Source organism: Marinobacter sp. SS13-12 (assembly GCF_030227115.1).
In the GTDB taxonomy this organism is placed as follows: Bacteria; Pseudomonadota; Gammaproteobacteria; order Pseudomonadales; family Oleiphilaceae; genus Marinobacter.
On record NZ_JASSUA010000003.1, the window covers coordinates 171246 to 401931 of the forward strand.

The window sequence follows — 230686 nt, forward strand, 5'->3', positions numbered from 1 at the left end:
GTGACGATGTGTTGAAAAGCAAACTAAATCTGGTCTACTTTCAGTGTATGAGGCAAAAGATCAATTTTTGTACAAGCAAGGATGGTGTCTGTATCGCCTACGCTACGGCAGGACGTGGCCCCCCGTTGATGCGTGTGGGTGGCTGGATGACACATGTTGAACATGACTGGGACAGCCCCATCTGGAAGCACTGGCTGAGGGAGTTGACGCGTGAGCACACCCTTGCGCGTTTTGACATGCGCGGTTCAGGCTTGTCGGATCACGGGGTGGCCGAGCAGGGGGTTGGGGTCTGGATTGAAGATCTGGAAGCTGTGGCCAATGCTCTGGGATGGCGGCGGTTTCCCCTGCTGGGTATCTGCCAGGGCGGACCTGTTGCAGCTGCCTACGCTGCCCGCCACCCGGAGCGTGTTAGCCGACTTGTACTTTATAACGCCTACGCCCATGGCGCTTACACCAGTGATATTCCCGAATTCAGAACGGAAGAGGCACGGGCTCTGGAAGGTATGATCAAAGTAGGGTGGGGGAAGCACCATGGCGCCTTTCGTGAGGTATTTGCTCGCCTGATGTCGCCCCCCGAGGCTCGTGACCAGGTTGCCTGGTGGTCTGAGCTGCAACGAATTACCACAGAGCCAGTAACCGCAGTCCGTCTCTGGCACGCCTTCCATGCTGTCGACGTCAGGGATCAGTTGGGAAAAATCCGGGCTCCTGCGCTGGTCGTTCATATAAAGGGTGACCAGATGGTCCCTTTTGAATTGGGCCGTGAACTCGCTGCCCACATTTCTGGTGCTCACTTTCTGCCACTTGAAGGCAAAAGTCATATTCTGCAGCCGGATGATCCTGGCTGGCCCACCTTTGTATCGGAATTTCGCAGATTCCTCACAAGCCAGGTGAGCGACCACCCTGAGCCACCCCCGGAATTCGAGTGCCTGACCCACCGTGAATGTGCTGTTTTGAACGAGGTGGCCCAGGGCTTATCGAATGATGCAATCGCGGAAAGATTGGCTATTGCCCCCAAAACGGCACGCAATCATGTCACTAATATCTGCAGTAAGCTGAATATTTCCACGCGTTCCCAACTGATTGTCAGGGCCCGGGAAGCGGGATTTGGCAGCCACTAGGACACTTGTCCCGTTTCAGACCATTTCATATTTCCATTTGGGACATTCGCCTCATGACGACGCATAGGGCCCCTGAGTACCGTATGCATTGAGGCCAACCACAGTTGGCCGGGTACTCCATACATTGTCGGTACCAGGGAGGCGATCACCATGGATACCGAAACCATTAATCAACTGAAACGCTCCTTCCGGGGAGATGTTCTGAACCCTGGAGATGCCGATTATGACCATGTGCGCGCCCTCTACAACGCCATGATCGATAAGCGTCCCAGGCTAATCGTCCGCTGTTGCGATACCGCAGACGTGGCTTTGGCCGTGGGTTTCGGGCGCGACCAGAACCTGCTTGTTGCAGTGCGGGGGTGCGGCCATAACGGCCCTGGGCTCGGCAGTTGCGACGATGGACTGCTGATTGATCTATCCCGAATGAAAGGAGTTTACGTAGACCCGGACAACGCCACCGTCAGGGCCCAGCCGGGGTGCACTCAGGGCGACCTGGATCACGCCACCCACGCTTATGGCCTGGCGGTACCGGCAGGCATTGTAAGCACCACCGGGATATCCGGACTGACCCTGGGTGGCGGGCATGGCTACCTGAGCCGGTTACATGGCCTGACCGTGGACAATCTGCTGGAAGCCGAAGTCGTGCTTGCCAACGGACGCATTCTCACAGCCAATATCAACCAGAATGAGGATTTGTTCTGGGCCATTCGCGGCGGTGGCGGGAACTTTGGCGTTGTGACCAGCTTTCTCTTCCAGGCGCACCCTGTGAAGGACGTTTATGCTGGCCCAATATTCTGGGATCTGGCCGATGCCCGCCAGATTATGGCCTGGTATCGCGATTTCCTGCCCAGGGCGCCGCGCGAAATGGGCATGTTCCTCGGTCTCAAGCGTGTGCCGAATGCAGAGCTCTTTCCTGAGGCTCTCTGGGGTCGGCCTATTGTTGCTCTCATGACCTGTTACAACGGCACCGAAGAAGAAGGTGTCGAAGCAATGCGACCGGTCTACGAGGCACTGCCCGAACCACTATTGGATGGGATGACTCAGATGCCGTTTCCCATCTGGCAGTCTGCCTTCGACCCCATCCTGCCTGAAGGACTGCAGTGGTATTGGAAGGGGGACTTCGTTAAAGAGTTGTCGGACGAGGCGATAGACGTCCACATCAAACATGCCTCAAAGGCGCCGGACGGGCTCTCACTGATGCACCTGTACCCGATCAATGGCGCGGTACACGACACGGATAGTAACGCCATGGCCTGGAGTTGTCGCGATGCGAACTGGTCCATGGTCATCGCCGGAATTGATGCCGAGCCCGAAAATGCGGCAACAGTAACCCAATGGGCGCGTGACTACTGGGAAGCAGTTCATCCATACAGTGCCAGTGGTGCCTACATCAACTTCATGATGGAAGAGGGTAACGAGCGAATACAGGCCACCTATGGGCCCAATTACCCGCGACTGGCGCAGATCAAGGCAAAGTACGATCCGGGAAACTTCTTCCGGGTAAACCAGAACATCCGGCCGGGTTGAGTTCAAAAACCGGTTAAAGCGGAGCCCCATGCGGTGACAGGGAAGACGCCCGGGCTCCGGATCAAATCCCTGGTCTGGCTGTAGGAACGGAGGAGGAACCATGTCAATTCCAATAGTCGTGCTACTGGCGTTTGCAGGCTGGACGCTGCTGTCGATGACCCTGACTGTGGGTGCTTATCGCTGGTACCGTCTGTATAAGCAGATCACTTCCTAGCCTGGCAGGTGTATCAGTGGCAGCGGTGTCTGTGGCTTAACGGTCTGAATCGCAAAGTTACTGCGAATATCCCGGATTCCCGGTAACTTGAGCAGCGTATTGGTCAGGAAGTTTTCATAGGCCCGCAGATCCGGAACTACCACCTGCAGCAGGAAATCAGATTCGCCCGAAACAAGGTGGGCCATAACGACTTCCGGTAAAACACTGACCGCTTCGCGAAAGGCCTCCGCTTCTTTCTCACGATGCCGCTCCACTTTGATACCTACGAATACGGTAAGCCCCAAACCCACTTTTTCCTGGTCCAGAACCGCGCTGTAACCCTTTATCACGCCAGATTCTTCAAGCAGGCGCACCCTGCGTGAGCAGGGGGAAGGGGATAAGCCTATGTCTGCGGCCAAGTCGATATTTGGCAGGCGGCCGTTTGCCTGCAGTGTCTCCAGAATCTTCCGGTCGAATCGGTCAAACTTGAAATTTGGCATGATTGGTCGGTCTAGTGAGTATTCGTGATTATAGGTGCCAACTTTAAACCATTTTGTGGCTTATAAAGCAACCCTTCGCCAAAGGGTCATGGGTATACTGGACGCATCGATTTCAACAACAGCGATGCGAATCTATGGATGGCCTTTTTCTGTTTACGATGGCCCTTGTCGCAATCTACCTTGTTCCAGGGCCAGACATGATTCTGGTTCTGGGCACGACCGTCAGCGAAGGTCCAAGGCGCGCCATTGCCACTGCAGTGGGTCTTGCGGTTGCCAGATCCATCCACGTATTGCTGGCGGCCGTAGGGCTTGCCGCACTTTTTGTTTCACAACCCTGGACATACCATACGGTTCGTTTGGTCGGTGCTGCCTACTTGCTCTACCTGGGCTGGCAGCTTCTGGGAAAAGCCAGCGTTTTGCCGGCAACCAATGACCTGGCAGCGGCCGGGATGGCAAAATCCGGGTACCTCGCTGCTTTCCGCCGGGGGCTCGCAACCAACCTGCTCAATCCGAAATCACTGATTTTTTGCTCAGTACTGCTCCCCCAATTCATCCGCCCGGAGCTTTCCGGAGTGGCGGGTCAGTTTGCCGTGCTGGCGGCGATTCTTGTGCTGACCGGGTTTGTATTTGATCTTGCCTATGCACTTATAGGGCGCGGGTTGTGGGCCATTACCGCTGAGAATGCCAGGTATCAGAAAGCTCAGAACAACATCTTTGCTTTGCTGATGATGAGCATTGGCCTGAAGGTCGCTTTTTCATAGCTCGACCAGTGTCAAACGAGTGCCTGCTCAACCGCCTGGGCGGCATGAATTTCCGTAGTGTCGTAAAGCGGAACAGAGGTATCTGCCTGGCGGATCAGTAGGCCGATTTCGGTGCACCCCAGAATAACCGCCTGTGCACCGCGCTCTGAAAGCGAGGCGACAATATCGAGATAGGCCTGACGGGAATCCGGGTTAATCTCGCCCTGGCACAACTCCTCGTAGATGACCCGGTGAACTGAATCCCGCTGGGCTTGATCCGGCGTGAGCACTGCAATGCCTGCTGCTTCCAGGCGCTCGCGGTAAAACGCCTGCTCCATGGTAAATCGAGTACCGAGCAGGCCCACGCGAGTGATGCGATCCTGCGCCAGCACTTGTGCTGTGGCATCGGCAATATGGAGAAGGGGCAGACGAACAGTCTGTTCAATTTCTGGCGCCACCTTGTGCATGGTGTTGGTGCCAATTACCAGAAAATCTGCGCCGGCTTTTTGCAATGACAGAGCCGCGTCGGACAGTATCCGGGCGGTCGCGGCCCAGTCGCCCCTGTGCTGAAGCGCTTCGATCTCGGCAAAATCGACACTGTAGAGCACCAGTTTTGCCGAGTGCAGCCCTCCCAGGCGGGCTTTCACACCCTCATTGATCAGGCGGTAATAGGTTTGAGTCGATTCCCAGCTCATGCCGCCGAGAAGGCCAATGGTTTTCATAACAACCTCCCTTTTTTTTAACGTAAAACCCGCTTCACAAATACCGGGCCAAACAGCTCAAACACAATGGTAGAGGCGACCACGACCGGGAGAATAGAATCGCGGTATTCCGGAAAGCGTTCCGCAGCCAGCAGTGCCATACCGATCGCTACACCTGCCTGCGGTGTCAGGGCCAGGCCGATATTCCGGGGTAGTGCCTCGTGCCTTGCAGGGCTGAACATTACTGCAAAGTAGCCGCCCAACACCCGGCCGGCCAAACGCAGCAAAACATAGGCGAGGGTCAGCAGTATTGCGTCATCCACCCTGTAAAGATCAATGCTGGCTCCGGAAAGCACAAAGAAGAACACCAGAAATGGCCATTCAATATGCTCAATCTCCCGGAATGACCGGGTATGGTGATAGGCCAGATTGGCCACCAGGCTTCCGGCAATCATGGAGGCAAGCAGGGCGGAAACACCCAGCAGCGAGGAAAGCCCGGCCAGCAACAGTATTATCGCAATGGCTTCCACCTGAGTGGGCTCCCCCGATTTGAGGCGACCAGTCAGCCATGCGGCTGGCAGGCCAACGGTGACCCCCAGCAATATCGCGCCGCCCATCTCCCACAGGGCATGCAGCAAAGCAACCTGACCATCACCGCCAATCACCCAGCCGAGAACGGACATACTCAGCCCGAAAACGACAATGCCCCAGGCGTCATCAATAGCAACAATACCCAGCAATATCCTGGGCACCAGTCCGGCACTCCCTCTCTCGCGAACCGATTCGCTCACAGCGGCAGGATCTGTTGCCACTGAAATGGCCGCCAGCGATACGGCAACCACTAGGGGAAACCCCAGCATCAGCAAACCAGCACCTACCAGGAGACCGCCGCCGATAATCACGAACAGGGAAATTACCAGAATCAGTGGGCCGGTATTGCGCAGTCGACGCAACTCCAATTCACTGCCCAGAAGAAAAGCCACCATCACCAGTGCGAGCTGGATCATTGGCTCGCTTAGCCCGCCGAGCACGTCGTTATCTTGAGCACCTATCCACACCTGTTGAACGAAGGCGATAGCAATGCCCACCAGCATCAGAATGGAGATCCGCGGAACCCTTGTGCGATGGGCAAGGGCGTCAGCAAAAATGCTGGCGGACAGAATAACGCCCAGCAGGATGATGTTCAGGGTGGCCTGGGAAGCCCCAATGGGCAGCCAGTGGGGGAAGTTCTCAATCATCTGGACGCCTCGATATGATCCTTTAACGAAATAATCCATCACCACCGTCGGTGAGGATTGCCAGGCGATTTACTGGCGGCCTGCTCAGAGAGTTAATAGAGAGATAGTGCCATCGGCTAGTAAACGCAGACTCTCATGACTAGAGTTAAGATAGCACCTCGGCCACGGATCAGAATCTTCCCCGACACACTGCCATCGTAAACAGGGAATTGTTATGACGACAAGCAGTAACACACCGGATCACCGTGATGCGATCACCATCCTGGCACGGGCAGGGTATGGAGCCCGGGGTATTGTCTATCTGCTGGTAGGCGGGCTGGCTGCGTTGGCTGTCGTCGGGCAGGGCGGGCAAACGACCGGTAGCCGTGGTGCTCTTGAACGCATTTTGTTTGCTCCCTGGGGTGACGTGCTGCTCGGAATCATGGTTGCCGGCCTCCTGGGATTTGCCCTTTGGCGCGGAATCCAGGCGATCAAGGATACTGATCATCACGGCATGGATGCCAAAGGCATCGTGGTCCGTGCCGCCCTCCTGATAAGCGCCATGACGCATATCATGCTCGCATTCTTTGCAGTCAGCCTGATATTCACCCTGGACAGTTCGTCCGGCGGTTCGGGCAGCGGGTCCAAAGACGCCGCTACCTGGCTGATGAGTCAGTCCTTTGGTCGGTGGCTTGTTGCAGCGGTGGGGGTCGCACTTGTGGGAGCCGGCGTCGCCCATGTGATCAAAGCAGTGAAAACGCAGTTTGACCGCCACTTCAACATGCCGACCCAAGTCCAGTATTGGGCTTATCCCATCTGCCGGTTTGGCCTGATAGTCCGCGGACTGGTTTTCGCGATCGTTGGCGCCTTCTTTATCATGGCGGCTTACCAGTTCGATCCCGATGAGGCCGGCGGTATCGCCGAAGTCTTCACCATGATACGCAGTCAGATATTCGGTCAGACCCTGCTGGTACTGGTCGCCTCAGGTTTGTTCGCTTTCGGCATCTATAGCCTGCTGGAAGCAATATACCGTCGCATCCATCCGTAGGCCGGAACCCGTTTCACTATGAAATTCAGGTCCAGACGTGCACAGCGGTGGTTCGATCGCATAAACGATTCCCACCACATAATGTGGTTTCTGGGGGTGGTGTCCTTCCTGGAAACCATCATCGTTCCCATCCCCATCGAAGTGGTGCTGATCCCTTTAATGGCGCTCAACCGGGATTGCATCTGGCGGTTGGCTGCAGCTACCACCCTCGGCTGCCTGGTGGCGGCGTTGGTGGGCTATGGGGTGGGCATGGCGCTGTACCAGTCCGTGGGTGTCTGGTTTATCGAAAGTATGGGAATGCAGAGCGGCTACGAGTCCTTTCAGACATTCTTCGATCAGCACGGCTTTGTGGCCATACTTGCCCTCGGTATAGTGCCCGTTCCGTTTCAGATTGCCATGATCACTGCAGGCGCGGCCGGCTACCCGATTTACCTGTTTGTACTGGCGGCTCTGATTGCCCGCGGTATCCGCTACTATGGCTTGGCGTGGCTGATCCTGCGGTTCGGCAGCCGGGCGGAAGATCTATGGCGGCGCCATGCGGTGATCGCCAGTCTTGCCGCTGCTGCGGTCCTGATCGCCATCTCGCTGGGGTTGCAGGCCCTGGCGAACAGAATAATATAGGGAAGCGCTTTTTCTCTCCCATTATGGTTGAATAGAATTTGATCAGAAATTCAGGTGTTGGTCTGGGCAACAACTATCAGCCGGAGCAACAATCATGAGTGAGGATGTGCTTTCCGGATTACTTCGCCGTATTCGCCTGCGCGGAGCTCTGTTTTTCAATGTGGAATGTGTCGGAGCCTGGGTTACCGAAGCGCCAGCGTCGGTGCTGATCTCCAGCGCCGTTATGCCGGCGTCTGAACACATGATGGAATATCATATCGTACTGGGCGGAACCTGTTGGGCCGGGATAACAGGGGAGCCGCAGTTTCAGATGAATGCGGGGGATGTCATCCTTTTCCCCCACGGTGATCCCCATGTGATGTCCAGTGTCCCCGGGTTGCGAGCAGAGCCTGATCTGCCATTCCTGATGGCAAACCTGAAGAAGCGCGAAGGCTTACCGTTCATGGTTCGCCAGCAAGATGATCGGCACATCCAGCCGGCAATACCTTGCCCCGATACCGTATCAAATCCGCCCAGCGCCAGATTGCTGTGCGGTTTTCTGGGTTGCGATCGCGGCCCGTTCAATCCCTTGCTTTCTGCGCTGCCACGGGTGGTTCATGCCCGTGCCACAGAGTTATCGGTAGACAGCTGGGCCGTTCAGCTTGCCCGGCTTGCGGAAACGGAGTCCCGCACCGCTCGGCCCGGCGGCGAAGCTGTTCTGGAACGTATGAGCGAAATGATGTTTGTTGATCTCATCCGGCTCCATCTCAGCACACTGTCGAAGAGCCAGACCGGATGGCTCGCCGCGTTGCGTGATCGGCATGTTGGCCGGGTGCTCACCGCAATGCACAGCCAGCCGGCAGAAGCCTGGACACTGGAAAAACTCTCCAGCCATGCCGGCCTCTCACGCTCTGCACTTCAGGACCGGTTTGTCGAACTGGTCGGGCAGCCTCCCATGCAGTATCTGAGATGCTGGCGCATGCAGGTTGCGTCCAACCTGTTAGTGGAAAGCAACGCCAAGATGGTCACCATCGCCCGTGAAGTGGGTTATGAATCAGAAGAGGCCTTCAGCCGGTCGTTCAAACGTGCGGTCGGCCAGCCGCCTGCCATGTGGCGTCGTGAACGCTCCATTCAACAGGTTCGGTAATTCAGTCATACACGCCGGACGGATGATCATTCAGCCGAAAGGCGACTCCCCCCACTATAGAGATGTCCGCAGCGACAATTTCAAACCTCTATTATCTATGGGAGAACGATCGTGGAAGCGATTACGACATTTGATGAAAGCAAGCTCAATGCCTTTGTGGGGCAGGTTCTGGGTGACCTTGGTGGCGCGTACAGTGCAGCGTTGGTCAAGATTGGCGACAAGCTCGGCCTGTATCGGGAGTTGCGCAGCGGAGGGCCCGCAACCTCCTCCGAACTTGCCGAGCGAACCGGCTGTTCCGAGCGGTACCTGCGCGAATGGCTGGCCCACCACGCGGCTTCGAACTATCTGCATTATGACCCCTCAACCAAACGCTTCCGGCTGCCTCCGGAACAGGCCATGGTGTTTGCGGATGAAGACAGCCCGGTCTACATGATCGGAGGCTTCGAGAACGCCTTCACCACCTTTGAGAACGAGCCCAAGGTGCGTGAGGGGTTTCGGACGGGGGAGGGCGTTGCCTGGGGTGACCAGGCTCACTGCATGTTCTGTGCTGTTGCCAGGTTTTTCCGCCCGGGCTACGTGCATAACCTGGTACAGAACTGGCTGCCGGCACTGGATGGCGTGGTCGAGAAGCTCGAACGCGGAGCGAAGGTGGCCGATCTGGGCTGTGGCCATGGCCACTCCACGCTGTTGATGGCGGCTGCATTTCCGAATTCAACGTTCATCGGGTACGACTTCCATGGTGGCTCCATTGATGCGGCCAATGCGCATCGTGACGAGCATGGCCTGGATTCACGCCGGGTACGCTTTGAGCAGGCCACAGCGAGCGATTTCGAGGAAGGAGATTTTGATCTGGTGACCTGTTTCGACGCATTGCACGATATGGGGGATCCGGTCGGAACGGCTGCTCACGTCTTCGAAAAGCTCAAGCCGGATGGTAGCTGGATGGTGGTTGAGCCTATGGCTGCCGATGAGCTCAGCGATAACTTCAATCCGGTAGGGCGATTGTTCTATGCAGCCTCAACCAGTATCTGCGTGCCTACGGCACTGGCGCAACAGACCGGCTTCGCGCTTGGTGCCCAGGCAGGAGAACGCAAACTGACGGAGGTGATTAAAAACGGAGGTTTCCGTTCCGTTCGAAGAGCTGCCGAAACGCCGTTCAACATCGTTCTGGAAGCGCGCCCCTGACGTTAGTGATGAAGGCCCGGGAGGAACGCTCTCCCGGAAGCCTTCTAAAAACCGGATTAAGAAACAGCTCTCCGCTGACGAAAAACAGGCCATCTGGATGCGTATCCTCGAATCTCACGGCTCAGGCAAGGGCAAAAAGCCCAAGGCGTTGCGGGATCTTTACGAAAAGGCCAGGCGCAAACAACGCGAAAAGGCCTGAATAGCACTTTCTGACTACGTCAGGTCGCATTCCGCAGCTTGATTTCATGTTGTTGGCTGTCTCCATACATCCTCATTCCATGGGTCACCGGCTATCTGTGTTTTCGCAAATACAGCCTGAGAATTCCCCTGACCGTAACATCCAGCTGGCTACCAGTGGTGTAGTCACCTGGCACCACATAGCTGGCTCTCTCCTCGGAAATCAGCTTCTCGATCTTTTCCTGAGTTCGCGGTTCACCCCATTTCTCATCGTCGAACACAGCGATGCTGCATCCGCCCTGAGTCTTGACCATCTTCATGGCCGGTATATCAGTGTCTCCGTCACCAAAATAGATCACTCGGTCAAACGGGAAAGGTCGCTCATGGGGTTCGGTGTATTCGTTGATTTTTACGTTGTCCCAGCTGTTTTCAATGCCCTTGTTGATGCGAAACAGGTACTGGGTCTTGGTGGTGTAGTCGATGGCAACGGCGGGCCACTTGGCGTGTCCGGTGTCTTCATCATAGTGGTAGCGGCATCCGAAGATCTTTTTGAAATGTTTCGCCACCCTGGTCCCGCGAATCATTTCCTCCAGGCCGCTTGAGACTACGTAATGGCTGAGGGCAATTCCATGATCACTGGCAAAACGATTGATGGCGTCAAACCAGTTCTCTACACCGGGGAACAGTGGTATGGATTCCCCATGCATTTTGAGTCGGTCCGGGGTTAACTCATCGTGCTTGCCCACATCGCGGGCGCGTTTGGCGAGTTCGCCCAGGTAGGTGAGTATCTCGTCGCCATCGCGTTCAAAGTTCTTTCGGTGTACTTCGGGCCAGAAATCTTCCTTGTCACTCAAACCCAGTGCCGGCATCAGACCGTGTTCGGCGCAATTGCCTTTTGCGAGGGTGCCATCGAAGTCATAAACCAAAGCGCATTGCATCGTTTGTCTGCCTTATTTGCCATGGACATTATAGAGGTGGAACGGCTGCCGACGTCATTTTCTCTCCAGCTCTCCGAGCTTCCGCCCGCTCTTGAGGTGCCGGAAAATCTGGGGCGTCATGAACGGCGCTGAACCATCAACATTGGGCGCGCCCGAACCGGCAGCCATATCAGAGCGATTCACCGTTCGAGTTTCAAATGACAGCCTGGTCACGCTGGTGGTGTTGGGCACGCTGGCATGCAGATGGGCGCCCGAAAAGCAAAGCAGGTCACCTGGTAACAGGCTGATCACGAGGGCGTCGTCCCAGCTTGGCGCCTTTGTCGCAGTTGGTAGAAGCGGGTAACCGGAAACGTTTTTCGCCCGGTGCGCTTGCACCATGTCCTGGAAATCCCAGTCAGCGCTGTCGTTATCGATAATCCGCGTAAACGAGCCCGGGAAGAGCGCGAGTGTTCGTTCTGGCGTGGTGTCGAAAAGTGGTGCCCACCAATTGATCTGTGCTGGAAGGTTGGAACCCCAGGTGTCCCTGTGGGCGCGAAGCGGTTCAAGACGCTCACCTTTTGCACCCGAGCAGGGGGGTTGTACACGAAGGACACCGCCATCGCCGTAGGTCTCGTCCAGATCGGTATGGATAGCAGAAAGCACCTGACACCATGCCAGATCCATGTCGCTGTCCTTTCTGATTGCCGCACGCAACGCCTCAGTGGCCTGTTCGATTTCCATGGAAGACATCCACTGGTGGACGCAGGTTGGCTCACTGCCTAGATGGCTGACGCAATGCGCACGCAACTGATCAGTAAGTCGAGCCATTGCGTCAAAACCACGGAAAACGATCAGCTCACCCCTGTAGATCCTGACATTGCGCTCGGCCTCAGGCAGGGGTGTTGCGAGTTGGTATAGAGCGGTCATGATCAGGTGCCAGCTCCGTTGGTTTTTCAGCCCGTCACGGGACATTTCTGGCTGAAGGTGCTTTCGCGTTGAATATGGTCAAGATAGCGGGATATGGGGGAGTCTGTAAAAAATAAAATCTGCTTGACCGAATCGGTGTCGCCCTATAACATTCATGTGAAATATATATTAAGTGGCGACAAAAGAGGATCTCCAATGACACTGTCATTCCTGAACATCGTTAAGAAAGAAGACACAGAAACCGAACCCACTGCAGCACAAGGGGCCGGCTCAAACGAGAATGCCGAGGCGAGCCAGGATGAAGCCCAGAACAAAGGCAAGCATGGGGAGGATTTCTGCTGCGGTTCCTGCTCGTAACCACGGCCCGCGTTCACCAGACACTCTACTTCAGGACCCCGGACAATCAGGCCGGGGTTAAGCTGATTGCTCTGAATCATTCGGACTCTCTATCGTTTTTTCCTCCGCCGGCTAACCCACAGACGAACGCTTGACTCCGTAGCGACGGCCGTAGTACTTCGCCACCGGTGCGGCAGTTATGCCATGCACCACCAGCGAGGCGGCCACCAGCAGGCTGGCGCCCACCCAGACCGTTTCGTTGCCGGTCTCGCGGTACACCAGCATGGCGTAGAAAATCGCTGCCACGCCAATTGGCCCGAACCAGCCAGCCAGGAGGGCCACCGGCAGGTCCCGCCAAAGCCGTATGGCAGGACGTAACAGCAGTATCACTGGCAGGCGGCGCAGTACCAGCACCGCTAGCACCAGCCCCAGCCCGGCCCAGCCAAGATTCAGCCAGCCAGCCCACGGGATCATCAACCCCACCAGCATGAATACCGGCAGGGTGAGGAACAGATTCACCGCCTCCTGAATTTCGCTCTCCTCACTACGGTCTTTGCCACCTACCTGCTGATCAAAGGCGATGCCGGTAACAAATACCGCCAGAATGCTGTCCGTCCCCAGGAGTTTGGCGGCACCCAGGGCCAGCAATGTCAGCGCCAGGGTGGTCACCAGGAAGGAGGGTTGATCGATCAGATCGCGGGCCTCCGCCGCACGCAGAGCCTTGCCGGCCAGGTAGCCGAGCAGGGCGCCGATCGCAACGCCCCCCAACACTTGCCAGCCGAGAACGTCGACAACCCATTCCGGTAGCGCGGTGTCCGAACTTTTAATCAGCAGAATCGGCAACATGACGAGCGGCAGGGCCAATCCGTCATTAAGGGCGGCCTCTGCGGACAGAGTATGGCGGAAACGGCCAGGCAGGTTTTCGTTTGCAACCCCACCAGTGACGATTGAACTGGAGACTACCGGGTCGGTAGCACACACCGAGGCTCCCAGCATAAGCGCAGTCATTAGCGCCACATCGAGGAATCCCAGTGCCAACCCGCTGCTTATAAGCCACATCAGAGGCATTCCGAGCGCCAGAATGGCTGTCAGGGTACGGCTGTAATCAAACACGAACCTTGGCGGCAGACGCAGGGCGATACCCATGAGGCTGACCCCAAGGCTTACCCGAGCGACTTCCTCCAGGATTTTCATCTCATGCCCCCAGCCGGTGGGGTCCAGCCAGCCCAATACCGGGCCTGCCATTACCCCCAGCAGGAATGCCAGCAATGGCAGCGACAGGATGCTTCGGTTCAGCAGCCGGGAAACCATCCCGATAATCAGGACGGTGGCGCCGACCAGCGCCAGGGCGATGTTCAGTTCGCTCACGCTTTACGCCTCCTTCCGGGTTGGAGTTCGGAAAAGATCAACAGTGCTCTGTTAGTTTGATCCCCCTTTTCCGGACTTCAAGGGCTGACATCGAAGCCGATGTGCTGAGTTGCCTTGGGCTCGCCAGGCGGACGGTGCAATGGCAGCGTTACCGAGCCGCCAATCCGGGCCTGATCTCCCCAGCCTTTCCCGCGACTGTAATAGGCCCCGGTGAACCCCTGCAGCACCAGGCACAGGGTCTCGTCAGCGGCCAGGGGGTACACTACACCCGCCATGGCAGTGTCCTGATCGGCGGGAATGCGCATGGGGGTGAATTGCTCATGAATCACCTCAATGGCAGGTGACCCGGGGCAGATGCTCATCGGCCCAGTCCAGCACACTGATGAAGTCCCGCACCTCGTAGTCCGGGTCCATCAGCTGCACCTTGCCTTCACTGTCTCCAAAGCCCCGTTGGTCGTAGGAAATCACCCAGTAGCCCGAGTCCCACGCGGCCATTGCAGCCTGCCCGGAGAGCACCAGTTGGCCATAGATAGAGAAGCGATGGGGCGCGCGGAAGGCACCGAAACCATGGGTATGGATAATGATGGGGGCTTCGACACCCGGCTCCAGGGCTGGCTGAAACACGGTTGCCCTGAGAACCGTCCCGTCATGGGCCACAACGTCGGTATGATAGGACGTTTGCGGCAGTACCGTGGCAGGGCCGGTATCCTGGTAGCGTGCGAGAGGGTCAATGCTTGCGCAGCCAGATGCCAGTGCAAAAACAAGCAGCAACCAGATTCTGAAAGAGTCCATAACACCACACTGTTGGTAAGCTACACACTCTGACTCAAAGGGGCATCAGAATGAAAGCAGCCGGCCTTCTTTTTGTATTGTTCGCTATTTACGGATGCTCCGGAAAACCTTATGTCGTCGAGCCAGGTGGTGACGCTGACAGTCCCCGTACCAGCAGGCTGTATGTGGTGAGCCACGGCTGGCATGTGGGGATAGCGATAGCCGCAGAAGAACTCAACGCCGTGATCCCCGAGCTCGAAGAACGGTTTGCCGGGGCTGAGTATTACGAAATCGGCTGGGGTGATGAGGGGTTCTATCAGGCACCGGCGATTACAATAGGGGTGACTCTTCGGGCTATAGTCTGGTCGCGAGGGGCCGTTTTGCACGTTGTTGCACTGCCGGCTTCCCCGACTGAATATTTTCCAGTGAGCAGGGTAGTCCACACCTGTCTCAACACTGAAGAAGTCGAATCTCTGGCGCGATACCTGTCCGACAGCTTTAGCCGCGATGGCGACGGAAAACTGTTGGAACTCAAACGCGGCCTCTACGGCAACAGCCAGTTCTTTGATGGCGAAGGCCGGTACCACTTGCTCAACACCAGTAACAAATGGGCCGCGAAAGCGCTAAAGAGTGCGGGGATGGATATATCACCGACGTTCAAACTGACGGCCGATAGCGTGATGGGGTTTGTAGAGGACAATCGGAATGACTGCACCCTCTAGGTTGCATCAGGCGTCATTCCGTGAGCTTACATTGCCAAAGAGGGGCTTTAGCAGCCCCGGCTCAACGAAAGCCCATAAAAGAAAGAATTGCCAAAACGATAACCACGGCACCGACGATATAAACGATATTGTTCATGGCTAGTTCCTTTGCGTCTGAATCCCTGATAGTGGTTGCGCCCTCATCCCTGAAGCGCATGATGCAACGTCCTGTTCAGGCAGTTCCGTCGCCTCATCTGAAGCCAGAATAGGCTTTCGGCGTTGCACGGTCTGTTCGCTGGCGCACTTAGTGGAAAAGGATTCAGCTCAACAAACGTCCCGCCAGGCGCTCTTGCTGCGCCCGGACAGCCTCTGTCAGAAAGTCCATCAGGGCATGAATCCTCACTACGCCCCGCAAATCCGGGTGCATCAGAAACCACAGGCCGTATTGCAGCTCGGGGATGGGGTCTGTCAGCTGAACAATATCGGGGTCTTCGTCCGCCAGATAACAGGGCATCACGGCCAGCCCCATGCCGGAGCGAACGGCACTGAGAATACTGACCAGCGTATCCACCCGGTAGACACAGGCCTCCTTCAGTGCGTTACTACTCATCCACTGGTCCACGGCTGAATCCTGCAGTCGCGGCCCGGCACCAATCCAGGGCTGGCTGGCAAAGGTTTCGATGGGGGAACCCGGAGTCAAGCCAAGGCTTCGGTGGGCGTAGACCGCCTGGCCAATGTTAGTCAGTGGGCGGCCGATCAGGTTTTCTGGCGGGCGGTTGGACGGGCGAATGGCTACGTCCGCCTCTCTGCGTGTGAGATTGAACAACTGATTGGAAACCGCAACGTCCAGCACGATGCCCGGATACTTGTCCCGGAATTGCGTGAACAGGGGCGCCAGCAGGCCCATCAGCAGTGAGTCCGTGGTGGTGGTCCAGATTTCTCCACTGGGCTGCAGGTCACGGCCGGCGACTTTACGTTCGGCAGCCAGGGCGGCTTCGTCCATAATCTTGCCGGTGTCGGCAAGTTCTTCACCCGCGAGTGTTGGCCGGTACCCGGTTCGGCTTCGCTCAAAGAGAATCACCCCCAGGCGTTGTTCAATATCGCCCAGCCGCCGGAAAACCGTGGCATGGCTTACCCCCAGTGCCCGGGAGGCACCGGAGAGCGAGCCAGCAGTCGCGATTGCGAGCACGGTCTCAAAGTCACTCCACGCCAGATGACTTCGGGCTTTCTGAGGAGTAACAGAGGCTTGGTCGGGTTGCTTTCCTGTCCGTTTTTGCAAAGTCTGTACTCGATTTTAGGGAATAGTTTGCAGTTCAGAACAATATTAGCATGTACCTGAACCTACAGATAACCAACGCGCTCCGCTATCAGATGCGGTGCCAGGGAGGTCAGAGACATGTTGATTTCAGAAGAAATAAAGTACTTTCATGGTGGCAATCCGTTAGCTCTTCGCGATAATGATGACGTATCCGCCCCGAAAACCGAAGACTCGTTCGAGGGAAGCATACCGACCAGATACCGGTCCGGAATGGGCGGGGTGAACCTCGAGCAGGTAAAGCGGGACCAGCGACAGGCGCGAAGGGAACTGGTTCAGGCTATCATTCACCGTCTGAGCAATCTCATTACTCGATGACGACCAAATCGAAGAAAGATGAATATGAGTACCAGGGAGGGTAGCCTGAAACAGAACAGAGCAAAGCCGGCCAACCAAACTGTTTCCAAAGAGGGTTTGATGTCCTTTAAGAGCCGCTTGCGTCGTTACGCGCGCTCGTTTCGTCGCGGCATCCACATTCTGGCGGCGCCTGTAAAAGGCGACAATGGTCGGGGCGGACTTTTTATCCAGGCCTACCGGGGCTACGGCTCCCGCAGCCGGGTGTTCCTGATCGGAAGGGTTTTCCGGCAGCCGCACTTCGGCGCTTCATGGCGGGAGGACCGGCTGCGCCGGGACATCATCGACCTCATTCGCAGACTGCTGCGCAAGCCGATCGTCGGAGCCCGCGTCCGTATAAGGTACAAGGACACCAACACGGTCGTACATACTGACCGGCACGGTTACTTTCGGGTCGATATGGAACTGGGCACCATGCCGTCGGATGTTACCTGGCACGAGATGGAACTGTCACTGGACAGTCCCGTCGACGAGCGTGCAGCCACCACTGGCGAGTTCTTTACTCCGCTGCCCGGTGCCCGTTACGGCGTCATCAGCGACATTGACGATACCGTGGTCTACACCGGCGTCGCCAATACCGCCATGATGATGTGTCGCCTGTTTGCCCAGGGTGCTGAAAGCCGTGTGGTTTTTCCCGGTGTGCCAGCCCTGTATCAGGCATTCCATGCCGGCCGGGATAATGACGAAGGAAACCCCCTGTTCTATGTGTCCCGCGCGCCCTGGAGCATCTACCAGGTGCTGGTGGAAGTTTTTCGCCGCAACCGGCTTCCCCATGGGCCGATCCTGATCCTGCGGGAGTGGGGAATGAAGCGTGGCAGCCTGCTGCCGCGGAGGGCCAAGGCTCATAAGCAGGACGCAATTCGACATATCCTTGAGACATACCCTGACATGCAGTTTGTTCTGGTGGGTGATTCCGGGCAGCGTGACCCGGAGATCTATAACCACATTCTGCGGGAACATCCCGGCCGTGTACTGGGCATCTACATCCGCGACGTCAGCAACACAGCAGAGCGCTCCGAGGCCATCGATCGGCTTGCCCGGGAGGCCCAGGAGGCAGGCTGTGACCTGATACTGGCGGCCGACAATGTCGCGATGGCGGAACATGCGGCCAGTGAGGGGCTGATTACCGACGCCGCTGTGAATGCGGTGCGTGAAGAACAGCGGCACGCCGACGAGAACGCCGATTGAGCCTGGCGCGGCCAGACCGATGTAATCCCCGCCTTCATCGCTATTTCACCACAATCTGATTGCTGACACCGTCCAGTTTGCTGTTCTCCCGCACCAGATCTTCGGCCCGCTGCCGCTGAGTGGTTGTTTCCACAAAGCCTTCCAGCAGGATCTCACCCTCCACGATGGTGATGTCGATGGCAGAACCGGCCAGGTCCTCCGCCTCAAGCAGAACTGCCTTCAACCGGACCGCCTCTGCGGTATCCTGTGTTGCCATACCGGAGCCATCGAAAACGCTGCAGCCGGTAACAAGCATTAGCCAGAGCACCAGGTAACGGGTTTCAGCCATCATTGTTGTCAGGCTCATCTTTGCCTCCCGGGTTGTCGTCGATGGCCTCCAAAGACCGGCTTGCCAGCCCTTCGCAGTACGCAAGCTCGTTCCCCCTGCCGAGGTCAAGCAGCGGCAAAAGCGCAGCAACCGGGGTGGCCACGGCAGCCAGAACGGCACTGCTGCCTACCTGCATGGTGAGATCCCCGGTCTGCAGTCCGGGCTCGGGGTTATCGAACGTGCCCCCGAGATGAAGCGGAGTACCCGCAGCCAAAGCGCTGACATCTTTCGGGTGAGCAAAAAGGGTAATGTCCAGGCGTTCGTTGTCGAAGTTCGCGGTCCCTGTGCCGGTAAAGCTGGTATCCGTGGTATCGACAGCCAAGGTGTCAATCCTGACGATACCGTCCCGGGTTTCCAGATCAACATAGGCGCAATCGATCGGGACGGTGCCCCCGCCACCCATCCAGGTCAGGAAGGACTCGGCGGCATCCAGCCCGGCCAGTTCGACCAGCAGGGCATCCAGCTTGCCCCGGGTCATCAGCATGACCATGCCGCCGTCGGCGGAACCCAGTAGCTCAGCGATGGAGACTCCGGTCACCCAGAACTTGCCCTGACCAGCGACGATGCCCACGCTGTCATTGGCCAGTTCCCAACTGCCAAGCGCCTTGCTGAGGTTGACCGCCTGCACTTCCAGTTGCAGTGTGCCTTCCGGGGGCGTCGGTCTGGAATCAATGTCCAGGTTGAAGTCCACCTGACCATCGCCCACCCCGAAACCCACTGGCTCGAACCGGGCGTGGCCGTCTGCAAGATTGAAATCGATGACCACCTCGCTCAGGGGGATGTCCGCCGCCCGTACGGCTTTTCCCCGGTAACTGACATCCGCAGAAACCTCTTTCCAGGCAGCTGTGATCAGAGGTTGGTCCGGCAGCACCAACCGGTCTCCATCGCCGCCGCTTGAACTTTCCGGACCATCCTGCTCAGCAGATGACGGTTCCACACCTGCCAGTACGCCAAGATCCGCAAGATCGAGGGAATCAGAGTGTAGTTTTCCCGTCAGATGCGGAGGGCGCGAACTGATATCCAGGGCAATCTGTCCGCCCAGGTCACTGTCACCCACATCCCCCTCGATATTGCTGAATGCCCAGCGGTCGTCCCTGAAGGACAGATCGCCGGACAAGGAGTAGGCGGGCAGATCTGGCAGAGGTACCCCCAGAAGACGCCTCAGGCGGCCTGGGTTGGGGCCTTGCACACCAAGCTCGAGATCCAGGCCCTTTAATGCCAAAGGTCGCAGAATGCTGCCCCGGACCTGGATGTGGCTATCGACCACATCACTCGTAAGTTCAAGGGCATAGGGACGGTCCGGGTCCCGGGCCGCTAACAGTTGGTCTCCGCGAAATCGTAGCGAGAAGGGCGAGCCGTCATACTCACCGTCGCCATCGATATGAAAGGCCTGCTCCCCAGCATCCAGTCCCCGTGTCTGCAGGTTGAGGGTGAAGTCCGTGTCGGCTTCCGAATCTGTAAACGTCAGCTGCGAGGGTTCGAAAACGAGGCGACCGATAAAGGGCATGATCAGATCCTCCTTCTGATCCACCGCAAGGGACTCGGTAATACCCAGGTGAAGCTGCCCGGAAAGCGTGCCCAGGCGATCCTCCAGTGGCGTGAAGGTGTCTCCGAACCGGCTCAGGGCAATGGACCCGAATTCGGCCTCAATGTTGCCGGAGGCAGGCTGGTCGGTGGCGTCCAGTGCCACAGAGCTGCCCCAACTGCCGCCGGCAATATTGAAGTCCAGTGGCTCGATCCGGAGCCTGCCTGAAGTCAGGCTGGCGGACAGGTTCAGGTTCGTCAGCTCCGGCGTATCCGGGAGCACCAGGGTTTGCGCCTGCAGTTTCAGCTGGCCATCGAATGCGCGTAACGCCGCCAGCGGCGAACCAGCGTCGTCCGGCTCGGTTCCGCCGTTTGATGACGGGTCGGGCTGTGAGTTTTCCGCCGTAAACTGGCCAGGTTCAATGCGATCCGCCTCAAGGTCAACATTCACTGTGGGTCGATCCGCAGTGTGGAAGTGGAACTCGCCGCTCAGGTTGCTGACTCCGACGTGTCCATCAAGGGAGGTGACAGACCACTGCTCCCCGTCACGGGTCAGCCGCCCCGACAGTCGGTACCCGGGTAGGGCGGGCAAAGGTGCCCCGATCCAGGCCCCCAGGTCCTGACCACCCTCGCCCTGGAGCACGAGGTTGCCGGCAAAGCTTGCGGGCGTCAGGAGCGCTCCCAATTGTGTATCCGCCCAGGCGAGCAGTTCACCACTTTGTGCCTGAGCCTGTAACCGATAGCTTGCGGCGCCTTCTGCCAGCTCCGGCAGGGGCGCGCCCTCGATGGTCATCTCCAGCGGCTTGCCCTGGAACTTTCCGGTTATCGAGAGCACCGGTGTTTTCGGTTCTCCGGCCTTCTCCAGGTGGAGGGCCAGGTTACTGCCAGCCCCCGTGGCCTGATTCTTCGTCCGGTAGGACGCCCTGGCCAGGCCAATGTCGAGGTGCTCCAGAAGCGTTCGCAGGTCCAGGGAAGCAGCCTGCTGCATTTGGCGGAGACCGAGTTCGAGTTCGGCATCCAGGATTGTCGTGGGTTCTTCGTCCGCACCAAGGCCATCCAGCGCCACTTGTTGCAGGTCGAGTTCCGCTTTCCCAGTGATGAAGTCGGCGTTGCTGACCAGGCGAGCCCTGGCTTCGCCACGGCCCCCGGCCACGTCAAAACTCAGAGTTTCCAGCGTCAGCTCGTGCTGGCCCAGGCGCAGCCTGGTCTCAACACTGGTGTATGTTGTCGGCTCCAGGATGAGCTCATCGACAGCGAGACGGAGGTCCCCCCGCAGGTCTGGCAGTACGGGTATGGACACAGCCAGCGGCTCGTCGGTTGCCTGATCTTCAGGCAGTGCCGCCAGGATATCAGTGACGTTGATGGAGGGTGAATGCAGGTTCCCGGTTATCGACAGCGGGCTGAAGGCAGCGTCCACACTGATATTGCCGTCGATACGGACCTCGCCCGCCCGGGCCTGAATATCAGATAACCCCCACTGGCTATCCGCAAACCCCGGATCGGCGGCGGCCGAGAGTTCGAGGGGCAGCACCAGGCGCTCGCCTTCCGACGACAGTCTGACCTCCCCGTTGAGGGAGAACCGGTCACCGGCCAGCGTCAGCGAAGCCAGTGATAAAACCTGCGGGCGCTCCGTTTCGGGCGTGAAGTAACGGATCTTTGCGTCATGAATATTGAGTTGTTGGACAGCGAGGGGCGGGCCGGAGCTTTCCTCCTTGCCCACGTTCTCACCCTGGTCCGTCATTGCAGGCAGAACCCAGTTGCCCGGTTTCCCCTCGCGGCTTTCGAGGTTGAGGGTGGGTTCCGTTATGGTCACAGATTTCAGTGCCGGTTCGCCCTTGAAGAGACTGATGATGGAGGGTTCAAGCTCAAGCCTCCCAGCGGACAGCATTTCCGGGGTCTTTGCCCAGTCGGCGTTGCCCAGCTTCATTTCGCCCACCTCGAGGTGAGGGTGGGGCAGGAGACCTACGTCAATATTACCGGTGATCTCCATGTCACGGCCGGTCATGGCTTCAACGCGCTCGGTGATGGGCCCCTTCAGGAAATTCCACGACATCAGCTCAATGACGATAATCGCGACGACCAGCAGCGCGAACAAAACGGCCAGTGCCCGTAGAACTCTGAACGGGGGTTTTGAGGGGGAGCGGTTAGTCGTATCCATGACTGGCTCGTGCTCGAAGGATGGGCGAAAATCCGGACGCGGATTGCAATTATCCTTCTTTCAACATAGTCGAAATTTTTTGATGCTGTACTTTTTCAGGAGACCATTCGTACTCTTACCCGTCCGCCACTTCTATCATCAAAAGAAAGGTGCCTTCGTGTCCACGAGCGTCCAGATGAGTGATATTCACCTCGCCTACCCAACAGAGTCGGGTGCCGTTGCGGTGCTCAATAACGCCTCACTTACAGTCCCGCCCGGTGACACACTGGCCATTACCGGCCCGTCTGGCAGCGGAAAAACCTCGCTGCTTCTTCTGCTCTCTGGCCTCCAGCGGCCGGATCAGGGCGAAATCCTGGTGGGCAGCCGGCGCCTTGGCGACATGGACTCCAATACCCTGGCCGACTGGCGCAGTGAGCACCTTGGCATCATTTTCCAGTCGTTCCATTTGCTACCCGGCCTGACCGCACTTGGTAACGTCAGCCTGCCACTGGAAATTGCCGGGCAGGAGAGCGCTCGCGAGCAGGCTCTTGCAATGCTGGACGCCGTTGGCCTGAGCCATCGGCTGCAGCATTACCCGGGACAGCTTTCCGGCGGTGAGCAACAGCGTGTCGCGATCGCCAGGGCACTTGTCCACCAGCCAAGCCTGCTGCTGGGCGATGAGCCGACAGGCAACCTGGACCAGGAAACTGGCGAAAAGGTACTTTCGCTGCTGTTTGATCTCCACAAGCAAAGCAAGTCCACGCTGGTACTGGTGACCCATGACGAGCGCGTTGCGGGGCGCTGTCAGCATCGGGTCCGGATGGAAGGCGGGCGCCTGTATGAAGTCTGAATCCACCGCCAGGCCTCTGTGGATGCTGAGATTCGCGGTCACCGATCTGCGATCACGCATCTCGGCGCTCAAAGTTTTTCTCGCCTGCCTCATCCTTGGCGTCACCCTGGTGGCGGCAACAGCCAGCCTGTATCGGGTTATCGAGCAGAGCCTGTTGGCAGACACCCGTGCACTGCTTGGTGGGGACGTCGAGCTTGATGCCAGTGAACCTTTACCGGATGACGTGCTCGAGTGGATTGGTGGTACCGGGAGCATCTCGCTGGTTCGGGAGTTCGACACCATTGTCAGTGGCAGCGATGGGGAAGGTTTCTTCAGAGCCGAGATACTGATTCCGGACGCAGCCTACCCACTCTACGGCGAGCTGCAACTGACGCCGGACCAACCACGTGAGTCACTTAATGCACAGAAGGGAGGTCTCTGGGGCGCCATCATTGACCCCATGCTGGCTGAGCGCCTGGGCCAGTCCATTGGCGACCAGATTGAGATCGGCGCCGCGACCTTTCGCATCAGCGGTCTTATTCAGGCACAGCCGGATCGCCGCCTGAATGCGAACTGGCGCGGACTGCCGATCATGATTTCCGAGCAGGCGCTGGAGGCAACGGAACTGATCCGGCCGGGCAGCCGGGTCGACTACGAATACCGGGTGAAAACCGACCGGGATCTGAACGTCTGGCTGGATGAATTCGAACAGGGTTTCCCGGAAACAAACTGGGACACCACTACCTTTGCCGAGCGCAGCGAACGCCTGTCTGAGCGGCTTGACCAGATTGCCACGGCGCTCATACTGATCGCTTTCACCACGCTGTTTATTGGCGGCCTGGGTGTTGCCAACAGCATTCATGCCTATCTGGACGAAAAGCTGGGCACCATTGCCACGCTGCAGACACTGGGCCTGCGCCGCAAACCGTTGGTGGGCATCTACCTGTTACAGATTGGCATACTGGGCAGCCTGGCGGGTCTCATCGGCGGCGGCATCGGGCTTGGATTCTCCGCGGTGGCCATCAGTCTGGCCGGCGATGCCTATGCGCTGTCCGGGCCCAGCGGCGCAGGGGACTGGGTCTCCCTGTGGTTTGTGCCCCTGCTCCTGAGTTGGCTGTTTGCGGTGCTGACCGCCTATGTCTTCGCGCTACCGGCGTTGGCCAGAGCACTTGCTGCCTCACCAGCCGGCCTGTTCAGAGGCCAGGTTGAGGCTGCCAGAAATGAGCCTCGCAGCTGGCGGGTAGCCAGCTATCTGTTATTGGCGGTCTACATCTCCGCCACTCTGTTCTGGTTGCCGTCGCCGCAACTCGGATTCCTGTTCCTGCTGGCGGTCATCGCGCTCTGGGGTTTGCTGGAAGGCATTATCAAGGGCCTGCGGCGTGGCACCAAAGCGCTGGAGGATAGCGGCTTGGCCGACCGTAACTTTGCCCGGCGCCTGGCACTGGCCAACCTCCACAGGCCGGACTCGCCATTGCGGGCAACACTGCTGTCGCTGGGCACAGCATTGACCCTTGTGGTGGCTTGCACCCTGATCGTAGCCACTCTCCTGCGAGCCCTGGAAACCACCATACCGGCGGACTCACCCGCGCTGATTCTGTATGAGGTATTCCCGGATCAGATGGATTCGCTCAAGTCCGGTCTTGAATCTCTCGATCCCTCCGCCAGGGCAGATCTCCTGCCACTGGTTCGCGCCCGCCTGGCAACAATCAACAAGGAGCCGATTGCAGACTTTCTTGCAGACGACTCGCAAGCCAGGCGGGAGGCCATGGGTGATGAATACAAGCTCACGTATCTGTCGGGCAATCCGGAAGGCCTCGAGCTGGTAGAGGGCAAATGGTGGGCGCAACCTGCGCCAGCGGGCGAGCCAGCTTTCATGGCCATGGAGGACCGGGAGGCCTACCAACTGGGTTTGACTGTCGGCGACCAGATAGAGTTTACCGCCCAGGATCAGCCAATTGCCGTCGAAATCCGGGCCATCTACCGGCAGAAAGGCCTGCAGACCCGGTTCTGGTTCGAAGGCATTCTGCAGGAAGGCGCGCTGGACGAATTGATCAGCCTATACGTAGGCGCTGTCTACCAGAGTGACCCGGCCGCAAAGGAATCTCAGCAATGGCTGGCGAGAAACCTCCCCAACGTGATCACGTTGCGCACCGCCGATTGGCTGGAGACCGCCGGTGAACTGCTCAACAAGGCGGCTGCCGGCCTTGCAGCGGTTGCCGCCGTCAGCCTTATGGCAAGCCTGCTTGTACTGTCGAGCGTGGTGAGTGTCAGCCGCCGGCGCCAGATGTATGAGGCCAACCTGCTGCACTGCCTCGGCGCCAGGCACCAGGCCATACGGCTGTCCATGCTGCTTGAAACCGGATTGCTGACCCTACTCGCAACTGTCTTCGCGACTGCACTCGGGTCGCTAATCGCACTTCCAGTAGCGGCCATCGCGCTGAAATTGCCAGCAGGTGATCTGTGGTGGCTGGGCGCGCTGGTCGCGGGCACCGTCAGTTCACTGGCCCTGCTGGGTGGCCTGGTACCAACACTGAAGGCAATGCGGCTTGATCCGGCGGTTTTACTGCGGGATGGTTGAGGAGGTTTGCCTGCCGTTGTGTAACAGTGCGCTGAACGTCTCCATCGGCAGGGGCGTGGAAAAATAATGCCCCTGAGCAAAGTCGCAACCGGCCTCTTTCAACCAGTCCTTCTGTTCTGCCGTTTCCACACCTTTCGCAATGACCTGGATTCCCAGCTTATGGGCCATCGCGATAATGGATTCGGCGATGGTCTGGCCCCCCGAGTCGGGGCTATCGTTCTGCACGAAGGAAGGGTCCAGCTTCAGATAATTCACATTAAACCGCTTCAGATAGGCCAGCGAGGAATGGCCGGTACCAAAGTCATCCAGGGCCAGCTGGACACCGGCTTCCTGGAGCTTGGAAAAACGCTCTCCAAGACTCTGCATGCTCTGCAGGAATACACTTTCCGGCATCTCGAGTATTACGTTGGCCCCGGACCGGGCAAGGGCGTCCAGGTCGGCCTCCAGGTATTCGTCCTGGGTGCTGCGTGTGAATTGCATGGGAGACGTATTGATGCCTATCTGGAACGGTAGCCCCGCCAGAGATGTCAAGCGATCAGTACTGGCGGCTGCTTCTTCGAATACCCAGTGCTCCAGGGCACCCATCAGACCAGTTTCTTCTGCCAGCCCGAGAAACTTCCCCGGTGCCAGCAGGCCGCGCTCGGGATGCTGCCATCGCAGCAGTGCCTCAGCCTTTACAATACGCTCGCTGGACAGCTCCACAATCGGCTGATAATACAGCTCCAGTTGCTGCTTTTCCGGTGCCTGGCGAAGTTCGGCAACCAGCTGGTGGCGGGCGTCGCGGGCGTGCCCCATGATCTGGTTATAGAAACAGACCTGATTGCGGCCGGACTGTTTGGCCAGATACATGGCCTGGTCAGCATTGCTCAACAATTGCTGGGCGGAGTGGCCGTCCTCCGGGAACAGGGTGATGCCAATGCTGCCGGACACTTTCACCTCATCATCACCGAGACGAAACGGCCGGTCCAGTTCCGCCAGAATATTCCTGGCGATGTCTTTGATAAAGGCCAGGTTGCCGGTATCCAGCAACAGAATCGTGAACTCATCACCACCCATTCTGGCCACCGTATCCGACTGCCGCACGCAAGCAACGATTCGCTTGGCCGCATCCTTCAGCAGTTCGTCACCGGCATCATGTCCCAGCCGGTCGTTGATGGCCTTGAAGTTGTCCAGATCGATAAAAAGCAGGGCAAAAGGTTCGCCGGTGCGGTCGGAATGGGCGGCGTGCTGATCCAGACGGTCGCGGAAAAGGCGACGGTTGGGCACATTGGTCAGCAAATCGTAATTGGCATGACGCCAGATTTTCGCTTCCGATTGCTTACGCAGGGTAATGTCATGTCCAATGCCGGATACCGCTTCCACCTGCCCCTTGTCATCAATCACCGGCGCATAGACATACTCGAAGAACCGTTTGTTGCCGCGGGCTGACTGGATCTCAACCTCGCCGCGGCTCTCTTGCTTTTGATGAACTACCTTTTCCAGCTGGCTCTTGCCATTGTAGTGTGCAGGGAGCGGCATTTCCCAGAAGCATTTGCCACGGATCTGATCGGCGGGCAGATCACACAATTCCGCCATGGCCCTGTTGGCATATATGAAAGTGCCTTCCAGGTTCAGGATATAGCAGGGGTCCGGGAGTGATGACAGCATGGTCTCAAACAGACGGCCCTGCTTCTGCTTTTCGAGAGCGTAGCGCTGGACGGATTGCGCCAGGGCCTTGTCAATTTTTCGGTTGAACCGGTTCAGATCCTCAATATCACTCGGCTCAACGGTGCCAAGGGAATTCAGCCATAGCTGGGCTACCGTCAGTCGCAGGGCACTGAATTCATTGGTCACATGGACGATATCGGCACCCAGATTGTGCCGCTCCATACCGTGAATCCGGGCCGAAGCGATACAGTCCGGGTGATCAGGGTTGAAAAGGGATGATCGCTCATGGCCGGTCGCCGGTCGTTCCAACTCTACTACTATGCCCAGCAGTATCTGTTCGACGTGGTCTCTGAGCTCTTCCCGTGACAGGTCGGGGTTGGGCAGGATCGCTTTTGCATCGTAATCCCAGACCTGCAAGATCTCTTCCATATGAGTTCGGATGAATTCGGTGAGCTTCATAGCCGGGTACTCCTGTATAGCAAAAGCCTTACTACTGATATTACTTAAGTAGGTTTTTGCGGACTTGTACACCCTCAGCCTCTGAAAAACAGGGAGCCTCGGCTAGCATTTATTAGAAAAACGGCCTTCGCGGTGGGCGAAAGGTCTGTTTCCTCATAAACGGACCTGGTTTTTTCCTCTACGCAGATACGCCAGGGCGTAAAGCTCGAGCTCGCTCTGTGTGTAGTAAAAGCCTTTATAGATAATGAGCGGCTCATGACCGGCCAGAGCAATCACCTTGCTATGATTTATTCCGTGGTGTATTGAGATGACGCCTTTGTGCGCCAACTCTGAGTGGAGTGCGTCCGCAGACCTGCCTGCTGAGTAATCGCGGAAAAGTGGATCTGCGAGCTCCGCAAGTTGTTTACTGAGTGGTGTTGTGGGCGCGGCTATGCTGCCGCTCTCAGGGGTGCTCCCGTTGAGTAGAAACCGCGTGCAACTACTGAGGCCGAGCCATGTCGCTGCAGCGCCGAGACCGGTGAGTAAGGTGCGCCTATCCATGAGCATTACCTCCTGAAGTGCTGGCAAGGTGGGCGCCCAGGCGCAACGCCATGGCCACAATGGTGTAGGTTGGGTTAGAGGCACCACCGGCTGGGAAGACCGACGATCCGGCCACATAGAGGTTATCGGTCGTGTGCACGCGGCAGTTGCTGTCGACCACGGAATCGGCCGCCGACAGCCCCATTCGTGTTGTGCCCATCAGGTGTCCGCCATCGTGCAGCTTGAATTCGGGTTGCAGGACAGAGGGGCGTCCCAACCCCGAGCGCAACAGTGCCTTGCCGAACAGGTGCCAGCTCTCTCGCGCCAGATCATGGTAGCGGTAGTGGAAATCAATCCGCGGCAAGAGCGCTCCAAGGTAATTGCGCTGGTCGCTGTCGCGTACGGAATTCCTGACATCCGGAGCAATCTCGGCCCGAATGGTGACCGGGGAATGAAGCATCTCGCGCCGTTTGCCCAGTAACACGGTAGGGGTCATCTGCCGCTGATTGAAATCAGCGCTAAAAGACAGCACCCCTTTCTCGACGCAATAGCTGTCTGACAACTGGAGTGCGTGTACCAGGTACGGATCTTCTTCGGCGCCCACCGGGAGCCGGTCCCGGTCCAGATACATCTCCGCCACCGCGTATAGGTGTGGATGCTCCATCAGCCCCCGCCCGACGGGCATCGGGTCAACAATATCAGAGAGCTGCAGCATCCGCGGGTTGCCCACCCCTCCACAGGCAAGCACAAAGGTGTCAGCCGACACGAACGTGGGTGAGAGCCGGGGTGCCAGTGAGTCTCGAAGTTCCAGAGCGGTGACGGTGCGCTCCTGCGTTAGCAGGCGGAACCCTGTGGTGCCAAGTATCAGGTCAACGCGGGGATGGTGCAGGAAAAAGGAATGGTACTTTTTATTGAACCGGACCGGCGGACTCACGTAGAAGGGCTTGTAAACCAGCTCTGATGTTCCTTCAATGGCCACCGTTGGTCGGCGATAGGCGTCGTCTGGCAGCTCGAGAATGCGGGCGGCAGCTGGATACCAACGGTTTATTTCCTGGTAGGGGATAGGCCACGTTTGAGCCGTGAAGGCTCTCTTCTCCAGCACGGCACAGTACCCGCCCCAGATGGTCGAACTACCGCCAAAGCAACGTTGTGTGTGCATAGGGAAGTAATCATCTGGCAAATCGCCATGTAACTGGACGCCGGCCAGGGTCTGGATGGTTGGGTGTGGCTCCAGCACTCCGCTCTCGATGACGGCAACGTCAAGAGAAGAATCCTTGGACAACTCGAGTGCCGTGGTGATGCCTGCGGGACCGCTACCGAGGATAATAACGTCGTAATGACGGCGCCCGGGTTGATTGAGAATCATAGATTCAGCCTTCCCTGACCACGGATTCCACTTTCACGGGTCTCCACAACTACAGAATAGACCAGTGTTGAAGGTGCTGTGTCCGAATTCAGTATCTGAGCTATCATCATAGGCACTGAACACTGCGTTCCTGCGGGCATACTCTTGCAGCAACACGAACGTTTCTGGATGGCGAAAGGACAGTTGAATGAGTGACCGGGAAGCCAACCAGGATGACTCCTCCAAAAAGAAGGCAAAGGAAGCCGCGAACGAGCAAGAGTCCCGCGCCAAAGCCGAGGATCGCGAATCCCGCGAACAGACACCGACCTCCAGCGAAAAGTCACTGACTCCGAAAGAGCGTGACACCGTTGCCGAACATGGCGGCCTGACTTCACTGACTCTTTACTCCATCATCCATCGTGAGGGCGAAGAGGAGCTACAACGCCCGATAATCTCGCTCTGGTGGTCCGGTGTGGCAGCGGGTATCGGAATATCGACCTCGGTCCTCGTCGAGGGAATTATCCGCGCCAATCTGGGCTCAACTCACCCCTATCTCACGTTGATTGAAAGCCTCGGTTACTCGGTCGGGTTTGTCCTCGTGATCCTGTGCCGGCTGCAACTGTTCACCGAGAATACCATTACTGTTGTGCTGCCGGTTCTCGCCCAGCCTACGCGCAACCGGTTCTATCGCACCGGGCGCCTTTGGGGCATTGTGCTTGCGGCAAATTTGTTTGGCACGTTTGTTACCGCTGCTATCGGCGTCCACGGGGGTATCCTTACCGTCGAGACCCTCACGGCGATCCTGGACATATCGCGCCACCTGGCAACGCTGACCCCGGCCGAGACACTTTTGCGCGGTGTTCCATCGGGCTTTTTCATAGCCGCTTTGGTGTGGATGCTGCCTTCTGCAAAGAGGTCGGAAGTGCTGGTAATCGTCCTGTTTACCTGGCTGATTGCGGCGGGTGGCTTTACCCACGTGATTGCCGGGTCAAACGAAATTTTCACGTTGGTGCTCAATGGGGAAATGAATTTCTTTACCGCCTTGATCTACCATATTTCCCCGGTACTCATCGGCAACATTATCGGTGGTACCGGTTTGTTCGCGATGCTGGCCTATGGCCAGGTTCATGAAGAAATGTGATATGGCACCCTGGCTCTGCACGAGTCAGAAAGGAGGCGTCTGGTAACTCTGGCCCCGGACGTATTCACCCCGAAGTGATGAGAATTCAGGCATAGGCTGAGGGCTTACATTGCTTTCCGGGGTGGTTATCTCGATAGTATTCACCAGGATTTGAGCGCCGGCCAGAAGAAACCCGGCAAATCCGAGAATAACCAGCAGGGCAAGGGTGTATGGTGAACGGGGGAATGAGAAATTCATTACACATACCAGGCACTGAATGTGTCCCGGTTTATGATGAGAAAAACGGCCTGCGCTGGGAGCGAGGCCGGTGCAAAAGGGCACTGCGGGTCCATAGCCATATTGCCAAAGAGGCCGTTAGGGGCCTCATTCCTGAGTTAAGATTGCGCCTCATCCCTGCGGCGCATGATGTGACGTCCTGTCCCGGCTGATCCATCGCCTCATCTGTATCCATCATATGCCCTTGGCTTTGGCCGGTCTGTTCGCTAGCGCACCAAGTGTAAAAATATGTAAGTGAGCGGTGGCGACTAGCAGCCTTGTGGACCCCGAATGGGAGACCGGCGTTCAAAGCCAGCGGCGAACCCGTTGCTCATAGGCCCGGAATTCATCACCGAACAATGCCCGCAGGGCCCGCTCCTCAGGGGCAATCTGGAAGTGATTCATATACAGCACAAAAAACACCACTCCCAGTAACCCCCAGCCAGACCCCAAAAACACAGCCCAGGCCAACAACCAGAACGCAAATCCCACATACATCGGGTTGCGGGAATACCGGTAAATACCGGAGCTGACCAAAGCTGAACTGGCCTCGGGCGTGCGAGGGTCTACCGTGGTTTTGGCGCGCCGGAAGGCAACCACGCCAGCCACGGGGAACAGTGTGCCAACAACAAACAGCACACCAGCGGCAACCCTGCGGAAGGTGTCTTCCAGCGGTACAGGTAAAGTCGCGGTAGAAATGCACCACATGGCGGCACCGACAATAAGCACCAGGAGCAGGGGAGGGATGCGTTTTTCAAGCATGGAACGATAGGCCTATGAATTGGATTGGTAACGGATCAGATTCACCTCTGTTGCCACCAGCTCTTCCCGGGGCAGTTCACACTCTTTATCGTTTTTTCCTTCCGCCAGATTGTCTCGCCCTGATGCAGGTTTTCTCTCCAGTCTTCCGTCACCTCAATACAAAAGCCGGGCAAATCGGGGAGCTGCTTGATGTAGGTTCTTGGATAACCCTCGGGCTTTTCACCAACGATGGCAGAATCCGGATTATTCAGATTGACGGCAGGTTGCTGCGATACGCAACCGGCAAGACCTAAGCCGAAAAGTACGATGAGAATGCGCTTCATTGGACCAACCCTGCATCCTGACGTACCTGATCCATAATCCGCTGGTTGCCAAGGGTTTCATCAACCCCGGTTGGTACGATATGAACCTGGGAAACGATGTCATCGGGATCAGCCTGCATGAACCACTGAGACGTGGCGACGGTGAGAGGCTTTTCTACCAACAGGTGCTTGCCGACCCCTTCGGCTTTTATTGCCCCGGCGAACTTCTCTGCGATCCGTCCTGGCCCAATAAGGCCCCAATTGAAATCCATGTTTGTCTCCGCAAAAAAACCTTACGAGTCGGCTTCGTAACTGATCAGATCCACGGGCAGCGCGGCAGTGGCCGCGCCAGGAGGTGCCGAACTCCAGCACCAGAGGGCCCCGGGTCTGTTGAACTTCCTGCAGCTGGGGTGCTTCGGTTGTGTACTTCGACGTAAAACCCGTGAGATCTCCAAGTGTTAGAGCTGTGACTTCATAGGATTGCGTATCTGGCTTGGCAGTCGTTCACCGATTGACGGGTTTGGGGGGCAAATAACGACCTGATTCGGTAATCAACTTCCAGACATCCGGGCGGCGCCGGAGGATCCCATTGATCAGGGATTCCGCTTCGGTGAAGGCGGGCCGGCGGAGGCCGTGATACTCCATTACGGGCCCGACGTGATCAAACTCCACACCAAACCGCTTTAACAGACGCAATTGAGCCGGCTCCATTACCGCCATCCAGTGTGTGACATTGTGTTTGACTGACATCCGCAGGATAGCGGCGAACAGGCCCAGGCTGATATAGGGCATGGCGCGCCTGCCGCCCTCGGCATCGGCGTAGGAAGTCTGATCAGTAACACCAGTGGGTGATTCCTGTTCGTTGAGGCGCCGACGAAATTCCCGACTTACCGCCATTCTGGAAATCTCGGCCATGTGTTGCCGGGGAGTCGCCGCCATCGTTTCCTGGGCTTGCTGGCTCATTCTGTGGATACAGGGCCCTTCCATTGGGAAGTCTGACTGCTCCGGGTTATCGCCCGCCAGAACAAGTCGAACAACCGCGACGCTGTCTCCGCTTCTCCGATGCCGGATCAAGGCATGAGCCGAGCGCAGATCGTAAGCATCATGCTCCCTTTTGTCGGGAAATTGCATCGGGTCTTCAAAGGCTCTGTCGATACAGTAGACCTGGAACCGGACTTCAAAGACTTTATTGACCATTTCCTCGGTGGTGGCGACCTCAATCTCGAAAAAGGACTTGAAGATATCGCTGAGGTTCTCGGTTTTCCCGGAGGCTGTTTGATTTTGTCCATCGTTATGAAATGGAGAGTATGCAGGCATTGAGCTAGTCCTCCAATCCGTCCCTGCGGGAACTCTTGCCCCGCATAGGTCATGTCGATTGAAAGTCCGCCGGAACAGCCAGGGGCGGGCTATTGGGTACCCAGGTAAAAAGCGTAGTTGAAGTTTGTGGGCTAAGCCATTCTGTCAGTGGACTTCCCCCGATACGCATGACACGCCCCAGCCCCAAACGGAGGCCATTTCAAAGGCCTCGAACCGGTGTAACTCGTCAGCCAGGATTACGTACGTTGCCGTTTCAGCCGGTACATGTTGTCATCAGCATGGTTCAACAGGGTGTCGGCGTCCTCCCCGTCCGCTGGATAACAGGCCACGCCGATGCTGCAGGACGGCGTTTTGATATTGCCGAATTCGGCACCCAGGGGCGCGGTTACGGCAGCGATGATTTCCTCGACCTTCCTGGAAACGGCTTCCGCCGACTGGATGTCCGTCAACAGCACAGTGAATTCATCGCCACCCATCCGGGCCACCGTGTCCGTCTCTCGAACGCAGCCTTCCAGCCGTCCGGCAATCATGCAGAGCACTCGATCACCCATGGCATGTCCATGGGTATCATTGATGTCTTTGAAGTCATTGAGATCCAGAAACAGCAAGGCAAGGCTGCTGTGGTGACGACGGGCTGTGCGCATGGCCGATTCGAGTCGATCATGGAACAACGATCGGTTGGTAAGCCCTGTCAACGGGTCGTGATGGGCGAGGAAACGCAGTTTATCCTCTGCCTGCCTCAATGCCGTCACATCCCGTGCCACACCGATCCGCACACCTTCCTCTTCGGATAAACGGGCAGACCAGAGGATGTATACAATAGTGCCATCTCTGTGGATGTAACGGTTACAGAAGTCATTGTGGGACTGACCGTCCATAACTCGAACAATGGACGCTCGTGTGGTCCCCAGGTCATCTGGATGCACATAGTCGGTGATCAGCGTGCCCGTCAGCTCATCGGCACGATACCCGAGCAGTCCCTCACACGCATCGCTCACAAAGACGATCTGGTCGTCCTGATCGACCACGAAGACAGCGTCCAGCAACAAATTGGTCAGCTTGGGGAAAAGCGCGTTCAGGTCAACGGGCATAGTTCAGGGGGATTTGGTGATTCATATAGGTCAAGTATAGTCCAGCCGGTCCAACAGGTTGTCGTAAAACTGCCTCTTGCAACATAACGCTCGGCACACTTGCCGGTTGGGACCTCTAAACCAACGCCCCATTAACAATAGCTCGCAATTCCTGACGGATCGGATAGGTCGATGAGGGGATCAGTTGCGTCATGAAGATCACCACCAGCTCCTCCACAGGATCGATAAAAAAGTTGGTACTCGCGAGGCCACCCCAACCATACTCGCCAACCGATCCGTTGATCTGGGATTTGGCGACGTCAGTCTTTACCGAAAAGCCCAGACCGAAGCCACTTCCGGCATAAGGTGTTTCGCTGAACGCACCGACAGAGAGGCCAGGCAGGTCCTGGTTGCCGGGTAGATGATTGCGACGCATGAATTCCAGAGTCTTTCGGCCAATAATCCGCCGCCCGCCAAACTCGCCGCCCTGAGAGAGTGCCTGGGCAAAGTGGAAATAATCGTCAATGGTGGACACCAGCCCGCCGCCGCCAGATAGAAACGTCCTTTTGTCCCGGAAAGGGGACGTCTGCGGATCGTCCTGCAGCTTGATCTGATCGACAGGATCGTACTGATAGCAGGCGGCGAAACGGTCAAGCTGATCGTCACGAACATGGAAGCCGGTGTCCGGCATGGCCAAAGGCTCAAAGATATGCTCGCGCAGATACTCATCAAACGGCTTATCAGCCAGCAACTGCACCAGGTACCCCAGCACATCCGTGCTGACTGAATAGTTCCAGGCTGTACCCGGGGAGAATTCCAGCGGTAGTTCTGCCAGGTGACCGACGAGCGCTTCCAGAGTCATATTCCGGCTGCCATCCAGCTTCAGCTCCCGGTAGGCGGCGTCCACGTTGGTGCGGTTCATGAACCCGTAGGTCAGGCCTGACATATGGGTAAACAGGTCGCGAATGGTCATGGTGCTGGTTGCAGGTGCGGTCAGGAAGTTGGGATAGACACCGCTTTTGTAAACCCGCAGGTTCTTCCAGGCCGGAATGTACTTGTGTACGGGATCATCCAGCAAAAACCGCCCCTGCTCATAGAGCTGCATCATGGCGATAGACGTAATCGGCTTGGTCATGGAATAAATGCGGAACACCGTATCCCGGCAGACCGGCTTGTCGCGCTCCACATCCATCAGCCCCTGAGCTTTCAGATAGGCAATTTCCCCACGCCGGGCCACCAGTGTCAGCGTGCCGGGCAATTTCCCCGGCTGGATATAGCGACGGTCAAGATGGTCTTCAATGTGAAGAAGGCGGTCTGGCGAAAGGCCGGTAACCGGTTTGGATTCCGTCATAGTGATTACAACTCCAGCACGAGATTTCTGCCACCAAGAAAAAGCACCCAAACCGTCACCGCCGCCCAGTGAATGATTACCGGAACCCAGACACGCAAAGAATACCAGAGCACTGATTACGGAGAGAAGCTTCCCGCAGACCCCTGGAAGTCAAAGGCCTCTGGCTCTCAGGATACGAGCCTGATGGGTTTTGTAGGATCGAAGTCAAGCCAGTGACTGTCCTCAATTTTGCCGTCTGCTTCCTCGACGTCCTTGCCTCCGTGATCGCGAATCAGCTCCGCTACCTTATCCTTTTGCTCACGATTGAGCTCTGCGGCGACGTGCAGCCCGGATTTTCGGTCAATCACCGGCTCTTCTTCTTTGGCGGTATCTGCGCCGGATTCCGGCTTATCGTCTGTTTTGGTAACGGCCCCGGTTAACGATCCGGTATACGCGCCGACCCCAGCGCCGATAACCGAACCGACCGGCCCGCCGGTGGATCCGATGGCAGCTCCCGCCGCCGCACCCGCGCCGGCGCCGAACCACGCGCCTTTGCCTGCTTCTGACGCGCCGGGAGAGTGATTCTCATCGCCGCCGAAAGGCAGAATTTGGTGCTGTCCTTCAGGATTGACAAAAAAGACCGAAACCTTCCTTTTTGAAATCCCGGCGTGCTGGAGCGCTTGAGTGAGCTCCTCAGCTTTGTCCTGGTCTTCTAAACGACCAGCAATTATGAAAGCCATAAGCAATCCTCAGTTGTGCTAGCGTAAATATTGACTAGCCTGTCACCATTAAAGGTAGCAAAAGCTAAATAGCTTGCTTTGTCAAAGAAGCTAGTTGTGGCCTCTTCAATGATGTCCAGAGACTTACGAGATCAATATAGCGGCAGATCATGCTTTATCAGCCAGGCCCGAAAAGGCGCCGCCGAGTTCTCGAGTTCGATCTGGGTCAATCCCAATTGTTCGGGCCGGGCGGGGTGAGTCTGGCCGTAGAGCTGCTCTGCAATATTGCCGTCGGCAAAGCCGGCACGATTTGCAGTTTCTTGAGGTGCGGCAAACACAGTGCGGGGAATACGAGCCCAGTGAGTGGCAGCCAGGCACATGGGGCAGGGCTCGCAGCTTGCGTACAAGGTAGCTTCCGGCATAAGCGCGTTCCCCAGCATTTTGCCTGCCATGCGTATTGCTGCTACCTCAGCGTGGGCGGTAGGGTCGCAATCCAGCTTTGCCAGGTTACCAGCCTTGGCAATAACCTTGCCATTGAGAACCACCAAAGCGCCAAAAGGGGCTCCGCCTTCGTCGACCGATTCCATGGCCAGTTGAACGGCTTGCTGGAGAAAGGCTTTGTCAGTGTCGTCGGTCAGGGAATGGCTCACGTTCGGCCTCTCCTCACTGTTGGGTCTTGCTTGTGGACGATCATTACAAAGTAGTGCTGTTCTTGGTTTCAATCAATCGTTCCTTTCCCAGGTTAGGCCGGTTTAATGGCTAGCAACGTCATCGATGGGGGCTGCGCCCGGTGATAGCGACATTTTCGGATGCGCCGATAGTGAAATCCTCTCGGTAGTGTTTGGGAGAGGCGCCCACGTAACGTCTGAACAGCCTCCGAAAAAATGCCAGGTCATCGTAGCCAACGGCGCGACTAACCTGTTGGATTGTTTGCTGCTCGTTTTCCAGCAAATGCCGCGCGGCATTGATTCGTAAGCGGTGGAGATAGTCGGTAGGTGTTTCTCCGGTTGCGACCTTGAAACGCCGGGCGAAATTGCGCGGGCTCATGGCCACGGACTCTGCCAGATCGCTTATCCGGACTGGCCCATTGTAGTGTTCGAACAGCCATTGCTGGGCTCGTCGGATCAATCTGTCTTCATGAGACACTGCCGGGGGATTGGCAGCGTACCCGGCCTGCCAGACGCGGGGCGTTTCCAGAAGCAGGGCCCTCGCAGTCTGGATGGCAACCCTATGGCCGCATAGCTTTTCTACGAGGTACAGGCTGAGATCCACAGAGGCGTATACGCCGCCGCTGCAAAGCAGATTGTCACTCTCGGTCAGAAACCGTTCCGGCTGCCAGAGAACCCGCGGGTACCTTCGGCGACAGGCATTGACGACGCCCCAGTGAGTCGTTGCGGGCCGCTCATCCAGGAGGCCGGCTTCGGCGAGCAACGAAACGCCGGCACAAACGCCAGCGATTCTGATGCCTCTCGCATGCCATTTTCGCAGCCAGGGGTAGAGTGGTTTGTTTGCGAGGCAAGCGGACTCCAGGTCTGTGCCCACGGCAGAGACGATTATAAGATCCGTGGAATCCACCTCGTCGAGCCTACAGCCGGGCTCCAGGTTCAGGTTCACGGCGGTGGACACCTTTTTGCCATCCTGGGAAACGGTGCGCACCCTGAAACGCGGTTCGACCGGCAGGCCTCGCATGGAGTTCCAAAGCACGCCGGCTGTGCTGAACACCTCCACCGGAGCCACGGCGGTCGACGGCATTCCGCCCTCGACCAGAACGACGGTGACATCAATCATCCTGCACCCCGGAAGTCCGAAATGTCCCTTTATTGTGGCGCAGCCGCCACTACGCGAAAAGGTGCGAATAGCAAATACTTTACCCAATTCGTTTGATGTTGGATCCAAGAGCGGATCCTCAATGGGGCGCAATTTCCAAAGGCCAGGAGGTGCAGATCATGAGCACGAGGACCTACAAAGGAAGCTGTTTCTGCGGTGCGGTTGAATTGACTGTCAGCGGCGAGCCCGAGGCTATGGGTTATTGTCATTGTGACTCATGCAGGCATTGGTCCGCGGGGCCCGTAAACGCCTTTACTCTGTGGAAGCCGGACGCAGTCCAGGTCACAGGGGGGCATGGATAACATTGTTTCGTATCACAAGACACCGAAAAGCTATCGCAAATGGTGCAAGAGCTGCGGTGGGCATATTCTTACGGAGCATCCGGAACTTGGCCTGACCGACGTGTACGCGGCGATCCTGCCAGAATTGCCGTTTACGCCCGGTGTTCATGTGTACTATCAAGAAAAAGTGCTGAGGGTGCACGACGGGTTGCCAAAGTTCCGGGATACCCCGGAAGACATTGGTGGATCTGGACTCACAATGGAAGAGTAAGCCCGGGCCAAAGACAAGCTCACGGTGAAGCCGCCAGGTTAAGGGCTCCGCCGCGATGGGCTTCGGTTCGCCCGCCATGGCGGAGTCAGTCAGAACCAGGGCCGCGAGGGCGGCGATGGTGGCAGATTTGCTCAGTGTACGGAACATAAGAACATCTCCTGTTTGCTGGTATTGAGAACAGACTCACGGGCCGTCGAGCGCTACAACTGGTCGATTCGCCAGTCGGTTGTCACCTTGGTGCCGCCTTTGAGGGTTTGGAACACCACGCAACAGCCCTCTGCACCGACCATCAGTGCTTTCATCGTTTTCTGGTCGGTTTCCGCGGGAACTTCCAGCCGCACATCGCAGTGCATGCGCTGAAAGCCAACGGGAACCGTCATATCCACCATGAGTGCACCCCGAACATCGGCACTGGCAGTCGCTGTGACTTCGCTGTCGATGAGGGTTATCTCGAGCCGTTCGGCAACCAGACGAAGTGTTGAGTGCAGGCAAGCGGCGAGGGCCGAGCACAGAAGGTCGCCCGGATTGGGGGCGTCGTGGTCGCCGCCCACTGCGCGGTGGATTCCGTAAGGCTGGAACCCGCCATCGTTGTTGGCGGGTTCCACCACACCGTGAATCGCGTCATTGTGGCTATCGGGCAGCGCCCGGGCGTGGTCGGTAATCCAGGCATCCCCTGGTGCCTCTCGGTAATGCCGTCCCAGGGACTGCTGGCGTTCTACGATGGATGATTCATTCGCTACGAACATAGCTGCTGCTCCTCTGCTGACTTGGCTACAGGATCAGCATAGGCAGGGGAGGCGTCGTATTCATGAGGTGACTGTCCCGGTTGGCCTGAACGAAATCGCGAAAAACGGGACGATAGTCCCGGGGAACAAGCTGACGGATTTTCCGGAGATCACTCTAAGCCGAAGCCGGCGTTCCGGGCTTCAATTACCAGTTCGGGGCGAGATGAAACGGCCAATTTACCGCAGATATTGCTGACGTGGTTGCGTACGGTTTTCGGTGCCAGCGACAGCGCGCCGGCAATGGCCGCATTCGACCGCCCCCGTGCGACATGGTCCAGCACAACCCGCTCGCGGCGGGTCAGATCATGAAAGCCCGCGACAGATGTCACGTCTTCACCGGGTTCATCGGCAAGGAACCGGCGCAGCTCCTCGATGAAAATCCGCCACCCCGGGTCCCGGGGTTGGAGAATATGGTTCCGGCCCTCCAGCGGTAGAAACCGGCAATGGGGAATCCGCCCGGCCAGGTCGCGCCCGGCCTCAAATGGCACCATGGAGTCGCCCTTGACGTGTGCCACCAGGGTCGGACAATGCACCTGTGGGAGCAGTTCGCGTATATCGATCTCGTGAAATCCGCGCCACAGCCGCGCCGCCATGGACGGATCGGCCGTCAGACGCTGCAGTTCGTCCCACCAGCTGATCTGATCCGCCGCATCAGAGGGAGAAAGCAGGCGGGCGAACACCTCCCGAAAGGCGCCGGTTCTCCGGGCCCAGCCGACTTCGATCATGCGCGCCAGAGTTTCGGCCTCTTCCACGCGATAGCCCGCCATACCTTCGGTAAAGGCGCCGTGCGCATAGGGATTGTAAAGCACCAGGTGCGTGACCTTTTCCGGGTGCCGTACCGCATAAAGCACCGCGATGGCGGCGCCCTGGCACACACCGAGCATCGGGAATTGCCGCCAGCCGAGGCTGTCGACCACCGCCTCCACGTCGCGAACCCAGGCTTCCAGGGTTTGCCCATTCACGTGTCTGTCGGACAGACCCGAGCCGCGAATGTCAAAACGCGCCAGCGTGTGATTGCGCGTCAACTCCTGCAGCCAGTGGCGCCAAACCGGGCTTTCAAGATCATGTTCGATGTGGGTCATCCAACCGCCGACACGCAGCAACGGCCGTCCACGGCCGGAGGTAGCGTAGGCGATGCGCACATCATCCTCTGTGGTACAGAAACCGATCCGCTGTCTCATACCAGTAGCCCAATCGTGTATACCAGGCAGTATAGCTGCCTGGCCCTGCTTCAGTGGTATCCAGCTGTCCTATCTCATTTTTTATGCAGCGCCCTGTAGCGTTCCTCCAGTTCGGCACGAATGGCGCGGCGTTCCTTCCCGTTGGCAAATCGCCGGATCTGATCTTCGGTACGTGGAACCAGCTGGGGCACGGCGACGGCTTTGCCGTTGTCATCAACCGCCACCATGGAAAAAAAGCAGCTGTTGCTATGGCGAACCAACTTGTCGCGAATGTTTTCGGTGACCACTTTGATGCCGATCTCCATTGAGGTACGGCCGGTGTAGTTCACACTGGCAAGAAAGGTGACCAGCTCGCCCACGTGGATGGGTTGGAGGAACATCACCTGGTCGACGGACAGGGTAACGACATACGTCCCCGCGTAACGGCTGGCGCAGGCATAGGCGACCTCATCCAGATACTTCAGCAGGGTGCCGCCGTGCACATTGCCGGAGAAATTGGCTTTGTCCGGCGTCATCAGGACGGTCATGCTCAGGCTTGTTGAATTGTTTTGCATGGCGCTTCTCTGGTGGTTTGCTATCCAGTATAGGCGCCGGGGAGCTGGCAGGTGGCAGTACTTTTTAACCGGCCTAGAAAGTCACCAGATCCACATCCGCTGACTGGGTGCGTAACGGCACCAGGGCACCAGCGTTTCCGGCTAACGCAGTTGGCTGTCTTTGCTGCCACGGCGATTGATGCCGCCTGACTGGGTTTTCTGTTTTTCCAGAGCGGACTGGCATTCGACGCAAAGCCGGACGCCCGGAATCGCTTTGCGGCGGGCCTCCGGAATAGGGCGGTCACACTCCTCGCATTCCGTGGCGCTCTCGCCCCGGGTCAGCTGGCTGCGGGCTCGCTGAACCTCATCCTCAACGCTTGCGTCAATCTGATCCTGAACCGCACCATCACGTGACCATCCACCTGCCATAGCGCCCTCCGATATTTGACGAACCCATGTCTGGATGCCTGATTTCATAACAAGGTATCATTTGGGTCCTGATGCTCAAACGTTCCCTGCGACTTAACGAGGAAACATCATGCCGTCTGACAACCAATATACACCTGAATCCATAACGCCGGAGGAGGTAGCCCATAGCCCGGGCCCCTTGTTGTTAGAGTTTGGCACCAACTGGTGTGGCATCTGCAAGGCAGCGCAGCCAGACATAAAGGCTGCTATGGAAAGCTATCCCGGGGTTGAGCACGTGAAGATAGAGGATGGAAAAGGGCGCCGGCTGGGCCGGACCTTTGGTGTGAAGTTGTGGCCGACACTGATCTTCCTGAAGGATGGGCAGGAAATCACCCGCCTTGTGCGCCCTGACCATCGCGAGGATATCGAAACCGCACTGGCGCAGATCTAAGATCGCTGACGACTAGTCGATAGGGCCTTTATTGATAGTGGATAAAGGTATATTCACATCGAAGATCTGTCCTCGAACCTCATTGATTCCCAACTCTTTCAAGCGAGCTGAATGCATTTTTAAGTAAGCATTAGCGCTTTCCTCATCTTCAAACAGGTAAATGCCTCCAGCGAGTTGATCTTTTCGACTTTCGGTCCAGATTTTCCAAATGAAACCGGGCTCATTGTTAATTGACTCAGCCAAGCCTGCCAGCTTTTCTGCCAATTCCTCGCCAAATGGGCCAGTAAAATCGAAATCCACTTGTAACAATTTCACGATCTTTCTCCCATTATCTCGCGCAAAGACTGCTCAATCTGACCACCACAGTAGGCGTTACCCACTTCCCGCCGCTGATTGTCCAGAAAAGCACCTATAGAGGGGCGGCTTTCCATACGTTGGCAGAGGTTCGCCACCCTGGGGGCGTGGTGTTCCAAATCCCTGGCAAGTTCCGGAAAGCTGTGAACCAGGGAGCCGAACAGTGCAGCAGTCGCAATATCGGCCACCGTGAGCCTGGTGCCCAGTAGATAGCCCGTGTCCGGCTTGAGGGAATGCGCCTGACCTGTCTTTTCAAAGATGGTCATCCAGTCGGCCAGACGATGGGCCCGGAACTCCTTCCATGTGTCCTCCTCCCACATCACCATGCCATTGTGGTTGGTGATTTCCATGAGAACATCGTTGCAGTCCAGAATTACTTTCAGGGCCAGGGTGTGTTGCTCAGCTTCGTCGGGAAGAAGATGATACGTCTTCGCCAGATGCATGAGAATTGCCGGCATCTGGGCGAACCAGAGCTGGGCCCTGCAGTCGTAAAGATACGGTGGTGCCATCCCGGGGTAAAGGAGGGTTAGGTTGCTGTCAGGATAGACCTCGCTGGCATCCAGTTTCCGATAATCCGCCCGAACCTCCTCCAGCAAAAGCTGGATAAAATTGCCGCGAAAGGGCAGGTCCCAGTAATAGAGTTCGTAGTCCGGCATAGTCGTCCTCCCGTAATGGTAAGTAAATGGGGGAACTGCTGTCTGGAGTTTAGCGTTACAACTCCAGCACAAGATTTCTGCCACCAAGAAAGAGTACCCAAATCGTCACCGCAGCCCAGTGAATGATCACCGGAACCCAGATAGACTGGGAAAGCACATAAGCATAGCCGCAGGTGACACCCATAGCGCCTACGATAACCAGAAACCACGGATTCAGGAACAGAGAAATGGCCGTGGGGTTAAACGCCAGCGCATTGAACGGATGCCACACCACGAATACCAGCGTGCTGATTGCCACACTCCAGGCAGCCTTTACGTGCCCCGACGCCAATATGTTTCGCGGTATGAGTACGCCCCTGAAGAAGGCCTCTTCGAGCAGCGACGGGAACACAAACAATAGGATGGGTAGCACGGGCGTGAGCGACGAATCCAGCCACCCGAATTGAAATAAACCGGCGGCGAAACCGACAGCCACCGCTATGATTGCGAACACTGGCACCAGTGCCGAGGCCTTCAGCGGGGCCTGGAAAGGGGAGGCCAGAAAACTCTGGCCCAGGTTGTTACTGAGGTACCTTCCAAGCGTTGCTGAAATCATAGAGTTGCGAATTTACAAAATCGCTTAAATAAATCTAATTAACAGGGCAAGCAGAGGACAGGTCCAGGTCATCAACAATGTCTTCCCGACCTTCCTCAAATTTCGTGTCGAAGTCTTTAGCTTTCCTAGAGCTCTGCTGTACCTGCTAGCCAATATTCAGCCCCCATGCAGCTTAGCGAAATGGGCGCCCGGAACGTACTACAACTATTTGTTCAGCATTTTTGACTCTGAGATGAGCCATCCACAGGCACAATGTCAAATTCAATGAGGTCGTTCCAGTGGTTAGTCCAGACGCTAAACAATTGAGAGTTATCGGTTTCCATAAGCTGATAGCAAATGCCGAGCTCCGTGTTTACCCATGAGTTCACGAACAGAAGCCCCGGCGGCAGCATGCGACCTTTAAAACTAAACCTCTCGTAAACTGCCTCCATGCAGTTGGGCTTGAAGTGCTCGATTACCATGTATTGTTTCATTGTCATGAGTCTATTTCAGTGCTTAACGCAAAAATAGGCAGCGGCCCGACACAGGCGACCGGTAGAGGCCGCAGACCAGAACGTTCTTGATTGACTGGTTAATTTGCAGGTGCACCACGGCGCCCGCTCCAATACTCAAAGGGCCGAATCAAACCCGGAATTTTTAGGTTGCGCCCACGAAACCCCGCGACTGACAGGGAAACGGTTGCAAGGATGCTCAAACCCATACCGACCAGCATGAGAATATTTTTGAGGCCATCGTCTGAAAGGTAAGGGATGTTTGTACCTGCGTCACGAACCGCAATACGAATCCCTACAGCTAGTGCTGCCAGAAGCATGACGTAAATAAATGTTGATAACCAAAGATCCATGACCTTCAGGAGAGTCATCTTGCTATGGGTGAAATCGAAACGGCGAGCCAATAGCAGGAAAAGGATCACCAAAGGCACGTACAGCCAGAAATAGGTGTAGAAAATGATCAAGCTGACCAATGGCACAGTGCCAGCAATGATGCGTTCTTGAGAGCTTACTTCCATGTACTGACAATCTCCTTCAAATTAACGCTGAAATAGGTGGAGGCCCGACAGGGGCGGCCGGTTGAGGCCGCAGGCCGGAACGAACTACAACAATTTGTGAAGTGATTCCAGGCTATCAGGCCCACCATCCAGTCGAACACACTCGACAGACTCATGCTCCCAAGGGGCAGCGGACTTTGTATGGAGCTGAACAGAAACCCGTGATGTGACAGGTTCATCAAGCAAACCGGCAGGAATCCAAACCATCCCGCTGTCTCTCAGGCTATTGGGAACTGGACTCCCGCACACTGAACAAAAATCGCTTCGGAAACCGCTGGGCTTTTTGTAGGATCTGATGTCACTTTCACCTGACACCCAACGAAAGGCGGTAGCCTGCACAAAGGTAGCAGCATTGGCTGCAGTTCCAGTGGCTTTACGGCACAACGAACAGTGACATTGATAGAGGTTTCGAATCTCCTCTTCAATTTCGAACTTCACGTTTCCGCAGAGACATTCACCTTTCATCGATCAATCCTTAGACACTTAACACCTTGAATACTATGCAGCTTTTAGCGACAGCGAAAAACGGTCGGCTTGATTCACTGGTTAGCCCACGCTGCAATTGTAGCGTTCACGTTTGCGATTAACTCATCAGTGCTGCTTTTCACCTCAGGAAGCACCTCTTGAGTTCCATCGAGTATGTCTTTAGTCAATTTCTTTGTCTTCCTGCCTAATGATTGGGAGACGGCTTCGATGGATTCATCTAAAGTTGGAACGACCGACTTCTCCATGATTTCTAGATTCTTAATTGCGAAGGTGTGCGCTGTCTCATCCGGGCCAAAAGTTACCGGACTACCGTTCACAAAGAGGCCGACGATATCCTTCGACCTCAAAACATAAGCAGAAAGCGGAGCATAGGCCGATAGAGTGGTTATGGCATCAGTGTAGCGAGCAGAGACGTTTGAATCCCAGAGCAAGCCTGCTGGTAGACCCTGAATTATTTCATCAAGATGTTCTCGGGGTACGTTTACATCGCTTCCAAGACGTCGAAGCATATATAGCGCCCCTTTAAAGCGATGCCGGATTTCCAATAACTCGGCTAGTGCTCGACTGTATGCCTTTCTTTTTTCGTTCCGTCTGGCAAAAAAACCATTTGCCTGCCCTACCAGAAAACCTGCAATCGCGGTAATCAAAATCAAAATGGTTTTTCCAACTGCAATTAGATCCAAGTATTCTCCTCCATGGTTAACGCCAAACCCAGCCGAGGAAGGCCGCACCGCGGCCTGACGTCGGCTGGAGTATCGTGTTATATTCTTTGCTCATTTTTTAGCTCGTTAATTATTTTCAACACATCGTTCGATGAAGAAACTGTGGTATCCACTTCTTCCAAGACAGTGTCAAGTACTTTAACCGCTCTTCGTTTTGCTTTATTTAGCTGAATAGTTAGCCGCGGAAGATTTGCAACTGTTTCACGAAATCCTGAAACTCCTTCGATGGTTCCACAAGCCGCATCCCTCATGAATATAAGGCTGTCTTCGAGATCATTAAGGTCGGTTGAATTTTCTTCGCCTTTAAAGTCCACGTAAACAGAGAGTGCCTTACTCAAGGCATCGAATGCCTCTTCTCTCGATCTGGCTGTTAGCCTAATTTGCAACTCCATTATTTCAGAGTAACGTTCCATATCATCACTAGATAGCTTAATTACCCTTCTCGCCTTTTTAGGGTCGCTATGCTCACCAGCCTCTTTTAATGCGTTGATTTCTTCTGTCCTTCGATTAAACTGATGACCTATCTTTTCAGTCGCTTCTGCCATAGCAGCTAATGCTGAAGTCATATCAAACATACGATCTTCATATATCTCAGTGAAATCCAGAAGCCCATATTCATCAATATCATCAAGAGATTCTGTTTCTTCTATTTTCGCAATCTCAAGAGTTTTTGAACTCCCATGATTCACTGAGCTGTATTTTGATGACCATTTTTGTGCCACCTTGCTAAGGTGGGTTCTTAGAAGAGATTCGAAATCCTCTGTATTTTCGAATATCCAGTATAAACTACCTTTTTCTCCGAGTTCAATTTTTAGCTCTTGTATATTTTTGAGTTGCTCATAGTCGATTTTTGATGGTGGTAATGGCTGATCTTTGAAATATACCATAATGTCGACTGAGTTTTTGTCGGAAGCATACTTTCGATAGGCTCTATTAAATTCTTCAAGAGTTCCAGATTTAGCCTTATGCGTTGGGCTACCAACCCTCCCCCAAAACATAGCTATGAATACATCGTATTCGTCATTAATTTGCTCGTTAATGACATCTTGAGAATATGCGCCAATACCTGGGTGTACATCAGTTTCCCACTTAATTAAATCTAAGCGTAGATTAAGATTCTTACTCCAAGTTTTATTAAGCTCATGTACGACCGATTCGAGGGCCTTCCTTTCTTCTGAAACATCTGAAGGAGATGCAACAAATACATTTATGACAGTTTCGTTTCTTGGCATGATGTACCCTTCAAATATAACAGTGATTAGGCAGTGGTAGCATCGCCACGCAAAACGCGACCGCAACGTTACCGCAACTGACGCTCAACTCCTCAAATGCTGATAAAGATAAATAAATATGTAAAAAGTCATCTATAGCCTTCTCTTGCCAGGCATTATTGAAAACCTTCTGTAATAACGAAGCTGTCGCATTTACGCCCATCGTGAAACGGTCAAATGATTCCACCGCCCCAAACAAAAAGGCCCGAAGCATTTACACTCCAGGCCTCCTCATCACTCATCGCAGTCAATCACCTCAACCGCACTTACTATCGCCGCAAGACAGGCAGGTTGCACACCCATCCATCACGATCACCGCCTTGGTGCTGCACTTGCCACACATGGTGGCATTGGGCGGGAAGTCGCTGGCTTTGTCGTCGTTCGTGGCCGTGCTGTGGCTGGCTTCGAACTCGGCGCGCTTTTCGGCGAGGATGCGCTTGGTGGTTTCGCTCATTTCCTCGCTTTCCAGCAGGCCGATGGCCTTCAGGTGCTTCTCGATCACGGCGCCGATTTCAGCCACCAGGGACGGCATGAATACGCCGCCTTTCTTGAAGTAGCCGCCGTTGGGGTCGTACACGCTGCGCAGCTCTTCCACCAGGAAGGTGACGTCGCCACCCTTGCGGAATACCGCAGAGATAACGCGGGTGAGGGCGATGACCCACTGGAAGTGTTCCATCGACTTGGAGTTGATGAACACTTCGTACGGCTGCCGGCTTTCGTGGTCGGTGCCTTCGTTGAGCAGGATGTCGTTGATGGTGATGTACATCGCATGCTCGGCGATCGGCGGCTTGATCTTGTAGGTGGTGCCCAGCAGGAAGTCCGGCCGTTCGATGTATTCGTTCATCTGAACGGGCTTGGTTTCCGCCTGCACCGGTGGCTGGTGCTCGCTGGCTACTGGGTCGGCTTTCTTGACGCGGTAGCCGACGATTTTGTTGGTAATTTTAACTGTCATGGTCTTGTGTCCTGTGTCGGTTTTACCGGATCAATATTTGCCGTAGGTGCCTTCTTTAAGCGCATCGAAGAGGTTGGCGGCGTTGTGGATTTCGCCGTCGTATTCCACTTGCTCGTTGCCCTTGAGGGTCACTTTGCTGCCATCGTCCAGGGTGAACTCGTACAGGGTGTTTTCCAGGTCCTTCTCCTGGACGAGTACGCCCTGGAAGGCTTCCGGGTTGAAGCGGAAGGTGGTGCAACCCTTCAGGCCCTTGTCGTAGGCGTACATGTAGATGTCTTTGAAGTCCGGGTACGCAAAGTCCTGCGGCACGTTGGCGGTCTTGGAGATGGACGAGTCCACCCAAAGCTGTGCCGCGGCCTGGATGTCCACGTGCTGCGCCGGTGTCACGTCTTCAGACGTGGTGAAGTACTCGGGCAGGCGCTTGTCTTCTTCTTCGGAGAAGGGCATGGCACCGGGGTTGACCAGGTGGCGGTAGGCCAGCAGCTCGAAGGAGAAAACGTCGACTTTTTCCTTGGTCTTGCGCCCTTCGCGGATGATGTTGCGCGCGTAGTGGTGCGAGAAGCTCGGCTCGATGCCATTACTGGCATTGTTGGCCAGTGACAGGCTGATGGTGCCGGTGGGCGCGATGGATGTGTGGTGCGTGAAGCGGCCACCTTTCTCGGCCAGCTGTTCAATCAGCTCCGGCTCTACACCGGCAATCTGCTGCATGTAGCGGCTGTATTTGGCGTGCAGCACCTTGCCCTTGAGCTTGTCGCCCAGTTTGTAGCCGTCTTTGGACAGCTGCGGGCACTTGGTCAGCATCTTCGGTGTTACTTCAAACTCGTCGTCCATGATCGGCGCCGGGCCTTTCTCTTCGGCCAGGGCCAGGGACTGGCGCCAGCCTTCTACGGCCATCTCGCGTACAACGTCTTCAGTGAACTGTACGGATTCGGCAGAACCGTAAGGCATACGCAGCATGGCGAGGGTGGAACCCAGGCCGAGGATGCCCATGCCGTGGCGGCGCTTGTAGGTGATTTCGTGACGCTGTTCTTCCAGCGGCAGGCCGTTGATTTCCACCACGTTGTCCAGCATGCGGGTGAAGATGGCCACGACCTTGCGGTACTTCTCGTAGTTGAAGCTGGCCTTGTCGGTGAACGGGTAGTCCACGAACATGGTCAGGTTCACGGAGCCCAGCAGGCAGCTGCCGTACGGGGGCAGGGGTTGCTCGCCGCAAGGGTTGGTGGCGCGGATGTCTTCGCAGAACCAGTTGTTGTTCATCTGGTTGACCTTGTCGATCAGGATGAACCCTGGCTCGGCGTAGTCGTAGGTGCTGGTCATGATGGTGTCCCAGATAAACTGGGCTTTCAGGGTGCGGTAGATCTTGCACGCCACCTTGCCTTCGTCGTTGACCACGTAGCCTTTCTGGATCGGGAAGTCGCGGTATACAAACTGGCTGGGGTCGTTCAGGTCCAGGCCTTCGTCGGCGGCTTCTTTCTCGGTAACGGGGAAAGACAGGTGCCAGTCGTCGTTATTGCGCACGGCTTCGATGAAGTCTTCGGTGATCAGCAGCGACAGGTTGAACTGGCGCAGGCGGCCGTCTTCACGCTTGGCCTGGATGAAGTCGATCACGTCCGGGTGGTGCACGTCGAACGTGGCCATCTGGGCACCACGGCGGCCACCGGCGGAAGACACGGTGAAACACATGCGGTCGAAGATATCCATGAACGACAGCGGGCCGGATGTGGTGGCACCGGCGCCGGCGACGTAGGCACCCTTCGGGCGCAGGGTAGAGAACTCGTAACCGATGCCGCAGCCTGCTTTCAGGGTCAGGCCCGCTTCGTGGTTTTTCTCCAGGATGTCGTTCATGGAATCCTGAACGGAGCCGGACACGGTGCAGTTAATGGTGGAGGTGGCCGGTTTGTGGGCCTCTGCGCCGGCGTTGGAGGTAATGCGGCCAGCCGGGATGGCACCGTGGCGAAGGGCCCAGGCAAAATCCTTCATGTGCTTGGCGCGGTCGGCCTTGTTTTCTACCTGGGCGAGGGCGGTAGCAACACGGGTATAGGTTGCATCGATGTCCTTGTCGACCGGCTCACCGGTCTTGGTTTTGAGTTGGTACTTGCTGTTCCAGATGTCCAGCGAAGCTTCCTGCATTGGAATTTTTGTTATCACTGCCTGTGCTTTAGCGTTCATTACTGCCCTCGAATGTCCGTTATGTCTTTCGATGGCCGCTGCGAGCCGCAGCCGGCCATACCCCATGTGTGTCGCGAAAATGTGCGCAGCCTGGAAGGCTGTTGTGCTTCAGATCCGTTCAAACACTAGATCTGGTGTTTTTCTTGCCCGCTATCCGCACCGGAAAGGGCGTAATAGCGGGGTTTCAGGAAAGAGGGTCACCCGGTTTCCGTGGCCTCTCCGCTTACGGTTCTCCTGTGAGCGGTACTCGAGAGAAACCCTATATATGGGTGAATATGGACCGAGTATAACAGGATATAGTGTTCTGTGAATAAGAAGACAACTATAGAACGTGGCTGATAGCGTAAGAAAATCAATGAAGGAATGCTTGAAAATCGGGAAAGGCCTGTCAAAACGCGATATTGAAGGGTCTTGCCAGAAACCACTAGATGTTGTGGTTAAAAACTGTGCAGGAAAAACCTGAAAAAAAGTTCATGAAGTCAGTTAAATGTGACCGGTGCACGTACCCGTTTTATACCTGTCGTTAAAGTAGTGATGTGGAGTCGACTGTGGTAGTGGCCCACAGGAAGGACAACTACTAAAAAAGGAACATAATAATGAAAGGCCTGAAACGAACACTGCTTGCGCTGGGCATCGCAGGGTTGCCTGCTGCCGCAATGGCAGACATAGTCATGCTGGATGACAGCACGATGGGCAATATCACCGGTCAATCCGGTGTGTCCATTGAACTGGAAACCAAAATCAATATTGACCGCTTTATCTATACCGATGAGGGGTCGCTGACTGTCAGTGATATCAGTATTGGCGGTGCCGAGCGCACTGACTTCTTTGGCTTCAATGGCCTGGGTGGCCCGGATGCCAACGACCTGCTGGATAATATCCGCATCGACATCGATGTTCTTGCCGACGGTGATGCCGCGATCAATATCCAGCCACAATACTTTAATGCTGTCGATTTCCGCATCACCTCTGGTGCCTGGGAGTTGTGGGGCCAGAGTGGCCAGAACACCGCCCTGATGGACAACCTGTTCATTGAAGGCGTTCTGGGCCGTGGCTCGATTCATGTCGACACAGACACCGACGTTATGCGGGTACGCTCGGCGTTCGCCATTGAGGTGATGGACTTCGATGTGCCCTTTGCGGCGATTGGCGTCCGTGGGCTGTCGCTGACGGGTGCGGATTACGACAAAACTTTCCCCAGCGTGCTGGACCTGTTTGCCGAGGTGGATCTTTATGTCTACCACGGGATGAGTGCAGACGGCGGGTCGTCCCTGGCGATCGATATGCCCAGCTTTGCTGCGGATATCGGCATGCAGGAGGTGATTGTGGGGCAGGCTTCGATTGGCCAGATCTTCATTGATGACCTGGCGATCACTAATACCCAGATGCGGATATACGGCCACTAATGCCCAGTTGTCTGCGGGGCAGATGGTATGCCCCGCAGATCCTGTGACAGGTTGCGGGATCAGCCCAGCAGCAGGCTGTCGTCGGTAATTTCCAGCCCGCGCTGTTTCTCGAACAGCTCCAGCAGGTCCTTCACTTCCAGGCCTTCCCGGTCCTTGCCGGCAATATCGAACACCACCTGGCCCTGATGCAGCATCACCGTGCGGTCGCCGACTTCCAGCGCCTGTTTCATGCTGTGGGTGACCATCAGGGCGGTGAGCTTCTGCTCCTTGATGATCTGGGTGGTCAGTGCCAGCACGAAGGCCGCGGTTTTCGGGTCCAGCGCGGCGGTGTGTTCGTCCAGCAGCAGGATGGCGGAGGGTGTCAGGCTGGCCATCAGCAGGCTTACGGCCTGGCGCTGGCCGCCGGAGAGCAGGCCCATCTTGTCGCCCAGGCGGTTTTCCAGACCCAGGTTGAGTGAGGCCAGGCTGGTTTTGAACTGGTCCAGGTAGCGGGCTTTGACCGCGGCACTCAACCCGCGCCGTTGGCCACGTTTGATGGCCAGTGACAGGTTTTCTTCGATGGTCAGGCCTTCGCAGGTGCCTGCGAGGGGGTCCTGGAAGACTCGCGCCACACTGCCCGCCCTTTTATAGGTAGGCAGCTTGGTGACGTCCTGGTTGTCGACGATGATCTTGCCGCTGTCGACCATCACTTCGCCGGCGAGGGCGTTGAGAAAGGTGGACTTACCGGCGCCATTGCTGCCGATAACGGTGACAAACTCGCCCTGGTGAACGGTCAGGCTCATGCCGCGCAGGGCGGGGTTTTCCAGGGGCGTTCCCTTGCCGAAGGTCAGTTTCAGGTCGGTTGCTGTAATCATGAGTCCCCCTTCAGGCCTTGTTGCGGGTAAACCGCGCGGCAACGGACGTGCGGATACCGGGTAACACAATGGCCAGAGTGACCAGTACCGCGGTAATGAGGTTCAGGTCCTGGGCCTGCAGGCCCAGGAAGTCCGCGTTCAGTGCCAGGGCAATGGCCAGCCGGTAAATGATGGCGCCGATCACGCAGGCGATCAGGGCCCGGACAACGCTGGAGGGTGTCAGTACGGCTTCACCACCAATCAGCGAGGCCAGGCCAATCACGATCACCCCCACGCCCATGGTGACGTCTGCCGCGCCCTGGCTCTGGGCGAACAGAGCGCCTGCCAGGCCCACCAGGCCGTTGGACAGGGCCACACCCAGCACGATCATGGCGCCGGTGGCGATGCCCTGGGCCCGGGCCATTCTCGGGTTGGCGCCGGTGGCGCGCATGGCCAGGCCGGTTTCGGATTTCATGAAGCGCCACAGTAATACCAGGCCCACCAGAACCACCAGGGTAAACAGCAGCACAGGTACCTGGTGGTATTCCAGGTCCAGGTTGTACCAGGGGGTGAGTACGGTTTCTTCGGTCAGCAGGGCAATGTTGGGCCGGCCCATAATCCGCAGGTTCACCGAATAGAGCGCAATCATGGTGAGGATAGAGGCCAACAGGTTGAGGATGTTGAGCTTGACGTTGAGCAGTGCCGTCACGGCACCGGCGCCCATGCCGGCAATCACCGCAGCGCCGGTGGCCAGCCAGGGGTTCACGCCCTCGATGATAAGGACTGCAGCAACAGCAGCGCCCAGGGGGAAGCTGCCGTCCACTGTCAGGTCCGGGAAATCGAGCACGCGGAAGGAGATGTAGATACCGAAGGCGACCAGGCCGTAGATAAGGCCGGTTTCTATGGCGCCGTAGAACGCAATATTGCTAAGCATGGGGAAGGTTCACCGTAAATGAAAACGGGCAGCCCTTGTGAGGCCGCCCGTGAACAGTGTGTTATTGGTCGCTGTTTACGACTTCTTTCGCGTCACTGATCAGGTCGTCGGACAGGGTGATGCCCATACGTTCTGCAGCAGCCGGATTCACGAACAGTTCCAGGGTGTCGACCGACTCCACGTCCATGTCGCCGGGGTTGGCGCCTTCCAGGATGCGGGCAACCATGGCGCCGGTCTGGCGGCCGTGGTCGTAGTAGTCGAACCCGAGTGCGGCAACGGCACCGCGGCCAACGGTCGCCGTGTCTGCAGCGAATACCGGGATGCTGGCGCGCTCGCCTACTGAAATCACCGCCTCTACGGCGCTGATCACGGTGTTGTCGGTGGTCAGGTAGATGGCGTCTGCCTTGCCGACCAGGGAGCGGGCGGCACCAAGTACTTCGGAGGTCTTGGTAGCAGCAGCTTTCACCAGTTCCATGCCGCGGGCGGCCAGGCGTTCTTCCAGCAGCTCCACCAGCGCTACGGCGTTGGCTTCACCGGGGTTGTAGACAGTGCCGATGCGCTTGGCATCGGGAACCACCCGTTCGAGCAGGTCCAGATGGCTTTCAATAGGCAGCATGTCGGTTACGCCGGTAATGTTGGCGCCGGGGGCCTTCAGGCTTTTGACCAGTTTCGCGCCTACGGGGTCGGTGACTGCCGAGAACACCACCGGGGTCTTGCGGGCAGCAGCGGCCATGGTCTGCGCGGATGGGGTGGCGATGGCAACGATTACGTCGGGGCCTTCCCCTACAAACTTGCGGGCGATCTGTGAGGCGATCGCGGAGTTGCCCTGGGCGCTTTCGTGCATGATGCGCAGGTTGTCGCCGTCTTTGTATCCCTTCTCTTCCAGTTCGTCCCTGACTCCCTGGTACACCGCGTCCAGCGCCGGGTGCTCCACAATCTGGGTGATGGCAACCACACGTTGGTCATCCGCCTGGGCCATAGTAGCCAGTGCCAGCAGGGCAGTGCCCAGCAGCGTGCGCAGAATTCTGTTGGCCATAAGCCGGTCTCCCGAGTCAGTTCAAAATGTGCGGCGCGACCTGAGTGTTCTCCGAGTGTCGAACGCCCGTTTAATAACGCGGCGGGAGTTTATCACAGGCTATTGGCTTGCGGGGTAAGGGAAGGTACCTTATTGGTCAATTTCAGGGGGATAACCTGACGTTAGAATAGGTGTGATGGGGAATAGTTTTATTTACATCACGTTTTGACGGGTAATGTTGTGTTGAAATAGGCTACTAAAGTCGAATACGCAAAATCCCTTACAAAAATAACCCGATAATTCGAATAACACACTGCAAGGAAGGTTCATGGACACCACTAACAAGCTCCCCCTGGATATGCTCTATCACTGGGAAACCGCCAAGGCGGACACCCTTTACATGACGCAGCCGATCGGCGACGGCAAAGTTGTTGAATACACCTGGAAACGCGCCGTGGACGAAGCCCGCCGTATGGCGTCGTACCTCAAATCCCTGAACCTGCCGGAGAAGAGTCGGGTAGGGATTATCTCCAAGAACTGTGCCCAGTGGATTATGTCGGACTGGGCCATCTGGATGGCGGGCCATATTTCCGTACCGCTGTATCCCACGCTGAACGCGGATACCGTGAACTACATTCTCAATCACAGTGAATGTGAGGTTCTGTTCGTCGGCAAGCTGGACGACTGGGACATGATGAAGTCCGGCGTGCCGGAGAGCGTACGTTGCGTGTCTTATCCGCTGAGCCCGCCCAATGATTTTGAAACCTGGGACGACATTGTAGGCAAGTTCCCGCCGCTGGAAGAGAACACCCACCGTGATGCCGATGAGCTGGCCACCATTGTGTACACCTCAGGCAGCACGGGGCGCCCGAAGGGTGTCATGCTGAGTTTCGGCAACATGGCCTTTGCTGCCGAAGGCGGCATGGAAGTGCTGAAGGTTGGTTCTGACGAGCGCATGCTTTCCTATCTGCCGCTCGCTCACGTCTTTGAGCGTACCTTTGTGGAACTGGCTTCCCTGTATGCCGGGTTCCAGCTCTACTTCGCCGAGTCTCTCGATACCTTTGTGCAGGACCTGCAGCGGGCACAGCCCACGCTGTTCCTCTCGGTTCCGCGTCTGTGGGTGAAGTTCCAGCATGGGGTGCTGCAGAAGCTGCCCAAGGAAAAGCTGGACAAGCTGCTGAAGGTGCCCCTGCTGAACAGGCTGATCAAGAAGAAGGTGCTCAAGGGCCTTGGCCTGAGCAAGGTCAAGCTGGCGGGCAGTGGTTCCGCGCCGTTGTCCCATGATGTGCTGGACTGGTACCGCAACCTGGGCCTGGAGTTGCTGGAAGGCTACGGCATGTCCGAGAACTTTGCCTATTCCCACATGAACAAGCCGGGCCGTTCGCGCACCGGTTATGTGGGTGAGGCTCTGCCCGGGGTGGAGGTGAAGATCAGCGATGAAGGCGAGATTCTGGTCAAGAGCCCGGCGACCATGATGGGTTATTACAAGGATGAAGAAAAAACCCGTGAAGCGTTTACCGAGGATGGCTTCCTGAAAACCGGTGACAAAGGCGAACTGGACGAGATGGGCCGCCTGAAAATCACCGGCCGCATCAAGGAAATCTTCAAGACCAGCAAGGGCAAGTACATCGCCCCGGCGCCGATCGAGAACCGCCTGATGTCCCACGAAGCTATCGAGATGGTGTGTGTTTCCGGTGCCAACCAGACCCAGCCCCACGCGCTGGTGATGCTGGGCGAGGAAATTCGGCCGAAGATGGCTGACGAGGCGTTCCGTCGGGAAATCGAGGAAAGCTTCAAGAAGCTGATCACCGATGTGAACAAGACGGTGGACCCCCACGAGCAGCTGGCGTTTATTACGGTGGTCAGTGACGAGTGGTCCATCGAGAACAGCTTCCTGACGCCGACGCTGAAGCTCAAGCGTAATGTGGTTGAGGATGCCTACGGCGAAAAGGTCGATAGCTGGTACGCCAAGCGCCAGCCGGTCATCTGGCAGTAAACCGACGTAAGTCGCATAGGGAAAGCGTTGAAACGGGCATAAAATGAGGTCATATTCAGGAGGGAATATGACTCAGCTAGCCCGGTTTCAGAAACGCATTCACAGCATGATTCCGCTCTCGGAAGCCCTGGGTGTGGAATTGCTTTCCTATGACGGCCACGCCTTGCTGGTCCGTGCTCCCCTGGAACCCAATCATAATCACCAGGGGACCGGATTTGGCGGCAGCGTCTATTCGGTCGCGGTGATTTCAGCCTGGGGCCTGGTTGAGCTTGTTTTGGCTGACCTGGGATTGGCCGGCAATGTGGTGATACAGGTTGGCGAAATCGAGCACATCGAACCGGTTGACGGTGACTTCTATGCCCTCTGCCGCCTCCCCGGCGGCGAAATTCCCGACCGATTCCGCAAGAGCCTGGCACGACACGGCAAGGGGCGGTTGTCTCTGATTGCGGAAGTCTATTGTGGCGAACCCTCAAGAGAGCCCGTCAGCGAGCCGGTAGCCGTGTTCCAGGGCCGATTTGTAGTGCAGGGCGCCCATTCCAGGGCGGTCATCTAGTAAGGGGCAGCCTGACTTACGGCATCAGCTGATGCTGCGGGTGCCGGAGATGGACTTGCTCATCAGAATAATCGGTACGATACCGGCCAGCACAATAATCAGCGCCGGCAGGGCGCTGTGCGCCAGTTGTTCGTCCGACGCGAACTGGTACACGTAGGTGGCCAGGGTCTCAAAGTTGAACGGCCGCAGAATCAACGTCGCCGGCAGCTCCTTCATGACATCCACAAACACCACCAGAGCCGCGGTAATCAGGGTGCCCCTGAGCATTGGGAGATGCACCTTTACCAGGGTTTGCCCGGGGGTGTGCCCCAGTGACCTGGACGCCATGTCCATGCTGGGGGTGATTTTCTGCAGGGCGCTTTCCACACTGCCTGCGGATACCGCCAGGAAACGCACGGTGTAGGCAAACACCAGGGCAAAGGCGGAACCACTGAGCAGCAGCCCGCTGCTGACGCCAAAGGTCTCCCTCATAACGCTGTCGACCTGGTTATCAAACGCCGCCAGGGGCACGATCACGCCCACCGCCAGTACCGCGCCAGGCATGGCATAACCCAGGCTGGAGAGCCGCATCATAATCTGCATGCCACGGGTATTGTGAAGGCGGCGGCTGTAGGCGAGGGTAACGCCGATAATCAGCGTGGTCAGCGCGGCGGTGCCGGACAGGAACAGGCTGTTCAGGGTGTTGCGAATGAAGTCCGGGTTCCAGCTTTCATCGAAGTACTCCCAGGCGTACTGGCCAAGGGTGATGGCCGGCAACAGAAAGCCGAAGATGACCGGCAGGGCGCAGACTGCAACGCAGATCAGCTGGCGCGGAAACGACATGGTGAAGCGGCGAATGGGGTCGCGGTTGTCCCGCGCTGCAAACTGTTGCTGCTTGCGGCGGGAGTATCGTTCAAGGGTGACCAGGATGACCACGAAGGCCAGCATGGTGGTGGCAATCTGTGCCGCACCACCCAGGTTGCCCAGGTTCATCCAGGTGTCGAACAGGCCGGCGGTGAGGGTCTGGACGGCGAAGAAATCGACGGTACCGAAATCGTTCAGTGTTTCCATCAGTACCAGCGACAGGCCTACGGCAACGGCCGGGCGTGCGATGGGCAGTACCACTCTGAAAAAGGTGCTCAGTGCCGAGTGGCCGAGGCTGCGGCTGACAGCAAACAGTGAAGGCGACTGCTCGAGAAATGCCGCCCGTGCCAGCAGGTACACGTAGGGGTACAGCACCAGGCCGATCATCAGCGTGGCGCCTTCCAGGCTGCGTATTTCCGGGAACCAGTAATCGGTGGCGTTACGCCAGCCAAACCATTCCCGCAATGTGGTCTGAACCGGCCCGGCGTAATCCAGCAGGCTGGTGTAAACATAAGCGATAACGTAAGCCGGTACTGCAAAGGGCAGCAGCATGGCCCACTCGAAGAACCTGCGCCCGGGGAACTCGCACATGGTGACCGCCCAGGCGGTGGCAAGGCCGATGGTCAGGGTAATCACGGCAACGCCGGCCATGAGCTGGAGGGTGGTGCTCAGGTAGCGGGGCAGGGTGGTATCCAGCAGGTGAGGCCAGATGTTTTCTTCGGGAAACAGGGCGAGGATAATCACTGACAGAACCGGAAGCACCACGATTGCCGTGGTGAGCGCTGCCGTAATCAGCCAGCGTTTCGAGGTCCGCCTGGCCAGCAGGGGATTGTCTGCTCCGGTCTGGTCAGCAGTAATGGCCTCGGTCATAGGTTCCCTTGGGGTTCATGTCGGGGTTCATGAAAAGTTCAGGGCCGCGATTGTACAAAAAAGCCGGGACCAACGTCCCGGCTTTTTTGGGGTAGAGCGTTCAATCAGTTGTCGTAATCAACGCGATCCACCATCTTCACCGCTGCATTGCGGTGCTCAGCAATTTCCTGCAGGGACAGGTCATCCGGATTGATGTCGCCCCATTCGGCGACAATGCCAGACGGCTTCACGTCCGGGTTGGCCGGGTATTCGGTGTTGGCCTCGGCATAGATCTTCTGGGCCTTCGGTGTGGACAGGAACTCCATCAGGCGAACAGCGTTGTCGCGGTTGGGGGCACTGTTGGTCAGTGCGATACCGCTGATGTTGATGTGGGTGCCACGGCCGTCAGCGTTGGGGAATACCAGGCGTACCGCCTCTGCCTGTTCACGCTGGTTTTCGTCGTTCAGCATGTTGCCGTAGTAGTAGCTGTTACCGATGGCGATGTCGCACTCGCCGGCGTGGATGGCCTTGATCTGGTCGCGGTCACCGCCCTGGGGCTTGCGCGCCAGGTTGTCTTTCAGGCCTGTCAGCCACTCTTCCGCTTTTTCCTCACCGTGGTGGGCGATCATGGATGAGAACAGGGCAATGTTGTAAGGGTGCTTGCCACTGCGGGTACAGATGCGATCGTTCCACTTCTCGTTGGCCAGGCCTTCGTAGGTTGTGATCTCGCCTTCTTCAACACGCTCTTTGGAGGCGAAGATGAGACGGCCACGGGTGGTCAGTGCAAACCACTTTCCGTCCGGGTGACGCAGGTTTTCTGGAATGTTTTCTTCAAGCGTGTCGTTGTCGACGCCCTGCACCAGGTCCCGCTCGACCAGCTCGTTAAGGCGGGAGATGTCCACGGTCATCACCAGGTCAGCCGGGCTGTTACGTCCTTCGCGTTCCAGGCGTTCTGCCAGCCCTTTTTTGGCGAAAACCACGTTGGTTTCAATGCCGGTTTCTTCTTCAAAGGCGTTCAGAAGAGGTTCCAGCAGATAGGCCTGGCGGTAGGAGTAGATGTTGACCTCTCCGTCGGCACTGGCCTGAACAGGCAGGGCGCAGGCTGCTGCAATAGCGGTAGCGGCAAGTTTCAGACGCATGTTGTACCTTCCTTAATGGTTCCGGTAAGCGGGGACTTGCTGAACTGTAGTGAGATTCAGCAATGTTTAAAAACAGCAACCATTCTCATTTCTGTTCAGCCAAGTGTCAATACACCTATGCCATATTCTTTCAAAAATGGTGCTATGCTTCGGAAGACTATAAAAACTATGCAAAAAGTGGTGGGAACACAGACTATGGTTGGGAATGATCGCAGAGTACACAACCGCACAGCGATGAGCGCGAAGGTCCGCGTGACTCATGAAGAACTTGGTGAATTCGTGTTCTCGACCAGAGATATATCCGACGGCGGTGTTTTTGTGGTGGTGGATACCGAGCCGTTCGAGCCATCGATTGGCGACCAGGTTCAGGTGCAGGTACAGGGCCTGCCAGTACCCGCCCCGGTGCTGGATATGGTGGTGGTCCGCAAGACCAATGATGGATTCGGTTTGCAGTTCGCAGACCAGTGATACGGATGTTATCAGTATGAAATACCCCGGATTTTCCCGTTCCCTGAGCCTTTGCGTGGCGGTTGTACCGCTGCTTCTGAGTGGCTGTGCCTCCTATTACAGCCACTATGCTGTGTTCCCGGCCGAAAACTCACAGGGGGAGGCTCGTCAGGTAAAGCTCACCTGGCAGACTGCCGAATATCCTGGCTGGTGGGTCGTCGATAACAAGTCCACGCCGATTACCCTTGAAACCCAGTGCAGTGCCCGCAAGTGGCGGCTGGTGGATGACAGCCATGATGAGGCCGGCGGGGCCGATTGCGGTAATGGCATTCGCGCCTGTGGTGTTCAGGGTGAGGATGTCCTGGCCCGTAACGGCACGCCTGCAGGGCCGGGCACTCGCTGTATGGCAATCAACCCCGGTGAACCGGATGCACGGATAACGGATATCGACTCATCCCTGGGGTTGCTGGTGTCCTGTCAGCCGACCCGCACAGTCCGTGGCAGTGGTGATGACAGTGAGAACATCGACTATATTCGCGCCTCTGCGGTGCCCTATACCATCTACAGCCGCAAGTCTCCGCGGGGAAGGCTCAATGCCCGGCCGCCGGAACTGGATGATGCTGTCTGCGAGGATAACGACTAGTTTTCTGACAATGTGTTTAATTGTGAGGGTTGTCACATTGCTACACTTTGTTTCCCGTTGATAGTTTTCGTTACCCTCTGTCGCGTTCGGGTTACCTTGCACTACAAAAATGTAATGGACTCTTTCTCCGGGACCGTCACAATGGTCAGTATCGATTCGTACACGTGCAGAGGTGTCCCGTGGGAGTCCGCCAAAAGAAAGTAGCTGTCCAGGATCTTGAAATCGGCATGTTTGTGTCCGATCTCGATCGCCCGTGGCATCAGACGCCTTTCCCGATCCAGGGCTTCCATATCCGGTCCCAGGATGACATCCGTTCGCTGGTTTCGTACTGCAAGTGGGTTGTTGTAGACGTTGCAGAAGCCCGTGAAAGCATCGAGCAGAATCATTCCGGCAGCCGCTTCGACGCTGGCAAGCCCCAGCGTAAGGGAAACAAGCGCGAAGAAGTGCAGTTGCCCCCGCTGAGTATCAAGGAGCCGGTCAGCTACGAAAACGTCACCACCATGAAGAAAGAGCTCAAGGTTTCCAGAAAGGTCATGATGGATGCCGAAGCTTCTCTTCACCGGGTTTTTGAGTCTGTTCAGGCAGGAGCCACGCCCGACTTGCGGGAAGTGGCTGCGGTTACGCGCAGAATGGTCGAAAGTGCCGTTCGCAATCCTGATGCGCTGCTCTGGCTAAGCCGAACAAGGCACCACGACGATTACACCTATCGGCATTCCCTCAATACCGCCGTCTGGGCGCTGGTCTGCGGCCGTCAGTTGGGCCTCAACGAGGGGCTGCTGAACCACCTGGGCCTGGGCTGCCTGTTATCGCAGATCGGCAAGCTGGACCTTCCGGGCCGCATCCTCCGCAATGAGGGCAAACTGAATGCTGATGATTTCGCCCTTTACCGCAGTTATGTGGACAAAGGGGTAGCGAAACTGGCGGACACCGGAGTATCCCGGGCTGTTGTCAGTGTTGTGCAGGGGCATCGCGAGCGCCATAACGGCTCCGGCTTCCCGGAAGGTGTCCGGGGCGACAGAATTCCATTGTTGGCCAAGGTTGCCGGACTGGCAGAGTACTTCGAGACTCTGATCGGCCCCCGCGATGCGGGCGAGCCGATGACGCCCGCCCGTGCGGTGAATCTGGTGTACGACATGCGCAACATCGAGTTCCAGGAAGACCTGGCAGAGCAGTTCATTCAGGCCATTGGTATCTATCCTACCGGCAGCCTGGTTGAACTGACGGATGGTCAGCGCGGAATTGTGGTTTCCCATACCCCGGAGCGCCGCTTGTGGCCGAAGGTCATGGTGATGACTGATCGTGCCCACCATCCCCTCAAGTCTGCCCGGATTGTGGACCTGGCGAAGTATAACGAGGGTCGCAACGCCTACGAGGCCCTGTCCATTGCCGAGTGTCTGCCAGACGGCACAGAAGGGCTGCATCCGGAACATTATGACGTGACCGGGGCAGAGTCTCGCTGGAACCTGTCCCGGATTGTCGGCGCCTGAGGAGGGCGCCGGCAGGGTGATTTATTCGATAATGACGCGAAGCTGTTTTTTCACCCAGCGATAGGTGTCGTCCGGGCGGAAATTGACCAGTAGTTCTGATTCCCCTCCCGATTCTCCCGCTACAAAATAGTCAACCGAAGCTGATTGCCAGCCGAAGGAATGGACGACCACGTCCTGGCTCCGGGTGCTCACGGCTTCAATATCGGCCAGCTCAGGTTTCCCGCCTATTTTCTTTACCTTGACTGTTTTGATAGCGGTATCGGTAGCGGGGAACTCGACCACATCATCGTCCAGGTAGTAGCGGTTGGCGAGCTGGGTGGTGATGGTGTCCAGTTCCCGGGTCAGGTAATTCCTGGCGTCGTCGACGTCGGCATCTTCCAGGCTGCGGACCGCATTCATGATCCGGTCGCGCTTGTTTTCCAGGTCCACCCGATACTCAACGTCTTCTTCGCGCTCGTCCGTGTCTTCGGGCCGCTCCGGAGCGGCAGCGATTTCTTCATCGGTTGGTGGGGCTTCGCACAGTTCGTTGCCTTCCGGGAAGAAGCAGATGCGGCTGAGCACCTGGTTGGCGGGCGAGGGATCATTGCCGGCTGATTCGAATTCGTCCTGAGGCACGTGGAAGTCTATCGGCTCGTCCAGTTCGGCCAGTGCCACATTCAGCTGGGTGATCACGCGCTCGCGAATTTCGATGCCTTCACCACTGGAGATGTTCAGCTTCCAGTTCAGTGCCAGCAGGAAGCGGGTGAGGTTGATCAAGGGTACATCAAGAAGAAGCTGCTGCTCGGTAATGCGGTGGCTCTGAAGCCCCTCGTCGGTGGTTCCGGCGATTTGTAATGCGGTCCGCAGGTCCGGAAAGAATTCCAGGGGTGTGACCACCGGTTGAACGGGTACACCTTCTGCCAGTTGCAGGTTGCCGACTTTCAGGGTCAGGGTTTCGCCAGGGAAATAACGATAGCGGCCCTCGCTGTCAGTGGTGTCATTACGGCTCGCTGTGGAGTAAGACAACCCGGCAATGCCCGCGGGCATGATCTGGCCGGTGCGGGAACCGTCACCACTGTCACCACCGTCATCGTCGAGGCAGCCGGCCAGAAGCAGGACAGAGACCAGAGGCAGTAAAGCGGACTTGAAGTGAACGGATCTCATGGCAGCGCGTACATTCCTGACGTTTTGGCCTGCGTAGCAGAGCCTTTGTAAATTGTTGTAACCGGCATTATAAGGACGCCGCCTCTGCCATATCGGGAAACCTGTCGCAGTTTGGGGTTTTTATGATTTTGGCCCGGTGGTGCGCCGCCTACTTGAATTTCTCTTTCCGGGCCACAACTTATAGCTACCTGTTTTTTTGTTCTCGTGGACTCATTATGACCAACGCACTTGAAATTGAAGGTCTGGTCAAGACCTATGGCGACGGCTTCCATGCCCTCAAGGGTATTGATCTTGATGTGGCCGAAGGTGACTTTTTTGCGCTGCTGGGGCCCAATGGCGCAGGCAAGTCCACCACCCTTGGCATCGTCTGTTCGCTGGTGAACAAGAGCGCTGGCAAGGTGCGTGTGTTCGGTTCCGACATCGACACCCATCTCTCGGACGCCAAGCTGAACCTGGGCGTTGTGCCCCAGGAGTTCAACTTCAACCAGTTCGAGAAGGTGTTCGACATTGTCACCACCCAGGCGGGCTACTACGGGATTCCTCTTAAAAAGGCATCGGTATCCGCGGAAAAGTATCTGCGCCAGCTCGGGTTGTGGGACAAGCGCAACACCCCGGCGATGATGCTGTCGGGTGGCATGAAGCGGCGGCTGATGATTGCCCGGGCACTGGTGCATGAGCCAAAGCTGCTGATCCTGGATGAGCCCACCGCAGGTGTGGATATCGAGTTGCGCCGCTCCATGTGGGCCTTCCTGGAGGAAATGAACCGCCAGGGCACCACCATTATCCTCACCACGCACTACCTGGAAGAGGCGGAAGCCCTGTGCCGCAACATCGCGATTATTGATCATGGCAGGATCCTGCGGAACACCAGCAAGCGGGAACTGTTGCAGCAACTGAGTTCGGAAACCTTTGTGCTGGATACTGCCGAACCGCTCGAGAGAGCGCCGGACCTTGATGGCTTCTACAACCATCTGGACGACGAGGGCGCACTGGTGGTGGACGTGGAGAAAGGCCAGAGCCTGAACGGCATGTTCATTCAGCTTGAAGAGCTGGGTATCCGCGTGGTCAGCATGCGCACCAAGGCCAACCGTCTGGAAGAGCTGTTTATTCGCATGGTGGAGGACAACAACACCAGCACTGCGAAACAGGGAGAAACCGCATGAGAACGGATGCAATGCTGACGGCCTACAAGACCATCGTGACCCGGGAAATCCGCCGGTTCACTCGGATATGGCCGCAAACGCTGTTGCCGCCGGCGGTCACAATGACGCTGTACTTCATTATTTTCGGCAACCTCATCGGCTCCCGTATCGGGGTGATGGGCGGGTTCGACTATATGTCGTTCATCGTTCCGGGGCTGATCATGATGGCGGTGATCACCAGCTCCTATTCCAACGTGGTGTCCTCGTTTTTCTCCATGAAGTTCCAGCGCAGCATCGAGGAACTGCTGGTGTCGCCGGTGCCCAACTGGATCATTCTGGCGGGTTATGTCACCGGTGGCATGTCCCGGGGGCTGGGCATTGGCCTTATCGTGACGCTGCTGTCGCTGGGCTTTACCGAGCTGTCGATTCATCACCTGCCCATGGTGATCCTCACGGTGTTCCTGACCTCGGCCCTGTTTTCACTGGGTGGCTTCATCAACGCCATGCTGGCCACCAAGTTCGATGACATTTCCATTGTGCCGACCTTCGTGCTGACGCCGCTGACGTACCTGGGCGGGGTGTTCTATTCCATCGATATGCTGCCGGGCTTCTGGCAGGGGGTGTCGATGATCAATCCGATTCTGTACATGGTAAATGCCTTCCGCTATGGCATTCTCGGGGTGTCGGATGTCAATCCATACATTGCTCTTGGTATGATTCTGCTGTTTATTGCCATCCTGTCTGCCATTTCCCTGCGTATGCTGGCGCGCGGCAAGGGCATTCGTCACTGATGTCTGGTTCCAGGATTTCTCATGGCCCTTATTGATGCCCCGCTGGGCAAATCCAGCGATTACCCGGATGCCTACGATCCGCAACTGCTGTTCCCCGTCGCCCGGGATGAAAACCGCCGCCGCATTGGTCTGGAGGATGGTCGCTGGCCCTGGTTCGGGGAAGATCTCTGGCAGGCCTGGGAAATTTCCTGGCTGCGGCCGGGTGGTGTACCCGCGGTGGCATGGGGGGAAATCCGTGTGCCTGCGGCATCGCCGGCCATCATTGAGTCCAAGTCCCTCAAGCTGTACCTGAATTCCCTCAACCAGACGGTGTTTTCCTCCGCCGACCAGGTCAGGGATGTGATTGTGCGCGACCTGTCCAGCGCCAGTGGAGCGTCGGTGGCGGTAGACCTGCACAGCGTTGATGAGGGCGCGAGAGCGATCGGTCGACCGGAAGGTTTCGTTCTGATTGACGATGAGGAGCCGGAATCCGTGGGTTACGACTATAACCCGGACAGCCTGACGGCCGGTGGCGATGTGGTTTCTGAAAAACTGTGCTCACATCTGCTGAAGAGCAACTGCCCGGTAACCGGCCAGCCGGACTGGGCCTCGGTGATGATCGACTACACCGGCCCGGCAATCGACCGGGCGGGGCTACTGCAGTACATCGTGAGCTTTCGCCAGAAGCAGGACTTCCATGAGCACTGTGTGGAAACCCTGTTCACGGACCTGATGGCTCGCTGCAAACCGGAACACCTGTCGGTCTGCGCACGATATACCCGAAGGGGAGGGCTGGACATCAACCCCTGGCGTAGCACTGAGCCGGAAGACGCAGCAGGGCCGAGGCTGATCCGGCAGTAACGGGCGGGCGCGTCAGGAATCCTCTTCCTGGCGCAGGCGCTCGGCGGCGTCTTCCAGGGCGCAAAGGATAGACTCGCGTTCCCGCTCGGTGATCTTTTCCGAGTCCAGGTACATGGCGAAGCCGCTGTGTTCGTGCTCCAGGAAGCTGCGGTTGGGGCCCATGTCCCGGCGGAAGTCCACCACCTCGTAGATGGATACCGGGCGGCCGAAGCCTTTCACCGTGATCTCGCCCTTGTCCCGGCACATGATGCGGTCCTTGATCAGCGAGAAGGTCTCGTAGGAGATCAGGATCTCACCGGGCTCGGCGAGGGATTCGAGGCGACTGGCCAGGTTCACTTCCTTGCCGATGATGGTGTAGTCCATGCGATTCTCGGCGCCGAAGTTGCCCACTGTGGTATAGCCGGTACTGATGCCCATGCGGATTTCCAGCGGTGTCTTGATGCCCTGGCTGCGCCATTTCTGGCGCATGATTTTCATGTGCTTGCGCATTTCCACGGCCATGGACACACAGGCGAAGGCATCCTCTTTCTGGCCACGGCTGGTGGGGTCGCCGAAGAAGATCATGATGGAGTCGCCGACAAACTTGTCGATGGTGCCGCCGTACTTTAGGGCCACCTCGGACATTTCATTGAAGTAGTGGTTCAGCAGTTCGGTCAGTGCTTCCGGTTCCATCTCTTCGGACAGTTCGGTAAAGCCCTTGATGTCGGAAAAGAACACCGCCAGTTTCTTGCGCTGGGTTTCCAGCCGCACATCCCGCTCACCGGTAAAGATGGACTGCCACACCTGGGGTGACAGGTACTTGGACAGTTTGTGGGACAGTGCGATGGACTGTTCCCGTTGATTCTGGATCTGGGTCTTTGCCATCATCAGGGCACGGGCCTGTTGGTGGGAATAGAAGGCAGTAACGCAGATGTAGAGCCCTGTCGCGAGTATGGCAATAATGCTGGTAATCATCGGTGACTGGAACGAGTCTGCCGGCCCGACAATGGCCACGCCGATCGCAATACTCGCTGCCATGATGACCGTGCCGAAAAGCCACTGGCGAATACCGCCAATGATCAGGCAACTGAACATCAGCATCAGCACGACGGCTACCGACGGAATGGCAATAAGCCCGATGCAGCCGACGAACCCGCCCCCGATGGCGCAATCCACCAGCAGCATTTTCTGCCGGATACGGGGCGAGCTACGCAGAAAGGTTTTACGGGTAAGCTGATGGGCGATGTGGGGCCAGGTGAGGGCGCCGGCCAGCAGCCACAGCATCCACAGGCCAAATACATCCTGCAGGATGCCCGAAACAATGATGCCGGCAGTTGTGGTGTATGCCAGAATCCTGCCGCTGTAATCCGGCATGGGGGGAATGGCAATCGGGTTGTTCTGCGAATCCAGTACAGCGGCCTTGCTGGCGCTGGAACTGGCGTTACGCAGGTCAATCGGGGCGCTCATCATGTCAGAAGCGAATCCGGGAAGTTGCGAAAGCGTTGCTGTTGGCTCATAAAGTGTCTACCGGCTTTTTTTCGTTGTTAGGGTAGATAGTACTTTTTATCGTGGAAAGTACTTAGACTAAAGACTAACAGTAATACATCTGTCCCACAATTCGTAAGGGCTATTGGGGCCCGAACTGACGGCTTTCAGACAACCACAGTGAGACACTATGACTGCAGTAATGGATGCTTTGTTGAACCGGTCTTCGGAGTCGCGCCTGGCTGCGCCGGCACCGGATGCGGAAACCCTGGAAAAAGCCTTCGCCTGCGCCGCGAGGGCGCCGGACCATGCGCTTTTGCGGCCCTGGCGCTATCTGGTTATTGAAGGCGAGGAAGCCCTGACAGCGCTGGGCGAGCTGTTTGCATCAACCTGTGATGAGGATGCCCCGGATAAGGTGAGGGATAAGCTTCGCCAGAACCCGTTGAGGGCGCCGATGATTATCGTGGGCATCGTCTCTCACCAGACGCATCCAAAGGTACCGGAAATAGAGCAGACCATGTCAGCCGCCGTTGGTATGGGGTATTTGCTGCTGGCGCTGGAAGCTGCCGGCTATGGTGGCATGTGGCGCACCGGTGGCCTGGCATACAATCCTGATATCGCCAAAGGCCTCGGGCTGGAGGATCATGAAACGATTACCGGTTTTCTATACACCGGCAGCGTTAGCTCAGCCAAACCCCCGGTGCCCAGGCCCGATCCAAAAGAGTTTGTGAGCCGCTGGCCACGGTAGTTGTCAACGGGCGACCAACGGCTTGCCCCTGCCGGTTCCGGTGGGGGAAATCCCTTGCCGCTTTCGCCATACTTTTCTCCATCTCATCGCCACCTCACTGACCCGAACCTCGCCACAGCCCACGCCCCGCAACAACTCCTGAAAACTGGCATCGTGATTGCTTTTAGTCCTGCAAAAGGCACAAACGGCAATGCGAACAACGCCGGGTGCAGGAATCGGAGGCATTATGGCTATTTCCCTGGACAAAGCATTAGGCATTCATCAACACGCCCTGGAGGGGCGGGTGAAGCGTGCCGAAGTGCTGGCAAACAATCTCGCCAACGCTGACACCCCGGGCTACAAGGCACGGGATATCGACTTTCAGGCGATGATGGAAAAAGCCCAGGAGGGCATGAGCGGGTTCGGTATGACGCGGACTCACGAGTCCCATATGGACACGTCACCCATGGGCCAGGACAGCGAATTGATGTACCGGGTTCCGAATCAGCCTTCAGTGGATGGCAATACCGTGGATACGCAGCAGGAGCAGACCCGCTTCATGCGCAACGCCATGGATTACCAGGCCAGTTTCCAGTTCCTGAACGGCAAAGTCACAGGCATTAAAAAGGCACTCTCGGGTCAGTGATCCGGGCGCAGTCAAATAACTGAGGAGCAACACCATGTCACTGGGTAGCATTTTCGATATCGCCGGGTCCGGCATGACAGCCCAGTCACTGCGGCTGAACACCACTGCGTCCAACATCGCCAACGCGGAGACTGCCAGTTCCAGTACCGAGCAGACCTATCGTGCCCGCAAGCCCGTGTTCGCGGCCATTCAGCAGTCCATGCTGAATCCGTCACAACAGGGCCAGGCCTTCGGCAGCGAGGAAGGCCCGGGTGCCGGTGTCCGGGTTGAAGGCATCGTCGAGAGCGACGCCGAACTGCAGATGCGGTTCCAGCCGGATCATCCCGCAGCCAACGAAGAGGGGTATGTGTTTTACCCCAACGTGAATGTGGTTGAAGAGATGGCAGACATGATGTCGTCGTCCCGTAGCTTCCAGATGAATGTGGACATCATGAACAGCGCCAAATCCATGATGCAGCGCATCCTGACCCTGGGTCAGCAGTAACCGAGCGAGGATTGAACCATGAGCGCAATTAACCCGGCAGACGCCTCGGATGTGCTGAGCAAGTACAAGCTCGATCAGCAGCAAACCAAAAGCGGCAATGAACTTGGCAAGAACGAGTTCATGGAGCTGATGATCGCCCAGTTGAAGAACCAGAACCCCCTGGAACCCCAGGATAATGGCGAATTCATCTCACAGCTGGCGCAGTTCAGCTCGCTGGAAGAAATGCAGGGGCTTTCCGGCAGCGTCGACGATGTGGCAAACCAGTTCCGCTCGACGCAGGCATTGCAGGCCTCGGCCATGGTCGGCCGTACCGTTCTGGCGCCGTCTTCGGTGGGCATCCTGGGTGCCGAGGGCGAGATTTCCGGCAACGTTGACGTGCCTGCCAGCACCTCTGGCCTGAGGATTTCCATCGAGAACCAGGCCGGCGAGCGGGTGCGCCAGATTGATATGGGCTCCCAGCAGGCTGGTGTGACCGGGTTCAGCTGGGACGGCAAGGACGGCAACGGCAACAGTTTGCCTCCCGGCCCCTACAAAGTAGTGGCTGAAGCATCCTACCCGGATGGTCCCGAGCAGCTTGGCACCATGATGAGCGCGAACGTTGACAGCGTCTCGCTGGGCAAGGGCGGAAACATTACGCTGAACCTCGCCGGCATGGGCTCCATTGCCCTGTCGGACGTTGAGCAGATTAACTGATACCGGTGAAACACCAGAGGTGAAGTATGGCTTTCAATACAGGTCTTAGCGGCTTAAGGGCATCATCGGTGGACCTCGATGTCACCGGTAACAATATTGCCAACGCCAGTACCGTAGGCTTCAAGGGCAGCAAAGCGCAGTTTGGTGACTTGTACGCCAGTGGCTTCCTGAGTGCCGGCAGCAACCCAGTCGGTGATGGTGTGAGGGTGCAGGACGTCAAACAGTCCTTCGGCCAGGGCAACATCAGTTTTACCGACAACGGACTCGACCTGGCCATTAACGGCGACGGTTTTTTCGTGCTCAATAACGGGGGTGAAGTCCGCTATTCCAGAGCCGGCCAGTTCGGTATCGACAAGGACGGGTTTGTTACCAACAACCAGAATATGCGGGTTCAGGGCTTCGTGGCCGATGATGACGGTAACCTGTCCGGTATTCGTGGCGACCTGCAGGTAGAAACCGATAACCTTGCACCGCGTCGCACCACCAGCCTGCGTTCGGATCTCAACCTGGATTCCCGGGAAACGGTACTGGAACGTCGGGTGGCGGATATGGGGGATTTTTCTGCCCCGGCCGGTGCCACCGGATTTGCGGCTGAAACCTTTGATATCACCTATGAGGACGGTAGCGTCGTTAGCGCATCCATCAACGATGCCGGCGTAGCTGATTTCTCCGCGGCGGATGTGGTGGATGTACTTAATGCGCAGGATGGTCTTTCCGCGTCTGCTACAACGACCTACGAAGGTATGTCGGAGGCTGACCTGAATACGGCCATTGCCGCCGGTAACTTCAATTTTGACCTGGCCGTTGGCGGCGTGACAGTACCGGTGGATACCACCGGCGTGACTGATGCAGCTTCCCTGGTCAATGCCATCAATGATGCCCAGGCCCCGACCATTTCAGCGTCGCTGACCGGCGGTAATCTGCGCCTGATCGACAATCGCGGCAACAATCTCACGGCGGGTTATACCAGCGATGGTCCGAACCAGGCCCCCGAAACCACAGTGGGTACTGTCAGGCCGCAGTCCGACCGTGAGATCACCGATATCGCTTCAACCAGTGGCGACACCAATCTGACTGATTCGTGGGATGCCCGGACCATCGAGATCACCAACCAGTTCAATCCGCTGGATCAGCGCACCTATAATCACGCAACCTCGACATCCATTTACGACAGTCTGGGCAATTCCCATGAAATAACCCAGTTCTATGTCAAACAGCCTTCACCGGGCAACGGCGTGGGGGTCAGTGAATGGTCTGTGTATTTGCAGATAGATGGCGAGTTTGTGGCCGGTACTGACCAGAATCCCTTCCAGGCACGGTTTGATCAGGACGGCAACCTGCAGTCTGTGAACGGTGATCCCAATGGTGAAATCCTGGTGGATGACTGGATACCAAAGGATGCTGACGGTACACCCAACGGGGCTGACGGCCCTCCCGCGCCGGGAGAAACGGTAACCACTCCGATTCCGGATCCACCCACCACGTCCGCCTTCGTGGTAGACCTTGGCAATACCACCCAGTACGGCAGTGAATTCGGGGTGAATGATCAGCGCCAGAACGGCTTCGCAACGGGCCGTCTCTCGGGCCTGGATGTCTCCGATCAGGGCGTCCTGTTCGCACGCTATACGAACGGGCAATCGCAGTCTCTCGGGCAGGTGGCGCTGGCGTCATTCAACAACACCAACGGGCTTTCTCCGGTGGGTGAGACCACCTGGGTGGAAACCTTTGAATCCGGCCAGCCCATCATCGGCGCTCCGGACTCCGGAACCCTGGGCTCAATCAAGGCCAGCTCCATTGAGGAGTCCAATGTGGACCTTTCGGCGGAACTGGTGAACCTGATCATCGCCCAGCGTAACTATCAGGCCAACGCCAAGACCATTGAAACCTCCGATGCCGTCACCCAGACGATAATCAACCTCCGCTAACCCTGAAAACTGAACATGGCACAACTCCTGCTTGAACACTGGAAAGACTGGAAACAGTCAAAATTCCGGCAGGAGTTTTCCCATGGACAAAGCCCTCTATATCGGGATGTCTGGCGCCAAGCAGAACATGCTTTCCCAGCAGGCCCACGCCAACAACCTGGCTAACGTCAGTACCACCGGTTTCAAGCGGGATTTTGCCCAGGCCCGCAGCATGCCGGTTTTCGGTGAACACCACCCAACACGAGCCTATGCCATGGCCGAAAGGCCGGGTACCGACCTGTCTGCAGGCGCTTTGATGGATACCGGTCGCAAGCTGGACGTTGCCGTTGAAGGCGACGGCTGGCTGGCGGTGCAGAACCAGCAGGGCGAGGAAGTGTTTACCCGCTCCGGCAGCATGCAGATTGATGTGAACGGCCTGATGCGCCTCTCCAGTGGTGAGATGGTGATGGGAAATGGCGGACCGGTGGCGTTGCCCCCTTTCGATAACGTACAGGTCGGTGCAGACGGAACCATTTCCGTGGTGCCCGTTGGCGGGCCGCCGGACCAGTTGGTCGAGGTGGACCGGCTGAAGCTTGTGAATCCGCCCCGGGAAGCGCTGGAAAAGGGTGAAGACGGCTTTATTCGCCGCAAGGCCGGGGAGGCACTGGACGGCCCCGAGCCGCCGGATGCCAACATGCGGGTGGCTTCCGGATTTCTGGAAAGCTCTAACGTGAATGCCGTCGAAGAGATGATTTCAAACCTGCAGCTGTCCCGTCAGTACGAGATGCAGGTAAAGATAATGACCACCGCGAACGAGAATTCCGAGGCTTCGGCACGACTGTTGCAGAATCTCTGATAAACCTGTTTAACACCGCCCGGGCGGCCACGAAAGCGGCAATAATCAGCCGCCTCATGACAGTCCCGGCAAGGAGTAGATGACATGCATCCAGCACTTTGGGTCAGCAAAACCGGGTTGAGCGCACAGGACACCAACATGTCCACGATCTCCAACAACCTGGCCAACGTGAACACCACCGGTTTCAAACGGGACCGGGCCGTGTTTCAGGATCTGCTGTACCAGATCGACCGGCAACCCGGTGGTCTGAATACCCAGAACTCGGAGCTGCCGTCCGGCCTTCAACTGGGTACCGGTGTGCGCATTGTCGGCACCACCAAGCAGTTCTCCCAGGGTAACCTGGAAGTCACCGAGCAGCCCCTGGACCTGGCAGTGAACGGCCGTGGCTTCATGCAGATACTGCTGCCGGACGGCCAGATAGCCTACACCCGTGACGGCCAGTTCCAGCTGAATGCCGACGGCGACATCGTTAACCCGGATGGCTACACCCTGGAGCCGAACATCAACGTGCCGGAGGACGCCACCAACGTCACCATCGGTAAGGATGGCACGGTGTCTGCGGTCACCAATGATCAGGCGGCACCGGTCAACCTGGGCGAGATTACCCTGGTGGATTTCATCAACCCTCAGGGACTTCAGGCGATCGGCAACAACCTTTACAAGGCAACCAATGCCAGTGGTGATCCTGCAGAGGGAGAGCCGGGTATCGGTGGCCTGGGAACCCTTGAGCAGGGCATGGTTGAGGCCTCCAACGTGGAGGTGGTGGAGGAGCTGGTGAACATGATTACCACCCAGCGCGCCTATGAAATGAATTCAAAAGTGGTCTCCGCAACGGACCAGATGCTGCAGTTCATCACCAACAATATCGGTTAACCGGCAGCAGCGTGCAGGAGGGGCAATCATGACACCCATTTTTACTGACAGATCAAACAGGCATGGCGTGGGAACACTGGCTCTGGTGCTGGCACTGGTAGTACTTCAGGGCTGCACCGCCATGAGTCGGACACGTGCCATGCCGGATGATCCCCAGTACGCCCCGGTACGTGCCGAAGCGATGATGCAGCGCGATCCTGAGTCCGGTTCTATTTACCAGACCTCGCGTAATTACAGCCTGTATGGCGATACCGTTGCGCTGAACGTGGGCGATATTCTGACAGTGACCCTGAAAGAATCCACCCGTGCCAGCAAGAACGCGGAAAGCAGCATTACCAAAGACAATGAAATTTCCATGCTGGACCCGCAGATACTGGGCAAAGGCAACATCGGCCTGGCAACCGAGATCAACACGGAACGGGATTTTGCGGGCCAGGCGGAAGCCGATCAGAGCAACAGTCTGGCGGGCAACATTACCGTAACCGTCACCGAAGTGCTCCCGAATGGTGTTCTGCATATCCGTGGCGAGAAATGGCTGTCGCTGACCAACGGCGATGAATACATACGCCTGACCGGGCTCGTTCGCCCCCAGGACATTTCGCCGGATAACACCATCGCCTCCAACCGCATTGCTGACGCCCGTATCGCCTACGGCGGCACCGGCGACTTTGACCAGGCCAATCAAATGGGCTGGCTGGCCCGATTCTTTAACAGTGAGTGGTTCCCGCTATGAAAATGCTGAGGTTCGGCATAATGGTGTTAGCGCTGTCGGTTATCGCGGCGCCTGTACTGGCGGACCGCCTGAAGGACCTGGCGCGTATCAAGGGTGTGCGTAACAACCAGTTGGTGGGTTACGGCCTGGTGGTGGGTCTTGATGGCACCGGTGACAAAGCACCGTTCACCAACCAGACCTTCCGCAACATGATGAACCAGTTCGGGATCACCCTGCCACAAGGCGTGAACCCCAACCTGGCCAACGTGGCCGCTGTGACGGTTACGGCTACTCTGCCGCCGTTCGCGAAGCAGGGGCAGGAGCTCGATATTACCGTGTCGTCCATCGGCAATGCCGACAGTCTTCGGGGTGGCACGCTGTTGATGGCACCCTTGAAGGGTGCCGATGATCAGGTCTACGCGATGGCCCAGGGCAGCCTGGTCGTGGGTGGATTTGGCGCCCAGGGCTCAGACGGTTCGCGCATCACGGTAAATGTGCCCAGTGTTGGTCGCATACCCAACGGTGCCACCATTGAGCGGGAAGTGATGTCCCCCTTTACCAGGGGCGATACCATCACCTTTAACCTGATGCGCCCTGATTTCACCACCGCTCGCCGGGTGGTGGAGGCCATTAATAGCAAGCTGGGGCCGGATATGGCCTATGCACACGATGCCACGGCGGTGTCGGTGAAGGCGCCCAGGGATCCGTCCCAGCGGGTAAGTTTCCTTTCCATCCTTGAAAACATTACCGTCGATCCGGCCCAGGAGGCCGCCAAGGTGGTCATTAACAGCCGTACCGGCACGATCGTGGTGGGGCAGAATGTGAAAGTAAGCCCGGCCGCAGTGACCCACGGCAACCTGACCGTAACGATTGAAGAGAACCCGCAAGCCAGTCAGCCCAATCCCTTTACGGATGGCGAAACGGTTATCGAGCCCAACACCCAGATTGCCATTACCGAAGACCCGGCAAGAATGTTCCAGTTTGGCCCTGCCGTCACCCTGAACGAAATTGTTCAGGCGGTGAACCAGGTAGGCGCGGCCCCCGGTGACGTAATGGCAGTGCTGGAAGCGCTTAAACAGGCCGGCGCCTTGCGGGCCGAGCTGATCGTGATATAGGTGGCGTGATGCAGGATTTCAGTCTCCAGAAAGCACAGGTCTACACCGATTTCGGCGGTCTCAACGATCTGAAGACCCAGGCCCGGACCGACAAGAATGCCGCGCTGATGGAAGTGGCAAAGCAGTTCGAAGGCCTGTTCCTGTCGGAAATGGTCAAGTCGATGCGTAAGGCTGGCGACGTGTTTGCCGAGGGCAACTACCTGAACAGCCAGCAGTCAGAGTTCTATCGCGAGATGTTCGACAGCCAGTTGAGTCTGACGCTCTCGCAAAAGCAGGGTACCGGCCTTTCTGAAGCCCTGGTCCGACAGCTCAGCCGACAGATTCCGGGCATGGATGAGAAGGGCGAACCGATGGCTGGCCATAAGAAGGCACTGGCGGATTACGATCGCAGTCTGCCGGTACTATCCCCGCGTTTGCCGGAGCAGGTGGAGAAGGTGAACCAGGTGGCCGAAGCTGCCGCGCCCGTAGCGGAACCGAAGACAAGTGCCGCGATGCCAGACCGGTTCGACTCGCCTGAACAGTTTGTACGGGAGCTTCTGCCAGTGGCGGAGAAAGTGGCCGAGCAGAGTGGCATCAACCCCCGCCTGATGATTGCCCAGGCAGCGCTGGAAACCGGCTGGGGCCGGCACATGATTGAAGGCGATGGTGGCGCACCCAGTTTCAACCTGTTCGGTATCAAGGCGGACACCCGCTGGCAGGGTGACTCGGTGAATATTGCCACCACCGAATTCCGGGAAGGCGTGCCGATGAACGAGCGGGCCGCCTTCCGCTCGTATCCGGACTATGAGTCGAGCTTCCGGGACTACGTGTCGTTCCTTGAATCCAATCCCCGCTACCGGGATGTCCTGGCTGCTGCGGACAACCCTGATGAGTTTGCCGACAAACTGCAGCAGGCCGGTTACGCCACCGACCCGAACTATGGTGCAAAGATTCGTCGCATCATGAACAACGACACCATGACAACGTTGTCCATGGGCTCCCGCGGGGCTGAGGAGTAAGGTTTATGGCAGGGCTTATCAATATTGGCTTGACCGGTATCCTCGGACACCAGACGGCGCTGAACACCACCGGCAACAACATTACCAATGCCAACACGCCAGGCTATAGTCGCCAGGAGGTTCAGTTCGAAACCCAGGCGGCACAGCGTACCGGTGCCGGCTCGGTTGGCACCGGGGTTAATGTCACCGATATTCGCCGGTTGGCGAATGAATTCCTGACCCAGCAGGTCCGTGAAGACACCACGCTGTTCGGAGAACAGGAAACCCTCAATTCCGAGTTGTCACGGCTGGATAATCTGCTGGGTGGCGAATCCACCGGGCTGAGTAATGCGCTCAACAATTTCTTTGCCAGCCTGCAGAACGCCGCAGAGGACCCGGCCTCGCTGCCTCAGAGGCAACTGGTTCTCAGTGAAGCGCAGCAGGTGGTCAACCGTTTTGAAGCCCTCAACCAGGAATTCGTTCAACAGCGGGAGTCGGTCAAGACCCAGATGGAGCAGGGCGTAAAAGACGCCAATACGCTGCTCAAGAGTATTGCCGAACTGAACAACGCCATCTCTGAATCGCCGGGGCTGGCCCAGGGGCGCGAACCCAATGAACTGCTCGACAAGCGGGACGAAAAACTCAGGCAGCTGTCAGAGCTGGTCAACATACGGGTGAGCCAGGCCGAGGGTAGCCAGGTGAATGTTTCCCTGAGCAACGGTCAGACTCTGGTCGTCGGCTCCCAGGCTGCGCAACTGGGCACTCGCGCGGATTCTGAAGATCCGTTGTCGCTGGAATTTACGCTGACGACCGGTGGCCGGACCCTGAACGTAGACAGCCAGATCAACGGCGGCATGCTGGGTGGTTTGCGCCGGTTCGAGTCGGAAGGCCTGCAGCCTGCATTTCAGGAGCTTGGCAGGGTCGCCATAGCGCTGTCAGAGACCCTGAACCACCAGCATGAAATCGGTATGGATCTTGAGGGTGATCTGGGTGGGCTGTTCTTCAGCGACATCAACTCGGAAGCCGCGCAACGGAGCCGGGTGGTCGCCAATGCCAACAACGCGGCGCCCCAGAACGCACAGCTGGCCGTCGAGATTATGGATAGTGCGGCTCTGCCTGCCGGAAGCTGGTCGTTGCAGTTTGGTGGCGATGGCCGCAACTTTGAACTGGTGGACCGGGCGACCGGCAAGGTGGTTAACCAGGGCCGCCTGCCGGACCCGGTGCAGTCTGAAATCTCCATGCCGGGCTTCAATATCCGTGTGGAAGGCGGCACCTTTAATGCGGGCGACAAGTTCCTGATCGAGCCCACACGCAACGCGGCCGCCAATATCGAACTGAAACTCAGCCGCGAAGAGGACCTCGCGTTTGCCAGCCCGATAAGGGCAGAAGGCGCTTCCGCGAATACTGGTGATGCCACCATCAACCAGGGCAAGATGCTGGATGTGCGGGACCCGTTTACCAACTCGCTGCTGACGAATTTCCGCCAGGAGGGCCAACTGGACCCGCCCCTGGAGGTCAGGTTCCGTGAGGATGGCGGTCAACTGGTGTATGACATCCTGGATGCTGACCTGGGCACTGTGCTGCAGGCAGGCGATGCCGCGGCTGTGCCACCGGTTAATGTGTTTCAGCCGGGACAGTCCAACAAGCTGTTTACCGAGGATCCACGATCTCCGGACTATTTCGGTTTCCAGTTCGAGATTTCGGGCAACCCGAGGCCTGGCGACGCTTTCAACATCGACTACAACACCAACGGCGTGTCAGATAACCGCAATGCAGAATTTCTGGCGGCTTTGGGAACAAAGAATACCCTCAATAACGGTAGCCAGAGTTTTGCAGAGGGCTACGCCGGCCTGGTTGAGGACATCGGCGTGAAGACCCGCCAGAGCCAGCTCGATAAAGACGCTGGCAAAACCCTGCTGGAACAGTCCAGCAACCAACGTGAATCGGTCTCCGGCGTCAACCTCGATGAGGAAGCCGGCAGACTGATCCAGTACCAGGCCGCCTATAACGCGTCCGCTCAGGTAATGAGCGTGGCCCAGGATTTGTTCAATACCCTGTTGCAGAGTTTCCGGTAACAGCGTGAGGTGATGTGACATGATCAGAATTTCATCACAACAGATATTCTCCGGCGGGATCAGCCGGCTACAGGATCTGAACAGCAATCTGAACCAGACCCAGGAGCAGATCTCAACGGGCAAAAGGGTCAACAAGCCATCGGACGACCCCGTCGCCGCTGCCCGTATTCTCAAGCTGGACCAGGAGCTGTCGCGGAATGAAACCTACCAGCGTAATGCCGGCCTGGCGGAGAACCGTCTGCAGCAGGAAGAGAGCACACTGGCAAGCTCGGTGGACATCGTTCAGCGGGTGCGTGAGCTTACGGTGCAGTCGGGCAACGGCTCGCTGTCTGCCAATGATCGCAAGTCGATTTCCTCGGAGATCAAGGAACGTCTGGGACAACTGGCGGAAATCACCAACACAAAGGATGCCTCCGGTGAGTACATATTCAGCGGATTCCAGGGCACAACGGCCGCGTTTGCCAAAGATGCCTCCGGGAGCTGGGTGTATCAGGGTGATGAGGGTCAGCGTGTACTGGAGATAGACGATGGTGTGACGGTGCCCATCAGCGATCATGGCAAGGGCATATACGCCTCCATTCCCAGGGCTACTTTCGGTGAAAGTGATCCTGGCAATGCCCCCGATGCGAGGATCGATGGTGTTCAAGTTGTCGATAATGGCGCATTCTCGACCGTGTCGCCGGACGACATCACTATTACCGTGGATGCGACTGCCGGAACCATCACGGCCGTGAACAGCCGGACCGGCGACCCTTTAACCACGCCGACCATTCCCTATGCCAGCGGAGAGCCGTTTGAAATAGCGGGTGTCCAGGCAACCATTACCGATGCGGCGGACGGGGATGAGTTCAGCATTCGCGCCGGGGGAAAACAGTCGGTGTTTGCCACCATCGAAAACCTCATCGATGGCCTGGATAACATCGACAAGGGCTCACCGGCTGGCCAGGCAGCCTACGATGACCTGATTGCCAGCTCACTGCAGAATCTGGACAACGCCCAGGAAAGCATTGTGCAGAAGCAGACCGAACTGGGCGGGCGCCTGAATGCCGTGGAATCCACCAGCTCGTTCCTGGAGGACTCTTCCGTTTACAGTAAGGAAATCCGCTCAGAATTGCAGGATGTGGACTACGCCGAGGCCATCAGCAACCTGAGCTTCCAGAGCTTCGTGTTGCAGGCAGCGCAGCAGTCGTTTGCCCAGGTCTCCAGACTTTCATTGTTTGACCGTCTGTAAGAAAAGCCTGCCGGAACAAGGAAGTCCGGCGCTTGTTATTGCTTTCAGATTAAACCTCAGTATAATCCCCAGCACTCTCCGATGGCGGCGTGGTGAAATTGGTAGACACGACGGATTCAAAATCCGTTGGGGTAAAACCCGTGGCGGTTCGAGTCCGCCCGCCGCTACCATTTACAAGCCGCTCCATGTGGTGTCGTGAACAGTCCATCCAATGAACGTCTCCGATTTTCACTTTGATCTGCCGGATGAACTTATCGCCCGGTACCCACTCAAAGAGCGCAGTGCATCTCGCTTGCTGAGCCTTGATGGCCTTACCGGCACCGTTTCCCATCGACAGTTTGCTGACCTGCCGGACCTGCTCCAGCCGGGCGACCTTCTGGTATTCAATAACACCCGGGTGATACCGGCACGGTTATTTGCAAAAAAGGAGACCGGGGGACAGGTGGAAGTGCTGGTGGAACGGCTGCTCGGTGAACACGAGCTGCTTGCCCACGTGAAGGCTTCCAAGGCGCTGAAGCCGGGACAACGGATTTTTCTGGAAGACGGCACTGCGATGCTGATGAAGCAGCGGGAGGACGCACTGTTTCACCTGGTATGCGACAGCAGCGAACCCTTGCTGGAACTGCTGGAACGTATCGGCCATATGCCCTTGCCACCCTATGTGGATCGCCCTGACGAGTCCTCCGACCGGGAGCGTTACCAGACCATCTATGCCCGGGAAGCGGGTGCTGTGGCGGCCCCCACGGCAGGCCTGCATTTTGATGACGGTATTCTGGCAGAGCTTGCGGCACGGGGCATTGAAAGTGCGTTTGTGACCTTGCACGTAGGCGCCGGCACCTTTCAGCCGGTTCGTGTCGAGCACATTGAAAATCATATCATGCACAGCGAAGTGGCCCATGTTCCGCAAGAGACCGTTGACGCCGTCAATGCGGCCCGTGCCCGTGGTGGCCGCATCGTCGCTGTCGGGACTACCTCGGTGCGATCGCTGGAGTCCGCCAGCCGGGGCGGTGTGCTGAAGCCGTTCAAAGGCGAAACGGATATCTTTATCTACCCCGGTTATCGTTTCCAGACGGTCGACGCCATGGTGACCAATTTTCATTTGCCGGAGTCAACGTTGATCATGCTGGTCAGCGCTTTTGCAGGTTATGAGAACGTGATGTCCGCCTACCGCGACGCTGTTGCGGAGCGCTACCGCTTTTTCAGCTATGGTGATGCCATGTTTATCGCGGGCCAGGCGCCAAGCCTGGGCGCCCTCAAATCCTATGCCGGGGAAGGGCATTCCGAATCCGGAGAGCAATCATGACTGACCAGTGTTTTATGTCCTTTGAAAAGCTGGGAGAGGATGGCCGTGCCCGGCGCGGTCGGCTGAGCTTTCCCCGGGGCACCGTGGAAACGCCGGCGTTCATGCCGGTGGGTACCTACGGTACCGTCAAGGGTATGTTGCCCAGGGATATCAAGGATATTGGTGCAGAGATCATCCTTGGCAACACCTTTCACCTGATGTTGCGGCCAGGCACCGAGGTGGTGAAGGCCCACGGCGACCTGCATGACTTTACCCAATGGCACGGCCCGATCCTGACGGACTCCGGCGGCTTCCAGGTGTTCAGCCTCGGGGAGATGCGCAAGATTACCGAAGCAGGCGTAACCTTCCGCTCACCGATCGATGGTTCCCCTGTGGAGCTGTCACCGGAAATCGCCATGCAGGTTCAGCGGGACCTGGGCTCCGACATCGTGATGATTTTTGACGAGTGTACGCCTTACCCCGCAACCGAGAAGCAGGCCAGGGAGTCCATGGAGCTGTCCCTGCGTTGGGCCGAACGGAGCAAACAGGCCCACGCGGGCAACCCGGCGGCACTGTTCGGTATCGTCCAGGGTGGCATGTACGAGTCCCTGCGGGATCGCTCGCTGGAGGGGCTGACGGATATCGGATTTGACGGCTACGCTATTGGCGGGCTCTCGGTAGGGGAGCCCAAGGAGGATATGATCCGCATCCTGGATCATCTGCCACCGAAGATGCCGGAAGACCGCCCCCGCTACCTGATGGGCGTGGGCCGGCCGGAAGACCTTGTGGAAGCGGTTCGCCGTGGTGTGGATATGTTCGACTGCGTGATGCCCACCCGGAACGCCCGTAACGGTTACCTGTTTACCTCTACCGGTATCGTCAAGATCCGCAATGCGCGCCACCGCCATGATACGACACCGCTGGATGACCAGTGCGACTGTTATACCTGTCAGAACTTTTCGAGAAGTTATCTGCATCATCTGGATAAATGTGGGGAAATGCTCGGATCGCAGCTCAATACCATTCACAATCTGCGTTACTACCAGAACGTGATGGCCGGATTGCGTGGCGCAATTGAAGCAGGTACATTGTCGGACTTTATCAGCGACTTCTATGCCCGCCGGGGTGAAACCGTGCCACCAATGGCGCAGTGACGGCGGGACTAGCCGGTTCCAAACCGCTACTGAACTTTTCTTAAAAACGGAGATAATCAATGAAATCGATCAAGTTACTTGTTGCTGCACTCTTTGCTGTTATGCCGGCACTGGCCATGGCGCAGGATCCCGGTGCCGGTGGCATGGGTGTGATGGGGCAGGTGATTTTCTTTGCCGGCTTTATCCTGATTTTCTACTTCCTGATCTGGCGCCCGCAGTCCAAGCGTGCGAAAGAGCATAAAGCGTTGATGTCCGGTCTGAACAAGGGTGATGAGGTGGTTACCTCTGGCGGCGTCGCCGGCAAGATCACCAAGGTTACCGACGACTTTATCGTGGTTGAAATTGCCGACAACGTTGAAGTCAAGGTTCAGAAAGTTGCTGTTGCAGCGGCACTTCCGAAAGGAACTCTGAAGGACATCTGAGCAGGCGTTTTACTCAGGTCTGAATTTGCCAAGCTGAAACATCACAGCCGGCCCGTTGGCCGGCTTAAAGGGACCCCATGCTGAACAAGTATCCGCTCTGGAAAAACCTCGTTATCGTCATCGCACTGGTGATTGGTTTCATCTACGCCCTGCCTAATGTTTTCCCCGATGATTACGCCGTACAGATCACCGGTGCGCGCAGTAGCACCGAGGTCAACCAGCGGATTCTGGAGAGGGCCGTTGATGCGCTCGAGGCGAAGGGGATTGCCGTCAAGGAATCCGAGCTTCAGGATCGCGATGCCCTGATCCGACTGAATGATGCCGAATCCCAGCTGCGGGCCAGGCCGGTTGTCCAGGATGCGCTCGGCAGGGACTACCTGGTAGCCCTGAACATGGCGCCTTCTACCCCGGAATGGCTGAAAGGCCTTGGTGCAGGGCCCATGAAGCTGGGTCTCGATCTTCGCGGTGGTGTTCACTTCTTGCTGGAGGTGGATATGGAAACCGCGGTTGAGCAGCGTCTTGAGTCCATGTCCAGCCAGATCAAGCGTGAATTGCGAGACGAGCGCGTGCGCTATCGTGGCGGTGACCTGGAGGGCGACAATTCCATCGTTCTGACCTTCCGGGATGAAGAGTCCCGTAGCGAGGCCTTCTCACTCATTCGCGACCAGTACAACCAGTTTCTTCTGGACGAAGAGAGTGAGGAAGGCGAATACCGCCTGGTACTCACCATATCGGAAGCCGAGGTCAAGTCGATCCAGGATTACGCCCTGCAACAGAACCTCACCACTATCCGTAACCGGGTGAACGAACTGGGGGTTGCAGAACCTCTGGTGCAGCGCCAGGGTGCTGACCGGATTATCGTGGAGTTGCCGGGTGTCCAGGACACCGCCGCCGCAAAGCGTGTGCTTGGTGCCACCGCAAACCTGGAGTTCCGTCTTGAAGCACGCCAGGACGCACCGGCCGCAACAACGGAAACCTACGAGTTCCGGGACAACCCCAACCGCGAGGCTCGCCTGGAGCGGGATATTATCGCAACCGGCGACAACGTCTCCAACGCGCAACAGGCGTTCGATGAGAATGGCCAGCCCCAGGTGAATATCACCATGGACTCTGTCGGCGGTGATCTGATGAACCGGGCTACCCGGAACGCCATTGGCCGTCGAATGGCGGTGCTGTTCATCGAATACCGTACGGAAACCGAAGAAGTGGTTGTGGATGGCGAAACCCGCACCGTCGACAATCGGGTTGTGGAAAAGGGCATCATCAGTCTGGCCACTGTTCAGTCCGCGCTGGGAAGCAGTTTCCGGATTACCGGTCTCGATTCCATCCCGGAAGCTTCGGAACTGGCGCTGTTGCTGCGGGCCGGGGCACTGGCGGCTCCGATGTACTTCGTGCAGGAGCGCACCATTGGCCCAAGCCTGGGCCAGAAGAACATTGATGCCGGCATGATGTCCGTGCTGCTCGGCTTTGTCCTGGTGCTCTGCTACATGGTGGTTTACTACCGTGGCTTCGGCATGATTGCCAATGTGGCACTTACGCTCAACCTGATGCTGCTCATTGCCTGCATGTCGATACTTTCCGCAACCCTGACCCTGCCGGGTATCGCCGGTATTGTGCTGACGGTGGGTATGGCTGTTGACGCCAACGTGCTTATCTTTGAACGCATAAAGGAAGAGCTGAAGGCGGGCGCTCCGCCCCAGTTGGCCATCAATTCCGGTTATTCCAGGGCCTTTGTATCGATTTTCGATGCCAACATCACCACCTTGCTGGTGGCGGTGATCCTGTTCGCCATGGGTTCCGGCCCGGTGAAAGGGTTCGCGGTGACGCTGTCGATCGGTATTCTCACGTCGATGTTCTCCGGGCTGATGGTCAGTCGTAGCATCGTAAATCTTGTATACGGCGGTCGAAAGGTCGAAAAACTGTCGATCGGAGGGAAACTGGCCAATGTCTGAAGTTGAGAAAAAACCTATCGATTTTATGGGCATACGGAAGGTTGCTTCCGTGGTGTCCATTGCACTTGTCATTGCTGCAGTCGCTCTGCTGGCAATTCGTGGGCTGAATCTGGGGCTCGATTTTACCGGGGGTACCTCTGTAGAGTTTGAGTACCAGCAAGCGCCAGAACTGGATGAGGTTCGTGCAACCCTCTACGAGGCAGGTTACGAGCAGTTCGTGGTACAGAACTTCGGTTCTGATACGTCAGTCCTTGTGAGGATGGCGGAATCGGAAAATGACAAGCTGGCGGTAGAGGTTTCTGAGGCGCTTTCGGCCGGTGGTGCGGAGCTCCAGCTTGTCAGTTCCGAGTTTGTCGGTTCCCAGGTTGGTGAGCAGTTAAAGGAAGACAGTGGCCTCGGTATGCTGATCGCCCTTGCGGTCGTGCTGATCTACGTTGGTATGCGCTTCCAGTTCAAGTTCGGGATTGCCGCGGTCGTGCCACTTGCTCACGACGTGATCATCGTTCTTGGCGTGTTTTCACTGTTTCAGTGGACCTTTGACCTGAGTGTGCTTGCCGCATTGCTTGCGGTTATCGGTTACTCCCTGAACGATACCATCGTTGTAGCGGACCGTATCCGCGAGAACTTCCGCAAGATGCGGGAGGGGGATTCCGAGCACATTATCAATGAGTCCATCCATCAGACCATCAGCCGGACCCTGAACACCTCCGGTACCACTCTCGTGGTTCTACTGGCCCTCTATTTCCTGGGGGGCGAGGCAATCAACAACTTCGCTGTGGCACTGATCATTGGTGTGGTCGTTGGTACCTATTCTTCTATCTACGTTGCCGCCAACATGTTGGTAGCCCTGGGTGTTGCCCGCGAGGACCTGATCGTGCCTCCGAAGGAAGGGCTCGCCGGGCAGGAAGAGGAAGAAGAGCAACCGCCTGAGTGGCTGAACCGGATGTAAACCGGTCAGCCATAAAAAAGCCGCAACCCCGTGAGGTGTTGCGGCTTTTTTGTGCCTGGCCGGTTCAGCGTGGCAGACGGCCCCGGAAGGGGTGAAGGGTTTTCAGTACTTCCCGGAACAGCTTGGGGTTGGCAACGATAAGCTGTTTGGCTTTTTCCGTAGAAGGGTTGCCGGAGAAGTCGCCGGTCAGGGCGCCGGACTCCAGTGCCAGGGTTACGCCAATGGCAAGATCTGCTGGCTCCGGACGGAATATAACGGCAGCGTCCAGATGGCCGGAAGATACCCTGGCAATGTCCAGCGCAACGCAGCCGGCGGTGCGGAACATGCTGCTGTCGCGGGCCAGTAGTGATGCCATTTCGCCCCACATCAGCGGGTCATCGCCGTGTCGGGTCTGGTCCAGGAGGTTGCTGACCACGGCTGCGCGGTCAGAATGTTTGACCTCGCTGGTGCGCACGCGCCGGCTGTTGAGTGCTGCGCCGTGGCCGCGACTGGCAGAATACTCTTCGCCGGTAACGGGGTTGATCAGCAACACGTTCTCGGTGCGGTTGTTTTTCTTTTGCAGCAGTGCCAATGCGAAATCAGGAATGCCGCGCAGAAAGTTCTCACGCCCGAGTACCGGAAATATATGCCAGCTCTTGTCGTTACCGTCGGCATCCGCCTCATTCAGCGGTGCGATTACGTGGTCTTTGTAGGACTTTTCGAGCTGTTCGGAAAAATTGTCGTAAACCGACTGCTCGACCCGCTCAAGTTGCTTGCGGCGGTCTTCGCTGTCGCCATTGGGTTCCTGGCGCTCGAAGTGTGCTTTCAGATAGTCGGACCCCTGACGCGCGACGCGCAGGGCCATTTTAATAGCTGGTTGCATCTGAGTGTTCATTATCCGGGTGTGTGAAGGCCGCATAGCATATCAAAAACTGGCACGGCTTGTATGTTTTTCGACTCCGCAATGTCACTGACGGCGCTGCATCAGGGCTTATCCGGAGAGGCAGGGGAGGGGTGAAATCTGGTATCATGCGCGCCTTTCCGGATTTATATCGATAGATTGCTACAGAGACACGAGCGCTATGCACAAGCCAGCGATGCCCCAGGAGGGCACCGACACCTTTGACGACCAGATCAGGATTGTTCTGGTTGAAACCTCTCATTCCGGCAATATCGGAGCGGTTGCGAGGGCCATGAAAAACATGGCGCTGGGTAGTCTCTGGCTGGTCAACCCGACGTCATTCCCCGATGAAACCTCCTATGCGCGGGCGGCGGGTGCATCGGATGTACTGGATAATGCCCGGGTTGTGACCTCTCTGGACGAGGCTATTGCTGACTGTGTCTGCGTTATGGGCACCAGCGCCCGTGGCCGCAAGGTGCCCTGGCCGGTTATGGCACCGCCGGATGCCGCAGCCAAGGCTTCAGAGCATTCAGGGGCTGGTCCGGTTGCGTTGATATTCGGCCGCGAGAACCATGGCTTGAGCAATGAGGAGCTGCAGCGCTGCCACTTCCACATACATATTCCGTCGAACCCGGATTACAGTTCCCTGAATCTGTCCATGGCGGTGCAGGTGATGTGTTATGAATTACGCATGCACTACCTCAGAGGGCTTGAAGGTGGCGACGGCAGCCCCTATCTCAAACCCATGGCGGCGCCGGGGGATGCTGGCTGGGATGTGCCGCCGGCTCCGGTAAGGGACGTCGAAGGTTTTTTCGAGCATCTTGAGCAGGTGCTGGGGGATGTTGATTTCCATCGCCGCGAGAAACCCGGGCTGCTGATGACGCGGTTGCGCCGCTTGTTCCAGAGAGCGAAACTGGATCAGACGGAAATCAATATTCTCCGGGGCGTCCTGAGTGCCGTTCAGAAATCCGCCGGTACGGATAAATCCGGATCAAACACGTCAAAGGCTGGCCCGGCAGCCGGTGAACAGGAATAGGGTTATGTTTGAACGTTTAAGGGAAGATGTGAACAGTGTGTTTCATCGCGATCCCGCAGCTCGTAACACCTTTGAGGTTCTGACCAACTACCCCGGACTTCATGCACTCCTGTGTCACCGGTTTTCGCATTGGCTCTGGAATCTGGGCCTGAAATGGCTGGCGCGTACTTTCTCTACCCTTGCCCGTTGGCTGACGGGTATCGAGATTCACCCCGGTGCGACCATTGGCCGCCGCTTCTTTATCGACCACGGTATGGGCGTTGTGATTGGTGAAACCACCGTTATTGGTGACGATGTGACACTCTACCAGGGGGTAACCCTGGGGGGGACCAGCTGGAACAAGGGGAAACGCCATCCGACCCTGGGGGACGGCGTTGTGGTCGGCGCCGGAGCCAAGATTCTCGGCCCGTTCGAAGTGGGAGCCGGGGCGAAGATCGGCTCCAACTCGGTGGTCACCAAAGCGGTTCCAGAAGGGGCGACGGTGGTGGGTATTCCCGGTCGTGTCGTGGTCAAGCGCAAGGATGAAGACACTGCTCGCCGTAAAGAAATGGAAGAGCGTATGGGATTCGATGCGTACGGTGTAACTGAGGAGATGCCGGACCCCGTGGCCCGGGCCATGCGCAGCCTGCTGGACCACATGCATGTCGTCGATGACCGTATCGAGAACATGTGCAAGGCCCTCAGGAAGGTTAACAGCGAGTATCAGAACGGCGAAATGCCGCCGTTGCAGGAGGAGGACTTCGACTGCGTGCGGGATGACGAACCCTCACAGCGGTGAATACTTGACTGAAATAGTTGGTCAATTCATACTCGGCTCAATTAAAGCCGAATCAATCCCTGACCGGGGCTGAGTTTATGAGACTGACCACCAAAGGCCGCTACGCGGTGACGGCAATGCTGGATCTGGCCCTTCACGGGGATCAGGGGCCGGTCAGTCTGGCAGATATATCTGCCCGGCAGGAGATTTCCCTCTCGTATCTCGAGCAGCTATTTTCCCGCCTTCGCCGTCACAAGCTGGTGAACAGTATCCGTGGGCCCGGCGGGGGCTACCGTCTCAGCCGTGAACCCGACGCCGTCTTTATTGCAGAGGTGGTGGACGCGGTCAGTGAGTCCCTGGATACCACCCGTTGCGGCAACAAGGGTGATTGCCAGAATGGCGAAAAATGTCTGACCCACCACCTGTGGTCTGATCTCAGCGAGCAGATCCATCAGTTCCTGAGCGATATCAGCCTCGGAGACCTGATGAGAAAGCGGGAAATCCAGGTGGTTGCCAGTCGGCAAAACAGGCGTCATTCCGAAGGTGATTCACAGACGATTAACACCGAGCGCCTCACGGATCAGGCGCCGGCCTGAACGATAATCCTGAAACCTCTATGAAAAAACCCGTCTATATGGATTATGCGGCGACCACGCCCGTAGATCCCGTTGTTGCCGAAGAAATGTGCAAATACCTCACATTTGACGGTGTCTTCGGCAACCCTGCCTCCCGCTCCCACGCCTATGGCTGGCAAGCCGAATCGGCAGTCGAAGGTGCCCGTCGGCAGGTTGCGAACCTTATCCATGCTGACCCGCGGGAGATTGTCTGGACTTCCGGTGCCACGGAATCCGATAACCTGGCCATAAAGGGTGCGGTTGCTGGCCACGATAATCCTCACATTGTGACCTCGGAGATCGAGCACAAGGCGGTACTTGATACCTGCAAATGGCTTGAACGCCAGGGCGTGAGCGTAACCTGGCTGAATCCCGGCAGCGATGGTCGGATTGCCGTTGAGCAGGTAGAAAGCGCACTTCGTGACAATACGGTTCTGGTGAGCCTGATGATGGTCAACAATGAGCTGGGTTGCCAGACAGATACTGCGGCGATTGGCGCCATGCTTCGTGATCGCGGGGTGTTGTTTCATGTTGATGCGGCCCAGGCCGCCGGCAAAACTGAGGTGGATGTCAGCGCTTCGCCGGTAGACCTGCTTTCGCTGTCCGGGCACAAGGTCTACGGTCCCAAGGGCATTGGCGCGCTGTATGTTCGTCGGTCACCGGACGTGCGCATCGAGTCGCAGATTCACGGTGGCGGCCACGAGCGTGGCATGCGTTCCGGCACGCTGCCAACGCACCAGATTGTGGGCATGGGCAAGGCCTTCGAGCTGGCGAGTGAGCAGCTTGAGCAAGAGAAGGCGAGGCTGGAAGGCCTCCGCGGTCGACTCCTGGACGGGCTGCGCGGTCTGGAAGGTGTGGCACTCAATGGCAGTGACGAGCACCGGGTTCCAGGTATCGTGAACCTGTCGTTTGCAGGCGTAGATGCAGAGTCACTGATGCTGGGGCTGAGGGATCTGGCGGTTTCATCCGGCTCTGCCTGCGCATCAGCGACTATAGAGCCTTCCTTTGTATTGAAAGGCATTGGTCTGGACGATGAGCAGGCTCATCGGGCCCTCCGGTTTTCTTTCGGACGTTTTTCCACAGCCGAGGAGATTGACTTCGCAGCGACGCAAATCGTTGACGTTGTTAGCCGTCTCCGTTCAGTGCGGTAGGCAGTTGCCTCCGGACTGCGTATAATCCCAACCCTGAAATTTTTATGAACCTGAATGGAGACAGATCATGGCAAACGAGCGCACGCTCTCGATTATCAAGCCCGACGCAGTCGCAAAAAATGTGATCGGCGAGATTTACACACGCTTTGAAAAAGCAGGACTGGCGATCGTTGCTGCAAAAATGATGCATCTGACTCAGGAGCAGGCGGAAGGTTTCTATGCCGAGCATAAAGAGCGCCCGTTTTTTAATGATCTGGTCGCGTTCATGACATCCGGCCCGGTTGTTGTTCAGGTTCTGGAAGGCGAAGGTGCTATCCTGAAGAATCGTGACCTGATGGGTGCTACCAACCCCAAGGAAGCGGAAGCGGGCACTATCCGCGCCGATTTTGCATCATCCATCGATGCAAACGCCGTTCATGGTTCGGATTCGGCAGCGTCTGCCGAGCGTGAAATTGCATACTTTTTCAATGACAGTGAGATCTGCCCGCGGGGCTGATTGAGCTGCCCGGGCCGGGGTTTCTCTCGGCCCGGATTGGTTATCTGATCGAGGTTATGAAATGACAGCTGTTGCTGAGAAAACCAACCTTCTGGGATTGCCGAAGGCCAAAATGGAGGCTTTCTTCGAATCCCTGGGGGAGAAGAGTTTCCGGGCAACACAAGTGTTGCAGTGGATTCATCAGCGCGGTGCTGATGACTTCGATCAAATGACCAATATGAGCAAGGTGCTGCGGGAGAAGCTGAAGGAAGTGGCCGAGATTCGCGGGCCGGAAGTGGTCTACGATGAATCGTCGAAAGACGGTACCCGCAAGTGGGTCATGCGCATGGATAACGGCAACAGTGTCGAAACCGTGCTGATTCCCGATGGCGAGCGCGGCACCCTGTGTGTTTCCTCACAGATTGGCTGCAGCCTGGACTGTACCTTCTGCTCAACAGGAAAGCGTGGCTTTAACCGTAACCTGACTGCCGCAGAAATTATCGGCCAGGTCTGGGTTGCCCGCAAAGCGTTCATGCCCTTTGAACCAGGCCCTGATCGCCCGATTACCAATGTCGTGATGATGGGAATGGGGGAGCCGCTGCTGAACTTCGATAACGTGGTTGATGCCATGAACCTGATGATGGAGGATCTGGCGTACGGAATCTCCAAGCGGCGGGTGACGGTGAGCACGTCTGGCGTGGTTCCGGCAATAGACAAGCTGGGCGAGGTTACCGATGTTTCACTGGCCATTTCGCTTCATGCCCCTAATGATGAATTGCGTAACCAATTGGTGCCGTTGAATAAAAAGTACCCGATCTCGGAATTGCTGGCAGCCACCCGCCGCTACCTGGCCCGTTTGCCCGACAAACGCAAGGCGACCATCGAGTACACGGTGATCGAAGGGGTCAATGACCAGCCGGAGCATGCAAAAGAGCTGGCTGTTGTGTTGCGTGGTTTGCCGTGCAAGATCAACCTGATTCCCTTCAACCCGTTTCCGGAGAGTGATTTCCGGCGGCCGAGCATGAACGCCACCCGTCGTTTTCAGACGGTTCTTAATGAAGCGGGGTATGTTGCAACCGTCAGAACGACCCGCGGCGATGATATTGATGCCGCTTGCGGACAGCTTGTGGGCAGGGTGGAAGATCGCACGAAACGAAGCCAGCGTTACATACAGGTGCACCAGGTCAGTCCATGAACCCGGGTGAGATTTCACCCCTGAAAACAAGAGGAATTGCCAACTGTGACATCTGAACCAGTAAACCGGATCCGGGCCGCATTTGCCATGGTGTTGCTGGCAATGTTTGTCACAGGCTGTGTGACCAACACCGATAGCCGCTTCGCCCGTGAAGCCGACCGGGACAAGGCGGTCAGGAACTACGTTCAGCTGGCGACGGCTTATATCGGTCAGGGTAATCTGGATCGGGCCAGGAGTCACCTTGACAGGGCCCTCGAGATTTCACCCGAGAACCCGGGTGCGCTGGCAGCCATGGGGCTGGTCTATCAGTCCGAGGGTGAACCGGAACTGGCAGAGCGTTCTTTCAAGAGGGCTCTGGAGAACGATCAGGACTATACACGTGGACGGGTTTATTACGGCGCCTATCTTTATGGGGAGCGCCGGTTTGAAGAGGCGCGTGATCAGTTCCTCGCAGCTTCCAGGGACACGGGTTATGGCGAGAGAGCGTCGGTATTTTTCAATCTGGGCCTGACTGAAGAGCGGATCGGCAACCTTGAGGGCGCGGTTACTGCCTATCGACGGGCTGTTGAATTGTCCCGTGGCGATGCCAGGTCGCTGCTTGCTCTTTCACGCACGCTGGTGGAGTCCGGGGACTATCAGGCTGCTTCTCGCCATTACAGCCGTCTGACGACTCTGATGCAGCGAAACAAGAACCTTCGCCACTCCCCGGAAAGTCTCTACACGGGGATTCGTATTGCTCACCATCTTGGTGACCGGAACCAGGCGTCAAGCCTGGCGCTGCAGTTGAAGAACAATTTCCCGAACTCTGTCGAATACCAACAATACAGGGTGATGATCGCAAATGGACAGTGATGACACACAACAGCCAGTGGTGAGTGAACCCGCAGGGCAGCAACTCAAGCGCGCGCGGGAGCAGAAGGGGCTGAGTGTCTCGGCTGTGGCTGATGCGCAGCATCTGCGCCCGGCGGTCATTCATGCCATTGAGGATTGTGAATACAGGCAGATCGACAGTGAACTGTTCCTGAAGGGGTATGTCAGAACCTATGCGCGCCAGGTCGATCTGGACCCGGATGCGGTGATCGCGACACTCGACAAGGAACTGGAACCGCTACGGCAGGAAAAAGCGCAGGCGGAAGAATTGAATCCGCTGGTTGATATTGAACGGCGCAGGCGGCAGAAACGCCGGATGGCAAAGCTGCTTTTTTTCCTTCTGGTTATTGCCATTGCGGTTTTCGTTGGTCTGCGTTTTCTGGACAATACGGGCACAACAACGCCTGCACCGGCAGAGCCTGACAGCTCCGATGCTGCACCAGAGACCGTAGAGCCTGAACCCGACAGCAGCGATTCGTCAGATGCTGCTACGGATGCTGAGGAAACCGGAACCGAGGACGATATCACCGTGGCAGAAACGGCCGCGGTGGATCCTGAACCGGTCATCGATGAGCCGACGGTAACGGACGAGAGTGTACCGGCACCCTCTGAGCAACAACGGGACCTCACGCTGGCTTCCGATAGTGAACCCGGTGCGGCGGACAGGCCAGTTGAGGAGCCTGTGACAGCATCGCCCGATGACATTGACGAGAGCCGGGTGCCGGTAGTCACCAGTGCCCCGGAACCTGCATTTCAGGAAAGCGCGCAACCGAACGCCGCAGTTGGAAGCGCCCGTCTGGAAATGGCGTTCAGCGATGAATGCTGGGTTCAGGTGACAGATTCCGCGGGCAATCGTCTGGTGGGCTCTCTGCAGCGGAATGGCGACCGGATAGAAGTCTCCGGCAGGGTGCCTATCGAGGTGATTGTTGGCGCTGTTGACGCCATCGAATCCATACGTTTTGATGGTGAGCCGGTGGATATGTCCGGTTTCCGGGTCGTCAATAACCGTGCTGAATTCACGCTGGATATCTGATTTATGATTCACGAATCTCCGATCAAAAGACGTAAATCCCGCCAGATAATGGTGGGTGATGTTCCCGTAGGCGGGGACGCGCCGATCGCTGTTCAGAGCATGACCAACACCAATACCTGCGATGTGGCTGCAACGGTCGGCCAGATCCAGGCACTGCAGGAAGCCGGTGCTGACATCGTGCGGGTATCTGTCCCATCCATGGACGCGGCCGAGGCTTTCGGCAAGATCCGCTCTTTGGTATCCGTGCCGCTGGTGGCAGACATCCACTTTGACCACAAGATTGCGCTGCGGGTGGCTGAGCTTGGTGTGGACTGCCTGCGGATCAATCCCGGCAATATTGGTCGGGATGACCGCGTCAGTGCGGTGATCAGCGCTGCTCGAGATCGTAACATTCCGATCCGGATCGGCGTGAATGCCGGTTCACTGGAGAAAGCCCTGCAGCGCAAATATGGTGAGCCGACCGCCGAGGCATTGGTGGAATCGGCGATGCGCCATATCGACATTCTGGACAAGCACGATTTCCAGGATTTCAAGGTCAGCCTCAAGGCCTCCGAAGTATTCATGACCGTGGCGGCGTATCGTCTGATTGCAGAGCAGATTGAGCAGCCCCTGCACCTTGGTATCACGGAAGCAGGTGGTTTCCGTTCCGGTACCGTGAAGTCGTCTATTGGCCTGGGCATGTTGTTGATGGACGGCATTGGCGACACGATCAGGGTGTCCCTGGCGGCCGATCCCGTGCAGGAGATCAAGGTTGGCTTCGATATTCTCAAGAGCCTGCGCCTGCGTAGCCGCGGCATAAACTTCGTTGCCTGCCCGAGCTGTTCGCGGCAGAACTTCGACGTTATCCAGACCATGAACGATCTCGAGGCCCGCCTGGAAGACGTCAACGAGTCGCTGGACGTGGCCATTATCGGCTGTATCGTCAACGGCCCGGGTGAGGCCAAAGTGGCAGATCTTGGCCTCACCGGCGGAAGCCCGAAGAACCTGTTCTACATGTCGGGCAAGCCCAACCAGAAACTCGATAACGCCAACCTGACCGACGACCTGGAGCGACTGATCCGAGAGGAAGTTGCACGTCGCAAGGAAAAGGAAGACGCGATCATTACCCGCTCGACCGACTGAGTGCAGATCGCCAAATCACTGAAACAGATAAGGTAGTAACTTGGCTAAGATCCAGGCAATTCGCGGGATGAACGATATCCTGCCAGAACAGACGCCGGTATGGCAGTTTGTGGAAAGCACGGTCAGGCGGGTACTTGCGCAATACGGCTATCAGGAAATCCGTATGCCGGTCGTGGAACAGACTGACCTGTTCAAGCGGTCTATCGGCGAAGTGACGGACATTGTCGAGAAGGAAATGTACACCTTCGAAGACCGTAACGGCGACAGTCTGACCCTGCGCCCTGAAGGCACCGCAGGCTGCGTTCGCGCTGCTGAGGAGCACGGCCTGCTTTTCAACCAGACCCGGCGCCTGTGGTATACCGGGCCAATGTTTCGTCATGAACGCCCACAGAAAGGACGTTACCGCCAGTTCCACCAGATCGGTGTGGAATGTTTTGGCATGACCGGCCCGGATATCGACGCGGAACTGTTAGTGCTGACTGCACGGCTCTGGCGCGAACTCGGGCTGGCTGAGCATACCCGCCTGGAGATCAATTCGATTGGCACGTCGGCGGCCCGTCGTGAATACCGGGAGGCCCTGGTGGCCTACCTCTCGGGTTATCGGGATCAGCTGGACGAGGACAGTTTACGCCGTCTGGAGTCAAATCCCCTGCGTATTCTTGACAGCAAAAATCCGCAGACCCAGCAGCTTCTGGCGGATGCGCCCAGGCTGGATGACTATCTCGACCAGGAGTCTGTGGAGCACTTCCGGGAGCTTCGCGCACTGCTGGATGCCTCCGGTGTCCGTTACACCGTGAATCCACGACTGGTGCGTGGGCTGGATTACTATGGCAAAACGGTGTTCGAGTGGATCACCGACAGCCTGGGCGCACAGGGCACTGTCTGTGCCGGCGGCCGCTATGACGGACTGGTTGAGCAGCTGGGCGGCAAACCCACCCATGCCGTAGGATTTGCGATGGGGCTTGAGCGCCTGATTCTGCTGCTGGAGACCCTGGACCTTGTTCCGGCCAGTGCTAACGGCAATGTGGATGTGTATGTGATCGCCATGGGCGATGCAGCGGTGGCACCAGCGCTGGCGCTTGCGGAATCACTGCGGTCTGCCTTACCGGAAGCGCGAATAATGAGCCATTGTGGTGGCGGCAGCTTCAAGAGCCAAATGAAAAAGGCGGATCGCAGCGGTGCCGGTTATGCCGTTATTCTCGGTGAGAACGAACTGGCCACGGGCACGGTGGCTCTGAAGCCGCTGCGGTCGGATGAACCACAGCAGGACGTTGGTCAGGCTGAACTTGCCGGCGTACTGGAAGAATTGCTGGGCCGCTGATGGCGGGCCGAAAGGCTACAGGCACAATAACCATTTATTACAGGAGTCATCATGGCTGAAATGCGCACTGAGGAAGAAACGGTCCAGGCAATCAAGGACTGGTGGAAGAATAATGGCAGCTCGCTCCTGATTGGTATTGCTGCGGCACTGGCCATCGTATTTGGCTGGCAGGCATGGCAGAACCATCAGATGCAGCAGCGCACCGAGGCTGCCTCCCAGTTCGCGGACCTGATCAATGCCTACAGCGATGAGAGTGATGAAAAGCGCGCCGAGACTGTGGCCTACGTGGCTGAGTCGTTGAGGGAAGAGTACAGCGACAGCGCCTTCGCCATCTACGGTATGTTGATGCTGGCGCGGCAACAGATGATGGACCAGGGCGATCCGCAGGCGGCTATTGAGTCGTTGTCCTGGGCGCAGGAAAAAGCGGGCGACTCCGGCCCCCTGGCCCTTGTAATCCGTAACCGGCTGGCCCGCGCCCATTTTGCGGCCGAACAGTACGAAGAAGCTCTCGCCAGGATTGAGAATGTAGAGGATGCCGGTACCTTCAGTGCGATTTTCACTGAACTGAAAGGCGATATCCTGTTGGCACAGGGCGACCGCGACGGTGCCCGTGATGCCTACCTGGCTGCCAGGGAGCAAAACCAGCAGGGACGCAGCGGCATTCTTGAACTCAAGCTATCAGACCTTGGCGTAGGGGAGGGAGCCTGATGCCCCTGTTGTTTAAAGGGCAGATGCGTTCGGTTCCTCTGATTGGCCTGTTGGTGGTTGCACTGCTGGCCGGTTGCAGCACCACGGATACCTTTGAGCAGCCCAAGCCGGTGCCCGACATCTCCGCCACTGTCGAACTGGAAAGTGTGTGGACCATGGGTGTCGGTGAAGGCCACGACGACAAATTCCTTTATCTTGCGCCGCTGAATACTGGCGACATGCTCTACGCAGCATCGGCAGAGGGCGAGATCTGGGCGGTTGATCCGGAAAACGGAGCAGTCGCCTGGTATCAGGATCTGGACGAGGATATCACTGCCGGAGTGGGCGGAGACCAGGGCAACCTTTACCTGGTCACCCGTGATGCGCAGCTGAAAGCCCTGTCGCGGCAGGATGGCACCGAGCTGTGGGAGCAGCCGTTGCCCAACGAAGCGTTGGCTTCCCCGCAGTCGAACGGGCGCCTTGTGGTGGTCCAGACCATTGACGGCAAAGTGCTTGCTTTCAATACCAACGGTGGCGAAAAGGCCTGGCAATACGACAGCAATGTGCCGGTTCTGTCCATGAGGGCTGCCGCGTCACCACTGGTGGGTGCAGATCTGGTTCTGGCCTCACTGGCCAATGGCAAACTGATGGCGCTTTCTACCGAGTCCGGGCAACCGGTATGGCAGTATGAAGTAGGCCAGCCCCAGGGGCGTACCGAGCTGGAAAGGCTGGTGGATGTTGCCGGTGAGCCACTGATTCTGGAAAGTGCGGCCATGGTGGTGGGTTATCAGGGCAAGCTGGCCCTGGTTGACCTGCAAAGTGGTCAGGAGATATGGAGCCGGAAGGAATCCAGCCTGCAGTCGCCCATGATTGGTAACGGCAATATTTTTGTTGCCGGCGCCGATGGTGATATTACCGCCTATCGTGGCTCTGATCGTCGGGAATTGTGGGTTCAGGACAGGTTATCCTGGCGCCAGCCTACCCAGCCGATCGTTTATGACGACTATCTGCTGGTTGGAGACTATGAAGGTTACATCCACATGCTGTCACTGGAGGATGGTAGCCTTCAGGGCCAGCTTGAGTTTGACGACGACGGTTTGCGGGTGCCTTTTCAGCGGCTGCAGAACGGGAACCTTCTGGTTTATGGCAATAGTGGTGAAATGTCTGTTCTTAAAATCCGGGAGCGCGACTGAGCGTTCCTTTCCGGCCATATCGCTGTGAAGCGCTGGCCCTGTTTACTGTGTAGCGAAAGATTATGACCCCTGTAATTGCACTTGTCGGGCGTCCCAACGTTGGCAAGTCGACACTGTTTAACCAGATGACGCGTTCCCGGGATGCGCTTGTAGCGGATTTTCCCGGCCTGACCCGCGACCGTAAATACGGCGAGGGCAATTACGAGGACCAGCGGTTTATTGTCATTGATACCGGTGGTCTCACCGGCGGCGAGGAAGGCCTGGATGCGGAGATGGCCCGCCACTCCATGCAGGCGGTTGAAGAGGCCGACATCGTGCTGTTTCTGGTAGACGGCAAGGCCGGCCTGAACGGTGGTGACGAGCTGATTGCCGATCACCTTCGTAAAACCGGCAAGCAGGCGCACCTGGTGGTCAACAAGACCGACGGTCAGGACCCGGACATTGCTGCCTCTGATTTCCATGGCCTTGGTTTCCAGTCTACCTTTCTGATCGCGGCTTCCCACAACCGTGGCATCCGTTCAATGCTCGAGGAGCTGCTGCCCTCGGAAGAGGAGCGTGAAGCCCAGGACCGGGCAGATAAATACCCCGGGATCCGGATCGGGATTGTCGGTCGTCCGAATGTGGGCAAATCCACGCTGGTCAATCGTATGCTGGGTGAAGACCGGGTTGTGGTGTTCGACATGCCCGGCACCACCAGGGACAGCGTGTACATTCCTTACGAGCGGATGGACCATCAGTACACGCTCATCGATACCGCAGGTGTGCGCCGTCGCAAGAATGTCAGTGAAACGGTGGAGAAGTTTTCCATCATCAAGACGCTGCAGGCCATCGATGACGCCCACGTGGTTATTCTGGTGATCGATGCCCGGGAAGGGCTGGTGGACCAGGACCTGCACCTGATTGGCTTTGTGCTGGATGCGGGCCGCTCGCTGGTGATTGCCGTCAACAAGTGGGACGGCATGGACCCGGAAGACAAGGCGAAGGTAAAAGAGCAGGTTCAGCGCCGCCTGGATTTTCTCGACTATGCCGACAAGCATTATATTTCTGCGCTTCACGGCTCTGGCGTTGGCGTGATGTACGACTCGGTCCACGCCTGCTACGAATCCGCGATGGCCAAGTGGCCAACGAACCGCCTCACTGCGATTCTTCAGGATGCGACCGCACAGCATCAGCCACCATTGGTGCAGGGACGCCGCATCAAGCTCCGTTATGCTCACCAGGGTGGTTCCAACCCTCCGGTTATCGTTGTGCACGGCAACCAGACGGATGCGTTACCGGGTGCCTACAAGCGCTATCTGGAGAACAGTTTCCGCAAGGTCCTGAAGGTAGTCGGCTCGCCCATCCGCTTTGAGTTCCGCTCCGGCGAGAACCCGTTTGCCAACAAGGTGAGTCGGTTGACGCCCCGCCAGAAGGTCAAGCAGGATAATGACATCAAGAAAGGCCGGCCGGTAAAGAAGAAAGCGAGAATGAAGAGCAAGAAACGCTAGGCCTGCCAGGGCAGGGCTGACCCGTCAGATCAACCCAGCATCCTCTACCTGTTTGGCCTGTACCGCGGTGAGAGCAATGGTAAAGACAATGTCTTCCACCAGCGCGCCCCGGGAAAGGTCATTCACCGGTTTTCTCAGGCCCTGAAGCATGGGGCCGATACTCACCACATTAGCGCTACGCTGAACGGCCTTGTAGGTTGTGTTGCCGGTGTTCAGATCCGGAAAGATAAACACCGTGGCCTTACCGGCGACCTTGCTGTTCGGCGCCTTGCTTTTGGCAACGCTCTCTATGGCCGCGGCATCGTATTGCAGGGGGCCGTCAATCAGCAGGTCAGGGCGCCTTTCCCGGGCAATCCGGGTGGCTTCGCGCACCTTTTCCACGTCCTTGCCACTGCCGGATTCTCCGGTGCTGTAACTGATCATGGCCACCACCGGCTCAATACCGAAGGCTTCCGCTGAACCGGCACTCTGGATCGCGATATCGGCCAGTTCCTCGGCGTTCGGGTCGGGGTTAATGGCGCAATCCCCATAGACGACAACCTGCTGCGGCAGCAGCATGAAGAACACCGACGAGACCACCTTGGCGTGGTCGTGGGTCTTGATCAGCTGCATGGCCGGGCGCACGGTGTTGGCGGTGGTGTGCACGGCCCCGGATACCAGGCCATCAGCCTTGTCTTCAGCCACCATCATGGTTCCGAGAACCACATTGTCTTCCAGCATTGCTTCGGCCATATCGGGCGCCAGGCCCTTGTGTTGTCGAAGCTTTACCATGGGGTCGATGTAGTCTTTGCGGACCTCGGCAGGATCGATGACTTCCATGTCGTCGGGCAGTTCCAGCCCCTGGGATCGGGCGACATTGGCGATATCATTACGGTCGCCCAGCATGATGCAGTGGGCCAGTTTACGCTGGTGGCAGATAATTGCGGCCTGAACCGTACGCGGTTCATTGCCCTCAGGCAGCACGATGCGCTTGGCCGCGGCCCTGGCACGTTCCGACAGCAGGTAACGGAAAGCCGGTGGCGATAACCGGCTCTGGCGTTCGACCTTCAGGTGCTCCCTGAGCCACTCGGCGTCGATCCGGGTTGCAACGGCTTCCATGGCCTTTTCTATCCGGTCCGGGTCATCCACCGGGATCGCAGGGGAGAGGTTGGCCAGCCGGTGAGCGGTTTCATAGGTATTGGTTTCGGCTCTCATGACCGGAAGCCCGGTTTCCAGTGCACGGCGGCAGAGATCCACCACCCTGTCGTCGGGCATCAGTCCGCCGGTGAGCATTATGCCGGCCAGTGGCACGCCATTGAGTGCAGCTACCGCCGTGGTCACTATGATGTCTTCCCGATCTCCCGGTGTAACCATGAGGGTTCCCGGTCTCAGGGTATCCACCATATTGCGGATGGTACGGGCACTGACGGTGACCTTCTGGACCCGACGAGTGTGCATCTCCCCTTCGTGGAGCACTTCTGAATCCATTTCACGGACAATGTCTGATACCCGCGACGCCAGAAGTTCCGGCTGCCAGGGAATGACTGCCAGCAGCCGGTAACGGCCTTCGCTGAAGACCTTGCAGGCCTTGCCGTAATCAACCGTTTCGTCGGAGGCCCGGGAATTTACCCGCGGAGTAAACTCTGATTTGTCAGGTTCTCCGACTTTGTTGAGCACAACGCCGATCACCTCCGGGTCGGAGGGGCTGGAGAACAGTCGGGCGTAAAAATCCAGTTCTTCGTCCAGGGTTTTCGGATCCGTCTGCCCGGGGGTGCTTACCAGAACAACTTCGGAACCCAGGTTGCGGGCGACTTCCACATTCAGCCTGGCGATATAGGCTTCGGAGCGATCTGGCACCAGGCCTTCAATGATGACCACATCAACCGTCTTTGCTACTTTCTGGTACTCGCCAACGATCGTTTCCAGCAATTGGTCGGCCTTGCCGGTGTTGAGAAGGTTCTGCGCCGTCTTCAGACCCATGGGCTCGGGAGGCTCCAGATGGCTACGGGCCCGAACGAATGCTACGGACGTGTCTTCACCGCGGTTATGATGGGCCTCGCCCTCATGGACTGACTGAGAAAACGGCTTATAGAACCCCACGCTGACGCCCACCCGTTCAAGGGCGCGGAGCAGCCCCAGGCAGACGGAGGTCAGCCCGGAATTCAGGGAGGTTGGCGCAATATAGAGGTTCTTTGCCATGGAGGGCTTCCTGCGTTGATCCTTGGTTAGCCAGGTATACCGGGCCTGGCGGAGGCCAGAGCTTCCCTGGCAATCACCAGTTCTTCGTTGGTGGGAATGACCAGAACACGGAAGCGGCTGTCTGCGCCCTCGATCTGGCCATCGCTGATGCTGCCGTGATGGTTATTCAACTCGTCGTCAATGGTGAATCCGAACAGGCTCAGGTGCGCCAGTGTTTTTTCTCGCACCAGGCTGCTGTTTTCGCCAATGCCACCGGTGAAAACAAGAGCGTCGAGGCGGTTCAGGGAGGCCATCATGGCGCCTATATAGCGGGCGAGCCGGAAGCAGAAAACGTCAATGGCTGTCTGCGATGGTTCATGGCCGTGATCGGCCAGCTCGCACAGTGAGCGCATGTCGTTGGTCTGGCCCGACAGCCCCAGCAGGCCGCTTTCGTTATTAAGAAGGCGGTGAACCTCCCGGGAGTCCACACCCTTCTGGGCAAGGAAATCAAACAGGCCCGGGTCCACATCACCACTGCGAGTGCCCATTACAAGACCTTCCAGCGGCGTCAGCCCCATACTGGTATCAACACTGTTACCGTCACGAATGGCGGTAATGCTGCAGCCATTGCCCAGGTGGGCCGAAATAATGGAGGTAGTGGCGGGTGTTTTGCCCAGAATCCGGGCGGCTTCATTCGCCATAAACTGATGGCTGGTGCCGTGGAAGCCGTAACGCCGAACGCCCCAGTCTTTGTATAACCGCAGCGGAACCGCATAAAGATAGGCTTTGCGGGGCAGGGTCTGGTGGAAGGCGGTATCGAATACGGCCACCTGGGGTGTGCTCGGGAAAAGGGCCGTAGTCGCCTCGATTCCCGTCAGGTTAACGGGGTTGTGGAGCGGTGCCAGGCTTGCACAGTCTTTGATGGCGTCCAGTACGTCTTCATTGATGAGCGCGGCTTCGCGAAAGGTTTCGCCGCCATGGACAACGCGGTGCCCGATGGCCGCAGGTGCGTCATCCAGCAGTCCACTGTCCTGCAACACGGTCACCAGAGCGTTCAGCGCGTCCTGGTGGCCGGCACCGGCTGGGAGCTCAATCCGTTCGGGGCGGCCTTTCACCGTGGCGAAGCCATCGTCTTTGCCGAGCCGTTCAGCGAGACCGCTGGCTAACTTGTTCAGCTGTCCGTCAAACAGGGCAATTTTGAGCGACGAACTGCCACAATTGACGACAAGTATCGTTCCTTCCATGATCCATCCGTTTTAATCAGTGGCTTTTCAGCGGACGCGATGGTTGGTTCTGAGCCAATCCCGGAATTCACCTTCCGGCAAGGGGCGGCTGTAGAAGTAGCCCTGGGAGAAGTCGCAGCCCTCCCGCTGGAGGAAGTGGGTCTGTGCCTCCTCCTCGACGCCTTCGGCAATCACCCTCAGGCCAAGGCTGTGGGCCATATTGATGATGGCTTTGACGAGGGCCGCATCGTCCTGCTCTTTCATGACATCCTGAACAAAGGATTTGTCTATTTTCAGGGTATCAAAGGGATAGCTCTTCAGGTAGCTGAGCGCAGAATAGCCGGTACCAAAATCATCCACTGAGAGACGGATGCCGGACTGGTCGAGCTGTCGCAGTATATCGGCTGTTTCGATGGTGTTGTCCAGAATCAGGCGTTCTGTAATCTCCAGTTCCAGTTGCTGGGGCTCCAGCCCGCTGCTGTCCAGAGCATTCATCACGGCATAGATAAAACCTGGATCCCTGAACTGGCGGGGAGAAACGTTCACCGATATGCCGATGCTGGTGCCGGTGGACTCTTTCCAGCGCATGGCTGCCAGGCAGGCTTCCTGCAGTACCCATTCGCCGATGGGTGTAATCAGACCGGTTTCTTCCGCCAGGGGGATAAAACGGTCCGGCATGACCATTCCCAGGCCAGGGCTGTTCCAGCGCAGAAGTGCCTCCGCCGAGCAGAGTTCGCCGGAATCGGTACGAACGATTGGCTGGTAGTAGAGTTCGAATTCGTTCTGTTCCAGCGCACGACGCATCAGCGATTCCATCTGCAACCGCTCGTGAGACACTTCGGTCATCTCCGGGGCAAAGTGTGCGTAGGCGCTCTTGCCCTTGTGCTTGGCCTGGTACATGGCGGCATCGGCATGCTGAAGCAGGGTGCCGCTGTTGTCTGAGTCATTGGGGAAGATGGCGATGCCAATACTGGTGGTAACAAAGACTTCCTGTCCGTTGAGCAGGTAGGGAGGGGCGAACGTCTTGAGGATACGCTCTGCTACCTGAGAGGTGGCTTCAGGCCCGGTCAGGCCTGGCAGTATCACCAGGAATTCGTCGCCGCCGAGTCTGGCAACGGTGCTGGTGCCGCGCAGGCAGCTTGAGATACGGCGGGCTGCTTCAATCAACAGGTTATCGCCGGCGTCGTGTCCGAGGGTGTCGTTGATATGTTTGAAGTTGTCCAGATCAAGAAACATGACGCCGACGAGTGAGCTTTCCCGTCGTGCCTGTGCCAGCGCCAGCTTGAGGCGGTCAAGCGCCAGCATGCGGTTCGGAAGCCCGGTGAGGATGTCGTAGTTTGCCTGCCGCAGGAGCTGTTGTTCGTAGCGTTTGCGGATGCTGATGTCCTCGCCGAGGATAAGGTACCCGGTTGCCTCTGATTTGGAATTCTTGATGGGAGTGACGATCAGTTGTTCCCAGAAGCGTTCACCGTTCCTGCGAACGCTGTTTATCTCACCCTGCCAGACGCCGACACGCTGAACCTGGAGGCGGATCGATTGCCACAGCTGCCGGTTCTCGCGATGGGCGTGGGCCTCCTCGGAAAGCACGCCGGGGTGTTTGCCGATGATGGCTTCGGCATCATAACCGGTAAGCTGAGTGAACTTCTGGTTCGCAAACTCAATGCGCCACTGGCGGTCGCAAATGAGCACTGACGATGGGCTTTGCTCAATGGCCTTGGAGAATTTGCGGATTTCCTCGGCATCCCGCTCCTGGCGCTCAAGGTCGTCGTTGAGACGTTCCCGCATCTGGTTAATGGCGTCGGTGACCTGGGCGAGCTCGTCGTGACGGTTCAACGACGTATCCGGTCGGTCCAGTTGCAGGGGCCGGGAGAGATTATTGAGAGAGAAATTGCGGGCGTAGTTGGCCATGGTGCTGAGGTGCCGGGTTACAAAGTACTGGAATATCCAGATGATGAGTATCGACACAAAGAAGGTTTTGAAAAACTGGGTCGTCAGTACGACGACAACCTTTCGCCGCATGTCGGAATACACCCGTCTGAGATCGGCAGTAACGGTGAGTTGCCCGAGGGTGAACATGTCATCGCCCTGATGGGTCAGGTCGAAGGTATGCGTGGTGGTTGTTGCCTCACGGGGGATATCACCCATGACCAGTTCCGAGTCCGGTTCGATCTTCAGCCGCAGATGAACGATGTCCGGAAGGCTGAGTATGCCTTCAAGCTGGGTTTGCAGCAGTTTCTGGTCCAGCGCCCAGAGGCTTCGGGCAAGGCTGGAGGTATAACCGGTTTCAATCACCTTCATCCGCCGGTCAATCTGGGACAGGTCCTTGCGATAGTCGGAATAGATCTGGGCCGCTGAAGAAATCAGCGTGAACAGGGAACTGAAGAGCAGGATGTACGCAAGCAGCCGGAAGGACAGCGGGGACCCGGTTCTAAATCGTTGCAGGCGAGTCAAAAGTTTCTGCATGTCCTATACTTCGGCCGCCCTCGGGAGGTTTGGTTACGAATGGTCAGGCTATGTTCACAGGACTATAGCAGTAGTTTCTCGCAAATGCCTTGCAAATACAGGAAAAATCGGGAGAAATGTGTCGCGGTTCAGGGTTTTGGCAACCTTGCCGACGATGGTGCCATTGACTCAGATCAATATGCTGTCGGGGAGGCGAGCGTAATCTGGGCGCAGTTAATCAGGATCGTCCGGAGGATGTGGCTATGTATACCGATGCAGTTGTTATTGCAGGCATTGTAACCGTTTTACTGATGGTTGGATTTTTTGTCGGTGTGGGGATTTTTGTATTCAAGGATTCAAAGCATCAGCTCGGAGACCATGGCAGGCACTCTGAAGCACCAACGCAGAAAGCTCACAAGCAGTAACGGGCAAGAGAAGAAATTGGCGTCCCCTAGGGGGTTCGAACCCCTGTTGCCGCCGTGAAAGGGCGGAGTCCTAGGCCACTAGACGAAGGGGACGCATCGCTTCAAAACCTTGCCTCGTCGAGGTGGCGCGTATATTAAGTAAGGAGTTGCGGGCTGTCAAACAGTTTTCTGAAAAAACCTTCAGTATCTCGTCGCATCGGCAAGGGCGGGGGTGAGATCAGGAAACCGGAACCGGAATCCCTCGGCTTCGAGGCGTTCGGGAATCGCCATTTGCCCTGTCAGTAGCAACCGGGACATTTCACCCAGTACGATTTTCAGTACGGGTGCCGGGGCCGGAAAGATGGCGGGCCGGCCAAGAACGCCGGCGAGGCACCGGGTGAACTGCCGGTTGGTTACAGGGTTAGGGCTGACCACATTGTAGGCGCCACTGGCAGTGTCGGTCTCCATCATCCATATCAGGGCCGCGACCACATCGTCACGATGTATCCAGGGCATGTATTGCTCACCGTTGCCCAGTCGACCTCCGAGCCCCAGCTTGAATGGCAGCAACATTCGTTGCAGAAAACCACCTCCGGGCCCCGCGACTATGCCTGTGCGGGACAGGCACACCCGCACTCCCGTGGGGTCGAGCCTGAGAGCGGCCTGTTCCCAGTCACTGCACATACGATGGGTGAATTCATCGTGGGGCGGGGTGTCTTCAGTGACCCGGTGACTGCCCTGATCACCGTAAAACCCGACAGCCGAGCCGGATACCAGAACGGCGGGAAGCGTTTTCCAGCTCCTTATGACATCCACAAGCTGGTTGGTAAGGGCAATACGGCTGTCCATGAGTTCCTGCTTGCGTGCTTCGGACCATCGTTTGTCCGCAATGCCCTCCCCGGCAAGGTTGATCACTGCATCGAAACCTTCAGCGCCGCGGAGCTGGTTCAGATCGTTTAACGGCTCCACGCGGCCGCACACCGCCTGGACATTGTGGGCTGGCTGCCGGCTCAGAACGGTGAGGCTGTGCCCGTCAGCAATAAGCTTCTGGCACAATACCTGGCCAATAAAGCCGGTGCCGCCGGTGATCAGAATCCGTTTTTCCATGACCATCCGCTCCTTTCTCGAATTGTTACGCAGACTGTTTCTGTCTTTCCAGTTCCTGGTTCACAACATCCCGTATTGCGTGGCCCAACTGCGGGTTTTCCCCGATCGGTGGAGCCAGGGTAATGGTGACATCATGAGTCGCCTGGAGCTCCTCTATCATTCCCGGTACGTCTTTTCTCAGGTGGCGGCCAGCGGCCAGGAACAGCGGAATGATGGTAAATGCACCAATGCCGTCTTTTTTGCCTTCGGAGATAATGGTTTCCAGCGAGGGCTCTGCCAGTTCCATGTAAGCAATGCGGGAGCCGGCTACCGATTCGAGCGTGGGTGTGGCGAGCTTTTCAAAGGTCTGGCACCAGCGCTGGTCACTGCTTCCGTGCGCAAGAAGGATGATTCTGGGGTCGTTATTCATGGTGTCTCCTGATATGACCAAAAGCCTGGTAGTTATCGTAGAGTGTAGCAGCGCCGGCACCAAAGCCGGCCTGTAACAATGCAACAGGGTAAACCATATGTTCGATTGGAAAGAGATTCTGGATTTCTGGTTTGGTGAACTTGATGAACACGGGCTGCCGGACAGCGAACACCGCACTCGCTGGTTTCGCCCTTCCCGCGCCTTTGATCAGGAAATCCGCCGGCGATTCATCTCCATGGTGCTGTTTGCTTCCGAAGACGGGTTACGGCACTGGAGAAGCGTGCCGGGTGGAGCGTTGGCCGAGATTATCCTGCTGGACCAGTTCACCCGCCAGATCCACCGGGGCGGGGCCCTGGCGTTCGATAATGACAAGCTGGCCATCAAGCTGTGCAAGAGCGCGATGCGTAGTGGGCATGACATGGCGTTGCCGGCGGTGCAGCGGGCATTTCTCTATATGCCGCTGCAGCATTCGGAAAAAGTGGAAGACCAGAAGCTTTCTGTGGATTGCTACGAGCAACTGGCCTCTGCCACTGGTGGCATTGCTGGCGACTTCATGGAAAGTTTTCTGCAGTCTGCCAGGGATCACCGCGAGATTATCAGCAGGTTCGGCCGGTTTCCTCACCGGAACAAGGCATTGAAGCGTAGCTCCACCCCGGAAGAGGAAGTCTATCTGGAGTCGGGAAAACGTTTCGGCCAATAGCGTTGGATTGAGGTGCGGAAGGCCGAAGTGCCAATTTCATCAATGTTTCAAGGCCGGGGATACGGCAGAATTTACAAAAACCTACAATAATGCCAGCCCGGGTTGTTTTGCCCCGAGTGCAGCACTCACGGGCCGTCGAAACAAGGAAAACATGTCATGGTACAGGCACAAGTGCCGGAGGTTAGTGCCCGTAGCGAGTTGCCCGAGAACCGTTCGCTTCGTCGGTCCATTCGTTACAGCGGGCGCAAGGCATCCCGAGTAAAAAGCGAGATGCGACGCCTTGAAATTCTGGAGGCAACCCTGCGAATTGCTGCAAGGGACGGCCTTCGCGGCATCAAGCACCGGGCCGTAGCGCGTGAAGCCGACGTGCCGCTGGCAGCTACCACCTACTATTTCCGTGATATCCAGGAGCTGATCAGCGACTCCTTCATGCTTTTCGCCGAGAAGGCGAGGGACAATCTGGACAGCTTTTACGACACCATTCACCTGGTCCTGGATACGATTCCACCGCAAACCCTGCGGCGTGGCGGGTTCCAGCGCCGGGAGCTGGCCTCGCGTCTTTCCGCTATCTCCACAGCCTATCTCTATGAACAGTTCACCAGGCGGCGGGAGCAGGTGCTTGCGGAGCAGGTTTTCCTCATGGAAGCCCTGAGAGACGATCGCCTTGCGGGTCTTGCGCGAAACTACCGGGAGGCATGGACGGCAGGACTGAGGCAGATTCTGGAACGGCTGGACTCGCCATCACCGGGCAGAGATGCGGCGCTGCTGGTGAACGTCACACTGGGTATGGGCTACGATAGCCTGCTCAACGGCAGAGCGGTGGACTATGCTGCGCTGTCTGAAACGGTCGGGAAGGTTATCGAGCTGGTTCTGGCTTGCCCAACAGAAAACTGAGAAATCGGTCGACAAAAACAGTTGACGGGAAAGGATGAATCCGTAGAATACGCGTCCGTTGATCAAGCGGGAATAGCTCAGTTGGTAGAGCACAACCTTGCCAAGGTTGGGGTCGCGAGTTCGAATCTCGTTTCCCGCTCCAATTAACGATCAGCAGAGATTTCCAGCCCCTCTGCCACCCCATCCAGCCCCCTCTGTAGTACCATTCTGGAGCATCAATCAGAGCCCGAACGGGAAGGTTTCCGGCATTCCTGGTTCTGCTTCCGATACCAGGGCGTCAACCGCCCGGGTTTCATCAAACCAGATATATTCGTCAAACTGCCGTGATAAGGATGCGTTGAAATAGTGGCTCGCCATCTCTGTTTCCGGGCGATAGATCACACCGATGGCACGTTCAAGTCTGGGCGGGCGCAATTGCTTGACCAGATCTTTACTGCCATGGCGCAACGGCAGGAAAAAGGCATTCAGTCCCGTGTCGTGACACAAGCGCTCGATACTGTCAGGCACTGACGGTACGATGTTCTTGATTTCCATGGGTGCCCCCCAGTCAGACGCTGCTGCCACCGTGCCCTGATGCGTGCCGAATCCGATCAGATAGGCGCTGTCCCCGAAATGCCGGCGACACAGAGAGCCAACGTTGATCTCGCCGCGATTGCCCATTTCCGTAGCTTCTGCATTGCCCAGGTGAGAATTGTGTGCCCAGACAACGGCTTTGCTGCCAGGGCCATGGAAGTCAAGCAGATGCTCCAGCGTTTCGAACATGTGCTGATCGCGCAGATTCCAGGATTTCACCGAGCCCTCGTACATCGAGCGGTAATACCGTTCTGCATCCTTCACCAGCCGCGCATTGGCGATTGCGTCGAGGAATTTGCGGCCATCGTGAATCGAATACTCCAGCCGCTTCTGCATCAGCATGTGCAGCATGGACACGACGTCCTGTTCACAGCTTTCGTGTTTCGTGGTGAGCGCCATTCGGCCATAGGTTATCGGGTCCCTTTCCCAGGGTGTCAGGCAACCATAACGCCGGCGGGCGATGTCGGCTGTGTCCTCGTCCACCTGTTCCAGGTATCCGATAATGGCATTGATTGATGAGTAAAGACTGTAAAGGTCCAGGCCATAGAACCCTGCTGCCTTATCCTCGCTGCCCGCCTGGCGGTTGTGGCCGCGTAGCCATTGCACAAACTCCAGCACCTGCCGGTTTGCCCACATCCAGGTGGGGAAGCGCTTGAAAGTGGGCTCTTGTGTTGGCTCGGTGCGGGTTTCACGAACAAAATGATCCACCTGTGCGGCATCAGGCCAGTCCGCCTCCACGGCAACAAACTGGAATCCTTTTTTCTCTATCAGTTCCCGGGTAATACGTGCCCGCATGTCGTAGAACTCGGCGGTGCCATGGGTGGCTTCTCCCAATAAGACCAGCCGCGAATGCCCGATTCTTGCCATCAGGCCCTCAAGATCAACGGTCGCTATCGAGGGAATGTGGATCGCTTCTTTTCTGATCTGCTCAGGAAGTGGGGTCACTCGGCCAGCTTCGGTGCGGGGAGGCGCAGTCACCGTGCCTTCCCTGTCTCGCCACCCCTCTTTGCCGATCAAGGGAACAAATCGGACACCACCAAGGTCTTCAGTCTCTGTTTCATCATCGCTGACACGGGTAATGCGCAGGAGTTTCTGCTGGTGGAGACTGGAGCCGGCCGGAATGACAAGGCGCCCGCCGATGGTCAGCTGCCTGACAAGGGATTGTGGAACATTTGGCGCTCCGGCAGTTACAACAATGGCATTAAACGGAGCATGCTCGGGCCAGCCGAGGGTTCCATCGCCGCAAAGGACCGTCACGTTGTCATAACCCAGCGTGGCCAGACGTTCCCGGGCCAGTTTGGCGAGCACCTGGTGCCGCTCAACCGTATAAACCTGTTTCACAATTCTGGACAGAACAGCCGCTGCGTAGCCGGACCCGCTCCCGATCTCCAGCACCGTATCCTCCGGCTCGAGCTTCATCGCCTCTGTCATCAGGGCAACGATATAGGGCTGGGAAATGGTCTGGCCCTCTTCAATCGGCAAGGGATTGTCGTCATAGGCAAAATCGGCCTGATGGAGGCCGACAAATGCCTCCCGCGGGACAGTTTCCATGGCTTCCAGCACCCGCTTATCCTTGATGCCCCTTCTCGCCAGTGTCTCGAGGAATATCTGTTTCGCTGTGTGTAGATGGAGTTCCCTGGTCATGTTGCCTTCCCCCCCTGCAGCGTTAGCGCACGGTTCTCGGGTATACTCGTTGACCATATTATTGCATTTAACCAGTTTCCGGGAGCCCCCCATGCAAGTCCATTCATTGTATGTCTATCCGGTTAAATCCCTTGCCGGTATTCAGGTTTCTTCGTTTCGTATGGATGATTTTGGTCCTGTCTGTGACCGGCGCTGGATGATTGTTGATGCTGACCGGCAATTCGTCACCCAGCGTAGTAATCCTGAACTTGCCAGGATCGGGACTCGGCTGGAAGAGGGCAGGGTGATGGTCGATATTCCGGGTGAGGGGGAGTTTTCACTGGTTGCCGGAAGCGAGGAATGTCACGTCAGAGTCTGGCGGGACTGGACCAAAGCGGTATACGGTGGCAATGAGGCTTCCGACGCACTGTCCCGCTATTGTGGCGAAACCTTCCGGTTTGTGTTCATGCCCGATGAAACCTTTCGCCGCGTTGATGCCAGCCGGGTTACCGAGTATCGTCGTGTCAGTTTTGCTGACGGCTTTCCATTGCTGATTACCAACCTTGCCTCCCTGGAAGAGCTGAATTCCCGCCTGCAGACGGCCGTGGAAATGCGTCGCTTCAGGCCCAATATTGTGGTTGAGGGGGCCGCTCCCTGGGAGGAAGACGAATGGAAGGCCCTGTCTGTCAACAATATTGTGTTCAGCCTGGTCAAACCCTGTTCACGCTGTGTCATGACCACTGTCGATCCTGACCGTGGCGTGAAAGCACCGGACCTGCAGCCTCTCAGGGAGCTTGGAACCTACCGGCGAACCGCTGATGGTGTGATTTTCGGAATGAATGCCGTTCATGAATCCGCGGGGGAGATCCGGGTGGGAAGCCCTGTCACTTTCGCAACAACTGTAACCACGGAGAATCAATAACGTGCCACTGTTAACGCTGGATGCTATATCCCTTGCTTTTGGCATGCAGCCATTGCTTGACCAGGCCTCCATGACCATGGAGCCCGGAGAACGCGTGTGTCTCCTCGGACGAAACGGGGAGGGGAAATCCACCTTGCTGAAAATCGTCACCGGCGAGGTGGTGCCGGACGGGGGTATTGTGAGACTGGAAGACGGCGCCAAGCTGTCGGTGCTGCCCCAGAATCTGCCGGTCAACGATACGCGGACTGCTTATGAAGCCGTATCCGGCGCGTTTCCCGAAACCGGCGATTTGCTGGCCGAATTCCACAAATTAACGCAGAACGCGGATGAGGCAAGCCTGGACCGTATGATGAAGGTTCAGGAGCGCCTGGAGGCCCTCGACGGCTGGCGCCTTGACCAGAAGGTAGGGGCCATTCTTGCCCAGTACGGTATTGACCCGGACCAGACGTTGAATACGCTTTCCGGTGGTTGGCAGCGGCGTGTGCTGCTGGCCCGTGCACTGGTTACAGAGCCCGATGTGTTGCTGCTGGATGAGCCTACCAACCACCTGGATGTGCCTGCCATTGCCTGGCTGGAAGAGGCTCTGGCCCAGTTCCGGGGCGCGATACTGTTTGTCAGCCACGACCGGGCCTTTATCCGCAGGATGGCAACGAGAATTGTGGAACTGGACCGGGGTCACCTGGTGAGTTTTGCCGCTACCTATGACCGCTACCTGGATCTCAAGGAAAAAGCGCTGGAAGAGGAAGAGCGTCAGAATGCGTTGTTCGACAAGCGCCTGAAGCAGGAGGAAGCCTGGATACGCCAGGGCATCAAGGCCCGCCGGACCCGCAATATGGGCCGGGTGAGGGCGCTCAAGGCCATGCGCGAGGAGCGTATGCAGCGGCGCGAACGCGGTGGTACTGCCAGTTTCTCGGTGGAGGATGCAGCCCGTTCCGGCAAGCTGGTGGTAGAAGCCACTGAGGCAGGGTTTTCCTACCCGGACGGCACTCCGGTTATCCGGGATATGAATATGACCGTCCTCAGGGGCGACAAGATCGGCCTGGTTGGCGAGAACGGAACCGGCAAAACCACATTGGTCCGACTGCTGTTGGGAGATCTCAAACCCACTGAAGGCCGTATCCGGTTGGGCACCAATCTTCAGGTAGCCTATTTCGACCAGCTACGCGGAGAACTGGACCTGGAGCGTAACGCCCTGGATAACCTGTCTGAGGGTCGTGAGTTCATTGAAATCAACGGCCAGAGCAAACATGTTCTGGGTTATTTGCAGGAATTTCTGTTCAGCCCGGAACGCGCACGCTCCCCCGTGCGTGTATTCTCTGGTGGTGAACGGGCCAGGTTGCTGCTGGCCAAACTGTTCAGCAAGCCAGCCAACATTCTGGTGCTGGATGAGCCAACCAACGACCTGGACGTAGAAACCCTGGAGCTGCTGGAATCCAGGCTGGTCGAGTTTGCCGGTACTGTGGTGGTGATCAGTCACGACCGGGAGTTTCTCGACAATGTGGCAACCGACACCGTATTTCTGGACGGCTCTGGTAAGGTAGCGGAGTTCGTTGGTGGTTATACTGACTGGCGAAGACAGGGGGGGCGATTTCCCTCGGAAGGCGGGAATCGGAAGGCCTCCAGGCCGCCGATGAACGACAGGCCAACCGCACCTCCGGAGCCCGTATCGTCGGGAGCCGAAACGACAAAAGCAAAACCCGCAAAGCTCAGCTACAAGCTCAAGCTGGAGTTGGAGCAGTTGCCGGGCCAGATTGAAAAACTGGAGCGTGAGCTGGAAGATCTGCGGCAGAAGATTTCGGACCCGGAGTTCTACTCCGGCCCGGCGGATGACGTATCCGCGACACTTGCAGATTTAGGTGACAGGGAAGCTCGCCTGGAAAAAGTAATCGAGCGGTGGATGGAGCTGGAGGAACAGGCGAATCAATGAACGTAACGTATCAATTCAGGTTTGAAGATAATCGGTCCGTGGATTTCAAGGTAACGGACCAACCGGCAGAAGCAAAAGGCAACTTGCCTGCGTGGACAAAACTGGAACATTGCCAGTGCTCGAACTGTCCCCTGAAAGCGTCGGAATCTCCGCAATGCCCTGCCGCTGTGGAGATATTGCCGGTGGTGAACCAGTTTCAGGCTGAAGATGCCTATCAGAAAGTGGATGTCATCGTTACCGACGACCGCAGAACCTATTCCAAGTCAACAACCCTTGAGGAGGCGTTGCGTTCCCTGCTGGGGCTCAAGATGGCCACCAGCGGCTGCCCGGTGTTGTCCGAGCTGAAATCCATGGCCGTACACCATCTGCCGTTTGCCAGTAATGACGAGTTCATTATGCGAAGCGTTTCCCATTACCTGCTGCAGCAGTACCTGGCGAAACGTAATCATCAGGAGCCGGACTGGGATCTGAAAGGGCTGGTAGAGAGAAATCAGCGGCTGCAACTGGTCAATCAGGCTCTGTGGCAGCGCATCCATTCTGTCTGCAAGGGCGACAGCAATCTCAAGGCGCTGCTGAACTTCTTCTCAATGGCGTCCAGTGTGAGCTTTTCCCTGGAAAGCCAGCTTCGCAAGCTGGAAGCAAAAATGCGGGGAGATGGCGCTGCCTGAGGCGCCATCCCGCAGTGCCGGATGGCTCTATTGAATCCGGACGGCCAGTACGTCGCACACGGTACCGTGCAGCACGCCATTGGCCGTCGAGCCCAGAAGCAACTGAAAACCTTTGCGTCCGTGACTTCCCACGATGACCAGGTCGGCATTCTGTTCTTTTGACAGCCGGTGGATTTCGGACTCCGGACGGCCAACGGTCACCACCTGGTTCTCTTTCGACACCCCGTATTGCTCACCATATTTGGCAAGCTGATCTTTCGCCGCCTTGTCCAGCTGATCCTGGAGTTCGGTGAGATCCATGGGGATGTCACCGCCATAAGCGTAGCCCACTGGCTCTACCACGTGCACCAGCATGAGTTGTGCACCAAGGGCCTTGCTGACCTCCACGGCCTTATCGAGAACCTGCGGGGCCTCTTCGGTCAGATCAATGGCCACCAGAATTTTTTGATAGATTGACATCGCATCGCTCCTTCGCGGATGAAGTCTGAATCGGGGCTTGTCCAGAATTACTGTACCTGAAAAGTGTAAACCAATACTGACAGGTATCAAAAATAGTCGATAGGTTTGATGGTAAAGGAAGGGCCAGGGCGCTGTATTGCCCTGGCTAAAGGCTGATCAGGCGGCCGTTTCCTGTAACAGGCCAATGGTTGTTTCCAGGCTCCTGAGAATTCCTTTGGAATAACGGTCTATCACAAACGCGACGTTATTGTCGTTGTAGTTGATGTAGGAGCCACGGATAAATTCCCACTTCGATGTCAGGTCATTCAGAGTGGTTTTCAGCTGCCCCTGAGAGTCGCCTTCCGTAACCTGCGAAAGCAGTGTATCGAACAGGCGTGCCTGCTCGTCCAGAGGGATATCGTTGGAGGAGCCCTGGAACGTCTGGCCCGCTGACGAGTGTGTGCGCGCTGAATACTTCGCCATCATCTGGGCCATGGTGACCGCGGCAGAACGGGCGGCCTCGATACGGCTGTTGATTTCGGTCTCTGAGCTTTCCTGCGCAACCGCGTACATTTCGGAAGCTACCTGGTTCATCAGCAAAGCCTGGTTCGCCATATCAGATACCAGACGCAGGTCCGGGTAACCGGTATTGCGCACGTCGTTAATATTGCTGCGCATCAGGTCCTTGAACTTGTCGAATTCCACGTTCAGGCTTTCAACCTGCTCCCCGGAGAGTACGCCGGCGGTGCTGTCGGCAACGGAATTCATGGATTCGTTGGCCTCGTTGATGGCGGCCACAATCTCGTTCAGTGTTTCGGTATCGCCCGTGGCACTGAACCGGTAATAGGCATCCAGTGCCACGTAATTGCTGACGCGGAAGTTGTGAAGATCGGAAAGAAAGCCGTTTCCTTGCTCCTGGGCGCGAACAGTAAAGGAAGCAATCAACAACAGGATAAGAGCTGTTACAAGTGAGCGTACCCGCAGGCGAGCGTCTTTCATCGGATGAGTCTCCGTAAGGCTACTTTATTATTGTGGACTAAAGTCGTAATCCGAAGGTAAAGTAACTGGGCCGGCCAATCAAGCTGTTTTGAGGGGCTTAACGGGGGCAAATGTAAACAAGTTTGAAATATACGTGATATAGCTCCTGTTCCGCTTCAATAACGCTGACTACCTGCTTGATAAACAACAATTCCATTCGCCTCCAAATGCCGTTCGGTTGTTCGTTCGGGGGCTGGCCGGGTTGATTCTTCCAGAAACAAATTGACAAACGATTCGTTTTTTTTCATCGTGTCACCCCACGATTCAAACGACTGTATGAATTATTGGATCGGTTGATCGGGGTAGTAACAGGAAATAGTGACCGAAATCTCGCTGCATCAGCGTCCGCTTTGCGAGCGCTTGTGTGGCTGTTACAGCAGTTCCAAACACAGACTGGAGATCAGTTGATGATTTACGAAGGTAAAGCCATCACGGTTAAAGAGATCGAAGGCGGGATCGCTCAGTTGAACTTTGACTTGCAGGGCGAGTCAGTGAACAAGTTCAACCGTCTGACGATTGAAGAGCTCCGCGCCGCGACTGACAAGCTGGAAGCGAAAAAGGGCCTTAAGGGTCTGGTCGTTACCAGCTCCAAGGACAGCTTTATTGTTGGCGCCGACATTACCGAGTTCACTGACCTGTTTGCAGGGTCGGAAGAAGACCTGGTTGCCAACAACCTGAAGGCCAACGAAGCATTCAGTGCCATTGAAGACCTGCCTTTCCCCACGGTTACCGCTATCAACGGTATGGCTCTGGGCGGCGGCTTTGAAATGTGTCTGGCCACCGATTACCGGGTTATGGACAAGAAGGCCAAGGTTGGTCTTCCGGAAGTGAAGCTGGGTATATTCCCGGGCTTCGGCGGTACCGTTCGGCTGTCCCGTCTGGTGGGTGTTGATTACGCGGTTGAATGGATCTGCGGTGGTACCGAGAACCGTGCTGACAAAGCGCTGAAAATCGGTGCCGTGGATGCCGTGCTGGAAGGTGAAAAGCTGGTTGAAGCCGCCATCGGCATCATCAACCAGTGCAACGACGGCAAGCTGGATTATCAGGCCCGTCGCGAAGAGAAGAAGGGCAAGATCAAACTGAACGCCATGGAGAGCATGATGGCGTTCGAGATCTCCAAGGCGTTTGTTGCCGGCCAGGCTGGCAAGAACTACCCGGCACCGGTCGAGGCCATCAAGGTGATGCAGAAGCACGCCGGCCTGACCCGTGACAAGGCGATCGAGGTGGAGGCCAAGGGCTTTGCCAAGATGGCCAAGACCAATGTCGCCGCCTGCCTGGTTGGCCTGTTCCTGAACGATCAGGAACTGAAGAAGAAGGCCAAGGCCTGGGAAAAAGAAGCCAACGACGTGAAACTGGCCGCCGTACTGGGCGCCGGTATCATGGGTGGCGGTGTTGCATTCCAGTCCGCCCTGAAGGGCACGCCAATCCTGATGAAGGACATCAACCAGGACGGCATCGCTCTTGGCCTCAAAGAAGCCAAGAAGCTGCTGACCAAGCGCATCGACAAGGGCAAGATGAAGCCCGACCAGATGGCAGATGTTCTGAACAACATCACACCGACCCTGAACTATGGCGACTTCAAGAATGTCGACCTGGTGGTGGAAGCGGTTGTTGAGAACGCGAAAGTCAAGGACGCGGTATTGCGCGAAACCGAGGATTCGGTTCGTGAAGACGCCATCCTGACTTCCAACACCTCAACCATTTCCATCAACAAGCTGGCGGCTAACCTGAAGCGTCCGGAAAACTTCTGCGGCATGCACTTCTTCAACCCGGTGCACATGATGCCGCTGGTAGAAGTTATCCGTGGTGAGAAGACGTCCGACCGTGCGATTGCCACCACTGTTGCCTACGCCAAGGCCATGGGCAAGACCCCGATCGTGGTCAACGACTGCCCGGGCTTCCTGGTAAACCGTGTACTGTTCCCGTACTTCGGCGGTTTCGTGAACCTGGTACGTGACGGCGCTGACTTCCAGCACGTTGACAAGGTCATGGAAAAATTCGGCTGGCCGATGGGTCCGGCTTACCTGCTGGACGTTGTTGGCATGGACACCGGCAAGCACGCCGGCGAAGTGATGGCCGAAGGCTTCCCGGACCGGATGAAGCACGAAGGCACCACCGCCATTGACGTGATGTTCGATAACAACCGTTACGGACAGAAGAACGACAAGGGCTTTTACAAGTACGAACTGGACCGCAAGGGCAAGCAGAAGAAGGTTGTCGACGAAGAGACCTACAAGTTGCTTGAACCGGTTGTTCAGGGTAAGAACGACTTCAGCGACGAGGACATCATCGCCCGCATGATGCTGCCCCTGTGCCTGGAGACCGTTCGCTGCCTGGAAGACGGCATTGTTGAAGACCCGGCAGACGCCGATATGGGCCTGGTCTACGGTATCGGCTTCCCGCCGTTCCGTGGTGGTGCCCTGCGTTATATCGACGACATGGGTGTGGACAAGTTCGTCGAGCTGGCAGACAAGTTTGCAGATCTTGGTGCTTTGTATCACCCGACCGAGAAGCTGCGTGAAATGGCCAAGACTGGTGAAAAGTTCTTTGGCTAACCCTGAACGAGATTTCCGAACGGAGAAAGATCTATGAGCCTTAATCCGAGAGACGTTGTCGTCGTCGATTGCGTGCGGAGTCCGATGGGTCGTGCCAAGAATGGCTGCTTCCGCAATGTACGTGCGGAAAACCTGTCGGCTGCGCTGATTGAAGCACTGTTTGAGCGCAACCCGAAGCTCGACCCGAAAGAAGTTGAAGACGTGATCTGGGGCTGTGTAAACCAGACCAAGGAACAGGGCTTCAACGTGGCGCGTCAGATTTCACTGCTGACCCGTATCCCGCACGAATCTGCGGCACAGACCGTCAACCGTCTGTGTGGTTCGGCCATGAGCGCAATCCACACTGCGGCCCAGGCCATCCAGACCGGCAATGGCGATGTGTTTGTGATTGGTGGTGTTGAGCACATGGGTCACGTGCCCATGACTGAAGGCTTTGACCACAACCCGGCTGCGTCCAAGTACTCCGCCAAGGCCTCCAACATGATGGGCCTGACTGCGGAAATGCTGGCGAAAATGCACGGCATTACCCGTGAGCAGCAGGACGAGTTCGGCGCACGTTCACACCGCCTGGCCCAGGAAGCGACCGTTGAAGGCCGCTTCAAGAACGAAATCGTGCCTATTGAAGGTCACGACGAGAATGGCTTCAAGGTGCTGATTGAAGCGGACGAAACCATCCGTCCCGAGACCACGGTCGAGTCCCTGGGTCAGCTCAAGCCGGCCTTCGATCCGAAGAACGGCACCGTCACCGCCGGTACGTCTTCACAGCTGACTGACGGTGCCGCTGCCATGGTACTGATGTCCGCCGAGCGTGCCGAAGCCCTGGGTCTGAAGCCAATGGCGAAGATCCGCAGCATGGCGGTTGCCGGTTGTGATCCCGCAATCATGGGTTACGGCCCGGTTCCGGCGACCAAGAAAGCCCTGAAGCGTGCAGGCCTGAAAGTCGAGGATATCGACTTCTGGGAACTGAACGAAGCGTTTGCTGGTCAGTCACTTCCAGTGCTGAAAGACCTGAAACTGCTGGGCGTGATGGAAGAGAAAGTGAACCTGAACGGCGGTGCGATTGCCCTGGGCCATCCACTGGGCTGTTCCGGTGCACGGATCTCCACAACCCTGCTGAACGTCATGCAGGCCAAAGGCGGTAAGCTTGGTGTTTCCACCATGTGTATCGGCCTTGGTCAGGGCATTGCCACAGTATGGGAGCGTCTCTGATTCGGTAAGCCGAATTGGTAGCATGCTCAGGAGGCCCGGCAAATGCCGGGCTTTCCTGTCTTTGACCGAGCAAAAAAGCCGGCTATAAACAGAAGAATGGGTTGTCTTGCTTTTCTTGACCCTGTAAAACAATGCACCTATACCAATGTGGCGGCTACTGGGTTGTTTTCTAGCCGACTGATTTTACAGCGAGTTTACGGTTTGCTGATTTTTTAACCGATTATCGCCAAGGACACAGATCTCCGATATGGGTAAAAGTCTCGTTATTGTCGAGTCGCCAGCGAAAGCGAAGACCATCAACAAATACCTGGGCGCTGACTTCATTGTGAAGTCGAGCGTCGGGCATATTCGCGACCTGCCGGTCAGTGGCAGCGGCTCAACGTCGGATCCGAAAGAGCGCGCCAGGCAGGCCGCGCTGACCCGCAAGATGAGCCCGGACGAGAAGGCGGCTCACAAGAAACGCAAGTCCAGGGAGCAACTGGTCGCTCGCATGGGCGTGGACCCGGACCACGACTGGAGTGCCCGTTACGAGATTCTGCCCGGCAAGGAGAAGGTCGTCAGTGAGCTGAAGCGCCTGGCGAAATCCGCCGACCATATCTACCTCGCAACGGATCTGGACCGGGAAGGGGAGGCCATTGCCTGGCACCTTCAACAAACCATCGGTGGCGAGCCTGAGAAGTACCGCCGCGTGGTCTTCAACGAGATCACCAAGCGTGCCATTCAGGAGGCCTTCAAGGACCCCGGCAATCTCGACACCGACCGCGTCAACGCCCAGCAGGCCCGTCGTTTCCTGGACCGGGTTGTGGGCTACATGGTGTCACCATTGCTTTGGGCGAAGATTGCCCGTGGCCTGTCGGCAGGGCGCGTCCAGTCGGTGGCGGTCAGGCTGATCGTCGAGCGCGAGCGGGAAATCCGCAAGTTTGTGCCCGAAGAATTCTGGCAGTTGCACGCTGATCTGATGTCGAAGCAAGCCGAAAAGCCGGTTCGCTTCGAGGTCACCCGATATAACGACAAGGCCTATCGCCCGGTTAACGAGAAAGAGAGTGCCGAGCATGTTGAGCGCCTGAAGGCAGGAACGTTCAAGGTTGCCAAGCGGGAAGACAAGCCGACAAAATCGCGGCCGTCGGCTCCGTTTATTACCTCGACCCTGCAACAGGCCGCCAGTAACCGGATGGGGTTCAGCGTCAAGAAGACCATGATGCTGGCCCAGCGCCTCTACGAGGCGGGTTTTATCACTTACATGCGTACCGACTCCACCAACCTGAGTCAGGACGCAGTGGCCAGCTGTCGTGAATTTGTCAAAAAGCAGTTCGGTGACAAGTACCTGCCCGAGAACCCCAGGGTGTACGGCAGCAAGGAGGGCGCTCAGGAGGCCCACGAGGCCATTCGCCCGACGGATGTGGGTCGCAGGCCGGCAGACATCAGCGGCCTGGAGAAGGACGCTGAGAAGCTGTATGACTTGATCTGGCGCCAGTTCATTGCCTGTCAGATGGCAGATGCCGAGTTCCTGAGCACGTCTATTCTGGTCGCTAACGGCGATTACGAGTTGCGTATCCGCGGCCGTATTATCAAGTTTGAGGGCTTCCTCAAGGTGGCGCCCCAGTCTGCCAAAAAAGACGAAGACATTGCGCTCCCCGACATTCAGGTGAATGAAACCCTGGACCTGAAAAAGCTTGATCCCAGCCAGCACTTCACCAAGCCGGCACCGCGTTACACCGAAGCCAGTCTGGTCAAGGAGCTGGAGAAGCAGGGTATCGGCCGGCCCTCAACTTACGCTTCGATCATTTCCACCATCCAGGACCGTGGTTACGTTCGTCTGCAGAATCGCCGTTTCTATGCCGAAAAGATGGGCGAGATTGTTACTGAGCGGCTGTCCGAATCCTTCCCGAACCTGATGGATTTTGACTTCACCGCCAGGATGGAAGACGAACTGGATGAAATTGCCGGTGGTGAGGTGGACTGGAAAAAGGTCCTGAACGATTTCTACGCCCGGTTCCGCCAGCAGCTGGAAACCGCCGAGGGCGGCGAAGACGGCGGTATGCGGGCCAACACCCCGACAGAAACAGACATTCCGTGCCCGACCTGCAGCCGCCCGATGCAGATCCGGGTAGCCAGTACCGGTGTGTTCCTGGGTTGTTCCGGTTATTCGCTGCCACCGAAGGAGCGCTGCAAGACCACCATCAACCTGGTTTCAGGCGACGAAGTGGTCAGTGCTGATGAAGATGTGGAAGGTGAGGGCGAAAGCCGCCTGCTGCGCAAGAAGCGCCGCTGTCCGAAGTGCGGAACCGCCATGGACAGCTACCTGGTGGATGAAACCCGCAAACTGCATGTGTGCGGTAATAATCCCGATTGCTCCGGTTATGAAGTGGAGAAGGGCACGTTCCGCATAAAAGGTTATGAAGGGCCGACTCTGGAGTGCGACAAGTGCGGTTCCGAAATGCAACTCAAGACCGGCCGTTTCGGTAAGTATTTCGGCTGCACCAATCCGGAGTGCAAGAATACCCGCAAGCTGCTCAAGAGCGGCGAGCCGGCGCCGCCCAAGATGGACCCGGTGCCCATGCCGGAACTGCAGTGCCAAAAGGTGGACGACACCTATGTGCTGCGTGATGGCGCCTCAGGGCTGTTCCTGGCGGCCAGCAAGTTTCCCAAGAACCGGGAAACGCGCCCGCCGCTGGTGATGGAGATCAAGCCTCATCGCAAGGAAATTGATCCCAAGTACGATTTCCTGATGGAAGCGCCGGAGCGTGATCCCGAGGGTAACCCGACGGTGATCCGATACAGCCGCAAGACCAAGGAGCAGTACGTCATGTCGGAGAAAGAAGGCAAGGCGACGGGCTGGTCGGCGTGGTATGTGAACGGAAAGTGGCAGCCGAAAGAAAAGTGATGGCTTGAAAGAAAAACGGCAGGGTGGTTCCTCACCATCCTGCCGTTTGTTGCAAAGTGAACGTCAGGATTTCTTGCGTAGCCGCTGAATCAGCGATGAAGTATCCCAGCGTCTCCCGCCCATCTGCTGAACATCCCCATAAAACTGATCCACCAGCGCCGCAACCGGCAGCCGGGCTCCATTCTTGCGCGCTTCCTCCAGGCAGATCGCCAGGTCCTTACGCATCCAGTCAACGGCAAACCCATGCTCGAATTCGCCGTCAATCATGGTGCCGGAGCGGTTTTCCATCTGCCATGACTGGGCTGCACCCTTAGAGATAACATCCACGACTTTGCGTACATCGAGCTCCGCCTGTTCTGCAAAGTGAAGCGCCTCGGACAGGCCCTGTACCAGGCCGGCGATGGCAATCTGGTTTACCATCTTGGTCTTCTGGCCACTGCCAACCGGGCCCATCAGGTTCAGTGCCTTGGAATAATGCTCCATCAGTGGCTTCGCTTGCGAAAAGGGATCATTTTCGCCGCCGCACATGATTGTGAGCTTGCCGTTTTCAGCTCCTTGCTGGCCGCCGGAGACAGGTGCATCGATAAATTCAAGATTGCGTGCCCTGGCAAGCTGCGCCAGCTGTTCGGCAATGCCTGCAGAAGCAGTGGTGTGATCCACCAGAATGGCGCCTGGCTTGGCATTGGCGATGATGCCATCGGGCCCCTCGAAGACTTCCACAAGATCGTGGTCAGCGCCGACGCAGGTAAATACGAAGTCGGCTTCCATCACGGTGCTGGCGATAGAGTCGCAGGCTTTGCCCGGGTATTTCCCGGCCCAGGTAGCGGATTTTTCGGCGCTACGGTTCCAGACCCTTACGTCGATTCCTGCGTTTGCGAGATGGCCGGCCATGGGATAACCCATGATGCCCAGGCCGATAAATGCTGCGGTTACGCTCATACAGTCTGTCTCCGGACTTTGGTTATTATTGGGAAATCAGCCTTAATCATTACAGAATGAGCAGACACAAAAAAGGCCGCTATGCAGCGGCCTTTGTTTGATAGCAGGTTCGATAACCCGGTTTTGCCTATTTTTTCGGATATTTCCGGGCTTCTTCGCCGGTGTACAGCTGGCGCGGACGGCCAATGCGATAATCGCCGCTGACCATTTCGTTCCAGTGGGAGAACCAGCCAATGGTGCGGGAAAGGGCAAAAATGACGGTGAACATGGACGTCGGGATACCGATAGCCTTGAGAATCAGGCCGGAATAGAAGTCCACATTGGGGTACAGCTTGCGCTGGACGAAATACTCGTCTTCCAGGGCAATTTTTTCCAGTCGCTGGGCGATTCTCAGCAGCGGGTCGTTCTCCAGGCCAAGCTCGGTCAGCACTTCGTGGGCTGTTTCCGCCATCACTTTGGCACGCGGGTCGAAGTTCTTGTAAACCCGGTGGCCAAAGCCCATCAGGCGGAACGGGTCGTCCTTGTCCTTGGCCTTGGCAATGAACTTCTCGATGTTGGCTTCGTCACCGATTTCCGCCAGCATGTCCAGAACTGCTTCGTTGGCGCCGCCGTGCGCCGGGCCCCAGAGCGCAGCGATACCAGAGGCGATACATGCGTAGGGGTTGGCACCGGTGGAGCCGGCAAGGCGGACCGTGGAGGTGGACGCGTTCTGCTCGTGATCTGCGTGCAGGATGAAAATCTTGTCCATGGCTTTCGCCAGGATCGGGTTCGGCTTGTACTCCTCGCAGGGAACGCCAAACATCATCTGCAGGAAATTCTCGGCGTAGGACAGGTCGTTGCGGGGGTACATGAACGGCTGGCCAATACTGTACTTGTAACACCAGGCCGCAATGGTCGGCATTTTGGCAACCAGGCGGTGTGCAGTAATTTCACGCTGATGGGCATTGGTAACGTCCATCTGGTCGTGATAGAACGCGGAAAGCGCCCCGACTACGCCACACATGATGGCCATTGGATGCGCATCCCGGCGGAAGCCCTGGAAGAAGTTGCGCATCTGGTCATGCAGCATGGTGTGGCTTTTGATCGTTTCGTGGAATTTCCTGTTTTCTTCCGGGGTGGGCAGCTCGCCATTGAGCAGCAGGTAGCAGACTTCGAGGTAGTCCGAATTTTCAGCCAGTTCCTCGATCGGGTAACCCCGGTGCAGGAGAACACCGTTGGCGCCGTCAATGTAAGTGATCTGTGATTCACAGGCCGCAGTGGACACAAATCCGGGGTCGTAAGTAAAGACGCCTTCCTGGACCAGGCTTCTCACGTCAATGACGTCAGGGCCGACGGTGCCCGAATAAACCGGTAGCTCGATGGACTTGTCACCCACCGAAAGCGTGGCTTTCCTGTCGGTCATGGTGCTCTCCTATTTATCAGCATTTGGATGCGCTAGAAGGCGCGTATTATCGCAAAACTGGCGGCAAAATATAGGGCGTTGGCTTTTTTTGTCAATGGAGGAGGCAATAAAACCCATTATTTGACATTCGCTGTAAATCAGGGAAACCCGGAATACGCCCTTAACGGAGGCTGAATTGAATTTGTCAATAATCTATATAGCGAGTCCGAGGCCCTGATTTAACGGGGTTTCGCGAGGTTGCGCGTTTGTAATTGCCAGGGGTACTCCTTATAATCCGTATCCCGGAATCGGGGATACACCAGGCCGCAGCGTCAGATATCAAAAGAACGCTTGCCGGTTTTTCTCCCTCCTTAGGCAATCGTGTACCGAATTCGTTCAACACGATAATCCTTACATACCAACCATCCGCATCCGGTTCTTCCGGCCCGCGGGTCCAAAAGAGAGTGTGAGAGCGCTGTGAATAGCAAACGACCAGTAAATCTCGATCTCGGCAAGTTCCATTTTCCGCTGCCAGCCATCACGTCCATACTGCATCGCGTCAGTGGCATCATCATTTTTGTGGGTGTTGCTTTCATGCTGTACGGACTTCAGCTTTCCCTGTCCGGGGAAGAGGGCTTCAGCCGCGTTAGTGGATTGCTGGACAGTTTCCTTGCGAAGCTGATTACCTGGGGCATTCTGTCTGCCTTGCTGTACCACCTGGTTGCGGGTATCAAACACCTGCTGATGGATATGGGCATCGGCGAAGAGCTTGAAAGTGGCCGGCTCGCGGCGAAAGCCACAGTCGTGATTTCCGTTATTCTCATCCTTCTGGCAGGAGTCTGGGTATGGTAAGCAGCGTAACGAACCTCGGACGCAGTGGCGTATTCGACTGGATGATCCAGCGCGTGACGGCCTACGTACTTGCTCTGTATACAATTTTTCTGTTCGGTTTCATGTTGACCTCTGACGTCAATTACGAAACCTGGTCCGCGCTTTTTGATCAGACCTGGTTCCGCATCTTTACCCTGCTCGCACTGCTGTCAATCGGTGCGCATGCCTGGGTGGGGCTCTGGACAGTAACAACGGATTACATCAAGGCGACTCTGCCCCGGTTCCTGGTTCAGGCACTGTGTGGTTTGACAATGTTCGTGTATGTAGTCTGGGGCATTCAGATTCTTTGGGGGCTTTAATTAATGGCTAATATCAAGACCATGTCTTACGACGCGATTGTTATCGGTGGGGGCGGTGCCGGTATGCGTGCCGCCCTTCAACTGACCGAGTCCGGCGTCAATACTGCGTGTATCACCAAGGTGTTTCCAACACGTTCCCACACAGTGTCTGCCCAGGGCGGTATTACCTGTGCGATAGCCAGTGCCGATCCCAACGATGACTGGCGCTGGCACATGTACGACACCGTCAAGGGCTCTGACTACATTGCCGATCAGGATGCCGTCGAATACATGTGTTCGGTAGGCCCGCAGGCCGTTTTTGAGCTTGAGCACATGGGGCTGCCGTTCTCCCGTACCGAGCAGGGCCGTATCTATCAGCGTCCGTTTGGCGGCCAGTCCAAAGGTCCGGACAACCCCACTCAGGCGGCGCGCACCTGTGCCGCTGCTGACCGTACCGGGCACGCATTGCTGCACACCCTGTATCAGGCAAACCTGAAAGGTGGCACAACGTTCCTGAACGAGTGGTACGCGGTTGACCTGGTCAAGAACAGCAAAGACGAAGTCGTCGGTGTTGTTGCGATTGAAATCGAAACCGGCGAAGTGGCTTACATCAAGGCCAAGGCAACGGTTCTGGCCACCGGCGGTGCGGGTCGCATTTACGCCTCTACCACCAACGCCCTGATCAATACCGGCGACGGCATCGGCATGGCACTGCGTGCGGGCTTCCCGATGCAGGACATGGAGATGTGGCAGTTCCACCCCACCGGCATTCACGGTGCAGGCACGCTGGTGACCGAAGGTTGCCGGGGTGAGGGTGGTTATCTGATCAACTCCGAGGGTGAGCGTTTCATGGAGCGGTATGCTCCCAACGCGAAAGACCTGGCTGGTCGTGACGTTGTCGCGCGTTCGATGGTCATAGAGATTCTTGAAGGCCGCGGCTGTGGCCCGGAGAAAGACCACGTTCTGCTGAAGCTGGATCATCTGGGTGAAGAAACCCTGAACCTGCGTCTGCCGGGTATCTGTGAGTTGTCACGTACCTTTGCACACGTGGACCCGGTCAAAGAGCCGGTTCCGGTTGTTCCGACCTGTCATTACATGATGGGCGGCATTCCAACCAACGTCGGCGGCCAGGCTCTGACTCAGGACGAAAGCGGTAAGGACAAGCCGATTCCGGGTCTGTTTGCCTGCGGCGAAGCGGCCTGTGTATCCGTACACGGCGCCAACCGCCTGGGTGGCAACTCGCTGCTTGACCTTGTGGTGTTTGGCCGTGCGGCTGGCCTGCATATTGAAGAACAGCTCCGTGGCGGCTTCGAGGTTGACGGCGCCAGCGAGCAGGACATCAAGAATGCCATGGCTCGCCTTGATCGCCTTAACAGTGCGTCCGAAGGTGAAAGTGTTGCCGACGTTCGCAAGGACCTGCAGAGCTGCATGCAGCTGTACTTTGGCGTATTCCGTGATGGCAAGAGCATGGAAGAGGGGCTCAAGAAGCTGGAGGCGATCGGTGAGCGTGTTCGTAACACCAGGCTGGCCGATACCAGTAACGCCTTCAACACCGCTCGTATCGAAGCGCTTGAACTCGATAATCTTTTCGAAGTGGCTCAGGCTACCGCCATTTCCGCGTTTGAACGTAAGGAAAGCCGCGGCGCCCACGCCCGTAACGACTTTACCGAGCGTGACGATGAGAACTGGCTCAAGCACTCTATGTATTACCCGGTAGACAAGCGTGTCGGTAAGCGTGATGTGAATTTTGCGCCGAAGACAGTTGACACGTTTGAGCCGAAGGTCCGGACTTACTGAGGGGGACGTCGAAATGTTAGTGAGCCTTTATCGTTATAACCCGGAAACCGACAGCGCGCCTTACATGCAGGACGTGGAAGTCGAGGTTCCGGAAGGCAAGGACCTGATGGTCCTTGATGTGCTGAACCTCATTAAAGAGCGCGATCCTTCAATGGCCTACCGTCGTTCCTGCCGTGAGGGTGTTTGTGGCTCTGATGGCATGAACATGAATGGCAAGAACGGTCTTGCCTGCATCACTCCGATGTCGGAAGTGGTCAAGAACAACAAGCTGGTTCTGCGTCCGTTGCCCGGGCTGCCGGTCATTCGGGATCTGGTGGTCGACATGAGTCTTTTCTACAAACAGTATGAAAAGGTCATGCCGTACCTGGTCAACGACAATCCGGCACCTGCCATTGAACGTTACCAGTCTCCTGAAGACCGGGAAAAGCTGGATGGCCTGTACGAGTGTATTCTCTGTGCCTGCTGTTCCACGGCCTGTCCGTCGTTCTGGTGGAATCCGGACAAGTTCATCGGCCCTGCCGGCCTGCTCCAGGCCTACCGCTTCCTGGCGGACAGCCGCGATACGGCTCAGGAAGAACGGCTTGCCAATCTGGATGACCCATTCAGCGTATTCCGCTGCCGCGGCATCATGAACTGTGTCAGTGTCTGTCCCAAAGGCCTGAACCCCACAAGGGCAATCGGCCATATCCGCAATCTTCTGCTTCAGCGGGCGACGTAAGCAGAATCTGGCACACGCGCTATACTGTGCTGACAAGCTCGGCACCCGGTAGGGCCCGCAACGAGGCGGGCCCTTCAACCAAAGGCTTATAGTCAAAAGTCTTAGCAGGGTGCACACTACGCAGGCCGTGACGGGAACTTATAAAGTTCCCCCGCGGCTTTGCTGAGTATAATAACCACCGGGGAACGGAAAACATCCTTGTTGGGTGTGGTGGCCACAGTCGATCCCGTAAAAACCCGTATTGACTCAGATTTACCCCTGGCCGACCATAGCCAGCTCCCCGCACCAGCCCAAGGTGAGCTATTCAAAATGCACGAAAGCATAATGGAGCAGTTATGGCAGACTTCCCACCTCCAAGGTGGAAATCTTGCCTATGTTGAACAGCTTTTCGAAACCTACCTGACAGACCCCAATGCCATTCCAGAAGAGTGGCGCAGCTACTTCGATAAACTTCCCAGTGTGGATGGCTACAAAGGCCGCGATATAGATCACTCATCTATACGTCAACAGTTCGAGCACATTTCCCGTAATCAGCGTTTCCTTGCCTCCAGCGGTGTGCCTGCCAGCGCAACGTCGGATGCGGACAAGAAGCAGATTCGTGTACTCCAGCTGATCAACGCCTTTCGTTTCCGTGGCCATCAGGAAGCCAAGCTTGACCCTCTCGGGGTCTGGAAGCGTCCCCAGGTGGAAGACCTCGACCCCTCGTTCCATGAGCTCTCCGAGGCGGATTACGACCTTGAGTTCCAGACCGGCTCTCTGAACTTCGGTTCCGAGACCATGAAGCTCAAAGACATTGTGGGTGGTCTGCGCGAGACTTACTGTGGAAGTATTGGCGCCGAGTACATGCACGTCGTGGATACGCGGATCAAACGCTGGTTCCAGCAACGGATGGAACCGGTTCGTTCCCGGCCCAACTACGAGGCCGGTACCCGCAAACACCTTCTGGAGCGTCTCACGGCTGCAGAGGGCCTGGAGAAGTATCTGGGTTCCCGCTATCCGGGCGTGAAGCGTTTTGGCCTTGAAGGTGCCGAAACTCTCATCCCCTGCCTTGATGAGCTTATCCAGCGGGCGGGTAGCTATGGTGCCAAGGAGATCGTGCTGGGCATGGCACACCGTGGCCGCCTGAACGTTCTGGTAAACACCCTCGGCAAAAACCCGAAAGAACTGTTTGACGAATTCGAGGGCAAGAAGCTCGCGGATTCCGGCTCCGGTGACGTCAAATACCACCAGGGTTTTTCATCCAACGTGATGACTGAAGGTGGTGAAATCCACTTGGCGCTGGCGTTTAACCCGTCACACCTGGAAATAGTCTCGCCAGTGGTTGTGGGTTCTGTTCGTGCCCGCCAGACCCGTCGTGAAGATCCCAACGGCACCCAGTGTGTACCCATTATCATGCACGGTGACGCAGCCTTTGCAGGGCAGGGCGTGGTCATGGAAACCTTCCAGATGTCCCAGACCAGGGGCTACGGTGTTGGTGGTACCATCCATATCGTCATTAACAACCAGGTCGGTTTCACCACCAGCAAACAGGAAGATGCCCGCTCTACGGAATACTGTACCGATGTGGCCAAGATGGTTCAGGCCCCGATTCTGCACGTGAATGCGGATGATCCTGAAGCGGTCATGTTTGTGACCCAGATGGCCATGGATTATCGTCATGAATTCAAGAATGACGTAGTCATTGACCTGGTCTGCTATCGCCGCCGTGGCCACAACGAGGCGGATGAGCCGGCTGCTACCCAGCCGGTGATGTATGACAAGATTCGCAAGCTGACAACGACTCGTAACCTCTACGCTGAAAAGCTGGTGGCGGACGGAATTATTACCGAGGAAGAGTCCAAGCAGATCGAACTGGATTACCGTGACGAGCTGGACAAGGGCGACCATGTGGTCAAGGCGCTGGTCAAGGAGCCTAACAAGGAGCTGTACGTAGACTGGACCCCCTATCTGGGCCACGAATGGACAGCGAAGTGCAAATCCAGTGTTGCTCTGAAGACGATCCAGAAGCTTGGCAAAAAGCTGACCCACGTGCCCGAGGGCTTCAGCATTCAGCGCCAGGTATCCAAGATCATCACTGATCGCGAGAAGATGACAGCCGGCGCACTGCCCATCAATTGGGGCTATGGCGAGATCATGGCCTACGCCACGCTGATCAATGAAGGGCACCCGGTCCGTATTACCGGGCAGGACGTAGGGCGCGGTACCTTCTCTCACCGTCATGCGGTGCTGCACAACCAGAAGGACGGCTCGACCCATATTGCCCTGGAGCATCTGGCCGAGGATCAGCCCGATTTCGAGATCTATGACTCGCTGCTGTCCGAAGAAGCCGTAATGGCGTTCGAATACGGTTATTCCACCACGGCTCCGAGTGGCCTGGTAGTCTGGGAAGCCCAGTTCGGCGACTTCGCCAACGGCGCCCAGGTGGTAATAGACCAGTTCCTGACCAGCGGCGAGCACAAATGGGGTCGCCTGTGTGGTCTGACCCTGCTGCTGCCTCATGGTTATGAAGGCCAGGGGCCGGAGCACAGCTCAGCTCGCCTTGAGCGCTTCCTTCAGCTTTCTGCCGAGCACAATATCCAGGTGTGTGTACCGACAACTCCGTCGCAGGTTTTTCACATGCTGCGTCGTCAGGTCAAGCGTCCATTGCGCAAGCCGTTGGTAGCCATTACGCCGAAGAGTCTGTTGCGGCATAAAGAGGCGACCTCGGATCTTGAGGATCTGACCTCTGGTACCTTCAAAACGGTGCTGCCCGAGAAAGAGCCCTCTGATCCCAAGAAGGTTGATCGCCTGATTCTTTGCAGCGGCAAGGTATACTTCGACCTGCTTGAGCGTAAGAAGGCTGACGAGCGGAATGATGTTGCCATTGTTCGTATCGAGCAGCTGTATCCGTTCCCGGGAGATGATCTGGACGAGCTTCTGGCCTTGTATCCCAAGCTCAAGCATGTCGTCTGGTGCCAGGAAGAGCCCATGAACCAGGGTGCCTGGTACTGTAGCCAACACCATATGCGTAATGCGCTGCATCGCAAAAACCCGAAGTTGTATCTTCAGTACGCCGGTCGTGATGCTTCTGCTGCTCCGGCTTGTGGACACATGTCAGTCCACATTGAAGAGCAGAAAAAACTGGTTAACGACGCGTTTGAAATCTGACGAGCTACCGAACTAAGGACCCGAGATGTCAACTGAAATAAAAGCCCCCGTATTCCCAGAGTCGGTCGCAGAAGGCACTGTCGCGACCTGGCACAAACAGCCTGGCGAAGCCTGTTCACGTGACGAGCTGATTGTCGATATTGAAACCGACAAGGTTGTGCTCGAAGTGGTTGCTCCGGCTGATGGTGTTATTGAGGAAATACTAAAGGGCGAAGGCGACACCGTAGAAAGCGGTGAGGTGGTCGGCAAGTTCAAGGAAGGCGCCGCTGGCGAATCAAAGCCTGCCGCCAAGGATGAAGGCAAGAAAGAGGAAGGCAAGAAGGATGAGGCGGCTGAAACATCGTCTGAAACCACTGCCCAATCTTCTGGCGAAGCCATTCTTAGCCCGGCTGCCCGCAAGCTGGCAGAAGAGAACGACATCAAGCCGGAGGCCGTTGAAGGTACTGGAAAAGATGGTCGTGTTACCAAGGAAGATGTTCAGAATCATATAGATGCTGGCAAGTCTTCAGGTGCCACTTCAGCTCCTTCGGCCAAGCCTGCCGGTGATATGCCCCAGGTGGACGTAGGCTCCGGTGAGCGCCCTGAAAAGCGTGTGCCGATGACCCGTCTGCGCGCGAGCATTGCCAAGCGTCTGGTCAATGCCCAGCAAACCGCCGCCATGCTTACTACGTTCAACGAAGTGAACATGGGGCCGGTCATGGAGCTGCGCAAGCAGTACAAGGAAAGCTTCGAGAAGCGTCACGGAGTCAAGCTTGGCTTCATGTCGTTCTTTACGAAAGCCGCCACCGAGGCTCTGAAGCGTTTCCCTGCCGTGAATGCCTCTATCGACGGTAACGACATGGTTTACCATGGCTATCAGGATATCGGTATTGCCGTTTCAAGCGACCGTGGCCTGGTTGTCCCTGTCTTGCGCGACACTGATGCACTTGGCCTTGCGGGTATCGAAAAGAAGATTGTTGAGTACGGTACCAAGGCCAAAGAAGGCAAGCTTGGCATCGAAGAGATGACCGGTGGCACCTTCACCATTACCAACGGTGGTATTTTTGGATCATTGATTTCCACGCCGATCCTGAATCCGCCACAGACAGCCATTCTGGGCATGCACAAGATCCAGGAGCGGCCGATGGCGGTGAACGGCAAGGTGGAAATTCAGCCGATGATGTATCTGGCTCTTTCCTATGACCACCGCATGATCGATGGCAAGGAAGCGGTACAGTTCCTGGTGGCCATCAAGGAAATGCTTGAGGATCCGGCGCGCATTCTGCTGGACGTCTGAGCCGACACTTAACGAATTGGAAAACGGGATAAAACATGTCTGACAAGTACGACGTAATCGTCATTGGCGCTGGCCCTGGCGGCTATGTTGCCGCAATCAAGGCAGCGCAACTGGGCCTGAAAACCGCGTGCATCGAATCCTGGACCGACAAGGAAGGCAAGAACCGACTCGGCGGTACTTGCCTGAATGTGGGCTGTATTCCCTCGAAGGCGTTGCTGGAGATTTCCCACAAGTACGAGGAGGCCAGCCACGGTTTTGCGGATCAGGGCATCATTGCAAAAGATGTCAAGATGGACATCGGCAAGATGATGGAGCGCAAGGAAGGCATCGTGAACCAGCTCACCGGTGGCATTGGCGGGCTGTTCAAAGCTAATGGTGTTACCCCGATCTATGGTCACGGCAAGTTGATGGCCAACCGCAAGGTTGAGGTGACGGACAAGGATGGCAAGACCAAAACCTATGAGGCTGATAACGTTATTATCGCTACGGGTTCCAAGCCGATCCAGATTCCGCCCGCGCCTTTTGATGGTGAGCACATTGTCGACTCCGAGGGCGCACTGGAATTCACCGAAGTGCCCAAGCGTCTTGGTGTTATCGGTGCCGGCATCATCGGGCTGGAGCTTGGTAGCGTCTGGGCCCGCCTGGGTGCAGAAGTAACGGTACTTGAAGCTGTGGACACCTTCCTTCCGGCCATTGACCAGCAAGTCGCCAAGGATGCGCTGAAGCAGTTCCAGAAACAGGGCCTCAACATCGTGCTGGGTGCCCGTATGACCGGTGCGGAAGTGAAGCGCAAACTGGTCAACGTCACCTATGAGGATGCCAAGGGCAAGCAGGAAGCCAAGTTCGACAAACTGATTGTTGCCGTTGGCCGTCGTCCGTATACGGATAACCTGTTGTCTGAAGACTCTGGCGTCCAGATGGATGAGCGTGGTTTCATTTTCGTGGATGACACCTGTAAAACCGAAGCGCCGGGTGTCTGGGCCGTTGGTGATGTGGTTCGTGGCCCGATGCTGGCCCACAAGGCGTCAGAAGAGGGCGTCATGGTCGCAGAGCGGATTGCCGGCCATAAACCTCAGGTGAACTACGATTGCATCCCCAACGTGGTCTACACCTTTCCGGAAGTTGCCTGGGTCGGCAAGACCGAAGAGCAGCTCAAAGCCGAAGGTGAAGAATACAATGTCGGTACCTTCCCGTTTGCCGCCAATGGCCGCGCCATGGCAGCAAATTCGGCAACCGGTATGGTCAAGATCATCGCTGATGCGAAAACTGACCGGATTCTCGGCTTCCACGTGGTAGGTCCCCAGGCTTCTGAAATCGTTGCCCAGGGCGTTATCGCCATGGAGTTTGGTTCCAGTGCCGAAGATCTGGCCCTGACCTGTTTTGCACATCCGACTCTGTCTGAGTCAGTGCACGAAGCAGCTCTGGGCGTGGCTGGTGGTGCTATTCACATCGCCAACCGCAAGAAAAAGAAGTAACGCAAACCAGGAATTTTTTAATTCGGGACATTGACTATGAATTTGCATGAATATCAGGGCAAACAGCTGTTCGCTGAATATGGCCTGCCAGTATCCAAGGGCATTGCCTGCGATACCCCCAAGGAAGCAGTGGCTGCTGCTGACGAAATCGGCGGCGACGCCTGGGTTGTAAAGGCCCAGGTACACGCTGGTGGCCGCGGCAAAGCCGGCGGCGTAAAGCTGGTAAAGAGCAAGGATGAGATCCGTGCCTTCGCAGAAAACTGGCTCGGCAAGAACCTGGTGACCTACCAGACTGACGAGAACGGCCAGCCGGTCAGCAAGATTCTTGTTGAGTCCCTTACCGATATCGACCAGGAACTGTACCTGGGCGCGGTTGTTGATCGCGGTAGCCGTCGTATCGTGTTCATGGCGTCCACCGAGGGTGGTGTCGAGATCGAGAAAGTGGCTGAAGAAACCCCGGAGAAGATCCTGCGGGCCGAAGTTGATCCACTGGTAGGCGCACAGCCTTACCAGGGCCGCGAACTGGCGTTCAAGCTGGGCCTGGAAGGCAAGCAGATTGGCCAGTTCACCAAGATTTTCCTGGGCCTGGCAAAGCTGTTTGAAGACCGCGACCTGGCGCTGCTGGAAATCAACCCGCTGGTCATTACACCGGCCGGTGATCTGCACTGCCTGGATGCCAAGATCGGCGTTGACGGCAACGCGCTTTATCGCCAGAAGAAGATCCACGAGATGCACGATCCCTCCCAGGAAGATTCCCGGGAAGCGGAAGCGGCAAAGTGGGAGCTCAACTACGTAGCGCTGGACGGCAACATTGGTTGCATGGTTAACGGCGCTGGTCTGGCCATGGGTACCATGGACATCATCAAGCTGTCCGGCGGCCAGCCTGCCAACTTCCTGGACGTAGGCGGCGGGGCGACCAAAGAGCGCGTTTCCGAAGCGTTCAAGATCATTCTTTCTGACACCAACGTCAAGGCGGTTCTGGTTAACATCTTTGGCGGCATTGTTCGCTGTGACATGATTGCCGAGGGCATTATCGGTGCCGTGAAAGACGTCGGCGTCAAGGTTCCTGTGGTTGTGCGTCTGGAAGGTAACAATGCCGATAAGGGCACAAAAGTACTCGCCGACAGTGGCCTGAACATCATCGCTGCCACCAGTCTGTCCGATGCGGCAGAGCAAGTCGTTAAAGCCGCGGGGGGTAAATAATGAGCATCCTGATCAACAAAGACACCAAAGTTATCTGCCAGGGCTTTACCGGCGCGCAGGGTACTTTCCATTCTGAGCAGGCCATTGAGTACGGTACCAAAATGGTAGGCGGCGTCAGCCCCGGAAAGGGCGGCACCGAGCATCTTGGTCTGCCGGTGTTCAACACCGTGCGTGAAGCGGTCGAGAAGACCGGTGCAGAAGCCACCGTTATTTATGTACCGGCTCCGTTCTGCAAAGACGCCATCATCGAAGCCGCGGACGCTGGCATCGAGCTGATTGTGTGCATCACCGAGGGTATCCCGACCATCGACATGCTCTATGCAAAAGAGTATGTGGATCGCAAAGGCGTTCGCATGATCGGGCCGAACTGCCCGGGTGTGATCACGCCGGGTGAGAGCAAGATCGGTATCATGCCGGGCCATATTCATAAGCCGGGCAAAGTGGGCATTGTGTCCCGCTCAGGTACCCTGACTTACGAAGCGGTCAAGCAGACCACGGACTTCGGCTACGGTCAGTCCAGCTGTGTTGGTATCGGTGGTGACCCGATTCCGGGCTCCAACTTCATCGATATCCTGCAACTGCTGCAGGACGACCCGCAGACCGAGGCCATCGTGATGATCGGCGAGATCGGTGGTACCGCCGAGGAAGAAGCCGCTGCCTTCATCAAGGAAAATGTCACCAAGCCAGTGGTTGCCTACATCGCTGGTGTGACAGCGCCTCCTGGCAAGCGTATGGGCCACGCCGGTGCGATCATCTCCGGTGGTAAGGGTACGGCAGACGAGAAGTTTGCTGCCCTGAACGACGCCGGTGTCAAGACCGTGCGTAGCCTGGCCGAAATTGGCAAGGCGCTGAAAGAAGTGACTGGCTGGTAAAATACCGCCGGTTCAAAGAAAGCCCCCGGGTCTGCCTTGCGGACTGCCGGGGGCTTTTTGTTTTCAGCCACCGGTGGCAGGTTTTTGAAAGGTACCTTAACGCCGGGGGGCACATAAGACTATAATGCCCGGTCAGCCTGCAATATGATGGCTGTTTCCTATAAACAGAAGGAGTTCATGCTTTGAGTTCTGTCGATTCCCAGCAACGGATTTTGTCCGGCATGCGTCCCACCGGCAAGTTGCACCTTGGCCATTATCACGGTGTTCTGAAGAACTGGGTAAAACTCCAGCATGAATTCGAGTGCTTCTTCTTTGTCGCGGACTGGCACGCGCTGACCACAAACTACGACGATCCCAGCGGTATCCAGGAGAGCGTCTGGGATATGGTGATTGACTGGCTGGCGGCGGGTGTTAACCCAGGTTCGTCCACCCTGTTCATCCAGTCCAAGGTGCCAGAGCATGCCGAACTGCACCTGCTGCTGTCGATGATCACACCTCTGGGCTGGCTTGAGCGTATCCCCACCTACAAGGATCAGCAGGAAAAGCTGCGGGAGAAAGACCTGGCCACCTATGGTTTCCTGGGTTACCCGTTGCTGCAGAGCGCCGACATTCTCATGTACCGGGCAGGGCGGGTGCCGGTAGGCGCGGACCAGGTATCCCACGTGGAGATCACCCGGGAAATTGCCCGTCGCTTCAATCACCTCTATGGTCGTGAACCGGGGTTCGAGGAGCAGGCGGAGGGCGCCATCGTCAAGATGGGCAAGAAGAATGCAAAGCTCTACCGCACTCTGAAGAAGCGCTACCAGGAAGAAGGCGATATGGAGGCGCTGGAAACTGCCAGGGCCCTGCTCAAGGAACAGCAGAATATCTCCCTGGGAGATCGCGAGCGGCTTTACGGCTACATTGAAGGCGGCGGCAAGGTGATCCTTCCGGAGCCTCAGCCATTGTTGACACCGGAATCGAAGATGCCGGGTCTGGATGGCCAGAAGATGTCCAAGTCCTACAACAACTACATCGGCCTGCGAGAGGACCCGGACAGCGTTGCCCAGAAGGTCCGCACCATGCAGACCGACCCGCAGCGTGTGCGCCGGACGGATCCGGGCGAACCGGAAAAGTGCCCGGTGTGGGGACTGCACAAAGTGTATTCCGATACGGATACCCAGGAATGGGTGCAAACCGGATGCCGCAGCGCGGGCATTGGCTGCCTGGAATGCAAGAAGCCACTGATTGATTCGATTATCGAGGAGCAGCGCCCGCTGCATGAGCGTGCCCGGGAGTATGAGAGCAATCCGGACCTGGTTCACGCCATTATTGAAGAAGGCTGTGAGCATGCCCGGGACGCGGCGCGGGATACCCTGGAGGAAGTCCGTGCGGCCATGGGGCTGAGCTACCGCTGAGCATCGGTGATGACGACTCTGGAGACACCATGACAGACGATACCGCAGGCAACACAGCGGCTGAGGAGGGGGTGGAAACACCCGTTTCGGCCGCTGAGCAGGCGCCGCTGGCACGGGTCTCCGGTAAACCGGTGGTTGACCTGCCACGTGACCTGTACATACCACCTGATGCTCTTGCGGTATTCCTGGAAGCGTTTGAAGGGCCGCTGGACCTGTTGTTGTACCTTATCCGGCGCCAGAACATGGATATTCTGGATATCGATGTCAGCGAAATCACCAAGCAGTACATGGATTACATTGGCGCCGTGGAAGCCATGCGGTTTGAGCTGGCTGCAGAATACCTGGTGATGGCGGCCACCCTGGCGGAGATCAAATCCCGGATGCTGCTGCCGCGGCAGGAAACCGAGGATGAAGAGGAGATTGATCCCAGGGCCGAGCTGATCCGCCGCTTGCAGCAGTACGAGCGCTTCAAGCAGGCGGCCGAAGACATTGACCAGATGCCGCGGCTGGAACGGGACAATTTTACGGGCTCGGCGGCATTGCCGAAAATGCCCTCCAGCCAGCCGCATCCGGATGTGGACCTGCGGGAAATTCTGCTGGCACTCCAGGGTGTACTGAAACGGGCGGACCTGTTCACCAGCCACCACGTTGAGAAAGAGCGGCTGTCCACCCGCGAGCGCATGTCGGCGATCCTGTCGGTGTTGCGGGATGACCAGTTCGTGACGTTCGAGAGTCTGTTCACACCGGAAGAAGGGCGACTGGGTGTTGTCGTCAGCTTTCTGGCGACTCTTGAACTGGTCAAGGAGCAGCTCATCGAGGTGGTACAGGCCGAAGTTCTCGGCCCGATTCATGTCAGGGCCAGAGCGTCCCGTTGACAGTCTGGCATCGTGAAATCCGATACCTGGTAGTGGAACCATGAACGAAGAAAACCTCAAAAAGATTCAGGCGATTACCGAAGCGGCCCTGCTTGCTGCAGGCAAACCGATGTCGGTAGAGCAGTTGCGGGAACTGTTTGAAGAAGACGAGCGCCCGGCCCGCCAGATCATGGAACATGTGCTGGTGCTGCTGGAGCAATCCTGCCAGGGGCGGGGCTTTGAGCTGAAGAAAGTGGCCAGCGGGTATCGGCTGCAAGTCAGGGAAGAATACGCGCCCTGGGTAGGGCGGTTATTCGAGGAGAAGCCCCAGCGTTATTCCCGGGCATTGCTGGAAACGCTGGCGCTGGTGGCCTATCGCCAGCCCATTACCCGGGGTGAAATTGAGGATATCCGTGGTGTAACTGTCAGCAGCAACATCGTTCGCACATTGCTTGAGCGTGAATGGGTGCGGGTGGTCGGGCATCGGGATGTGCCTGGCCGGCCGGCGATGTATGCCACCACCAAACAGTTCCTGGATTATTTCAACCTGGAGGGGCTTGACCAGCTGCCCCCACTTTCCGAAATCCGGGATCTGGAAGAAATAGGTCGGGAAATCGAGAAGAACATACAGGCGGAGATCGAATTTGAATCTCCCGCCAGAGAAACTGGTGACGACGACGGGGAAACCTCTCCGGAGTCCTCCCCAGGGCAGACACTTCACTGATGCCGTCGGCATCAGCCACTTGTTAAGGACAGATTCATGGCGGCAGATCGCCCCCGAAAGCCGGAAAAGAAACAGCCGGAAGAAAGCACAGCTTCCGCCCCGGAACGCATTCAGAAGTTGCTGGCCAGAGCCGGTGTAGGGTCACGCCGGGAAGTCGAGGGCTGGATTGAGGCCGGGCGTCTGGTGGTTAATGGACAGCCGGTGGCACCAGGGCAGAAAGCGTCGGTCAGTGATCGTATTGAACTGGATGGCAAGCGACTTGATATCACTGCCGGTGCCGAAGTGCTCCGGCGTGTGCTGATTTACAACAAGCCGGAAGGTGAAGTGACCACACGACGGGACCCGGAAGGCCGCCCGACCGTTTTCGACAGCCTGCCAAGGCTTCGTGACCATCGCTGGATTGCGATCGGCCGCCTTGATATCAATACCACCGGACTGGTGCTGTTCACCACCGACGGCGAACTCGCAAACCGGTTGATGCACCCCTCTCGCCAGATTGATCGTGAATACGCGGTGAGGGTGTTTGGTGAGGTGGACGAAGCCATGATCAAGCGGCTTTCAGAGGGTGTCTTGCTGGATGATGGCATGGCGAAATTCTCCGACATCACGGAAGCCGGCGGCAAGGGGATCAACCAATGGTTCCACGTCACCCTGCTGGAAGGACGTAACCGGGAAGTTCGGCGGCTGTGGGAGTCCCAGGGCGTTCGTGTCAGTCGTCTCAAGCGGGTACGCTACGGGCCGATCTTCCTGCCCAGCCGACTGACGGTTGGCAAATGGGAAGAACTGGACCAGAAGGCGGTAGACTCACTCAGCAAGTCGGTGGATCTGAAGCCGGTTGAGATCCCAGCGAAAACGCCCTCTGAGCAGAAGATTCATGATCGACAGCGTCGGAAGCAGCCAAGTTCCGCACCGCGGAAATCCGGCAATCCCCGTTGGCAGGTTGATAGCTCAGGTCCTGATCAGAAACCGGCCCGCAAGCCGCCAACCCGCAAATCGCCGAAGCGATAATCAGTTTCCGATAACGGCGAAAACCCGGGTGCAGTTACGGCCATGGTCTTTCGCCCGATACAGGGCTTCGTCGGCGCGGGCCAGCCATTGATCAGCGCTTTCATCAGGAAGGCGCTGGGCAACACCACAACTGGTGGTGACCGACACATCGACATCACCACAGTTCACGGAAATGCTCCTGATATACTCGAGAATCCGGTCGGCAACGGCCCGGGCATGGCATTCGTCTGTATGAGGCAGGAGGATGGCAAATTCCTCACCGCCGAAGCGATAAACGCTGTCCGAATTCCGCACCGCCTTTTCCAGCTCAGCTGCTGCCAGCTTCAGGATGTGATCTCCCACTACGTGGCCGTGTTGATCGTTAACGTCCTTGAAGTGGTCCAGATCACACAGAATCAGTGAATAGGTATCTCCATGGCGGTCTCCAAGGGAGCATGCGCGCGCCAGAACCTCGTCCATGGCCCGCTTGTTGGGTACCCCGGTCAGGGAGTCTGTCAGTGCGGCCTGTTCGATGGCGATGAACTGGCAGGCATTGCGAACCGGGCAGATGGCCGCAGCCAGCATCAGTTCAATGCCCTCCAGTTCCTGTTCGGTAAATTTCTGGCGCCGGCTGAACGAGACGGTCCCGTAAAAACTACCCTCCAGGTTGAGCCGATAATCACAACGATGAGGCCCACCCATACCGGTGGCATACACAAATTCGCGGGCGGCTATCTGGTGCCGATAGTTCATGCAGTCGAAGGGCACCACAGAGCTGAGTTCTTCGGCCAGAATGGCCAGCTGGGTTTCCAGGTTGAGTGTTGTCGAAAGCCTGCGGGTCAGTCGGGTAAGAACGTCCGGGGACTCACTCCACTCCCGGTGAGCCTGCCTGAGCGCTGCCAGCTTCTGGGGTTGAGGTCCGGACTTGTTGATCCTGGGGATATTTTTCACTCTACGCGACCTGTTAAATAGATTTTTTCTACTCTAAGCAAATAATTGGCCAGTATAGTAATAAGCAATAAAAACAAACAGATGAAAATTAGTCATAACGTGATTTATAGATATTTTGGCGGTGAAAGTGAACAGTGTGTCAACAAACCGGCAGTGATTTGCCGGGGCAACCGGATCGTTAAAATGTCGGACAAGGGCCTTGGGCTTGCCTGTGCCTGTGGTAAACTTCTGCGCTTATTCTTTGCTGCCAGTAGCGAGTGAGCGACGAACTTTATGAGGTTTCAGGCCCCCGAAAGTCTTTCCGAGCAGATAGCCCAGCACATCGGGCAGCGAATTGTGACCGGTGATCTCAGGCCGGGCGAACGGATCCAGGAGCTCAAGGTAGCCGGAGAACTCAACGTCAGCCGCGGCTCTGTGCGCGAAGCCCTGTTAATTCTGCAGCGCCGCCATCTGGTGGAGATTTTCCCCCGCCGGGGCGCGGTGGTTTCCCGGTTGACCCCGGAACTGGTCAACAGCCTCTACGATATCTATATCGACCTGCTGTGCATGTTGGGGCGCAAGGTGCTTGAGCGCTGGTCCGGCCAGCAGTTGTCCGGCGTCATGGGACAGGTACGTGAACTCCAGGCAGTGATCGATGCGCTGAACTCCTCTGGCGGCGACGCGGCGGAGCAGGTGATAGACGCAGGGTTCGGGGTCATGCGATACGCCTACGGCCTGGTGGAAAATCCGTTCCTGGAAGAGACCCTGGAAAACTTCCGACCCGCCATCAGTCGTACCTATTTTGTCGCCCTCGAGAACTTCCGGGACGAGCTGGAGGAAACCGGTCGCTTTTTCAGGCTGCTTGCTGACGCCGCAGTCCGCGGTGATTCCCCCGGCCTGGAACAGGCAATCTGCGAATTTGGTGAGCATCAGCGCCAACAGGTATTGAGTATTCTCAGGGAAGAGGTGAGCACCTGACATGCGCCTGAAATCCATCAAACTGTCCGGTTTCAAGTCTTTCGTGGACCCGACCACGGTACCCTTTCCCTCCAACATGACCGCGGTCGTGGGCCCCAACGGCTGTGGCAAGTCCAATATCATTGATGCCGTGCGCTGGGTCATGGGTGAAAGTTCTGCCAAGTACCTCCGTGGTGAGTCCATGTCGGACGTCATTTTCAACGGCTCCAGTGCCCGCAAGCCCGTCGGCCAGGCGTCGATCGAGCTGGTCTTCGATAACAGCGACGGCTCCGCGCCCGGTGAATTCGTTCGCTTCAACGAAATCTCGGTCCGGCGCCGGGTCTCACGCGAAGGTCAGTCGGAATACTTCCTCAACGGCTCCAAATGCCGTCGCCGCGACATCACCGATCTGTTTCTGGGCACCGGCCTGGGTCCGCGCAGCTACGCCATCATCGAGCAGGGCATGATTTCCCGGCTGATTGAAGCGAAGCCTGAGGAACTGCGGGTGTATATCGAAGAGGCGGCGGGCATCTCCAAGTACAAGGAGCGCCGCAAGGAAACCGAGAGTCGCATACGCCGGACTCAGGAGAACCTCGAGCGCCTGACCGATCTGCGGGAAGAGCTGGGGCGCCAGTTGCAGCACTTGGAGCGACAGGCTCAGGCGGCCGAAAAGTACAAGGCCTACAAGCAGGAAGAGCGCCAGAAGAAAGCCGAGCTGACAGTGCTGCGTTGGCAGACCCTGGACAAGGACCTGCAAACCTGGCGCTCCCGCATCCGCGATACCGAACTGGAATTGGAAAAGCAACTATCTGAGCGTGTCGGTCTGGAAACCTCCCTGGAATCCCTGCGGGGAAGCCATCAGGAGCGGAACGAGCACTTCAACAGGGCCCAGGCCCGCTATTACGAAGCCGGTGCCGACATAGCCCGCATCGAACAGAGCCTGGAACACCAGCGTGAACGCAGCCGGCAGACGGCCGCAGAACTGGACCAGGCCATGGCCAACCAGCGCGAACTGGCCCGTGAGCTGGAGCAGGACCAGGAAAAGCTGTCCGGCATTCAGGCAGACCTGGATATGCTGGAGCCTGAGCAGGAGGCGTTGACGCTGAAATCCGAGGAGTCCGGCGAAAAGCTTCAGAGTGCCGAAGATGCCATGAGTGATTGGCAGCACAACTGGGAGGACTTCAGTGCCCGTTCGGCAGATTCCCGTCGGCAGGCGGAACTGGCGCAGTCCCGTATACGCTCTCTGGAAAACGCGATTGAACAACTACTGACCCGTCAGCAAAGACTCAAAGACGAGCAGGAGTTGCTTGAGAGCCAGCTTGACCGCGCTGAACTGGATGACTTCCTTGAACAGCAGGAAACCCTGGAATTGCAGCGGGAAGAAGCCTCGGAGCGAATCGAAACAGTTCAGGATGAGCTCCAGGAAGCGCGCCACCAGCAGCGGGATGCCGAACAGGCAACAACCGACGCTCGCCAACAGGTCCAGAGCCTGAGAGCATCACTGGAATCCCAGCAGGCATTGCTGGACGAACAGATGGGCGGCCACGACGATGCCCTGCAGGCGTGGCTGAATGAGCGGGGTCTGAGCAACAGCCCGCGGCTGGCCAGGCAGCTCCGGATCGAGGATGGCTGGGAATTTGCGGTAGAGCAGGTGATCGGCCGGTTCACCCAGGGGCTCAGCGTTCCGGGCCTGGGTTCCGTGCAATCGGAGATGGCCGCTGCCCCCCGTGGCTTGGCGTTGGTAAGCAGTGAATCAGGCAGTACCGGGCCATCAGAAGGGCTTGCCGGCAAAGTAACCGGTGCCGGTGGTATGGCGTCCGTGCTCGCGCTGGTGGAGACAGCGGAGACCATGGAGGAAGCCCTTGGTTGCCAAAGCACGCTGGCGCCGGGCAAGAGCATTATTACGCGCGAGGGCGCGTGGCTGTCGGCTGACTGGATCCTGATGCCGGATTCCGATGCCGCACAGGTTGGCGTGATTGAGCGCCAGAAAAAGGTCACCGCACTGGCAGAGGAGCTGGAGCAGGCAGAGGCTGCCCTGGAAATCGCGACGGATAATCTGGACCGCTTGCTGGAACGATCCGAGCGGGCGGAAGCTGCCAGGGACGAAGCCCAGGCCCGCCTCGCGGCTGCCGACCGGGAGCTGGCCACGCTGTCGTCAAAAATCAGTGGCCTGAAAGCCCGTGCGGAACAGATTGATGCCCGCCTGCAGCGCATCCGCGACGATCTTGCGGATGTGTCCATGAACCTGGAAGAGCAGCAGGAACAACTGCAGGAAACCCGGGAAGAATGGCAGCAGGCGCTCGCTTCCACAGAAGATTCTGACGAAGAGAAAGAGCGCTTGCTCGAACGCCGGGATCTGCTGCGCGAAAACCTGGACCGGCTGCGCCAGGAGGCCCGGCATGATCGCGACCATGCCCATCAGTTGCAGCTCCAGTTACAGTCCCTGAACAGCCAGCGAGACGGCCTGCACCAGACCATCGAGCGCACGCAGCTGCAGAAAGAGCGAATCGATGAACGTCTGGACATCCTTCGGGAAAGCCGCGAAAACGCGGAAGAGCCCATTGAAGACCTGCAGATGCAGCTGGAAGGGTTGCTGGACCGTCGTCTCGCTGAAGAGGAAAAACTGGGCGTCGCCCGGGATGCGCTTGAAGAAATCGATCAGGAGGTGCGTGAGAGGGAACAAAGACGCAGCCGCATAGAACATACCATCCAGGATGTCAGGGCCGATCTGGAAAAGCTGAAGATGGAGTCCCAGGCACTGGAAATCCGCGCCGGCAACCACCTGGAGCAGCTTGAAGAGCTGGATGTCCGCCTGCAGGAAGTCCTGTCGACCTTGCCGGAGGACGCCAGCGAGAAGGGTTGGGCCGAAGAGCTGGAAAAGCTTGCCTCACGGATTCAGCGCCTGGGCGCCATTAATCTGGCTGCCATCGAGGAGTACCAGGTACAGAGTGAACGCAAGACCTACCTGGACAGCCAGCACGAAGACCTGATGGAAGCCCTGGAAACACTGGACACGGCTATCCGCAAGATCGACCGGGAAACCCGTCAGCGCTTCAAGGAAACCTTTGATCAGGTGAACGGAGGCCTGCAGGCTCTGTTTCCGAAAGTATTCGGGGGCGGCAATGCCTATCTGGAGCTGACCGGTGAAGATCTGCTGGAAACCGGCGTGGCGATAATGGCCCGGCCGCCGGGCAAGAAAAACAGCACGATCCATCTGCTTTCCGGTGGTGAAAAGGCGCTGACGGCGATTGCGCTGGTGTTTTCGATTTTCCAGCTCAATCCGGCTCCGTTCTGTATGCTGGACGAGGTGGACGCGCCCCTGGACGACGCCAACGTGGGACGTTATGCCAACCTGGTGAAGGAAATGTCAAAACAGGTACAGTTCATCTACATTACCCACAACAAGATCGCCATGGAAATGGCCGATCAGTTAATGGGTGTTACCATGCATGAGCAGGGCTGTTCACGACTGGTATCGGTGGATGTGGAAGAGGCGACCGCATTGGTGGAAGCCTGACATCATGCCCGTCGGTCAATGTTCGTGCAAAGATGACAAAAACGCCATCTGGCCTGTGTTTGCGTTGTATTCATTACAGGCTTTTCTTAGAGTAGCAACGATATCTGATCTGCAAACAGGACAGCACCAATATGTCTCTTAGGGAATGGTTAATTGCCATCGGTATCCTGGTTATTCTGGGTATTGTGATTGACGGGTTACGCCGCATGCGGCGCGCCCGCAAGGAATCGATTGCCATTTCCTCCGGCATGGGGGCGGATGACCTTGACGACTCCCCGCTCGACAAGGACTTCAATCCCGAACTCCCCAATGGCGGGGCCCGTACCATTTCCCGCGATACCCTGGAAGAACGCGGCTATGTAAAACCGGAAAAAAGCCGTTTTGCGAAGCCGCAACAGAAGCCTACCCGCCCGATAGTTTCCAGCACCAGGGATGAGACGCAAGACGAAGCTGCGCCGGAAGAGACGGCGGAGGATTTTGCCGCCGGTGACACCGACAGCGGCTCGTTCCAGTCAGATACCGGGTGGGGTGCGGTCGACGATGAACCGGAAATGCCTGAAGCAGATGACGGTATTATCGGAGAACCCAGGGTTGTTGACAGAGACAGATCCGATGAGCCTCGGCAGCAGAGCAAAGATCAGGGCGAGTCCGTGCCCCCCATGGTGACTACCGAAGTGGAGGAGGATACTGCCCGTCGCGATCAGGCGGTCCGCAGCTCAGGTCAGCCATTGGCCGGCGCAAACCGCCCTGAAGCCCGGGAAGTGGTGGTCATCAATGTACTGGCGAAGAGCGAGCAGAATTTCACCGGAACCCGCCTCAAGGCACTGTTTGAGGCCTGTGGTCTTGAACACGGTGACATGGACATCTATCACCGGCACGAGCAGACCGACACAACCAGTCCTGTCCAGTTCAGCGTTGCCAGCGCCGTGGAGCCGGGCACCTTCAAGCCGGAAGACATGCCCGAGCTTTCCACGCCGGGCATCAGCTTTTTCATGAGTATGCCCGGACCGACCAACTCCATGCAGGCTTTCGAGTTCATGCTGGAAACCGCGCAGTGTGTGGTACGCAACCTGGGTGGCGAACTGAAAGATGAGCGGCGCAGCGTGATGACCCCGCAGACCATCGAGCACTGCCGTCAGCGCATTCGTGAATTTGAACGCAAGCAACGATCCCCCCGAAAATGACCAACGCCACCCCCGACGTGATCAGCCGGGCCGAAGAACTCCGGGACATCCTCACTGAACACAATTATCAGTATTATGTTCTGGATGATCCCCGGGTGCCGGACGCAGAGTACGATCGCCTGTTTCGCGAACTGCAGGAACTGGAAGCCCAACACCCGGATCTTGTTACCCCGGACTCACCCACACGTCGCGTGGGCGCACAGGGGGAAACCACCTTTGACGAGGTGGTGCACCGGATTCCGATGCTGTCCCTCGACAACGCATTCAGCGAAGAGGAACTGAGGGATTTCGACCGCCGGGTCAAAGACCGTCTGAAATCCACCGAAGACATCGAATACGTGTGCGAGCCAAAACTGGACGGCCTTGCGGTCAGTCTGCATTATGAATCCGGCATTCTTACCCGCGCTGCCACCCGGGGCGATGGCTACACCGGTGAGGACATTACCGCGAACATCCGGACCATTCCTTCGGTACCGTTGAAGCTCCGCGGCAAGTCGGTGCCGGAGCTTGTGGAGGTGCGCGGAGAGGTCTATATGCCCCTTGCAGGGTTTGAGTCCCTTAACAAACGGCTGGCCGACCGCGGCGAGAAAACCTTCGTGAACCCCCGCAATGCTGCGGCCGGCAGCCTGCGTCAGAAAAAGCCCTCGGTGACGGCACGCCGTCCACTGGAAATGTGCGCCTACAGCGTTGCGCTGGAGGATGAGAGCCGTTTACCGCCAACACACTGGGAGGGGCTGCAACAGGTAAAAACCTGGGGGTTCCGCATAAACCCGGAGATGCGCAAGGCCACAGGGGTAGAAGCCTGTCTGAAAGCCTATGACGATCTGATGGGCAAGCGCGCCAGCCTGCCTTATGAGATCGACGGGATTGTTTTCAAGGTAAACAGTCTGGCCCTGCAACAAGAGCTGGGCTTCGTGTCCCGTGCGCCGCGTTGGGCCATTGCCCACAAGTTTCCGGCCCAGGAAGAGCTCACTGTCATAGAAGACGTGGAGTTCCAGGTGGGGCGAACCGGTGCCATTACCCCGGTTGCCCGCCTTAAACCGGTGTTTGTAGGCGGTGTTACGGTCAGCAACGCCACGCTTCACAATATGGATGAGATCCGCCGACTGGATGCCCGCATTGGCGATACCGTATTTGTTCGCCGGGCTGGTGACGTGATTCCCCAGGTCGTGAAGGTGGTTCCCGAAAAGCGCCCGGACAACGCCCGGGTTGTCGAGCTGCCGCGATCCTGCCCGGTTTGCCAGTCCGATGTTGTGCAGATAGAGGGTGAGGCTGTGGCCCGCTGTTCCGGCGGGCTGTTCTGTCCGGCCCAGCGCAAGGAAGCCATTCGCCACTACGCCTCGCGCAAGGCACTGGATATCGAGGGCCTGGGCGACAAGTGGATAGACATTCTGGTGGACCGGGAGCTGGTGAATACCGTTGCCGACCTCTATCTGCTGAAGAAATCCGACCTGACTGGCCTGGACCGGATGGGGGAGAAGTCGGCCGGCAACCTGATCAGCGCTATCAATCGCTCCAGGCATCCGGTGTTGTGGAAGTTTGTTTATGCGCTCGGTATTCGGGAGGTTGGTGAGGCCACCGCCAAGGGCCTGGCCAGTCACTTTGGCACGCTTGAAGCCATCAGCGAGGCTGATGAGGAAACCTTGCAGTCCGTCCCCGATGTGGGCCCGATTGTCGCCGGCCATATCCGCAGTTTCTTTGATCAGCCCCACAATCAGGAAACCATTCAGGCGCTCAGAGACACCGGGGTAGAGTGGCAGAGCGAGGAAATAACCGCGGCCGAGAAACCCCTGAAAGGGGAAACCTGGGTGCTGACGGGCACGCTGTCTGGTATGACGCGGGATGAGGCCAAGGCCAGGCTCGAGTCGCTCGGTGCGAAAGTAGCCGGAAGTGTTTCCCGGAAAACCGCCTGTGTTGTCGCCGGTGAGGCGGCGGGGTCAAAGCTCACCAAGGCAGAGAGTCTGGAAGTGCCGGTCATGGACGAGCAGGCCTTTACCGACTTTCTTGCAACCCATGGCATCGAAGGCTGAAACCACGGTGTCCGCTATGATCAGACCGTGATCAGAATCTGAGAACTCGCGCAGATCCCACCTCCGGGAAATTGATTACCATGAGATTGTTCTGTAACGGTGTGTAAAGCACCCATAAAAACAATGCTCTGAAACGGACTTTTTCATGCGCGCCGATTCGTTACCCCGCTTTTCCCCCCGGGCAGGCTTTCTGGCCCTGTTGTCCCTGTTTGTCGTGGCCGTTGCCGGTTGTAAAACCGAACAGGATGCGGATGATCCGATCATTCTCGGCGTGCCACCAGCCGATGCCTACCTGGGTGTGGAGTACGCCTATAATTTTGGCGCCTTCGACAGCGATGACATACTCGATTACTCCCTCACCAATGCGCCCTCCTGGCTGGCTCTGGAAGATACCAGCAACAAGGCCCGGCAAGGTGTGATCATGCGGGGAGTTCCGGGGCTGACAGGTGGCAATCGCGAGCGCGATGACCTTGGCACTACGGAGAACATCACGCTTGTTGCCAACGATGGCCGGGCATCAGGATCACAGTCATTTGAAATAGAAGTGCAGGAAAATGTTCTGAGCCTGTCGGTGGAGGATTTCACCGAAGGTGAGGCAGCGGAGGTTCCCGAAGAAAGAGATAACCGCTGCGAAGCGCCGGAATTGGGTGAGACCGGCAGCCATACCTACGAGATCAATACCTATCGCGACGATGGTACTGTATCTGGAACCAAGCAGTTGACCAGGGATACCTACCCGGTACTGGTGCGTGTTCTGCTGGACCAGCCTTCGGTTACTCGCGTGGCGGTGGCTTTCGAGCTGGACTCCAGCTTCAATCCCCAACGCTGTGATGACGGCTTCGAGGCACCGCACCAACGTTGCGAAAATGGGGCTGCGAACGATAACGAAGCCATTATCGGTAAGGATATTGTCGGTCTGGGTAACGGCAGTGAAGCAGCAATGCCTGTGCCTTCGTATCTTGAGTACCAACCCGGGGATGAAGGCTTTCTGTCCAGGGGCGTGATTACCCTCGAACCGGGTATCACCGAGTGTTACATACGGCTTGAGGTAATCGAAGATACCGAGGCCGAGCCCCTCGAAACCCTGAACATGAGGCTGACCGAAGTGCGTTCCGGGCTGGCAGGGCTGGGCAGTTCCAATTCCGGGGTCAGGGAACTGCTTCGCATCAAGGACAATGAACCCGCTGTGCGCCTGGAAACTGTGGCCGGTGGTACCCGTGATGCTATTAACGTCGGGCAGACCCGTGAGTACCGTGCGCTCATCAGTGGGGAACGCCTGGGTACCTACAGCGTAAAACTGGGCGAGGACGATGATTCGCAAGCAGTGCTCGGAGAAGACTTTTTTATTGAGGTTCGTGACCTTTCTGGCGAGTGGGTCGAGAAGGACATTCTGGAGTTCGGCGTGCGCACGGATGAAGTCCGCTTTCGTATCAGGGTGCCGGAGACCTACACCAATGGCCAGCTCGAGAACGACCGTTTCATTTTGCTTGGCCTCGATGAACGCTACCAGGCCGGACGGGAAGACTTTGCCGCGTCTGCTGATGCTGACAAGTTGCGGGTCAATATCAATGAACTGACATCGCCGCTTGATGTCGGCACGGAAAATGGTTTTATTCCCACCGATACAGCGATCGGGCACAACGGCCGGCTTTTCGTGGCCGGTTATCGCGCCGACGATAGCAACCGGCCCTGGGTTCGAATCTACACCCAGAAGGGTGATATGACGGAGCAACAGCTATCTGTTGCCTCGGTGTCGGTGCAGGCGCCTCCGGTGATTGGCTTCGCGGAACGCGAGGTGGAAGAAGGCGGCGATGACGTTACCCGCTATGAGTTCGTGGTGTCGTTCGGCAGCGAGCAGACTGAATCCGGCGACCCCGGCGGCAATGGTATCGACGTTCATACCCAGCTGTATTTCTTTGATACGGCACAGGACCCGGACAGTTATGTACCGGTATGGGAGACGGTTACCGGAACCTCCGGTGATGATATCCCGCGGTGGACCGGGATCGATCGGGACACCGGCTTCGTTGTTAATGCCGGCGAGACCAGTGGCCAGTGGCCGGGCGAGTCTGCAGCCGGTGGCGTCGACAGCTTTATTCAGCGCATTGATACCGAAAAAGATGGCGATTTGTTGACTCCGAAAGAGGCCTGGACCAGACAGGTTGGTTCGGCTGGCCATGATGAAACCGTCGTTGGCGGCAGTGCCGAAACCAGCAGTCCGCTACTGCTGGGCAGCTCGGCCGGCGCGGTCATGGGGCAGCCCCAGAAAGGTGGCGAGGATGCTTTCTTTTACATTGCCAGCAGCGGGGACAGCGATATCACTGTGAATCAACGTGGCACCACAGGCAATGAAACGCTTGCCGATGGCATCTATGGCATCAATAACGTGTGGCTGGTTGGGAACAGTGATGGCGACTACCGGGTCGACTCGGATGAGGGTGACCACTCACTGGAGCGCAGCCAGCTAAACAGCCAGGCCGGATTTGTCCTGTCCTACACGGTTGTCGGGGATGTCACCCGGGGATTTACGTTCAACGACCAGGATGACGCTTCGAAGGAAGTTCTGAACGCGGTCATAACCTACGAAGAGGACATCCTGGTAGCGGGAAGCACCAACGGTGACTTCGTCGCCAGTGCGGGTAATAGCCTGGTTCAGCCGATTATCGCCCGGATCTCCCTCAGTGAAGAAAGCAGTGACGGAGAAGAAGACGGCGAGGAGACGGACAGCAGTCGCGAGTGGCGGAAGCAGGTGTCCGTTGGCAGCGAAGACGCCGGGATTGTCCGCCTCGAAAACTACCGGGACGATGAAATAATAGCGCTCGTCAAAGTATCCGGCGCGACCTCAGACCGCTGGGAAGTGCGACTGTTTACGGGGGAAGGGCGCTCACTGCACTGAGGGATTGTCAGGCTGCCTCCCTACACGCTGCCCTCGTGCCTGCCTGCGCTGGCGTAAAGCCGGAGATAATCAGTACTCGTTACGATGCCGGAAGGCTGGCCGGTTTCATCGATGACCAGTGCAGCATTGAGCTGGTGGGCGAGCATCAGCCTGGCCAGCTGATGTGCATCGGTTTCCGGAGAGGCGGTCAGGAACGCGGGTAACTCGATATTCAAAAAACCGGAACCCAGAGCATTGGCGCCGGATTGGTGCAGCCAGGCCAGCAGCCATCTCAGATCCACAAGCCCTGCCACGTTGCCCTCGGCGGAAATGACAATGTGATGGATACCGTTTTCTTCCATGGTATCCAGTGCGTCGGCCACAGTGGCAGTGGCAGGCAACGAAAACAGAGCCGGTGTGCAGATCTGGGAAACCGGCAGATACGCTCGCCGTTCTTTGGGCTCCCCGGCTGCGGCAGCACCGTATTCCTCAAGCGCACGATGACGGCCGGACCTGGCTGCCAGCTGAAACTCGGCATCGGTCGTGTCGCTGTGGCTGATATCGATGTTGTGGGATTCCGTCAGTTCTGTGACGTTGTCCACGCGGCGGCCCCGAAATACCTCCGGAAGGCGTGTACCGATCGGGCGGCCGGGCTCACTGACATGAATGGACATAATGCTGTGCTCCGGTAATAACAGGGCCTTTTCAGGTTATCGGCCGGATGTTGGATTCCTTCAGGCGCTAATAGTTTCCGATTGCGGTATTTCCCGCTTGTGGCAGCGTTGGGTCGCCACCCGCCGGGCCAGGGAAGCTGGAAGGCACTGTGGCTGGTCGGTGATCCGGTCGGCCAGATACTCCGCCAGCAGTGGCGCGTAGCTAAGCCCTTTGCTGCCCAGCCCGGTAAACAGGTCAATGCCTTCAAGGGGGCGGCCTGCCGGGTCTGTAAGGGGACCGGCAACCGGCTGGTAATCGTGGGTTGTGCAGCGAAATCCCACTTTTCCCTCAAGCAGGGCCGGGTCTGGCTGCTCTGCCGCGCTGTTGAGTGCAGCAGGCACCATGGACGTCAGCATCGAGAGATTTTCGCGGTGGCTTTCAGCAGAAAGCGCCGGCGAGTGATCGTGAAGATCGAAACTTGCGCCTGTCAGCGCTATACCCTTGTAAGCAGGATTGATGTATCCCGGCCCGCAGAGCACTACGGCGGGGTTGTTAAGTGAGGATGCCGGTAAATGGGAAACCTGGCCACGAATGGTCCGGAAGCGGAATTCGTTGCGCAGCGGTATCAAGTTCGGGCTGAGGTGTCCGGCACAGATCACCACCCGGTCGGCAACCACATCCTGCTCACCGTTTCCTGCGATGTGCCACTTGCCATTGCAGGGAGTCAGCCGGTGCACATCAAAGCCGAAACAGTGGTGTATCCGTGGGTGGCTTGCCAGCGAGCGGCACAGCCTGCCTGGCTCCAGCCAGCCACTGTGGGGAAACCAGAGGCCTCCGCTTTGAAGCGGGATGCCGGCTAATCGGGTGGCCTCAGTGGCATCGACGGAGCGGAGTACAGCCGATGGGTAATCGTTGCGTGCAGTGAATCGGGCCTGTCGGTCGGCTTCCACGTCGCTGTAGGCCAGCTGGATAAGGCCGGTCGGATGCCAGCAATCGCTGCCGGATTGAGCGTAATAGCGCTGACTGAACAGCAATGAACTCAGTCCAAGTTTTGCCTGATCGTTGAACTCCACGCCGAGCTTCACGTACAGGGCGCCCTGGTAGTTGCCGGATGCGGCTGTTCCCGCGTCCGATGCCTTGTCTATCAGTGTCACCTCAAGGCCACGCTCGGCGAGGTTGCGAGCCAGCAGGCTACCGGCTACGCCTGCGCCTATGATGGCGATGGAGCGGGGGGATGTGGTGCACTCCCGGGCAGGCACGTCCGGGGCCATGGGAAGCTCTCCGGCGAGCATCTCCGGCCTGCTGGCGAATCCGGGTGTTTCCCATAACGAGAATCCGGCGTTCACCAGCAGCCTGCGCACGTCGCCCGCCGAAGTGGCAGTGGCGATCGTGGTGCCAGGGCGGCTGTGCTTTCTCAGTGCTGTGATCGCCGCTTCGTCCCACATGCGGGGATTTCCGGCCGGGGCGAAGCCATCGAGAAACCAGGCATCCGCCTGGAAGTCGAGTTCGCGCCAGGCTTCCAGCACATCGCCGAAAAACAGTGTCAGCCGGATGCGCCCGCCGGCGAGTACCAGGCGATGAGTGCCCTGGACCGGTGGGGGATAGTGTTCCAGCAGTTCAGCTGCGTAGTTTTCGAGCTCCGGCCACAAGGAAAGGGCCTGGCTGAGATCGTTGCGGTCAAGAGGGTAACGTTCAGCGGAAATAAAGTGCAGGCAGGCGTTGTCGCCGGGGTTCCATGCTTCCCAGGTCTGCCAGGCGGCCAGAAAATTCAGCCCGGTGCCAAAACCCGTTTCGGCGATAACAAAGGCGCTGCCGGCCGGAACCCTGGAAAACCTGTCAGCCAGGCGGTTGTGGCCAATAAAGCCGTGACGGACTTCTTCAAGACTGTCATCACGGCTGAAATAGACATCGGCAAACCGTGTGGAGCAGGGAACACCGTCACGCCACTCGATGTTGGCGGTTTCAATGGAGGGGGGCCTGATATCCATGGTCACTGTCTTGTCACCGTTTTGTCACTCTCTTGCAGCTTTCTCGCTGCTCTCTCACTATTCTGTAGCGCTGTCCGCTTTTCTCTGGGACACGCTGTGAATAACGATGGGTTCGTTTGGCACATCGGCCATGCCACGAGACTGGCCGGTTTGTTTGCCGGCGATGGCATCTACAACGCCCATGCCGCCGGTGACCTTGCCAAACACGGCATAGCCCGGGCCGCGAACACCGGCATCCAGAAAGCTGTTGTCGGTCAGGTTGATGAAGAACTGTGACGTAGCGGAATCCGGCGAGCTGGTGCGGGCCATGGCAATGGTGCCGCGCAGGTTTTTGGCCGTTGGTTTGGCCTCGTTGCGCACCGGATCGCCGGTCTCCTTGCGGCTGAGGTTTTCGTCAAAGCCGCCACCCTGGATCATGAAGCCAGGAATAACCCGGTGGAAGATGGTGCCTTCGTAGAACCCGTTCTGGACGTAGGTAAGGAAATTCTCAACGGTTGCCGGTGCGATGTCCGGGCGCAGCGTTACTTCAATCACGCCCTCGCTGGTTTCAATGATCACCTGCGGCAGTTCATTCTGGCGCTCCTGGGCAGACAGTGATGAGGCAATGCCCAGCAACAGGGTTACACAGAGAACGATCTGCATCACATATCGAAACGGTTTAACGGGATTTGTCATTCTATAATGGCTCACGTGTCAGCTCCGGGTTCGTTTGCTGCCATACTCTGATGACCGCTGTCTGAGGGCGGATATTAGCAGATATCGGCGGTCAGGTCGGCCAGAAACCATGTGGAGTTTATGAGTATAAAGTAACCTTTTACCACGTCAGCGGCGCTGATGTGTCCAGACCGGGCCGGGTTGTACGGCAATCACAGTGAGTACAGGGAGGCATACCGTGAAAATCCGTCAGGGTTTTGAAGAGAAATCCCGCCTTGGCCGGTTGCTGATCAACCGGGGCTATCTTTCCGAAAGTCAGCTGGAGGAAGGTCTGCGGCTCCAGCATGAAACCGGCCAGCGATTGGGTGAAGTGTTCGTCCAGTCCGGCTGGATCACCGAGCGTGAGCTGCACCGGGTTCTGAAGCACCAGTCGCGGTACCGCAACGCTGCTGCACTGGTCACCATGGCCGTTCTGCCATTCCAGCCTCTGGTGAGCTTTGCCGCTGGCAATAATGCGGGTGAATCCCGGGATCTTTCTGAAGCCGGCCAGCTTTACGAGCGGTCCGGGTTTGCGCCGATTAATGATAACGAGCTGGCCGGGGTTACGGGGCAGGGGGATCCGTCCTTACTGGACCGGGTTGCCACAGTGTCGGCCATGGCCGGGTTAAGTGATGATCAGGGTAATGCCGGAGAGGTTGAGCCTGATGTGATCGAGGGGTTGAAGCTGACCGCCAACCTGTTTGTGCCGGTGCTGAATTTTCTGGATTCGGATCTGACTATTACCGGTGTGCACTATCGAGACGATGAACCGCGCTATGAAGTGCTGGCAAGTGGCGGCCTGCGCATGGCCCTTCCGGAGCGGATCGAACAGATCCGCATGGACAATATCCGTGTCAGTGGAACCCAGGGACCGTCCATGGGCAATATCGCCATCGACAACATCCGTTTTCACCCGGACTCACAGATGACCATCTATACCCGCTAATGCCAGCGGGTTGGATGGTCATGCAGGATCAGGCACTGGCAAGAATAGTGCTGCAGGAAACCGCCTTCTGTTCGCCCTGGGCTCCGTAGAGCTTCTGGTGTCCGGTAACACCACGGAATATATCAGTCAGGCGGGAAAGGCGCTTCTGGAGATGGCTGATAACTCTGCCATTGGTCTGGTTCATTTCCTGACAGCTTCGCAGGCGACGGTCAGCGTCCTCCCACAGTTCGAGCAGGTCGGGTAGCCCCGCGCTGCGTATGAACCGCGAAGGTTCGCCACTTTCGGGGCGAAAGCCCATGGCAACCAACAAGCGGATTTTGCGTTTTGCACTTTCCCGGATCTGTTCCAGCAACCTGTTCTTCTCGCCGGTCAGCGATTCAAGCTGGCGGATGTCAGAGCCGGACAGGCAGGTTTTTTCCTGGTTGAGTACATCCGCCAGTGATTCCAGTTGGCGGATATCGTCAGCAAGAAGATCTTTCAGTTCATCGATTGCGGCCATGATTTACTCACCCGAAAATGCTTTCATCCATCTCAAGCATTTTCTGGGCCAGTTTCTCGGCATCAATCTTGTAGGAGCCGTCTTCCAGGGCAGAGCGGATCTGTTCGATGCGATCATCGTCCATTTCCGGGTAGCTGCCCAGTTTCTGTTCAAGCTGCTTCAGGTCTTTTGCCTGGCTGCTCAAATTAACATTCTCTCCCCGGGCACCCTGTGCCTGAGCTTTTGCCTGCTCCCCTGTGGAGGGCTGGGCAGGCTGGGCACCGGAGGATTTGTCGGCCGTGGTTTTCTGGGTGTTGACCTGGCCTGGGCCTATTCCATTGAAGTCAACTGACATAACGTTACCTGCTTAGCTGATCAGCCGCAGTGGGCGGCTCCACGAGTTTCATACCTGTCTATCGGCATGCCTTTACATTTCTTTAGCAAATTTTTACACAGTGGACATTACAAGTCAGTCATCTGCCCCGTTTGCGGCAAATGTTTGCCGGCCATGCGGCCACCGAGTGCCGTGGCAGCGGGCCTTACATGGGGATTTCGACGCGGCCCGGTGCCGTCACACGGGCACGGACGGTGCGGGATGAAGACAGGTTTTCCACCAGAACCTGTTCGCCGATGCCACCACTGGCCAGGGCTTTTCCGCGGGAGTTAACCGAGAAGTTTCCGCTGCGGGCGCTGATAATAACATGATCGCCCCGTTCTATTGCCGCAGGGGTCAGCAGCAGATCGGGGGTGAATACGGTACCAGCGTTAACCCCCCGTCGCATTTCCATCCCGATCAGTTGATCCTCGCTGGTGATGGCGCCGCGCCGGATCGAGTTCACGACCACCGAGTCGGTGCGTAACGCGCTCTCGGTCAGTCTCTCCCCCCGGCCAAGCGTGCGGGACGCCACCAGGGCATTACCGGTGATAGTGACGGACACCGGCAGGAACATACGCCAGGGCCGGTCGCCTTCACAGGAAACCAGCAGAGACGGTTGCGTGGTCTTCCAGGGATCGCCGCTGAAAGATACGTCCAGTGGCGTGTCGCAGGTAGCGAGGGAAAGGCGGGCGTCCGGTTTGCCGCTATCGTGGGTCACAGAGAAGCCTTCACCCGCCTGCTTTTCGGCAAACGCCTCCAGGAACTGCCCGGCTGCTGAATAGATTTGCTCCGCTGTGGTATTGGAGGCCATCACGGTCTCTGCATTGGCAGACATTAGCAGAGCGGTAACGAAAATGGTGATGCGCATACGCTGCAGATTGTCCTATGCTGTCAATAATCGGGTAAGGGCTGGAAAATCGGCAAATTCCTAATGATTTCCGATTCCGGCCGTTAAGCCCATTCAGGAGTCAATAAACCGGCACATTAGCCGTGCCGGGTGACGTATTACAGCTACGCAGCAAGATGCGTGCCGGCAGCAAGTCGTTGCGTGCAGGAGAACAGACAATGGCAGGGGTATTGGACAGTGTTAATCAGCGTACGCAGCTGGTGGGACAAAACCGCCTGGAACTTCTGCTGTTCCGGCTTCGTGACCAGCAGATGTATGGCATCAACGTGTTCAAGGTCAAGGAAGTTCTTCAGTGCCCGAAGCTGTCGTCCCTTCCGAACAGCCGGCCCATGGTGTGTGGTGTCGCACACATCCGGGGTGAGACGATCCCGATCATTGATCTTGCCATGTCGATACGGCTCCCGGGCATTCCCCGGGAAGAGTTGGCAAACTGCTTTGTGATCATTACCGAGTACAACCGCAAGACCCAGGGGTTCCTGGTCGGCGGTGTCGATCGCATCGTGAACATGAACTGGGAAGACATACTTCCGCCGCCCAAGGGAGCCGGGAAGGACGGCTACCTTACGGCGGTGACCCGTATTGATGACAGAATTGTCGAGATCATCGATGTGGAGAAAATCCTTTCCGAGGTTTCACCGCTCGAACAGGACGTGGGCGAGGACATACGCACCAGGAGTGCAGAGCGTGCACCGGGCCACCTGCCGGTATTGGTGGTAGATGATTCCTCCGTTGCCAGACGACAGATTGAACGATGCCTGACCGCCATTGGCATGGAAGTCGTTACCAGGAACGATGGCAAGCAGGCTTACGACTACCTTAAGGAAATCACAGCCGACGGGTCCCGTGCGGCAGACCACCTGTCACTGATTATCTCGGATGTCGAAATGCCGGAAATGGATGGGTACACTCTGGTTACCAGGTGCAAGAATGAGCCTGCCATCAGGGATGTGTATATCATGCTGCATACTTCTCTCAGTGGCGTCTTCAACAAAGCCATGGTGCAGAAAGTAGGTGCGGATGATTTCATGGCCAAGTTCAGTCCCGATGAGCTGGCAGAAAGAGTCATGGAGATAATCGACCGAGAGCAGTGACGTTGCTGTCGCTTCCGACTCACCCAATACTGAGATCCAATGAAAGCTGAAATAACGCCACAGGAATACGAGGCCTTCAAAACATTCCTGCAGGATGCGTGTGGCATTTTGCTCGGGGAGAACAAGCAGTACCTTGTCAAAAGCCGCCTGCGCCGAATCATGGAAGAGAACAAGCTGAACACCCTGGGTGAGCTGCTGGAGCGGGTGAAGCGCTCCGGCCGGAGCAGTCTGAAAGAAGTGGTTATCGATGCGATGACCACCAACGAAACCCTGTGGTTCCGTGACAATCACCCGTTCCGTATCCTGCAGGAAAAACTGCTGCCGGAATTCGGTGACCGGAAGGGGACACAGTCCCTGCGTATCTGGTCCGCGGCCTGTTCGACCGGCCAGGAGCCTTATTCCGTGGCCATGATCACTGAAGAGTTCCGGCGCCAGCGGCCGGGTAAACTACGGGATGTGAAAATCACCGCCACCGATATCTCCAAAAGCGTGCTGGAAGTGGCTCGCCGTGGCGAGTACGAGATGATTGCCATTGGCCGCGGCCTTTCACCCGAACGGCAAAAGCAGTTCTTTACCCCGGCCATGAACGGCAGTTGGCAGATCCGGCCGCAAATCAAAAGCATGGTCGAGTTCCGGGAACTGAACCTGCTTGAGCGCTACATGCTTGGCAAGTTCGATATCGTGATGTGCCGAAACGTGCTGATCTACTTTTCGGCAGAATTGAAAAAAGACATTCTGACCCGTATTCATGCCACCCTCAATCCCGGGGGCTACCTGATACTGGGAGCGTCGGAATCGCTGAACGGGCTGCCTCACCTCTATGAAATGGTGCAGTGCCACCCCGGGATCATCTACCGGAAGAAATAGGTCCGTCCTATGCCCCTCAATGTATGGATACTGGTCGCCGCCCAGGCGCTTGCCATGTGCACAGCGCCTTTCATTGTTTTTATCGGAAGTATTCACGGCCGCCTGCTGGCACCCTCACCGGAACTGGCGACTCTGCCGGTGGGGCTGGTGGTTGTGGGCACGGTGCTGGCAATCAAACCCGCTACCTGGTTGATGGAACGTATCGGGCGCAAGCCGGTGATGCTGCTGGGCACCCTGGCCGGAACCCTGGCGGGCAGCCTCGGTGCTCTGGCAGCCTGGACAGCCAGTTTTCCGTTGCTGTGTGTGGCGGCCGTGGTGGGCGGAACGGGCCTGGCCGTGGTGCATCAGTATCGTTTTGCAGCCATGGAATCGGTGTCCTCCGACATGGCGGGTTCCGCTGCAGCCAGAGTGCTGCTGGGCGGGTTGGTAGCGGCCTGGCTGGGACCTGAAATTGCGCTGGCCGGTGGTGGCGGGCAGGCGCAATACCCCTTCATGGGCGGATGGCTTGCCCTGGGTGCGGTTCAGGTGCTGGCCATGGTCGTACTGACGTTCGGCTATCGTGCCAGTGGAGAACATGTGCGTGGGGCCGCAGTCGGTGGCGGTCGCCCCATGACCGCCATTCTGAAGCAGCCCGTCATCTGGGCTGCGATCAGTGCCGCTGCGGTTGGTTACGCGATCATGAGCTTTATCATGACAGCAACTCCCTTGAGTATGACTGACATAGCCAGTCATCCGCTTGAGGATGCCAAACGGGTTATCCAGCTTCACATCATGGCCATGTACCTGCCATCGCTTATCAGCGGCTGGCTGATCCGGGTTGTGGGGATTCCACGGATGATGGGGCTGGGGTTACTGGCGTATCTCGGATGTGTGGTGCTGGCCTTCAGCGGGATCACGTTCCATCATTACCTGTCGGCTTTGATTCTGCTCGGTATTGGCTGGAATTTCCTGTTTGTGGGTGGCACCACGTTACTGCCGCAGGGGTATCAGGATGAAGAGCGTTTCCGGGTGCAGGGGCTGAATGACCTGGTGGTGTTCGGTTCACAGGCAACGGCGGCAATGAGTGCCGGTGCGGTATTGGCGGCGTTCCACTGGACCGGCCTGTTACTGATTGCCGTGCCCTTCCTGGTACTCCATGGCGTACTGATGGCAATCTGGCTGATGGGCCGTCGGGCACCGACCGGGTTGCCAGAATAGCAGGGAAGGGGGCGCCGACGCTCGGTCAGAGCGCCAGCACCCGCTGGCGATCAAACCAGGTTGTAGATGAACACGATGGCCACGGCGATCGGTGTGAAATACCGCAACACCCGATACCAGACGGTAAAGGCCCCCGGTGACATGGACAGTTCCTCCTCCAGGGCATTGCGGGACAGGAACCAGCCGACAAATACCGCTACCAGCAGTCCGCCTAGCGGCAACAGGATGCTGGCGGTAAGGAAGTCCAGCAGATCGAAGATGGTCTTACCTTCGAACATTGCGAACATGCCCAGTGGTGTCACATCAGACCACAGGTTCAGCGACAGTATCGAGGCGATGCCCAGCAGCCAGCAGGCGATGCCCGCGCCAAGCGTGCTGAGGGTACGGTTCATGCCTTTCTGTTCCTCGAGCCATTCCACCAGCGGTTCCAGCAACGAAATACCGGACGTCCAGGCGGCGAAAATCAGCAACACGAAAAACAGCGTGCCAAACAGGCTGCCCATGGGCATCTGGCCGAACGCCAGCGGCAGGGTCTGGAAGATCAGCCCCGGGCCCGCTCCCGGCTCAAGACCGTTGGCGAAGACAATCGGGAAAATCGCCAGTCCCGCCAGCAGAGCCACCATGGTGTCCATCACCGAGACAGCGACAGAGGTTTTGGCGATGGAGATGTTTTTCGGCAGGTAAGAGCCGTAAGCCATCATGATGCCCATGCCCAGGCTGAGTGTGAAAAAGGCATGACCCAGGGCCACGAGGACACCGGAGGTGGTAAGTTTGGAGAAGTCCGGCTGGAACAGGAAGCTTACCGCCTGGCCGAAATGGCCGGTGGTCATGGCGTAGCCGACAACGATGAGCAGCAGCACGAACAGCGCCGGCATCAGGATACTCACGGCCCGCTCCAGCCCGGAACGAACCCCGCGGGCAACCACCACCATGACCAGTGCCATGAACAGGGTGTGCCACATCAGCAGCTTCATGGGGTCGCCCAGCAGTCCCGTGAAGATCGCACCGATGGATTCGGCACTCTGGCCCGCGAGTTGCCCGGTGGCGGCGGTGCCCACATAGGAGATGGCCCAGCCACCAATCACCGAATAAAACGACAGGATCAGGAACCCGGCCAATACGCCGATGGCGGCCACCCAGCTCCACGCCGGCTTCAGGCCCTCCTGGCTGGTGATCGCCCGCATGCTGTTGACGGGGCTGTGGCCACCACGGCGGCCGATCAGAACCTCGGCCATCATGATCGGCACGCCAACGGCGGCGATGCACAGCAGGTAAACAAGAACAAAGGCGCCACCACCGTTCTCACCGGTGATGTAGGGGAACTTCCAGATATTGCCAAGGCCTACCGCAGAACCGGTGGCCGCCAGAATAAAGGCAAGGCGCGAAGACCAGAGCCCACGCGCAGCTGCCGCCTTGTCCATGGCACCGCCCGTGGCGGAGGAAGAAGCATTACTCATTGTATTCTCCTGTTTACTGTTTTTGTTTTCGGGGGGAATGAGAGATAGCAGCGTGACCGCCACCATCAACGGGATATAGGTCTGAATCGTTCCTCTGCCAGCTGGTTGGCGATCTGTCCGGTGGGCAAGCCATCACGTTGTGACCGCTCGAAAATTTCCTGCAGCGTGTCTCCGATGGTGTCCACGTGTTTCCGGACTGCATCCGGGTCCGGGCCGGTGCGCTCGTAGTAGACATCGATGATGCCACCGGCGTTGATCACGAAATCCGGTGCGTAGAGCACGCCATGTTTCCACAGCACCTCGTCGTGGCGCGGGCTGGCCAGCTGGTTGTTGGCGGCGCCGGCAACGATGGGGGCCTGAAGCTTTGCAATGGATTGGTCATTCAGCACGGCACCCATGGCACAGGGCGCCACCACGTCCACCGGCAGGTACAGGATCTCCTCTGCGGTGGCCGGTGTGGCGCCGAGTTCAGCCACGGCCCGGTCCATCTGATCCTGATGGGTGTCATACACCCACAGTTTTGCGCCGGCTTCGGTAAGATGCCGGGCCAGGCGATAGCCCACATTGCCAATGCCCTGGACAGCGACTGTCAGACCTTCAAGGTCACTGCGACCGAGTTTGTGCTTTACTGCTGCCTGAAGGCCTACAAAGGTACCCCAGGCAGTGGCGGGAGACGGGTCACCGTTGCTTGGGCGGCCATCGAACCCGGGACGCTCCTTTATTCCGGCGACGTTGGAGGTCTGGCGGCCCATGATTTTCAGGTCGGCAACACTGGTGCCGGAGTCTTCCGCTGCAATGTAGAGTCCACCAAGCTGCTCCAGAAAGCGTCCCATGGATTCCAGAAGGGCTTCGGTTTTGTGTTGGCGAGGATCGCCAATGATCACCGATTTGCCACCACCCAGGTTGAGATTGGCGAGGGCAGATTTGTAAGTCATACCCCGCGACAATCTCAGTACATCACGGAGCGCCTCTTCGTCGCTGGCATAGGGGAACATACGGCAACCGCCAAGGGCAGGGCCGCGGGCTGTGTTGTGGACGGCAATGATGGCGCGCAGGCCCGTTTCAGGGTCGCAGCAGAAAGTGAGATGTTCGTGGTGGTCGAATTCAGGATGCGTAAATACAGTCATTGTTCAGGTTCCTTCTAACGCGTTTGCATTGGGAGCCACCCTGGTTGCGGATGCCTGCGCTGATGGCGGACACAGCCGAAACTGGATTGGTCACGGGTGACGGACCGGTCAAATGCCAGATTGAGGCTGCGCTAATCGCGCAAAGAGGGCACTTGGCAGCAGGTTCGATCGACTCGATCGTGAAGCAAAAGCAGGACGCGTAAAGAAGGATGTAATCGGGAGTTGCAGGATACGGGCAGGAAAGCCCATCATCAGGGACTGATTTACCGGTGACATACTGAAATCCTCTTCCACCAGGCCGGATCACGGCGTTCGTGGTCGTTTTGTTGTTGTGCCCCGGCGGGTTGGCCGGCAGGCATGATTTCATCGGGTGGGGCCCTTTTGGGGCCCGACGGAAAAAAGACTAGATAGCTTTTCCACCATCGTCAATGGTTGGAAATCACACATTTTTCAGTGAATTTGAAAAGTTTAACGGTAACAATCAGATAGCTCTACTTTACGTAAACGTAAATTTTCAGGTTGGCCGGAACGGGCGGCAGAATCCGGCTTTTACCTCCTTCAGGAAACCCCTTTATGCCTGTGTCAAAGTGCTTGATCATTTCGGCTGTTCTCCTGGTCGCTGGATGCACCGGAGTACCCGATGGAATTGAACCGGTGAGTCATCTGGATGTAGAGCGCTATAAGGGCACCTGGTATGAAATCGCGCGCCTGGATCATTCTTTTGAAGAAGGCTTGTCCAACGTAACGGCTGACTATTCACTTCAGGACGATGGCAGCATCCGCGTGATCAATCGGGGTTATTCGGAGGAGGACGAGAAGTGGGAGGACGCTGAAGGCCGCGCCGTGTTTGTGGATGAGGAGAACAACGGGCACCTGAAAGTCTCGTTTTTCGGCCCTTTTTACGCATCTTACGTGGTGTTCGAGCTCGATGAGGACTACCGCTACGCCTACATCACCGGGTACGACCGGGATTATCTCTGGTTTCTGTCCAAGACGCCCAGCGTGAGCGACGAGGCCCTGGCGGAATTCAGAACGGTGGCGACAGAAAAAGGCTTCGATCTTGAAGAGCTGATTGTTGTGGATCAGAGCCGCAACCGGTAAAACCCTCCAGGGCACCGTCAGCAATCAGACGGGAAGGTGGCCGGTTTTCACCCAGATCACCGTTTCTTCGTCGACAAAGGGGTGATGCTGGCTCATATGCGGGCTTCGCATCCAGGTACCGGCGGGGTAGCGTCCGTTCTCGTCACAGAACTCGCCCGATAGCACCAGTATCTCCTCGCCACCGAAGTGCCGGTGGGGCTGGAACTTTTCCTTTGCAGGCCACTTCACCAGCGCCACGTGCTCGTGTTCGAACTCATGCAGGGGCATCACCTCGAGGCCACCAATGCCTGGCAACCACTCGGCGGTGTTGGTGTCGATGCGTACGGTGGCGGTGTCGCGCTCATCGAACTGATGGAGCTTCACAAACAGAACGCAGCCTTCCTCGCTGAACGGGGCATGGCCGCTGCCGGGTGGGTTGCGCAGGTAAAACCCTTTGCCATAATCACCCGTCTCATCAGAGAACACGCCCTCAAGAACCAGAATTTCTTCACCCAGGGGGTGTTCATGGCGCTTGAAACTGGCGCCTGGCTCATACCGGACAATGCTGGTGGCGTGGCCACGTTCCGCTTCCTCACGCGCCAGGGGTTTACGGAGCACCCCACCGGCCGGGCTGGGAATCCACTCCTGGCTGGCGCTCTGGATGACGATTCTCTGGTTGAAATCCATGTTGAGCATAGGAACTCCGGTCAAACATATGAGCCATTGTCTACGACGAGTGTCCGGTGCCGGATGTATTTCCAGCCCCGGCCTCTATTTGATCAGCTTCTGAACCTCACGGAAGGCTGGGTGTTCACAGTGTTGCATCCACTCGAAGGCGACCATTTCCACGGTAACAATGGTGGCCCCTGCCTGCTGCAGGCGCTCCAGGGCCGCGTCCCGGTCGTTGTCATGACGGGAGCCGGTTGCGTTCTCCACCACCCATACGCCGAAACCGGCGGCCAACAGTGACAGGGCAGTTTGCAGCATGCAGACGTGGGCCTCGCAACCACCAATGATGATCTGTTTCCGGTCAGCGGGGATGGCGTTCACCAAACCGCCACCGCAGGCATCGAAGTGAATCTTGGTTACGGTCTGGTCGGCGAGCCCGGCAATTTCGTCATCGTTGTGTCCCAGCTTTTCCGGAATCTGTTCCGTGGCAATAACGGGCACGTCCATAAGCCTGGCGATACGGGCGAGCCTGGCACTTTCGGTCAATACCGAGTCGCCATGGCTGATCACGGGCATCAGCTTTTTCTGAAGGTCTATCAGCACCAGTGTTGATTGTTCGGCGTTCATCAGCATAACAGTCTCCTTCCCGAGGCAGCCGGGTTATGGTCTTTTCCCAGTATCGCACAAACCTGCAAATGGTTACTGCGGCTGCTCGACTACCAGGTATCAATCATCGGCCGGGCAAGGCCGCGCAAAGATTCCGGATCAACAGCGTTGAGGCCCCTGATCAGCCAGTCCCGGGTATCGGCAGGATCAATCACTGCATCGATCTCCAGGAAGCTTGCCATACTGACCCCTTTGCCACGCTCGTAGAGTTGTCCTACGAGTTTGTCGAACAGGGCTTTGCGCTTCTCCTCGTTCTCGACGGCCGCCAGCTCCCTGGCAAAGCCCAGACGAACGGCTCCCTCCAGACCCATGGCCCCGAATTCACTGCTGGGCCAGCCGATGGTAAACATCGGGGCATGGAAACTGCCAGCGGCCATAGCCTGGGCGCCCAGGCCGTAGCCCTTGCGCAACACCACGGTGAAGAAGGGTACGGTCATGCTGGCGGCGGTGACGAACATGCGTGACACATGGCGCACGGTCGCCTGTTTTTCGGCTTCGGGGCCCACCATGAAGCCAGGCGTGTCGCACAGGGAGAGCAGGGGCAAGCCGTGGGCATCGCACAGCTGCATGAAACGGGCGGCCTTGTCTGCGGCGCCAGCGTCAATGGCGCCACCCAGATGCATGGGGTTGTTGGCGATCAACCCGAAAGCCTTGCCGTGGATGCGAACCAGTGCGGTAATCATCCCTGGTGCGAAGTGTTTGCGCAGTTCAATCACTGAGCCCCGGTCTGCCAGGGTGTCGACCACTGTGCGGATGTCGTAGACACGCAGGCGGTTTTCGGGAATAAGGTGCCGCAGCTTGCGCTGGTCCATGGCTTCACCGGGGGTAATGTCACCCTGGAAACAGGCCAGGTATTGTTTGGCGATTCGGGTGGCATCTGCCTCGTCCCGGGCGACGATATCAACCACACCGTTACGGCTTTGGGTTGAGACCGGGCCGACTTCCTCGGGCATGAATCGACCCAGTCCGCCGCCCTCAATCATTGCCGGGCCGGCCATGCCGATGGTGGCATTTTCGGTGGCGATAATGACGTCGCAACACCCGAGCAGGGCCGCGTTGCCCGCGAAACAGCGGCCGGAGGCAATACCGATCAGTGGCACAGCCCCGCTGAGCCGGGCCATGCGCATAAAGGTGGTGCAATCCAGCCCCGCCACGCCTACCCAGTCCACATCGCCGGGTCGCCCACCTCCGCCTTCGGTGAAAAACACCAGGGGTAGTCGCTGCTTTTCCGCCAGCTCCAGCATGCGGTCGGTTTTCTTGTGGTTCATAACACCCTGGGTGCCGGCGAATACGGTGTAGTCGTAGCTCATGGCCATGCACCGTGCCACTTCAGGGCCGAACTGTTGACCGTTGACCGTGCCGGTACCGGCGACCAGCCCGTCCGCCGGGCTGAGGGCCTGCAACTCCTCAGGGCTGCGGCGGGTACTCTGGGCAGCAAGGGCCAGGGCACCGTATTCCATGAAACTGCCATCATCCAGCAGGTCCGCCAGGTTCTCGCGGGCGGTTCTCTGGCCGGTTTTACGGCGTTTTGCCACAGCGTGGGGCCGGTTTTCATCGGTAAGCTGGTCGTGGATTGCAAGAACCTGATGCAGATCCTGACGGATGTGGTCGAGATCCACGGATTCTTCCGTGGCAATTTCCGTCGCGGTGACCTCCTCCGGCTCGATAAACAGCAGGGGATGGTCTTCGTAAACAGCATCGCCAGCGGAGGCAGCAAGCGCAACCACACGCCCGCTTTGCCCGGCCCGGATAACGAACTCCATTTTCATGGCTTCCAGCACGGCAACCTGTTGTCCCTCAACAACGAGCTGTCCGTTTTCCACGTCGATACTGACCACAATGCCCTGGGCCGGAGATGTTATCGGATCCGAACCCTCCGGCCCGGCGGGCATGGCTGATTCGGCTGGTTCGGCCGGGCCTGTTTCACGAAAGTACAGATCGGGATGAGAGGCGGCCTCATCTGGTAGCAGTTCCTTCGCATGGGTGTCGATAAACCGGGTCGTCAGGTTGTTCAGCTGGACCTGGTTGTGTTGAAGCAGGTTCTGCAGGAACGGGATATTACTGGGAACGCCCTCGAGGCGGAACTCGCACAGAGCACGATAGGCGCGACGGAGCAGGGCGGGATAATCCCCCTCGGAATGGACAATCAGTTTCGCCAGCAGGGAATCATAGGCCGGGCTGGTGCTGTAACCGCTGTAGCCATACCCGTCGACCCTTATGCCCGGGCCGCTGGATGGTTCGTAGGCTTCTATTCGCCCACCCGCGGGTCTGGCACTGCCATCACTTGCCATGGTTTCGAGGTTGATCCGCAGCTGAATCGCCTGGCCCCGGGGTGCCGGTGCGCTGGCAAGTCCGGCCTCAGCGAGGGTCACGCCGGCAGCAACGCGGATCTGGAGTTGCACCAGATCCAGCCCGGTAATGGCTTCGGTGATCGTGTGCTCGACCTGCACACGGGGATTGGCTTCCAGGAATACGTACTGGCCGGTTCGTGTATCCACCAGGAACTCGATGGTACAGAGTCCGCGATAGCCGACTGCGCGGGTCAGCATCTCCGCGTCGGCCAACAACTGATCGCGCAGCTCCCCGGCGAGGCCGGGAGCTGGCGCCATTTCTATGACTTTCTGATTGCGCCTTTGCAGGGTGCAGTCCCGTTCCCACAGGTGGGTGACGTCCGTGCCATCACCGATAATCTGAACTTCAATATGTCGGGCCTCGGGAATCAACTGCTCGATATACAGGTCGCCGTTACCGAAGGCGGTGGCGGCTTCGGACTGGCAGCGATGGAACGCGGATTCCAGGGCTTCCAGTGAATGCACCGGCCTCATGCCCCGGCCGCCACCCCCGGCGATGGCCTTGAGCATAACGGCACCGCCTTCCCCCAGTGATTCCATAAAGGACTTGGCGGACTCCAGGCTGGTGGGCTCATTGGTGCCGTGAATCAGCGGCACCCCATGTTTTTTGGCCAACTGGCGGGCACTTGCCTTGTCACCAAACACATCCAGCACCGCCGGTGAGGGACCGATAAAAAAGATTCCAGCCGCCTCACACAGCCTTGCGAAGCCGGCACTTTCACTGAGGAAACCGTAGCCCGGATGAATGGCATCACAGCCATACTCTTTTGCAACGCGGATCAGTTGGTCCCCGTCCAGATAAGCGGCCGGCCCGGTCCCGTCCAGGGCTACCGCAACATCGGCCTTCCGCAGATGCAGCGACTGGCTGTCATCCCGTGCATAAACCGCAACGGTGGGTATCTCCAGCTCGGCCGCTGCGCGCGCAACACGGACAGCAATTTCACCACGATTGGCAATCAACAGGCGCTGAAAGGGCATGGGGCCAGGGTATCCTCTTGAAATAATGTATGAACCAACACAATAGCCTAGAACGACCGCATCAGGGGTTGAAGTGATCTTTACTTATCGCTGACCATTAGCCGGATTGATTGCTGAAACGACTCATTCCTGAACACGGGGCCCTATATGTCACGCTGGTTGATTATTGCAGGCATTGCACTGGTGATCCTGGGCCTGCTGGTCCACTTCGCACCGTGGCTGTTTCACTGGTTTGGCAAACTTCCGGGGGACATCAATGTCCGCTCTGACAGAAGCCAGCTGTTCATACCCATTACCTCAATGGTCCTGATCAGCATTGTGCTGACGATCCTGCTGAATCTGTTCAATCGTTAACCAGTGCCGGACTTGAGCAGGCTGCTGGTCAAAGGATTTAAAAATTGGAGTTGCCAAACCGGCATAAAACCATTAGAGTTTGCGCCCTCAAATGAGCGACGACGTTGCTGATTTGGAACGGTTTATTTAAAGAGTATTGGAGAGGTGGCCGAGTGGCTGAAGGCGCACGCCTGGAAAGTGTGTAAACGTTAATAGCGTTTCGAGGGTTCGAATCCCTCCCTCTCCGCCAATATCAAACCCCAGCAGAAATGCTGGGGTTTTTTATTGGCCGATTGGTAGGGTAAGAAGAACCCTCGCGGGTTCGACCGAAGCCTGCAAAGCAGGCTGAGGCACGGAGTGCCGAATAATCCCTCAGTCTATTTCCTGCCAGCAGTGTCCTTTCGCCGTGCCTTCTTCACCAGATACATTGCCTCATCCGCTCGAGCCAACAACGCTTCTGGATTTTTCATCCCGGGTTCTGACGTCACGACTCCAACACTGCCCCCTCCATAGTCAATGTTGGCAGTGCCGAGGTAAAAAGTTCCTTTGCTCAGATCCTCAAGCCGTTCCCGAATTGCCCTTCGGCTTCCTTCGTAATCGCCTGAAAAGGCGCTACCGAACACTACAAACTCATCACCTCCGATACGCGCAATGAAATCGCCTTCGCGAAGGCCGGCTTTGATTCTTTTCGCCATCTCAATCAGGAACCGGTCACCGGCATCGTGCCCGTAGTTATCGTTAATGGACTTGAAGCCATCCAGATCAATGAAAGCCAGGTGGATGAGGCTGTTGGCCCGGTCTGCGTTAGCCAGTGACCGTTTGAGCTCGGCGTCCATCGCGCGCCGGTTGGGAATACCGGTGAGCGGATCGGAGAGGGCGAACTCCTGGAGTGTTATGTGTTCGCGCCTGAGCGTTGCAAGCAACTGATCCCTTTCCAGTTGGCGAGCGATGAGACGGCTGAACATGGCGAGCAACCGCTGTGCGTCCTTCGATACCTGCACTTTCTGTCTGCTGGCGCCGCACAGGGTGCCGTACAGTTCATTGTCGCCAATGTGCACCGGTTCACTGATGTACGTCGTGAGCCCCAGAGCTTTTGCGGCCTCTGAGTCTCCCCACAGGTGTCTGACGTTGTCTGAGTACATCTGTCCTTCATCAATGGCACGCTTGCAAAGGGTGTCACCCCAGGGAACCGTCAGCCCTTCCGGTATACAAAGCTCTCTGCTGTTGCGGGCAAACACGATTCTCTGGACACCGGTGGCCTTATCAATATGTGTCAGATACGTGGATTCCAGCCCTGTAACCGTCTCCAGTAGTTCCAGTAGTGACTGGACCAGCGTCTCCAGGTCATCATCTTCAGAGACAGCGACTGCCAGTTTGTTCAAAACGTTGTTCATTACTACTACTCTGTGCCGTTCGAATTACAGCCTATGGCCTCGATCAGTTCTCTAACCTTATGTCGCATTGTAAATACAATTTATAAGAGATGCATTGTGAGGTGAGGCCATAGCCCGTCAGGCAATGCCTGCGGTCCGCAGCACAAAGACGCCGATGGTTACCGTCACACTTGCCATAAGAGTGGTCAGTGCCACGATGTTAGCGGCCAGGCGATCATTGCCGCCCAGTGCCTTGACCATCACAAAACTGGCCGCCGCTGTGGGGCTGGCAAAGAACAGGAACATCAGCCCGAGCTCCCGGCCCTCGAATCCGGCCAGCCAGGCCGCCAGTGTGCACAGCACGGGCAGGGTAATCATCTTCAGAACACTGGCGCTGATGGCCAGTTTGCGGTCGTTGCGCATGGCGCTCAGGGACAGCGTGCCGCCAATGCACATCAATGCCAGGGGCAGGGTGAGGGAGGCGAAATAGTCACCTGTCGTCATCAGCCAGGCTGGCAAGCCCAGGCCGGACCAGGCGAACGGAACGGCAACCACCACTGCGAGGATCAGGGGATTGCGGAGGATGTCCCCCAGGATGCGCCCCCAGCTGGCAGCCTGTCCTGGCTGGTAGGTGGTCAGCACAATCACCGACAGGGTGTTGTAGGAAATGATCACCACGCCGAGCAGGAGCCCCCCGGCAGACAGGCCGTAATCGCCATAGAGACTGGCCGCCAGGGCCAGGCCGACAATGCCGCAGTTACCCCGGAACGCGCCCTGAACGTACACGCCACGGTCCGCCAGCGGCACAGCCCGCAGGGACCAGAGCCAGCTGAACAGGAAGCTGGCCAGCGTGGCCATTACGAAAAAACCCAATAAAGCCGCGTTGAGGGTGGTATCCAGATCGGCACGCACAATGCTCAGGAACACCAGCGTGGGCAGCGTGGCGCGGAATACCAGCGCGGAAGCGGTATTGATGAAAGTGGCGTCTATCCAGCCCAGGCGCCTGAGTCCCAGGCCGATAAACACCATGGCGAATACCGGCAGGGTGATCTCAAGGGTATGTAGAAAGGTGTCGAGGAGCGCCATCCTGTCGGTGGTTACCGGGTCTCGAAGCTGGTGAATTCACCAGTAGCCGGGCTTTCGGTGGCGTCGACCCTGTCTACGTCTGCTGCAGGCGGGCCGTCCTTACACCATTGTCTGAGGGAATCCAGTGCTGACGGCGGTCCCTCGGCTACCAGTTCCACACGTCCGTCAGGCAGATTTTTCGCGTAGCCCGTCACGCCAAGTCCGGAGGCTTTTTCAGCTGCGGAGGCGCGGTAAAAAACGCCCTGCACCTTGCCGCTGATCAGCATTGACAGTCTCTGATGGCTCATGGCCTGATCCTCCCTTTATCCCATGACTATTTACAGTTTACGCCACACCAGCAATCGATTGTTGGCCGGCAATGGGTTATCACTTTCGAGCCGGAAACCCGTCCGATCAGACAGTTTCAGCAGGTCATCCATATCGCGGATGCCCATGTGTGGTGCCTGGGTGCGAAGGTGCCGATCAAACTGACGATTGCTGTCGCTGGTATGCGTTCCACCGTAGCTGAACGGGCCGTAAAGGCAAAACGGGGCCCCTGTGTTCATTCGCTTGGCGAGGCCGGAGAACATCGCCTCGACTTCTTCCCATGCCATGATGTGAGCGGTGTTTGCCGAGTAGGCGCCATCGATGGTGTCTGCTGGCCAGCTTCCTGACGCTACATCCAGCTCTACCGGCGGCCGGATGTTGGCAAGGGCGGAATCCCTGATCCAGCCAAGGCAGTGGTGGCTTGCGCCAGGACGGTCGCTGGGCTGCCACACCAGATGGGGCAGTGCCGATGCGAAATGAACCGCATGCTGGCCGGTACCGGTGCCGATTTCCAGTATTGTGCCCGGGCTGGTGAACGTCTCCCTGATGCAATCGAGAATAGGCTGCTTGTTGTTTTCGCAGGCCTGGGAGAAAGGCTTGTCGAGCGCCATAATTTACACCTGTATCAGGTCCAGTTGCAGTATCGCCATATAGGCTATGGTGCCAGAGGCGATGGATAAAAGCGCGTTGCGGCGCCAAAGGTGAATGACGACTACCAGAATGGCGGGTAACAACGCATCCAGCCCCGGCAGAGAACTGTTCCATGTGGCGGAGCGCTGAAGAAACACAGTTGCCAGCAGCGCCATGACCGCTGCCGGCAGATAGCGGCCAAGGTGCCTGACGAGTGGGTGTTCCGTGTGCCTCTGGAAGAACAGGAACGGAATCACCCGGGTCAGGAAGGTGGCAACCGCTGCCACCGCGATAAATCCTGCCAGATACCCGATATCAGCCATTGCCGGCACCCTCCGTACCCGCGCCTTGGCGAAGCCTGCGATACTGCACCAGCAATACCACGCTGACCACCACGATGGCTCCGATCAGTTGATGGGCCTCAGGCAGCACAAGAATGGCGAGTGCTGCAGCGGCAGCCCCGGCGATCACCGGAAAGGCATCCGCAAGCGCCTTGTACTGTTCGATGGTGAGGACGATGAACAGTGCCACCAGCGCGAATTCGATACCGCTGCTGTTGAACGCCACGTTGGCACCCAGAAGCGCCCCTAGGGCACAGCCTACGACCCAGTAGCACTGGTTAAAGAACGTGATGCGAAAATCCACCGCCTGCTCGTGATGTCTGTCCGCCGACCGTGCGCGGCTGGTCAGCAATGAATAGGTTTCGTCAGTCAGACCAAAGATCAGGTAGGCTTTGCGCCAGCCAGCCCCATGAAACTGGCCCAGCAGGGACAGCCCGTAGAACAGGTGGCGGGCATTCAGCACAAACATGGCAATGAACACTTCCAGCAGCCCGGCTTGAGCCGCCAGCAGGCTGACCGCAAGAATCTGGCCGGCACCTGCGTAGATAAGGATGCCCATGGCCGGGGCCGCCCACCAGGGGTAATCCAGCTGGGTGGTAAACAGCACACCAAAGGCCATGCCCAGAGGCAGGTAGCCGAACAGGATAGGCAGTGTCAGGCGGAAAACGGACTGATTCATAAGGCCCCGGAGAACGGAAAGCAGGGCATGATAGAGAATCCCGCCGGTGTTGAGAAGTCAGGCCTTCTACATCTGCTTCAAACCCATTACCATCGGGTGTTTGAGGCAGAGCAGATAAATGACCGACCAAACAGGCCATGAGCCCCAGCCGGATCCCCGGGAAGAGAAATTCGTGGTAGACACGGAACTGCTGTCGGATGATCAGCTTGACGGGCTCGTTGACGAGTACTGCACCCGCTATCACGGGCTCAATGATACCGAGAACCCCTTGGCAGAGCGGGAGCGTGTGAAAACTGCGGTCCGGCGCGGGGAGCTGGTGGTCTGGTTTGACCCGGTTGAGAACACGGCAAGCCTGGGCGGACCTGGAAAAAGCGTGTGACAAGGGCCCGGTATTGGTGGATGCACCTACCGCCGGGCACCCTTAACCGGTACAATTCCTGAATTCCCAATTTAAGCCGCGTGCGAGGTGAGTTTTGATCAGGGTATTGGTTGTAGACGACCATGAACTGGTCAGGTCCGGTATTACCCGGATGCTGGCCGACAACCCAGACATTGACGTCATCGGCGAAGCCTCCTCAGGTGAGGATGCTATTGATTTTGTGCGCAAAGACAGCCCGGACATCGTATTGATGGATATCCGGATGCCGGGTATTGGCGGGCTGGAGGCGACGCGCCGTATTCTGCGTATTGATGACGCCATTCGTGTCATTGTCGTGACTGCCTGCGCGGATGACCCTTACCCCACACGGGTTATGCAGGCCGGTGCTTCGGCTTATATCACCAAGGGTGCTGACATCAAGGAAATGGTGCGGGCGATCCGCATGGCTCATTCCGGCCAGCGCTACATCAGCCCCGAAATTGCCCAGAAGATGGCGCTCAAACAGCTTGGGGGTGGTGATGCACGGGACGAGGATGGCGAACTAACGCTCTTTGACCGGCTGTCCGAGCGGGAAATGCAGATTGCCCTGATGGTGGTGGACTGCCAGAAAGTGCAGGACATTTCCGACAAGCTTTGTCTCAGCCCCAAAACCGTGAACAGCTACCGCTATCGGATTTTCGAGAAGCTGGAAATTTCCAGTGACGTTGAGTTGGCGCTGATGGCGGTCAGGCTCGGGTTGCTCGATGCCGACAGGGCCTGACTCTCCAGCTGATCCTGCCGAGGCAGAGAATGACAGGGAGTTCGACACCAAAAGCTTCCTGAAACAACTGACCGAAAGGCCTGGCGTATACCGCATGTATGACGCCAGTGGCAACGTGCTGTATGTGGGCAAGGCCCGCAATCTCAAAAAGCGCGTTACCAGTTACTTCCGCAAGTCTGGACTGGCCCCGAAAACCGAGGCGCTGGTTTCCCGGATAAACTCAATCGAAGTGACCATCACCAGCAGCGAAACCGAAGCGCTGCTGCTTGAACAGAATCTGATCAAATCACTGCGGCCGCCCTACAATATCCTGCTGCGGGACGATAAATCCTACCCCTATATCTACCTGTCGTCACACGACGATTACCCGTCGCTGACGTTCCGTCGTGGGCGTACGAAGAAGGGTGGCGGCACCTGGTACGGGCCGTTTCCAAGCTCCGGGGCGGTCAAGGAAAGTCTTAACATTCTACAGAAGATATTCCGCATAAGATCCTGTAGTGAAAGCTATTTCAGAAACCGGACGCGCCCCTGCCTGCAATATCAGATCAACCGGTGCACGGCCCCCTGTGTGGAATTCATTTCGCCGGAGGACTACCGGGAGGACATGCGTCACGCCACCATGTTCCTCGAAGGCAAGAATCCCGCGATCCTGCAGGACCTGATGGCAGCCATGGAAACAGCGTCGAAGAATCTCGAGTTCGAGAAAGCCGCTGCCTACCGGGATCAGATCAACCATCTCCGCCACGTGCAGGAACAGCAGAGCGTGGACGGTGAGGGTGGTGATGCGGACGTTGTCGCCATTGCCCAGGATGCCGGAGTGGTCTGTATCGTGGTCATTATCGTGCGCGGTGGCCGGGTGCTGGGCACCAAGGATTATTTCCCGCGATACAGTATCGAGCAGTCGGAAGGCGAGCTGTTGAGCGCGTTCCTGGGCCAGTACTACTTCGGTGGCAGCACTCGGCGTGAAATACCGCCCGATATCCTGGTGCCGGTGGATGTGGAAGGGCAGGAACTGTTGTCACAGGCGCTGACGGAATCCGCCGGTCGCGATACCCGGGTCCGCAAGAATGTGCGGGGCGAGCGCCGGCGCTGGCTTGAGCTGGCCATGACCAATGCCCGCCAGACCCTGCTGTCACATCTGGCCAGCAAGGAAACGGTATACCGCCGCCTGCTGGCCCTGCGGGACCTGCTCGAGCTGGCGGAAACCCCGTCCCGCATGGAATGTTTCGATATCAGCCATAGCCATGGTGAAAACACGGTCGCATCCTGCGTGGTTTTCGACGAGAATGGGCCGCTGAAGAGCGACTACCGTCTGTACAATATCGAAGGCGTTACCGCCGGAGATGACTATGCCGCCATGCGCCAGGTACTGACTCGTCGATACAAGCGCATGGTGGCAGGCGAGGGCAAGCGCCCGGACCTGGTGTTCATTGACGGTGGTAAGGGGCAGTTGAACATTGCCCGGGAAGTGTTTGAAGAGCTTGGTGTTACGGATATTCCCCTGATCGGTGTGGCCAAGGGTGTGACGCGGCGTGCGGGCATGGAGCAGTTGATTGATGCCCTGACCGGAGACCTGTACCGGGTGCCGGCAGACTCCCCGGCACTGCACCTTATCCAGCATATCCGGGACGAGTCACACCGCTTTGCGATTACCGGCCACCGGGCGAGGCGTGACAAGAAACGCCGACAGTCTACCCTTGAAGGTATCGAGGGGGTCGGGCCCAAGCGGCGCCGTGACCTGATTCGTTACTTCGGTGGCATTCAGGAGCTTCGCAAGGCCAGCGTCGACGAAATGTCCAAGGTTCAGGGAATCAGCAGGAACCTGGCCGAAACCATCTACGCAGTACTGCATGACGAATAGGGACAGCATGAATCTACCCAACATCCTCACTCTTTCCCGCATCCTGATGATCCCGGTTTTCGTGATCATCTATTACCTGCCGGCCTACTGGAGCTACCTTGTCAGCGCCGGTATTTTTGGCCTGGCTGCGGCTACGGACTGGCTGGACGGGTATCTGGCGAGAAAGCTGGACCAGAGCACTCCTTTCGGAGCCTTTCTGGACCCGGTTGCGGACAAGTTGATGGTAGCGGTTGCGTTAACAGTGCTGATTGAGTCCCATGCCAGTTTTATTCTCACCATCCCGGCCACGGTGATTATCGGTCGCGAGATCGTGATCTCGGCACTGCGGGAATGGATGGCGGAAATCGGAAGCCGGGGGAGTGTGGCGGTATCCTATATCGGTAAAATCAAAACCACGGCACAGATGGTGGCGATTATCATGTTGCTGGCGTTCCCGCCAGGTGTGGTCTGGAGCCTCGTGGGAACGGTATTACTCTATGTGGCGGCCGTGCTGACCCTCTGGTCAATGGTTCTTTACCTCAAGGCTGCCTGGCCAGACCTGTTTCCCGAGAAGCAAGCAGACTGACACGCCTCAGATCTGAGCCACCGTCCAGTTGATTACCTGCCTGGCCAGCTCACTGCTGGCCTGTCCGAAGGCTTCCACCACACTTTCGACAGACTCTCCACCTGCCGCGTAACTGGTCTCGAATTGTTTGCTTGCAACGGGTTTCCGGCTGCGCTCGTCAATCAGCTGCAGGTTCAGTTCCAGGTGGATAACCGGTTTGCCATCCTGATACTCGGCCTGGAACCGGGTGAGGTCGCCAGTCAGGGTAAGGTCACTCTGTACGGCGCTGGTATCGGTTACCACCGTTGCCATCCGCCCGTCCCGCCGGAAGGCTTCCAGCAGATACGCGGCAACAAGCACCGGCGCCCGGTTGCTCCAGCGTGAACCCTGATAGGCACGGATTTCATGGGGCGTCGGTTTGACCAGAATCCGGGAGCTGTCAATCGGCGCCACTGCCAGCGGTGTCGATATGCGTAGAGTGCGATCGATGGTTTCAGCGGTGGTCTCCGGCGCTTTCGGTGCCGGTAACTGGAAAATCTGATGGGCCGGTTGGTCCGGGAACACGGTGCAGCCGGCCAGCGACACCGTCGCTACGGTGGCAATCAGTAAACGCGTCAATGCGATTGTCACGGGTTAAACTCCTGGATTGGCTCGCGGCCCAGAAACAGGCCAGACGGGTCGTCTTCAAATCGGTAGATCACACTGTTGAGGCCTCGCAGGGTGTTGCGTAACTCCCGCATTGCGGGAGCAAGTTCTGCGGCGCCCTGCATGCCCTGGTCCAGAGCACCCTCATTCCTGGCAGTAAGCTCATCCAGTCGGGCGGTGGAAGCCTCCAGAGAGTCCATGGCGCTTTGTGCGGTCGCGAATAGCTGCCGGCCTTCATTGTCCAGCAGGGCATTGGCGGTGGCGCCAAAACGGCGGAAGGTTTCCAGTGTGGCTTCGGTCTGGCCGCTGAGCTGGTCGAAACTGGTCACCAGGTTTCTCAATGCTTCCCGCTGTTCCAGGAGGCCTGACGAAATGGTCTCGATGTTTTCCAGGCTGCGCGTTAGATGGCGGGCGTTCTCTGGCGACACCATGGCGTTGGCATTCGTCATTACCAGGTCGAGCTTGGCAAAGAGTTTTTCGCTGGTGGCCATGAGGGTACTGAAGGCGGATGGCTCGGCGTAGATGGACGGCGGAGACTCACGGTCACCCTCCAGCGTGCGGCTTTCCGGATTGCCACCCTCGAGCTCAATGCTCATGCTGCCAGTGATGTTGGTCAGCGCCAGACCGGCCCGGGTGTCTTCCTTGATGGGGACATCACTGTAGACCCGGATGAGCGCCCGCACATTGCGAGGATCTTCCGGGTCCAGCCGTAGTTCGTAGACATCGCCTACCTCAATCCCGCTGTACTTGACCGGGCTGCCTTCGGATAGCCCGCTCACACCACGATCAAAAATAACCTCGTACCAGGCGTACTCCCGGTCGGTGCTGGCTTTGGCCAACCACAGTGCAAACAGCAATGCGCTGGCCAGGAAGACCAGCGTGAATAGCCCGATCAGGACATGATGTGCTCTGGGTTCCATCTCAGTAATTCTCCTGATTCATCCGACTTCTCTGCCGCTTGCTGACTGCGACCGTTGGGCAGCCCGGCCTCGTGGCCCGTGAAAATAGTCGCGGATCCAGGGGTCGTCGGTGTTTTCGACGATGTCCAGCGGACCTTCAACCAGTACCTGTTTGTTTGACAGCACCGCCACCCGGTCACAGGTACTGTATAGCGTATCCAGGTCGTGAGTGACCAGAAACACGCTGAAGCCCAGCGCGTCCCGCAGCGTCACAATCAGCCGGTCAAACGCCGCTGCACCGATGGGGTCAAGCCCCGCTGTGGGTTCATCGAGGAACAGAATTTCCGGGTCCAGCGCGATTGCTCGTGCCAGTGAGGCCCGTTTTACCATACCGCCGGAGAGCTGCGCAGGCACCATGGTGCTTGCTTTGGCAGGCAGGCCTACCAGTGCCAGCTTCATTCTGGCGAGATACTCTGCGTCTTCCCTGGAGAGCCTGGCGTGTTCAATCAGCGGCAGGGCAACATTTTCCTGCAGCGTCAGGGATGTGAAGAGGGCGCCACCCTGGAACAGCACACCAAAGCGCCGCTCCACCCGGGACCGCTGGTCCGGCGAGAGCGCCTGCAACTCCTCACCGAAGACCTCAATGACGCCTGAATCGGGCTGATGAAGGCCAACAATACTGCGCAGCAGCACAGACTTGCCGGTGCCTGATCCACCGACCACACCCAGTATTTCCCGGCGATTGAGGTCCATGTCCAGATTCGTGTGGACCTCGTTCGTGCCAAACCGGTTGCATAGCTCCCGGACCCTGATAACCACATCCTGTTGCGAGGCCCGTTGATTCACCAACCCATCTCCATGAAGAAAATTGCCGCTATGGAGTCCAGCAGGATGACCATAAAGATCGACTGTACCACGGCAGAGGTGGTGTGCTCACCGACGGATTCGGCACTGCCACTGGCCTTGAAACCTTCAAGACAGCCGATCACTGCGATAACAAAGGCGAATACGGGCGCTTTACCAAGCCCGACCAGAAAGTGAACGACGGCGACCTTGGTTTCCAGAATGTTGGTGATCTGGGGGATCGAAATGTCGAGTACCAATACGCAGACCAGTGAACCACCGACGATGCCACTGATCATGCCGACAAAAGTCAGTATCGGCAGGGAGATGACCATCGCCAGAACCCGGGGGATAACCAGAAGTTCAATCGGGCTGAGCCCGAAGGTTCGCAGCGCGTCGATCTCCTCATTCGCTTTCATGGAGCCGAGCTGTGCCGTGAAGGCGCTGGCAGTTCTGCCTGCCAGCAGAATGGCCGCCAACAACACGCCAAACTCCCGCAGGAAGGAAAATGCCACCAGGTTGACGGTATAGATAGTGGCGCCGAACTCATCAAGAACGGTGGCACCCAGAAACGCGACCACCGCGCCCACCAGAAAGGTAAGCAGGGCAACAATGGGCAGCGCATTGAGCCCGGTCTGGTGGATATGGGCCACCAGTGAGGTCATACGCCAACGCCAGGGTGTCGGCAGGATGGCGGCCATCGTTCCAAGTATCTGCCCGGTGAAACCCATCAACAGGCGTTGCTGGCCCCAGTATTCCGCAACCTGTTCGCCCACCCGTGCAAGGAACGCGATAATCGCCGACCCCTGACGGGGCGGTTCTTCCTCTGGTGTGGCAAGGGCCTCGCCGACCAGGCGCAACAGATCCCGTCGTTCCGGCGCAAGCCCCGACTTATCATCGGTCAGCTCCAGTAATCGTTGGGCGCCAAGAAGATCCGCCAGCAACGAAGCGCCGGCCGTATCCAGTGCTTCAATGGAAGACAGGTCCGGGGCGTGGTCTGCCGTTTTCCGTGAGGCGAGGGCGGTGCCGACTTCCTGCCTAAGCCTGGCATAGTTCGGCAGCGTCCAGTCGCCTGTGACGACGAGGCGATCGGCTTGATAGTCTAGCTTGCCGGGTGAGGGCATCCGCGGTTCCTGTGCCTGTGTTCAGGGAAATGTGTGGTGTGTCCCTGATACTAGCTGAAATTTTACCATCGGGCTGCCTCTTCCTTGTGTGAAAAATAATCAAGAACCTGAAGCAAAACAGAAAGTTGAAAAAAGAGGTTGACGCAAACGGCCGAATCCGTAGAATACGCCCTCGTTGACCAAGCGGGAATAGCTCAGTTGGTAGAGCACAACCTTGCCAAGGTTGGGGTCGCGAGTTCGAATCTCGTTTCCCGCTCCAATCAACACAGTCTCTCAATGCCCACCTGAGAGCATAAAAGTGTCGAATCCCCTTCGAACTTTTACCGGCGCGGTGGCAGAGTGGTTATGCAGCGGACTGCAACTCCGTTAACGCCGGTTCGATTCCGACCCGCGCCTCCATTTTTACTTTTTAATATCAATAGACCACCACGCCCGACGCTCGTTGAGTTTCTGACCCAAAAAATATCCAAATAAGCCAAGGCACGTTTTCACACAGAGGAAAGTCGCCGCTTCAGAAATGACTGGTTCGGCAGGTCAATGATAGCTATATGGATTTACTTTTATAGGGGCTCTCTCTCATCAATCCACAGATGATACGGGCGGTCGAAAGTGCAGCACTCGCGCGTTTTTCGGCAACGGTGAGGCACAACGGCCCTGCTGGTCCAGCAGGGCTTGTTGTAGACTGATAAGTGAGTCGTACATCATTCCTTGAATATCCAATAATGCCTTCATCGGATTCCTGGCTACTCGGCGCCGGGCCTCGATCACAAACTGAAGGCCCCGCAGCCGACGTTGGTTGCACTCCGAACTGCGGCGAATGCAGTCTTCAATCAATTCCGCGCGTAATCTCTCAAAGCCTTCCGGGTCACGCTGAGCCAGCTCCTTGAGCTCATCGAACGTAGGCATGTCCATAACCTTCCTCCTTTCCTGGATTCAAGTAACACCTACTGCTCCACTCCTTTTCAAAGCCCCTGTAGCCCGCGTTCGACAGTCCGGAAACCAGGTTCTCCACCTCGCAGAAAATAAAGCTGGGACACTTTCAGTTAAGCCTCGGAGGGGTCCGGAATCAAGATTCGAGGGATGGTTTTAACGAACGTACTCAAGGGACGCTCCTGACGTTGCGCCCCAGGATGGCCTTGCGGCCAGATGCTAAAGGCTAGCTCTGTGGTTTGATCAGGAATTTCTCTCCGGTAGCTTGCTTGCCGTAAACCGAGATCGCATCCAGCTGTAACGCGCCGGCCAGGGATACTTCGTGAGTGTAGTGACTGGCGAAGGTAGTTTTGATCTCGGCGGCAATGCGTTTGCGCATGGCGGCGGTGATTTCATTGCCGAGCTTTCCTAATACATTGAACAACAAAAAGCCGTTTACAGCCCAGGCAAAACCAAAGCTGCGGTTCAGTGTGATGGGGCCGCGATCAAGGCCGCCATAGATATAAACCTGTTTGTAGATGTCAGATCCATACACGCTGTATTCAGTCATGTTGCGAGAGACGGCGGCTTCCATGCAGGTAAGAATATCGCTAGCCAGGCGACCGCCACCGATTGGGTCGAAAGCGATGGTAGCGCCGGTGTCGATCAGTGCTTGGGTGAGGTCTGCCATAAAGCTGTCGCGACTGGAGTTGACCACGTACTTGGCACCCATGTCGCGCAGCAATGCTTCCTGTTCCGGCTTGCGGACGATATTGACCAGGTCGATGCCGTCGGCGATGCAGATGCGGTTAAGCATTTGCCCGAGGTTAGAGGCGGCGGCAGCGTGAACGATAGCCTTGTGACCTTCAGCGCGCATGGTTTCCACCATGGCTAATGCAGTCAGCGGATTAACAAAGCTGGAAGCACCTTCGACTGCAGTCGTACCCGGCTCCAGTTCCAGACAGCTTTGCACATTGGCACAGAGGTATTTGCGGTAGCTACCGCCGCCAATGAACGCAACGGTTTTGCCCATCAGGCTTTGCGCTGCGGCGGATGAGCCTGCAGCGACGACGGTACCTGCGCCTTCATTGCCCACGGGTATAGGCTTGCCAACCCGCTTTTTCACGGCACCCATGAACTTGGCCGGGACATCGGCACTGATGACCGGGCGATCAGCGCTACCGGATTGGCTGGCAGTCGTCATATCAGCCGCGCTGAACATTACTCCCAGGTCAGACGGGTTGATCGGGGCGGCTTCGACGCGGATGACTACCTGGTTTTCGCCCGGCTGCGGGATTTCGATCTCGCGCAGGGCGACTTCCAGTTTGTTGTCTTCGCTAATGGTGGAAGTAAGTTCGATGTTGTTTTCTGACACGTTTTTCTCCTGCAAAGGTTAAGGGGCAAGTCGTAAGCGCCTGCGTGATCCGCGTCGCTGGCTCAGTTCAGCAAGGGGAACTGGGTGGAAAATCGCTGGGAGTTCGGAGTTCGGAGTTCGGAGTTCGGAGTTCAGAGTTCAGAGTTCAGAGTTCAGAGTAATATATTGTTAAATTTAGGAAAAATTGTAAATGGTGCTCTTATAATTGTGATAGAAGTGATCATATCCGCCATTTGCGTATGTACTCTTGTGATCATTTGGGGATGTGTTGCGACGCACTACAACGGGCATTGGATGGCAAAGTGGTATGGCACAATGGTGATGTTCCCCAAACGGTTTACACAGATGTATTTACAGGCTCTCTTTAATTGGCGAAGGCAATGTCGGACAAGCGACGGCCTAACCCCATTGATCACCGTGAGAAGGACCCAATGAGAATAGGCCTGCTGATCATCGCAGCATTCTGGTGCCTTCCAGCTTCGTCCCAAACGCTCCAGATTATGGGGTCGGACGAGGGCTTTCTGCCATTTTATTACGGTAACAGCCTTAACAAGGGCATTCTGGTCGAGGTGATCAATGAGTTCAGCCTGGAGGCCGGTATCGCAGCCGATTTCCTCCCGCTGCCACGCAAACGGCAGGCCTGGGCCCTGGAAGAAGGACGAGCCAACGCGGTTTTCGCCAACCCGCTATGGATGCCGCTGCCGGACCAGATGCACACCGTCGGACCGGTGTTAACCTGGCGTGACCGTGTGTTCGCGCAACCTGGCCGACAAGCGGACTCCTTCGATGACCTTCAGGGCAGCATCTGCCTGCGCAAGTGGTTTGTCTACAGTGATCGACTAGAGGGGCGGATCGGTAACGATCTGGTCCGCCTTGACGCGTACAATGCCCAGCAGATGCTGAGCATGTTTCTGCACAACCGGTGCGATTACGCCGTCATGAATGAAATGGAATTCCGGTTTCTGGCACTGCTGGTGCAAGTCGATCCGGACCGTTACAGCACGGAACTGATCGACGCCGATTGGCCGGTCTATCTTGGTATCCTCAAAACCGAGGCGGCTCTAATTGAAGCGGCGGAAGCTTTTTTCGCTACGCACACGATTGACGTGGAGGCCATGCTACACAAACTGCCGCCGCCGGACCGGCACGTCTCTATTCAGCCGGACCAGTAAGGCAGTTGGCGGCCAAAATCACGCTCCTGCTGCAACTCACGAAGCCGGTACCAGCCGCCGACCAGCAACAGCGCGGCGAGATCAAACCGGACAGAGATGGACAACTCCATCATCAAGGTGGCCGACTCATTCTGGAATATTCGCGGGTCGTTCAAGCTCGGGGGGCGTATTGATATCGGAACGCAGGCCTCCCTGGTACAGCTTGTGAGCGGCAACTTCGTGTTCCTGGACGGAATGCACGAGCTTTATCCCCATGCGAAACTCTACGGTACGGCACTTCTCATCCGATGCCCCCTTACTCCGTGTACGCCGGTTCGATTCCGACCCGCGCCTCATGCCCACTTTAGGCGTCGGCTTTGATCCGTGTTGTAACGCCGGGAGCCAGATGAACAGGCCAACTAAAAACGACGTAGTCCGATGCAAGTCCGACAGGCTGCTGGCGGCAATCCGGCCGGATATGCTTCAATGAATGCTAAGTGGTCAGGCCAGCCAGTCAGGCTGACTTTGGTACCTTGAGGCCTGGACAAAAACAATGAGCACAGACGAAGAAGTGGTCAAACGCCGGCGCTCTGCGCTTCGAGGCCGGCAACTCGAGCCGGCTTTGCTGTCGGAGCTGCGGGACCTGATTGGTGACGAACGTAGCGATTCGTCACTGCGCAGCCGTGAACGGCTGATTGAACACCTGCATGCCTTGCAGGACACCTACGGATACCTCTCCATGCCCCGGCTCCGGGCCCTAGCTTCTTTCATGAATCTGCCCATGGCCGCCATTTATGAAACGGCTACCTTTTACGCCCATTTCGACGTTATTCACGACGAACAAACGTCACCACCGGCAATAACCCTGCGTGTCTGTGATTCGCTTTCGTGCCAACTGGCCGGAGCAGAGGCGCTGCATCAGGATTTGATTGACGGGGCTAATCCTGCCCGGGTGAGGGTGCTGCGCGCGCCCTGCATGGGGCGCTGTGACACAGCACCGGTAGTAGCCGTTGGGCGTCATCATGTTTGCCCTGCCAATGCGTTCAATGTGGGTGATGCCGTGGAACATGGGCAGGTTCAGCCAGAAGAACTCCGCTGGCAAGATCTTGCGGCTTACCGCTTGACGGGCGGTTATAGGTTGCTGGCAGATTGCCGCGAAGGCCGGGTAAGCGTCGAATCGCTGGCGAAGGAACTCGAGGATGCTGGCCTTCGCGGTCTCGGCGGCGCCGGATTTCCCACCTTCCGCAAATGGCAGGCCGTGCGTGCTGAGCCGGGGCCACGCTATGCGGTGATCAACGCCGATGAGGGTGAGCCGGGCACGTTCAAGGACCGCTATTACCTCGAACGAGAACCCCACGTCTTCCTGGAAGGCGCACTAGTTAGCGCCTGGGCGGTTGAGGCGAAGGCCCTGTACATTTACCTGCGGGACGAGTATCCCGGGCTGCACAGAGTGCTGACCGAAGCCATTGCCGAGCTGGAAGCGGCCGAAATCGTCGAGCCGGGTTTTATCATCCTGCGTCGTGGCGCCGGGGCCTATATCTGCGGTGAGGAATCCGCCCTTATCGAGTCCCTGGAGGGCAAACCTGGCAAGCCACGCCATCGCCCGCCATTCGTCGCCCAGAAAGGGCTCTTTGGCCAGCCCACGCTGGTGAATAACGTCGAGACGGTTTACTGGATTCCGCGCATCCATGCCCAGGGCGCTGAATGGTTCGCCAGCCAGGGGCGGCATGGTCGTCGCGGCCTTCGGAGCTTTTCGGTCTCCGGGCGGGTCGCGCGGCCTGGGGTGCATCTCGCCCCCGCGGGCATCACCCTTAATGAATTGGTAGAGGAATACTGCGGCGGCATGGCGGAAGGGCATCGACTCCTGGCCTATCTGCCCGGTGGGGCTTCCGGCGGCATATTGCCGGCCAGCAAAGCCGACATACCGCTGGATTTCGACACCCTGCAGGAGCACGGCTGTTTTATCGGCTCCGCAGCCGTGATCGTTCTGTCGGATCAGGACAATTTGGCCGACGCGGCTTCCAACCTTCTGGGCTTTTTCGCCGATGAGTCCTGCGGGCAGTGCACTCCCTGCCGTGTGGGTACCGAGAAAATGCTCACCTTGCTGAAACGCGACACCTGGGATGAGGAGACACTCCAGCAGTTGGCCAGAGTGATGGCGGATGCTTCCATCTGCGGTCTGGGCCAGGCCGCACCCAATCCGGTGCTGAGCCTGCTTCGAGACTTCCGCAGCGAACTGGCCAGCAGCAACCTGATCGCCAAGGGCTGAAGGGGGGGGAAACAGCTATGAGCACAAGCTTTACCCTGACACTGGACGACGTTGAAGTTCAGGCCTACCCCGGCGAAACCCTGTGGCAGGTCGCCAAGCGCGCCGGCGAAACTATCCCGCATCTTTGCTTCAAAGACGTCCCAGGATACCGCGCGGATGGCAATTGCCGCGCCTGCATGGTGGAAGTGGAGGGCGAGCGGGTGCTCGCCGCAAGCTGTATCCGCGAGGCAGCGCCCGGCATGGTGGTGCGAAGCGCAGCCTCCGCCCGTGCCCAGGACGCCCGCAGAGCTGTGCTGGAATTGCTGCTGGCCGACCAGCCTGAGCAAGATAACAGCCCCGATCGATCAAGCCACCTCTGGGAAACGGCGGACCAACTGGCCATTGACGCCAGTGCCGTGCGCCAACGGCTTCCGGCCCGTTCTGAGCGCAACGAGCCCACGGTTCACCATGTTGCCCCGCGGTCGGATTCGCTGGCCCACGCCCGAGGCCATGACGCCACTCATTCAGCCATGAATGTAAATCTGGATGCTTGCATCACCTGCGGCTTGTGCGAGCGCGCGTGCCGTGAGGTGCAGGGAAATGACGTTATCGGCCTGGCCCATCGTGGCGCGGCATCCAAGGTGGTGTTCGATTTCGATGACCCCATGGGAGACAGCACCTGCGTTGCCTGCGGCGAATGTGTACAGGCCTGCCCGACCGGGGCGCTGATGCCCGCGACCCTGATCGATGCCCAGGGCCGCGGAGACTCCGCCACGGCCGATCGCACCGTTGACTCCGTTTGCCCCTACTGCGGTGTCGGCTGCCAGTTGACGTATCACGTGAAAGACGAGCCTTCTGAGGCCGGAGAGCAGGGCGGGCGTATCCTTTATGTTGAAGGCAGAGACGGGCCCTCAAACCAGGGCCGGCTTTGTGTAAAAGGGCGCTTCGGCTTTGATTATCCCTCGCACCCGGCACGGCTCACCCGTCCGCTGATCCGCCGCGAGGGCGTACCCAAGGGGCTTGACCCCGAGTTTGATCCCGCCAATCCGTTAACCCACTTTCGAGAGGCAAGTTGGGAAGAGGCACTGGATCTTGCGGCAAACGGATTAACCCAGCTAAAAGCCCAGCACGGGCCGGATGCGCTCGCCGGCTTTGGCAGCGCCAAGTGCTCCAACGAAGAGGCCTGGCTGTTCCAGAAGCTGGTGCGCACCGGTTTCGGCTCCAACCACGTTGACCACTGCACGCGGCTTTGTCACGCCAGCTCCGTGGCGGCGCTGATGGAGTGCCTGGGCTCTGGCGCAGTCACCGCCTCCTTCATGCAGGCGCTCGAGGCCGACGTGGTGATCCTCACCGGCTGCAACCCGGCGGTAAACCACCCGGTGGCCGCCACCTACTTCAAACAGGCGGCACGCAACGGCACCAGACTGATCATCATCGACCCCCGGGGCCAGGCGCTGGATGCCTATGCGTGGCGCAGCCTGCGTTTCTCGCCGGGTGGCGACGTGTCACTGTTTAACGCCATGCTCAATGTGATTATCAGCGAAGGACTCTTTGATCAGGCCTACATCGATGCCCACACCGAGGGCTTCGAGGCACTGGCAGCCAGTGTTGCGGAGATGACACCGGAGGTGATGAGCCCGGTCTGCGGCGTTGAACCAGAGGTCATTCGCGAAGTGGCCCGCGCATACGCGAAGGCCGAGAGAGCGATGATCTTCTGGGGCATGGGCATTTCCCAGCACGTGCACGGCACCGATAACGCCCGCTGCCTGATTTCCCTGGCCCTTACATGCGGCCACACTGGCCGGCCCGGCACCGGCCTGCATCCGTTGCGCGGGCAAAACAACGTTCAGGGCGCATCCGATGCTGGCTTGATTCCCATGGTATTGCCCGACTACCAACCGGTAGGAGACGCCCAGTTGCGCGCCGCCTTCGAAGAACTCTGGGACACCGAACTGGACCCGGAGCCCGGGCTCACCGTGGTGGAGATTATGAATGCCATCACGGCGGGGACGATCAAGGGCATGTGCATCCTCGGCGAGAACCCCGCGATGTCCGATCCCGATCTGACCCACGCCCGGGCCGCGCTCGGTGCCCTGGAGCACCTGGTGGTGCAGGACCTGTTCGTCACCGAGACCGCCCAGTTTGCCGACGTTATCCTGCCTGCCGCCGCCTGGTCGGAAAAGTCAGGCACCGTCACCAACACCAACCGGCAGGTGCAAATGGGCCGGGCGGCACTGTCGCCGCCAGGGGAGGCAAAGCCTGACTGGTGGGTGATTCAGGAAATTGCCCGGCGTTTCGGGCTGGGTTGGAATTATGCCGGCCCCGAGCAAGTGTTTGAAGAAATGAAGCAGGGCATGCATTCACTCGATCATATCTCCTGGTCCCGCCTGGAACGCGAAGGTTCCGTGACCTACCCGTGCGCTGCTGACGACGAGCCAGGTCAGGACGTTGTCTTCTCTGATGCCTTTCCACGCGCCGGGGGCCGGGCCAGATTCTCTCCCACCTGGCCGCTGCCGCCGGATGAGCCGGTGGATGAGGCCTATCCCATCGTGCTAACAACGGGGCGATTGCTTGAGCACTGGCACACCGGCGCCATGACCCGCCGCAGCCGGGTACTGGATGAGCGGGAGCCCGAAGCGGCCGTCTATCTGGCACCCGCAGAGCTGGAACGCCTGGGCGTGACACCGGGCAATGCCATCCAGGTCGCCACCCGGCGCGGCAGCATTACCCTGACGGCACGGGCCGACCAGTCCATGCCCGAGGGCATGGTGTTTATACCCTTCGCCTTTGTGGAGGCGGCCGCCAACCTGCTCACCAACCCGGCGCTGGACCCGTTCGGGAAGATTCCGGAATTCAAGTATGCGGCGTGCCGGCTGAGCCCGGCCTAGTTTTCAAAACCAAAGGACTCTTGCAGAATGTCCGCCGGCTTGAACAGCAGAGACAAGTGCTGACCCAGAACGGCAACAGCAACTCCGCCAGATAACCAACGACCTGGCGACCATCGAAAACAGCAGGCCGAGGCGATGAAAGGGCAAAACTATTCTGACCTGATCTAAAGGGAGCATCTATGTCTAATGTCGATGGCCGCGTCACTTAAGACTCCCCCCAAAGACCCGCTCGCTAGAGTACGTAACTGTTACATCAGTCGATTCCACTAAATGGCGAAAAAACTTTGTGGATACTTCTTGTCAGGCGAGAGCAATTGACCAAAGGATGCCTTAAGCCCCCTCATTATCGAGCGTGGCAAGAGCAGAGAGCCGTTCGATTTCTTAGCACCTTAGAGTGAAGGTTGTTTTTGATTATCTTGCTACACTGTCCATACTAGTTTCGTGACTTCTTGTTCATCAATATTCAGATGCTCTTTGTTTGTTGCAAGAAAAAAAACATTGAGCCCCCAGTAATTCAGTCGTATGGGAGCCAGTAATGTCCAACCCGCAACTCGAGACCGTGATCGCAATGCTTGAAGATGCATTGCCGGGCTCTAAGAATCTCGACTCTGCGCTTGAAACCGTCAGAAACCGGTTGGAGTCTCTTACTCCCGGTATTCTGCCTTCAGACTTATACGATAAGGCCTACAAGATTTTGGCCAAAAGGCTCGAGGATGTTGAAGTCATTAAGGTCAATTCGATCATCAGAAAACGCGATCCCTGGTATTACGGACCCAAACCTTCCGATCTGCACTGGCCCTCACTCAAGCACTACCTTCTTAAGGAGAAAAACTGGCATCCCGATGATGTGGAGAGCATCGATACCTCGTCCAGCGAAGTAGTTTCATTGTTGAATAACCCGAAAGAGCATCAGTTTACCTGTAAGGGGCTTGTGGTTGGTCATGTCCAATCCGGGAAGACTGCCAACATGACAGGTGTAATAGCAAAAGCGGTCGATGCTGGATATAACACAATTATTGTTCTGGCAGGGTTGACCAATAAACTGCGCCAGCAAACCCAGCTCCGGATTATGGATGATCTTGTAGTTCGGCGCAGACTGCAGTGGGACGTTCGAACCTCAACTGATGAACATGGCGACTTCAGAACCCCCCCGAGTGGCGGATTACTTTCCAACCCAAATGGAGTGCAGTTAGCGGTGGTCAAAAAGAACGTCTCACCATTAAAGCACCTCTATCAGGCAATTAAAGATACTCCTCGGCTAGCTTTGGACCGATTGAAGGTGCTGATTATTGATGACGAATGCGACCAGGCCAGTGTGAACTCTGCTTCCGGCGAAACTGACATGACAAGGATAAACGAGCGAATCAGGGAGTTGATTCATCTCTTCCCGGCGGTTACCTATGTTGGTTATACGGCCACGCCATTTGCCAACGTGTTTATAAACCCATACAAACCAGATGGGGTAACCCTTGATGACCTCTATCCAAGTGAATTCATAACTTGCCTACCGACACCTGAGCGATATTTCGGAGCCAAAAAGCTTTTTGGGCAGCCGCCCGTGGAAGCTGATCGAGACGATGATGGAGACGATGGTCTGGACATGATCCGCTTCATCGAAGAAGAAGAAATTTCCGATCTGCAGCCAGCGAAGGCAAAGGAACGGGATTTTTTCCAGCCGGCGATGACGCGCTCTCTGGAGAGAGCAATCCTGTATTTTCTGTGTTGTTGTGCCGCGCGGAGAGTTAGAGGAGATTCAGAGAAACATATGTCAATGCTTGTCCATACATCAGCGTATGTGACGATGCATGAAAAGCTAGCATCCTTGATTCATGGTTGGCTCCAAACTAAGGATTCAGAGTTCCGAACATCTGACAGTGCTATATCCAATAAGCTAAAAGAAATCTGGATTAACGAACAAGGACGAGTTGACCCTGTCGTAATGAAAGCCAAGCCAGTGCCATTTTCAGATTTAATTCGAGAGATTCCCGATATTATCGATTCAATAGAGGTGCCGGTAGAAAATGGTGAAAGCGATGATCGAATTGATTACACGGGTCAGCCAAAGACATACATTGTGGTGGGAGGGTCAGTACTTGCTCGCGGTTTGACTATTGAAGGACTGATGGTCAGTTATTTTTTACGTTCTGCAAGCCAGTACGACACTCTCCTTCAGATGGGACGGTGGTTTGGCTATCGGCCAAACTATGAAGACCTACCTCGCATCTGGACCACTGAAGATTTAGCTCTCCGCTTCAGAGCTCTGGCTGGTATAGAGGCCGAAATACGCGAAGAAATCGAAGAATACCGTTTGCGAGAATTAACTCCTTTAGAAATGGCGGTTCGGGTACGTTCTATTCCGGGCATGGCCATCACGGCAGCCACGAAGATGAAGGCCGCAAACCGCTGCGCGATCAGTTATTGGGGCACGCACCGACAAACCTTCCGTTTCAATCACAAAAACGGGGATGCTCTGCGGCAGAACTGGCAAGCGGGAGCTGATCTTGTGAGTCAGGCTGAAAATCTCGGATTGCGTGATAACTCATTGAGTAGTCCTCTTTGGCGGGATGTGCCCAGGACCGCCATAACAAGGTTTTTCCAGATGTATAAGGCCCATGAGGACCATAAAGATTTGTCCTCAGATACTCTCAATGAGTTCATTTCAGGTGGGGGTGAAGCGCTCCAGAAATGGAATGTAGCTGTGATTGGTTCCAAAAGATCTCCTGAGTCATCTGAGGCTCTTGGTGTTATCGGGCACGTCATGACAGTGAATCGTGCAAAGCTGACTTCCCACAGCCAACCGAATTCCGCCGATATCAAAGCCCTTATGTCACGATCCGACCTCACTATAGACAGCGGTATTAATTTTGTTTCGGCGATGAAATGGTCGGAGCTAAAGGTTGAGAGGGAGAGGGAGTTAGGGGCCAAGCCACTACTTTTGTTGTATGCAATAAACAAAGATTCCAAGCCAGCAACTAAGTCGAGCAAATCCCGATCTGATCTTGAGGCGCTAGCAGACATTCTTGGTTTTGGAATAGTTTTTCCTGGAAGCAAGGATACTTCTGGTAATTATTTCAGTGTTGACCTTGATTATGTTTCCGGCGATGAAATAGAGGAGATAGATGCCGAGGAGCTGGCTCAAGCGGAGGCAGCTCATGTCTGACGCACAGCAAGTTCCGAGCTACCATTGGAGCCTCCTCCGACAGGGTGACTATACACAAAGCAAGGATGAGCTGCCGACAAGGCTCTCGACTGTTGAGGTTGCAGCCGGGCCATTACGTTTTGCCTTGGGGCCGGCTCACGAGGCAAGACTGTTGCTCCCGTTAACAAAGTCCGAAAAAACCGGAAAACTGCCTGTCAGTTCGGCTTTACGAATTAAAGAAACAAACGCAGTAATTGATGGCTCTCAGACCCGTCTACTGGACGTAATGTGCACAGCAAAAGAACTTGAAAGTGTGTTTGCGGAAGTTGTGGAGGAAATCCTTCGCCGAATTCAGGAAGGTGATAGTGTTCCCGCATCGGTGCGATCGACCCTTCACGATTTCCGAGCACTCTTGTTTCAAGTGCCCACGAAAACCGCACCCACGGAAGCTGTCTTGGGGCTGGTTGGAGAACTATTGGTCCTTAACGAATTGTTGGATCGTTCTTCAGAGGCTTGGCGTGCGTGGATGGGCCCACGAGGAGGCCGTCATGACTTTAGGGCAGGCAATTTGGCTTTAGAAGTCAAAAGCACACGGTCTGCATCCAATTCACGGGTGGATATCCAGTCGCTTGATCAACTCAATGAACCACTAGGTGGGCGACTTTATATGGTCCGTTTGACACTTGAGTCTTCGGCTGGTGGACAACTGAATGTTTCGGGACTTTTCAATCGTGCCATTTCGAGGTGTTCAGAGCCGGAAAAGATAAAAGAGCTTTTGTTGGAGCTTGATTGTCGCGATCCGGATTCTCATGAATGGAACTACTTGAGCTTTTCTTTTGAGGGAGAAGATATATTCGAAGTTAACGACGAGTTTCCCCGCATGACTGAGGACAGCTTCGTTGGTTCAAAAACCCCTCAGGGAATTCAGAATGTCTCGTATGAGATTGATTTGAATTATGCAAGAAGTAACATCATTTCTGAGAATAAGAAAAACTCAATACAGGAAGAGTTAATTTCATGCCTCTCCCCTTTATGAAACTGCATTCTGAACAATACGGGAAGTCCGGAAACATCGGTGAAAACTTTAGAAAACTACTTGGATCTCCGGCTCTTGACCCGCTTCAAACAGTTATAAGAGAGTCAGTGCAAAACGTTTTGGATGCTGCAAAGTTGGGAAAGCCTCCTGAGGTGCTTATAAGACTGCGCCGCCTAACTGATGACCAAATGATTGCTTTGTCTTCGAGAGTGCTGACGGACTTGCCAGAGGAGCCAGATTCCCGCGAACAAATCGAGCGATTACTCGATACTCAGTCTCCGTTGGTTTTGGAAATCTGTGATTTCGGTACGACAGGCTTGGGTGGCCCGACTCGGTCAGATCAGGTGCCTGTCGGAACCATCAATACTGATTTTATAGATTTTCTGAGAAATATCGGTAGCAGCAGAGATACGAGTCATGGTGGTGGCACCTACGGGTTTGGGAAGGTTTCGCTATATGCTATGAGTCAGTGCAATACCATCCTGGTTGACTCATTTGTTTTCGGCGATAGTGAAAAGCAACGGCGGCTTATGGGTTGCCATGTTGGAAAGTCTTTTGGCGTCGAACAGCATGGCTTTCTGAATCGATATACGGGGCGCCATTGGTGGGGAACGCTCACTCCTGAAGGTGATTTTGCAGAGCCGACCATCAATTCCGAAGCAGCGATGATTGCAGAGGCACTTGGTTTTCCCCAGAGAGACGAAAACCGAAGCGGTACCTCTATCATGATACTTGGATTTGATAACCGAGATGAGGATGGGCTCGAAGACTCGCCCGAAGTTATTGGTGCGAGAGTTGTCGAAACGCTGCTATGGAATTTTTGGCCAAGGATGATGGAGGGCACTCCAGCGGGCAGACGGTTAAATTGTGAGGTAGAAGTTAATGGTGTACTTATGCAGGTGCCCGCTCCTGAGCACTTCCCACCGCTTGATCTTTTCTGCATGGCTATGGACAAGATTCGATCAGAGGAAGAATCTCACGTCGCACAGATTTCTAGCCAACGACCTGTAAAAGAGCTGGGCAGGCTAGCAATACAAAAGGGAGTCAGAGCAAAACGAACACCGTTGGTTGAGGCGGAGAGTCTTTTTCCGGTTACTTCATGTCATATAGCGGTCATGCGCCCCGTTGAATTGGTTGTCAAATATTTCGAGGGAGACCCACTTCCCGACGAAAGGCTGGAATGGGCGGGAGTATTTGTTGTGGACGAGGACGATGAAGTTGAGCAGGCGTTTGCCGACGCAGAGCCACCGGCTCATGACGACTGGATTCCTGACAACCTCCCCAAAGGACATTCCAAGACCTTCGTTAATGTCGCATTGAGAGAAATCAAGAAATCCGCTCGTGAAGTTGCGGCCCAGACAACTTCTCCCAGTGTGCAAGGAGAGGCTGGCCCGTCACTTGCCAAAGTAGCGGGAATGATCGGTTCTATTCTTGATAAAGGTGCTGGAGATGGTGCGGGAGCAAGACAATCGAAAACAGCAGGTTCTCGAAGTACGACGCCAAAGAAAGCCAGAGTGACAAAGCCGGTTTTCGATAGACTTTTCGATGGCCATGGGGACTATCAGGGCCCTGTTGCCGTATTTCGCTCTGATGTTATTCAAGACCAAAAAAGATCGGGAGTTGTTGTCTGTGGTGAAGCGATGTTTGCCATTGACGGCAGCAGTATTACCTCGGACAAAGAACTCGCGGAAAAGCCAGAAATTCTTGAGTACAGGTTTGAGGGAACAAGTGGTTCCATTTCCGGAGATCCGAGGGGTGTTGCAATCAGAGGAGACAGTGGGACCGTCGAAGTGTATGTGGCTATGCCTGGACAAGGTGCTGTAACACTTAGGCTTGATGTATTAGGAGGGGATGAGTTGTGACGCCCAACGTTGCCTTTCCGTTCTTCACGATCCCTGAAACCTGTATTGATATTGAGCCCTGGTTCATCCGAGTGAACGGGGGAGAGTCCTTGCCGGCAGCCGATTATGTGGCAGACTGGGATTACGCTACGGAGCTTCAACTTTCCAGGTCTATAGAGCTGGACATTGAAGAGGCGGCCAAGCGTTTGAAGATCCCCGTTGATGCTCTGCAACTTGGATTGATTGTCGAGATAGGGACCGGGCCGGGCCGGTTTCCCAGAAAAACGCTTTCAACGGAGGTTCATGAGATAACCGTTGATTCTCCGGAAGTCGGTCTCACCATCCATCCAGACAGTGGAAGCCTGTCCTCATTTCTTTTCCTGACCACCACTTTGGTGCTCAAGTCAGAACCCTCCGAATTTGAGAAACTCTCCCCTCAACTTGTAAATAGCAAGTTGTGGTCTGACAGGTTTGTTACACGGCTTGACGGCGAGGAACCGCGTTTCCCGATAGAGGTTGCCAGTTTTGAGCGTCTGTTTGGAAAGACTCCCGAGGCAAGAGCACCATGGTATGTTAGCTGGAACCCAGGTGACTGGACTCGGGATTTCCATGGTGCTGTGCGACTGTATCTTAATGATGACCTTCCTGAATTCATGGAACGGATTCAGTCTGGCGACGGATTTCTTTTACAATCAATAAGTGTTGATGTCGTGGGTCAGATACTGGAAAGGTTGGTAACTGAGACTGATGTTGAAGATATTGTTGCGAACGCACCAATAGGCTCTCTGGCGGCTCAGGCTGCCAGTTGGATAAAATTGGCCTGGCCTGACTCCAGTTTAGGTAATCTCAAACATAAGCTCGAATCCCAGCCTGGCCGATTCCGCGCGTGTATGTGGGCTGTTGCTGAAAGCCAGGAGGAGTTATGAGCATCAGTCTCTTTCCCCGCCTTAAGCGAACGGCTGTCGACCAATTGCTGGAAAAGCTTGACGCGGGATCTCGTGGCTCGGCGTTCACTATTGCCTCCAGTTTGCCAGATGCTGTCTCCTATGCTCCCACAGGAGGGAGCAAGGTGGCTCACTCCACCTTGATTGATATGCGCGTCTCTATCCTTGAAATTGCGAAAAATGTTGGTTTTCCAAAGCCTTCTGACCGTTCTAGTGCAGCACTGTTTGATACGCGGGTTGCTATCTGGCTGAGTGAGTGCGATTACACTCAGGCTGGAGAATTTCTGCGTGATGATGTTTGGGCGTGTATCGCCGCTGCGCTTTTGCCAGATGTCGTTATGTGGCGTTTCTCTCTGAGCGCGAGGGAGAGATTTCATGGCGGAATCCGGAATGCGTTCCAGCGTCTTTGGCTCCGAGGTCAGATTTTTGATAGAGGGGAAGAGCATCCGCACAGATGGGAGCTGCTAGAAAGGCTTACTGAAGACGCACTTGTTCAGATTACTGAAAGGCCTAGTATCGCAACCAGCAAATCATTATCGATTGCTCTGGCGGAAGGGTGGCTAAATGCTGCAAGAAAGTACGGCCCCTCCAAGATGGAGGAGCTGATGAGAAAGGCTACTTTGCACGTCCGATTGCAAAATGAGACACGGCACCTATCTACATTAAATGACGACGCGTTGACGGATTTGATTGATAACCTCTTTGATAGCGCGGCAGCGTCTTTAGGACTGAAATTGAGTAGTAATTGGTCGTCTTAATAAGCCCAGTTTCCATCGATTCACTACAAAGCTTCGCTTTCCTGAATGATATCGTGAACGACTTCTGCAATGTAGTTTGCCAGCAATGGAGGCACCGCGTTGCCCACCTGAACATACTGCTGAGTGCGGTTGCCTTCAAAAAAGTAGTTATCAGGGAATGTCTGAATTCTCGCTGCTTCACGCACTGTCAGGCTTCTGCACTGTGAAGGGTCGTAGTGTATAAAATAGTGGCCGTCTTTCGAGATATGACTGGTAACAGTGCTGGCCACACGGTTCTCGGCCTGAACCTTGAATCTGTCTGCAAAATTACCGCTTTTCCAATTTTTGTGTGCAGGTGCCAGCTCTTCAGGGTAGTCAGCTGAGCGTGGAGATGCGCCTTTATTAACTGAGGCATGGCAACTTGCGAACAGGTACCGATGTAGGTCTTCGGGCATGTGGTTCCTTGCTTCGTGGTTTACTACGCCAACCATTGCATCGTCTTTGTACCAGTCTTTTAGCCAGCCAGGCATTTTTGTCGCAAGGCTGCGAGAGAGCGGAACGAATCTCCCTCCTTGACCCGGGTCTCCAGAAGCAGACTCATAGGCTCGTTGGGCAAGATCTTGGGCTGCTTGGGAAAACGACAAGGCGCTATACACTTTTGAGAGTCCGTTATACAAATTATCGCGCCATGAGTTGAAATCATTTGGCTTGTGTCTGGTTAAGCCGCTTCGAAGCCTCGGGAGATCGGCCAGAACCTGGCTCGGGGTAATGTGTGCGTCACTTCTCCACTTCGCTAGTAACTCTCCCTGAATATTGCCCTTCCTTAGATTTTTGCGAACACCCAGCAGAATAACCCTGTGACGAGCTTGAGGAATGCCAAAATCTTCCGCACGAATGACAAAATCCTTATTTTGAAAATGTCCCAATCCACCCAAGTCTTCGAGGGGGGACGCCAGCGGGAGTAGTTCGTATTCTATTTGTTCGCGATCGCTGTTAACGGCGCGAGCAGGGCACAAGAGGTCTTTGCGGATTTTCTCAAAGATTGACTCACCATTCACCTTGGCTGTGAGGAGTCCTTTGACATTTTCCATGACGAAAATGTCGGGCTGAACCAAGTCCAGAACCTTCAGATATTCTTGGTATAGGAAATGTCGATCATCCTTTTCTGCCGTGTAGCCTTTGATCCCTTTGTTTCGGGCACGACCTACCAGCGAGTAAGCCTGACATGGTGGGCCTCCAATCACTAATTTTGGGCCGCTATGGTCCTCGATAGCGCGCTCAATTTCAGAGAATATCTCTTCGTGATCCTCGCTACCCAGAGCTTTGGGGCCACCTAGCGTCTCTTGTTTTGCCGCTGCCCATTCTTCCGGGCATTTCTCGGAGAAGAACTCTTCGGCACTTCTTTTTTCATTGGTGCTCAGGTATTTGTAATAGGCATCCGGAACCTTTCGGCCGCGGAACTGACGATAGAACGCCCTGAGTGTTAGCGTCTTGTGGGCACTCTGTTCTTTTTCAACAGAGGCGACGATTTTGAAAGGGAAGGAGCCGGTATCCGTTTGATACTCCGAAAATCCCTCTCCGAGGCCTCCCGGGCCCGCAAAAAGGTCGATTATTCTGATAGTGTCAGTCATTGATGCTTCGCCAAAATCTCGTTAGCAGCTAGCATACCAGGTAACACTTATTTTTCCAGGTCTCAATTGCAGTATGACCGATATAGTCGATTCGAAAACTCGTTCAAGAATGATGTCTGGCATCAAGGGAAAGAATACCAAGCCAGAGATCGTTATCAGACAGAGACTGCACGCTCGAGGGTATCGATTCAGGCTACATCGTAAAGATCTACCCGGCTCGCCAGATATAGTGTTACCAAAACATCAAGCTGTGGTTTTGATCAACGGATGTTTCTGGCATGGCCATCAATGTCGATTGTTCAAATGGCCCAAGACAAGGCCTGAGTTCTGGAGGAACAAAATCGAGGGTAATATTCGCCGGGATCAGCAAAAATTGTCTGAGCTGCAGAGGATGGGGTGGCGTGTGTGCCTACTCTGGGAATGCGCAATTAAAGGTGCAAATGAAGAGCACTTGAATAGAGTGATCGAAAGCATATCGAAATGGTTGAACGGTGAGGACAGTTCTCTCTTCATTCCTGATGGCAGAACCCAAGCGATTAGTGATTAGCTGACAAATATCTGATGATACAGGGAGTGAAGGGCCGCAAATGACAATCGCCCCATACAACCGCAATGCCCAGACCTACTTCGCTCAATACCAGTCCCTGACCTTCGAACAGGTCCACAGCGACTGGTTGTCGGAGTTGAACCAAAAGGCAGGCTTGGCTCTGGATGTCGGCGCAGGCAGCGGTCGCGATTCCAGTGCCCTTGCGGCGCGGGGCTGGGATGTTGTTGCGGTGGAGCCTGCAGCTGGCTTGCGCGAGTTGGGGCAGGACGCTACTCGTAGTCAGAGCATTCACTGGGTAGACGATCAATTACCCGATCTGGGTAAGATCCAGAAGCTGAGCTATCGCTTCGATCTGATTCTTGTTTCCGCTGTCTGGATGCATATCCCTCCCTCTGATCGCGAACGTGCGTTTCGAATTCTGACTGAGCTTTTGGCACCCGGTGGAATGCTGGTGATTACGCTTCGGCACGGGCCCGGTGATGGCGAACGGCTTTTTTACGACGTCAGTAGGGAAGAGCTGGAGGTTTTTGCCAAACGCCGGGCACTGATCCCGCTTCTGTTGCCGGTCAGGCGCAATAAGGATGAGCTCCAGAGAGACGAAGTTTCCTGGGAGACTCTGGCTTTTCGTTTGGCGGACGATGGCACAGGCGCATTGCCGACAGTCCGTCACATCATCGTTAATGATAATAAGTCTTCGACTTACAAATTGGGTTTGCTGCGAACCCTCGTCCGGATCGCTGACGGTGCGCCCGGCCTGGCGCTTAATCGCACCGATGACTGGGTGGAGATTCCGCTTGGTGCGGTCGGGCTGTTCTGGATTATGCTTTATCACCCTCTGGTTCTCCGGCATCAACTGAGGCAAGCGCCAGGTAGCCGCGGCTACGGCTTTGCCACGGACGATTTCTTCAAACTGCAGAATTTCACCCCTCTGGATTTCAGAGTGGGTATGTCGCTGTCGGAGGATGTTGCTCCGGTGGTCCTCCGCGCTATCCGGGATGCTTGCTCGACCATTCTCAAGAACCCCGCACATTTTACGACCTGGCCCGGCAGTAACCGCCCGGTCTTCGAGGGCGGTTCGGCCAGGATGAGCATCAAGAAGGCGCCCGTGCGTTTGGACAAAGCAACGCTTTCCCGGTTCGGTACCTTCCGTGTTCCTTCATTTCTCTGGGATGCATTCAGTCGCTATGCGTGCTGGATTGAGCCTGCGATTGTTAATGAGTGGATTGATTTGATGGGAAGCTGGGATCTGCGTTATTCCATGGATGTCTATCATCGCGGTTTACAGTGGGTTGAAGGTCGGCGCGATACGTCAGCTGTTCGTCAACTGATTAATCAGCAGCTCGAGACTGGTCGGGTCGAGTGCGTATGGACAGCCCAAAATCTCAAAGCGAAGCGGTTTGACGTTGACCACTGTTTTCCGTGGTCGCGATGGAACAACAACGATCTCTGGAATCTGATGCCAGCGACTCATACGGCGAATGCTTCTAAGTCCGAAAAGCTGCCTGGGGACCTGCTGCTCAAGGAGGCGCACCCTCGAGTAGTAAATTGGTGGGAGCAAGCCATTGTGGGCACGTCTCGTGAGGAGCAGTTCTTCTCAGAGGCTGAGGCCTCGCTACCATTGCTGGGGCAGGAACGAACCCTGGAAGGCGTTTTTGAGGGGATGCTTCAGCAGCGATTGAGGCTGAAAACCAACCTTCAGCTGGCAGAGTGGTTGGGCGGTTAGAACTGAGAATCATCAAAGCATCAGGACCATCACGGGAAGTTCATTCATGCAAAACGCTCGCACCGCCATCGTTGGCGCCGGCCTGGCGGGTTTATACGCCGCTTATTCTCTTGAGAAGAAGGGCATCAAAGACTATGTCATTCTCGAGGCCCGGGAGATTCTTGGTGGGCGGATTGCTTCTACGATCCACTCTGATGTTAAGCCGGATGTGTCAGGCGTTGGGGGCTTCGATCTCGGGCCGTCCTGGTTCTGGCCCGCATTCCAGACCGATATGGCGCGACTGGTAGATGAACTCGAACTAGAGACCTTCCAACAATTTGAAACCGGCGACATGCTTCTGGAGCGTTCATCGAACCAGCCGCCTGAGAGAACACGTGGGTACGTCAATTCTCCGCCATCTATGCGAATCGCCGGTGGCATGTATACCCTCATTGATGCGTTATACCGGCGGATTGATTCAGCGCGAGTTGTGACGGGCCAGGCGGTTCGTCATCTGCGCATTTCAGAACCACATACCGAGCTAGTGAGCGAAAATGCGAAAGGACAAACCTTTAGTCACTTTGCGGAACATGTGCTGTTGGCCATGCCGCCGCGATTAGTTGAGTCTCAGCTTACGTTTTCGCCCGCCTTGCCGAATGAGCTTGCAAGACAGTGGCGAGAGACAGATACCTGGATGGCCCCTCATGCAAAATATATTGCCGTGTTCGACCGGCCTTTCTGGCGAGATCAAGGGTTATGCGGGGAGGCTCGAAGTGCAGTTGGGCCAATGGTTGAGATCCATGATTCCTCTACTCCGGGCGGGAAGGCGGCTTTGTTTGGTTTCCTGGGTGTGCCTGCTGAGGTGCGCAGTCGTGTTTCTGAGGAAGAGCTTATTACTGCTTGCCGCACACAGTTCGTGCGACTGTTTGGGTCGAAAGCGGAGAATCCAGAGGCAGAATTTATCAAGGACTGGGCTAAAGAGATTTACACCGCCACTGACACGGATCAAAGATCCTCTGGCGATCACCCTATGCCTGCCTTGTCGCCGAGCTCAGGGGCATGGGCTAACCGAGTAACCGGAATTGGCAGTGAGTGGTCACGTGAGTTTACGGGGTATCTGGCCGGCGCTATTGATGCGGTAAATCGCGGTTTAGATTCTTTTTAGGAATGCTCGCGGAAAGGGGCAGAGCCCCGGCGCGAGCTGAGAGCTTCCGCCCGAGCCCGGGGAATAGTTGCCGGGTTACTTCTATTTTTCAGGCGCGGATTCGTACTCTCGAATCATGCCAGAAAGCTGGTCTTTCAGATTGAGGCGCTGTTTCTTGAGATCCTCCAGATGCTCGTCAGAGGTGTTCTCTACACCACCTTCGAAATGGTGAACTGCATGATCCACCTCATGGTACTCTTCAAACAATTTCGCGAAATGATTGTTGGTGGTTTTCAGGTTATGAATGGCTTCTTTTGAGTCTGGGAATTCATGAATCAGATCGTGTTTTTCCAGTGACATAAAGACAATCCCTTTGATCGCGGAGTGTGTTCAAATTTGCGCTGTCAGCGGCAAACAGTACGGCAAGGTGATGACCAGTGACAAGCCTCGCAGGCGTAGGCATTTTCACTCATGATTGGCTTGAGGCCCGGCTTATCTCAAGATGATTCTCTGGATCGACCGGGGAATAAACCGGGTGATAAATTCGGCAGCGTAGGTCTGGGGTGTAACCAGATATCGGGGCTTGGGACGTTCCGCTTCTGCAGCCCTGACAATCTTTTTCGCTACGTCCGACGCACTGGCTGTAAAGGGCTTGATTCTGGCGCCTGGCGCGAGCGCTGCTTCCATTGCTGTGTACTTTTCCCGATGCACGGTGCTTGCCTGGCCAAGCAACGGCTGCAAGGCGGCCAGCGCATGTTCTCTGAACCGGGTCACCAAGGGGCCAGGGAGCACCAGCGAGACACTTTCCAGGCTTTTGCTGCCCTGTTCATCAAACCAGAAGCTTTCATGGGCCGTGTTCATCGCGGCTTTGGCGGCACAGTAAGCCCCTTTCATTTTCTGGGGCGCGATGGAGAGAACGGAGCTAACCGCGATGACCCGCAAGGGTATGCCGTGTTGTTCGCAGAGTCTCAGGCAGACGGCAGCAAGCTTGATGGGGCCGAAAACGTGGGTGCTGAATTGCTTTTGCCACATGGATTCGGACAGGTCACGAAGCGCACCGAATTGCCCGTAACCGGAGTTGTTGACCAGAATAACCCGCTCGGCTGACACAATTTCTGCCTCCAGCGTACCCGCAAGCCCTTCAATCTGCTCAAAGGATTCAAGATCCAGCGCCAGCTCCCGATCGGCTGACTCGACGCCGGTTGGCTGTCGGGACAGGGCGATCACCCTGTAGCCTTTTTGGGCAAACAGGGCACAGGTCTCATTGCCTATGCCGGCGCTGGCACCGGTTACCAGGGCGAGTTTGGTCATCGGATTAACCTCCAATCCTGCATCCTCAATCGAAATTCACCAACCTGCCGCCCGGAAACGAAAAGGCTGACTGAGGCCAGGTGTTCAAGATCCAATGGTTCCGCATCGGTAATTGTCTTGCCGCGCCAGGTAGGAACGAAATCACTGAACGGCAGTTGTATGCGGCTCCAGTCTTCTGTATCCGGTGTAAACGCATGCTGGTACACAATGCTGCGCCTGTCTGTGCTGTTGCGAAGCCCGATCTTGTAGGTTTTGCCGTCGCCGCGGGCAAGAAGTTCGATGCCGGTGTAGTGAGCTGCATCGAACGGTTCCGGCAGGTCCGCTTTGACGGATGCAAAGCCGCCGCCGTTATCCAGGCGGACAATACCGTGAAAGATGCCAGTGCCGTCTTCAGAGCAAACAACGGCCCCGTCAGACTGCCCTCCCATCACGCGGTCACCGAGGGGCTGCCAGGTTAACTGGCTTGAATCTGAATTGAACGAGACAAGTATCGGATGTTGCGTGACGTCTCCGGAAATACCCCGTTTTTGCATGGAGTTACCTCCAATAGTTCATATATGTATGAAGTTCTGCTGTCCGCAATAGCGGGCTCGCGATCGAGTGTGTCTACTGTCAGCGGATGGCCACTTGGAAAGCCATCATGCCCAGAAACGCCAATACAATGACAACACCAACGGAGGATGGCTCCAGCTTTTTGTTGGCATCCGGCAGAAGCTCTGAAAACACCATCCAGATCATGGCACCCGCGGCCAGACCAAGGCCAAAAGGAAGCACCGGTTTGAAGGTACTTACGAACAGATAGGCCGGAATGGCCATCAGCGGTTGTGGCAAGCTGCTGAAAATACTCCAGCCGGCCGCTTTTGTGACCGACATACCTCTTGGTACCAGTATAAGTGCAATGGCAAGACCTTCCGGAATGTTATGAACGGCGATGGCGGCGGTGATAAAAACGCCGAGATCCCGACTGCCACCGTAGGAAACGCCGACTCCGATGCCCTCTGCGAAGGAATGGGCAGTCATAACGCCAACGATGAGCAATGCCTTTTTAGCGTCAGCACCCTGTAACGCACTGACGTCCGGGGCTCCCTGTTTCTCGATCCATCGGTAGGCCAGGTAGACCAGCACCAGGCCCGACACCATGCCAGCGAGTGTGAGCCATTCCTGCTTTGTCAGGCCTTCTTCGATGAGACTATGGCTTGCCGCAAGCATCAGGCCGGCTGCGATCGCAGCACCGATGCTGAGCCATTTCTGATCGACTTTTTCGCTGATAGCCAGCGGCAGAGCACCTAACCCTGTCGTCAGTGCAGTGATTAGCGCTGCTATAAAAACCGTCGTGAGGGTAACTTCCAGAACCATTTGGACTCTTTTGCTGGCGTGTATGAGTTACACCCTTGGCAGGATGCTGGGTTTGTTGATACTGCCAGGTCTGCTAGCGACGGACCGGCGCCATACCCAGGTGAGCGCCGCCGTCGATGAGGATCGTTTCCCCGGTGGTCAGGTCGCCCCCGATGATCAGGCCCAGGCAGACGTCGGCTACGGTTTCCGGTGAGGCGGTATCATGCAGCGGCGAGGCACCCTTGGTCTTCGCCAGTAACGCCTCGTAATTGTCTTCGCCCAGGCCCTTTTTCAGCCATTCACCCTGTACGAAACCGGGGCAGACGGCATTGACCCGGACTTCCGGACCCATGACCCGGGCCAGGGAGCGGGTCATGGTTATCAGGGCGCCCTTTGAGGCGGCATAGGCAATGGAACTGCCAATGCCAGCGAGACCGGCAATGGAAGCCATGTTGATGATGTGTCCGGAACCGTTGGCCCGGAGGGCTTTCTCGGCGGCGCGGGTCATCTGGTAGGGCCCCACGGTATTGACGGCGTACAGGTCGAGGAAGTCCTGTTTGTCGAGGCCGTCGAGGTTGGCCTGATCACAGAATTTGGTGGTGCCGGCGTTGTTGACCAGGATATCAACGCGGCCCAGCTGGTCCAGGGTGGCGTCCACCAGGGCGCGGCAGTCAGCGTCTTCCGCTACATCGGCGCGCATGACCAGCGTTTTTACACCGTGCTTCTCGCAGTCGGCGGCTACCGCCCGGGCGCCGTCCTCATTGTTACTGTAGTTGATCGCCACGTGGCAGCCGTGTTCAGCAAACAGGCGGGCGATGGCGGCGCCGATACCGGAGGAGGAGCCGGTGACAATGGCGACGGAATCTTTGAGTTTCATGGCAAATCCCTTCTTTTGGCGGTTGGTGTATGCTGCCTAGATCGTCTTTAGCCAGTTTGCGACGGCCTGACCGATCTCTACCGGTGAGTCTTCCTGTATGAAATGCAGCCCCTTTACAGTGACTTCCTGCTGGTTCGGCCAACTACGACAGAACTCGCGTTGTGCCCCGATCAGAATGGAGCCCGGATCGGCATTGATGAATAATTTGGGTATGGGACTGCCGGCCATGAAGGCACCGTACTCATTCACCAGGGCGACAACATCTGCGGGTTCCCCTTCGATGGGGATCTGCCTTGGCCAGTTGAGCAGGGGTTGACGATCATCGGCGCTGAGATGAGGCGCGCGATAGGCATCCATCTCTGTCTCAGTGAGCTTCCGTATCACCGAGCTGGGTAATACGCCCTCTATGAACATATTGCGGTTTAGGATCAGGTCTTCGCCTTTTCCAGAGCGGAAGCCCTTGAAGATCCCCACTGCGCTCTCTGGCCAATCCGCCCAGTCCACGGGCCTAACGATGCCCTCCATATAGGCTACACCTCTGACAGCTTCGGCATGGCGCATCGCCCAGAGAAAACCGATGCCACTGCCCCAATCATGAATCACCAGGGTGACATTCTCGTTGGCACGGATAGTCTCCAACAGGCCGTCTACATAGTTGTAGGCCACTTCCAGTGTATAACGCCAGGGGCCCTCGCTGGCGGGAAGTTTTTCGGAATCGCCCTGGCCGATCAGGTCGGGGACGATGACCCGGCCTGACTGCACCAGTTCAGGCACCACATTGCGCCACAGAAAGGACGATGTGGGATTGCCGTGCAGTAACACGATTGGGTCGCCGCTGCCTTCCTCGAGATAGGCGATTTGCTTGCCGTTTACATCAGCAAACTTTTTCTCATAGGGCAGGGTTTCAGACAGCATGAAATGATCTCCTCAGGGTCGGGCGGCCAGCCCGCGGGCAGGGCCGTTTGACAAAAACTTTGACGCTCAGTTGTTTGGCCACTAATTTGATCAATTAAAGCACAATAGTGAAGCGTGACAATGTGCGGCTGATGTCGCGCAAGATACCGACAACAACAACCATGAATGAGCGGCCCGGATGGGGATATTCCGGCGCCACAGGGAGGGGACATGAAGATAAACACGAAGCACCTGACCGCAATTATGCTCTGCGTAGTAATCGGAAACGCCCAGGCGGAGACGAATTGGGATATGCCAACGCCTTACGGTGATTCCAACTTCCACACCGTCAACATTCGCGAGTTTGCTGAAGATGTGAAAGAGGCCACCGATGGTGAGCTCAATATAACGGTTCACAGCAGTGGTTCCCTGATCAAACATCCTGAAATCAAGAACTCTGTTCGCCGTGGCCTTGTACCCATCGGCGAGTTGATCATGTCCCGGCTGGCAAACGAGGATCCGCTGTTCGAGGCGGATTCGGTTCCCTATCTGGCCAGCGACTACGACGAAGCCTGGGAACTCTGGCAGGCATCCCGGGATATGCTGGCAGAGCGTCTTGAACGCCAGCGCCTGAAATTGCTGTTTGCCGTGCCCTGGCCGCCACAGGGCATTTATACGGAGTTCCTGGTGGAAACCGGCGATGAGCTCGAGGGTGTGAAGATGCGCGCCTACAACAAATCAAGCGAACGGCTGGCCGAGCTCTTCGGTGCCGTCCCGACTCAGGTGGAAGTGCCGGATATTCCGGTGGCGTTTGGCACCGGTCGGGTCGACGCCATGATCACATCCCCGTCAACCGGCGCCAATACGCGGGCCTGGGATTATCTGAGCCACTTCAACCATGCTCAACTGTGGTTGCCGAAAAACATGGTTATCGTCAATGCCAAGAGTTTCGACGCGCTTCCCGAATCCGCTCAAGAAGCGATTGAAACGGCCGCTGCGGAAGCCGAGAAGCGGGGATGGGAAGCCAGCAAGGCTGAAACGGATGCCAAGATCAAAATCATGGAAGAAAACGGCATCGTCGTGACCGAGCCCAGCGACGCTCTGGTCGAGCGCCTGAAGGAAGTTGGTGAGACAATGGAGCAGGAATGGCTGGAGCGTGCCGGTGACGACGGTAAGGAGCTGCTGGAAGCCTATCGCGCCCGCTAGTTGTCGGATAGTCAGGACAAACAACCCGGAGCATCTCCATGCGCAGGTTTCTGGACTCTCTGTATCGATTCGGCGGGTACCTCTCGGCACTGCAGCTGGCGGCTATCATGGCGATGGTGGTGCTCCAGGTGTCCGGGCGGGTTCTCGACGAAGGCCTACAGGCCCTGGGAATGAAATCTCTGGGCCTGCAGATACCGGGTCTGGCGGAACTCGCGGGTTTTCTGTTACTGGGCGCCACCTTCACCGGGCTGGCCTACACACTGATGGTTGGCGGGCATATCCGGGTGGACCTGTTGCACAGGGCGCTTCCGGCGGGTATTCAGAAAGCCCTGGATGTTCTTGTGACAGTCACCGCTTTGGCGATCACCGGTTTCGCCGTCTGGTACAGCATCCTGCTGGCCTATGACAGCTATGACTATGGTGATCTTTCCATTGGCATGGTTCCGGTTCCACTCTGGTTACCGCAAGCCGTGATGGTGGTCGGGCTCATCTGGCTTCTGGTTGCCTTGCTCGATGTGTTGGTCGGGCTGATCACTGGTCGCATTGCCCATATCAAAGACCAGGCCCCGATGGAGTAAAACCATGGACATGATCTGGATGAGCCTTGCGCTCCTGGTCGGGCTCCTGATTCTGCTCGCAGCAGGGCTGTCGGTAGCCTTTGCTCTGACGGCAACCGGCCTGGCTGCACTGTATTTCCTCAGCAACATTCCGGTAGGCCAGAGCTTGTCGACCTCGTTTTACGGTGCCAGCGCGTCCTGGGAGCTGGCGGCGCTGCCCATGTTCATCTGGATGGGTGAGGTGCTTTTCCGTTCACGGCTCTCGGAGGAGATGTTCAACGGTATTGCCCCCTGGGTTGGTCGCATTCCGGGCCGACTTCTTCATACCAACATTATCGGCTGTGGCATCTTCGCTGCAATTTCCGGTTCGTCAGCGGCGACCGCGGCAACCATCGGAAAAATGTCAATACCGGAGCTCACCGGGCGAGGCTATGATCGCAAGCAGGTCCTGGGCACTCTTGCCGGATCAGCCACCCTCGGCCTGCTGATTCCCCCGTCGATAATTCTCATCGTGTACGGCGTTGCCACCGAGCAATCCATTGCCAGGCTATTCGTAGCGGGCATTCTGCCGGGGTTGCTGCTAATGGTGATGTTCGCGGGCTATGTCGGTATCTGGTCCGGGATGAATCCCTCCGGCGTGCCCGCCGATGAAGAAGAATCCTTGCCGCTGGCAGAGAAGTTTCGCCGCAGCAAGCCGCTGATCCCGGTGGTGTTGCTGATTGTCGGTATCATCGGCTCTATCTATGCCGGACTGGCATCACCAACGGAATCGGCCGCGGTGGGTGTTGCCCTGGCGCACCTGCTGTCCTGGCGTGGCGGTTCCCTGAGCAGGGCGACCTGTATGGAAGCCCTGATGGGCACGGTGAAAACCTCCACCATGATCGCTTTCATTCTTGTGGGCGCCCACTTTCTGACCGTATCCATGGGTTTTACCGGCATTCCACGGGAACTGGCAACCTGGATCAATACACTGTCACTGTCCCCCTACATGCTGCTCCTGGCACTGACGGCCTTCTTCATTCTTCTGGGCTGCTTTCTCGATGGCATTTCCGTTGTGGTGCTGACGACCTCGGTGATCCTACCGATGGTACAAGCCGCCGGAATCGATCTGATGTGGTTTGGCATCTACCTGGTGATCGTGGTGGAAATGAGCCAGATAACCCCTCCGGTGGGGTTCAACCTGTTTGTGATCCAGGGGCTTACCGGTGACAACATTATCCGGATTGCGCTGGCCGCGCTGCCTTATTTCCTGCTGCTGCTGGCCGGGGTGTTCCTGATCACTATTTTCCCGGAAATTGTCACCTATCTGCCCGGTAAAATGGGGAATTGACGGACCAAACCCTACTACACTCAGGCAAACATCAGTCAGCCGCGTCAGGAGCATTGATCATGAAGCCAGAGTTCCCCGGACTACCCCAGTTGCTGCTGGAAAAAGACCAGTCTGTACCCGCTTCCTGGGATCTTGATCCAGGTGAGGGTGTTGTAATTCTGGTGCCCGAAGACGACCGGGAGGCCTTAGACCATATACCCTGGTCTGATTTCCTGGAAAAGCGCCTTTCTGCGTATCCGGAAACCGCCAATCCCGTGTTTCTGTCCACGCCTGATGGCGGTCGAGCCGCCGTTGTGTTCGTACCGGAACACCTGCAGGCATTCAAAGCCCTGACTCTGGCGCGAAAGGTGATCGGCCCTCTGATTGCTGAACGGCTGGAGGAGGTCAATGTTATTTCCCTGCTGGATGAAGACGAATCTTCATGTGCCATGGCCGAAGCCATTGTGGCGGCCGCACACGCAGCCCTTTTCCAGCTGCCCAGAATTACGGAAAAACCTCCTGAAGCAAACACCCTGCGGGCAATCCGTTTCTTCGGGGAGTTTGAAGAGGCGGACTTTGAATTCGCTGAGGCAACCGCCGAAGGCAATAATCTTGCTCGCTGGTTAACCCATCTTCCGGGAAATTATCTGACGCCCGGCATCTATCGGGATTTTGCCGAGTCACTCGCCAGACAGGAAGGCTGGGACGCGCAGTTCCATGACTGCGATAAACTGGAAGAGTTGGGTGCTGGTGCCTTTCTCTCCGTTGTCGCGGCCAGCCCGGTCAGGGACGCCGGCATTCTTCACCTGAAATACCGCCCCCCGGGGGCTGAGGGAAGCCCGCTTGCACTGGTCGGTAAGGGGATCTGTTTCGATACCGGTGGAAGCAACCTGAAAGTGGGCGGAAGCATGCTGGGCATGCATGGGGATATGCAGGGCAGTGCTGTCGCACTTGGCGCCTTCCTCGCCATTACCCGCCTGAAATTCGACCAGCCGGTGGATTGCTGGCTGGCTTTGGCGGAGAACCACATCGGATCCCGGGCGGTGAAATGCAACGATGTGATTACAGCTCTGGATGGCACCACCATTGAGCTGATCAATACCGATGCGGAGGGCCGAATGGTGCTTTCGGATACCCTGGCCCTCGTATGCCGGGAAAACCCCCGTGCCATTATTGATTATGCGACGCTGACGGGCGGCGTGGTAGCGGCTCTGGGCCAGCGAATGGCCGGTGCAATAACGAATCGTCGGGAGTGGGTCGAGCCGATTATCCAGGCCGGTGAGCGTTGTGGGGAGCGGGTATGGCCTTTTCCGTACGAGGATGATTACGATGAGGATCTGAAATCAAAAGTCGCCGACACGTTGCAGTGCAGAACTACCGGGCCGGGCGATCATATCTATGCGGCCCGCCTGCTGGGTCGGTTCGTTGACAAAGACATCGGCTGGGTGCATGTAGACATGGCATCGTCCGGCACGCACACCGGCGGGCTGGCCCACATACCCACAGACCTCCAGGGATTCGGGGTACGTTTTGGGGTGGAGTGGCTTAAAAAGGTAGCCAGTGAGTAACGCCTGTCACGTTGGCATGTGGCGTTTATTGTCCTTTCAGGCCTGTTCCTGCAGGAAATGGAACAGATTCTGATTTCATCACGTCGTTTTCCTTGTATTGCCTATAACGAATAACAAGGAGAGCAACTGATGTTTCATACCTTTCGTCCAGGCCTCTGGCACCGACCATTGAGCGCCTTTTTTTTGACCGTGGCTGTTGCCGGGTGCGTCGACCTGGGTTCCGATGAAACGGGACCCGGCCAATCTGTTCAAAGTTCCGGTTCACTGCCGGAGCAGGCCTGTGAAAGTCCGGGAAAAGGAAATCCTTCCCGCTGTGAAGTGCCGGTGTCCTGTTCGGATGGTACCCCCACCGAAGGCGGTCGCAGCTACCCGGTCGAGTTGCAGTCGGCCAGCGGGGAAACGATCGTTTTCCAGGTGCTTGAGCCCATGGGGGGGATCGACTGCGCGAAGGGTCACCCATTGGTTTTGCATGGCCACGGTTTTGGCGGTGCCCGCTCCACGGAAGGTTTTGAAAACTACCGCGAATCCGGATTTGCCGTCGTTTCGATTGACCAGAGAGGTTTTGGTGAAAGCACCGGCACGGTGAGAGTGATGGATCCCGAGTTTGAAGGGGACGACCTGATCCGGATTCTGGACTGGGCCGAGGATAACCTGGAGTACCTGCAGCATCGCACTGAACCCTCGCTCCCCAGGGAGTTGAATCCGAACCTGGTTGTCGGTGCTATTGGCGGCAGTTATGGGGGTGGGTTCCAGCTCCTGTTACATGGACAGGACCCGAAGCAGAGGCTTGATGCCCTTGTTCCTGACATTACCTGGTACGACCTGCGCTATAGCCTCAACCCCGGCAACGTAATCAAGACAGGATGGGACCTGGTGCTGGTGGCCGGAGGAGAAGCCGGTTCAAGCGGGAATGGTAATGACGGGCTGGACCCGATCATCCGTGAGATTCTTGCCCAGGGAGCAACCCTGAACCAATTTCCTGACGCCGGGCTGGATTTCTTCTACTATCACAGTCCGGCTTATCGCTGCACTGGCGAGCCGGTATCGGTATCTGACAACCCGAACCTGTTGAGCTACCAGATCAACCCGCCGGCATTCGATGTCCAGCCCACGCCTTACCCTGAAGTTGATGTGCTGTTTACCCAGGGCATGAAGGACACACTGTTCAACTTCAATGAAGCCTGGCGCAACTTCGAGTGCCTGAAATCGCTCGGTGGTGATGTCCGACTGCTAACGCACCAGACTGGTCACATCCTGCCCGTGGAAGCGCCGGACGAGTCACAGCCGGGTGAGTTCCTGGATCCGACGGCGGGCTTGCTGGAGATACCTGGTTTCCAGGGAGCGGCTGGTGCGTTTGCCTGCGGTGATATCCCGATTGCCGATGCCACATTGGATTGGCTTCAGCATCATTTGCAGGGTGAGCCACTGCCCGGTTACTTCGATGGCACCGCCTCGCAGGTCTGTCTCTCAGTGGAGACCGGTGAATCGATAAAGGTACCGTTTGACTCATTCCCCGCACCAGGTCTTGAAGGAGGACCTCTGAAGGGTGCCAGTGTGGTCGAGCGACTGGTGGCCACCGAGTTGCCGGTCGCCAACGGATATGAGGCCGTGGCAGCCGCTACCCAACCGCCTACGGCATTGCCGCTGGGCCGTGCAGGGGAGACCGGGGCGATCCTGGGAGGTATCCCCACAGCCCGGCTGACGATTTCGGATCTGACCGGTCGTTCCTCGTGCGGGCTGGAGGCAGATCCCTATGCGCCGGGTTGTGATCCCATTGTGTTTGTGGGGCTTGGCAAGCGCTCAGACGGCGAAAGCCGCTGGCAGCTGATCGACGATCAGATCAAGCCCGTACGAGGTTTGAAGGATCAGGAAGTCGTCGAACTGGTCGGGGTGGCCGAAGCACTGGCGCCTGGTGATGAGTTGGCGCTGCTGGTTTACGGGTTTCATCCACAATATCCGGCAAGCTGGTCGAGGGATGCATTGATACCCTTTGTGAATCTGGAAGGTTCCGTGCAGTTGCCGATCCTGGAGGGCCAGCTGTAAGGCCATGGATGACCCGGATTACAGGATCTCTGTGTCAGGTCCTGCCTTCCTCGGCGAGGGCAATCAGGTCTGCCCGTATATCTTCAACACTCAATTCAGGCCTGAACAGCAGGCGAGCCTCTCCCTCGCGGTCGAATACGTAGACAGCACCGCTGTGGGAGACGTTGTAGTTACCTTCTTCGTCCGGATCATCGTAGCCGAAGGTGGTGCGGTAGCGCTTGCTCAGTTCCCGCAATGCCTTTTCTTCGCCGGTAAGCCCGATGGCCCTCTCGCTGAAGAAATCCACGTAGCTGCCAATGCGTTCCGGCGTGTCCCGTCGTGGGTCCACGCTGACGAAGACGATCCGGGTGTCGTCCTGCAGTTCGTCGGGCATGTCCTTGACGGCACGGGAGAGCTTCTGGAGTGTTGCAGGGCAGACGTCAGGGCAGGAGGTGAAGCCGAAGAACAGCATGCGGATTTCACCGGCGGTGTCATCGGCGGTCAGGGTATCACCGGAGGTATCTGTCAGCTCGAATGCCAGTTCCGGCATCAGGCCACTGATGTCCTTGCCGTGCCAGGACCCGTCGTCGCTGAAACAGCCCGCCAGGATCACCGTTGAGGCAAGCACGGCAGCGATTGGCAGCATGTTGAGCAGACGTGAACGGAACTGGATACTCATGAATGGGTTGCCTTCAGTTTTTCGGAATAGGGGGATACATTGCCGTCCTCCCGCATGGCGCGACGAAGGATGATCAGGATGCCGAGAATGCTCATCATCGCCGGTGGAATCCAGGTGAGCAGCCCGCCCAGAAGCTGATCGGTCTCCGGTGCCATCGGCCAGGCGCGACCGCACACTTCGTAAACGTCGTACACCATGCCTCTGGAGAACACGATGGTGGCGCCAAGGACCATCTGCGGTATCGCCACCAGCGCCAGTAAAAGGATGCGTTTGCCATAGCCCAGGGCATCGCTGGTAACGGGTGAGCGGGGGTCAAAGATCAGCCACCAGAACAACAGGCCGTCCAGCAGCATGCTCCAGTTCATGATCCAGTAGAGGTCGCGGCTGAGCATGGCGTCGAAATGGATGGGCGGCCAGAGCCAGAAGTAAATGAGGCCCACGAACAGGAAGGATGCAATGGCCGGGTGCTGAAGAAAACGGTATACCCATCCTAACGGCACCAGTGCGCGCCTGATACCGGGCTTGATCCGGCTGTAGAGAAAACGCATCACCGGCAGGGGGTTGGACAGCGCAATCAGGAATGGCCCCAGGTGGTGGAGAATCAGGTGCTGGCCCCGGTGCACAAAGAACATGTACTGGGAGTAGTAATCAAACCGGGTCTGCATGACGCCGTAGCAAATCATGACCCCGATCACGAACACCAGTATCCGGCCACTGCCAGGCCGGTCGTTCTCGGGCATTCTGAGCAGCCCGTAGCCGTAGAACCCCAGCACGAGCACAAAGCCCAGTATCGTCACTGGTGAGAAATCATAAGGTATCAGATAGTCTACGGCGGACATCGGGCGTGCCTTAATGCGCTGGCGCGGTGCCAGAAAATTGTTGTTGGAGCAGGTTCAGAGTTTTACCGGACTGGCGGTTAAATTCAAGCGATTGTTGGGTTACGGGTGTTATTGAGGATACCCGGTGATATCCCGTATTTTCCGGTACAGCGGTTGCAGTTGCGGGTACATCTTCAGGTACACCTCCCGGTAAAGGCGCTCGTACAACAGCCGGGATGCTTCCCGGGGATGAAACACATCGCCTACTCGGGTCATGGCCGCAACCGCCGTGTCGAAATCCGGATGCAGGCCCAGGCCGACAGCAGCGTCGATGGCCGCGCCCAGGCCGGAGGTTTCGTAGGTATGGGGCCGTTCGGCAGGTAGCCCGAAAACGTCAGCGGTCAGTTGCATGGCCGCGTCACTCTGGGAGCCGCCCCCCGCCACACGGAGCTTGCGAATGGGAACGCCGCTGCGCTTCTCGATACGCTCCTTGCCTTCCCGCAATGCGTAGGCCAACCCTTCCAGAATGGCGCGATAGATGTGGGAGCGGGTGTGGACATCGCCGAAGCCGATGATGGAGCCTTTTGCCTCCGGCCCTGGCTGGCGCACGCCGGGCGACCAGTAGGGCTGCAGCATCAGGCCCATGGAGCCCGGTGGCACCGCACGGACCAGTTCGTCGAACAATGCCTCCGGTTCAATGCCTTTCTGTTCCGCCAGTTTCTGTTCCCGCAGGCCGAATTCCCGTTTGAACCAGCTCACCATCCAGAAGCCCCGGTAGATCATCACTTCCGTGGAATAGTGGCCGGGCAGGGCGGATGGGTAAGGCGGCATCATCCGTACCGGTTCGACATAGCGTTTACTGGTGGTGTTGATCGTCGCTGTGGTGCCGTAACTCATGCAGCCGACTTCCGGGCTCAGGCCACCGGAGCCCAGAATTTCACAGGCCTTGTCCGAGGCTGCCGCAATCACCGGCAAGGCTTTGGGCAGTCCCAGGTGGGCCGCAGCGTCTGTGGTCAGCTCGCCGATCCGGTCCCCGGGTCTGACCAGCTCCGGCAGCATCTCGGGTTTGACCGGCATGGTCTGCCATTTGAAATCACGCTTGCCGGCCCAGCGGTGGCGTTTGTAGTCAAAGGGGATGTAGCCCACCTGGCTGCCTACCGAATCACGGAACTCGCCGGTCAGGCGGTAATTAAGGTATCCGGAAAGCAGCAGGAAATGGCGTGTTCTGGCCCAGATATCCGGCTGGTTCTGGGCGATCCAGTTGGCCTGGGTTTTCTCGCGAAAGCGGTCGACGGTGGGCTCCAGGCGCAGCAGCTTGAACAGCCAGCCCCAGGGACCGGTCACGGGGCCTTCCACTTTGGCGTGGCGCTGGTCCAGCCAGATGATGGCTGGCCTCAGGGGTTCGCCGTTTTCGTCCAGATTGATGACCGTGCCACGCTGGGTGGTCACAGTAACACCAGCCACCTGGCCAGGATCGGCGGTGGTATCCTGCCACAGCAGTGCGCATGCCTTGCCCAGGGCCTCCCAGAAGTAATCCGGGTGCTGTTCCGCCCAGCCAGGCTGCTCGGAAAAGTAGGGCTCGATGTCCTGCTTGCCTTTGCCAATCAGGTTTCCACAGGTGTCGAACAACAGGGCGCGAACGCTCTGGGTGCCGTTGTCGATGGCCAGGATCAGGGGTTCTTTGGGGCTCATGTCGCCTCGCCGCCGGCTTCGGGCACTGAATAGCTGGCTTGCCAGATACCAAGATAGCGTTCCTGCTCACCTTCCCAGCGGTTATCGTCCCAGCCCAGAACGGGTTGGCAGACCTTGCGAATCTGCGGTAACAGTTCCTCACCACCCGAGGGCAGGATCAGGCCGACCCGTGTGCGGCGAAGCAGCAAATCATCCAGATGGACGACACCGGTGTTGGCAGCAGCCCAGGCCAGTTCCGCCCACAGGGTGTCCGACGGCGCGATGGTGTCATGGGAGCCGGCATTCACAATGTCGCCCAGTGCCGGCCCATAGAAGCCTTTCAGGCGCTCCCAGTTCCGGTGACTGATGCTTTGTGGTCTTTCCAGGTCGGCTGGCGGCGAGAAAACGCGAGCGCCATTGTCCCTGATCTGGACTCCCGGCATGAGGTTTTGCGCCCGCTCGAGCACCTCTCGTGCGATGAGCCGGAAGGTGGTGAGTTTGCCACCTGCAATACTGATTAATCCGTTGTCTGACCAGAGAACATGTTCACGGTTTTCTTTCGAGGGTTTTACCCGCTTTCCGTCCGCGTTCTGTTCGCTGACAACCGGTCGCACACCGGCCCAGGTCGCGATGATGTCGCTTTCGGTAATGGCACTGGCGGGAAACAGGGTGTCCGAGATCTGCAACAGATACTCCAGCTCTTCCCGGGTAATGGCCGGCTCCTCGGAAAGGCTTTGTTCATGATCAAGATCGGTGGTACCCAGAACCGTCGTGCCCTGCCATGGAAACGCGAATACGGGGCGCCGGTCTTGCGGATGAAACAGGGACACTGAGCAGGAAACGGGCAGCCTGTTGAAAGGCAGAACCAGGTGGCTGCCCCGCAGTGGCCTTATGCGGGTTTTGTTGTCGTCAGCCTGCTGGAGCTGTCGCGCCCAGGCACCGGTGGCATTGATGACCAGTGGCGTGCTGACGGTGAACGTCTGTCCCTCAGCTCCTGTGTCGCGAAGCTGAAGGCCGGTTACGGCCATACTGTCGCCGTCACGAAGAACCGACTCTGCCTGAAGATAATTCAGGCACAGGGCGCCGTCGGCCTCGGCCTCTTCAATCACCCGCTGCACTAGCCGGGAATCGTCAGTGACGGCATCGGTAAACCCGCTGGCTGCAACCAGGTTGTCGGTTGCCAATCCGGGTACCCACTGCAGGGTTTCGGCCGGTGACAGTCTTTGTCGTGAAGGCGTGCGCGCAATTCTGTCGTAAACCCGCAACAGAATCTGGAACAGCCGGGGCCCGGGAAACTGTTTGCGGTAATGGGGCATGACAAATCGCAGTGGGTCGATCAGTCCCGGTGCCTCCGCCATCAGCCGGTCCCGTTCCCGCACGGCGTCCTTGGTGAGGTTGAAGTGGCCACTGCCCAGGTAGCGCAGGCCACCGTGAACCATTTTCGAGGAGCGGCTGGAGGTGCCCCAGGAAAAGTCATTCTGTTCCACCAGCAGCGTACGCAGGCCGCTGCCTGCCGCTTCCCGGGCAACCCCGGCACCGGTGATACCGCCACCAATCACAACGATATCGAACTCCGAATTGCTGCTCTGGAGCTGTTCCAGCTTCTGCGCACGGGTCAGTGACATGATCATTCAACCAGGGTTTTGGGGTTTAACAGGCCGGCCGGATCAAAGGTTTGGCACAGTGAGCCAATGGCCAGCATACCCAGCTCGCCTTTCTCCACCGGCAGGAAAGGGGCGTGGTCCTTGCCGACACCATGTTGATGGCTGATGGTGCCGCGGTTGTTGACGATAACAGCGGACGTACTGTCTTTCAGGGTCTTCCACCGGGCCAGGGTTTCGTCGTAGCTGTCGGCAACCCGGAACACATAGGTGGTGTAGATGCTGCAGCCCTGGGTATAGAAATGCGAAAGATGAGTGAAGACATGAACCGACTCTTTCCTTTCATTCAACCGGTTACGAAGGTTTTCTTCAATCCGGTTCAGGAGGTTGTCCACGTTATCCCAGTCGGTCGCGGTTTCCAGGGTGTCGACGGCGTAGCCGAGCTGCCAGAGGGCTTCTCGCAGATAGGGCATGGTGAAGCGTTTAGCGGCCCATTTATCGCCCAGTTTCTTGCCGGTGTAGATGCCATCGTATTCACTGCAGATTGCCCGGGTTTCTTTCAGGGCATTGTTACACTGGCGCTTGCTGCCGGTTATGCCGAAGGTCATCATGCATTTGCCGTTTTTAGACCCCCGCAGGGACAGATAGGACTCGAGCATGCCAATCAGCGCGGGATGGCCGGCCAGGGCAAGCTGGGTCTCGGTTTCGGTGGCATTGCTCAGGCGCAGCATGGATAGCTGAGTGCGGTTCTGAACCAGCTGGCGGCACGCGGTTCGGGCCTTGTCCCAGTTGGGGAAAAACACCACGTGGAAGCTTTCATGGGCGGGCAGGGGCGTGACCCGTACCTTCACTTCGGTGATCAGGCCAATGCGGCCTTCAGAGCCGAGAATCATTTCACGGATATCCGGGCCGGCACTGGACGCGGGAATGGTTGGAATATCCAGCGTGCCCTTCAAGGTCTCGATGCGGCCACCGGCGAATAACTGCTCGATGCGGCCATAGCGTAGCGACTGCTGACCACTGGAACGGCTGGCCACCCAGCCACCAATGGTGGAGAGCTCGAACGACTGGGGAAAGTGCCCGAGTGTGTATCCCAGTGCCCGCAACTGGGATTCCACCAGCGGGCCCGGCGTGCCGGCACCGAAGGTGGCAATCTGGCTTTGCCTGTCGAGGTCGATAAGCCGGTTCATGCGACCCATATCCACCGTCAGCACCGGGCTCTCACTATCAACGGGATTGATATGACCGGCAACACTGGTTCCGCCACCGTAAGGTATGACTGAAATACCATGCTCTTCGGCATAGCGCAGCAAGCTTTTCACGTCCTGAGACGATTCCGGGTAGGCCACACCATCCGGAAACACGCCGAAATCGCCACTGCGCATGGCAAGCCAGTCAGCCAGGCTCTGGCCGCGAGCGTGGCGCACCCGGTCTTCTGCGCTTGTGGCCACGTCGGAGTGCTGTGGCAAACGGCTGGCGGGCACCTGTGCACAGGCAGCTTCAAGGGACGTGTCGCTGAGCGGGGTGGCCGTGCCGATGCGCTCCTGAAGGAACTGGCGTCCCCCGTCGGGTAGTTCAAGGTTGAACTGGTCGTCGCCCCAGCCATTCCAACGTCGCATATTGGCCATCCTTCAAGTGGTTTGAATATGCCCGGAATTGTACCGGCATTTGTTGCGGCGGCTATGTCACCTGGCGACAAGTGTTGTGTCTTATGGCGTCACCGGAGGCTGTCTATGAGCCGGCTGTTGAGGTCCTTCCAGTGAGAGAGCCCCTCGGCATTGCCGATACGCTGACTGCTATCTCCAGAACGATTGAGCCAGAGACCATCGCCATTGAAACTGTATACCGGTTCAAGATCAGTGCGTTGGGATGCAGGTTTAATGTCGTTGATGAGGTTGTCGAGTATCAGCGGGTCCGCATCCGGCTCCGGGTACCAGGCGAGCACCATGTGCGCCTGATTGAGCTCCAGGGCCTTGACGTAAACGATGCGCAGCTGTTCATCCGGTACACCCATGGACTTCAGTGTCAGGTACTTGGCGATGGAGAAATCCTCACAGTCACCACCGTTGGTGGTCAGCAGTTCAACCGGAGTGGCCCAGTAGTCTTCCTCGCCCCAGTGCTCGATATCGCTCACGAAGCGGGCGCGATTGAAAAAGGAATTGACCAGCCTGAGCTGCCGGTCGACAGGCGCGTTTGCAGCCATGTTGTGGAGGTTCTGCCAGGTTTCCAGGCGGCCGTGGGCCGCATCGCCAAACTCGGACCGCACGTAGTCCATCAAGCGTTCACCGAGCTCAAGTGCCGCCACCGTCAGTGTGGTCACCATCAGCAAGATGGGAAGCAAAGAAAGCAGGGAGCAACGGCTTCGGGGAATAAGTGCGGCCGTCTCCATGGGTATCCTCAGTTGTTGCTTCTCAGACGTTCACGAAGCTGCTCCAGCCGCCGGCGAATTTCTTCCCGGCGTTGCTCACTGTCGCCACCGGCACCAGACGATGAAGACTGGCTTGTATCGGCAGACCGGGCCTGTGTCTGTGATTCGTCCACATCGCTGGTTGTTTGGCTGGATGCCAGGGAGAGGCCCGAGCGATCTTCATCCTCCGGAAAATAGAGGTTTTCCAGCTTGCCTCCCCTTTCAATAATGACACGGTTGGCGCGCACGGAACGAAGCGTGGCATTGCCGGGCAGCTCATCGCCTACAAGGTAGGCTTCGGTTGTGCTCTTGTCATCTTCGATCAGCGCGCTGCCGGGAAAATCACCGGATGCCGCGAGTACACCCCTGAGGAACAGCCGCAGATTGGTTTCCGGCAGGTTTTCGGTGTCCGCTTCGGCCTGGCTCTCTGTCTCGCCGGCTTTGCCAAACAGGTCAAGTGAGGCCAGATTGATGTCCGGTTCCTGCGGCATAGCGGATGTTGCCTTTGCATTTGTTGCAGGGTCCGTGGCTGCGGTTGTATCAGTTTCGGTCTGCCAGAAACGATATCCCTGCCAGGCTGTCACAGTCACCATGGTAATGCCTGCGACGGTGGCGAGTATCAGTGGTAACCTCGAGCTGGTTAAAAGCATGGATTGTCCCGAAAAGCGCTGATGAGAGCCGGCAAAAGGCTCACAGGTTATCAGACTGCAAAGTTTTATTGGCAGTATAGTGTATAGAGTTATTCAGCGGTTCCATATCCTATGGTAGCCTTTCTGAATTAATTGAATAAAAAGGGATTCTGGAACTCTCGTCTTCCGGCCCCGGCAACAAAGCGAGGACGATCTTGGACACAGATACAGAACTTCAGCCGCAGGATGCTCCGCTGGGCCGTCTTCCTTTCACGTTTGCCAAGCGCAATGGCGTGATTCTGACCCGTGATGACCATGGCGAACCGGTGATCCTGGTGCGCCCCGGCGCTGGCCATTCAGCGCTTGCAGAAGCCAATCGCATCAGTGGTGGCCGGGCCAGGTTTTCCACCATTGAGCCGGCAAGGTTTGATGCCGCCCTGAACGCGGCCTACCAGAACGATTCCGCCGAAGCCATGCAAATGGTTGAAGGCATCGGCGACGATATGGACCTGGCCTCCCTGGCTGACTCGGTACCGGAAACCGAAGACCTGCTGGAGCAGGAAGACGACGCCCCCATTATCCGGCTGATCAACGCCATCCTGACGGAGGCGGTCAAGTCCAGTGCCTCGGATGTGCATATTGAAACCTATGAAACCCGCCTGGTGGTGCGTTTCCGGGTCGACGGTGTGCTGCGGGAAGTGGTGCAGCCCAAGCGGGCCCTGGCCCCGTTGCTGGTGTCCCGTATCAAGGTTATGGCGAAACTGGATATTGCCGAGAAGCGCGTGCCCCAGGACGGTCGTATTGCCCTTCGTGTCGCCGGTCGGGAAGTGGATATCCGGGTCTCCACCATGCCGTCTTCCAGCGGCGAACGGGTGGTATTGCGCCTGCTCGACAAGCAGGCCGGCGCCATACGCCTGGAATCCCTGGGCATGGCGGGCAACGATCTGAAGGTGCTGCGCAAGCTGATCTACCGTCCTTACGGCATCCTGCTGGTCACCGGTCCCACCGGCTCCGGTAAGTCCACAACACTTTACGCATCACTGCAGGAGATCAACGACCGCAGCCGTAACATCCTGACCGTTGAGGACCCCATCGAGTACAACCTTCCGGGTATCGGGCAGACCCAGGTCAATACCAAGGTGGATATGACCTTCGCCCGGGGCTTGAGGGCGATTCTGCGCCAGGATCCGGACGTGGTGATGATTGGTGAGATCCGGGACCTTGAAACCGCCGAAATTGCAGTTCAGGCCAGCCTGACCGGCCATCTGGTATTGTCGACCCTGCACACCAACACCGCCGTGGGTGCCATCACCCGTCTCATGGATATGGGTATCGAGCCATTCCTGATTTCTTCCAGTCTGGTGGGTATCGTTGCCCAGCGTCTGGTGCGGGTGCTCTGCAAGGACTGCCGGGAGCCCTACGAACCCAGTGAAGAGCACTGTGAGTTTTTGCAGCAGGATCCGGCCCGACCGCCCACCATCTACCGCTCCAAAGGCTGCGAGCACTGCAACCAGTTGGGCTACCGCGGTCGTATAGGTATTTATGAGGTGGTTGAGGTGAACGAAAACATCAGCACCCTGATCCACAAGCGGGCAGGGGAGCTGGACCTGGAGCACGAGGCCCGGCTCCACGGCCCGAGTATCCACGCCGATGGCGTTCAGAAAATCCTGGATGGGGTGACCACGGTCGAAGAGGTCCTTCGTGTGACCCACCGGAGCAAGTAGATTCATGCCAGCGTTCGAATACAAAGCTCTTGATAGCCGTGGCAAACAGAAACAGGGTGTCGTTGAGGCGGATGCACCTCGGGCGGTACGCCAGCAACTGCGCGAAAGGGGGCTGACACCGCTGGCGGTTGAGCCGGCCACCGAAAAGCAGACCCGCAGCAACCCACTGAGCAGCCGGGGCGGCCTGGCAACGGCCGATCTTGCACTTGTCACCCGGCAGCTGGCAACACTGATACAGTCGGGTATTCCCATTGAGCAGGCTTTGTCGGCGGCGTCCCAGCAGTCATCCAGCCCGCGGATTCGCAGCATGTTGATCGCCATCCGCGCGAAAGTCATGGAAGGGTACAGCCTGGCCGACAGTCTGGGGGAGTTTCCACGGGCCTTCCCGCGGCTGTATCGCTCCACAGTGGCTGCCGGTGAGCACGCAGGGCACCTTGACCTGGTTCTTAATCGCCTTGCGGACTACACCGAGGCCCGTCAGGAGTCACGGCAGAAGATCCAGCTTGCCGCGATCTACCCGATGATTCTCAGTGTTGTTGCCATCTCCATTGTGGTTTTCCTGCTGACCTACGTGGTGCCGGACATCATTGAAGTGTTTGTGAAGCAGGGGCAGGAATTGCCGGCACTGACGTCGGCCATGCTGGCGGTGTCGGATTTTTTGGGAGATTTCGGTGTCTATCTCCTGATACTGATTATCGCCGCGATCGCCGCATTCCGGTGGTCCTTGCGCAAGCCGGCGTTCCGGATGAGGTTTCATAAAAGTCTGCTGAATATGCCATTACTGGCAGGCATGGTTCGTGGCGTCAATACCGCCCGTTATGCCAGTACTCTCAGTATTCTGACCACCAGCGGTGTTCCCCTGGTGGATGCGATGCGAATTGCAGGCGAGGTATTATCCAATGATTACCTGCGCCAGGAACTGAGGGACGCGGCCAGGAAGGTGAGCGAAGGCGGTTCCCTGCATCGGTCACTGGATCAGACTGGCTATTTCCCGCCGATGATGCTGCACATGATTGCCAGCGGGGAGGCCAGTGGCGAACTGGACAGCATGCTGGAGCGGACAGCCACCATGCAGGAGAAGACCCTGCAATCAAAGATCGCGGCCATCGTGGGCCTGTTCGAGCCCATGATGTTGCTGTTAATGGGCGTGGTGGTCCTCATTATTGTGCTGGCCATCATGCTCCCGATTCTCAACATGAGTAATCTGGTTGGCTAGCCCGTAGTCCAGGTGTTGCCTGCCGACCCATTTTCAAACCCAGAGACATGGAACAATGAAGAGCAAGACAATGAAATACCAGACTGCACAACGGGGTTTTACCCTCATCGAAATCATGGTGGTAATGGTCATCCTGGGCCTGCTGGTAGCGATCGTGGCGCCGAACATCATGGGGCGAAGCGACCAGGCCAGGGTTACGGTCGCCGAAACACAAATGAGCAATATTGCCAACGCCCTTGACCTCTACCGCCTCGACAACAGCAATTATCCCTCCACACAGCAGGGGCTTGAAGCACTGGTGTCCAAGCCCAGCGGTAACCCCGAACCGCGGAACTGGAACCCCGAGGGCTACCTGAACAGTGTTCCCGAAGACCCCTGGGGTAACGAATATCAATACATCAGCCCCGGTACTGAAGGCCCTTACGACCTCTTTTCCTATGGTGCGGATGGCCGCGAAGGTGGCGAGGGCGATGACGCCGACATCAGTGTCTGGAACGTCAGGGACTGATTGTGCGATCCGGGGCGCGACACTCAGGCTTTACGCTGATCGAAATACTCGTTGTCCTGGTCGTGATAGGTTTGCTGGCGTCCCTGGCGGTTATGACCATGGGCGGCAGCTCCCGGGATCGGGAAATGGAGAATGAAATACGGGAGTTGTATCTTCTGATGCAGACCGCCTCTGAGCAGGCAGTGCTCAACAATACCGAGCTGGGCCTGGTTCTGGACGAAGAAGGCTATCGCTTTGTCGCCTGGGAAGACCTGAGCGGAGAGTGGAAAGTCTCGGGGGAGCCAATGTTCCGGCTGCGTGGGTTTCCGGAGTGGATAACGGTCACCGAGTTTATCGAGAACGACACCCCCAGACTGGCCTCCGAAGAAGACCGCCTGCGGCCGGACGTTGTGTTTTTCTCCAGTGGTGAGACGACGCCGTTTGAACTGGAATTCACCCTCGGCAGGGACGATTCCAGGATGCATACCATCGCTTCGGATGGATTTTCCCCAATGGAGTGGCGTCACCCGGGTAGTGAAGGGAACAACGACGCATGAACACCCAGCGCGGCTTTACACTGATCGAGGTTCTGGTTGCGCTGCTGGTGTTTGGCCTGATTGCAACGGCCGCTGCTGAAGTGGGCAGCCAGTATATTTCCAGCTACGAGCGCATACGGGACAAGACCCTGGCAGGCTGGGTTGCCGATAACCGCATCAATGAACTCCGGCTGCAGGAAAACCTGCCGGAGATCTCCGAAAACACTGACGACATGGACTATGGCCCCTTCCGCTGGCAGGTTAAAACCGCCGTGCTGGGCACTGAAGATCCGTCCATATTACGGGTAGAGGTCACCGTTGCACGCTTCCGCGGGAATGAATCCGATCCCCCGCCGGTACATACCCTGTCTGCCTTTATTGGGGACAGCTGATGTCTGTGTCGGCGCTTAAACAACTGCGGTCAGGGCAGCCCGTTGTCCGCAACGGCTTCACGCTGATGGAAATGCTGATTGCGGTCACGATTACCGCGGTGATTGGCCTCGGGGTCTGGCAGGTACTGGGCAACGTGGTCATGTCCAGGGACCGGGTGAATGAAGTTGCTGATCAGTTCGATTCCGTTCAGCGCACCATGCTGCTTCTCGAGCGGGATATCACACAGATCGTCAATCGGCCCGGCCGGGACATTTACGGCGACTACAATCCGGCACTGACCAGTCGTGAAGACGATTTTGCGCTGATGCTGACCCGCCAGGGGTGGCGCAATCCGCTTGGTACCCGCCGCAGCACGTTACAGCGGGTTGCCTGGGAATACACCGGTGATGAATTGCGCCGCCGCTACTGGGTTTCGATTGACCAGGGTCAGGAAGACAACAGCCAGGACCTGATGCTGCTGGCGGATGTGACTGATTTTGCGGTTCGCTTCCTGGACGACCAGCGTAACTGGCGCGACAACTGGCCTGACGAGACCAGCATGGCAAACATGAATCCCGGCAGTCGCCCGGATATCCCGTTGCCGCTCGGTATTGAAATTACCCTGACGCATGAGCGCTTCGGGGAACTGGTGCGGACATTTACCCTGCCAGATTTCGACAACAGCCAGGCCCAGGGCATTATTAATGCGGCCAATGAATCGCAAGCTGATGAGGACGACACTGATACCCGGCAGCAGGATGATGATGCCGGGCAGGGCAACTCCGGGACAGGGGTGCAGTGATGCCTGAGAGCAACGCCCTGATGCTTCGCGCACCTGCCAGTCGCCAGGGTGGAGTGGCACTGATCATGGTGCTGTTGGCCATGGCACTGGTGGTCATGCTGGCCAGCGGCATGACCCAACAACAAAGTGTCCGGGTGTTTCGTGCCAGCCACTACCTTGCGCAACAGCAGGGCCATAGTGTTGCCCTTGGGGCAGAAGCCTTTGCGCGGCAGATCCTTGTGCGGGATTTTGAGGAGGACAAGGATAACAATGCCATGGTGGACAGTCTCGACGAGTTCTGGGCCCAGAATGCCGCGATACTTCCCATTGACGACAATGGCGTCGCTGAAGTGCAGATTGATGGCCTTGGGGGGCGGATCAATCTCAATGACCTGGTACGCGGTAACGGGCAGGTTGATCCCCTGGTGCGGGACCGGATAAACCGGCTGCTCCAGGTACTGGAAATCACCACGGTGAATGTCGATGCCCTCATTGACTGGATCGACCCGGATGACCAGACCGTCAGCGCCTACGGCGCCGAGGATGGTCAGTACCTGATGCAGGAGCCTGCTTACCGGGCCGGAAACCAGCCTTTCGTCACGGTTTCGGAGCTGAGGCTGATTGATGGCATGACCGAAGAGGCCTATCAGGCGTTGAGGCCTCATGTAACAGCTTTGCCGGTTGCGGGTCTGGGTATTAACGTCAATACCGCTTCTGCCGCCGTGTTGCGCTCCCTGCACGAAGAACTGACACAGGCCCAGGCAGACGCTATTCTTGAGAAGCGCCAGGAAGAGCGCTTCGAGACGGTCCAGGATTTCCTGGCCCAGCCGGAATTCGCCGGCCTGGGGCTTAAATCCACGGGGCTCGGGCTGCAAACACGCTTTTTTGAAGTGGTGTCCCGGATTACCTACGATGACCGGGTTGCCAATCTGGTAAGCACGGTCTACCGCAGTCCCGAGGGCGAAATGCAGACAGTACATCGTGATACCGGCCAGAAAAACCGGATAACGAAAGAGCCGTTCAGCATCTCCGAAGAGTAGCTGGGAGAGTGGCTGGAGAGCAGCTGGAGTGCAGCTGAGGCTCCTGGAACACCATCAGTACCGACACTAAACGCCCGCAAGGGTCGAAAAGGAAACCGCTCAAAATGTCATATCGCCTTTATGTCAGGCCCCGGCCACCCTATGCGGCCCCTGACGCCACTCCCGATGCCACACCGGGAGCCCAGCTGTTCAACTGGGTTCTGCTTGATGCCAGCGGCGATGCCCAGGCTCGCGGAACAGCGGACCCGAAAGAAGAGATTGAACAGACGCTGGCCCAGAACGACCTTGAGAACGTTCTGCTGGTGGGGTTGATCCCGGGTGAAGAGGCGCTTTTCTGTGTGGCGGATATTCCCGCCAAGCAGACCAGGTTTGTATACCAGGCATTGCCTTACGCGGTTGAGGAACAGATTGCCCAGGATATCGAGAGTGTTCATCTTGCCCTGGGCAACCGCACCGAAAAGGGCTTTCGGGTGGCGGCGGTCGACCATCACCGGATGGCGGAGTGGGCTGCCATGTTCAGCGGATGGGAGCACTTGAAGCTTGAAGCGATCTACCCCGATGCCGGCCTGCTTCCCATTACCGACGGCGGCTGGTCGATCTGTCTGGATGGCGAAACCGCCATGTTGGCGAGTGATCGGGGCGAGTGGCTCAGCGTTCAGGCGCGTAACCTTGCGATGTTTGCCCAGACCCTTGCACTGCCACCGTCTGAGGAGGTTGTACCTGAGGTGCCGGTGACTGTGTACGGCACTCAACACGAGTTTGAACACCAGCAGGCTGACCTGGCTGAGCTCAAATCCTCCGGGCGACTGACGGTGAAAGAACAGGCCCTTGAGCTGATGCCGCTGGAACTGCTGGCCCATGCCCATCACCACCATCTTTGCCAGCCGATCAATCTCTGCCAGGGCGAGTACAGCGTTCGTTCCCGTAAATCCAGCGCCCTGGCCCCCTGGAAGCCACTGATCGCCGTGGCCAGTGTCTGGTTCGTCATCCAGATCGGTGTCGAGGTAGGCATGGGGCTTTACCACCAGCAGAAAGCTGACCAGCTCCAACAAGAGGCCATGGCGCTTTATCGCCAGGCGTTTCCGAATGATTCAAGAACGGATGCGCGCAACGTGCGCAGGGTGGTTGAGGGCCAGTTGCGCCAGATGCAATCGGATGGCCCCGCTGCCGGGTTTATCACCCTGATGAAATACACCGGCGAGCAGTACTCAAAAATCCCGGATGCGGGCTCAGTCGTGTTCAACTCGGTCAATTACAGCCGCAATCGTGGAGAGCTGGCAGTGGATGTGCGGGCAGACAGCTACAACAAGTTGAGTACCCTGAGAAACGGCCTGACAAGCCAGGGGCTGAAGGCGGAAATCGGCTCAGTGGTAAACGAATCTGACGGCGCCCGCGGTCGTTTGACGGTTTCAGGAGGATAGCGTCATGTTGAACAGAATCAGGGAGCAACCAGCCGTCGGTAAACTGATTGCCCAGTATGATCAGTTGCCGCGCAGGGACCAGCAGGCGTTAACCGTTTTGGCAATTGCGGTTTTGCTGGGCATTCTTTATTTTGCCATCTGGACACCTGCGGTAAGTTTTCACGATGACGCCATCAGCGAGCGGGAACGTTCCGCCGAGCTTCTGGCCTGGCTGGAAGCCAATCGGGGTTCCCTTCAGAGGCTGTCCGGCGCCAGTAGTGGCCAGGGAAATGCCGCGGTTAACACCCCGGAAGACGGCCGTGCGTTGATGTCGCTGGTGACCCGCAGTGCCGGAGAGGCAGGGCTGTCGCTGCAGCGCTTCGAGCCCAGTGGTGACAACGCCATTCGGGTCTGGCTTGAGGGTGCACCCTTTACCGAGGTGGCAAGCTGGCTTGAGCAGCTGAATACCGGGCATGGCGTCCAGATAGATCAGGCCTCCATGGATCGACAGAACGCCCCGGGCATGGTATCCGTACGCCTTACGTTAACAATCTGAGACGAACACTGGAGAACACAGGATGACTGACGGCACAGACAACAAGAACAGCGCAGAGGCGGCTATTGTCCGCCTCGATGCAAGTGCCCGTAACGAAGCTATATCGATATTGGTCAGCGCCTATCGGGACGAACCTACGTTCCAGTACCTGTTTGATCACCGCCGGCCAGGGTATGAACAGCGGGTAAGGGCCACGGTGCGGGAACTGATCGATCTGTACTTCGAACTGGATCAGGACGCCATAGGCGTGATGGTGGATGATACGCTGGTGGCGGTTGCGTTTATTGGTGAGCCTGAACTCAGGTTGAACCTGGCCGAGCAAATCAGCTGGCGCATCCGCATGGTGCTTACCGCCGGCTTTGCCTGCACTCGTCGTTATCTCGACTACCACCAGAAAATAAAGGAAATGCTGCCGCAACCCCTCGCGCACCAGTTGCCGCTGATGGGGGTCAATCCCAAATACCAGAACAAGGGCTATGGGCGGATGTTGCTGTCCACCGTGGAAAAAATCTGCGCAGAAAACCCTCGCGGTAGTGGTCTTGTTCTTGATACCGGCAACAGCCGGTATCTGCCGTTTTACGAATCAGAGGGCTTCCGCAGCCTTGGCACCATTCGGCTGGGTGATTTTGAAGACCACATACTGTTTCGCGAGGTCCGCTCCGGAGAGGCCGTAAGAGCCCCCGGTTAAGCAAACAGTCTTTTTTTGTATTACAGGAGACGCTGTGTCTGACAAGCAGGATTTCGAT

At 57.1% G+C, this 230686-nt stretch carries 213 protein-coding genes, 6 tRNA genes and 1 pseudogene (1 of these 220 running past the window's edge); 124 read left to right on the forward strand and 96 right to left on the reverse strand.

Annotated elements, in window-relative coordinates:
• Positions 1-146 precede the first annotated feature (146 nt).
• On the forward strand, positions 147-1118 hold the full coding sequence (locus QPL94_RS16695) for an alpha/beta fold hydrolase (RefSeq protein WP_285358927.1): 972 nt from the start codon (positions 147-149) through the stop codon (positions 1116-1118).
• Between the two features lie 150 nt (positions 1119-1268).
• Positions 1269-2645, forward strand: coding sequence for an FAD-binding oxidoreductase (locus QPL94_RS16700; protein ID WP_285358928.1), 1377 nt, complete (start codon positions 1269-1271; stop codon positions 2643-2645).
• A 210-nt stretch (positions 2646-2855) separates the two neighbouring features.
• Here the strand turns inward: QPL94_RS16700 and QPL94_RS16705 are convergent, their stop codons facing one another.
• Positions 2856-3338, reverse strand: a complete 483-nt coding sequence (locus QPL94_RS16705) for an Lrp/AsnC family transcriptional regulator (RefSeq protein ID WP_285358929.1) — start codon at positions 3336-3338, stop codon at positions 2856-2858.
• A gap of 134 nt (positions 3339-3472) precedes the next feature.
• On the opposite strand from QPL94_RS16705, the gene QPL94_RS16710 reads away from it, so the two are divergent.
• Positions 3473-4099 carry a LysE family translocator gene (locus QPL94_RS16710; protein ID WP_502881556.1) on the forward strand — a complete coding sequence of 209 codons (627 nt, stop codon included), beginning with the start codon at positions 3473-3475 and terminating at the stop codon, positions 4097-4099.
• Positions 4100-4110: 11 nt separating this feature from the next.
• Here QPL94_RS16710 and QPL94_RS16715 read toward each other — a convergent pair whose 3' ends face one another.
• Together QPL94_RS16715 and QPL94_RS16720 are read right to left on the reverse strand one after the other, a co-directional pair.
• Positions 4111-4800 (reverse strand): aspartate/glutamate racemase family protein, encoded by a 690-nt coding sequence (locus QPL94_RS16715; protein WP_285358930.1) that lies wholly within the window; start codon positions 4798-4800, stop codon positions 4111-4113.
• Positions 4801-4817: 17 nt separating this feature from the next.
• Positions 4818-6017, reverse strand: coding sequence for a cation:proton antiporter (locus QPL94_RS16720; RefSeq protein ID WP_285358931.1), 1200 nt, complete (start codon positions 6015-6017; stop codon positions 4818-4820).
• Positions 6018-6231: 214 nt separating this feature from the next.
• On the opposite strand from QPL94_RS16720, the gene QPL94_RS16725 reads away from it, so the two are divergent.
• The 4 genes from QPL94_RS16725 to QPL94_RS16740 all read left to right on the forward strand — a co-directional run bounded on the left by QPL94_RS16725 (position 6232) and on the right by QPL94_RS16740 (position 9976).
• Complete coding sequence (locus QPL94_RS16725) at positions 6232-7044, forward strand: DUF1206 domain-containing protein (protein WP_285358932.1); 813 nt, start codon at positions 6232-6234, stop codon at positions 7042-7044.
• Between the two features lie 18 nt (positions 7045-7062).
• Positions 7063-7665, forward strand: a complete 603-nt coding sequence (locus QPL94_RS16730) for a YqaA family protein (protein WP_285358933.1) — start codon at positions 7063-7065, stop codon at positions 7663-7665.
• 94 nt (positions 7666-7759) lie between these two features.
• Positions 7760-8791, forward strand: a complete 1032-nt coding sequence (locus QPL94_RS16735; RefSeq protein ID WP_285358934.1) for an AraC family transcriptional regulator — start codon at positions 7760-7762, stop codon at positions 8789-8791.
• 120 nt (positions 8792-8911) lie between these two features.
• Complete coding sequence (locus QPL94_RS16740; RefSeq protein ID WP_285359337.1) at positions 8912-9976, forward strand: class I SAM-dependent methyltransferase; 1065 nt, start codon at positions 8912-8914, stop codon at positions 9974-9976.
• A 290-nt stretch (positions 9977-10266) separates the two neighbouring features.
• Here QPL94_RS16740 and QPL94_RS16745 read toward each other — a convergent pair whose 3' ends face one another.
• Both QPL94_RS16745 and QPL94_RS16750 read right to left on the reverse strand, forming a co-directional pair.
• Positions 10267-11091, reverse strand: a complete 825-nt coding sequence (locus tag QPL94_RS16745) for an HAD family hydrolase (RefSeq protein WP_285358935.1) — start codon at positions 11089-11091, stop codon at positions 10267-10269.
• Positions 11092-11145: 54 nt separating this feature from the next.
• On the reverse strand, positions 11146-11997 hold the full coding sequence (locus tag QPL94_RS16750; protein ID WP_285358936.1) for a phytanoyl-CoA dioxygenase family protein: 852 nt from the start codon (positions 11995-11997) through the stop codon (positions 11146-11148).
• Positions 11998-12192: 195 nt separating this feature from the next.
• On the opposite strand from QPL94_RS16750, the gene QPL94_RS16755 reads away from it, so the two are divergent.
• Positions 12193-12354 carry a CCGSCS motif protein gene (locus QPL94_RS16755; RefSeq protein WP_285358938.1) on the forward strand — a complete coding sequence of 54 codons (162 nt, stop codon included), beginning with the start codon at positions 12193-12195 and terminating at the stop codon, positions 12352-12354.
• A 111-nt stretch (positions 12355-12465) separates the two neighbouring features.
• Here QPL94_RS16755 and QPL94_RS16760 read toward each other — a convergent pair whose 3' ends face one another.
• The 3 genes from QPL94_RS16760 to QPL94_RS16770 form a co-directional block, all read right to left on the reverse strand.
• Positions 12466-13701, reverse strand: a complete 1236-nt coding sequence (locus tag QPL94_RS16760) for a cation:proton antiporter domain-containing protein (RefSeq protein ID WP_285358940.1) — start codon at positions 13699-13701, stop codon at positions 12466-12468.
• A gap of 77 nt (positions 13702-13778) precedes the next feature.
• Positions 13779-14063: a hypothetical protein gene (locus tag QPL94_RS16765; RefSeq protein WP_285358941.1), complete on the reverse strand. Its 285-nt coding sequence runs from the start codon at positions 14061-14063 to the stop codon at positions 13779-13781.
• Positions 14032-14493 carry a CocE/NonD family hydrolase gene (locus tag QPL94_RS16770; protein WP_285358942.1) on the reverse strand — a complete coding sequence of 154 codons (462 nt, stop codon included), beginning with the start codon at positions 14491-14493 and terminating at the stop codon, positions 14032-14034. The genes QPL94_RS16765 and QPL94_RS16770 overlap by 32 nt, the downstream gene beginning before the upstream one ends.
• A 50-nt stretch (positions 14494-14543) precedes the next feature.
• Between QPL94_RS16770 and QPL94_RS16775 the strand changes: the two genes are divergently transcribed.
• Positions 14544-15194: a TIGR02117 family protein gene (locus QPL94_RS16775; RefSeq protein ID WP_285358943.1), complete on the forward strand. Its 651-nt coding sequence runs from the start codon at positions 14544-14546 to the stop codon at positions 15192-15194.
• Between the two features lie 298 nt (positions 15195-15492).
• Here the strand turns inward: QPL94_RS16775 and QPL94_RS16780 are convergent, their stop codons facing one another.
• On the reverse strand, positions 15493-16452 hold the full coding sequence (locus tag QPL94_RS16780) for a LysR family transcriptional regulator (protein WP_285358944.1): 960 nt from the start codon (positions 16450-16452) through the stop codon (positions 15493-15495).
• Positions 16453-16569: 117 nt separating this feature from the next.
• Between QPL94_RS16780 and QPL94_RS16785 the strand changes: the two genes are divergently transcribed.
• Both QPL94_RS16785 and QPL94_RS16790 read left to right on the forward strand, forming a co-directional pair.
• On the forward strand, positions 16570-16806 hold the full coding sequence (locus QPL94_RS16785; protein WP_285358945.1) for a hypothetical protein: 237 nt from the start codon (positions 16570-16572) through the stop codon (positions 16804-16806).
• Between the two features lie 99 nt (positions 16807-16905).
• A complete protein-coding gene (locus QPL94_RS16790) occupies positions 16906-18030 on the forward strand; it encodes an App1 family protein phosphatidate phosphatase (protein WP_285358946.1) in 1125 nt (374 codons plus the stop codon).
• Between the two features lie 40 nt (positions 18031-18070).
• On the opposite strand, the gene QPL94_RS16795 is transcribed toward QPL94_RS16790, so the two are convergent.
• A complete protein-coding gene (locus QPL94_RS16795; protein WP_285358947.1) occupies positions 18071-18376 on the reverse strand; it encodes a BON domain-containing protein in 306 nt (101 codons plus the stop codon).
• On the reverse strand, positions 18351-22079 hold the full coding sequence (locus tag QPL94_RS16800) for an AsmA family protein (protein WP_285358948.1): 3729 nt from the start codon (positions 22077-22079) through the stop codon (positions 18351-18353). Before QPL94_RS16800 ends, QPL94_RS16795 begins: the two co-directional genes overlap by 26 nt.
• Before the next feature lie 175 nt (positions 22080-22254).
• Here QPL94_RS16800 and QPL94_RS16805 point away from each other — a divergent pair, with 175 nt between their 5' ends.
• Together QPL94_RS16805 and QPL94_RS16810 are read left to right on the forward strand one after the other, a co-directional pair.
• Positions 22255-22908: an ABC transporter ATP-binding protein gene (locus QPL94_RS16805; RefSeq protein WP_285358950.1), complete on the forward strand. Its 654-nt coding sequence runs from the start codon at positions 22255-22257 to the stop codon at positions 22906-22908.
• Positions 22898-25465 (forward strand): ABC transporter permease, encoded by a 2568-nt coding sequence (locus tag QPL94_RS16810; RefSeq protein ID WP_285358952.1) that lies wholly within the window; start codon positions 22898-22900, stop codon positions 25463-25465. Before QPL94_RS16805 ends, QPL94_RS16810 begins: the two co-directional genes overlap by 11 nt.
• Here QPL94_RS16810 and QPL94_RS16815 read toward each other — a convergent pair.
• Positions 25448-27571, reverse strand: coding sequence for a putative bifunctional diguanylate cyclase/phosphodiesterase (locus QPL94_RS16815; protein ID WP_285358954.1), 2124 nt, complete (start codon positions 27569-27571; stop codon positions 25448-25450). The genes QPL94_RS16810 and QPL94_RS16815 overlap by 18 nt on opposite strands.
• Positions 27572-28103: 532 nt before the next feature.
• Positions 28104-29456 (reverse strand): GMC oxidoreductase, encoded by a 1353-nt coding sequence (locus QPL94_RS16820; protein ID WP_285358955.1) that lies wholly within the window; start codon positions 29454-29456, stop codon positions 28104-28106.
• A 187-nt stretch (positions 29457-29643) separates the two neighbouring features.
• Here QPL94_RS16820 and QPL94_RS16825 point away from each other — a divergent pair, with 187 nt between their 5' ends.
• Positions 29644-30576 carry a formate/nitrite transporter family protein gene (locus QPL94_RS16825; protein WP_285358956.1) on the forward strand — a complete coding sequence of 311 codons (933 nt, stop codon included), beginning with the start codon at positions 29644-29646 and terminating at the stop codon, positions 30574-30576.
• Between the two features lie 24 nt (positions 30577-30600).
• Here the strand turns inward: QPL94_RS16825 and QPL94_RS16830 are convergent, their stop codons facing one another.
• The 10 genes from QPL94_RS16830 to QPL94_RS16875 form a co-directional block, all read right to left on the reverse strand.
• A complete protein-coding gene (locus tag QPL94_RS16830; RefSeq protein ID WP_285358957.1) occupies positions 30601-30813 on the reverse strand; it encodes a hypothetical protein in 213 nt (70 codons plus the stop codon).
• 324 nt (positions 30814-31137) lie between these two features.
• The gene (locus QPL94_RS16835) at positions 31138-31593 is read right to left on the reverse strand and encodes a methyltransferase family protein (RefSeq protein WP_285358959.1); all 456 of its coding nucleotides are present in this window, start codon (positions 31591-31593) and stop codon (positions 31138-31140) included.
• Between the two features lie 41 nt (positions 31594-31634).
• Entirely contained in the window at positions 31635-31916 is a 282-nt protein-coding gene (locus QPL94_RS16840) for a hypothetical protein (RefSeq protein WP_285358960.1), read from the reverse strand.
• On the reverse strand, positions 31913-32167 hold the full coding sequence (locus QPL94_RS16845; RefSeq protein ID WP_285358962.1) for a hypothetical protein: 255 nt from the start codon (positions 32165-32167) through the stop codon (positions 31913-31915). The genes QPL94_RS16840 and QPL94_RS16845 overlap by 4 nt, the downstream gene beginning before the upstream one ends.
• 232 nt (positions 32168-32399) lie before the next feature.
• Positions 32400-33212, reverse strand: coding sequence for a PEP-CTERM/exosortase system-associated acyltransferase (locus tag QPL94_RS16850; RefSeq protein ID WP_285358964.1), 813 nt, complete (start codon positions 33210-33212; stop codon positions 32400-32402).
• 236 nt (positions 33213-33448) lie between these two features.
• Positions 33449-34303, reverse strand: coding sequence for a sensor domain-containing diguanylate cyclase (locus QPL94_RS16855; protein ID WP_285358966.1), 855 nt, complete (start codon positions 34301-34303; stop codon positions 33449-33451).
• A 115-nt stretch (positions 34304-34418) separates the two neighbouring features.
• Positions 34419-35633, reverse strand: coding sequence for a serine hydrolase domain-containing protein (locus QPL94_RS16860; RefSeq protein WP_285358967.1), 1215 nt, complete (start codon positions 35631-35633; stop codon positions 34419-34421).
• 167 nt (positions 35634-35800) lie between these two features.
• Positions 35801-36352: a glycine zipper domain-containing protein gene (locus QPL94_RS16865; protein WP_285358969.1), complete on the reverse strand. Its 552-nt coding sequence runs from the start codon at positions 36350-36352 to the stop codon at positions 35801-35803.
• A 131-nt stretch (positions 36353-36483) separates the two neighbouring features.
• Positions 36484-36981 (reverse strand): nucleoside deaminase, encoded by a 498-nt coding sequence (locus QPL94_RS16870; protein ID WP_285358971.1) that lies wholly within the window; start codon positions 36979-36981, stop codon positions 36484-36486.
• 118 nt (positions 36982-37099) lie between these two features.
• Positions 37100-38119 carry a GlxA family transcriptional regulator gene (locus QPL94_RS16875; RefSeq protein WP_285358972.1) on the reverse strand — a complete coding sequence of 340 codons (1020 nt, stop codon included), beginning with the start codon at positions 38117-38119 and terminating at the stop codon, positions 37100-37102.
• Positions 38120-38277: 158 nt separating this feature from the next.
• On the opposite strand from QPL94_RS16875, the pseudogene QPL94_RS21420 reads away from it, so the two are divergent.
• Positions 38278-38710, forward strand: a pseudogene (locus QPL94_RS21420) (GFA family protein).
• 200 nt (positions 38711-38910) lie between these two features.
• Here the strand turns inward: QPL94_RS21420 and QPL94_RS16885 are convergent.
• From QPL94_RS16885 to QPL94_RS16900, 4 genes are all read right to left on the reverse strand, one after another.
• On the reverse strand, positions 38911-39456 hold the full coding sequence (locus QPL94_RS16885; RefSeq protein WP_285358975.1) for an OsmC family protein: 546 nt from the start codon (positions 39454-39456) through the stop codon (positions 38911-38913).
• A 149-nt stretch (positions 39457-39605) separates the two neighbouring features.
• Positions 39606-40676, reverse strand: a complete 1071-nt coding sequence (locus QPL94_RS16890) for an alpha/beta fold hydrolase (RefSeq protein ID WP_285358976.1) — start codon at positions 40674-40676, stop codon at positions 39606-39608.
• Positions 40677-40750: 74 nt separating this feature from the next.
• A complete protein-coding gene (locus QPL94_RS16895) occupies positions 40751-41230 on the reverse strand; it encodes an acyl-CoA thioesterase (protein ID WP_285358978.1) in 480 nt (159 codons plus the stop codon).
• 141 nt (positions 41231-41371) lie between these two features.
• Entirely contained in the window at positions 41372-41638 is a 267-nt protein-coding gene (locus QPL94_RS16900) for a DksA/TraR family C4-type zinc finger protein (RefSeq protein ID WP_285358980.1), read from the reverse strand.
• 109 nt (positions 41639-41747) lie between these two features.
• On the opposite strand from QPL94_RS16900, the gene QPL94_RS16905 reads away from it, so the two are divergent.
• Positions 41748-42068 (forward strand): thioredoxin family protein, encoded by a 321-nt coding sequence (locus tag QPL94_RS16905; protein WP_285358981.1) that lies wholly within the window; start codon positions 41748-41750, stop codon positions 42066-42068.
• A gap of 12 nt (positions 42069-42080) precedes the next feature.
• Here QPL94_RS16905 and QPL94_RS16910 read toward each other — a convergent pair whose 3' ends face one another.
• The 11 genes from QPL94_RS16910 to QPL94_RS16955 form a co-directional block, all read right to left on the reverse strand.
• Complete coding sequence (locus QPL94_RS16910; RefSeq protein ID WP_285358983.1) at positions 42081-42383, reverse strand: monooxygenase; 303 nt, start codon at positions 42381-42383, stop codon at positions 42081-42083.
• Complete coding sequence (gene gst, locus QPL94_RS16915) at positions 42380-43078, reverse strand: glutathione transferase, Atu5508 family (protein WP_285358984.1); 699 nt, start codon at positions 43076-43078, stop codon at positions 42380-42382. The genes QPL94_RS16910 and gst overlap by 4 nt, the downstream gene beginning before the upstream one ends.
• A gap of 55 nt (positions 43079-43133) precedes the next feature.
• Complete coding sequence (locus tag QPL94_RS16920; protein WP_285358985.1) at positions 43134-43673, reverse strand: CPBP family glutamic-type intramembrane protease; 540 nt, start codon at positions 43671-43673, stop codon at positions 43134-43136.
• Positions 43674-43885: 212 nt separating this feature from the next.
• Complete coding sequence (locus QPL94_RS16925) at positions 43886-44152, reverse strand: DUF3303 domain-containing protein (RefSeq protein ID WP_350310645.1); 267 nt, start codon at positions 44150-44152, stop codon at positions 43886-43888.
• Positions 44153-44244: 92 nt separating this feature from the next.
• Positions 44245-44682: a hypothetical protein gene (locus tag QPL94_RS16930; RefSeq protein WP_285358986.1), complete on the reverse strand. Its 438-nt coding sequence runs from the start codon at positions 44680-44682 to the stop codon at positions 44245-44247.
• Positions 44683-44766: 84 nt separating this feature from the next.
• On the reverse strand, positions 44767-45186 hold the full coding sequence (locus QPL94_RS21425; RefSeq protein WP_350310646.1) for a GFA family protein: 420 nt from the start codon (positions 45184-45186) through the stop codon (positions 44767-44769).
• 74 nt (positions 45187-45260) lie between these two features.
• A complete protein-coding gene (locus QPL94_RS16935) occupies positions 45261-45890 on the reverse strand; it encodes a hypothetical protein (protein WP_285358987.1) in 630 nt (209 codons plus the stop codon).
• A gap of 77 nt (positions 45891-45967) precedes the next feature.
• Positions 45968-47161 (reverse strand): DUF4062 domain-containing protein, encoded by a 1194-nt coding sequence (locus QPL94_RS16940; RefSeq protein WP_285358988.1) that lies wholly within the window; start codon positions 47159-47161, stop codon positions 45968-45970.
• 10 nt (positions 47162-47171) lie between these two features.
• Positions 47172-47414, reverse strand: coding sequence for a hypothetical protein (locus tag QPL94_RS16945; RefSeq protein WP_285358989.1), 243 nt, complete (start codon positions 47412-47414; stop codon positions 47172-47174).
• A 42-nt stretch (positions 47415-47456) separates the two neighbouring features.
• The gene (locus tag QPL94_RS16950) at positions 47457-48152 is read right to left on the reverse strand and encodes a TSCPD domain-containing protein (RefSeq protein WP_285358990.1); all 696 of its coding nucleotides are present in this window, start codon (positions 48150-48152) and stop codon (positions 47457-47459) included.
• A 30-nt stretch (positions 48153-48182) separates the two neighbouring features.
• On the reverse strand, positions 48183-50321 hold the full coding sequence (locus QPL94_RS16955; protein ID WP_285358991.1) for an adenosylcobalamin-dependent ribonucleoside-diphosphate reductase: 2139 nt from the start codon (positions 50319-50321) through the stop codon (positions 48183-48185).
• A gap of 596 nt (positions 50322-50917) precedes the next feature.
• Here QPL94_RS16955 and QPL94_RS16960 point away from each other — a divergent pair.
• A complete protein-coding gene (locus tag QPL94_RS16960) occupies positions 50918-51727 on the forward strand; it encodes a DUF6160 family protein (protein ID WP_285358992.1) in 810 nt (269 codons plus the stop codon).
• A gap of 59 nt (positions 51728-51786) precedes the next feature.
• On the opposite strand, the gene QPL94_RS16965 is transcribed toward QPL94_RS16960, so the two are convergent.
• The 3 genes from QPL94_RS16965 to QPL94_RS16975 all read right to left on the reverse strand — a co-directional run bounded on the left by QPL94_RS16965 (position 51787) and on the right by QPL94_RS16975 (position 54530).
• Positions 51787-52581, reverse strand: coding sequence for an ABC transporter ATP-binding protein (locus QPL94_RS16965; protein WP_137434202.1), 795 nt, complete (start codon positions 52579-52581; stop codon positions 51787-51789).
• 10 nt (positions 52582-52591) lie between these two features.
• Complete coding sequence (locus tag QPL94_RS16970) at positions 52592-53494, reverse strand: ABC transporter permease (protein WP_285358993.1); 903 nt, start codon at positions 53492-53494, stop codon at positions 52592-52594.
• Between the two features lie 61 nt (positions 53495-53555).
• Complete coding sequence (locus QPL94_RS16975; protein WP_137434204.1) at positions 53556-54530, reverse strand: ABC transporter substrate-binding protein; 975 nt, start codon at positions 54528-54530, stop codon at positions 53556-53558.
• A gap of 307 nt (positions 54531-54837) precedes the next feature.
• Here QPL94_RS16975 and QPL94_RS16980 point away from each other — a divergent pair, with 307 nt between their 5' ends.
• Together QPL94_RS16980 and QPL94_RS16985 are read left to right on the forward strand one after the other, a co-directional pair.
• Positions 54838-56505, forward strand: coding sequence for an AMP-binding protein (locus QPL94_RS16980; protein WP_285358995.1), 1668 nt, complete (start codon positions 54838-54840; stop codon positions 56503-56505).
• 67 nt (positions 56506-56572) lie between these two features.
• Entirely contained in the window at positions 56573-57058 is a 486-nt protein-coding gene (locus tag QPL94_RS16985; RefSeq protein WP_285358996.1) for a thioesterase domain-containing protein, read from the forward strand.
• A gap of 24 nt (positions 57059-57082) precedes the next feature.
• Here the strand turns inward: QPL94_RS16985 and QPL94_RS16990 are convergent, their stop codons facing one another.
• A complete protein-coding gene (locus QPL94_RS16990; protein ID WP_285358998.1) occupies positions 57083-58771 on the reverse strand; it encodes an ABC transporter permease in 1689 nt (562 codons plus the stop codon).
• A 104-nt stretch (positions 58772-58875) separates the two neighbouring features.
• Positions 58876-59889, reverse strand: a complete 1014-nt coding sequence (locus tag QPL94_RS16995) for a Fe(3+) ABC transporter substrate-binding protein (protein WP_285358999.1) — start codon at positions 59887-59889, stop codon at positions 58876-58878.
• 195 nt (positions 59890-60084) lie between these two features.
• Here QPL94_RS16995 and QPL94_RS17000 point away from each other — a divergent pair, with 195 nt between their 5' ends.
• The 3 genes from QPL94_RS17000 to QPL94_RS17010 all read left to right on the forward strand — a co-directional run bounded on the left by QPL94_RS17000 (position 60085) and on the right by QPL94_RS17010 (position 62466).
• Entirely contained in the window at positions 60085-60357 is a 273-nt protein-coding gene (locus QPL94_RS17000) for a PilZ domain-containing protein (protein ID WP_137434209.1), read from the forward strand.
• A gap of 16 nt (positions 60358-60373) precedes the next feature.
• Entirely contained in the window at positions 60374-60979 is a 606-nt protein-coding gene (locus QPL94_RS17005; RefSeq protein WP_285359001.1) for a hypothetical protein, read from the forward strand.
• Between the two features lie 179 nt (positions 60980-61158).
• Entirely contained in the window at positions 61159-62466 is a 1308-nt protein-coding gene (locus QPL94_RS17010; RefSeq protein ID WP_285359003.1) for a cyclic di-GMP phosphodiesterase, read from the forward strand.
• Positions 62467-62487: 21 nt separating this feature from the next.
• Here the strand turns inward: QPL94_RS17010 and QPL94_RS17015 are convergent, their stop codons facing one another.
• Positions 62488-63609 carry an organic solvent ABC transporter permease gene (locus QPL94_RS17015; protein ID WP_285359005.1) on the reverse strand — a complete coding sequence of 374 codons (1122 nt, stop codon included), beginning with the start codon at positions 63607-63609 and terminating at the stop codon, positions 62488-62490.
• A 215-nt stretch (positions 63610-63824) separates the two neighbouring features.
• On the opposite strand from QPL94_RS17015, the gene QPL94_RS17020 reads away from it, so the two are divergent.
• Genes QPL94_RS17020 through queF form a run of 3 tightly spaced genes read left to right on the forward strand, consistent with a single transcriptional unit; the run spans position 63825 to position 66382 of the window.
• Positions 63825-64772, forward strand: a complete 948-nt coding sequence (locus QPL94_RS17020; protein ID WP_285359006.1) for an ABC transporter ATP-binding protein — start codon at positions 63825-63827, stop codon at positions 64770-64772.
• Positions 64769-65542, forward strand: a complete 774-nt coding sequence (locus tag QPL94_RS17025) for an ABC transporter permease (protein ID WP_137434213.1) — start codon at positions 64769-64771, stop codon at positions 65540-65542. Before QPL94_RS17020 ends, QPL94_RS17025 begins: the two co-directional genes overlap by 4 nt.
• A gap of 21 nt (positions 65543-65563) precedes the next feature.
• Positions 65564-66382 carry an NADPH-dependent 7-cyano-7-deazaguanine reductase QueF gene (gene queF, locus QPL94_RS17030; RefSeq protein WP_285359007.1) on the forward strand — a complete coding sequence of 273 codons (819 nt, stop codon included), beginning with the start codon at positions 65564-65566 and terminating at the stop codon, positions 66380-66382.
• A gap of 12 nt (positions 66383-66394) precedes the next feature.
• Here queF and QPL94_RS17035 read toward each other — a convergent pair whose 3' ends face one another.
• Positions 66395-67831: an adenylate/guanylate cyclase domain-containing protein gene (locus tag QPL94_RS17035; RefSeq protein ID WP_285359008.1), complete on the reverse strand. Its 1437-nt coding sequence runs from the start codon at positions 67829-67831 to the stop codon at positions 66395-66397.
• A gap of 205 nt (positions 67832-68036) precedes the next feature.
• Here QPL94_RS17035 and QPL94_RS17040 point away from each other — a divergent pair, with 205 nt between their 5' ends.
• The 18 genes from QPL94_RS17040 to secF all read left to right on the forward strand — a co-directional run bounded on the left by QPL94_RS17040 (position 68037) and on the right by secF (position 85898).
• Positions 68037-68594, forward strand: a complete 558-nt coding sequence (locus QPL94_RS17040) for a nitroreductase family protein (protein WP_137434216.1) — start codon at positions 68037-68039, stop codon at positions 68592-68594.
• Positions 68595-68820: 226 nt separating this feature from the next.
• Entirely contained in the window at positions 68821-69219 is a 399-nt protein-coding gene (gene flgB, locus QPL94_RS17045) for a flagellar basal body rod protein FlgB (protein ID WP_137434217.1), read from the forward strand.
• A 34-nt stretch (positions 69220-69253) separates the two neighbouring features.
• Complete coding sequence (gene flgC, locus QPL94_RS17050; RefSeq protein WP_285359011.1) at positions 69254-69703, forward strand: flagellar basal body rod protein FlgC; 450 nt, start codon at positions 69254-69256, stop codon at positions 69701-69703.
• An 18-nt stretch (positions 69704-69721) separates the two neighbouring features.
• Complete coding sequence (locus QPL94_RS17055) at positions 69722-70396, forward strand: flagellar hook assembly protein FlgD (RefSeq protein WP_285359012.1); 675 nt, start codon at positions 69722-69724, stop codon at positions 70394-70396.
• Between the two features lie 26 nt (positions 70397-70422).
• The gene (locus tag QPL94_RS17060; RefSeq protein WP_285359014.1) at positions 70423-72321 is read left to right on the forward strand and encodes a flagellar hook protein FlgE; all 1899 of its coding nucleotides are present in this window, start codon (positions 70423-70425) and stop codon (positions 72319-72321) included.
• A gap of 82 nt (positions 72322-72403) precedes the next feature.
• Positions 72404-73156: a flagellar basal body rod protein FlgF gene (locus tag QPL94_RS17065; protein ID WP_285359015.1), complete on the forward strand. Its 753-nt coding sequence runs from the start codon at positions 72404-72406 to the stop codon at positions 73154-73156.
• Between the two features lie 84 nt (positions 73157-73240).
• Positions 73241-74029, forward strand: a complete 789-nt coding sequence (gene flgG, locus QPL94_RS17070) for a flagellar basal-body rod protein FlgG (RefSeq protein ID WP_285359016.1) — start codon at positions 73241-73243, stop codon at positions 74027-74029.
• Positions 74030-74057: 28 nt separating this feature from the next.
• Positions 74058-74762, forward strand: a complete 705-nt coding sequence (gene flgH, locus QPL94_RS17075; RefSeq protein WP_285359017.1) for a flagellar basal body L-ring protein FlgH — start codon at positions 74058-74060, stop codon at positions 74760-74762.
• Positions 74759-75856 carry a flagellar basal body P-ring protein FlgI gene (locus QPL94_RS17080; protein ID WP_285359018.1) on the forward strand — a complete coding sequence of 366 codons (1098 nt, stop codon included), beginning with the start codon at positions 74759-74761 and terminating at the stop codon, positions 75854-75856. The genes flgH and QPL94_RS17080 overlap by 4 nt, the downstream gene beginning before the upstream one ends.
• Positions 75857-75864: 8 nt before the next feature.
• Positions 75865-76854, forward strand: a complete 990-nt coding sequence (gene flgJ / locus QPL94_RS17085) for a flagellar assembly peptidoglycan hydrolase FlgJ (RefSeq protein WP_285359019.1) — start codon at positions 75865-75867, stop codon at positions 76852-76854.
• Between the two features lie 5 nt (positions 76855-76859).
• Positions 76860-78908, forward strand: a complete 2049-nt coding sequence (gene flgK, locus QPL94_RS17090; protein WP_285359021.1) for a flagellar hook-associated protein FlgK — start codon at positions 76860-76862, stop codon at positions 78906-78908.
• Between the two features lie 19 nt (positions 78909-78927).
• Positions 78928-80139, forward strand: a complete 1212-nt coding sequence (gene flgL / locus QPL94_RS17095) for a flagellar hook-associated protein FlgL (protein ID WP_285359023.1) — start codon at positions 78928-78930, stop codon at positions 80137-80139.
• Between the two features lie 83 nt (positions 80140-80222).
• Positions 80223-80309 (forward strand) — tRNA-Leu (locus QPL94_RS17100).
• Between the two features lie 41 nt (positions 80310-80350).
• Positions 80351-81442, forward strand: coding sequence for a tRNA preQ1(34) S-adenosylmethionine ribosyltransferase-isomerase QueA (gene queA, locus QPL94_RS17105; protein ID WP_285359025.1), 1092 nt, complete (start codon positions 80351-80353; stop codon positions 81440-81442).
• A gap of 14 nt (positions 81443-81456) precedes the next feature.
• Positions 81457-82575 (forward strand): tRNA guanosine(34) transglycosylase Tgt, encoded by a 1119-nt coding sequence (gene tgt, locus QPL94_RS17110; protein ID WP_285359339.1) that lies wholly within the window; start codon positions 81457-81459, stop codon positions 82573-82575.
• Between the two features lie 59 nt (positions 82576-82634).
• Positions 82635-82997, forward strand: a complete 363-nt coding sequence (gene yajC, locus QPL94_RS17115; protein WP_150993168.1) for a preprotein translocase subunit YajC — start codon at positions 82635-82637, stop codon at positions 82995-82997.
• Positions 82998-83074: 77 nt separating this feature from the next.
• Positions 83075-84949, forward strand: a complete 1875-nt coding sequence (gene secD / locus QPL94_RS17120) for a protein translocase subunit SecD (RefSeq protein ID WP_285359027.1) — start codon at positions 83075-83077, stop codon at positions 84947-84949.
• Positions 84942-85898, forward strand: a complete 957-nt coding sequence (secF, locus tag QPL94_RS17125) for a protein translocase subunit SecF (protein ID WP_285359029.1) — start codon at positions 84942-84944, stop codon at positions 85896-85898. Before secD ends, secF begins: the two co-directional genes overlap by 8 nt.
• 64 nt (positions 85899-85962) lie before the next feature.
• On the opposite strand, the gene QPL94_RS17130 is transcribed toward secF, so the two are convergent.
• Entirely contained in the window at positions 85963-86760 is a 798-nt protein-coding gene (locus QPL94_RS17130) for an inositol monophosphatase family protein (RefSeq protein ID WP_285359031.1), read from the reverse strand.
• Positions 86761-86959: 199 nt separating this feature from the next.
• Here QPL94_RS17130 and trmJ point away from each other — a divergent pair, with 199 nt between their 5' ends.
• From trmJ to der, 13 genes are all read left to right on the forward strand, one after another.
• Positions 86960-87814 (forward strand): tRNA (cytosine(32)/uridine(32)-2'-O)-methyltransferase TrmJ, encoded by an 855-nt coding sequence (trmJ, locus tag QPL94_RS17135; RefSeq protein WP_285359033.1) that lies wholly within the window; start codon positions 86960-86962, stop codon positions 87812-87814.
• Between the two features lie 4 nt (positions 87815-87818).
• Positions 87819-88592 carry a serine O-acetyltransferase gene (cysE, locus tag QPL94_RS17140; RefSeq protein WP_285359034.1) on the forward strand — a complete coding sequence of 258 codons (774 nt, stop codon included), beginning with the start codon at positions 87819-87821 and terminating at the stop codon, positions 88590-88592.
• A gap of 77 nt (positions 88593-88669) precedes the next feature.
• The gene (gene iscR, locus QPL94_RS17145; protein WP_285359035.1) at positions 88670-89167 is read left to right on the forward strand and encodes a Fe-S cluster assembly transcriptional regulator IscR; all 498 of its coding nucleotides are present in this window, start codon (positions 88670-88672) and stop codon (positions 89165-89167) included.
• A gap of 20 nt (positions 89168-89187) precedes the next feature.
• Entirely contained in the window at positions 89188-90336 is a 1149-nt protein-coding gene (locus QPL94_RS17150; RefSeq protein ID WP_285359036.1) for an IscS subfamily cysteine desulfurase, read from the forward strand.
• Positions 90337-90403: 67 nt separating this feature from the next.
• Positions 90404-90832, forward strand: a complete 429-nt coding sequence (ndk, locus tag QPL94_RS17155; RefSeq protein ID WP_285359038.1) for a nucleoside-diphosphate kinase — start codon at positions 90404-90406, stop codon at positions 90830-90832.
• A gap of 61 nt (positions 90833-90893) precedes the next feature.
• Positions 90894-92006 carry a dual-specificity RNA methyltransferase RlmN gene (gene rlmN, locus QPL94_RS17160; protein WP_137434239.1) on the forward strand — a complete coding sequence of 371 codons (1113 nt, stop codon included), beginning with the start codon at positions 90894-90896 and terminating at the stop codon, positions 92004-92006.
• Between the two features lie 87 nt (positions 92007-92093).
• Entirely contained in the window at positions 92094-92858 is a 765-nt protein-coding gene (gene pilW / locus QPL94_RS17165) for a type IV pilus biogenesis/stability protein PilW (RefSeq protein WP_285359340.1), read from the forward strand.
• Complete coding sequence (locus tag QPL94_RS17170) at positions 92848-93909, forward strand: RodZ domain-containing protein (RefSeq protein ID WP_285359040.1); 1062 nt, start codon at positions 92848-92850, stop codon at positions 93907-93909. The genes pilW and QPL94_RS17170 overlap by 11 nt, the downstream gene beginning before the upstream one ends.
• A 3-nt stretch (positions 93910-93912) precedes the next feature.
• The gene (gene ispG / locus QPL94_RS17175; protein ID WP_285359041.1) at positions 93913-95031 is read left to right on the forward strand and encodes a flavodoxin-dependent (E)-4-hydroxy-3-methylbut-2-enyl-diphosphate synthase; all 1119 of its coding nucleotides are present in this window, start codon (positions 93913-93915) and stop codon (positions 95029-95031) included.
• Between the two features lie 40 nt (positions 95032-95071).
• Complete coding sequence (gene hisS, locus QPL94_RS17180; RefSeq protein WP_285359043.1) at positions 95072-96352, forward strand: histidine--tRNA ligase; 1281 nt, start codon at positions 95072-95074, stop codon at positions 96350-96352.
• Between the two features lie 51 nt (positions 96353-96403).
• Positions 96404-97060, forward strand: a complete 657-nt coding sequence (locus tag QPL94_RS17185; RefSeq protein WP_285359045.1) for a YfgM family protein — start codon at positions 96404-96406, stop codon at positions 97058-97060.
• Positions 97060-98232 (forward strand): outer membrane protein assembly factor BamB, encoded by a 1173-nt coding sequence (bamB, locus tag QPL94_RS17190; protein WP_285359047.1) that lies wholly within the window; start codon positions 97060-97062, stop codon positions 98230-98232. Before QPL94_RS17185 ends, bamB begins: the two co-directional genes overlap by 1 nt.
• A 62-nt stretch (positions 98233-98294) precedes the next feature.
• On the forward strand, positions 98295-99719 hold the full coding sequence (gene der, locus QPL94_RS17195) for a ribosome biogenesis GTPase Der (protein WP_285359049.1): 1425 nt from the start codon (positions 98295-98297) through the stop codon (positions 99717-99719).
• Positions 99720-99743: 24 nt separating this feature from the next.
• On the opposite strand, the gene pta is transcribed toward der, so the two are convergent.
• Genes pta through QPL94_RS17210 form a run of 3 tightly spaced genes read right to left on the reverse strand, consistent with a single transcriptional unit; the run spans position 99744 to position 105562 of the window.
• Positions 99744-101897, reverse strand: coding sequence for a phosphate acetyltransferase (pta, locus tag QPL94_RS17200; protein ID WP_285359051.1), 2154 nt, complete (start codon positions 101895-101897; stop codon positions 99744-99746).
• Positions 101898-101923: 26 nt separating this feature from the next.
• Complete coding sequence (locus QPL94_RS17205) at positions 101924-103120, reverse strand: acetate/propionate family kinase (protein WP_285359053.1); 1197 nt, start codon at positions 103118-103120, stop codon at positions 101924-101926.
• Positions 103121-103147: 27 nt separating this feature from the next.
• Entirely contained in the window at positions 103148-105562 is a 2415-nt protein-coding gene (locus tag QPL94_RS17210; RefSeq protein ID WP_285359055.1) for a bifunctional diguanylate cyclase/phosphodiesterase, read from the reverse strand.
• A 242-nt stretch (positions 105563-105804) separates the two neighbouring features.
• On the opposite strand from QPL94_RS17210, the gene ccoM reads away from it, so the two are divergent.
• Positions 105805-105966 carry a cytochrome c oxidase subunit CcoM gene (gene ccoM / locus QPL94_RS21485; protein ID WP_285359056.1) on the forward strand — a complete coding sequence of 54 codons (162 nt, stop codon included), beginning with the start codon at positions 105805-105807 and terminating at the stop codon, positions 105964-105966.
• Positions 105967-105983: 17 nt separating this feature from the next.
• Here the strand turns inward: ccoM and QPL94_RS17220 are convergent.
• The 3 genes from QPL94_RS17220 to QPL94_RS17230 all read right to left on the reverse strand — a co-directional run bounded on the left by QPL94_RS17220 (position 105984) and on the right by QPL94_RS17230 (position 107461).
• Positions 105984-106059 (reverse strand) — tRNA-Glu (locus QPL94_RS17220).
• A gap of 87 nt (positions 106060-106146) precedes the next feature.
• Positions 106147-107052, reverse strand: a complete 906-nt coding sequence (locus tag QPL94_RS17225; protein ID WP_285359058.1) for a TIGR01777 family oxidoreductase — start codon at positions 107050-107052, stop codon at positions 106147-106149.
• A 25-nt stretch (positions 107053-107077) separates the two neighbouring features.
• Complete coding sequence (locus QPL94_RS17230) at positions 107078-107461, reverse strand: sirohydrochlorin chelatase (RefSeq protein ID WP_285359059.1); 384 nt, start codon at positions 107459-107461, stop codon at positions 107078-107080.
• A 97-nt stretch (positions 107462-107558) separates the two neighbouring features.
• On the opposite strand from QPL94_RS17230, the gene QPL94_RS17235 reads away from it, so the two are divergent.
• From QPL94_RS17235 to QPL94_RS17245, 3 genes are all read left to right on the forward strand, one after another.
• Complete coding sequence (locus QPL94_RS17235; protein ID WP_285359060.1) at positions 107559-108161, forward strand: DUF924 family protein; 603 nt, start codon at positions 107559-107561, stop codon at positions 108159-108161.
• 156 nt (positions 108162-108317) lie between these two features.
• Positions 108318-109055, forward strand: a complete 738-nt coding sequence (locus tag QPL94_RS17240; protein WP_285359061.1) for a TetR/AcrR family transcriptional regulator — start codon at positions 108318-108320, stop codon at positions 109053-109055.
• A gap of 66 nt (positions 109056-109121) precedes the next feature.
• A tRNA-Gly gene (locus tag QPL94_RS17245) sits at positions 109122-109197 on the forward strand.
• A gap of 77 nt (positions 109198-109274) precedes the next feature.
• On the opposite strand, the gene QPL94_RS17250 is transcribed toward QPL94_RS17245, so the two are convergent.
• A complete protein-coding gene (locus tag QPL94_RS17250; protein WP_285359063.1) occupies positions 109275-111272 on the reverse strand; it encodes a protein-L-isoaspartate(D-aspartate) O-methyltransferase in 1998 nt (665 codons plus the stop codon).
• Between the two features lie 91 nt (positions 111273-111363).
• Here QPL94_RS17250 and QPL94_RS17255 point away from each other — a divergent pair, with 91 nt between their 5' ends.
• From QPL94_RS17255 to QPL94_RS17265, 3 genes are read left to right on the forward strand one after another with little or no spacing between them, the layout of a single operon-like run.
• The gene (locus QPL94_RS17255; protein WP_285359065.1) at positions 111364-112173 is read left to right on the forward strand and encodes an MOSC domain-containing protein; all 810 of its coding nucleotides are present in this window, start codon (positions 111364-111366) and stop codon (positions 112171-112173) included.
• A gap of 1 nt (position 112174) precedes the next feature.
• Positions 112175-114100, forward strand: a complete 1926-nt coding sequence (locus QPL94_RS17260; RefSeq protein ID WP_285359067.1) for an ATP-binding cassette domain-containing protein — start codon at positions 112175-112177, stop codon at positions 114098-114100.
• Positions 114097-114768 carry a DUF6901 family protein gene (locus QPL94_RS17265; protein ID WP_285359068.1) on the forward strand — a complete coding sequence of 224 codons (672 nt, stop codon included), beginning with the start codon at positions 114097-114099 and terminating at the stop codon, positions 114766-114768. The genes QPL94_RS17260 and QPL94_RS17265 overlap by 4 nt, the downstream gene beginning before the upstream one ends.
• A 27-nt stretch (positions 114769-114795) precedes the next feature.
• Here QPL94_RS17265 and QPL94_RS17270 read toward each other — a convergent pair whose 3' ends face one another.
• Together QPL94_RS17270 and QPL94_RS17275 are read right to left on the reverse strand one after the other, a co-directional pair.
• The gene (locus QPL94_RS17270; RefSeq protein WP_285359070.1) at positions 114796-115227 is read right to left on the reverse strand and encodes a universal stress protein; all 432 of its coding nucleotides are present in this window, start codon (positions 115225-115227) and stop codon (positions 114796-114798) included.
• A gap of 156 nt (positions 115228-115383) precedes the next feature.
• Positions 115384-116205 (reverse strand): hypothetical protein, encoded by an 822-nt coding sequence (locus QPL94_RS17275; protein WP_285359072.1) that lies wholly within the window; start codon positions 116203-116205, stop codon positions 115384-115386.
• Positions 116206-116651: 446 nt separating this feature from the next.
• On the opposite strand from QPL94_RS17275, the gene fadB reads away from it, so the two are divergent.
• The 3 genes from fadB (at position 116652) to topA (ending at position 122892) form a co-directional block, all read left to right on the forward strand.
• Complete coding sequence (gene fadB, locus QPL94_RS17280; RefSeq protein WP_285359073.1) at positions 116652-118799, forward strand: fatty acid oxidation complex subunit alpha FadB; 2148 nt, start codon at positions 116652-116654, stop codon at positions 118797-118799.
• Positions 118800-118832: 33 nt separating this feature from the next.
• Complete coding sequence (fadA, locus tag QPL94_RS17285; RefSeq protein ID WP_137434264.1) at positions 118833-120008, forward strand: acetyl-CoA C-acyltransferase FadA; 1176 nt, start codon at positions 118833-118835, stop codon at positions 120006-120008.
• A gap of 247 nt (positions 120009-120255) precedes the next feature.
• Complete coding sequence (topA, locus tag QPL94_RS17290) at positions 120256-122892, forward strand: type I DNA topoisomerase (protein ID WP_285359075.1); 2637 nt, start codon at positions 120256-120258, stop codon at positions 122890-122892.
• 63 nt (positions 122893-122955) lie between these two features.
• On the opposite strand, the gene QPL94_RS17295 is transcribed toward topA, so the two are convergent.
• Positions 122956-123831, reverse strand: a complete 876-nt coding sequence (locus tag QPL94_RS17295) for an NAD(P)-dependent oxidoreductase (RefSeq protein WP_285359077.1) — start codon at positions 123829-123831, stop codon at positions 122956-122958.
• A gap of 127 nt (positions 123832-123958) precedes the next feature.
• Positions 123959-125233, reverse strand: a complete 1275-nt coding sequence (gltA, locus tag QPL94_RS17300) for a citrate synthase (RefSeq protein ID WP_285359079.1) — start codon at positions 125231-125233, stop codon at positions 123959-123961.
• 456 nt (positions 125234-125689) lie between these two features.
• Here gltA and sdhC point away from each other — a divergent pair, with 456 nt between their 5' ends.
• The 13 genes from sdhC (at position 125690) to rluB (ending at position 140852) form a co-directional block, all read left to right on the forward strand.
• Positions 125690-126064, forward strand: a complete 375-nt coding sequence (gene sdhC, locus QPL94_RS17305) for a succinate dehydrogenase, cytochrome b556 subunit (RefSeq protein WP_036208076.1) — start codon at positions 125690-125692, stop codon at positions 126062-126064.
• Complete coding sequence (sdhD, locus tag QPL94_RS17310) at positions 126058-126402, forward strand: succinate dehydrogenase, hydrophobic membrane anchor protein (RefSeq protein WP_137434268.1); 345 nt, start codon at positions 126058-126060, stop codon at positions 126400-126402. Before sdhC ends, sdhD begins: the two co-directional genes overlap by 7 nt.
• 3 nt (positions 126403-126405) lie before the next feature.
• Positions 126406-128178 carry a succinate dehydrogenase flavoprotein subunit gene (gene sdhA, locus QPL94_RS17315; RefSeq protein ID WP_285359082.1) on the forward strand — a complete coding sequence of 591 codons (1773 nt, stop codon included), beginning with the start codon at positions 126406-126408 and terminating at the stop codon, positions 128176-128178.
• A gap of 13 nt (positions 128179-128191) precedes the next feature.
• A complete protein-coding gene (locus tag QPL94_RS17320; RefSeq protein WP_285359084.1) occupies positions 128192-128896 on the forward strand; it encodes a succinate dehydrogenase iron-sulfur subunit in 705 nt (234 codons plus the stop codon).
• 309 nt (positions 128897-129205) lie between these two features.
• Positions 129206-132043 (forward strand): 2-oxoglutarate dehydrogenase E1 component, encoded by a 2838-nt coding sequence (locus QPL94_RS17325; RefSeq protein ID WP_285359086.1) that lies wholly within the window; start codon positions 129206-129208, stop codon positions 132041-132043.
• Between the two features lie 25 nt (positions 132044-132068).
• Positions 132069-133319: a 2-oxoglutarate dehydrogenase complex dihydrolipoyllysine-residue succinyltransferase gene (gene odhB / locus QPL94_RS17330; protein WP_285359088.1), complete on the forward strand. Its 1251-nt coding sequence runs from the start codon at positions 132069-132071 to the stop codon at positions 133317-133319.
• 35 nt (positions 133320-133354) lie between these two features.
• Complete coding sequence (lpdA, locus tag QPL94_RS17335) at positions 133355-134794, forward strand: dihydrolipoyl dehydrogenase (protein ID WP_285359090.1); 1440 nt, start codon at positions 133355-133357, stop codon at positions 134792-134794.
• A gap of 36 nt (positions 134795-134830) precedes the next feature.
• Positions 134831-135997: an ADP-forming succinate--CoA ligase subunit beta gene (sucC, locus tag QPL94_RS17340; RefSeq protein ID WP_285359091.1), complete on the forward strand. Its 1167-nt coding sequence runs from the start codon at positions 134831-134833 to the stop codon at positions 135995-135997.
• A complete protein-coding gene (sucD, locus tag QPL94_RS17345; protein WP_137434275.1) occupies positions 135997-136869 on the forward strand; it encodes a succinate--CoA ligase subunit alpha in 873 nt (290 codons plus the stop codon). Before sucC ends, sucD begins: the two co-directional genes overlap by 1 nt.
• A gap of 182 nt (positions 136870-137051) precedes the next feature.
• Entirely contained in the window at positions 137052-138266 is a 1215-nt protein-coding gene (locus QPL94_RS17350; protein WP_285359092.1) for a tryptophan--tRNA ligase, read from the forward strand.
• Positions 138267-138295: 29 nt separating this feature from the next.
• Positions 138296-139141, forward strand: a complete 846-nt coding sequence (locus QPL94_RS17355) for a segregation and condensation protein A (RefSeq protein WP_285359094.1) — start codon at positions 138296-138298, stop codon at positions 139139-139141.
• A gap of 40 nt (positions 139142-139181) precedes the next feature.
• Positions 139182-139844, forward strand: coding sequence for an SMC-Scp complex subunit ScpB (gene scpB, locus QPL94_RS17360; protein WP_285359096.1), 663 nt, complete (start codon positions 139182-139184; stop codon positions 139842-139844).
• Between the two features lie 36 nt (positions 139845-139880).
• Positions 139881-140852, forward strand: a complete 972-nt coding sequence (rluB, locus tag QPL94_RS17365) for a 23S rRNA pseudouridine(2605) synthase RluB (protein ID WP_285359098.1) — start codon at positions 139881-139883, stop codon at positions 140850-140852.
• Here rluB and QPL94_RS17370 read toward each other — a convergent pair whose 3' ends face one another.
• Positions 140853-141782 (reverse strand): GGDEF domain-containing protein, encoded by a 930-nt coding sequence (locus QPL94_RS17370; RefSeq protein WP_285359100.1) that lies wholly within the window; start codon positions 141780-141782, stop codon positions 140853-140855.
• 273 nt (positions 141783-142055) lie between these two features.
• Between QPL94_RS17370 and QPL94_RS17375 the strand changes: the two genes are divergently transcribed.
• From QPL94_RS17375 to QPL94_RS17395, 5 genes are all read left to right on the forward strand, one after another.
• The gene (locus QPL94_RS17375; protein ID WP_285359102.1) at positions 142056-142739 is read left to right on the forward strand and encodes a GntR family transcriptional regulator; all 684 of its coding nucleotides are present in this window, start codon (positions 142056-142058) and stop codon (positions 142737-142739) included.
• 1 nt (position 142740) lies between these two features.
• Entirely contained in the window at positions 142741-146235 is a 3495-nt protein-coding gene (gene smc, locus QPL94_RS17380) for a chromosome segregation protein SMC (protein WP_285359104.1), read from the forward strand.
• 131 nt (positions 146236-146366) lie between these two features.
• Complete coding sequence (gene zipA, locus QPL94_RS17385; RefSeq protein ID WP_285359105.1) at positions 146367-147419, forward strand: cell division protein ZipA; 1053 nt, start codon at positions 146367-146369, stop codon at positions 147417-147419.
• The gene (ligA, locus tag QPL94_RS17390; RefSeq protein ID WP_285359107.1) at positions 147416-149449 is read left to right on the forward strand and encodes an NAD-dependent DNA ligase LigA; all 2034 of its coding nucleotides are present in this window, start codon (positions 147416-147418) and stop codon (positions 149447-149449) included. Before zipA ends, ligA begins: the two co-directional genes overlap by 4 nt.
• Before the next feature lie 145 nt (positions 149450-149594).
• Positions 149595-152345 carry a hypothetical protein gene (locus QPL94_RS17395; protein ID WP_285359108.1) on the forward strand — a complete coding sequence of 917 codons (2751 nt, stop codon included), beginning with the start codon at positions 149595-149597 and terminating at the stop codon, positions 152343-152345.
• Between the two features lie 20 nt (positions 152346-152365).
• On the opposite strand, the gene QPL94_RS17400 is transcribed toward QPL94_RS17395, so the two are convergent.
• The 3 genes from QPL94_RS17400 to QPL94_RS17410 are packed head-to-tail and all read right to left on the reverse strand — an operon-like array spanning position 152366 to position 155641.
• Positions 152366-152998: a CBS domain-containing protein gene (locus QPL94_RS17400; protein ID WP_285359110.1), complete on the reverse strand. Its 633-nt coding sequence runs from the start codon at positions 152996-152998 to the stop codon at positions 152366-152368.
• Between the two features lie 60 nt (positions 152999-153058).
• On the reverse strand, positions 153059-154972 hold the full coding sequence (gene mnmC / locus QPL94_RS17405) for a bifunctional tRNA (5-methylaminomethyl-2-thiouridine)(34)-methyltransferase MnmC2/FAD-dependent 5-carboxymethylaminomethyl-2-thiouridine(34) oxidoreductase MnmC1 (RefSeq protein ID WP_502881557.1): 1914 nt from the start codon (positions 154970-154972) through the stop codon (positions 153059-153061).
• A 51-nt stretch (positions 154973-155023) separates the two neighbouring features.
• Entirely contained in the window at positions 155024-155641 is a 618-nt protein-coding gene (locus QPL94_RS17410; protein ID WP_502881558.1) for a peptidylprolyl isomerase, read from the reverse strand.
• A gap of 217 nt (positions 155642-155858) precedes the next feature.
• Between QPL94_RS17410 and QPL94_RS17415 the strand changes: the two genes are divergently transcribed.
• Positions 155859-156605, forward strand: a complete 747-nt coding sequence (locus QPL94_RS17415; protein ID WP_285359114.1) for a cyclic di-GMP-binding domain-containing protein, MshE-related — start codon at positions 155859-155861, stop codon at positions 156603-156605.
• A 28-nt stretch (positions 156606-156633) separates the two neighbouring features.
• On the opposite strand, the gene QPL94_RS17420 is transcribed toward QPL94_RS17415, so the two are convergent.
• From QPL94_RS17420 to flgA, 3 genes are all read right to left on the reverse strand, one after another.
• Positions 156634-157104 carry a flagella synthesis protein FlgN gene (locus tag QPL94_RS17420; RefSeq protein ID WP_285359115.1) on the reverse strand — a complete coding sequence of 157 codons (471 nt, stop codon included), beginning with the start codon at positions 157102-157104 and terminating at the stop codon, positions 156634-156636.
• 7 nt (positions 157105-157111) lie between these two features.
• On the reverse strand, positions 157112-157438 hold the full coding sequence (gene flgM / locus QPL94_RS17425) for a flagellar biosynthesis anti-sigma factor FlgM (protein WP_285359117.1): 327 nt from the start codon (positions 157436-157438) through the stop codon (positions 157112-157114).
• A gap of 184 nt (positions 157439-157622) precedes the next feature.
• On the reverse strand, positions 157623-158327 hold the full coding sequence (gene flgA / locus QPL94_RS17430; RefSeq protein WP_285359119.1) for a flagellar basal body P-ring formation chaperone FlgA: 705 nt from the start codon (positions 158325-158327) through the stop codon (positions 157623-157625).
• Between the two features lie 197 nt (positions 158328-158524).
• On the opposite strand from flgA, the gene QPL94_RS17435 reads away from it, so the two are divergent.
• The 3 genes from QPL94_RS17435 to QPL94_RS17445 are packed head-to-tail and all read left to right on the forward strand — an operon-like array spanning position 158525 to position 161521.
• Positions 158525-159457, forward strand: a complete 933-nt coding sequence (locus QPL94_RS17435; RefSeq protein ID WP_285359121.1) for a chemotaxis protein CheV — start codon at positions 158525-158527, stop codon at positions 159455-159457.
• Between the two features lie 39 nt (positions 159458-159496).
• Positions 159497-160324, forward strand: a complete 828-nt coding sequence (locus tag QPL94_RS17440) for a CheR family methyltransferase (RefSeq protein WP_285359122.1) — start codon at positions 159497-159499, stop codon at positions 160322-160324.
• Positions 160325-160333: 9 nt separating this feature from the next.
• Complete coding sequence (locus QPL94_RS17445; protein ID WP_285359124.1) at positions 160334-161521, forward strand: MFS transporter; 1188 nt, start codon at positions 160334-160336, stop codon at positions 161519-161521.
• A gap of 50 nt (positions 161522-161571) precedes the next feature.
• On the opposite strand, the gene QPL94_RS17450 is transcribed toward QPL94_RS17445, so the two are convergent.
• Complete coding sequence (locus tag QPL94_RS17450) at positions 161572-162978, reverse strand: sodium-dependent transporter (protein ID WP_285359126.1); 1407 nt, start codon at positions 162976-162978, stop codon at positions 161572-161574.
• A 65-nt stretch (positions 162979-163043) separates the two neighbouring features.
• Positions 163044-164105, reverse strand: coding sequence for a Glu/Leu/Phe/Val family dehydrogenase (locus QPL94_RS17455; RefSeq protein ID WP_285359128.1), 1062 nt, complete (start codon positions 164103-164105; stop codon positions 163044-163046).
• Positions 164106-164759: 654 nt separating this feature from the next.
• On the opposite strand from QPL94_RS17455, the gene QPL94_RS17460 reads away from it, so the two are divergent.
• A complete protein-coding gene (locus tag QPL94_RS17460) occupies positions 164760-165206 on the forward strand; it encodes a lipocalin family protein (protein WP_350310649.1) in 447 nt (148 codons plus the stop codon).
• A 24-nt stretch (positions 165207-165230) separates the two neighbouring features.
• Here the strand turns inward: QPL94_RS17460 and QPL94_RS17465 are convergent, their stop codons facing one another.
• The 3 genes from QPL94_RS17465 to QPL94_RS17475 form a co-directional block, all read right to left on the reverse strand.
• Positions 165231-165881 (reverse strand): cupin domain-containing protein, encoded by a 651-nt coding sequence (locus QPL94_RS17465; protein ID WP_285359130.1) that lies wholly within the window; start codon positions 165879-165881, stop codon positions 165231-165233.
• 75 nt (positions 165882-165956) lie between these two features.
• Positions 165957-166487 (reverse strand): isochorismatase family protein, encoded by a 531-nt coding sequence (locus QPL94_RS17470; protein ID WP_285359131.1) that lies wholly within the window; start codon positions 166485-166487, stop codon positions 165957-165959.
• Positions 166488-166570: 83 nt separating this feature from the next.
• Entirely contained in the window at positions 166571-169849 is a 3279-nt protein-coding gene (locus QPL94_RS17475; RefSeq protein ID WP_285359132.1) for a carboxyl transferase domain-containing protein, read from the reverse strand.
• A 147-nt stretch (positions 169850-169996) separates the two neighbouring features.
• Here QPL94_RS17475 and QPL94_RS17480 point away from each other — a divergent pair, with 147 nt between their 5' ends.
• Together QPL94_RS17480 and QPL94_RS17485 are read left to right on the forward strand one after the other, a co-directional pair.
• Entirely contained in the window at positions 169997-170203 is a 207-nt protein-coding gene (locus QPL94_RS17480) for a DUF2905 domain-containing protein (protein ID WP_285359134.1), read from the forward strand.
• A 138-nt stretch (positions 170204-170341) separates the two neighbouring features.
• A tRNA-Ser gene (locus QPL94_RS17485) sits at positions 170342-170432 on the forward strand.
• Between the two features lie 127 nt (positions 170433-170559).
• Here the strand turns inward: QPL94_RS17485 and QPL94_RS17490 are convergent.
• The 6 genes from QPL94_RS17490 to QPL94_RS17515 all read right to left on the reverse strand — a co-directional run bounded on the left by QPL94_RS17490 (position 170560) and on the right by QPL94_RS17515 (position 174597).
• Positions 170560-171576, reverse strand: a complete 1017-nt coding sequence (locus tag QPL94_RS17490) for a sensor domain-containing diguanylate cyclase (protein ID WP_285359136.1) — start codon at positions 171574-171576, stop codon at positions 170560-170562.
• A gap of 117 nt (positions 171577-171693) precedes the next feature.
• Positions 171694-172641, reverse strand: coding sequence for an AEC family transporter (locus QPL94_RS17495; RefSeq protein ID WP_285359137.1), 948 nt, complete (start codon positions 172639-172641; stop codon positions 171694-171696).
• An 11-nt stretch (positions 172642-172652) separates the two neighbouring features.
• Positions 172653-172928, reverse strand: a complete 276-nt coding sequence (locus QPL94_RS17500) for an acylphosphatase (RefSeq protein WP_285359138.1) — start codon at positions 172926-172928, stop codon at positions 172653-172655.
• A gap of 30 nt (positions 172929-172958) precedes the next feature.
• Positions 172959-173558, reverse strand: a complete 600-nt coding sequence (locus QPL94_RS17505; RefSeq protein WP_285359139.1) for a DUF938 domain-containing protein — start codon at positions 173556-173558, stop codon at positions 172959-172961.
• A 3-nt stretch (positions 173559-173561) separates the two neighbouring features.
• Positions 173562-173900 (reverse strand): branched-chain amino acid transporter permease, encoded by a 339-nt coding sequence (locus QPL94_RS17510; RefSeq protein ID WP_285359140.1) that lies wholly within the window; start codon positions 173898-173900, stop codon positions 173562-173564.
• The gene (locus QPL94_RS17515; protein WP_285359141.1) at positions 173893-174597 is read right to left on the reverse strand and encodes an AzlC family ABC transporter permease; all 705 of its coding nucleotides are present in this window, start codon (positions 174595-174597) and stop codon (positions 173893-173895) included. Before QPL94_RS17515 ends, QPL94_RS17510 begins: the two co-directional genes overlap by 8 nt.
• Before the next feature lie 118 nt (positions 174598-174715).
• Here QPL94_RS17515 and QPL94_RS17520 point away from each other — a divergent pair, with 118 nt between their 5' ends.
• The 4 genes from QPL94_RS17520 (at position 174716) to pgsA (ending at position 178162) form a co-directional block, all read left to right on the forward strand.
• Entirely contained in the window at positions 174716-174976 is a 261-nt protein-coding gene (locus tag QPL94_RS17520) for a YheU family protein (RefSeq protein WP_285359143.1), read from the forward strand.
• A 94-nt stretch (positions 174977-175070) separates the two neighbouring features.
• Positions 175071-175736, forward strand: a complete 666-nt coding sequence (gene uvrY / locus QPL94_RS17525) for a UvrY/SirA/GacA family response regulator transcription factor (protein ID WP_285359145.1) — start codon at positions 175071-175073, stop codon at positions 175734-175736.
• Positions 175720-177597 (forward strand): excinuclease ABC subunit UvrC, encoded by a 1878-nt coding sequence (gene uvrC, locus QPL94_RS17530; RefSeq protein WP_285359147.1) that lies wholly within the window; start codon positions 175720-175722, stop codon positions 177595-177597. Before uvrY ends, uvrC begins: the two co-directional genes overlap by 17 nt.
• A 7-nt stretch (positions 177598-177604) precedes the next feature.
• A complete protein-coding gene (gene pgsA, locus QPL94_RS17535) occupies positions 177605-178162 on the forward strand; it encodes a CDP-diacylglycerol--glycerol-3-phosphate 3-phosphatidyltransferase (protein ID WP_285359149.1) in 558 nt (185 codons plus the stop codon).
• A 6-nt stretch (positions 178163-178168) separates the two neighbouring features.
• On the opposite strand, the gene QPL94_RS17540 is transcribed toward pgsA, so the two are convergent.
• From QPL94_RS17540 to QPL94_RS17555, 4 genes are read right to left on the reverse strand one after another with little or no spacing between them, the layout of a single operon-like run.
• On the reverse strand, positions 178169-178771 hold the full coding sequence (locus QPL94_RS17540) for an ABC-type transport auxiliary lipoprotein family protein (protein ID WP_285359151.1): 603 nt from the start codon (positions 178769-178771) through the stop codon (positions 178169-178171).
• Complete coding sequence (locus tag QPL94_RS17545) at positions 178768-179706, reverse strand: MlaD family protein (protein WP_285359153.1); 939 nt, start codon at positions 179704-179706, stop codon at positions 178768-178770. The genes QPL94_RS17540 and QPL94_RS17545 overlap by 4 nt, the downstream gene beginning before the upstream one ends.
• A gap of 18 nt (positions 179707-179724) precedes the next feature.
• Positions 179725-180531: an ABC transporter ATP-binding protein gene (locus QPL94_RS17550; RefSeq protein ID WP_285359154.1), complete on the reverse strand. Its 807-nt coding sequence runs from the start codon at positions 180529-180531 to the stop codon at positions 179725-179727.
• Entirely contained in the window at positions 180528-181652 is a 1125-nt protein-coding gene (locus tag QPL94_RS17555) for an MlaE family ABC transporter permease (RefSeq protein WP_285359156.1), read from the reverse strand. The genes QPL94_RS17550 and QPL94_RS17555 overlap by 4 nt, the downstream gene beginning before the upstream one ends.
• 183 nt (positions 181653-181835) lie before the next feature.
• Between QPL94_RS17555 and QPL94_RS17560 the strand changes: the two genes are divergently transcribed.
• Positions 181836-181911: transfer RNA gene (locus QPL94_RS17560), tRNA-Gly, on the forward strand.
• A gap of 66 nt (positions 181912-181977) precedes the next feature.
• Positions 181978-182051 (forward strand) — tRNA-Cys (locus tag QPL94_RS17565).
• A gap of 180 nt (positions 182052-182231) precedes the next feature.
• Here the strand turns inward: QPL94_RS17565 and QPL94_RS17570 are convergent.
• On the reverse strand, positions 182232-182564 hold the full coding sequence (locus QPL94_RS17570; RefSeq protein WP_285359158.1) for a DUF3135 domain-containing protein: 333 nt from the start codon (positions 182562-182564) through the stop codon (positions 182232-182234).
• 244 nt (positions 182565-182808) lie between these two features.
• The gene (locus tag QPL94_RS17575; protein WP_285359160.1) at positions 182809-183936 is read right to left on the reverse strand and encodes a zinc-binding dehydrogenase; all 1128 of its coding nucleotides are present in this window, start codon (positions 183934-183936) and stop codon (positions 182809-182811) included.
• A 431-nt stretch (positions 183937-184367) separates the two neighbouring features.
• On the opposite strand from QPL94_RS17575, the gene QPL94_RS17580 reads away from it, so the two are divergent.
• Positions 184368-185108 (forward strand): transporter substrate-binding domain-containing protein, encoded by a 741-nt coding sequence (locus tag QPL94_RS17580; RefSeq protein WP_285359162.1) that lies wholly within the window; start codon positions 184368-184370, stop codon positions 185106-185108.
• Here the strand turns inward: QPL94_RS17580 and QPL94_RS17585 are convergent.
• Entirely contained in the window at positions 185093-185221 is a 129-nt protein-coding gene (locus tag QPL94_RS17585) for a hypothetical protein (RefSeq protein WP_285359163.1), read from the reverse strand. The two genes, QPL94_RS17580 and QPL94_RS17585, sit on opposite strands and share 16 nt — an antisense overlap.
• A 419-nt stretch (positions 185222-185640) precedes the next feature.
• On the opposite strand from QPL94_RS17585, the gene QPL94_RS17590 reads away from it, so the two are divergent.
• The 7 genes from QPL94_RS17590 (at position 185641) to QPL94_RS17620 (ending at position 197941) form a co-directional block, all read left to right on the forward strand.
• On the forward strand, positions 185641-187356 hold the full coding sequence (locus tag QPL94_RS17590) for an NADH-ubiquinone oxidoreductase-F iron-sulfur binding region domain-containing protein (protein WP_285359165.1): 1716 nt from the start codon (positions 185641-185643) through the stop codon (positions 187354-187356).
• A 17-nt stretch (positions 187357-187373) separates the two neighbouring features.
• Positions 187374-190223, forward strand: coding sequence for a formate dehydrogenase subunit alpha (gene fdhF / locus QPL94_RS17595; RefSeq protein ID WP_285359167.1), 2850 nt, complete (start codon positions 187374-187376; stop codon positions 190221-190223).
• Between the two features lie 535 nt (positions 190224-190758).
• The gene (locus QPL94_RS17600) at positions 190759-193383 is read left to right on the forward strand and encodes a Z1 domain-containing protein (RefSeq protein WP_285359168.1); all 2625 of its coding nucleotides are present in this window, start codon (positions 190759-190761) and stop codon (positions 193381-193383) included.
• The gene (locus QPL94_RS17605; protein WP_285359170.1) at positions 193376-194398 is read left to right on the forward strand and encodes a PD-(D/E)XK motif protein; all 1023 of its coding nucleotides are present in this window, start codon (positions 193376-193378) and stop codon (positions 194396-194398) included. Before QPL94_RS17600 ends, QPL94_RS17605 begins: the two co-directional genes overlap by 8 nt.
• Positions 194380-196260 (forward strand): hypothetical protein, encoded by a 1881-nt coding sequence (locus QPL94_RS17610; RefSeq protein WP_285359172.1) that lies wholly within the window; start codon positions 194380-194382, stop codon positions 196258-196260. The genes QPL94_RS17605 and QPL94_RS17610 overlap by 19 nt, the downstream gene beginning before the upstream one ends.
• Positions 196257-197165: a hypothetical protein gene (locus QPL94_RS17615; protein WP_285359174.1), complete on the forward strand. Its 909-nt coding sequence runs from the start codon at positions 196257-196259 to the stop codon at positions 197163-197165. The genes QPL94_RS17610 and QPL94_RS17615 overlap by 4 nt, the downstream gene beginning before the upstream one ends.
• Complete coding sequence (locus QPL94_RS17620; protein ID WP_285359176.1) at positions 197162-197941, forward strand: DUF6339 family protein; 780 nt, start codon at positions 197162-197164, stop codon at positions 197939-197941. The genes QPL94_RS17615 and QPL94_RS17620 overlap by 4 nt, the downstream gene beginning before the upstream one ends.
• Positions 197942-197964: 23 nt before the next feature.
• Here QPL94_RS17620 and QPL94_RS17625 read toward each other — a convergent pair whose 3' ends face one another.
• On the reverse strand, positions 197965-199551 hold the full coding sequence (locus QPL94_RS17625) for a DNA cytosine methyltransferase (RefSeq protein ID WP_285359178.1): 1587 nt from the start codon (positions 199549-199551) through the stop codon (positions 197965-197967).
• A gap of 73 nt (positions 199552-199624) precedes the next feature.
• Between QPL94_RS17625 and QPL94_RS17630 the strand changes: the two genes are divergently transcribed.
• From QPL94_RS17630 to QPL94_RS17640, 3 genes are read left to right on the forward strand one after another with little or no spacing between them, the layout of a single operon-like run.
• Positions 199625-200098, forward strand: a complete 474-nt coding sequence (locus QPL94_RS17630; RefSeq protein WP_285359179.1) for a very short patch repair endonuclease — start codon at positions 199625-199627, stop codon at positions 200096-200098.
• A gap of 40 nt (positions 200099-200138) precedes the next feature.
• Positions 200139-201821 (forward strand): class I SAM-dependent methyltransferase, encoded by a 1683-nt coding sequence (locus tag QPL94_RS17635; RefSeq protein WP_285359180.1) that lies wholly within the window; start codon positions 200139-200141, stop codon positions 201819-201821.
• Between the two features lie 46 nt (positions 201822-201867).
• Positions 201868-202965 carry a flavin monoamine oxidase family protein gene (locus QPL94_RS17640; RefSeq protein ID WP_285359181.1) on the forward strand — a complete coding sequence of 366 codons (1098 nt, stop codon included), beginning with the start codon at positions 201868-201870 and terminating at the stop codon, positions 202963-202965.
• Between the two features lie 81 nt (positions 202966-203046).
• On the opposite strand, the gene QPL94_RS17645 is transcribed toward QPL94_RS17640, so the two are convergent.
• The 6 genes from QPL94_RS17645 to QPL94_RS17670 all read right to left on the reverse strand — a co-directional run bounded on the left by QPL94_RS17645 (position 203047) and on the right by QPL94_RS17670 (position 207382).
• On the reverse strand, positions 203047-203304 hold the full coding sequence (locus QPL94_RS17645) for an HP1242/YdcH family protein (protein WP_285359182.1): 258 nt from the start codon (positions 203302-203304) through the stop codon (positions 203047-203049).
• Between the two features lie 132 nt (positions 203305-203436).
• A complete protein-coding gene (locus tag QPL94_RS17650) occupies positions 203437-204255 on the reverse strand; it encodes an SDR family NAD(P)-dependent oxidoreductase (RefSeq protein WP_285359184.1) in 819 nt (272 codons plus the stop codon).
• Entirely contained in the window at positions 204252-204788 is a 537-nt protein-coding gene (locus tag QPL94_RS17655) for a CIA30 family protein (protein WP_285359186.1), read from the reverse strand. The genes QPL94_RS17650 and QPL94_RS17655 overlap by 4 nt, the downstream gene beginning before the upstream one ends.
• Before the next feature lie 79 nt (positions 204789-204867).
• Positions 204868-205611: a ZIP family metal transporter gene (locus QPL94_RS17660; RefSeq protein WP_285359188.1), complete on the reverse strand. Its 744-nt coding sequence runs from the start codon at positions 205609-205611 to the stop codon at positions 204868-204870.
• A 73-nt stretch (positions 205612-205684) separates the two neighbouring features.
• The gene (locus tag QPL94_RS17665) at positions 205685-206467 is read right to left on the reverse strand and encodes an SDR family NAD(P)-dependent oxidoreductase (RefSeq protein WP_285359190.1); all 783 of its coding nucleotides are present in this window, start codon (positions 206465-206467) and stop codon (positions 205685-205687) included.
• 36 nt (positions 206468-206503) lie between these two features.
• Positions 206504-207382 (reverse strand): haloalkane dehalogenase, encoded by an 879-nt coding sequence (locus QPL94_RS17670; RefSeq protein WP_285359192.1) that lies wholly within the window; start codon positions 207380-207382, stop codon positions 206504-206506.
• Between the two features lie 210 nt (positions 207383-207592).
• Between QPL94_RS17670 and QPL94_RS17675 the strand changes: the two genes are divergently transcribed.
• The 5 genes from QPL94_RS17675 to QPL94_RS17695 all read left to right on the forward strand — a co-directional run bounded on the left by QPL94_RS17675 (position 207593) and on the right by QPL94_RS17695 (position 214044).
• Positions 207593-208567, forward strand: a complete 975-nt coding sequence (locus QPL94_RS17675) for a TRAP transporter substrate-binding protein (RefSeq protein ID WP_285359194.1) — start codon at positions 207593-207595, stop codon at positions 208565-208567.
• A 38-nt stretch (positions 208568-208605) separates the two neighbouring features.
• Entirely contained in the window at positions 208606-209145 is a 540-nt protein-coding gene (locus tag QPL94_RS17680; RefSeq protein ID WP_285359196.1) for a TRAP transporter small permease, read from the forward strand.
• Positions 209146-209149: 4 nt separating this feature from the next.
• Positions 209150-210454, forward strand: a complete 1305-nt coding sequence (locus QPL94_RS17685) for a TRAP transporter large permease (protein WP_285359198.1) — start codon at positions 209150-209152, stop codon at positions 210452-210454.
• A 59-nt stretch (positions 210455-210513) separates the two neighbouring features.
• Positions 210514-212001, forward strand: a complete 1488-nt coding sequence (locus tag QPL94_RS17690; protein ID WP_285359200.1) for a M17 family metallopeptidase — start codon at positions 210514-210516, stop codon at positions 211999-212001.
• Positions 212002-212325: 324 nt separating this feature from the next.
• Positions 212326-214044, forward strand: a complete 1719-nt coding sequence (locus tag QPL94_RS17695) for a CocE/NonD family hydrolase (protein ID WP_285359202.1) — start codon at positions 212326-212328, stop codon at positions 214042-214044.
• 34 nt (positions 214045-214078) lie between these two features.
• Here QPL94_RS17695 and QPL94_RS17700 read toward each other — a convergent pair whose 3' ends face one another.
• From QPL94_RS17700 to QPL94_RS17730, 7 genes are all read right to left on the reverse strand, one after another.
• On the reverse strand, positions 214079-214702 hold the full coding sequence (locus QPL94_RS17700; RefSeq protein WP_285359203.1) for an SCO family protein: 624 nt from the start codon (positions 214700-214702) through the stop codon (positions 214079-214081).
• The gene (locus tag QPL94_RS17705) at positions 214699-215541 is read right to left on the reverse strand and encodes a cytochrome c oxidase assembly protein (protein WP_285359205.1); all 843 of its coding nucleotides are present in this window, start codon (positions 215539-215541) and stop codon (positions 214699-214701) included. Before QPL94_RS17705 ends, QPL94_RS17700 begins: the two co-directional genes overlap by 4 nt.
• A 108-nt stretch (positions 215542-215649) precedes the next feature.
• Positions 215650-217212: an FGGY-family carbohydrate kinase gene (locus QPL94_RS17710; protein WP_285359207.1), complete on the reverse strand. Its 1563-nt coding sequence runs from the start codon at positions 217210-217212 to the stop codon at positions 215650-215652.
• A complete protein-coding gene (locus QPL94_RS17715; RefSeq protein WP_285359209.1) occupies positions 217209-218816 on the reverse strand; it encodes a glycerol-3-phosphate dehydrogenase/oxidase in 1608 nt (535 codons plus the stop codon). Before QPL94_RS17715 ends, QPL94_RS17710 begins: the two co-directional genes overlap by 4 nt.
• Positions 218817-218818: 2 nt before the next feature.
• Entirely contained in the window at positions 218819-220411 is a 1593-nt protein-coding gene (locus QPL94_RS17720) for an FAD-binding oxidoreductase (protein ID WP_285359211.1), read from the reverse strand.
• A gap of 98 nt (positions 220412-220509) precedes the next feature.
• Positions 220510-221181, reverse strand: a complete 672-nt coding sequence (locus QPL94_RS17725; protein WP_285359213.1) for a transglutaminase-like cysteine peptidase — start codon at positions 221179-221181, stop codon at positions 220510-220512.
• An 8-nt stretch (positions 221182-221189) separates the two neighbouring features.
• A complete protein-coding gene (locus QPL94_RS17730; RefSeq protein WP_285359215.1) occupies positions 221190-221849 on the reverse strand; it encodes a type II secretion system protein N in 660 nt (219 codons plus the stop codon).
• A 194-nt stretch (positions 221850-222043) separates the two neighbouring features.
• Between QPL94_RS17730 and gspE the strand changes: the two genes are divergently transcribed.
• The 11 genes from gspE to gorA form a co-directional block, all read left to right on the forward strand.
• The gene (gene gspE / locus QPL94_RS17735) at positions 222044-223552 is read left to right on the forward strand and encodes a type II secretion system ATPase GspE (protein ID WP_285359217.1); all 1509 of its coding nucleotides are present in this window, start codon (positions 222044-222046) and stop codon (positions 223550-223552) included.
• 4 nt (positions 223553-223556) lie between these two features.
• On the forward strand, positions 223557-224768 hold the full coding sequence (gene gspF, locus QPL94_RS17740; RefSeq protein WP_285359219.1) for a type II secretion system inner membrane protein GspF: 1212 nt from the start codon (positions 223557-223559) through the stop codon (positions 224766-224768).
• Positions 224769-224823: 55 nt separating this feature from the next.
• A complete protein-coding gene (gene gspG / locus QPL94_RS17745; protein ID WP_285359221.1) occupies positions 224824-225276 on the forward strand; it encodes a type II secretion system major pseudopilin GspG in 453 nt (150 codons plus the stop codon).
• On the forward strand, positions 225273-225812 hold the full coding sequence (gspH, locus tag QPL94_RS17750) for a type II secretion system minor pseudopilin GspH (protein WP_502881559.1): 540 nt from the start codon (positions 225273-225275) through the stop codon (positions 225810-225812). Before gspG ends, gspH begins: the two co-directional genes overlap by 4 nt.
• Complete coding sequence (gene gspI, locus QPL94_RS17755; RefSeq protein ID WP_285359225.1) at positions 225809-226183, forward strand: type II secretion system minor pseudopilin GspI; 375 nt, start codon at positions 225809-225811, stop codon at positions 226181-226183. The genes gspH and gspI overlap by 4 nt, the downstream gene beginning before the upstream one ends.
• Positions 226183-226965 carry a type II secretion system minor pseudopilin GspJ gene (gene gspJ, locus QPL94_RS17760; RefSeq protein WP_285359227.1) on the forward strand — a complete coding sequence of 261 codons (783 nt, stop codon included), beginning with the start codon at positions 226183-226185 and terminating at the stop codon, positions 226963-226965. Before gspI ends, gspJ begins: the two co-directional genes overlap by 1 nt.
• Complete coding sequence (gene gspK, locus QPL94_RS17765; protein WP_285359229.1) at positions 226965-227984, forward strand: type II secretion system minor pseudopilin GspK; 1020 nt, start codon at positions 226965-226967, stop codon at positions 227982-227984. The genes gspJ and gspK overlap by 1 nt, the downstream gene beginning before the upstream one ends.
• A gap of 104 nt (positions 227985-228088) precedes the next feature.
• Entirely contained in the window at positions 228089-229405 is a 1317-nt protein-coding gene (gene gspL / locus QPL94_RS17770) for a type II secretion system protein GspL (protein WP_285359231.1), read from the forward strand.
• 4 nt (positions 229406-229409) lie between these two features.
• Positions 229410-229940: a type II secretion system protein M gene (locus tag QPL94_RS17775; RefSeq protein WP_285359233.1), complete on the forward strand. Its 531-nt coding sequence runs from the start codon at positions 229410-229412 to the stop codon at positions 229938-229940.
• A gap of 22 nt (positions 229941-229962) precedes the next feature.
• Entirely contained in the window at positions 229963-230628 is a 666-nt protein-coding gene (locus tag QPL94_RS17780; RefSeq protein ID WP_285359235.1) for a GNAT family N-acetyltransferase, read from the forward strand.
• A gap of 34 nt (positions 230629-230662) precedes the next feature.
• On the forward strand, positions 230663-230686 hold the 5' portion of the coding sequence (gene gorA / locus QPL94_RS17785) for a glutathione-disulfide reductase (RefSeq protein ID WP_285359237.1). It continues 1338 nt past the right edge of the window; the window shows 24 of its 1362 coding nt (coding positions 1-24); it begins with the start codon at positions 230663-230665; the stop codon falls past the right edge of the window.

Bases quoted from the DNA above. Each gene is read 5' to 3' on its own strand.
- QPL94_RS17620 (WP_285359176.1), top strand. From the start codon at position 197,162: ATGAGCATCAGTCTCTTTCCCCGCCTTAAGCGAACGGCTGTCGACCAA.
- QPL94_RS17500 (WP_285359138.1), bottom strand. From the start codon at position 172,928: ATGAGCCATCAGAGACTGTCAATGCTGATCAGCGGCAAGGTGCAGGGC.
- QPL94_RS17325 (WP_285359086.1), top strand. From the start codon at position 129,206: ATGCACGAAAGCATAATGGAGCAGTTATGGCAGACTTCCCACCTCCAA.
- QPL94_RS17055 (WP_285359012.1), top strand. From the start codon at position 69,722: ATGAGCGCAATTAACCCGGCAGACGCCTCGGATGTGCTGAGCAAGTAC.
- QPL94_RS17035 (WP_285359008.1), bottom strand. From the start codon at position 67,831: ATGATGAGCGCCCCGATTGACCTGCGTAACGCCAGTTCCAGCGCCAGC.
- QPL94_RS16860 (WP_285358967.1), bottom strand. From the start codon at position 35,633: ATGACGGAATCCAAACCGGTTACCGGCCTTTCGCCAGACCGCCTTCTT.
- QPL94_RS16840 (WP_285358960.1), bottom strand. From the start codon at position 31,916: ATGAAGCGCATTCTCATCGTACTTTTCGGCTTAGGTCTTGCCGGTTGC.
- rlmN (WP_137434239.1), top strand. From the start codon at position 90,894: ATGACAGCTGTTGCTGAGAAAACCAACCTTCTGGGATTGCCGAAGGCC.
- QPL94_RS16730 (WP_285358933.1), top strand. From the start codon at position 7,063: ATGAAATTCAGGTCCAGACGTGCACAGCGGTGGTTCGATCGCATAAAC.
- trmJ (WP_285359033.1), top strand. From the start codon at position 86,960: ATGCACAAGCCAGCGATGCCCCAGGAGGGCACCGACACCTTTGACGAC.
- QPL94_RS17590 (WP_285359165.1), top strand. From the start codon at position 185,641: ATGAGCACAGACGAAGAAGTGGTCAAACGCCGGCGCTCTGCGCTTCGA.
- QPL94_RS17250 (WP_285359063.1), bottom strand. From the start codon at position 111,272: ATGACCAGGGAACTCCATCTACACACAGCGAAACAGATATTCCTCGAG.
- QPL94_RS16695 (WP_285358927.1), top strand. From the start codon at position 147: ATGACACATGTTGAACATGACTGGGACAGCCCCATCTGGAAGCACTGG.
- QPL94_RS16940 (WP_285358988.1), bottom strand. From the start codon at position 47,161: ATGCCAAGAAACGAAACTGTCATAAATGTATTTGTTGCATCTCCTTCA.
- QPL94_RS17445 (WP_285359124.1), top strand. From the start codon at position 160,334: ATGCCCCTCAATGTATGGATACTGGTCGCCGCCCAGGCGCTTGCCATG.
- sucC (WP_285359091.1), top strand. From the start codon at position 134,831: ATGAATTTGCATGAATATCAGGGCAAACAGCTGTTCGCTGAATATGGC.
- QPL94_RS16810 (WP_285358952.1), top strand. From the start codon at position 22,898: ATGAAGTCTGAATCCACCGCCAGGCCTCTGTGGATGCTGAGATTCGCG.
- QPL94_RS16815 (WP_285358954.1), bottom strand. From the start codon at position 27,571: ATGAAGCTCACCGAATTCATCCGAACTCATATGGAAGAGATCTTGCAG.
- QPL94_RS17690 (WP_285359200.1), top strand. From the start codon at position 210,514: ATGAAGCCAGAGTTCCCCGGACTACCCCAGTTGCTGCTGGAAAAAGAC.
- QPL94_RS17020 (WP_285359006.1), top strand. From the start codon at position 63,825: ATGACCAACGCACTTGAAATTGAAGGTCTGGTCAAGACCTATGGCGAC.
- QPL94_RS17230 (WP_285359059.1), bottom strand. From the start codon at position 107,461: ATGAATAACGACCCCAGAATCATCCTTCTTGCGCACGGAAGCAGTGAC.
- odhB (WP_285359088.1), top strand. From the start codon at position 132,069: ATGTCAACTGAAATAAAAGCCCCCGTATTCCCAGAGTCGGTCGCAGAA.
- QPL94_RS17705 (WP_285359205.1), bottom strand. From the start codon at position 215,541: ATGTCCGCCGTAGACTATCTGATACCTTATGATTTCTCACCAGTGACG.
- QPL94_RS17265 (WP_285359068.1), top strand. From the start codon at position 114,097: ATGAACGTAACGTATCAATTCAGGTTTGAAGATAATCGGTCCGTGGAT.
- QPL94_RS16745 (WP_285358935.1), bottom strand. From the start codon at position 11,091: ATGCAATGCGCTTTGGTTTATGACTTCGATGGCACCCTCGCAAAAGGC.
- uvrC (WP_285359147.1), top strand. From the start codon at position 175,720: ATGCCGACAGGGCCTGACTCTCCAGCTGATCCTGCCGAGGCAGAGAAT.
- QPL94_RS16820 (WP_285358955.1), bottom strand. From the start codon at position 29,456: ATGATTCTCAATCAACCCGGGCGCCGTCATTACGACGTTATTATCCTC.
- queA (WP_285359025.1), top strand. From the start codon at position 80,351: ATGAACGTCTCCGATTTTCACTTTGATCTGCCGGATGAACTTATCGCC.
- QPL94_RS17700 (WP_285359203.1), bottom strand. From the start codon at position 214,702: ATGAGTATCCAGTTCCGTTCACGTCTGCTCAACATGCTGCCAATCGCT.
- gspL (WP_285359231.1), top strand. From the start codon at position 228,089: ATGTCATATCGCCTTTATGTCAGGCCCCGGCCACCCTATGCGGCCCCT.
- QPL94_RS16875 (WP_285358972.1), bottom strand. From the start codon at position 38,119: ATGATTGATGTCACCGTCGTTCTGGTCGAGGGCGGAATGCCGTCGACC.
- QPL94_RS17320 (WP_285359084.1), top strand. From the start codon at position 128,192: ATGTTAGTGAGCCTTTATCGTTATAACCCGGAAACCGACAGCGCGCCT.
- rluB (WP_285359098.1), top strand. From the start codon at position 139,881: ATGGCGGCAGATCGCCCCCGAAAGCCGGAAAAGAAACAGCCGGAAGAA.
- QPL94_RS17555 (WP_285359156.1), bottom strand. From the start codon at position 181,652: ATGCCCTCACCCGGCAAGCTAGACTATCAAGCCGATCGCCTCGTCGTC.
- ligA (WP_285359107.1), top strand. From the start codon at position 147,416: ATGACCAACGCCACCCCCGACGTGATCAGCCGGGCCGAAGAACTCCGG.
- QPL94_RS17630 (WP_285359179.1), top strand. From the start codon at position 199,625: ATGACCGATATAGTCGATTCGAAAACTCGTTCAAGAATGATGTCTGGC.
- QPL94_RS17225 (WP_285359058.1), bottom strand. From the start codon at position 107,052: ATGGAAAAACGGATTCTGATCACCGGCGGCACCGGCTTTATTGGCCAG.
- QPL94_RS16960 (WP_285358992.1), top strand. From the start codon at position 50,918: ATGAAAGGCCTGAAACGAACACTGCTTGCGCTGGGCATCGCAGGGTTG.
- QPL94_RS16705 (WP_285358929.1), bottom strand. From the start codon at position 3,338: ATGCCAAATTTCAAGTTTGACCGATTCGACCGGAAGATTCTGGAGACA.
- ispG (WP_285359041.1), top strand. From the start codon at position 93,913: ATGATTCACGAATCTCCGATCAAAAGACGTAAATCCCGCCAGATAATG.
- QPL94_RS17410 (WP_502881558.1), bottom strand. From the start codon at position 155,641: ATGACAAATCCCGTTAAACCGTTTCGATATGTGATGCAGATCGTTCTC.
- QPL94_RS16845 (WP_285358962.1), bottom strand. From the start codon at position 32,167: ATGGATTTCAATTGGGGCCTTATTGGGCCAGGACGGATCGCAGAGAAG.
- QPL94_RS17235 (WP_285359060.1), top strand. From the start codon at position 107,559: ATGTTCGATTGGAAAGAGATTCTGGATTTCTGGTTTGGTGAACTTGAT.
- QPL94_RS17635 (WP_285359180.1), top strand. From the start codon at position 200,139: ATGACAATCGCCCCATACAACCGCAATGCCCAGACCTACTTCGCTCAA.
- QPL94_RS17585 (WP_285359163.1), bottom strand. From the start codon at position 185,221: ATGATGGAGTTGTCCATCTCTGTCCGGTTTGATCTCGCCGCGCTGTTG.
- QPL94_RS16775 (WP_285358943.1), top strand. From the start codon at position 14,544: ATGAAAGCAGCCGGCCTTCTTTTTGTATTGTTCGCTATTTACGGATGC.
- QPL94_RS16835 (WP_285358959.1), bottom strand. From the start codon at position 31,593: ATGCTTGAAAAACGCATCCCTCCCCTGCTCCTGGTGCTTATTGTCGGT.
- QPL94_RS16920 (WP_285358985.1), bottom strand. From the start codon at position 43,673: ATGATTTCAGCAACGCTTGGAAGGTACCTCAGTAACAACCTGGGCCAG.
- iscR (WP_285359035.1), top strand. From the start codon at position 88,670: ATGAGACTGACCACCAAAGGCCGCTACGCGGTGACGGCAATGCTGGAT.
- gspK (WP_285359229.1), top strand. From the start codon at position 226,965: ATGCCTGAGAGCAACGCCCTGATGCTTCGCGCACCTGCCAGTCGCCAG.
- QPL94_RS16805 (WP_285358950.1), top strand. From the start codon at position 22,255: ATGAGTGATATTCACCTCGCCTACCCAACAGAGTCGGGTGCCGTTGCG.
- QPL94_RS16965 (WP_137434202.1), bottom strand. From the start codon at position 52,581: ATGATTACAGCAACCGACCTGAAACTGACCTTCGGCAAGGGAACGCCC.
- flgG (WP_285359016.1), top strand. From the start codon at position 73,241: ATGCATCCAGCACTTTGGGTCAGCAAAACCGGGTTGAGCGCACAGGAC.
- QPL94_RS16925 (WP_350310645.1), bottom strand. From the start codon at position 44,152: ATGACAATGAAACAATACATGGTAATCGAGCACTTCAAGCCCAACTGC.
- yajC (WP_150993168.1), top strand. From the start codon at position 82,635: ATGAAATCGATCAAGTTACTTGTTGCTGCACTCTTTGCTGTTATGCCG.
- QPL94_RS16735 (WP_285358934.1), top strand. From the start codon at position 7,760: ATGAGTGAGGATGTGCTTTCCGGATTACTTCGCCGTATTCGCCTGCGC.
- QPL94_RS17775 (WP_285359233.1), top strand. From the start codon at position 229,410: ATGTTGAACAGAATCAGGGAGCAACCAGCCGTCGGTAAACTGATTGCC.
- QPL94_RS17645 (WP_285359182.1), bottom strand. From the start codon at position 203,304: ATGTCACTGGAAAAACACGATCTGATTCATGAATTCCCAGACTCAAAA.
- bamB (WP_285359047.1), top strand. From the start codon at position 97,060: ATGCCCCTGTTGTTTAAAGGGCAGATGCGTTCGGTTCCTCTGATTGGC.
- gst (WP_285358984.1), bottom strand. From the start codon at position 43,078: ATGCCGGACTACGAACTCTATTACTGGGACCTGCCCTTTCGCGGCAAT.
- smc (WP_285359104.1), top strand. From the start codon at position 142,741: ATGCGCCTGAAATCCATCAAACTGTCCGGTTTCAAGTCTTTCGTGGAC.
- ndk (WP_285359038.1), top strand. From the start codon at position 90,404: ATGGCAAACGAGCGCACGCTCTCGATTATCAAGCCCGACGCAGTCGCA.
- gspF (WP_285359219.1), top strand. From the start codon at position 223,557: ATGCCAGCGTTCGAATACAAAGCTCTTGATAGCCGTGGCAAACAGAAA.
- QPL94_RS17015 (WP_285359005.1), bottom strand. From the start codon at position 63,609: ATGAGATCCGTTCACTTCAAGTCCGCTTTACTGCCTCTGGTCTCTGTC.
- QPL94_RS21425 (WP_350310646.1), bottom strand. From the start codon at position 45,186: ATGAAAGGTGAATGTCTCTGCGGAAACGTGAAGTTCGAAATTGAAGAG.
- QPL94_RS17515 (WP_285359141.1), bottom strand. From the start codon at position 174,597: ATGAATCAGTCCGTTTTCCGCCTGACACTGCCTATCCTGTTCGGCTAC.
- QPL94_RS17080 (WP_285359018.1), top strand. From the start codon at position 74,759: ATGAAAATGCTGAGGTTCGGCATAATGGTGTTAGCGCTGTCGGTTATC.
- pilW (WP_285359340.1), top strand. From the start codon at position 92,094: ATGGTGTTGCTGGCAATGTTTGTCACAGGCTGTGTGACCAACACCGAT.
- ccoM (WP_285359056.1), top strand. From the start codon at position 105,805: ATGTATACCGATGCAGTTGTTATTGCAGGCATTGTAACCGTTTTACTG.
- QPL94_RS16890 (WP_285358976.1), bottom strand. From the start codon at position 40,676: ATGAGACAGCGGATCGGTTTCTGTACCACAGAGGATGATGTGCGCATC.
- QPL94_RS17495 (WP_285359137.1), bottom strand. From the start codon at position 172,641: ATGGCGCTCCTCGACACCTTTCTACATACCCTTGAGATCACCCTGCCG.
- QPL94_RS17480 (WP_285359134.1), top strand. From the start codon at position 169,997: ATGTCACGCTGGTTGATTATTGCAGGCATTGCACTGGTGATCCTGGGC.
- cysE (WP_285359034.1), top strand. From the start codon at position 87,819: ATGTTTGAACGTTTAAGGGAAGATGTGAACAGTGTGTTTCATCGCGAT.
- QPL94_RS16770 (WP_285358942.1), bottom strand. From the start codon at position 14,493: ATGGACTCTTTCAGAATCTGGTTGCTGCTTGTTTTTGCACTGGCATCT.
- QPL94_RS17505 (WP_285359139.1), bottom strand. From the start codon at position 173,558: ATGGCGCTCGACAAGCCTTTCTCCCAGGCCTGCGAAAACAACAAGCAG.
- fadB (WP_285359073.1), top strand. From the start codon at position 116,652: ATGATTTACGAAGGTAAAGCCATCACGGTTAAAGAGATCGAAGGCGGG.
- QPL94_RS17150 (WP_285359036.1), top strand. From the start codon at position 89,188: ATGAAAAAACCCGTCTATATGGATTATGCGGCGACCACGCCCGTAGAT.
- QPL94_RS17685 (WP_285359198.1), top strand. From the start codon at position 209,150: ATGGACATGATCTGGATGAGCCTTGCGCTCCTGGTCGGGCTCCTGATT.
- flgH (WP_285359017.1), top strand. From the start codon at position 74,058: ATGACACCCATTTTTACTGACAGATCAAACAGGCATGGCGTGGGAACA.
- QPL94_RS16955 (WP_285358991.1), bottom strand. From the start codon at position 50,321: ATGAACGCTAAAGCACAGGCAGTGATAACAAAAATTCCAATGCAGGAA.
- QPL94_RS17455 (WP_285359128.1), bottom strand. From the start codon at position 164,105: ATGACTGTATTTACGCATCCTGAATTCGACCACCACGAACATCTCACT.
- QPL94_RS16895 (WP_285358978.1), bottom strand. From the start codon at position 41,230: ATGCAAAACAATTCAACAAGCCTGAGCATGACCGTCCTGATGACGCCG.
- tgt (WP_285359339.1), top strand. From the start codon at position 81,457: ATGTCCTTTGAAAAGCTGGGAGAGGATGGCCGTGCCCGGCGCGGTCGG.
- topA (WP_285359075.1), top strand. From the start codon at position 120,256: ATGGGTAAAAGTCTCGTTATTGTCGAGTCGCCAGCGAAAGCGAAGACC.
- QPL94_RS16725 (WP_285358932.1), top strand. From the start codon at position 6,232: ATGACGACAAGCAGTAACACACCGGATCACCGTGATGCGATCACCATC.
- QPL94_RS16855 (WP_285358966.1), bottom strand. From the start codon at position 34,303: ATGCCCGTTGACCTGAACGCGCTTTTCCCCAAGCTGACCAATTTGTTG.
- QPL94_RS17185 (WP_285359045.1), top strand. From the start codon at position 96,404: ATGGCTGAAATGCGCACTGAGGAAGAAACGGTCCAGGCAATCAAGGAC.
- QPL94_RS17400 (WP_285359110.1), bottom strand. From the start codon at position 152,998: ATGTCCATTCATGTCAGTGAGCCCGGCCGCCCGATCGGTACACGCCTT.
- gltA (WP_285359079.1), bottom strand. From the start codon at position 125,233: ATGACCGACAGGAAAGCCACGCTTTCGGTGGGTGACAAGTCCATCGAG.
- QPL94_RS17490 (WP_285359136.1), bottom strand. From the start codon at position 171,576: ATGAACAACGTTTTGAACAAACTGGCAGTCGCTGTCTCTGAAGATGAT.
- QPL94_RS17640 (WP_285359181.1), top strand. From the start codon at position 201,868: ATGCAAAACGCTCGCACCGCCATCGTTGGCGCCGGCCTGGCGGGTTTA.
- flgM (WP_285359117.1), bottom strand. From the start codon at position 157,438: ATGTCAGTTGACTTCAATGGAATAGGCCCAGGCCAGGTCAACACCCAG.
- QPL94_RS17650 (WP_285359184.1), bottom strand. From the start codon at position 204,255: ATGACCAAACTCGCCCTGGTAACCGGTGCCAGCGCCGGCATAGGCAAT.
- pgsA (WP_285359149.1), top strand. From the start codon at position 177,605: ATGAATCTACCCAACATCCTCACTCTTTCCCGCATCCTGATGATCCCG.
- QPL94_RS16985 (WP_285358996.1), top strand. From the start codon at position 56,573: ATGACTCAGCTAGCCCGGTTTCAGAAACGCATTCACAGCATGATTCCG.
- QPL94_RS17210 (WP_285359055.1), bottom strand. From the start codon at position 105,562: ATGCAGAAACTTTTGACTCGCCTGCAACGATTTAGAACCGGGTCCCCG.
- QPL94_RS17670 (WP_285359192.1), bottom strand. From the start codon at position 207,382: ATGCTGTCTGAAACCCTGCCCTATGAGAAAAAGTTTGCTGATGTAAAC.
- QPL94_RS16715 (WP_285358930.1), bottom strand. From the start codon at position 4,800: ATGAAAACCATTGGCCTTCTCGGCGGCATGAGCTGGGAATCGACTCAA.
- QPL94_RS17170 (WP_285359040.1), top strand. From the start codon at position 92,848: ATGGACAGTGATGACACACAACAGCCAGTGGTGAGTGAACCCGCAGGG.
- gspG (WP_285359221.1), top strand. From the start codon at position 224,824: ATGAAGAGCAAGACAATGAAATACCAGACTGCACAACGGGGTTTTACC.
- der (WP_285359049.1), top strand. From the start codon at position 98,295: ATGACCCCTGTAATTGCACTTGTCGGGCGTCCCAACGTTGGCAAGTCG.
- QPL94_RS17005 (WP_285359001.1), top strand. From the start codon at position 60,374: ATGAAATACCCCGGATTTTCCCGTTCCCTGAGCCTTTGCGTGGCGGTT.
- zipA (WP_285359105.1), top strand. From the start codon at position 146,367: ATGTCTCTTAGGGAATGGTTAATTGCCATCGGTATCCTGGTTATTCTG.
- QPL94_RS16785 (WP_285358945.1), top strand. From the start codon at position 16,570: ATGTTGATTTCAGAAGAAATAAAGTACTTTCATGGTGGCAATCCGTTA.
- QPL94_RS17130 (WP_285359031.1), bottom strand. From the start codon at position 86,760: ATGCAACCAGCTATTAAAATGGCCCTGCGCGTCGCGCGTCAGGGGTCC.
- queF (WP_285359007.1), top strand. From the start codon at position 65,564: ATGGCCCTTATTGATGCCCCGCTGGGCAAATCCAGCGATTACCCGGAT.
- fdhF (WP_285359167.1), top strand. From the start codon at position 187,374: ATGAGCACAAGCTTTACCCTGACACTGGACGACGTTGAAGTTCAGGCC.
- QPL94_RS17420 (WP_285359115.1), bottom strand. From the start codon at position 157,104: ATGGCCGCAATCGATGAACTGAAAGATCTTCTTGCTGACGATATCCGC.
- QPL94_RS16850 (WP_285358964.1), bottom strand. From the start codon at position 33,212: ATGCCTGCATACTCTCCATTTCATAACGATGGACAAAATCAAACAGCC.
- QPL94_RS17065 (WP_285359015.1), top strand. From the start codon at position 72,404: ATGGACAAAGCCCTCTATATCGGGATGTCTGGCGCCAAGCAGAACATG.
- QPL94_RS16800 (WP_285358948.1), bottom strand. From the start codon at position 22,079: ATGGATACGACTAACCGCTCCCCCTCAAAACCCCCGTTCAGAGTTCTA.
- QPL94_RS16720 (WP_285358931.1), bottom strand. From the start codon at position 6,017: ATGATTGAGAACTTCCCCCACTGGCTGCCCATTGGGGCTTCCCAGGCC.
- QPL94_RS17660 (WP_285359188.1), bottom strand. From the start codon at position 205,611: ATGGTTCTGGAAGTTACCCTCACGACGGTTTTTATAGCAGCGCTAATC.
- QPL94_RS17600 (WP_285359168.1), top strand. From the start codon at position 190,759: ATGTCCAACCCGCAACTCGAGACCGTGATCGCAATGCTTGAAGATGCA.
- QPL94_RS17520 (WP_285359143.1), top strand. From the start codon at position 174,716: ATGACCGACCAAACAGGCCATGAGCCCCAGCCGGATCCCCGGGAAGAG.
- QPL94_RS16905 (WP_285358981.1), top strand. From the start codon at position 41,748: ATGCCGTCTGACAACCAATATACACCTGAATCCATAACGCCGGAGGAG.
- QPL94_RS16750 (WP_285358936.1), bottom strand. From the start codon at position 11,997: ATGACCGCTCTATACCAACTCGCAACACCCCTGCCTGAGGCCGAGCGC.
- QPL94_RS17240 (WP_285359061.1), top strand. From the start codon at position 108,318: ATGGTACAGGCACAAGTGCCGGAGGTTAGTGCCCGTAGCGAGTTGCCC.
- flgC (WP_285359011.1), top strand. From the start codon at position 69,254: ATGTCACTGGGTAGCATTTTCGATATCGCCGGGTCCGGCATGACAGCC.
- fadA (WP_137434264.1), top strand. From the start codon at position 118,833: ATGAGCCTTAATCCGAGAGACGTTGTCGTCGTCGATTGCGTGCGGAGT.
- sdhA (WP_285359082.1), top strand. From the start codon at position 126,406: ATGGCTAATATCAAGACCATGTCTTACGACGCGATTGTTATCGGTGGG.
- flgA (WP_285359119.1), bottom strand. From the start codon at position 158,327: ATGCGCATCACCATTTTCGTTACCGCTCTGCTAATGTCTGCCAATGCA.
- QPL94_RS17355 (WP_285359094.1), top strand. From the start codon at position 138,296: ATGACAGACGATACCGCAGGCAACACAGCGGCTGAGGAGGGGGTGGAA.
- QPL94_RS17665 (WP_285359190.1), bottom strand. From the start codon at position 206,467: ATGAAACTCAAAGATTCCGTCGCCATTGTCACCGGCTCCTCCTCCGGT.
- QPL94_RS16995 (WP_285358999.1), bottom strand. From the start codon at position 59,889: ATGCGTCTGAAACTTGCCGCTACCGCTATTGCAGCAGCCTGCGCCCTG.
- QPL94_RS17730 (WP_285359215.1), bottom strand. From the start codon at position 221,849: ATGCTTTTAACCAGCTCGAGGTTACCACTGATACTCGCCACCGTCGCA.
- QPL94_RS17710 (WP_285359207.1), bottom strand. From the start codon at position 217,212: ATGAGCCCCAAAGAACCCCTGATCCTGGCCATCGACAACGGCACCCAG.
- flgL (WP_285359023.1), top strand. From the start codon at position 78,928: ATGATCAGAATTTCATCACAACAGATATTCTCCGGCGGGATCAGCCGG.
- QPL94_RS17060 (WP_285359014.1), top strand. From the start codon at position 70,423: ATGGCTTTCAATACAGGTCTTAGCGGCTTAAGGGCATCATCGGTGGAC.
- QPL94_RS17720 (WP_285359211.1), bottom strand. From the start codon at position 220,411: ATGCGACGTTGGAATGGCTGGGGCGACGACCAGTTCAACCTTGAACTA.
- QPL94_RS16790 (WP_285358946.1), top strand. From the start codon at position 16,906: ATGTCCTTTAAGAGCCGCTTGCGTCGTTACGCGCGCTCGTTTCGTCGC.
- QPL94_RS17275 (WP_285359072.1), bottom strand. From the start codon at position 116,205: ATGAAAGACGCTCGCCTGCGGGTACGCTCACTTGTAACAGCTCTTATC.
- QPL94_RS17270 (WP_285359070.1), bottom strand. From the start codon at position 115,227: ATGTCAATCTATCAAAAAATTCTGGTGGCCATTGATCTGACCGAAGAG.
- QPL94_RS17605 (WP_285359170.1), top strand. From the start codon at position 193,376: ATGTCTGACGCACAGCAAGTTCCGAGCTACCATTGGAGCCTCCTCCGA.
- secF (WP_285359029.1), top strand. From the start codon at position 84,942: ATGTCTGAAGTTGAGAAAAAACCTATCGATTTTATGGGCATACGGAAG.
- QPL94_RS17715 (WP_285359209.1), bottom strand. From the start codon at position 218,816: ATGTCACTGACCCGTGCGCAGAAGCTGGAACAGCTCCAGAGCAGCAAT.
- QPL94_RS17570 (WP_285359158.1), bottom strand. From the start codon at position 182,564: ATGGACATGCCTACGTTCGATGAGCTCAAGGAGCTGGCTCAGCGTGAC.
- QPL94_RS16825 (WP_285358956.1), top strand. From the start codon at position 29,644: ATGAGTGACCGGGAAGCCAACCAGGATGACTCCTCCAAAAAGAAGGCA.
- QPL94_RS16970 (WP_285358993.1), bottom strand. From the start codon at position 53,494: ATGCTTAGCAATATTGCGTTCTACGGCGCCATAGAAACCGGCCTTATC.
- QPL94_RS16945 (WP_285358989.1), bottom strand. From the start codon at position 47,414: ATGCTTCGGGCCTTTTTGTTTGGGGCGGTGGAATCATTTGACCGTTTC.
- QPL94_RS16975 (WP_137434204.1), bottom strand. From the start codon at position 54,530: ATGGCCAACAGAATTCTGCGCACGCTGCTGGGCACTGCCCTGCTGGCA.
- QPL94_RS16950 (WP_285358990.1), bottom strand. From the start codon at position 48,152: ATGACAGTTAAAATTACCAACAAAATCGTCGGCTACCGCGTCAAGAAA.
- QPL94_RS17470 (WP_285359131.1), bottom strand. From the start codon at position 166,487: ATGCTGATGAACGCCGAACAATCAACACTGGTGCTGATAGACCTTCAG.
- gspI (WP_285359225.1), top strand. From the start codon at position 225,809: ATGAACACCCAGCGCGGCTTTACACTGATCGAGGTTCTGGTTGCGCTG.
- QPL94_RS16930 (WP_285358986.1), bottom strand. From the start codon at position 44,682: ATGGAAGTAAGCTCTCAAGAACGCATCATTGCTGGCACTGTGCCATTG.
- QPL94_RS16700 (WP_285358928.1), top strand. From the start codon at position 1,269: ATGGATACCGAAACCATTAATCAACTGAAACGCTCCTTCCGGGGAGAT.
- QPL94_RS17545 (WP_285359153.1), bottom strand. From the start codon at position 179,706: ATGGAACCCAGAGCACATCATGTCCTGATCGGGCTATTCACGCTGGTC.
- QPL94_RS17205 (WP_285359053.1), bottom strand. From the start codon at position 103,120: ATGGAAGGAACGATACTTGTCGTCAATTGTGGCAGTTCGTCGCTCAAA.
- QPL94_RS17780 (WP_285359235.1), top strand. From the start codon at position 229,963: ATGACTGACGGCACAGACAACAAGAACAGCGCAGAGGCGGCTATTGTC.
- QPL94_RS17610 (WP_285359172.1), top strand. From the start codon at position 194,380: ATGCCTCTCCCCTTTATGAAACTGCATTCTGAACAATACGGGAAGTCC.
- scpB (WP_285359096.1), top strand. From the start codon at position 139,182: ATGAACGAAGAAAACCTCAAAAAGATTCAGGCGATTACCGAAGCGGCC.
- sdhD (WP_137434268.1), top strand. From the start codon at position 126,058: ATGGTAAGCAGCGTAACGAACCTCGGACGCAGTGGCGTATTCGACTGG.
- QPL94_RS17725 (WP_285359213.1), bottom strand. From the start codon at position 221,181: ATGGAGACGGCCGCACTTATTCCCCGAAGCCGTTGCTCCCTGCTTTCT.
- pta (WP_285359051.1), bottom strand. From the start codon at position 101,897: ATGGCAAAGAACCTCTATATTGCGCCAACCTCCCTGAATTCCGGGCTG.
- QPL94_RS16885 (WP_285358975.1), bottom strand. From the start codon at position 39,456: ATGTTCGTAGCGAATGAATCATCCATCGTAGAACGCCAGCAGTCCCTG.
- QPL94_RS17510 (WP_285359140.1), bottom strand. From the start codon at position 173,900: ATGGCTGATATCGGGTATCTGGCAGGATTTATCGCGGTGGCAGCGGTT.
- QPL94_RS17465 (WP_285359130.1), bottom strand. From the start codon at position 165,881: ATGCTCAACATGGATTTCAACCAGAGAATCGTCATCCAGAGCGCCAGC.
- QPL94_RS17000 (WP_137434209.1), top strand. From the start codon at position 60,085: ATGGTTGGGAATGATCGCAGAGTACACAACCGCACAGCGATGAGCGCG.
- sucD (WP_137434275.1), top strand. From the start codon at position 135,997: ATGAGCATCCTGATCAACAAAGACACCAAAGTTATCTGCCAGGGCTTT.
- QPL94_RS16900 (WP_285358980.1), bottom strand. From the start codon at position 41,638: ATGGCAGGTGGATGGTCACGTGATGGTGCGGTTCAGGATCAGATTGAC.
- lpdA (WP_285359090.1), top strand. From the start codon at position 133,355: ATGTCTGACAAGTACGACGTAATCGTCATTGGCGCTGGCCCTGGCGGC.
- QPL94_RS17295 (WP_285359077.1), bottom strand. From the start codon at position 123,831: ATGAGCGTAACCGCAGCATTTATCGGCCTGGGCATCATGGGTTATCCC.
- flgB (WP_137434217.1), top strand. From the start codon at position 68,821: ATGGCTATTTCCCTGGACAAAGCATTAGGCATTCATCAACACGCCCTG.
- QPL94_RS16755 (WP_285358938.1), top strand. From the start codon at position 12,193: ATGACACTGTCATTCCTGAACATCGTTAAGAAAGAAGACACAGAAACC.
- QPL94_RS17625 (WP_285359178.1), bottom strand. From the start codon at position 199,551: ATGACTGACACTATCAGAATAATCGACCTTTTTGCGGGCCCGGGAGGC.
- gspJ (WP_285359227.1), top strand. From the start codon at position 226,183: ATGTCTGTGTCGGCGCTTAAACAACTGCGGTCAGGGCAGCCCGTTGTC.
- QPL94_RS16795 (WP_285358947.1), bottom strand. From the start codon at position 18,376: ATGAGCCTGACAACAATGATGGCTGAAACCCGTTACCTGGTGCTCTGG.
- QPL94_RS17580 (WP_285359162.1), top strand. From the start codon at position 184,368: ATGAGAATAGGCCTGCTGATCATCGCAGCATTCTGGTGCCTTCCAGCT.
- QPL94_RS17450 (WP_285359126.1), bottom strand. From the start codon at position 162,978: ATGAGTAATGCTTCTTCCTCCGCCACGGGCGGTGCCATGGACAAGGCG.
- QPL94_RS17475 (WP_285359132.1), bottom strand. From the start codon at position 169,849: ATGCCCTTTCAGCGCCTGTTGATTGCCAATCGTGGTGAAATTGCTGTC.
- QPL94_RS17375 (WP_285359102.1), top strand. From the start codon at position 142,056: ATGAGGTTTCAGGCCCCCGAAAGTCTTTCCGAGCAGATAGCCCAGCAC.
- QPL94_RS17655 (WP_285359186.1), bottom strand. From the start codon at position 204,788: ATGCAAAAACGGGGTATTTCCGGAGACGTCACGCAACATCCGATACTT.
- QPL94_RS17440 (WP_285359122.1), top strand. From the start codon at position 159,497: ATGAAAGCTGAAATAACGCCACAGGAATACGAGGCCTTCAAAACATTC.
- QPL94_RS16765 (WP_285358941.1), bottom strand. From the start codon at position 14,063: ATGAGCATCTGCCCCGGGTCACCTGCCATTGAGGTGATTCATGAGCAA.
- QPL94_RS17680 (WP_285359196.1), top strand. From the start codon at position 208,606: ATGCGCAGGTTTCTGGACTCTCTGTATCGATTCGGCGGGTACCTCTCG.
- QPL94_RS17435 (WP_285359121.1), top strand. From the start codon at position 158,525: ATGGCAGGGGTATTGGACAGTGTTAATCAGCGTACGCAGCTGGTGGGA.
- flgJ (WP_285359019.1), top strand. From the start codon at position 75,865: ATGCAGGATTTCAGTCTCCAGAAAGCACAGGTCTACACCGATTTCGGC.
- QPL94_RS16990 (WP_285358998.1), bottom strand. From the start codon at position 58,771: ATGACCGAGGCCATTACTGCTGACCAGACCGGAGCAGACAATCCCCTG.
- QPL94_RS17675 (WP_285359194.1), top strand. From the start codon at position 207,593: ATGAAGATAAACACGAAGCACCTGACCGCAATTATGCTCTGCGTAGTA.
- QPL94_RS16710 (WP_502881556.1), top strand. From the start codon at position 3,473: ATGGATGGCCTTTTTCTGTTTACGATGGCCCTTGTCGCAATCTACCTT.
- secD (WP_285359027.1), top strand. From the start codon at position 83,075: ATGCTGAACAAGTATCCGCTCTGGAAAAACCTCGTTATCGTCATCGCA.
- QPL94_RS17255 (WP_285359065.1), top strand. From the start codon at position 111,364: ATGCAAGTCCATTCATTGTATGTCTATCCGGTTAAATCCCTTGCCGGT.
- QPL94_RS16980 (WP_285358995.1), top strand. From the start codon at position 54,838: ATGGACACCACTAACAAGCTCCCCCTGGATATGCTCTATCACTGGGAA.
- QPL94_RS17040 (WP_137434216.1), top strand. From the start codon at position 68,037: ATGACTGCAGTAATGGATGCTTTGTTGAACCGGTCTTCGGAGTCGCGC.
- QPL94_RS17025 (WP_137434213.1), top strand. From the start codon at position 64,769: ATGAGAACGGATGCAATGCTGACGGCCTACAAGACCATCGTGACCCGG.
- QPL94_RS16830 (WP_285358957.1), bottom strand. From the start codon at position 30,813: ATGAATTTCTCATTCCCCCGTTCACCATACACCCTTGCCCTGCTGGTT.
- QPL94_RS16865 (WP_285358969.1), bottom strand. From the start codon at position 36,352: ATGGCTTTCATAATTGCTGGTCGTTTAGAAGACCAGGACAAAGCTGAG.
- flgK (WP_285359021.1), top strand. From the start codon at position 76,860: ATGGCAGGGCTTATCAATATTGGCTTGACCGGTATCCTCGGACACCAG.
- QPL94_RS17395 (WP_285359108.1), top strand. From the start codon at position 149,595: ATGCGCGCCGATTCGTTACCCCGCTTTTCCCCCCGGGCAGGCTTTCTG.